125 protein-coding genes (2 of these 125 running past the window's edge) are annotated in these 230,686 nt (G+C 37.0%); 112 read left to right on the top strand and 13 right to left on the bottom strand.

Annotated elements, in window-relative coordinates:
- The 4 genes from K5R64_RS12975 to K5R64_RS12960 form a co-directional block, all read left to right on the top strand.
- Positions 1–311: the 3' end of an AIR synthase related protein gene (locus K5R64_RS12975; RefSeq protein WP_220763991.1), read on the top strand. 868 nt of this gene lie to the left of the window's left edge; the window shows 311 of its 1,179 coding nt (coding positions 869–1,179); its start codon lies beyond the left edge, outside the window; its stop codon occupies positions 309–311.
- A gap of 122 nt (positions 312–433) precedes the next feature.
- Positions 434–799 (top strand): hypothetical protein, encoded by a 366-nt coding sequence (locus K5R64_RS12970; RefSeq protein ID WP_220763990.1) that lies wholly within the window; start codon positions 434–436, stop codon positions 797–799.
- A gap of 117 nt (positions 800–916) precedes the next feature.
- Positions 917–1,357, top strand: coding sequence for a hypothetical protein (locus tag K5R64_RS12965; RefSeq protein ID WP_220763989.1), 441 nt, complete (start codon positions 917–919; stop codon positions 1,355–1,357).
- Between the two features lie 97 nt (positions 1,358–1,454).
- The gene (locus K5R64_RS12960; RefSeq protein WP_220763988.1) at positions 1,455–1,823 is read left to right on the top strand and encodes a DUF1801 domain-containing protein; all 369 of its coding nucleotides are present in this window, start codon (positions 1,455–1,457) and stop codon (positions 1,821–1,823) included.
- 115 nt (positions 1,824–1,938) lie between these two features.
- On the opposite strand, the gene K5R64_RS12955 is transcribed toward K5R64_RS12960, so the two are convergent.
- Positions 1,939–2,949 carry a M28 family peptidase gene (locus tag K5R64_RS12955; protein ID WP_220763987.1) on the bottom strand — a complete coding sequence of 337 codons (1,011 nt, stop codon included), beginning with the start codon at positions 2,947–2,949 and terminating at the stop codon, positions 1,939–1,941.
- 272 nt (positions 2,950–3,221) lie between these two features.
- On the opposite strand from K5R64_RS12955, the gene rocD reads away from it, so the two are divergent.
- Complete coding sequence (gene rocD / locus K5R64_RS12950) at positions 3,222–4,472, top strand: ornithine--oxo-acid transaminase (protein ID WP_220763986.1); 1,251 nt, start codon at positions 3,222–3,224, stop codon at positions 4,470–4,472.
- 572 nt (positions 4,473–5,044) lie between these two features.
- Positions 5,045–5,836, top strand: a complete 792-nt coding sequence (gene cobA, locus K5R64_RS12945) for a uroporphyrinogen-III C-methyltransferase (protein WP_220763985.1) — start codon at positions 5,045–5,047, stop codon at positions 5,834–5,836.
- A 145-nt stretch (positions 5,837–5,981) separates the two neighbouring features.
- On the opposite strand, the gene hsdR is transcribed toward cobA, so the two are convergent.
- The 7 genes from hsdR to K5R64_RS12910 all read right to left on the bottom strand — a co-directional run bounded on the left by hsdR (position 5,982) and on the right by K5R64_RS12910 (position 19,059).
- Positions 5,982–8,339, bottom strand: a complete 2,358-nt coding sequence (hsdR, locus tag K5R64_RS12940; protein ID WP_220763983.1) for an EcoAI/FtnUII family type I restriction enzme subunit R — start codon at positions 8,337–8,339, stop codon at positions 5,982–5,984.
- Between the two features lie 593 nt (positions 8,340–8,932).
- On the bottom strand, positions 8,933–10,105 hold the full coding sequence (locus K5R64_RS12935) for a restriction endonuclease subunit S (protein ID WP_255580377.1): 1,173 nt from the start codon (positions 10,103–10,105) through the stop codon (positions 8,933–8,935).
- Between the two features lies 1 nt (position 10,106).
- Positions 10,107–10,973 carry an ORF6N domain-containing protein gene (locus K5R64_RS12930; protein ID WP_220763981.1) on the bottom strand — a complete coding sequence of 289 codons (867 nt, stop codon included), beginning with the start codon at positions 10,971–10,973 and terminating at the stop codon, positions 10,107–10,109.
- Positions 10,974–11,092: 119 nt separating this feature from the next.
- Positions 11,093–12,559: an N-6 DNA methylase gene (locus K5R64_RS12925; RefSeq protein WP_220763980.1), complete on the bottom strand. Its 1,467-nt coding sequence runs from the start codon at positions 12,557–12,559 to the stop codon at positions 11,093–11,095.
- A gap of 841 nt (positions 12,560–13,400) precedes the next feature.
- On the bottom strand, positions 13,401–13,949 hold the full coding sequence (locus K5R64_RS12920; protein ID WP_220763979.1) for an acyl-CoA thioesterase: 549 nt from the start codon (positions 13,947–13,949) through the stop codon (positions 13,401–13,403).
- A 19-nt stretch (positions 13,950–13,968) separates the two neighbouring features.
- Positions 13,969–15,411: a rubredoxin gene (locus K5R64_RS12915; protein ID WP_220763978.1), complete on the bottom strand. Its 1,443-nt coding sequence runs from the start codon at positions 15,409–15,411 to the stop codon at positions 13,969–13,971.
- Positions 15,412–15,543: 132 nt separating this feature from the next.
- Complete coding sequence (locus K5R64_RS12910; RefSeq protein WP_220763977.1) at positions 15,544–19,059, bottom strand: nitrate reductase; 3,516 nt, start codon at positions 19,057–19,059, stop codon at positions 15,544–15,546.
- Positions 19,060–19,223: 164 nt separating this feature from the next.
- Here K5R64_RS12910 and K5R64_RS12905 point away from each other — a divergent pair, with 164 nt between their 5' ends.
- The 71 genes from K5R64_RS12905 (at position 19,224) to K5R64_RS12555 (ending at position 148,676) form a co-directional block, all read left to right on the top strand.
- Complete coding sequence (locus tag K5R64_RS12905) at positions 19,224–19,928, top strand: Crp/Fnr family transcriptional regulator (protein WP_220763976.1); 705 nt, start codon at positions 19,224–19,226, stop codon at positions 19,926–19,928.
- Positions 19,929–20,190: 262 nt separating this feature from the next.
- A complete protein-coding gene (locus tag K5R64_RS12900; RefSeq protein ID WP_220763974.1) occupies positions 20,191–21,618 on the top strand; it encodes an alginate export family protein in 1,428 nt (475 codons plus the stop codon).
- Positions 21,619–21,650: 32 nt separating this feature from the next.
- Positions 21,651–22,883, top strand: a complete 1,233-nt coding sequence (locus tag K5R64_RS12895) for a CmpA/NrtA family ABC transporter substrate-binding protein (RefSeq protein ID WP_220763973.1) — start codon at positions 21,651–21,653, stop codon at positions 22,881–22,883.
- Between the two features lie 165 nt (positions 22,884–23,048).
- Positions 23,049–23,924 (top strand): nitrate ABC transporter permease, encoded by an 876-nt coding sequence (ntrB, locus tag K5R64_RS12890; protein WP_220763972.1) that lies wholly within the window; start codon positions 23,049–23,051, stop codon positions 23,922–23,924.
- 193 nt (positions 23,925–24,117) lie between these two features.
- On the top strand, positions 24,118–24,924 hold the full coding sequence (locus K5R64_RS12885; RefSeq protein WP_220763971.1) for an ABC transporter ATP-binding protein: 807 nt from the start codon (positions 24,118–24,120) through the stop codon (positions 24,922–24,924).
- 228 nt (positions 24,925–25,152) lie between these two features.
- Positions 25,153–25,704 carry a chlorite dismutase family protein gene (locus K5R64_RS12880; protein WP_220763970.1) on the top strand — a complete coding sequence of 184 codons (552 nt, stop codon included), beginning with the start codon at positions 25,153–25,155 and terminating at the stop codon, positions 25,702–25,704.
- Positions 25,705–26,232: 528 nt separating this feature from the next.
- Entirely contained in the window at positions 26,233–27,216 is a 984-nt protein-coding gene (locus K5R64_RS12875) for a M20/M25/M40 family metallo-hydrolase (RefSeq protein ID WP_255580376.1), read from the top strand.
- Between the two features lie 251 nt (positions 27,217–27,467).
- Entirely contained in the window at positions 27,468–29,771 is a 2,304-nt protein-coding gene (locus K5R64_RS12870) for a heparinase II/III-family protein (RefSeq protein ID WP_220763969.1), read from the top strand.
- A gap of 2 nt (positions 29,772–29,773) precedes the next feature.
- The gene (locus K5R64_RS12865) at positions 29,774–31,744 is read left to right on the top strand and encodes a heparinase II/III family protein (protein WP_220763968.1); all 1,971 of its coding nucleotides are present in this window, start codon (positions 29,774–29,776) and stop codon (positions 31,742–31,744) included.
- Between the two features lie 46 nt (positions 31,745–31,790).
- Entirely contained in the window at positions 31,791–33,185 is a 1,395-nt protein-coding gene (locus K5R64_RS12860; RefSeq protein WP_220763967.1) for an alpha-L-fucosidase, read from the top strand.
- 89 nt (positions 33,186–33,274) lie between these two features.
- Positions 33,275–36,004 carry a hypothetical protein gene (locus K5R64_RS12855; protein ID WP_220763965.1) on the top strand — a complete coding sequence of 910 codons (2,730 nt, stop codon included), beginning with the start codon at positions 33,275–33,277 and terminating at the stop codon, positions 36,002–36,004.
- 96 nt (positions 36,005–36,100) lie between these two features.
- Positions 36,101–37,750 carry a glycoside hydrolase family 172 protein gene (locus K5R64_RS12850; RefSeq protein WP_220763963.1) on the top strand — a complete coding sequence of 550 codons (1,650 nt, stop codon included), beginning with the start codon at positions 36,101–36,103 and terminating at the stop codon, positions 37,748–37,750.
- A 10-nt stretch (positions 37,751–37,760) separates the two neighbouring features.
- Positions 37,761–39,218 (top strand): sulfatase-like hydrolase/transferase, encoded by a 1,458-nt coding sequence (locus K5R64_RS12845; RefSeq protein WP_220763961.1) that lies wholly within the window; start codon positions 37,761–37,763, stop codon positions 39,216–39,218.
- A gap of 33 nt (positions 39,219–39,251) precedes the next feature.
- Entirely contained in the window at positions 39,252–40,472 is a 1,221-nt protein-coding gene (locus K5R64_RS12840; RefSeq protein ID WP_220763959.1) for a putative glycoside hydrolase, read from the top strand.
- 36 nt (positions 40,473–40,508) lie between these two features.
- Positions 40,509–42,329: an arylsulfatase gene (locus tag K5R64_RS12835; RefSeq protein ID WP_220763957.1), complete on the top strand. Its 1,821-nt coding sequence runs from the start codon at positions 40,509–40,511 to the stop codon at positions 42,327–42,329.
- 386 nt (positions 42,330–42,715) lie between these two features.
- On the top strand, positions 42,716–45,520 hold the full coding sequence (locus K5R64_RS12830; RefSeq protein WP_220763955.1) for a chitobiase/beta-hexosaminidase C-terminal domain-containing protein: 2,805 nt from the start codon (positions 42,716–42,718) through the stop codon (positions 45,518–45,520).
- Between the two features lie 15 nt (positions 45,521–45,535).
- Entirely contained in the window at positions 45,536–46,486 is a 951-nt protein-coding gene (locus tag K5R64_RS12825; RefSeq protein WP_220763953.1) for a prolyl oligopeptidase family serine peptidase, read from the top strand.
- 168 nt (positions 46,487–46,654) lie between these two features.
- Positions 46,655–48,037 carry a sulfatase gene (locus K5R64_RS12820; RefSeq protein WP_220763951.1) on the top strand — a complete coding sequence of 461 codons (1,383 nt, stop codon included), beginning with the start codon at positions 46,655–46,657 and terminating at the stop codon, positions 48,035–48,037.
- Positions 48,038–48,059: 22 nt separating this feature from the next.
- A complete protein-coding gene (locus tag K5R64_RS12815; RefSeq protein WP_220763949.1) occupies positions 48,060–49,376 on the top strand; it encodes a right-handed parallel beta-helix repeat-containing protein in 1,317 nt (438 codons plus the stop codon).
- Positions 49,377–49,736: 360 nt separating this feature from the next.
- A complete protein-coding gene (locus tag K5R64_RS12810) occupies positions 49,737–52,235 on the top strand; it encodes a glycoside hydrolase N-terminal domain-containing protein (RefSeq protein ID WP_220763948.1) in 2,499 nt (832 codons plus the stop codon).
- Between the two features lie 179 nt (positions 52,236–52,414).
- Positions 52,415–54,082 carry a hypothetical protein gene (locus K5R64_RS12805; protein ID WP_220763947.1) on the top strand — a complete coding sequence of 556 codons (1,668 nt, stop codon included), beginning with the start codon at positions 52,415–52,417 and terminating at the stop codon, positions 54,080–54,082.
- 1 nt (position 54,083) lies between these two features.
- Complete coding sequence (locus K5R64_RS12800) at positions 54,084–55,898, top strand: sulfatase-like hydrolase/transferase (protein ID WP_220763946.1); 1,815 nt, start codon at positions 54,084–54,086, stop codon at positions 55,896–55,898.
- 269 nt (positions 55,899–56,167) lie between these two features.
- Positions 56,168–57,730 (top strand): sulfatase-like hydrolase/transferase, encoded by a 1,563-nt coding sequence (locus tag K5R64_RS12795; RefSeq protein WP_220763945.1) that lies wholly within the window; start codon positions 56,168–56,170, stop codon positions 57,728–57,730.
- 48 nt (positions 57,731–57,778) lie between these two features.
- The gene (locus tag K5R64_RS12790) at positions 57,779–60,421 is read left to right on the top strand and encodes a TIM-barrel domain-containing protein (protein ID WP_220763944.1); all 2,643 of its coding nucleotides are present in this window, start codon (positions 57,779–57,781) and stop codon (positions 60,419–60,421) included.
- A 10-nt stretch (positions 60,422–60,431) separates the two neighbouring features.
- On the top strand, positions 60,432–61,898 hold the full coding sequence (locus tag K5R64_RS12785) for a sulfatase (protein WP_220763943.1): 1,467 nt from the start codon (positions 60,432–60,434) through the stop codon (positions 61,896–61,898).
- An 8-nt stretch (positions 61,899–61,906) separates the two neighbouring features.
- Positions 61,907–64,570: a GH116 family glycosyl-hydrolase gene (locus K5R64_RS12780; protein ID WP_220763942.1), complete on the top strand. Its 2,664-nt coding sequence runs from the start codon at positions 61,907–61,909 to the stop codon at positions 64,568–64,570.
- A gap of 13 nt (positions 64,571–64,583) precedes the next feature.
- A complete protein-coding gene (locus K5R64_RS12775; RefSeq protein ID WP_220763941.1) occupies positions 64,584–65,936 on the top strand; it encodes a hypothetical protein in 1,353 nt (450 codons plus the stop codon).
- Positions 65,937–65,989: 53 nt separating this feature from the next.
- Entirely contained in the window at positions 65,990–67,360 is a 1,371-nt protein-coding gene (locus K5R64_RS12770; RefSeq protein WP_220763940.1) for a hypothetical protein, read from the top strand.
- 2 nt (positions 67,361–67,362) lie between these two features.
- Entirely contained in the window at positions 67,363–68,715 is a 1,353-nt protein-coding gene (locus K5R64_RS12765; protein ID WP_220763938.1) for a family 43 glycosylhydrolase, read from the top strand.
- Positions 68,716–68,741: 26 nt separating this feature from the next.
- Complete coding sequence (locus K5R64_RS12760) at positions 68,742–70,232, top strand: glycosyl hydrolase family 28 protein (protein ID WP_220763937.1); 1,491 nt, start codon at positions 68,742–68,744, stop codon at positions 70,230–70,232.
- An 18-nt stretch (positions 70,233–70,250) separates the two neighbouring features.
- On the top strand, positions 70,251–71,657 hold the full coding sequence (locus K5R64_RS12755) for a hypothetical protein (RefSeq protein WP_220763936.1): 1,407 nt from the start codon (positions 70,251–70,253) through the stop codon (positions 71,655–71,657).
- Between the two features lie 170 nt (positions 71,658–71,827).
- Positions 71,828–73,462 (top strand): hypothetical protein, encoded by a 1,635-nt coding sequence (locus K5R64_RS12750; protein ID WP_220763935.1) that lies wholly within the window; start codon positions 71,828–71,830, stop codon positions 73,460–73,462.
- Between the two features lie 180 nt (positions 73,463–73,642).
- A complete protein-coding gene (locus K5R64_RS12745; protein WP_220763934.1) occupies positions 73,643–73,954 on the top strand; it encodes a hypothetical protein in 312 nt (103 codons plus the stop codon).
- Between the two features lie 237 nt (positions 73,955–74,191).
- A complete protein-coding gene (locus tag K5R64_RS12740; protein WP_220763933.1) occupies positions 74,192–75,853 on the top strand; it encodes a hypothetical protein in 1,662 nt (553 codons plus the stop codon).
- 212 nt (positions 75,854–76,065) lie between these two features.
- Positions 76,066–77,499, top strand: a complete 1,434-nt coding sequence (locus K5R64_RS12735; RefSeq protein WP_220763932.1) for a hypothetical protein — start codon at positions 76,066–76,068, stop codon at positions 77,497–77,499.
- Between the two features lie 654 nt (positions 77,500–78,153).
- Positions 78,154–80,202, top strand: coding sequence for a carbohydrate-binding protein (locus tag K5R64_RS12730; RefSeq protein WP_220763931.1), 2,049 nt, complete (start codon positions 78,154–78,156; stop codon positions 80,200–80,202).
- A gap of 526 nt (positions 80,203–80,728) precedes the next feature.
- A complete protein-coding gene (locus K5R64_RS12725) occupies positions 80,729–83,377 on the top strand; it encodes a T9SS type A sorting domain-containing protein (RefSeq protein WP_220763930.1) in 2,649 nt (882 codons plus the stop codon).
- Positions 83,378–83,623: 246 nt separating this feature from the next.
- A complete protein-coding gene (locus K5R64_RS12720) occupies positions 83,624–85,798 on the top strand; it encodes a carbohydrate-binding protein (protein WP_220763928.1) in 2,175 nt (724 codons plus the stop codon).
- 228 nt (positions 85,799–86,026) lie between these two features.
- Positions 86,027–88,963, top strand: a complete 2,937-nt coding sequence (locus K5R64_RS12715; protein ID WP_220763927.1) for a DNRLRE domain-containing protein — start codon at positions 86,027–86,029, stop codon at positions 88,961–88,963.
- Positions 88,964–89,260: 297 nt separating this feature from the next.
- A complete protein-coding gene (locus tag K5R64_RS12710; RefSeq protein WP_220763926.1) occupies positions 89,261–91,741 on the top strand; it encodes a heparinase II/III family protein in 2,481 nt (826 codons plus the stop codon).
- Between the two features lie 133 nt (positions 91,742–91,874).
- Positions 91,875–93,266: a sulfatase gene (locus K5R64_RS12705; RefSeq protein ID WP_220763925.1), complete on the top strand. Its 1,392-nt coding sequence runs from the start codon at positions 91,875–91,877 to the stop codon at positions 93,264–93,266.
- 215 nt (positions 93,267–93,481) lie between these two features.
- The gene (locus tag K5R64_RS12700; RefSeq protein ID WP_220763924.1) at positions 93,482–95,284 is read left to right on the top strand and encodes an arylsulfatase; all 1,803 of its coding nucleotides are present in this window, start codon (positions 93,482–93,484) and stop codon (positions 95,282–95,284) included.
- A gap of 15 nt (positions 95,285–95,299) precedes the next feature.
- Complete coding sequence (locus K5R64_RS12695; protein WP_220763923.1) at positions 95,300–96,865, top strand: arylsulfatase; 1,566 nt, start codon at positions 95,300–95,302, stop codon at positions 96,863–96,865.
- 28 nt (positions 96,866–96,893) lie between these two features.
- The gene (locus K5R64_RS12690) at positions 96,894–98,372 is read left to right on the top strand and encodes a sulfatase-like hydrolase/transferase (RefSeq protein WP_220763922.1); all 1,479 of its coding nucleotides are present in this window, start codon (positions 96,894–96,896) and stop codon (positions 98,370–98,372) included.
- A 579-nt stretch (positions 98,373–98,951) separates the two neighbouring features.
- Entirely contained in the window at positions 98,952–100,292 is a 1,341-nt protein-coding gene (locus K5R64_RS12685) for a DUF1080 domain-containing protein (protein WP_255580380.1), read from the top strand.
- Between the two features lie 5 nt (positions 100,293–100,297).
- Complete coding sequence (locus K5R64_RS12680; protein ID WP_220763921.1) at positions 100,298–101,647, top strand: Gfo/Idh/MocA family protein; 1,350 nt, start codon at positions 100,298–100,300, stop codon at positions 101,645–101,647.
- A gap of 38 nt (positions 101,648–101,685) precedes the next feature.
- Positions 101,686–102,870 carry a Gfo/Idh/MocA family protein gene (locus K5R64_RS12675; protein WP_220763920.1) on the top strand — a complete coding sequence of 395 codons (1,185 nt, stop codon included), beginning with the start codon at positions 101,686–101,688 and terminating at the stop codon, positions 102,868–102,870.
- Between the two features lie 109 nt (positions 102,871–102,979).
- Entirely contained in the window at positions 102,980–104,812 is a 1,833-nt protein-coding gene (locus tag K5R64_RS12670; RefSeq protein ID WP_220763918.1) for a family 78 glycoside hydrolase catalytic domain, read from the top strand.
- 635 nt (positions 104,813–105,447) lie between these two features.
- Positions 105,448–108,525: a TonB-dependent receptor gene (locus tag K5R64_RS12665; protein ID WP_220763917.1), complete on the top strand. Its 3,078-nt coding sequence runs from the start codon at positions 105,448–105,450 to the stop codon at positions 108,523–108,525.
- Positions 108,526–108,545: 20 nt separating this feature from the next.
- Complete coding sequence (locus tag K5R64_RS12660) at positions 108,546–110,186, top strand: RagB/SusD family nutrient uptake outer membrane protein (protein WP_220763916.1); 1,641 nt, start codon at positions 108,546–108,548, stop codon at positions 110,184–110,186.
- Between the two features lie 204 nt (positions 110,187–110,390).
- Positions 110,391–112,442, top strand: a complete 2,052-nt coding sequence (locus K5R64_RS12655) for an alpha-amylase family protein (protein ID WP_220763915.1) — start codon at positions 110,391–110,393, stop codon at positions 112,440–112,442.
- A gap of 5 nt (positions 112,443–112,447) precedes the next feature.
- On the top strand, positions 112,448–114,769 hold the full coding sequence (locus tag K5R64_RS12650; protein WP_220763914.1) for a GH92 family glycosyl hydrolase: 2,322 nt from the start codon (positions 112,448–112,450) through the stop codon (positions 114,767–114,769).
- Between the two features lie 40 nt (positions 114,770–114,809).
- On the top strand, positions 114,810–116,114 hold the full coding sequence (locus K5R64_RS12645; protein WP_220763913.1) for an alpha-L-fucosidase: 1,305 nt from the start codon (positions 114,810–114,812) through the stop codon (positions 116,112–116,114).
- 163 nt (positions 116,115–116,277) lie between these two features.
- Entirely contained in the window at positions 116,278–118,395 is a 2,118-nt protein-coding gene (locus K5R64_RS12640) for an outer membrane beta-barrel protein (RefSeq protein ID WP_220763912.1), read from the top strand.
- A gap of 130 nt (positions 118,396–118,525) precedes the next feature.
- The gene (locus K5R64_RS12635) at positions 118,526–122,590 is read left to right on the top strand and encodes a two-component regulator propeller domain-containing protein (RefSeq protein WP_220763911.1); all 4,065 of its coding nucleotides are present in this window, start codon (positions 118,526–118,528) and stop codon (positions 122,588–122,590) included.
- Between the two features lie 449 nt (positions 122,591–123,039).
- The gene (locus K5R64_RS12630; protein WP_220763910.1) at positions 123,040–125,676 is read left to right on the top strand and encodes a carbohydrate-binding protein; all 2,637 of its coding nucleotides are present in this window, start codon (positions 123,040–123,042) and stop codon (positions 125,674–125,676) included.
- A 21-nt stretch (positions 125,677–125,697) separates the two neighbouring features.
- Positions 125,698–127,911 (top strand): T9SS type A sorting domain-containing protein, encoded by a 2,214-nt coding sequence (locus K5R64_RS12625; RefSeq protein ID WP_220763908.1) that lies wholly within the window; start codon positions 125,698–125,700, stop codon positions 127,909–127,911.
- A 25-nt stretch (positions 127,912–127,936) separates the two neighbouring features.
- Entirely contained in the window at positions 127,937–130,672 is a 2,736-nt protein-coding gene (locus K5R64_RS12620) for a carbohydrate-binding protein (RefSeq protein WP_220763906.1), read from the top strand.
- A 156-nt stretch (positions 130,673–130,828) separates the two neighbouring features.
- Positions 130,829–132,448 carry a leucine-rich repeat domain-containing protein gene (locus K5R64_RS12615; RefSeq protein WP_220763905.1) on the top strand — a complete coding sequence of 540 codons (1,620 nt, stop codon included), beginning with the start codon at positions 130,829–130,831 and terminating at the stop codon, positions 132,446–132,448.
- 165 nt (positions 132,449–132,613) lie between these two features.
- Entirely contained in the window at positions 132,614–133,681 is a 1,068-nt protein-coding gene (locus tag K5R64_RS12610; RefSeq protein ID WP_220763904.1) for a leucine-rich repeat domain-containing protein, read from the top strand.
- Positions 133,682–133,926: 245 nt separating this feature from the next.
- Positions 133,927–136,548, top strand: coding sequence for a carbohydrate-binding protein (locus K5R64_RS12605; protein ID WP_220763903.1), 2,622 nt, complete (start codon positions 133,927–133,929; stop codon positions 136,546–136,548).
- Positions 136,549–136,964: 416 nt separating this feature from the next.
- Positions 136,965–138,566 (top strand): sialate O-acetylesterase, encoded by a 1,602-nt coding sequence (locus K5R64_RS12600; RefSeq protein WP_220763902.1) that lies wholly within the window; start codon positions 136,965–136,967, stop codon positions 138,564–138,566.
- 24 nt (positions 138,567–138,590) lie between these two features.
- Complete coding sequence (locus K5R64_RS12595) at positions 138,591–140,039, top strand: hypothetical protein (protein ID WP_220763901.1); 1,449 nt, start codon at positions 138,591–138,593, stop codon at positions 140,037–140,039.
- Positions 140,040–140,156: 117 nt separating this feature from the next.
- Complete coding sequence (locus K5R64_RS12590; protein ID WP_220763900.1) at positions 140,157–141,791, top strand: hypothetical protein; 1,635 nt, start codon at positions 140,157–140,159, stop codon at positions 141,789–141,791.
- 6 nt (positions 141,792–141,797) lie between these two features.
- Complete coding sequence (locus tag K5R64_RS12585; RefSeq protein WP_220763899.1) at positions 141,798–142,547, top strand: DUF6250 domain-containing protein; 750 nt, start codon at positions 141,798–141,800, stop codon at positions 142,545–142,547.
- A complete protein-coding gene (locus tag K5R64_RS12580) occupies positions 142,547–142,837 on the top strand; it encodes a hypothetical protein (RefSeq protein ID WP_220763898.1) in 291 nt (96 codons plus the stop codon). Before K5R64_RS12585 ends, K5R64_RS12580 begins: the two co-directional genes overlap by 1 nt.
- 2 nt (positions 142,838–142,839) lie before the next feature.
- On the top strand, positions 142,840–145,269 hold the full coding sequence (locus tag K5R64_RS12575) for a glycoside hydrolase family 3 N-terminal domain-containing protein (protein WP_220763897.1): 2,430 nt from the start codon (positions 142,840–142,842) through the stop codon (positions 145,267–145,269).
- Positions 145,270–145,322: 53 nt separating this feature from the next.
- A complete protein-coding gene (locus tag K5R64_RS12570; RefSeq protein WP_220763895.1) occupies positions 145,323–146,147 on the top strand; it encodes an amidohydrolase in 825 nt (274 codons plus the stop codon).
- 17 nt (positions 146,148–146,164) lie between these two features.
- Positions 146,165–146,947: an SDR family oxidoreductase gene (locus K5R64_RS12565; protein ID WP_220763893.1), complete on the top strand. Its 783-nt coding sequence runs from the start codon at positions 146,165–146,167 to the stop codon at positions 146,945–146,947.
- A 43-nt stretch (positions 146,948–146,990) separates the two neighbouring features.
- Complete coding sequence (gene fucP / locus K5R64_RS12560; RefSeq protein WP_220763891.1) at positions 146,991–148,319, top strand: L-fucose:H+ symporter permease; 1,329 nt, start codon at positions 146,991–146,993, stop codon at positions 148,317–148,319.
- Positions 148,320–148,346: 27 nt separating this feature from the next.
- Complete coding sequence (locus tag K5R64_RS12555; RefSeq protein ID WP_220763889.1) at positions 148,347–148,676, top strand: L-rhamnose mutarotase; 330 nt, start codon at positions 148,347–148,349, stop codon at positions 148,674–148,676.
- Between the two features lie 147 nt (positions 148,677–148,823).
- Here K5R64_RS12555 and K5R64_RS12550 read toward each other — a convergent pair whose 3' ends face one another.
- Entirely contained in the window at positions 148,824–152,975 is a 4,152-nt protein-coding gene (locus K5R64_RS12550; protein WP_220763888.1) for a hybrid sensor histidine kinase/response regulator transcription factor, read from the bottom strand.
- Positions 152,976–153,254: 279 nt separating this feature from the next.
- On the opposite strand from K5R64_RS12550, the gene K5R64_RS12545 reads away from it, so the two are divergent.
- The 13 genes from K5R64_RS12545 to K5R64_RS12485 all read left to right on the top strand — a co-directional run bounded on the left by K5R64_RS12545 (position 153,255) and on the right by K5R64_RS12485 (position 180,946).
- On the top strand, positions 153,255–154,742 hold the full coding sequence (locus K5R64_RS12545) for an arylsulfatase (protein ID WP_220763887.1): 1,488 nt from the start codon (positions 153,255–153,257) through the stop codon (positions 154,740–154,742).
- 495 nt (positions 154,743–155,237) lie between these two features.
- The gene (locus K5R64_RS12540; RefSeq protein WP_220763886.1) at positions 155,238–158,483 is read left to right on the top strand and encodes a TonB-dependent receptor; all 3,246 of its coding nucleotides are present in this window, start codon (positions 155,238–155,240) and stop codon (positions 158,481–158,483) included.
- Positions 158,484–158,518: 35 nt separating this feature from the next.
- Positions 158,519–160,291: a RagB/SusD family nutrient uptake outer membrane protein gene (locus K5R64_RS12535; protein ID WP_220763885.1), complete on the top strand. Its 1,773-nt coding sequence runs from the start codon at positions 158,519–158,521 to the stop codon at positions 160,289–160,291.
- Positions 160,292–160,824: 533 nt separating this feature from the next.
- Positions 160,825–164,022, top strand: coding sequence for a glycoside hydrolase family 2 TIM barrel-domain containing protein (locus K5R64_RS12530; protein ID WP_220763884.1), 3,198 nt, complete (start codon positions 160,825–160,827; stop codon positions 164,020–164,022).
- 221 nt (positions 164,023–164,243) lie between these two features.
- Positions 164,244–165,386 (top strand): alpha-L-fucosidase, encoded by a 1,143-nt coding sequence (locus K5R64_RS12525; protein ID WP_220763883.1) that lies wholly within the window; start codon positions 164,244–164,246, stop codon positions 165,384–165,386.
- A gap of 183 nt (positions 165,387–165,569) precedes the next feature.
- Positions 165,570–167,087: a sulfatase-like hydrolase/transferase gene (locus K5R64_RS12520; RefSeq protein WP_220763882.1), complete on the top strand. Its 1,518-nt coding sequence runs from the start codon at positions 165,570–165,572 to the stop codon at positions 167,085–167,087.
- Position 167,088: 1 nt separating this feature from the next.
- On the top strand, positions 167,089–168,036 hold the full coding sequence (locus K5R64_RS12515; RefSeq protein WP_220763879.1) for an alpha/beta hydrolase: 948 nt from the start codon (positions 167,089–167,091) through the stop codon (positions 168,034–168,036).
- A gap of 66 nt (positions 168,037–168,102) precedes the next feature.
- Complete coding sequence (locus K5R64_RS12510; RefSeq protein WP_220763877.1) at positions 168,103–169,530, top strand: sulfatase; 1,428 nt, start codon at positions 168,103–168,105, stop codon at positions 169,528–169,530.
- A 434-nt stretch (positions 169,531–169,964) separates the two neighbouring features.
- Complete coding sequence (locus tag K5R64_RS12505) at positions 169,965–173,183, top strand: TonB-dependent receptor (protein WP_220763876.1); 3,219 nt, start codon at positions 169,965–169,967, stop codon at positions 173,181–173,183.
- 12 nt (positions 173,184–173,195) lie between these two features.
- Positions 173,196–175,046 carry a RagB/SusD family nutrient uptake outer membrane protein gene (locus K5R64_RS12500; RefSeq protein ID WP_220763875.1) on the top strand — a complete coding sequence of 617 codons (1,851 nt, stop codon included), beginning with the start codon at positions 173,196–173,198 and terminating at the stop codon, positions 175,044–175,046.
- Between the two features lie 2 nt (positions 175,047–175,048).
- On the top strand, positions 175,049–178,138 hold the full coding sequence (locus tag K5R64_RS12495) for a SusC/RagA family TonB-linked outer membrane protein (RefSeq protein ID WP_220763874.1): 3,090 nt from the start codon (positions 175,049–175,051) through the stop codon (positions 178,136–178,138).
- Between the two features lie 11 nt (positions 178,139–178,149).
- A complete protein-coding gene (locus K5R64_RS12490) occupies positions 178,150–179,907 on the top strand; it encodes a RagB/SusD family nutrient uptake outer membrane protein (RefSeq protein ID WP_220763873.1) in 1,758 nt (585 codons plus the stop codon).
- Positions 179,908–180,022: 115 nt separating this feature from the next.
- Entirely contained in the window at positions 180,023–180,946 is a 924-nt protein-coding gene (locus K5R64_RS12485; protein ID WP_220763872.1) for a DUF1735 domain-containing protein, read from the top strand.
- 318 nt (positions 180,947–181,264) lie between these two features.
- Here K5R64_RS12485 and K5R64_RS12480 read toward each other — a convergent pair whose 3' ends face one another.
- A complete protein-coding gene (locus K5R64_RS12480; protein ID WP_255580375.1) occupies positions 181,265–184,315 on the bottom strand; it encodes a glycoside hydrolase family 2 TIM barrel-domain containing protein in 3,051 nt (1,016 codons plus the stop codon).
- A gap of 484 nt (positions 184,316–184,799) precedes the next feature.
- Here K5R64_RS12480 and K5R64_RS17230 point away from each other — a divergent pair, with 484 nt between their 5' ends.
- From K5R64_RS17230 to K5R64_RS12455, 5 genes are all read left to right on the top strand, one after another.
- Positions 184,800–186,977 carry a glycosyl hydrolase gene (locus K5R64_RS17230; RefSeq protein WP_255580374.1) on the top strand — a complete coding sequence of 726 codons (2,178 nt, stop codon included), beginning with the start codon at positions 184,800–184,802 and terminating at the stop codon, positions 186,975–186,977.
- Positions 186,978–187,274: 297 nt separating this feature from the next.
- The gene (locus K5R64_RS12470) at positions 187,275–188,762 is read left to right on the top strand and encodes an arylsulfatase (protein ID WP_220763870.1); all 1,488 of its coding nucleotides are present in this window, start codon (positions 187,275–187,277) and stop codon (positions 188,760–188,762) included.
- A gap of 181 nt (positions 188,763–188,943) precedes the next feature.
- A complete protein-coding gene (locus K5R64_RS12465) occupies positions 188,944–191,544 on the top strand; it encodes a fibronectin type III domain-containing protein (protein WP_220763868.1) in 2,601 nt (866 codons plus the stop codon).
- 254 nt (positions 191,545–191,798) lie between these two features.
- Positions 191,799–193,457 carry a T9SS type A sorting domain-containing protein gene (locus tag K5R64_RS12460; protein WP_220763866.1) on the top strand — a complete coding sequence of 553 codons (1,659 nt, stop codon included), beginning with the start codon at positions 191,799–191,801 and terminating at the stop codon, positions 193,455–193,457.
- A 54-nt stretch (positions 193,458–193,511) separates the two neighbouring features.
- On the top strand, positions 193,512–195,674 hold the full coding sequence (locus K5R64_RS12455) for a T9SS type A sorting domain-containing protein (RefSeq protein ID WP_220763864.1): 2,163 nt from the start codon (positions 193,512–193,514) through the stop codon (positions 195,672–195,674).
- A gap of 380 nt (positions 195,675–196,054) precedes the next feature.
- Here K5R64_RS12455 and K5R64_RS12450 read toward each other — a convergent pair whose 3' ends face one another.
- The 3 genes from K5R64_RS12450 to K5R64_RS12440 form a co-directional block, all read right to left on the bottom strand.
- Positions 196,055–197,599, bottom strand: a complete 1,545-nt coding sequence (locus K5R64_RS12450; protein ID WP_220763862.1) for a T9SS type A sorting domain-containing protein — start codon at positions 197,597–197,599, stop codon at positions 196,055–196,057.
- A gap of 198 nt (positions 197,600–197,797) precedes the next feature.
- Complete coding sequence (locus K5R64_RS12445) at positions 197,798–199,327, bottom strand: T9SS type A sorting domain-containing protein (RefSeq protein WP_220763860.1); 1,530 nt, start codon at positions 199,325–199,327, stop codon at positions 197,798–197,800.
- 4 nt (positions 199,328–199,331) lie between these two features.
- Positions 199,332–200,291 (bottom strand): LamG-like jellyroll fold domain-containing protein, encoded by a 960-nt coding sequence (locus K5R64_RS12440; protein ID WP_220763858.1) that lies wholly within the window; start codon positions 200,289–200,291, stop codon positions 199,332–199,334.
- A 384-nt stretch (positions 200,292–200,675) separates the two neighbouring features.
- Between K5R64_RS12440 and K5R64_RS12435 the strand changes: the two genes are divergently transcribed.
- The 17 genes from K5R64_RS12435 to K5R64_RS12355 all read left to right on the top strand — a co-directional run.
- Positions 200,676–202,118, top strand: coding sequence for a sulfatase-like hydrolase/transferase (locus K5R64_RS12435; protein ID WP_220763857.1), 1,443 nt, complete (start codon positions 200,676–200,678; stop codon positions 202,116–202,118).
- A gap of 718 nt (positions 202,119–202,836) precedes the next feature.
- On the top strand, positions 202,837–204,267 hold the full coding sequence (locus K5R64_RS12430; RefSeq protein WP_220763854.1) for a sulfatase: 1,431 nt from the start codon (positions 202,837–202,839) through the stop codon (positions 204,265–204,267).
- On the top strand, positions 204,264–206,150 hold the full coding sequence (locus K5R64_RS12425) for a glycoside hydrolase family 97 protein (protein ID WP_220763852.1): 1,887 nt from the start codon (positions 204,264–204,266) through the stop codon (positions 206,148–206,150). The genes K5R64_RS12430 and K5R64_RS12425 overlap by 4 nt, the downstream gene beginning before the upstream one ends.
- 13 nt (positions 206,151–206,163) lie before the next feature.
- Positions 206,164–207,768, top strand: coding sequence for a sulfatase (locus K5R64_RS12420; protein ID WP_220763850.1), 1,605 nt, complete (start codon positions 206,164–206,166; stop codon positions 207,766–207,768).
- A 46-nt stretch (positions 207,769–207,814) separates the two neighbouring features.
- Positions 207,815–210,385 carry a GH116 family glycosyl-hydrolase gene (locus K5R64_RS12415; protein WP_220763848.1) on the top strand — a complete coding sequence of 857 codons (2,571 nt, stop codon included), beginning with the start codon at positions 207,815–207,817 and terminating at the stop codon, positions 210,383–210,385.
- Positions 210,386–210,390: 5 nt separating this feature from the next.
- Complete coding sequence (locus tag K5R64_RS12410; RefSeq protein ID WP_220763847.1) at positions 210,391–211,050, top strand: SGNH/GDSL hydrolase family protein; 660 nt, start codon at positions 210,391–210,393, stop codon at positions 211,048–211,050.
- A complete protein-coding gene (locus tag K5R64_RS12405; RefSeq protein WP_220763846.1) occupies positions 211,047–212,459 on the top strand; it encodes a sulfatase in 1,413 nt (470 codons plus the stop codon). Before K5R64_RS12410 ends, K5R64_RS12405 begins: the two co-directional genes overlap by 4 nt.
- Positions 212,460–212,489: 30 nt before the next feature.
- Positions 212,490–214,040, top strand: a complete 1,551-nt coding sequence (locus K5R64_RS12400; protein WP_220763845.1) for an arylsulfatase — start codon at positions 212,490–212,492, stop codon at positions 214,038–214,040.
- 54 nt (positions 214,041–214,094) lie between these two features.
- The gene (locus K5R64_RS12395) at positions 214,095–216,200 is read left to right on the top strand and encodes a Sip1-related alpha-galactosidase (RefSeq protein WP_220763844.1); all 2,106 of its coding nucleotides are present in this window, start codon (positions 214,095–214,097) and stop codon (positions 216,198–216,200) included.
- An 11-nt stretch (positions 216,201–216,211) separates the two neighbouring features.
- On the top strand, positions 216,212–218,677 hold the full coding sequence (locus K5R64_RS12390; protein WP_220763843.1) for a glycoside hydrolase N-terminal domain-containing protein: 2,466 nt from the start codon (positions 216,212–216,214) through the stop codon (positions 218,675–218,677).
- A gap of 180 nt (positions 218,678–218,857) precedes the next feature.
- Positions 218,858–220,441 carry a sulfatase-like hydrolase/transferase gene (locus K5R64_RS12385; RefSeq protein ID WP_255580373.1) on the top strand — a complete coding sequence of 528 codons (1,584 nt, stop codon included), beginning with the start codon at positions 218,858–218,860 and terminating at the stop codon, positions 220,439–220,441.
- A gap of 17 nt (positions 220,442–220,458) precedes the next feature.
- On the top strand, positions 220,459–222,894 hold the full coding sequence (locus tag K5R64_RS12380) for a glycoside hydrolase N-terminal domain-containing protein (protein ID WP_220763841.1): 2,436 nt from the start codon (positions 220,459–220,461) through the stop codon (positions 222,892–222,894).
- Between the two features lie 61 nt (positions 222,895–222,955).
- Positions 222,956–223,993, top strand: coding sequence for a family 43 glycosylhydrolase (locus K5R64_RS12375; RefSeq protein WP_220763839.1), 1,038 nt, complete (start codon positions 222,956–222,958; stop codon positions 223,991–223,993).
- Between the two features lie 159 nt (positions 223,994–224,152).
- Positions 224,153–226,702 (top strand): GH116 family glycosyl-hydrolase, encoded by a 2,550-nt coding sequence (locus K5R64_RS12370; protein ID WP_220763837.1) that lies wholly within the window; start codon positions 224,153–224,155, stop codon positions 226,700–226,702.
- A 10-nt stretch (positions 226,703–226,712) separates the two neighbouring features.
- On the top strand, positions 226,713–228,128 hold the full coding sequence (locus K5R64_RS12365; protein ID WP_220763835.1) for a sulfatase: 1,416 nt from the start codon (positions 226,713–226,715) through the stop codon (positions 228,126–228,128).
- 5 nt (positions 228,129–228,133) lie between these two features.
- Positions 228,134–229,654 (top strand): sialate O-acetylesterase, encoded by a 1,521-nt coding sequence (locus K5R64_RS12360; RefSeq protein WP_220763833.1) that lies wholly within the window; start codon positions 228,134–228,136, stop codon positions 229,652–229,654.
- A gap of 24 nt (positions 229,655–229,678) precedes the next feature.
- Positions 229,679–230,686 carry the 5' portion of a sulfatase gene (locus K5R64_RS12355; protein ID WP_220763831.1) on the top strand. 450 nt of this gene lie beyond the right edge of the window, so 1,008 of the gene's 1,458 nt are visible here — the first part of the coding sequence; its start codon is at positions 229,679–229,681; the stop codon falls past the right edge of the window.

Here is a 230,686-nt window from a genome sequence, read left to right as displayed (position 1 = left end):
ATTGTAGTGGAGGAGCGCAAACTAAAATCTTGCATTTTGTGAACAATCTTCACATTATCAAAGACAATTTGTTCCCAGTGCCACCTTTGTTTCAATTGATTCAAGAGCAATCTAAAACCGATTGGAAAGAAATGTACCAAGTATTCAATTGCGGTCACCGCATGGAATTATACGTTCCTGAAGCGGTTGCTCAAGACATTATCGCGATTTCCAAATCTTTCAACGTTGATGCACAAATCGTAGGTAGAGTAGAAGCTGCGGATGCTAAGAAATTAACGATTACTAGCGAATACGGAACATTTGAGTATTAAAAATTTGTTTAAAGTTTAAAGTTTAAAGTTGTTTAATCTTGTAGATTGTAAATAATTTTAGTTTTTAAAGACCTTTAAACTCTTAAACAATTTTAAACTTTTAAACGATTAAACTTTTTTCAATGTACGAACTCATCTTTTGGCAATATCAAGAAGAAGTGTACCTCAATCATCAATTGGTGTACGAAGCCTTAATAGAGGAAGAAACCGTTGAAGGACTAGAGCTACTTCCTGTGCAAGTGATTTTTAACCGAATTGCATCTGTTTTTTCTGATTGGGAAAAAGTAGATGAAGACAGTTGGAAAAACACCAAAGGCAGAGGGGCATTTCAAGTGAAATCAACGCCGCAAAGTATCCAAATAGACTGTTATGGAACCGAAGGAAAAACGATGGATAAACTCGTAAGAATTATGGAAGAATTCAAATGCCCATTATACGACCCACAAATACCAGCTCGTTACGATGAGTTTTATGAAGAAGAGGAATAAGTGGTCAGTGGTCAGTTTTTTTTAGTGTTCAGTTGGTGCATAAAAATAAATAATTAGTGATAATTGGTAAAAATAGTGGTTTGAAAAAATCCCCAATCCAAATTCCTTAATAAAAAAATGAAAATAAATCTCAAAAACGGAATCGATAAATTATTGTTCGGCATGAAGCAAAAAGATGTCGTGGCAATTTATGGAAAGCCAACCAAAGAATATAAAGACGAAGACGGTCACCAAATTTTAGTGTACAACAGCCTAAAAATGCGTTTGACTTTTTACCATGACGAAGAGTTTAAACTCGGCTATATTGTGGCTTCAAGTCCAGCTTTGGAATTGAACGGCAATAAAATTATTGGTCAAAAGATTACTGATGTAAAAAAAGATTTGGTTAAGAAAAACATCACTAAGTTTACGCAAGAAGAATTTGATACTTTTGAGAATTACTTCAATGAAGAAAATTGGATGATTTTCCAAACGGAGTTTGATGAAGTAGTAAAGTTCGAAATAGGAGCTATTATCAATCAAAAAGATGAATTTGAGTGGAAATTTGGAAAAAAATAAATTTCAATACTTTTATAGCAAAGGAAACCGTCAATGAGAGTTGGCGGTTTTTTTTATGAGTTTTAGTTATATTTGACCAATAGAATTATTAGATAATATGACACCACTAGACGAGTTTTATCAAAGACAACAAGAACCTCTTAAAGGAGTTTATTTGGCTTTGCGTGATATCATTTTAAAGCAAGATGAAAATATTACACATAGTTTAAAATACGGCTGTCCTTTTTTTAGTTACAAAGGTAAGATGTTTTGTTATCTGTGGTTTCATAAAAAGTTCAAACAACCTTATATCAGTTTGGTGGAAGGGATGTTATTTGATGAACCATTTTTACTGCAAGAAAAAAGAGCTAGAATGAAAATCATGCTTTTGGACATGGATGAAGATTTGCCCATAGAACAAATTGAAGCTGTTATTCAAAAAGCTATTTCGTTTTATAAAACGGGATTGATAAAAGTTAAGAAATAACACTACATTCTTTATAGAGCACATATGATACTAATAAAAAAATCTCTGTAGATCCGTTTAATCTGTGTCATCTGTGTTCTATTTCGCATAATATTTTTCTATTGCAATAGAATAATCATTTATCCACTTTAATTCGGTTCTCGCGATTGGCAAGTTCCCAAGCAACTACAAAGGCGAGTTGGGTTCGTTTTTTTAGTGCATCAAATTCAATTTTATCTGGTGTATCAGAGGAGCGATGGTAATCGGCATGTACACCATTAAAAAAGAATACAGAAGGAATTCCGTGTTTTGCGAAATTATAATGGTCCGAACGGGTGTAATATTGATTAGGATCGTAATCAGCGGTAAACCTAAAATCGATATCGAGTTGGATATATTTTTTATTTGTGGCAACAACGATGTTGTATAATTCTGTTGATAATCGTTCCGCACCGATAGCATAAACATAATTATTTGTTTGATGTTCTGTATCTCTACGACCTATCATGTCGATGTTGATGTTGCTTACGGTATTGGCTAAAGGAAATAAGGGGTTCTCGGAATAGAATTTAGAACCTAGCAAGCCATGTTCTTCCCCAGTGACATGCAAAAACAAAATGGAACGTAGCGGTTTGTGACCGTCTTTTTCGGCTAGTTTAAATGCTTGTGCAATTTCTAATAATGCTGATGTTCCTGAGCCGTTATCATCGGCGCCATAAAAAATTTGTCCGTTTTTAGTACCAATATGGTCGTAATGTGCCGATATGACAATGATTTCTTCTGGTTTTTTACTGCCTTTTATAAAAGCACATACATTTTCAGACTCATCTAAATACTGTCCGTTACGGGTACGTAGTGCGGTTGAGGGTACTTTTTGGAAATAATTCACTGCCTGGTCAGGAGCTGTAATTTCGTTTTTTACATATTGAGAAGCGAGGTAACGGGCGGTTTTTTTTTGTCCAATTGATCCGGTTTGTCTGCCTTGCATGGAATCTGAAGCAATAATAAAAAGGTGTTCTTTTAAATCGTGTTCAGAGATAGAAGTCACGTATTTGGTAGCATCTACAACGGTTTTGGGTTCAATTATTTTAGTGTTTGCACATGAAATTACCACTAACACAATAAAAAGGAAGATGCTTTTTTTCATAGTTTAAAATGATATTTTAAAAAAAAGGTTTAAAATGTGGAGAAGCATAAGTTTAAACATTTGATTGTTTCCTGCGTATTCCTAAAAATTTGGTGGCAGGCCTATTTACTCCAATACGAAAATACATATTATTTTGAAAGTTCAATGAAGCTTGAATATTTTATTTGAGAGGTTTAGATTCCTTCAAAGTGGGTGGTTTTAGGAGTTTTTTAAGCGCTTAAGTTAAAAAATAGCCTTATTTTTGCACTTTATAAGCACTCAAAAACAACGACATGGAACAAATTCAGCAAGAACTTTCAACAAAATCAACCCAATTAATCAACAAAGAAAACAAATATGGCGCTCATAATTATCATCCTTTGCCAGTGGTATTGGAACGTGGAGAAGGAGTGTATGTTTGGGATGTTGATGGGAAGAAATATTTTGATTTTTTGTCTGCTTATTCTGCTGTAAATCAAGGGCATTGTCATCCTAAGATTGTTGGGGCAATGATGAAGCAAGCACAAGCCTTGACATTAACCTCGCGTGCCTTTTATAATGACCAATTAGGAAATTATGAAGAGTACATTACGAATTATTTTGGTTTTGATAAGGTGTTGCCAATGAATACGGGTGCCGAAGCAGTTGAGACGGCTTTGAAGATTTGTAGAAAATGGGCCTATGAGGTAAAAGGTATTGATGAAAACCAAGCACAAATTGTCGTGTGTGAAAATAATTTTCACGGGAGAACCACTACGATTATTTCGTTTTCAAATGATGAAGGTGCTCGCAAGAATTTTGGTCCTTACACGGAAGGATTTATTAAAATTCCGTATGACAATTTAGAAGCTTTAGAAAAGACCTTGGCGTCTTCAAAAAATATTGCGGGGTTCTTGGTAGAGCCTATTCAGGGTGAAGCGGGTGTGTATGTGCCTTCCGAAGGGTATTTGGCGAAAGCCAAAGCGCTTTGTGAGCAATACAATGTATTGTTTATTGCGGATGAGGTGCAAACCGGAATTGCTCGTACTGGAAAATTATTAGCGGTGCATCATGAAAAGGTACAACCTGATATTTTGATTTTGGGGAAAGCCATTTCTGGTGGTGTTTATCCCGTTTCGGCGGTTTTGGCCAATGATGCTGTGATGAATGTGATAAAACCAGGGCAACACGGTTCTACTTTTGGAGGAAATCCAGTGGCAGCAGCTGTTGCTGTGGCAGCACTTGAAGTAGTAAAAGAAGAGCAACTTGCCGAAAATGCAGAGCGTTTAGGTGTTATTTTAAGAGCAGGACTCAATAAAATTGCCGAAAAAAATCCGTTAATCACCTTAGTAAGAGGAAAAGGGTTGTTGAATGCAATTGTAGTGGATAGTGATGAAGAATCGGATTTGGCATGGAATATTTGTTTGAAATTTAGAGATTTGGGATTGTTGGCCAAACCAACACATGGCAATAAGATTCGTTTGGCACCGCCATTGGTTATCACTGAAGAACAAATAAATGAGTGCCTGAGTATTATTGAAAAAGCGCTACAAGCTTTTGTATAATTCCAAAGCGTAAACGCAATTTATAAATAATATAACCATTAATTGGTTCTCTTATTTGCCAGCGCTCGAGCAATGTCATTAAGTTAAGCGTTTTTTGTATCATTTCGACGAAGGTGAAATCACATCACGTGAGCAACTAGTGTGATTGCTTTGCCAGTTCGCATTCGCTCGTGTCCTCATTCTTCGGAATGACAAAACAGCATGTTTTTTTTAACTTAATGACATTGAGTACTCAGGGCGCAGATTTAATGTATTTGGTTAATTGGAAAGGCTAAATTTGCATTAATACCGTTATAAGGGGTTTATAAAATAATTAGCGATTCTGCTGTGAACAAAAATCTAGTAATTACTAGATAATTGTATGAAATAGTTGCTAAAAGAAGTTTTTTACTTCCTAAGTACTTAAAATTTGAATTATTTTTAGTTTTCATTACGTATTAATACTTATATTTGTCTAAGTATTTACGTAGTGAAGCTAATTAGTAATCAAATTTGAAAATAGAATGGTTAATTTTATACGTCAAAAGGTAGAGCGAACAATTGCTATTTTCAAATTTTTAAATGAAAAAGATATGAATAAGTCAAAAACACCAAAATTAACGATAGTAGGAGCGGGACCAGGTGATGTGGAGTTGATTACTGTGAAAGCGATTAAAGCATTAGAAGCTGCGGATGTGGTTTTGTATGATGCCTTAGTCAACGAAGACTTATTGCAGTATGCTTCGGGAGCCGAAATTGTATTTGTAGGTAAACGTTTGGGATGTCATGCGTATAGTCAAGACCAAATTAACGAACTGATTGTTGCCATGGCTTACCAACACGGTCATGTGGTGCGATTAAAAGGAGGAGATCCATTTGTTTTTGGACGTGGAAGTGAGGAAATCGCTTTTGCTAGTGACAATGGTTTAGAAACGGCGATTGTGCCGGGAATATCATCTTCAATGGGAGTACCTGCATTAAACGGAATAAGTTTAACACAACGTAAAGTAGCCGAAAGTTTTTGGGTAATTACCGGAACTACTTCTGACCATAAATTATCTAATGATGTGGTCTTGGCATCACAATCCTCTGCAACGGTGGTTATCTTGATGGGAATGCACAAACTAAGCGAAATTGTAGCGGTTTATCAGGCCAACAGAACGGATGACTTGCCTATTGGAATCATCCAAAATGGAACTAGAACGGATCAAAAGAAAGTGATTGGAACCCTTAGTACCATCGAAAACTTAGTCAAAGACCAACAAGTTTCGTCACCAGCCATTATCGTTATTGGGGAAGTGGTAGGAAATATTTCAAAATTAACAGACTACATTGAGGAAGAAGATTTAGAAGATGAATTTATCTATCAAAATTTGAGTCTATAAATCGTTTTACTTTAAGTTTTAGCATAAGAATTAAAAACCATTAAGAAATCATTTGCTTGATTTTTTAATGGTTTTTTTGTGGTGCTATTTTGATGGCAATCATGGTTTTAATTTTACTTAGATGACTGCTCGGCAAAATAGGGATTTAAGCGTACAAATATTTTTGATAATTGATAAAATTGTTTCTAATCGTTTTTAAGTCACCGAGTATGGGCTTAGCATCTGCAATTGTTTTGTATTTTAATTGGAGAAATGTTCCTAATTTTTCATCGTCGAGTTCGTACACTCCATTTAATACATATTGATTTAAAACAAATTCTAAGAATTCCTGATGATTGGCATCGAGTTCGTTGAAATGTTCTCTTACTTTGGCTGCTCGTTGTTGTCTCTCTAGTATTTCTGATTGGTATGCTACATAAGACAATACATCATAGATGTCGCTTTTTTCGGCACTTAGAATTTTTTGAAATTCGGCTAATTGCTCTTTGGTGTATCCTTTTTCCTCTAGTTTGCCTAATAGGCTTTTTCGAGTTGCTGGAATGCTCCATTGAGCTTTCAAATCGTCTTCGGATTGAAATAAGTCAGGAACTGTGCCGTATAGACTTTTTAAGAATGCAACAGCAGTAATAGGCTTTCCTTCGGGACTCCAAAACGTTGTCGTAGTCATGGATTGCAATTGACGCACTTTACCATCCGACAATACAATTTCAATCATTTCCACCTGATTGTCACAACGGCAAACAATGTACCCGCATATTTCACAAGGTTCTTGTTCGGGTTTGGGACAGATACAAGGTCTTTGATCACATTTAGGACATTGTTTTTGTGGTATTCCAGGTTCTTTTGGTTCGGGTTCTATGGGGTCGCCGTCCCATTCAGGGTCATTGAAGTGTTTGTAAGCTTTTACAAAATCGTAAATGGTAAAATAATCTTTACCGTCAAACAAACGAGTCCCCCTGCCCACAATTTGTTTGAACTCAATCATCGAGTTAACCGGACGCATTAAAACGATATTTCTGATTTCGGGGGCATCAACACCAGTGCTTAACTTTTGTGAGGTGGTGAGTATGGTGGGTATTGTTTTTTCGTTATCCTGAAAATCACGTAAATGTTTTTCGCCCATATCACCATCATTAGCAGTAACACGTTGGCAGTAATTTGGATTTTTGCTGTCGCAATATTGGTTAATCAAATCTCTGATTGCTAAAGCATGGTCCTGGGTAGCACAAAAAACCAATGTCTTTTGATTTTGGTTAATCATTTTTAGGAACTCTTTTACACGGTACTCTTCGCGTTCTTTGATTTTGATTATACGGTTAAAATCGTACTCGGTATATTCTCGTCCTTCTTCCACCATCCCAGATACTACATTGTCATCCGAAGTGTATTGGTATTCATCAAGATTGGTTTGAATTTGTTTGACACGAAAAGGGGTTAAGAAACCATCGTTGATTCCTTCTTTTAAGGAGTATATCGATACCGGTTCGCCAAAGTATTTATAGGTATCACCGTTAACATCGCGTTTTGGTGTCGCCGTTAAGCCTAACTGGGTTGCAGGTTCGAAATATTCCAAAATAGCTCTCCAAGTACTTTCATCATTAGCGCCACCACGGTGACATTCATCAATTATGATAAAGTCGAAAAAGTCTTTAGGGTATTGGCCAAAGTTGGGTTCTTCTCCCGACATAAAAGTTTGGAAAATCGTAAAAAAGATACTTCCATTGGTTGGTACTTTTCCTTTTTTACTGATTTCTGAAGGTTTGATACGAACTAACGCATCATCTTCAAAAGCGCCGAAAGCATTGAAAGCTTGGTCGGCTAAAATGTTTCTGTCTGCCAAAAATAAGATTCTTGGGCTGCGAATACCATCTCTGTTGATATTCCATTTGGCCTGAAATAATTTCCACGCAATTTGAAACGAAACAGCAGTTTTACCAGTACCGGTTGCCAGGGTAATTAAAATACGTTTTTCATCATTGGCTACGGCTTTCAATACTTTATTGATGGCATTTTGTTGGTAATACCGTAATTCCCAGCTACCTCCTTTGGTTTCGAATGGAATATCAAAAAAGCGTTGTTCCCAATTAAAAGCTTCCTGATTCTTTTTTTGTTCTTCTCCATAAATCATCTCCCATAACTGTTCTGGAGTAGGCACTTGGGTGATATCACCTTCTTTGCCTTGCAAGTCGGCCATGTAGTATTTTTGGCCGTTGGTACAAATAGCAAACCGCAGGTTTAATCGAGAAGCGTAATCCTTAGCTTGTGCCAAACCTTCGGTATAGTAACAACCCTCTGCTTTGGCTTCTAAAACAGCCAAATTACGGTTGTTGAATTGCAGGATATAATCCGCTTTATCGGGCATGGCACGTTTACCAGAGCCTATTAAGCGTCCTTTGGTTATGGGATACTCTCTGCGAATTCTACTTTCAGGAACAATTGCCCAACCTTGTTGTTGTAGGTGCGGGTCAATTAATTCGGCACGGGTTTCGGATTCGTTTCTCATTTTATTGATATCTTCTATTTTAATTTAGCTCTTTATAAAACGTTTTATTGAGCATTCTATTGAGTATTTAGTGAATTTCTAACCAATTTACTCAATAGAATATTTTAACCATTTTTTAAACCTTCCGTTTTAAGAATTCCACTTTCTATCATATTTTTCAACATTCTTCTAACTTTGTGCTTATTAATTTCCAGTCCTATTCTTTGATGTATTTCGCTAAAACCACTATTGGGATATGCGGTTAAATCTTTTATAATCAATTCTTCTAAGCGGTAATCTTCAATATTTCTTTTTATTTCTCTTTCTCCTTCTTTTTGAACCGTTGCATTTTTTGCAACAGTTGTAAAATAATCTAATTCATTTTCATTAAAATGTTTTTAATATGTCGGGAAATAACCGATTTATCTCTACTAAAAAGAGTAGCCATTTGCTCTCTGTTCTACCAAACGGTATCACTTTCAAATTGAACAACAACTTCAACCTGATTGTCAGATGACTTGAATATTTCTATTTGATTTTCCATGTTTGATAGCATATTTTTATTAATCGTTGCTATTATAGATGAGATTCCTACGGAATGACAAACTATGTGTTTACACCAACTCCCCTTTAAATGCCTTTTCTAAAATACTTTTTTTGAGTTCTTCAAGGTTAGCTAGTTTATGTTGGTATTTGGTAATTAATAAATTAGTTTGACTTAAAACAACATCAAAATCTGTAACAATCTTTTTTTGAATATTTGAATCCAATGGATATGACAATTTCAAATCAGATAGTTTTGAGGCATTAAAACCACCTTGTGCACTACCTGAAATACCAGCATTAATTTCTTTCCAATAATTTCCACTTTGAAAAAACAAATAGATGAATTCAGGAAGAATCTCATTCTTATTTATAACCTTCAAACGGATTAAATATGATGCAAAAACTGAAAATACATCATCATCAAACAAATAACTTTTACCTGTAGTTGCTCCTGTTCTCGCAAATACTATATCACCCTTTTGTAATTCATATTTAATAATTTCATCTTTACTGATTTTACAATGAGGAACACTTTCCCAATTAACACCCTTTTCAGTCAAATCTGTAATTCTTAAATATTTTGGACCAATATTTTCAAAAACTGCCTTTTCAGTGTAACCATAGTTAATCTTAGAAATTTCACCTAATTTCTTTTCCTCCCAACCCTCACCTTTTTGCGAAAAAATTTGATTCAATTTGGATTGAAACAATTCTTTGGCGTTGGCGATGTTTTTTTCGATGTTGGCTTTGGCTTGGTCTATGGCTGTAAACGCCTGGTCGAGTTTGGCTACTATGGCGCGTTGTTCTTGGAAAGATTTTGGAAAATAAATAATGATGTTTCTCAAATCATCATTATAAAGCCTTGAAATAGTTGCGCCTTTCGAAGGATTCCAATTACAATACCCGTAAAATTTATATAAGTACTCATTTAAAACTTCTTTTTCATCATTATCAATCCACACTATATTTGAATCCTGAAAATATGCAGGTTTTCCGTCATATATAACTCTTCTACCAATTGTTCCTGAAGCTGAAAGTAGAATATCTCCTTTTTTGGGAAAAGAATATTTACTGATAAATTCATCATAAATTTCTCTTGAAATAAAAGCATCTGCTTTTTTTCCAAAAGTTCCAATTTTATAGAAAGGTATATCTCCAGTTGCGGAAGTTTGATTTTTTAGTATTCTTTTGCACATTGAAACTTTACCGATATCACCAATTTTTTTTGTTATCCAATTCATTTTACACCACCTCATTTAAAGTTCCTAATAATTTTACGGTATCCTGTTCCAGTAGGGTAAAGGCAAACCATTTTTTACCCAGGTCTTTGAGCGAAGCGCCTATGTGATAGACCTTCTGATTGTCTATAATGATAAAGCGGTCATGCGACAGCTTGAATTTTTTAATTTGAAATGTTGGGTATTGGGTGTTTGCTTTTTGCACGTCGAGTTCTATTTTTTTAGTGGGTTGCTGCATGAGTAAGCTAACTTTTACGTTTTGTTTTTTAGCAGTCAACAAGGTAATTACGGTATCGTCTATATAATTGTCAATTACGGTGATGCTTGTTTTGGCTTCTTTTATTAATTGGTTTACAAAAGCATAGGCATCATAGGTTTGTCCGTTAAAGAATATGCCTTGTTTAGGTAGTTCTTTATGGTTTTCCAATGCATTGAATATTTTATCGAATTGTTGAGTGGTAGTGAGTTTAAACTTTTCAAAATCGTCGGACAATTGTAACAGCGACAGGTTGTTGTTGATGTTTTTGCGCATGTGTACAAAGGCCTGCATAATCTGGATGCTTACCTGTATGGCTATATCACTTCGCAAAACAGCCGAAAGCATGGCAACGCCTTGTTCTGTGAATGCATAGGGGTTTGCCGAAGAATGTTTAAGTGTAGCGAACCGGTCGCAATTTGCGACCAGTTGCTCTTTTTCTTCAGCTGTAAGTTGAAATCTAAATGATTCCGGAAAACGTTCTATGTTTCTTTTTACCTGTTCGTTTAACCTTTTCACTTCTACATTATACATTTCGGCCAGATCACGATCTATCATCACTTGTTCCCCTCTAAAAGTAAAAATGCGATTTTCAATTGTTATTAGTTCACTCATACAAGAAACTTGTGTTTTTATTTTTGACGAACTGGTCACAATTTGTGACCGGTTCAAAATACTTTTTTTATTTATGACTTTTAATTTGAAGTCACAATTTGTGACCTCAAGTTATCAAACTAGCCCACTAACTCATTTAAAGTTCCTAAAATCTCAGCTGTTTCCTCGTCAAGGGTTTGCATTTCTTCCAAAATTAAAGCCGGTTCGCGCAGTGGTGCTTCTTCGGGTTTGTTTGGATTTTTAACCGAGAGGTCGCAGGTTTTTTCATCAACAGTAGCCACCGCCAGATTCCATGATTTTTCGGTTTCGGGCTTCGATAAGCTCAGCCTGACAAAATCATCTAAATCAGCATCGTTAAGCGGATTGGTTTTCCCCATGTTTCTTCCGGGGTCTAGCTGATAGTACCAAATGTTTTTTGTTGGTTCTCCTTTGGTAAAAAACAAGACTACCGTTTTTACTCCTGCCCCCAAGAAAGTTCCTTGTGGCATATCGAGAATCGTATGTAGGTTACAGGTTTCTAATAAATGTTGGCGCAGTGCTACCGAAGCATTATCCGTATTGCTTAAGAAAGTATTTTTGATAACAATAGCAGCTCGACCACCTGCTTTTAGCGACTTGATGAAATGCTGCATGAACAAGAAGGCTGTTTCTCCTGTTTTGATGTCGAAGTTTTGTTGTACCTCGGCACGTTCTTTACCGCCAAAGGGTGGATTGGCAAGAATAATGTCGTAACGGTTTTTTTCCTGAATATCACGTATGTTTTCTCCCAGTGTATTGGTATGTACAATGTTTGGCGCTTCAATTCCATGCAGAATCATGTTCATGGTACCAATGATATAGGCTAGGTTTTTCTTTTCTTTTCCAAAAAAAGTATTTTCCTGTAGCTGATTTAAGTTGGCAGCTGTTTTCTCCATTTTCTCGTACAGGTACTCATAGGCTTCACACAAGAAACCTGCAGAACCACAAGCTGGGTCGTATATTTTTTCTCCGATTTTTGGTTCCAATAATTTAATCATGGTGCGAATTAATGGTCTCGGCGTATAGTATTGTCCACCATTACGACCGGCATTCCCCATATTTTTAATTTTGGTTTCGTATAGATGCGATAATTCGTGTTTGTCCTTACTGGTACCAAAAGGCAATCCATCAACCATATTGATGATTTCACGCAAGTTGTAACCCGATTTGATTTTGTTGCTTAGTTCGGAGAAGATTTCGCCAATCTTGTATTCAATGGTTTTAGGATTATCGATGTGCTTTTCTTTAAAACTCGCCAGATACGGGAAAAGCTCAAATTCAACAAATTTCACCAAATCGGGGCCAATGAGTGCTTTGTGGATGTCGATTTCTCCTTTATCATTTTTGGGTGCTGCCCAAGTCTCCCATTGGTATTTGTTTTCTAATATGCTCGTGTAGTCTTTGCCTTCTAAGATGGCTTCGTCTTCGCGGTTTTTGTCAAAACTGTCTAAGTATCTTAAAAACAACACCCAAGAGGTTTGTTCGATGTAGTCTATTTCAGAATCGGCTCCTGAATCTTTGTATAATAGGTCGTCTATGTTTTTGAATGTTTGCGCAAAATTGGCCATTGTATGTTTGTAAGTATATTGATTGGTAAATATAGTAAAAAGCTGATGAATGAAAATGAGGGAAACAGTAAAGTATTTTTGTTTTAAACTACTTGTCAATGTTGGTAGTTTACAAATGAAGAGTCGATTTACTTTGATTCCTTACTAAAGCTCAGCGTAGATTTTGTAAGGACTTTTTTTAACCCAGTATCCTTAATAGGTTTTTGAGGTAAAAAAATACAATATTAGGGTGGGTTCCCTAAATTATCCCCAAAGGATATGCACAAACTTGGCATTTTGAAAGAATCTAAAATGCAATTTTGTAATTAAAAGTAAGATTTTAAAATGCTATTATGAAAATAAAAACGAACTAAATAGCCCTGATGGCAATGAAAATCCCACGCCTTTTTTTGGCGTGGATTGTAATGAACAGCAGGACGAGTCGTTATGTTGAAAAGGAGGGGTTGTGCTCCTAAAACTGCTGAGAATGAGGTTGCAATGGAGCCACGATTGTCCTAGCGTCTTAGTGCTTCGGGGAATGTTAGTAAGCTTGAGTTCTCGATACTGAGATAAAATTTTCTGTCGCAAATTTTATCTCAACTCGAACTGACGATAGTATAGTTTAATGATATTACTGAGATACAATTTTCAGTCGCAAATTTTATCTCAACTCGAACTGACGATAGTATAGTTTAATGATATTACTGAGATAAAATTTTCTGTCGCAAATTTTATCTCAACTCGAACTGACGATAGTATAACTTAATGCCATGGAGCTTCGACAGGCTCAGCCTGACATTGCTTCGTACTCCCGAAGTGTCGGGACAGCCTGACAAAGTATTGTACTCCCGAAGCGTTGTGACTACTGCAACTCGACCTTGATATTGTATTTTTTGGAGTTCAAAATGGTATCGATGGAACCAAAGGTAGCAATGCTTTTTTGTTCTTCGCGGATGCGTTTCATTTCGATTTGGCGCAAACAATTCTGGAAACGGCTCACTTCTTTGAGCGTGGTCAAGATGAGTCCTGGGACAGGGGAGTTGTTGCCTTCTTTGTCTTTGGAAACCATCGTGAAATAAGAGGAATTACAGTGCTTGATAACACCTGTTTGAATGTTTTCGGCTTCTACTCGAATCCCTACAATCATCGAACTTTTACCTACATAATTCACACTGGCTTTCATGGTCACTAATTCACCTACTTCGATGGGTTTTAGGAAATTCACCGTATCTACAGAAGCTGTTACACAGTAGTTTCCCGAGAACTTTGAAGCACAGGCAAAGGCAATTTGGTCCATTAAAGACAAAATATAACCTCCGTGAATTTTGCCACTAAAGTTAGTGTGTGAGGGTAACATCAATTCGGAAATCGTTATGTGTGAAGAGCTTACAGTTTTAAATGTTTTTTCCATGTGTTTCTACTTTGTATTTTTAGATTTCTTGGGTTTCGCTGGTCAAAGCTATGAAATTATTTTTTGGTGCTTCGCATAGCGAGCAACAATAGGTTTCAGGCAGGTCTTTGAACAAGGTTCCTTTGGCAATTCCTTGAATCAAGTCGCCGTACTCTGAGTTGTAAACGGTTAAACATTCTGAGCATTGGTACACATCCTGGACGGTGTTTTCTTTTTTGATAGGGGTGGTTTCGTTGTTGTTTTCAGCAACAATGTTTCCGAGTTGATTGAAGTATTTTCGACTCAATTCAATCAAAATATTAGGCAATTCTAATTTGTCCACATCTTGTGCGTGGATGATGTATTCACGGCTGTTGGGGTCAAAATTTTTAGCATGAAGCACGTTGAATGTATCTCGTATTTTTATGGATTCTAAGTCTTTGGGTAATTTGTTTTTTTCAACTACGATTGAAGTGAAATAATGTCCCTCACGGTTGTAGTCTGAGATTCCAAAAGTCAATCCATAGGTACTGATGTCAAATTGGTCCAAGGTACGTACTAGGAATGTTTTGAGATTCAGAGCCCATTCGGTCGCTACCGGTAAATGCCAGTTCAATTCCAATAATGAGTGACGTACATTGATACCGTTTTTACCTAAGAATTTTTCCCAATCGAGTTTTTTGTCCTTTGGAATTCCTTTTACGATAAATGATTTCCAAGGAGTAATACAGATTTTACCAATTTTGCAATCAAAGCATAAATCGCACATTTCCTTTAGGAATTTCAAATCGTAGAGGTTGTTTCTCCAGTACAATCCTAACCAATATTGGTCAATTCCCAATCGGTTCATTCCTTCGTAATACGGAAAAGGATAGAAAGGTACATTTAGAGGTTTGTCGATGGTTCTGTTATTAGTATCCAAAGCTTCACTAACCAAGCTGAAAATCATGTCAATACCACAAGATTCTTTGCTGACTACCTCTTCGATTTCGTAATAAATTTTGGCAATATCCCAGCTGTAAATCAGTACTGGATAAACTTCCATACGCTCCCATTTGGGCAAACGAATGTAGAGGTACCAATAATCTTCATGTTCTGAGGCTATAAAATTGATGTGTCCTGTAAATAACGGAACAAGTTGCTGTTTCGGGTCGGTGATGTTTACTTTTAAGTCGGGTTGCTTTTTGAATTGTTCTAGTACATACAAAAATTTATTTCCCGTCAACCAAGGGGTATGCCTGAAAATATCAGTGGAAACATAGGAGGAAACAATGTTGTTTCCGCTGGTTTCATTAGGAAAAACAAAATGGTGGTTGCCCATTTTCTCTTTGTCAATATGCTGTAATCCTTGTGGGAAAATAATATCCTGACGAGAACCGAAAGAAATAGTCTCCAGTCCCTGATCCATTGCCATATTTACAATCTCTCTTAATTCTCCTGGAGATAATACGCCTCCTTTTACTATCAATCGTGTTAGTTCCATGTTCAATCTCGTTTACAATGTTCAGTGTTTAGTTTTCAGTTTAAGTAGTAATCCATTGATTTTGTAAAGGACTTGCCATTATTTCAATTCAAATAACTGACCACTTAAACCTGACTACTGACCACTAATTTTTTAATTACATTTTGCCAATAATTCTTTTACTTCGGTTTTGCAACTTCCGCAGCCTAATCCTGCACCAGTAGTTTTACATAATTCAGTAAAGTTGGTACAACCGCCTTTGATGACTTCTTCGATATTTCCGCTTCCTACTTGGCTACAAGAACAAACGAGTTTTCCTATTACTGGTTTGGCATTCGAAGCGCTTCCCCGAAGGAGCATGTTTCGTTTGTCAGACAATTCAATTTTGCTTTCAATCATGGTTTTGAATTCGGCAAATTCGTTTTTGTCTCCCATCAAAATGGCGCCCACTAGCAAGTCATTTTTAACGATACATTTTTTATAGTATCTTTTTTTCATGTCTGAGAAAATAATTTCTTCGTACGAATCATCATTTTCAGGGAAATCAATTTGACCAATACTACACAGGTTGATGTCTTCTAGTTTTAAGATGTTCATCAAGACCGAACCTTTGTAATAACTGCTGATGTCACCAGCTATAAAGTTAGCCAAAATATCCGCTTGTTCTTCAGCTGCTGAGGTGATTCCGAATAACTGATTGTTGAATTCGGCGATTTCCCCAATGGCATAAATGTTAGGTTGAGAGGATTGTAAGTATTGGTTAACTTTGACTCCACGACCACAAATAAGTCCTGTTTCTTTAGCGATTTCAATATTTGGGATGGTTCCAATGGTATATACAATGGCATTGGCAGTGAGGATTCGACCACTCTTAAGGCCAATTTCCAGTTCGTTTGCATTGTCAGTTTCGAATACTGTACTGACTTCGTTGTCAAAATAAATTTGAATGTCTCGCAATTGCACTTCTTCGGCCAATAATTTGCAGGAAATACGGTCTAATTGGCGTTCCATCAATCGAGAAGCTCGTTGGATGATGGTAATTTTTACTTTTTTATGTTTTAAAGCTGCGGCTAATTCTAGTCCTAACAAACCGCCACCTACAATCACTACGTGTTGTTCTTCTGGAGCGAGTTTGGTTCCGTCTAAGTAATTTTTAAGACGGTCCGCATCTTCTTTTCTACGCATGGTAAAACGGCCTGGTAAATGCAATTGTGCATTTTCAGGTACAAATGGTCGGCTTCCCGTGGCTAAAATCAAAGCATCATAACTATGCGTGATTCCGTTGCTATCGGTAATTAAGTTTTCAGATTTGTTGATGTTGTTGATGGCAACACCGGATTTCATAGTAATGTTGAGTTTGCTTAATGAGTCTTCTTTGATTTTTTGCAAACTTTCCCAAGACAGTTCATCGGTTACATATTCTGGCAACAATACGCGGTTGTAAAACGGATTTTCTTCGTTAGAGAAAACGATGATTTCATCCGTAGTGTTGATTTCGCGGTAGTTTTGGATGAATCTAAAAGCAGCCGCTCCAGCACCTACTACGGCTATTTTTTGAAAAGGTTTTTCGTATTTCGAAACGGATACGGTTGTAAATTTAAAGTCGGGTTCTTTGGAAATAGGGTCCACAACCGTTTTGGTCAAGTTGTTGGTTCGGTTCAAATCGTTTTCCAATTGTTTTCCCCAGTGCATTGGTAAGAAAACCACTCCTTCTTTGATAGAATCAGTCACTTTGGCTTTGACACGCACCTCGCCGTTTTTACTTTGAACGATGGTAATGTCGCCATCTTCAATTCCTGTTTTGAAAGCATCAATGGGGTTGATTTCGAGTGTGGGACTCGGAATGTGAGAAAGCAATCGGGCTACTTTTCCGGTTTTAGTCATTGTATGCCATTGGTCTCTGATGCGGCCTGTGGTCAAGATAAAAGGATATTTGTCCGTAGGTTGTTCAGAGGTATTGTCAATGGAAGTAGGTAAATTGAAAATCGCTTTTTGCGAAGGCGTATAAAACTTTTTGTCCGTAAACAAACGAGGAGTTCCTGGGTGTCCATAATCAGGAACAGGCCATTGAAAAGTACCTTCGTTTTTCAAACGGGTATAATTAAGAAACGAAATATCGATATTGGTATTTTTGGTCAAAGCACAATATTCCTTGTAGATTTCTTCGGTTGAATTGAAATTGAATCCGTTGAAATTCATTTTTTTAGCAAAACGAGTCAGGATTTCTACATCCGAAAGTGCTTCGCCAGGAGGATTTATCCCTTTTGGTAAATACGAAATACGTCTTTCAGAATTGGTCATGGTTCCTTCTTTCTCTAACCATCCGGCAGCAGGAAGCAACAAATCAGCGTATTTTGAAGTGTCTGATTTATGTGAAATATCTTGAACGACAACAAATTTGGCGTTTTCTAATGCTTTTTCAACTCTACGGACATCGGGTAAACTCACCAATGGATTGGTACAAATAATCCAAACGGCTTTCATTTTTCCAGATTCTAAAGCGTCAAACATTTCTGTGGCGGTCAAACCTGGTTTTTCTGAAATGGCGTCCACACCCCAAAAATCGGCTACTTCCTGACGGTGTTCAGGGTTGGCTAGTTCTTTATGTACAGCAAGTAAATTGGCCATTCCGCCCACTTCGCGACCGCCCATAGCATTGGGTTGTCCTGTTAGAGAAAAGGGGCCTGAACCTGGTTTTCCTACATGTCCTGTCAACAAGGACAAGTTCAATAAAGCAGTGTTTTTATCGACCCCTATGGCACTTTGGTTCAATCCCATTGCCCATAGCGATAAAAATCCTTTGGCTTTGGCAATCATTTCAGCGGCTTGTTTGATGTCACTAATCGAGATACCACACAATTGAGATGCTTTTTCCAAAGAAGTATTCACGACTAATTCTTTGTAAGCCTTAAAATTTTCAGTGTGGTTTTTTATAAAATCATTATCAATATACCCTTTGTCAATCAAACATTTGGCGATGGCGTGGTACAAGTAAATATCTGAACCAGGAAGGATTTGCAAATGTAAATCAGCATTGAGTGCTGAGTCCGTTTTGCGTGGGTCCACCACAATAATTTTCGTTTTTGGGTTTTTCTCTTTGTGTTGTTCGATTCTTCTAAAAAGAATTGGGTGACACCAAGCAGGATTTGCCCCGGTTATCAAGAACGTATCGGCAAGCTCAATATCTTCGTAGGCAATGGGCACCGAATCTTCACCAAAGGTTTTTTTGTATCCCACCACAGCTGAACTCATACAAAGTCGGGAGTTGGTGTCGATGTTATTGGTTTTTAAAAATCCTTTAACGAGTTTGTTAACAAGGTAATATTCTTCGGTTAAGCATTGTCCAGAAATGTAAAACCCTACGCTATCAGGGCCGTGTTTTTTGATAATTGATGAAAAAACGGCAGCAGCACGCTCCAAGGCATCGTCCCAACTTACACGTTCTTTAGGATGGGATTTGCTCCATCGCATTTCAGGATAAAGAATTCGATCCGAAGTGTCATTAACAACATAATGCAAGTTCATTCCTTTTGAACAAAGCATACCTCTGTTTACGGGGTGGTCTTTATCTCCTTTTACGCTTACTCCATTTTTAGAATCATTGGTGACAATTATTCCACATCCTACACCACAATAGGAACAGGTCGTTTTTATTTCTGAATTTTGCATCGTTGAACTACTTTGTTGTTACTAAAACTTGGTCTTGTTTTTTGAAGTTGTAAAAATAAGTATTTTTACGTATAAATACGTAATAAAGGTCTTTTTTTTTATATTTTTGGAGAATCTTAATATTTAGTACCCATTTATATTGTTATCGGTTAAAATTTCTACTCATGAAAGAAGATTTAGCAATTTGTAGTACTTGTATAAATGAAAATTGTTTCATCAAAAAACACATTCATTTAGTACAAATAAAAGAATATATTGACATAAAACACCTTTTTTTGTGTAAAAAAGGCCAACAATTTATCATTGAAGGTGCGCCCATGCAGGGATTGTTTTTTGTGTACAAAGGCAAGGTGAAGACGGTAAAAACGGGTATTAATGGAAGGGAACAAATTGTTCGGTTTGCCAAAGAGGGTGATACCGTAGGTTTTAGAGGCTTTGGAACTTGTAAGCGCTATTTGATTGGGGCCTTTGCCTTGGGGGATACCGTACTCTGTAACTTTGGTAACGATGACATGCTCGAAATGCTTCGAAAAATCCCTGAACTCACCTTTGATTTGATGTTGTTTTATGCTGAAGAACTTAATAAAAGCGAGAACAATATTCGAAAAATTGCCCAAATGAACGTTCGAGAGCGTGTTGTTGATACGCTTTTGTATATCCATCGAAAATTTGGACAAGCTACAGGTGTTATGGGTATCGACCTGTCCCGAAAGGAAATTGCTGATTTTGCTGGAACTACTGAAGAGCAAGTGATTAGGGTGGTGTCAAGTTTGAAAAAAGAACAATTGATTAGCACTGTAGGCAAACGCATTAGCCTCAAAGATATAAACGCCTTAAAATTGGAAATTCAAGAGCATTATAATTTGTAAAAAGAGCCCGTAAGAACAATTTTTAGTGTCTCATAACCCCACCCTTAGGCTCTTTCACGTATTGTAAACTACGTATCGTATTTTGTATAAGCCCAGTATTTACTGGGCTTTTTTGTTGAAGTATGTTTTTTAGCACCTTTTAAACTTATTTTTCGACTAGATTTTTGGTTAAAAAAAGCTGTTAAAGGATGTTTTTTAGGTAGTTTTTAAGTATAAATACTTATATAGATTTGCTCCATACTAAAATTAAATATAAGTAACTATGGAATGGACAAAAGCAAAATCACTTTTTTATCAGGGGATACAAAAAGGGAATTTTTCCAAAACAATCTTATTTGGAATTGCATTTACAGTATTTGGTTATCAAAAGTCTCAAGCGCAACTTACCGCTACGGGACAAATTAGAGAAAGAGCCGAAGTGCGTGATGGTCAAGGAACCTTATCCAAAGACGGTCAAAAAGCGGGATTGTTTAATAGTCAAAGAACCCGATTAAATGTTGGATACACTGCTTATCGATTCAAATTTTTTACCTCTATTCAAGACGTGAGAGTCTTTGGTCAAGATGCTTCTTCAATCAATAAAATCACCACAGATGCTAATGATGGCATCATGCTAAACGAAGCTTGGGTAGATGTTTCACTCAAAGATACGCTTAACAAAAGTTATACAATGTCTTTAAAAATAGGTCGTCAAGACATTTCCTATGATGATCAAAAAGTTATTGGAGGTTTGGATTGGTTGCAACAAGGAAGAAGACACGATGCAATTATTTTTAAATATGCCAATAAAGGTTGGTTGTTTGATGCAGGTTTGGCTTTTAATCAAAATAAAGAACAAAATGTGGGAACCGTTTACAATGGTGTGCCTACGGGTTACGGAGCAGGAACCAATGGTATTGGAACAATGTATAAGTCTTTTCAATATACCTATTTAGCTAAAAAATTCTTCTTTGGAGATATTTCTTTCTTGTTTTTCAAAGACGATTTCAACAGATACACCAATGTGGCTTCGGGAACGCCACCGGTAACTTCCAAAGTATATGGAGAAGGAGTTTGGAGTCGTAACACTACAGGGCTTTACTTTAATGTGATGCCTACTAGAAAACTGAACTTAACCGGAAGTGCTTACTATCAAGGCGGACATGATAAGGACGGTAATTCTATCAGTGCCAAAATGGGGTCGATAACGGCTACTTATCAAGTCAGTCGTAAACTATTTGTAGGTCCAGGAATTGACTTTTTATCAGGTAATGACGGAACAAAAACAGCGACTCAAAACAATCGATTTGATCCATTATACGGAACACCACACAAGTTTTGGGGATATATGGATTACTTCTATGCAGCTAATGGATTTGGTAATCAAGGATTGTTGAACTACTTCTTCAAGGTAAAATACAATGCCAAAGACAAGCTGAGTTTCCTTGTAGATGTACACGGATTTGAAGCTGGAAATAAATTATCTAATGGTTCAGGGGGTACATTAAACAGTTACTTAGGGACTGAGGTCGATCTTACCATGCGTTATAATGTGACAAAAATCATCAACCTTGAGGTAGGGTATGCTGTAATGAAAGCAACCAATTCAATGGCCTCTGCCGCGGTGAAGAATGTGACTAATGCTAATTTGACACCTCAATTTGCTTATGTGATGCTCAATATCAAACCGGATTTCTTAGCTAAAAAATAAAACAAACAATAACAATTAATACAATGTTTACCATGATTAAATCAATTCAAAAAACAACAATGCGTTTTTCAAAAGTGCTGTTGGCAGCTGTAGTTACTGTGTTTTCATTATCTGTAATGAAAGTGAATGCTCAGGGAGATCCAATCAAACTAGGCTTTATTCCCTTAACCGATTGTTCTCCAATTGTAATGGCCAAAGAACTTGGCTTGTTCAAAAAATACGGAGTAGAGGTAATTGTTACCAAAGAATCTTCATGGGCCAATGTTCGTGATAAAATTTTGACAGGAGAGTTGGACGGAGCCCACTGCTTGTTTTCTATGCCCTTTTCAGTTTATACGGGAGTAGGTGGAAAAGCAGGTTCAGAAATGAAAATCGCCATGATGCTGAATGTTAACGGACAAGCAATTTCCTTATCCAATGACTTTTGTGGAAAAGTAGGATTCAAACAAATGAATAAAGTTGCGCCTGTGGTAGCAGCCAAATTAAAAGCAGAGAAAGAAGTAACCTTTGCGATGACTTTCCCTGGAGGAACTCACGATTTGTGGTTGCGTAACTGGTTAGCTATCGCTGGGGTGAACCAAAAAACATCTAAAATCATTACTATCCCACCACCACAAATGGTAGCAAATATGAAAGTAGGAAACATGGACGGATTTTGTGTTGGTGAACCTTGGGGGGGTGTAGCTGTAAAGCAAGGAATCGGATTTACTCAAATCGCAACACAAGACATTTGGAAAGACCATCCTGAAAAAGCATTGGTAGTCAACAAAGATTTTCCTGTAAAACGTAAAGAAGAGCTAAAAAAAGTAATGAAAGCGGTAATCGAAGTGTGTAAATGGCTTGATGTACCAGCTAACCGTAAAAAAGCAGCGTCGATTATCGGGAAAGCGCCTTATGTAAATGCACCAGCTGAGGTAATTGAAAACCGTTTGATGGGGAACTATGATTTAGGGTGTAATCTTGGAACTGAAATTTACGACAATGACTATATGTTGTTCCACAAAGGTGGAATGGTAAATTTTCCTAAAAAATCTCACGCTATTTGGGCAATGGCACAGTTTGTACGTTTTGGTTACTTAAAAGATGACCCTAATTATAAAGCAATTGCGGATAAATTAATCCTTCAAGATTTGTATAAAGAAGTAGCCGCAAGCATGAAAATCAAAATGCCTACTGATGATATGAAACCTTTTTCATTGACAATGGATAAAACAGTTTTTGATCCTGCCAATCCAGAGGCTTATTTAAAAGTAGTAAAAAAATAATTTACACCCACTTGAAAAGGCGTTTCAAGTAATTCAAAAAATACCATTGAAACGCCTTTTTGCATTCAAAGATCAAACTTCTAGTGTTTGATGATATAAAATAATAAGAAAGATTGCCCCAATTCAAATACAACAAAACAATATTAAACTAAAACAGCTTGCATTATGTCAGAAAGAGAATTAACATTAGGAACACTTGAAGAGGTAAAAAATACCTCGGTAGCACCTAGCAGAGAAGGAGCCAAAAAATTAAAAGTAATTGGTGAAAAGATAGTAGAAAAGTCTAAATCGGCAGTGTTTGCGGCCTTGGGATTAATTATTTTTGGAGGGCTTTGGGAATTGCTTAGCGCGGTAACTAAAGATGCTTTACCAGGCCCATTAGCAACACTCACGGTATTGTACGAAATGATTAGCGATCCATTTTATGATTATGGTCCTAATGATAAAGGAATAGGATTGCAGTTGATCAATTCGATTAAAACGGTAGTGACCGGTTTCTTCTTAGGTTCTTTAGTTGCGATACCTATTGGGATATTGATGGGAGCAAGTACGGTGTGTAAACAAATTTTTTACCCCATCGTACAATTGTTAAAACCCGTTTCACCACTGGCTTGGTTTCCAATTGGATTAGTGGTTTTCAAAGACACAGGTTTGGCTACGGTTTTTATCGTTTTCATCACTTCATTGTGGTCCACTTTGATTAATACAGCATTTGGTATTGCCTCTTTGGCACAAGACCATAAAAATGTAGCCAAAGCATTTGGGTTTTCTAAAATGCGTTACCTCACTAAAATTTTGATTCCTTTTAGTTTGCCTCACATTATTACAGGATTGCGATTGAGTATCAGCGTTGCTTGGTTGGTTATTGTAGCGGGCGAAATGTTGTCAGGAGGTGCTGGAATTGGATTCTTTGTATGGGACAGTTGGAACGCATTGAGCCTTGAAAAAGTAATTTCGGCCATCATCATCATTGGGGTCGTGGGATTGCTTTTTGATAAATTGTTTACCTATATCGAAAACAAAGTGGCTTATAAAGCTTAAAAAGATTCTGAGAATCTGAGATGTTAAGGCACTAAGATTCTAAGTTTTTTTTACCACAGATTACACAGATTAAAAACACAATTGATTTATTCGAAAAAAAATCCTTTTAATCCGTGGTTTTAAAAAAAAACGTGAATTAGTGGCTTATTCCAAACCAAGTATTTTTACAATAAACAAACTAAAATTAAACATCATGAGTTACTTAGAAATAAAAAATTTGGAAATTTCGTTTCCAACACCAAAAGGGAAATATACAGCCGTAAGAGATATTAATTTATCGATTCAAAAAGGCGAAATCATATCCATCATCGGACATTCAGGATGTGGAAAATCAACTATTTTAAATGCTATTGCAGGGATGTTAACTCCTTCTGAAGGTTCAGTCGTATTGGACAGTAAGAGCATCAAAGGACCAGGACCTGATCGAGGAATCGTTTTTCAAAATTATTCTCTTTTGCCTTGGTTGACCGTATATCAAAATATCTTTCAGGTAGTGGATTCTGTAATGCAAGCAACTACTGCCGAAAAACATGCTATTGTGGAGAAAAACCTCAAAATGGTAAACCTTTTTGAACACAAAGACAAATTGCCAGGGCAGCTTTCTGGAGGGATGAAACAAAGGGTAGCTATTGCTCGTGCTTTTGCCATCAATCCCGGGGTATTGCTAATGGACGAGCCTTTTGGAGCCTTGGATGCTTTAACCAAAGGCTCGATGCAGTTGGAGGTACTGAAATTATGGAACTTAGATAATCGCGAGAAAACCATTATCATGATTACACACGATATTGAAGAAGCTTTGTTTTTATCTGACCGAATCGTCGTGTTGAATAATGGGCCCGCATCTACCATCAGAGAGATTGTTGAGGTGCATTTGCCAAGACCCCGTAACAAAATCGAAATCGTAAAAATGCCCGAATATATCGAGTTAAGAGATAGATTGTTGCATTTATTGACCGATAAATTCTCAATCGAAGATATGGGAATGAAGTATAAAAATTAGTTTAATTTGTTTTGTTTGTTTCTAAAATCCCTATTGCACTAGAACAATAGGGATTTTTATTTTTTGTGTTTTCGCCTATTTTAATAAGTTGAATAACAAATTAATGCCTGTTTTAGGGTGGTAAATAAATAGAATGACATCGTTATATTTAGGTAATAGAAAAAATAATAGGAACCCAAAAAATTTGGTACTGACTAAAATGAGGTTCCCAAACACCAAAAAATGTTGATGACTAACACTATTTTTGATTTTATAGGAGGAACTACCGGTGAGTGGAAAGTGCTCCAAATGACAACATTAAAAGGAGATTCGTTGCCCAAAGTAACACATGTGGATAAGATTTCTAGCTCGTTACTCAATCGTTTTGAAGGGATTTGGTCGCTAAAGGGAATTGTGAGCAATTTGCGTTATACTGAAAAAGCTGATAAAGATCAGTTAGTAGCTGTGCAAGAAGATTTAGGTCGCTCTCAAGCCACTTGTGCGGCTTTGATTCCCATTCGTAAAAACGACGCTTGGTGGAATCTCGCTCAAGACGAACGCCGAAAAATAATGGAAAATCAATCCCGACATACTCATATCGGAATGCAGTATTTGCCCGCAATAGCTCGTAAATTATTTCATTCCAGAGATATAGGAGAGCCTTTTGATTTTTTAACTTGGTTCGAATTTGCCCCCGAGGACGAACCCGCTTTTAATGAACTTCTTAAAAAATTACGACAATCCGAAGAATGGCAATACATTGACCGAGAAATCGATATTCGGTTAAGGAAAGTAGAGTAAAGAGGAGGCACTTTTTAGAACAAGTACTGATTTTTTTTTTAAGGGTTGCGCAAGAGTTAATGGTTTTTTTACAAAGGCTCACTAAGAAAAAAACACAGATTCCCTAAGTTTTAAGTCTAGTAACCCAATCTTGTCTTACCGATGATAGGAGGTTACTCCTTAAGAAACTCGACAAAGGGTTTTATCGCTTGTTAATTGTTGTACGCTTTGAAACGTTCTTAACAAAAGTTGAAGATATTTGCAGCAGTGATAGTAAAGTTTAACATTCTTCGGGAAGTGGAATAGACTTCATTTTATGTTGGACAACACCTCAATCGTTTCAGATAAGGGGTAATTATTGTCTTAATTTATTATGTAATCATGTAGGATGTACTCCATCTAGTTTTTTTGTGGAAAGAAATAGAACAAAAAAGGATTTAGTTATTTTTTTTCGGATATTGGTACAAATTTTCTAAAAAATTTATTGAAGCAGCCAAAAGCATCATCAAAAACAAGTTACGCCCAACGGGTTATAAAAAATTTCAAGCTATGTTGTTTTCTCCTAAAACAAAAGACCTCATTCTACTATTTCTTTTACTATTCTTAAGCAGGGAAATGCTCGGTCAAAAAAGTAGTATTACTGCAGCCACTTTTTATAAGCACAATGCCTATCTTTCTTCAGATAAGATGGAAGGTCGTTTTCCAGGGACTAGACAAAATAATAAAGCTGCCAGTTATATCAAAAGTCATTTCAAAAAATATGGTTTAAAGGCTTTCGGAAAAAACTATTTTCAGCCTTTTAAATTATTTGTCAAAAAAGATATTAATAAAATGAAATCAGATACCGTAACCACTCAAAATGTGGTGGGCTATATTGTTGGTTCTGATGAAAAATTAAAAAACGAATTCATCGTAATAGGAGCACACTATGATCATTGGGGTTGGGGCGGAAAAGGTTCTGGAAGTAAAAAAAAGGACACCTTAGCCATTCATAATGGTGCAGATGATAATGCTTCGGGGGTTGCCGCCTTGTTGTCTATTTTAGAGGAACTTTCCACTTCTAAAATCAAACCTAAAAGGAGTATTATTTTTGTTGCCTTTAGTGGGGAGGAACAAGGATTGTTGGGCTCGAACTTCTTTATTAATCATTCACCCATTGCCAAGGAAAACATAAAAGTGATGTTGAATATGGATATGGTAGGGAGATTAAATGCCAAAAAGCATCTTTATATGGGAGGCGCAGGAACATTTCCCAATGGTGTGGAATTAATGAAAAAAATAGGAGAAAATAGTGCATTAAACCTTATCATACATGCTGGGGGAGTTTCAGGTTCAGATCATGTTTCTTTTTACAAAAACAAAATTTCTAGTGTTGGTTTTCACACGGGTGGACACCCACAGTACCATACTCCAGAGGACGATATCGATTTGATAAATCCTGAAGGGGGTGTACTAGTAAGTAGCTTTATCTATCAAGTGTTGCTAGCCATAGCCAATTACAATCAGTCTTTGTATTTTATCAGTCAAGATTAAATTCCCTTTTCTTAGGGTGTTTTAATACTTTGTTGCCCTATTGCTGCAATCAAAAAGACATTCAATTTCTAGGACTTTTTTAAGAATATTTCTACTGGTAAGCCTCTAAAACTACCTAATAAATCATGATTTATAGTTAATGCATGATGATTTATACCTTCTTTAAGGAATTATAAATAATATTGAAGTTGATTAGAAGGATGCTTATTGGCATTCTTATAAAAACACTCAAATACTATTATTTATAACCTATGAAAAAAGGAATATTTCTTATTATTTTTTTTATATCTGTAATCACGATGTACGCTCAAAAAAGAAATTATTTGATGTACACAGATAGCAATATTTCTAATTTAAAAAACCACATTAAGACAGATGAAGCGACCAAAAAGAATTGGGAGGAGCTTTATAAAACGGCTAAGGATTTAACAAAAAAAAATAAGTTAGGAGGCAAAGATTGTCATGTTTTAGGTTTGGCCTACCGCATGACAGGTGAAGAGGCGTTTGCTGCTGTTATAAAAAAAATCCTTTTGGATTATACTTCAAAAAAAACATGGGAAGGAGCTACGCTCTTAAAAAGAGAACCGGCATGGCAGGGTGGTTTAGGCACTTCGCATACCAGCTATGATATCGCCATGGGTTTTGATTGTATTTACAATTATTTAAACGCTTCTGAAAAAAAACAAATTGCTAAAGAAATCGTGCGTTTGGGAATCATTCCAGCAAGAACAGACTGGTTAGACCCGCAAAAAAACATGCATACCTATGACACCATGGGACACAACTGGTGGAGTGCCTGCGTGTATATGTCGGGTTTTGCTTCACTTGCGGTAAGAAATGAAATTCCTGAAGCCTTGCAATGGGCCAAGGACATCGAAGAATCTGCTGTGGAATGGATGAACTTCACAGGGAGTGTGTTACAAAATAAACCAGTGAATTTCGATAAAGACGGAGGTTTTTATGAAAGCATCGGTTATGCCACTTATGCTACTTCTCAATATTTATTATTTGTGAATGCGTTCAGCAATGCGTTGCCTACAGCACCTCGTTTTAAATCGCCTTTGTTAGAAAAAATTGGAGATTTCTTTATTAATACCACCTATTTCGTTAAAGGGGGTAAAGATTTCGCTGTCAATTTTGGAGATAGTGGTATCGAAGCTGGTGGCAATAGAATCGTGAGGTTGTTGTGGAATTTAGGGTTCCAAAGCAAAGATTTCGCTTGGTATCTTAATCACAATTCGAACGAAGAAACCAAAGATTCCAATGCAGCTGAAGCATTAATTTTAGGTTCGAATGTCACTACTCCCGAAGCGGCTTATATACCTAAAAGACCCAAATCACAACTTTATAAAGACATGGGCTGGGCTACGATGCGTAATTCTTGGGGAGACAATGCGACTATGCTAGCCGTAAAGTCAGGCTTTACTTGGAACCACGCACATGCTGATGCAGGTTCGTATATTTTATTCCATAATGGCAAAAATTTAATTATTGATTCGGGAGCAGCCAGTTATTTGAGCCCGTTGTACACTGAATACTATTGTCAAAGTGAGGCACACAACGTAGTGCTGTTTAACGGAAAAGGACAAAACCGAAACGATCCTTATTTTGGAGTGGTGAATTCGGGTTCCTTGCATAATTTAATTGAAGGGAAAGATTTTAAATATTTATTGGCCAATGCTACCGGACCTTATTCACAAATTTTAGCGCGCAATTATCGCAATTTTATTTGGGTTGGCGATGTTATTTTGGTGATTGATGATTTGTTGGCACACGAACCAGGGCAGTTTGAGTGGTTGTTGCATTATAATGGAGAATCTACACTCAAAGGCGGTATTGATTTGACGGTTAAAGAGGGTGATGCCCAGATTTTGGTGCGACCTTTATTTCCAGAAACCTTCCCTCCGGGAGGCGAGCGTCCTCATGATTTTCCAGAACATATGCGACTTACAGAAAAAATAGGATATGAAGACCATCATCCTGAAAAAACAAAACCGTATTGGTCGATTAGCCATTTTGAGAAAACAGCTAGAACCAAATTTGTTTCGGCTATTATTCTGAAAACTAAAGAAAACGAAAACAATCTTCCTGTGATAGAACGTTTTGAAGGCAAAAATTATATGGGGGTTTCCATCACCCAAAATGGAAAAACTACTGAAGTCTATCTGAACTTATTGGCTGACGGAAGAATAAAACACCGCAATAGTTTGATAAGCATGAACGGTTGGGAAACCGATGCCTACCTTACCGCCTTACAATTTGATAAAGGAGCAGATAAAACCAAGACCGCTAATGTGAAAGAAGTATTTGTAGGTCATGGTAGTTATATCCGTCGTGAGGGTCAGGTTTTGGTACATTCCTTATCCAAATTCACGGGATTGGTAGAGGATTTTGGCAATACTCCAAGCCTGCTTTTTGAAGGACAACCCAATGCAACCCTCAACCTTTATTCACCTAAAAAAATCAGTAGTTTGAAACTGAATAACACGATTAAAAAAGGAGAATATGACGGCACCAAAAATACAATTGAAATAAAAATAAGAGACCATAAATAATAATGAAAACAAAACTATCACTACCAGCTGTATTCTTTGGCATACTAACCGTGCTTTTTTCAGTATTTACAGCGCAGGCTCAAAGCACAACAGGAAATAAAAGCTCGCAATTAGATTTAGCAGCTTATTTAAAATTAGCAGATTCCAATATCATTTACCCCTCAGCAAAACAGATAGAAATGCTGAAAAAAGTGGTTCCTGCCAGTGCTTATGAACCCGTCCCTGGTATTTCGGATAGAGGGTTTTGGGATAAAATTGCAGCTTCAAAATCAGGTCAAAAATACCTTGCCGAAGCGACTAGTTTATTACCCAAAAAGCCTGAAGTGCCTATTTCTGACGAAACTTATAGAGCAGCTAATCTAGGGGGTAATCGTGGCATGTACAAACCAAAATATTACAATACGATGGACTGTTTAGAACATTTTATTTTGGGCGAATGCATCGAAAACAAAGGACGCTTTTTACCCCAAATTCAAACGTATATTCAAGCCATTATGGACATGAAATCATGGTTGCATCCCAATCATGATGACAAAAACAACGGCGTGCTGGAAGGCAAGAGAGTTTCTGTTGATTTGGGAGCGCGAAAATTTGGTGGCGTGCTGGCTATTGCGACAGTGCTTTTGGAAAATAAATTACCTGCTGATGTAAAAAGCAAGATAGCTTCGCAGTTGCAATGGCGTATCACGGATAATTATTTAAAAAGTTGTAAGCTGAACGACGAAAACAATACTTGGATTAAAAGTACGAGTAATTGGAATTCAGTGTGTACCAGTGGTGTAGTGCTAACCACCTTGATGATGTCTCAAAAAGAAATGGAACGTATAGGTGCTATTGGTTCGGCATTGAATAGTATGAAATATTATTTAAGTGGCTTTGGTGCGGATGGCTATTGTTCAGAAGGATTGGGTTATTGGAGTTACGGTTTTGGTCATTACTTGTATTTGGCAGAAATTTTAGCAGACTATACCGGTGGAAAAATTGATTTATTCCAAGCGGATAATCCAACCAAATTAGAAAACGTGGGGAATTTTCCAGAACGTTTCGAAATTCAAAATACCAGATGCGCTCCTTTTGCCGATGGTGTTTCTCGAATCGCAAACAGTGGAAGCAATTTTGCAGCCGTGATGTCGGCCAATTATTATAAGGCGTTGATGCCTTCTGAAATTCGAATGGAAGAAGCCGCAGAACAATTGGTGGCATGGAGAAAACCAGAACTTTTTGATGAGTCAAAAAGCAAAAACACGGTACAAAATGCCTTACCTGATTATTCTTATTTTGATGATTTTGGAATGGTTATTTCGCGTGGAAAACAAAAAACACCTTTTTCAATTGCCGTAAAAGCAGGGCATAACGCTGAAAATCACAATCATAGTGATGTGGGGACGTATACTTTGGTTTACAATGCCGATATCATTTCAGGAGATATAGGGGCACCGTCTTATACCGCAGGTTCTTTTTCTCAAACCAATCCTGCTCGCAGTTCATGGGGACATCCTGTTCCTCGAATTGATGATAAACTTCAGTCTAACGGACGAACTTTTGAAGGGAAAATAATCAAAACCAATTTTCAGTCAAATAAAGACGAAATAGTATTGGACATCAAACCAGCCTATGAAATCCCTGAATTAGTAAGCCTAGTGCGTACGGTTATCAATGACAAATCAGGAAATGGAACGATTAGCATTCAAGATGATTTTAAAACTTCTAAAGCGGTTTCTTTTGGTACGGCCATCATGACCTATTCAAAATATGAGATTAAAGATGGTAATACAATTGTACTCACGAGTTTGGAAAACAATCACAAAGTAAAAGTAGAAATCAAAGCAGTAGGAGGCGAAATCAAAATACTGCCAGAAGTTGTTCCAGTCAAAGCGTTACGTGAGGGGAAAGATGCTGTTCGAATTGGGATTGATTTTGTAAAACCAAACACCGCAGGAAGTATAATTATAAAATACACACCCGTATTATAATCGGTTTTTTTAGTTGTGGATAAGAAAATCAATGAAAAATGATGCTATGAAAACAATCTTCAAAATAAGTAAAAAACGCTTTTTGACTGTTTTTTTAACCGCCCTAGTGGCTGGATTGAATGCACAAGTCAATGCCGATGGTACTATTGATACAGGCGATAAATTTGCCGATAGTAAATTAAGGTCGGAGGAATCTCCAGAAGTGATTGCCAAGCGATTAGCCTGGTGGAACGATGCCCGTTTTGGGATGTTTATTCACTGGGGTATTTATGCGCAAGACGGCTGTTTCTGGAACGGACAAGACGGCCGCTCTGAACACATGATGCGAAATTTACAAATCCCAATTGTCGAGTACCAAAAAATCGCAACCCAATTCAATCCTATTCAATTCAATGCCGATGAATGGGCGAAAACAGCCAAAAATGCAGGTATGAAGTACATGGTCATCACTGCCAAACACCACGATGGTTTTGCGATGTTTGATAGCCCAAGCAATGACTTTAATATTGTCAAGCAAACGCCTTGGAAACGGGACCCGATTAAAGAATTGGCCACAGCCTGCGCCAAACAAAATTTGAAATTTGGAGTCTATTATTCGTTAGGGCGCGATTGGCACGACCCTGATTGCAATTCGGTAAAAGGTTGGCGTAGCAATACCTGGGATTTTCCAGAAGAAGCTAAAAAAGATTATTCGAAATATTTTGAGCGAAAAGTGAAACCGCAGATTACCGAGTTGATGAAACAATACCATCCTGCGATTATTTGGTTTGACACACCTGAGTTGATTACCTTAGACCAAAGTAAAGAATTGCTAGCATTGATACGTTCCATTGACCCAAAATGCATTGTGAACCAGCGCATCGGAAACCGTTTGGGGGATTATGCGGTCAAAGAGCAAAAAATTCCAGTGGGCGGTGAACCTGATCCTTGGGAAACCTGTATGACACTAAATGGAGCTTGGGGCTATCACAAAACCGATACCAACTGGAAATCTAAGGATTCCTTGGTACACAGTATGGTGGATATTGCCAGTAAAGGCGGAAACTTGTTGCTGAATGTAGGGCCAACTGGAGAAGGAATTATTCCAGCACTTTCAGTTCAACGTTTGGAAGAAGTTGGGGATTGGCTCAAAGTGAATGGGGAAGCGATTTACGGAACTACTTCTAGTCCGTTTGGAATTTTGGATTGGGGACGTTGCACTAAAAAAGAGCAAAACGGGAATACGATTCTTTATTTTTCGGTTTTTAAAAGACCTACAAATGGTATTATTCTATTGCCTAAATTCAGCAATAAAATCAAGAAAATGACACTGCTCAGCAATGGAAAATCGCCCGTAAAAGAAAAAATAGCCAAAGGCATTCAGGTTCACATTCCATCTACCAATAAAGGAGAAATTGGAAGCATTTTGAAAGTGGAATTAAAGGGGATTTTGAAAACATAAATAAGAATAGAGCGATAAAGCTAAGCTAGTGTAAAAGCTAGTAAAGGGATGTAAAATATAAATAGCATACAAAAAAGAAAGATAAAATAATGAAAAAGGCACTCGTAACAATAGCATTGATTTCCTTAACTGCTGTACAAGCACAGATTCCGCTTCCGCAAAAGTTAGAACAAGGATATCCACGCATTTATGTTACCCAAAAAGGCAAAAAAGATCTTCAAAAAACCATCCAGCAGGAAACATGGGCACAAGAGGTGCTCAAAGGTTTGCATAAAAATGTAGATAAACATGTCGAACGCCATGTAACGGACAAGGAGTGGATTGTTTCTCGTTTGCAAATGTATTGGAAAACAAAGGCTACTAATGTGTATGTCAACGGTATCAACTATTCGCATGCCGATGGAGAAGCGCCTGTGCCAACAGTAAAATTTATTGGGTCTCGTGATTATACCAGCGTGTACGGAAAACCGAAATTAGAAGATGTAATGCCGTACATGGATGATCCACGTGGGGTGTATCTGCCTAATAAAAGCAAAAAAGGATCACCGTTTGAATGGGCTGAAATTGCACAAACCGGCAGAGCGATTTATTCGATTAATGAAGAAATTATTGGTTTGGCCAAAGAAGCTTCCTTCTTGTATTGGTTAGAAAATGACGAGCGTTTTGCGAAGTTTTCTCATGATATTTTTCATACCTATATGGAGGGAATGTCGTACCGTAGCGAACCTATCGATTTGATGAACGGACACATTCAAACCTTAGTAGGATTCACTAATTTTCAGGTCATTCATGAAGGGGTGTTGATTGATATTGCAGTGCTTTACGACTTTTTACACCAATATATTGAGGCGAAACATCCAAAAGATATCAAAATGTATGATGCTACCTTAAAACGATGGATTGACCAAATCATTAAAAATGGAGTGCCACAAAACAACTGGAACTTACACCAAGCCAAAACCATCTTGAAAGCAGCAATGGTGTTACAAGACAACAACCAATACGAAGACAAAAAAGGACGCGAATATTATATCAATTATATTCTGAATGTCACCTCGCCAAGACAATGGTCATTGACTAAGTTTATTGATTATGGTTACGATATGAATAATGGAGTTTGGGCAGAATGTCCGGGCTATTCACAAGGAGTTACCAAGGATTTGACCAATTTTATCAGGGATTTTGGGAATACGTTTAACCACAATTTATTGCCTTATACGCCTGTAATTCCAAAGGCGGTAAAAATGTTGCCACAGTATTTGTTCCCCAATGGCGAAACAGTAGCTTTTGGAGATTCTAATTATGCACCCTTGTCAACAGAAGCGATGAGCGATATGATTCGCATTGCGCAAAAAAATAAAGATGCTCAATTAGAAGAAGAGTTCACAGGCATGTACCGATTGTTTTCTAAAAATGCCGACGATACAGAACACAAAAAGAAACCTAAGGCCGATATTGCTTCTTTCTTTGCTAGCAAACCTTTAGAATTGAATCCGAAGTTTAAAATAGGAAACATCCAAGAGTATATTACCCAAACTTTTTATGCGCCAAATGTGAGTTGGCACGTGCAACGAATGGGAACAGGCAAAGACGGGATGATGGTTTCCTTAAACGGTTCGCTTGGAAATCACATGCATGCCAACGGAATCAACATGGAATTGTACGGAAAAGGATTTGTGCAAGGCGGTGACCCGGGTAAAGGAGCTAGTTATTTGCAACCGATTTATTTGGAATATTATTCGCAGTTTCCAGCGCACAATACCGTAATGGTGGACGGTGTTTCGTCTTATACGGAAATGTTGAGTTATCACGCTTTTGACCTAATGGGGGAATACCCAAAATCAGAGCAAAAACAAGGTTTTTATCCTAATATCACCTATTCTGATGTGTACTTTTTAGAACCCGAAACCCGTAGCGACCAAAGCCGTTTGGTAAGTATTGTGAAAACAGGCGCAACAACTGGTTATTATGTGGATGTTTTTCGTTCCAAAAAACAGCGCAAAGGCGATAAATTCCACGACTATTTTTACCATAATCTAGGACAAAGCATGCAAATCTCGGATGCGACTGGCAATGCTTTGAAGCTTACGCCAAGCGAAGAAATGGGCTTTGCTGGTGGTCATTTGTATGCCTTTGATTATATGTGGGATAAAAAATCGGTGAAAACCAACCAAGATTATCAGGTAGAATGGAAAATTGACATGCCCGAAGGAAAAGAAGATGTATTCATGAATTTGTGGATGAAAGGCACCGAAGGCCGTGAGGTATTTTCGATTAAATCACCACCACACAAAGCCTACCACGGTGGCGGAGGCGGCTTGCCTTATGATGTGGAAAAAGCGCCGTATCTAACTTTTGCAGCGCGTCAGCATGGGGAGGCTTGGCAACATCCTTTTGTATCTGTTTACGAGCCCTTTACTTCAGCTGAAGGGAAAAGCATAGCTAAAATTTCCAGTTTTGATGACGAAAAAGGAACAGCTTCTTTTGTGGGAGTGAAGGTCAATCATAAATCAGGGAGAGAAGATTTTGTTTTTTCGACCAAAGACGGTGCTTTGGCCACCTATCAAAATATGACGACCAATGCAGCCTATGCATTGATTGGAAATGAAAAAAATGGCGATTTTGTTTTATTTATGGGGAATGGTAAAGAGTTAATTGCCAATGGTTATACTATTAAAACAACTGAAATAGGGAATGTAGTTTTGGAATTCAAAAACGGGGAACTCAGCTTGCATAACGAAGTCCCCGTGACAATTAGCTATAAAAATAAAACGAATCAATTTGCAATGGGGACGATGCGAAAAGTAGCATTACAATAGTTTCAAAAAGAGCCAGATTTCGAGAAATACAATAGAATGACAATTAAACTATTGCCAATTCGAATAGTCAAACTCATTAACTATCAAAAAAAAACTATGAAAATAAAAAAAATACTTTGCTTATTAGCAATAAGTGTATCAGTTGGAGTCTTTGCGCAAGATAAAGTTTCTATGGAATCACTTTTAAAGGAAATGGTGAATCGAGACGCCATGACACGTTTTCCAGATAACAATTTCAGACTACAGCAAGCCAGTAGCTACAATAGAGCTTCAAAAAATCCCAAAGATACTGTAGGCTGGTTCACAAATAACGATTTTAATAAAGGTGAAAAAAGTATCAATTTCATTCGAATTGAGGAGAATAAAGGGGAAAAAGAATGGGTAATGATGGAAGATTCTGGTCCGGGTGCTATAGTACGTGTTTGGTCTCCATGGTTAGATCAATTAAAACCAGGTAGTGATATTATTATTCGTATTTATTTAGACGGCAATCCCAAACCAGTATTGGAAGGGAATATGATTAGTCTTTTTGACGGTACGGGACTGTTTCCTTATCCTTTTGCACACCCATCGTTGCGTTCAGGAGTTTCGTTTTTCCCAATTCCGTATGCTAAAAGTTGTAAAATCACTGCGTTGAAACAACCTTACTTTTTCCAATATACCTATAGAAAATACAATAAAGGAACGGCCGTAAAGACGTTTACCATGGAAGATTTTAATAAGGCAAAACCGCTTATTGAAAAAATAGGAAAAGAACTTTCTAATCCTCAAAATACTAAAGAAGGGAAAAAAGTAGCCGTAAAAGAAGTAGTAAAATCAAATAAAGAAACATCAATCAATTTACCAAGCGGTGAAGGTGCAGTACGTTCATTGGTACTGAAATTAGGTGATTATAAAAATCCAGCAGTAACACGTTCGGTAGTTTTGAAAATGGAATTTGATGGGCAACAAACCGTTTGGACACCTATCGGTGATTTTTTTGGAACAGGTATCGGATTAAATCCAGTACAAGGGTGGTATCAAACGGTAGATGCTGATGGAACGATGTCTTGCCGTTGGGTGATGCCTTATAAAAAATCAGGAAAAATTACAGTAGTTAATTTAGGAAAAGAAGCGGTTGATTTACAATTAGAAGCAATAGTTGGAGATTACAAATGGGATGCTCAAACCCTATATTTTAATGCCGCTTGGCGAGGGCAATATCCAGTGCCAACACGTCCGTTTTCCGATTGGAATTATGTAAGTCTGAAAGGACGTGGCGTTTATGTAGGAGATGCTTTGACGATTATGAATCCCGTAGCGAGATGGTGGGGGGAAGGTGATGAAAAAATTTGGGTCGATGGCGAAGATTTTCCATCGATTTTTGGAACAGGAACGGAGGATTATTATGCCTATTCTTGGGGTGGTAGAAGCACCGAATTCTATGAACATCCTTTTCATGCACAACCTCGTTCGTATGTGTATAATAAGTTGAATCCTAAGAAGACTAACGAAAAAAACACTTCGGGTTATAGTACGGAAACACGTACTCGTGCTTTAGATGGCATGCCTTTTGAGCGTTCGTTAGTTCTGGATATGGAAGTGTGGAGCGGAACCAAATGTGATATGGGCTATGGAGTAGGGATGTACTGGTATGGGGATGCAAAAACAACATCGAATAGAACTCCAGATCCTAAAGGGGTATTGGTTATCCCACCTTTGCCAGAAGGATTTCCAAATGATTTAAAAACAAACGACAAAAAATAAAAATAAAAGAATGAAAAAAGTACTAGTAACCCTAAGCATACTTCTATCGGTAAGTTTTGGTTTTGCACAAAAAAAAGGAATCGAAAAAAAGAGACCTAATTTCTTATTTGTTTTAGTAGATGATCAATCGCCTTTTGATTTAAAAATCTATAATGCGAAATCTATTTTGGATACGCCCAATATTGAAAAATTAGCTAAAGAAGGTGTCGTTTTTGACGGAGCCCGTCACATGGGAGCTGCGATAGGTGGGGTTTGTACCCCTTCACGTCACATGATTATGTCAGGGCGTAGCTTATGGCATTTACCAGCTAGTTCAGGTCATAAAAACGTGAACGAACCCATTGGTTTAGAACAACAAACCATTGGTGCAGTATTTAATAGAGCCGGCTATAAAACCATGCGTACTTGTAAAAAAGGAAATTCTTTTGCAGCAGCAAACCAACAATTTACGGTTGTTAGGGATGCCACTAAAAGAGGAGGGACTGAGGAGTCTGGTAGCGCTTGGCATGCGAAACAAGTACTGGAATATTTAGCAGAAAGAGAACAAGGTAAGGAAAAAGACCCTTTCTTTATCTATTTTGGTTTCTCTCATCCACACGACACTCGTGATGGAACTCCAGAGTTATTGGCAAAATACGGAGCGACTAATCATAAAGATAAAACCAGCTTACCACCATCGAATCCAAAACAACCTCAATTGCCAGATAATTATTTATCCAAACATCCTTTTTTTCACGGTCATGTAAATCTTCGTGACGAAGAAAGTGTAAGCGGGGTATGGAAAAACCGTGACGAGCAAACGATTCGAAATGAAGTAGGACGTGAATTTGCTTGTAGCGAAAATGTCGATATTCAATTAGGTAAAGTGCTTAAAAAATTAAAAGCGATGGGTGAATTAGAAAACACCTATATCATTTATACAGCCGATCACGGAATTGCCATTGGAAGACATGGATTGATGGGGAAACAAAATTTATATGAACACAGTTGGAGAGTCCCATTTATTGTGAAAGGTCCTGGAATCAAACCTGGAAAACGTGTAGAGGGTAATATTTATCTATTGGATGTATTGCCTACCTTATGCGATTTAGCAGGCATTGAAATTCCGAAAACAGTAGAGGGCAAAAGTTTTGTTCCTGTTTTAAAAGGTGAAAAACAAGTCGTTCGTGATGTGATGTATGGGGTTTATGCGGGAGGTTCAAAACCAGGAATGCGCACGGTTAAAAAAGGAGATTGGAAGTTAATCAAATACGATGTAATGGATGGAACGGTGAGAGAAACACAACTGTTTAATTTAAAAGAAAATCCTAACGAGTATTTGCCAGAGCATCATAAAAAAGGCGAAATGGAAACCAATTTAGCTACTAATCCTAAATACGCTAAAAAATTAGCCGAAATGGAAGCGTTGTTGGCAGAGCAAATGAAAGCCCATGATGACCCATACCCACTTTGGAATCAAAAAAAATAATGAAATAGAATTATAGAATAAAATAAAATATAAATGAAAAAAATACAATTGTTAGCGAATCCATTTAGTAAAGGTTTAACTCTTCTCTGTTTAATGTTAGTAAGCATTTGCTCTTACGGACAGAAAAAGGCAACATTTAAACTTAATGATGGTACAAATTTTAAAGCCCAAAAATTTTATCCAAAATTCAGTTGGGAAACAACACCTATGTATTATCATTTTGGGGATATAAATCGTGTGTTAGAGCCAAAAGAGGTTGAATTCATTGCTAAGAGAAGTGATTTTATTAGTATGGAAAAATCACATGCTTACAAGCAATTGGGGGATGCGGTTTTAGGAACCAAACACGAGGTAGAAGCGTTTCATAAAGAAAAACCAGCCATCAAAATATTGTTTTATTACAATTCGTATGTGGCTTGGCCTTTTACACAATTCAATAAAGAATTTACCCCTGAAGGAATTGCTAAAAATCCAGAGTTAACCAAATTCTTAGCCATCAATCCTAAGACAGGAAAACTCATGGAAAAAACAAATGGTCCTGCTTTTACCTATTATTTTGAAGCGTTGAATCCGGATTTCCGTAAATGGTGGGTAGCCTCAGCAGCAGAAGGCGTTCGTATTTCAGGTGCTGACGGAATTTTTATTGACCGTATGAATGTCGATGCCAAGGCAGACTATCCAAAAGATAAATTAGCCGAAATTGCCAAAGCCAAAGGTGAAATGATGGCCGAATTGAAAAAACAAATAGGACCTAATAAAATCTTGGTAGGAAACAATGCGGCTAACACCAAGGAAGTTTTTCCTTCTTGCGATGCTTTTATGTTCGAACATTATAACGAAGATGTGATGAGTAAAGAAAGTTTATTGAAAGATTGGCAAGATATGGAACGCATTGCTAAGGCTGGAAAAATGTCTATTTACCGCTTTGGCGCCAAAGGAAAAGGAAAGGCTGACATCACTATGGGAGCTACAGGAACTTCGGGAATCGAAAAAAAATCACACGAGCAATTGGAGTTTTACCATGCTTGTTACCTGATTGGAGCACAACCCTATTCGTATTTTCAATGGAACTGGGGATGGAATTTAGAAGACGGAAACTTAGTGGATTATCCAGCGTTGCAAAAACCATTAGGAAGTCCTAAAGGCGCTTACAAACGTGTAAAAGCGGACGGTTGGGAATTTACTCGTGAATTTGAACGTGCTAGTGTTTGGGTAAATACGGAGACCAGAAAAGCAAAAATTACTTGGAAATAATACAAACCCATACCGTTTCTAACTAAAATAGAAAAAATGAAATTGAAACATTTAAGCAAAGGAATCTGGTGTTTGGCTTTGGGATTGGTATTCCAAACGCAGCAGGCAACGGCGCAAAACACAAAGAAACCCAATGTCATTATTATAATTACAGATGATCAAGGTTATGGTGATTTAGGGTGTACCGGAAACCCTATTGTAAAAACGCCACACTTAGATCAATTTTATAAAAAATCGGTCCGATTGACTGATTTTCATGTGGGACCTACCTGCGCACCTTCACGTTCGGGCTTGATGACAGGACGTTATGCTAATCGAGTTGGGGTTTGGCATACCATTGGCGGAGTTTCTATTCTTCGTGAAAAAGAAGTAACGATGGCCAATGTGTTCCAAAACAACGGCTACGAAACAGGAATGTTTGGTAAATGGCATTTAGGCGATAGTTATCCGTCACGTCCACAAGACAAAGGCTTTAAACATACGTTGATACATGGCGGCGGTGGTGTGGGACAAACGCCTGATTATTGGAACAATGATTATTTTGATGACACCTATTTAGAAAATGGCGTGCCTAAAAAAGTAAAAGGCTATTGTACCGATGTTTGGTTTGACGAAGCGATGAAGTATATTGAAACCAACAAAGACAAACCGTTCTTTTGTTATATCGCACCCAATGCGCCTCATCTTCCATTTAATGTGCCAGCCGATTATTACAACAAGTACAAAAACGAAGCGATTCCTGAGGAATTGAAAAAGTTTTATGCAATGATTACCAATGTCGATGATAATTTCAAAAGACTTCAAGACAAATTGAAACAGTTGAAATTGGACGAAAATACGATTGTTATCTTCTTGACGGATAACGGTACAGCTAGTGGTTACAAAGAAACTGATGGAAAAATGTACGGCTATAATGCCAATATGAAAGGGATTAAAAACAGCGAATACGAAGGCGGACACCGAGTTCCTTTCTTTATTTCGTACCCTGCGGGAAAAATTTCTGGTGGAAGAGATGTCAATACATTAGCGGCACACTTGGATGTTTTGCCTTCGCTAGCAACCATTTGTAAGTTGGAAATGCCCAAATTAGACTTGGACGGAAGTGATATTTCTTCGTTATTATTAGATAAAAATGCCGTTTTCAAACGCGATTATTTAATCACCGATTCACAACGCGTTCAAGAGCCTATCAAATGGCGAAAAAGTGCCGTGATGTCCGATAAAATGCGACTGGTAAACGGTACCGAATTGTATGATGTTTCCAAAGACCCAGGTCAAAACAACAATATAGCCGCTCAATTTCCCGATGTAGTAGCGAAAATGCGTGGGTATTATGAAGAATGGTGGAGCTCGGTTTCAACCGAATTCAATATTTTTCCAGAAATCATTGTAGGTTCTGATAAACAAAATCCTGTTGAAATTACCTGTCATGACGAACACGTACACGATTCTACAATTCCGTGGAATCAGGATTATATCAGAGAAGGAAAACTGAATCCTATTGGGGGCGAATTTACTTTAAATTTTGATCGCGATGGCGTATATGAAATTGAAGTGAGCCGTTGGCCATTTGAGTCGGGATTGAAAATCAATGAAGGCGTGGCAGGTCGAAAAGCAACTACCTATACCGATGAAATATCCGAAGGAAAAGCAATGAATTTCAAATCAGCTGTGCTTAAAATTGGCGCTTGGAAAGAGGAAAAACCGGTTTCGGCAGACGCTAAATCGGTCTTGTTTAAAGGGAATTTTACCAAAGGAAAAACCGCGATGAGTTCTTGGTTTATTGATGGCGATAAAAAAGAAATAGGTACTTTTTATTTTAAAATCACTCGAATTGGGGATTTGAAAAGAAGCTAACAGAATAGGTTTTAAACTGAAAATACAATAATTGTTTTCAATATAAGCAATTGCAACATTTTTATCCCTTATTTGAGAGAGTGATACTTTTGAAAAAAAGTAATTTTATTTAACCAAAATGGAGTTAAACCTAGATATGCCTAGGAACACGGATAACACAGATGAAACGGATTTACACCGTTTTTTAATAGTTTTTTTAACATGAAATCTGCGGAAATCTGCCTAATCTGCGTGAAAGAAAATAATAAAATTCTAATGCAGATTTTGGGTTAAAATGTATTCCAAAAGGCGATTGATTTCAGCGGAATAGATGCTTTTTCAATTCTATTTTTTAATGCAATTTTGGTTAAATGAGCTTTACTTTTTAATAATTATTCAAAATAAACATGAAATTTACCCAATTCGTTTTCGTCCTCTTAACGACTGCTTTTTCTTTACAAACAACCTATGCTCTTCATGAAATTCATGTTTCGACTAAAGGCAAAGACAAAGATACAGGTTCTAAAACCGCTCCATTTGCGAGTTTTGAAAGAGCGGTTTTAGAATTAAAAAAATATGCTGGCAAAGAGGCTGTTACCGTTTGGTTTGAGGAAGGAACGTATTATTTAAAACAAACGGTGGTTTTTGACGCCCAATTATCTGGAACGGCTCAATTTCCTATTTTGTTTTCAACTCAACCGGGAGCCAAAGTATTTTTAAAAGGGTCAAAACCATTAGAAAATCTACCATGGAAACCTTATAAAAACGGAATCTATGTGGCAAAAGTTCCATCGAATCTTCCTTTCGATCAACTGTTTGTAAACGGACAGCGCCAAATCAGAGCGCGTTATCCTAACTATGATTATGAAAATCCGTTACGAGGCGGGAAAGGTTATTTACAGGTTAATGACGGAACAGACAAGCGATATGATGCTTGGTTTGGGTTGAAAAAAAACGATGTTCCTACCAAAAATTGGGAAAACCCCACGACCGGAATTGTACATGCCTTTCAAAGTCACAACTGGGGAAATATGCAATACCGCATAAAGAGTATTGATAAAGAAAGTCAGAAAGTGTTTTTAGGTGAAGGAGGGTGGCAATTGCAACGCTCTCATGGTATTGGAGGTAAAGGAGAAAAAGCGTCTTGGTATTTTATTGATAATATTTTCGAAGAATTAGATGTAGCTGAGGAATGGTTTTTGGATAACCAAAAAGGCCTTTTGTATTACTATCCTAAGGCAGGTACTGATTTGAAGAAAGCCCTAATCGAAGTTCCAGTATTGAAGGATTTCATACAATTAAAAGGAAATTCGAGCCAGCCCGTACAGTACATCACGTTCAAAGGTTTTCATTTTACACAATCATTGACCACTTTTATGGATACTTATGAGCCTGTTGCCCGAGGAGATTGGGCGATTCACAGAGGAGGTGCAGTATTTATGGAAGGTACAGCCCATTGCACGATTACCGACTGTAATTTTGAAGACATTGGCGGAAATGGTGTTTTTATGAGTGGTTATAATCGAAACAACACTGTCAGCAATTCCCGCTTTGTGCATACGGGCGAAAGTGCGGTTTGTTTTGTAGGATTACCATCGGCAGTGCGTTTTTATCAAACTTGGGACGACAAAGAATTGTTAGGCAAAGATTGGGAAGCCATGCGTAAAAACATGGACTTAGAACCCGGTCCTAAAACCGAAGATTATCCTAAAAACTGTGTTGTTGAAAATTCGATTATGCATGATTTTGGTGATTTTGGAAAACAAGTAGCAGGTGTTTATATTTCGATGAGTCATAAAATTACAGCTTCGCATAACACGATTTACAATTGTCCTCGAGCTGGAATTTGCATCAATGACGGGACTTGGGGTGGTCATATCATTGAATATAATGATATATGGGAAACGGTAAGAGAAACAGGCGAACACGGTCCTTTTAATGCTTGGGGACGCGAACGCCAATGGAAAGGCTCTCGAGGTTCTGACGACCATTTTATAAAAGAGTTAACCAAATTAGATGCGATTGATAATGTCATTTTAAGAAATAATAAAATCGCCAACTACCGCAAATCCATCAGCGCGGGTAACTGGACCATCGATTTAGATGACGGTTCGAGTTATTATGAAATTTACAACAACCTCAATCTAGGTTCTACAATAAAATTACGAGACGGAATGGCTCGTAAAGTTTTTAACAATATAACCGTGAGTGCAGTGCCTTTGGGTTGGCACGTTTGGCCTAAAAATTCGGAGGACGAAGTGTATTCTAATATTTTCGTTATTTCGGGCGCTTTGCCAGGAAGCAAAGAACCTACCAAAGCGTTTATTCGCGATATAGGTTTGCCTACAGCGACCAAATGGAGTACTCGTTATGACGATAATTTGTATTGGAATATCAATTTCCCTGAAAATTTTGAGGTTACTAATGGAGTGTCTTTTAAAGATTGGCAACAAAAAGGATATGATACCCATTCGATAGCTGCTAATCCGATGTTTGTGGATGCCAAAGCTGGAAATTATCAAGTAAAAGCAGGATCTCCAGCACTTCAATTAGGCTTTAAGAATTTTCCAATGGATCAGTTTGGACATCAAATGACCCGAATCACACCGTATGGTGGTGAATTTTCGACTGAAACTACAGTTAGTTTACAGGCAGATAAAAGAGCAGATAAAAATGCTGTAATAACATATACCTTAGACGGATCGGAGCCGACTGTTCATTCGAAAATTTATACCCAACCTTTTAAACTAAATCAGAACACGGTAGTCAAATCAAGAACTTTTGATGAGCAAGGTATTGCGGTAGGTGTTATTGCTGAAGCTTCATTTGTAAAAGTGGATGAAGTGGTTCATCCAAGTTGGCTCAGTACTTTAATTGCTGGGAATTATGAAGGAAAAGCAACAGTTACTAAAAAAGCAGTCGAAAAAGAAGTGGCAGGTGCTGTAATGATTAATATAGCCGATGATCCCGACCTGATTGATGCCACGGGAGGCTATGATTTTGGATGTTATATCAAATCGATTGATGTCGAAAAAGGTAAAATGTGGCTGGATGCCAAATTAGAAAAAGATTGGGTGATTCAGCAAGTCAATGGGAAGCGAGTACAAAATATTGCAAGCTTACAAAAGTTGCTTGCGGAATTTAAAGGCAAAGAGGTAATGCTTATTGCTGTAAGAGATTATAAAGAAAAGAAATTCAAAGTAAAATTTTAAATGAAAACGGATAGCATGAGAACAACGAATCGATTCAAAAATACCGCTACAGCTTTATTGGTGATAGGTGTTTTTCTACTCAGTTTGTCGCCTGTTTTGGCACAAAAACCTGATGAAAAAGAAATCCTAGAATCCTTTCCGCATCACGAGCGTGTGGTGTACAAAACAGTAAAGGGTACCGAATTAGACTTAGTTATTTTTTACCCTACTGCCGATAAAATGCAAACTAAAAATCCGTGGATGTTGTACGTGCATGGCGGTGGTTGGGCAGGTGGTTCTCCGTTCAATATTTTTGGGAAACCTTTTTTAGGAACCTTACGCAGTTTGGTGGACAAAGGAGTAATATGTGCTACTGTCGAATACCGTTTGGCTAAAAATGGTTCTACAGCTTATGAATCGGCGGTGGACGCTAAAGATGCAGCTCGTTTTTTGTTAAAAAATGCTAAGAAATATAAATTAGACGATAATAAATACGGCGCTTGGGGTGGTTCAGCAGGGGGACATTTGAGTTTGATTACCGCTCTAGGTGCTGATGCTGATTTTAAAGGCGAGACTAAGTTGTTAGACGAGAAACCCAAATTCAAATGTGTAGTTTCCTATTTTCCGTTTACCTCTTGCTTAAATCCAGACATCAGACCCAATTCAATTTTTGCTGATGGGACTCTTTTTGTTCGTTTGTTAGGCGCTCCATTAGAAGAAAAACCCGAATTGGCAAAATTATTAAGTCCTACCGAACTTTTAACAGAGAAAAGTCCGCCTATTTTATTATTGCATGGCGATAATGATAAGGTGCTCCCTATCAGTAACTCTATTTATATGATGGAAGTGGCCAAACAGAAAAAAGCCAATGTAGAATTGTTGACTATCAAAAACGCAGGACATAGTTTTAGCGGAAAAAACATCTCACCAAGCATCGAAGAACTGAACGATTACGCAGCCAATTTTATATTGAAACATTTGAAATAAGAAATTGCTACACATTTGAAGAGGTTTTTGAATTGGCTGATGATATTCGGTTGCAACATGAAACAATATAAAATGAAATCGCCATTAACTAGAAGTTTGCTTAAGCAAACACCAATGAGTAAAAGGGCGATAACATATGTGACCGCTTAAAAATTAAAATTAACACATATGAAAAAATACAAGCCAAGAGTTTTACTTTTCTTTATTAGTTTGCTTATTAGCTGTACAATATTGGCGCAATCAAAACAGCCTAATTTTGTAATTATTCTTGGCGATGATATAAACGCCAGAGATATTGGGTGTTATGGTTCTAAAAACAAGAACACCACACCTAATATTGATAAATTAGCGGCAGAGGGAATTTTATTTAAAAATATGTTCGTTTCTCAAGCTATTTGTGCTCCAACTAGGGCTGAATTATATACGGGATTAACGCCTAATAGAAATGGATGTAATGTGAATCATGCTGCTACAAAAAAAGGGACACTTAGTATTGTGCAACATCTAAATAAATTGGGTTACCGTGTGGGTTTAACTGGAAAAATGCATTTTAGCCCAACCTCTGTTTATCCTTTTGAAATAATTGAAGGGTTTACTAAAAACGCCAATTATAACGGTACTCCTCCTGAAAATTGGGATGGCGTAACAGAATTTGTAAACCGGGATAAAAACCAACCTTTTTGTTTAATTATTTGTTCTGTACATGCTCATGATCCTTGGAACGCTGGAGATAATTCCCTTTGGGATCCCAATACCGTTGTGCTTCCGGAAAATTTGGTGGACACTAAAGAAACAAGGGCGTATTTTACCGAATACCTAGCCGAAATAAAACTTTTTGACGAACAAGTCGGTAATACTCAAAAGCTTCTTGAAAAACACAACTTAGCTTCAAATACAGCTCTTATTGTTTTAGACGAAAATGGGGCGGGTATGCCAGGCGGAAAATGGACTACTTACGACATTGGGTTAAGATCTGCATGCATTATGAAATGGCCAAAACCCTATAATAACAAAGTTGTAACTCATGCGCTAACACAGTATTGCGATATTTTACCAACGTTGATTGATGCGGCAGGCGGAGAAGTGCCTTCCAATTTAGATGGGAAAAGTTTATTGCCATTAATTAAGACAACTAGTACTAAGCACAGAGAATATGCCTATTTCTTGTATAATAATACTAACGAAGGCCCCGAATATAAAATGAGAGCGATAACCGATGGACAGTTTAAATTAATCTGGAATAAACCTTTCAATGATTTTTATGCTGTGCGTGTCATAAATGGTTTTGATTATGGCTATGTAGATAAAATGGAAGACCGTCATGTTCGTAAAATGTATCTTTCTTGGCTTGCCAAAGCAGGCTATGATAAAAAGGCAACTGATATTGTTCAACGGTATAGAAAGCATCCTGAATTTGAACTTTATAATCTTAATGATGATCCAGAGGAAATGAATAATCTTGTAGGTAATTCGGAACTTCATTTTAAAGTAAACGAACTTAAGAATGCACTTTTAAAGTGGATGAAGGAACAAGAAGATGATTTCTTATAAAAAAAATAAATAAAAATAATTAATGAAAATTGTAATAAACCTTTTTGTATTAGTATGTCTTGGGCTAGGGAATTTAATAGCTCAAACAACTGTGAAAGTTTCGAATTTGAAACAACTTAGCGAAGCTGTAAAAAACAGCAATCAAAACATTGTTCTCAAAGCAGGAAAATATGATTTGACAGAACTGCCGAAAGAAAGCAGAAAAATAGATTGTTCGGGTTCGAATAATACCATTGACTTAACAGGCGTTTTTGTCAATGTGCCAGTAGGGAGTACCAAATTAGGGTATATTGTGGTTTCGGGAAATCAAAATGTATTCAAAGGAGCTACTTTCGAAGATACCTATATCGATGGTTTAGTTGAGGTAACCGATTTTAGCAGTTACAATAAAAATAGGGTTACCCATGCCAGCGGACTCAAAGGTCAGGCGGTGTTAACGGTTTCGGGAGATGATAATCTAATCGAAAAAGTGAAACTAACCGTGCGAGGTTCGTATCCGTATGGCTATGGAAGTATCTACGGAATTGGAAAAGACAATGCTTTTGGTTTGAATAAACGTTGCGGAATTTTACTAAAAGGCAAACGCAATACGATTGACAATTGTGAGGTGCAACAAAGAGCTTTTGGTCATGGCATTTATATGCAAGAACCTGCCGATAAATCTGTTATAAAAAATACCTTGGTCGAAGGCAGAATGCGCCCTAGTGCCGATTTGTATTTAGAGAAAGATCCAGAAGATTTGCCCTTTAGATCCGAATACAAAACGGAGGGACAACCGATACCCAAAAATGTGATGTATCCCCTTTCTGAAGATGGCATCAGAGTCTATACCAAAGGCGGTAGTGTTACCGTTGAAAACTGTACGGTGAAAAAAATGAGAGGCGGCATCAGAGCCTATTTGGCTTCTAATGCAACTGTAATTAATTCGAAAGCAATTGATTGTGGTGCTACTAATTTTAATATGCCTCAAAAAGGAAAGATAATCGGCTCAACGGGAAATTTTTCGTATGCGCCTCTAAATGATTTTCGATTATCGAAATCCAATCAAAATATTGAATTAACGATTTTGCCTTCGCCCAATGCAGTGGGAGACCATAATGTGGCTGATGTTTTAGGGAGTAATCACCAAATTGTTTTTCATCGTGCCGATGGGCCGTTGGACACTAATTTGCGTCCCATTGTTGTAAAAGATGCTAATTCGACCATTAAAAACGAAACCGAATATCCGATTATCTTAGAAGAAACATCGAGTGGCAATACGGTGATTAGTTTTGGTAAAGTAACAGATAAGGGAACCAATAACAAGGTGACTCAAATTGAAAATCCGAAAGTAAAATAATCTAAAAAAAATACTATTGCATGAAATCCTGCAAGGTTTTTAAAACCTTGTAGGATTTGTTATGAAAGGAATGTTGGATTAAAAAATTGGTGTAAATCCGTTTTATCTGTGTCATCTGTGTTCCAGTAAAATGCAATCAAGTTTATATAGAGCCTAACATTCCAGTTTCCTTTTTTATAATAATAACCAAATGAGTTATGTGTTATAGAAAAGGAATTTTAATTTATAGCCTAAAAGGCACAAAATAGTAATTTCGTTTCAGAAATATTTTCTCTAATTTGGAAAAAAAAATTAACTATCAATCGTAAATCTCCTCGGAGTTTTAGGATGCAATAACCCAAAAAAATAAATAAAAAACGAATGAAATTTGTAGTAAACCTTTTTGTTTTAGTATGTCTTGGGCTTGGAAATACCAGCGCTCAGAACAACACAGGACTTACATTATGGTACAATGCCCCAGCGGCCAACTGGAACGAAGCTTTGCCAATAGGAAATGGTCGTTTAGGTGCGATGGTTTTTGGAAATCCTGTGCGTGAACAAATTCAGCTAAATGAAAACACGCTTTGGGCAGGGAGTCCTCATCAAAATAATAATCCAAAGGCAAAAGGGCAATTAGACAATATCCGAACCTTATTGTTCCAAGAAAAATATACAGAAGCACATCAGGTTGCCGAATCCAATTTTATTTCAGCTACTTCTCATGGAATGTTTTATGAAACGGTGGGCGATTTGCGACTTGATTTTGTCAATCAAGAAAAATTTACCAATTACCGCCGTGAACTCGATATTGAAAAAGCCATAACGACGACTACTTACACGGTGGATGGTGTTGATTACAAACGCGAAGTGTTTACTTCATTTACAGACCAAGTGATTGTCATCAAACTAACGGCAAGTCAAAAAGGAAAAATCAGTTTTTCGGCAGGAATGGATCGTCCCGCACCAGCGGTTGTAACGGTAGCCACTGAAAAGAATGATATTTTAAAAATGACAGGCCTCAGCAGTGACGGATTTAACAAACGTGTCAAAAGCGCCAAACCGATTAAAGGCTTGGTCGAATTTGAATCTCGCTTGAAAATTGTTCCTGAAGGAGGAAAACTTACAGCAGAAACTAATAAATTGGTGGTTACCAATGCCAATACTGTCTTGATGTACCTATCGATAGCGACTAATTTTGTGAATTATAAGGATATTAGTGCCGATGCTCACAAAAGAGCGGTGGATTATATCGCCAAAGCCGAAAAGAAAAAGTACAACCAATTGGTGCAAGATCACACAGCTTTTTATCAAAAATATTTCAATAGAGTCCAGCTTAATTTGGGACAAACCGACGCGGTTACTAAGCCAACGGATGTTCGCATCAAAGAATTTAGCACGACTTACGACCCTTCTTTGGCGGCTTTGTATTTTCAATTTGGTCGTTATTTGCTGATTTCTTCTTCACAACCTGGGGGGCAAGCAGCGAACTTACAAGGAATTTGGAACAAAGATTTACTACCGCCTTGGAAAAGTGCTTATACGATTAACATCAATACCCAAATGAATTATTGGCCTGCAGAGGTAACCAATTTAACCGAGATGCACGAACCGCTAATTCAATTGGTTAAAGAATTATCGGTAACGGGTGCCGAAACAGCCAAAGTAATGTACGGCGCTGACGGTTGGATGGCACACCACAACACCGATATTTGGCGTATTGCAGGCGCTGTTGATGGTGCTACTTGGGGAATGTGGCCTACAGGAGGAACTTGGTTAGCCCAACATTTATGGGATAAATACATGTTTAATGGCGATAAAAATTATTTGCGTTCAGTGTATCCAACAATGAAAGGAGCAGCCGAATTTTGTTTGAGCTTTTTAACCAAAGAACCTAAAAACAATTGGTTAATTGTTTCTCCATCCTTGTCTCCAGAGCACGGTCCAGCGGGTCGTCCTAGAAGCATCAATATTCAACAAGGAACTACGATGGACAACCAACTCGTTTATGATATTTTTGTCAAAACCATTCAAGCAGCTAAGATTTTGAATTTGGATGCTGCTTTGGTTACCAAAATTGAAAACACCTTGCCGCAATTGCCTCCAATGCAAATAGGAAAACACAACCAATTGCAAGAATGGTTAGAAGATTGGGACGACCCAACAGAAGATCACCGTCACGTATCGCATTTGTACGGTTTATATCCTTCGAATCAAATTTCGCCTTATCGCAATCCTGAGTTGTTTGAAGGGGCAAAAAATACGTTGATTCAGCGTGGCGACCCTTCAACGGGTTGGTCGATGAACTGGAAAATCAATCTATGGGCGCGTTTGCTTGATGGTAACCATGCTTATAAATTAATGGGAGACCAAATCAAATTGGTAGGACGACCAGATTCTCCAAAAGGAGGCGGAACCTATGCCAATATGTTTGATGCCCATCCGCCCTTTCAAATTGATGGAAATTTTGGATTTACTTCAGGGTTAACGGAAATGTTAGTACAAAGTCATGATGGTGCGATTCATTTGATTCCAGCGCTTCCCGATGTGTGGAAAGCAGGAACTGTTTCGGGTTTGAGAGCTCGTGGGGGCTTTGAAATTAAATCGATGGAATGGAAAGCCGGCAAATTGACTAAAGTTGTGCTAAAATCCAATTTAGGAGGCAACTGCCGCGTTCGTTCGTATAACGAATTGGTACTTCCAAATGGGAAAACAGTTCCTGTCGCTTCTAACGAGAATCCAAATCCGTTCTATCAGCTTCCTGAAATTAAAAAACCATTGGTTTCTACAGCAGCTTCGTTAACCAAAACGTCGCTACGACCAAGTTTTGTGTATGACATTCCAACTAAAGCAGGTGAAGAAATTGTTTTGGTAGGGAGATAGAACATTTCGGGTCGATGGAAATCTAATAATTGAGGTTGTAAAATGTCGAAGTATAACTGTTATTGGTCGAATTAAAAGATTGAAAACAAAAATATAAATTAGGTTTGAGTTAAAAACGCTATAATTTATTAAAAAAAGTAAAAACAAAAGCAAATCCAAAAACCTAATAAATTGATCAAATGAATTTCATTTCAACAAACAAAAAAAATCGATTAGCTGTACTCGTAGTATTCCTATGTTCTTTTAGTAATGTATTGATAGGTCAAAATCATAGTGCCAATCCCCTAATTTTAGACATGATTCATCATAATCCTGGTGAAGCTCCTTACAAGTCTGTGTATAATGACCCAGCGGTTATTAAAGAAATGGGGTACAATGGTAAGGTTTATTTTCTATTTGAATCGCCAGCATTAGCTATCAATTGGGAGTCTGTAGACGCCACTATTTTGCCTAAAGGTTCCAAAGAACGTGCTTGGGTAGAGGATAAGGCACTGCAAATTAAAAGCATGCATGCTGCTTGCAAAGCACAAGGTTTGGCTATTTATGCCATGTCTGATTTGGTTTTGTTTCCAAAACGATTAATAGAAAAATACCATATAGAGAAAACTTTTGGTGATCCTAATAATCTAGTCACTGAAAAATTGATAAGAGCTCAAATTAATGAAATGTTTGATCAATTTCCTGATTTAACAGGCTTGGTAGTTCGTATTGGTGAAACCTATTTAGATGATGCACCCTATCATCAAGGAGCAATTGATAATAAAACAAATCCAGAAAAAACCATTATCCCATTAATACAAATTTTAAGGGAAGAGATTTGTGTAAAACGGAATAAACAACTCATTTTCCGTACTTGGAATTCATTTGATAGAAATTTAGGTGCTTATATGAAAGTAAGTAATGCTATTGAACCACATCGAAATTTAATAATAAGTATCAAACATTGTGAAGGAGATTTCCATAGAGCTCGACCATTTAGTAAAGTAATTGGTCAGGGGCGTCATCCACAAATTATAGAAGTACAATCAGCAAGAGAGTATGAAGGCAAAGGAGCTTATCCTAATTATATTGCCAATGGAGTTATTGAAGGATTTGAAGAACATGCTAGCATGCCTGAAGAGGATATAAATAGTATTCGCGAATTCGTAGAAAAAAAACCAGACTTATTTGGTGGTGTATGGACCTGGACTCGTGGTGGTGGCTGGGATGGCCCGTATATCAAAAACGAAATGTGGTGTGATTTGAATTCTTGGGTAATGGCACAATGGGCTAAGGATACTAAGCAATCGGAGGTCTTTGTTTTTAATCGGTACGCCACGGAAAGGTTACATTTAAAAGGAAAGGATATTGCTAAATTTAGAAAACTTTGTTTGTTGTCGGCCGAAGCAGTAATTAGAGGTAGAAATTCAACTCATTACGATATGGATGTTTGGTGGACACGAGACCAAGGTATAGGATGGCCAAAACCCGCAAAAGATGTGATAGGTCAAAAACGAAATCTTAAACAAAAAGACGAATCGGTTGCTAAATGGACAGCAATGGTCAAACTTGCTAAATCAATTCAATGGAAAGATGCCGAAACAAGAAACCATGCTATTGGATCTACCGAATACGGTTTACGCTTATATAAAATTTACCGTTCTCTTGTATATCTGTCAGACGCTGAGGTTAATAAAGATACAAAAAACATTCAAAAATGGATTAAAGAATATGATAAAAATTGGAAATCCTATAATCAGTTGCCACAGGAATTCAACGCAATAGCCACATTATATACACCAGAATACGATAGACATATTGCTACTAATGCAGATAAAAAAGTGAATGAATTAAGAGATAAGTTATAATATGAAACTACTACAATCAACCTTCCTCTTATTGGGATTTCTTTGGAACTTCCAACTATCAGCCCAATCCAAAGACCGTCCGAATGTCATTTTTGTAATGCCTGACGACATCAGTCACAGCTCTTTTTCGTATTATAAAGAAAATGGCGCACGCACACCCAATATTGATAAATTGGCTAAAGAGTCGGTACAATTAACCGATTTTCATGTGTCACCGAGTTGTTCTCCTACCCGAGCGGCACTTTTAACTGGAAGGCCTAGTGATGTGGTAGGGGTTTGGCATACGATTAACGGCCGTAACATGATGCGTGCTGACGAAATCACCATGGCTGATATTTTCAAAGCCAATGGCTATGCAACGGGTTTGTTTTTCAAATGGCATTTGGGGGACAATTATCCCTTTCGCCCAAAAGACCGAGGCTTTGAGTATGTAGCTTGGATTAAAGGCGGGGGAACGGGGCAACAACCCGATTATTGGGGAAATACCAACAATACTGCCAGTATGTGGGTGAATGACAAATTGGTAACAATGACCGATGAAAATGATGGCATTGAAGGCGCTTTTACGACCAATTTCTTTATGAATCGGGCCATGGATTTTATGGAAGATAATATCAAAAAGAACAAGCCGTTCTTTGCTTATATTCCGCTTGGTACGGCGCATGCACCGCATTTTTTGCCACCAGATGCGCGTAAAGGGGTTAGTGCGAAAATGGGAACCATCGAAAATATTGATAAAAATATGGGTCGCTTGATGCAATTCTTAGAAGATAAAGGAATTGCAGATAACACCATTTTGGTTTTCACCACAGATAATGGAGATGGCGGTTATTTAAGAGGCGGAAAAGGTTCTAATTATGACGGGGGTACTCGTGTGCCTTGTTTCATACGATGGGAAAAAGGAAATCTAGGAGGCGCAGGAAAGGGCAGAGAAGTAACGGCCTTGACTGCTCATATCGATTGGCTACCTACGTTTATGGATGTTTTGAATTTAAAAGATGTGCCTAACAGACCCGAAAAATTAAAAATAGCGGGTCGTAGTTTCAAACCTTTTTTGGATAAAGATCCTTCAAACGATCCTCAAGCCTATAAAAACAGAGCCGTTACGATTGATGATATGTGGACGGAATTTCCTGAAAAATATAAAAAATTATCCGTTAAAAAAGACGATTGGGAAGGAGATGTTATCAAGCACAAATGGCGTTTAGTACGAACCAACAGTACTTCGGATTGGGAATTGTATGATGTGCTAGTGGACGAAAAACAGCAAAACAATATCATAGCCAATACCGCTTATGTTTCCGTGGTGACCGAATTAAAACAAGAGTACGAAAACTGGTGGAAATTGGTCGAAGAACGTTCCGCTGAATATACCCGAATTATTATTGGAAATCCAAAAGAACCCGAATCGGTTTTACATGCACACGATTTTCACGGTACTGTGATTTGGCACCAAGGCGATGTTCAAAAAGGGAGCGCAGGAAGTGGTTTTATTGCGGTGGAATTTGATAAAACAGGAACTTATTCTTTTGATTTGCGCCGTTGGCCAAAAGAGATAGAAAAAGAAACCACATTGATGTCTGCTGGTTCAGGAAAAGCCCTTAAAATTGCCAGTGCCCGAATTAAAATTTGGAATGGCGACACGGTTTATGTGGACGAAAAGAAAGACGCCAATCCCGATGCGGACGGTGTTACTTTTACGATTAAAAAGTTACCTAAAGGACCTGCCTTTGTACAAACGTGGTTTTACAATGCTGCGGGTCAAATTGAAGGGGCTGTGTATTACAATTATGCCCAATTCAAAGGGGTGAAATGATATAAAAAAAAACTAATTTTAAAAAGGTTACCGGCTATCCAAGAACAAAGAAATGCCTTCTTTGTTCTTGGGTAATCCTTTCATTATGGTTTGAAATTCCGAAACTGTTTTTTTGAAAACCTCCCTTGTTTCCTAAGGGTTACGCTCATATTCGTTGTAAATTAGCCATGTTTTATATACTATGAATCATGATTTATACAACGCCTTAGGTCGATTACGTATTTTTGTTAAGATGTAATCATTTATAACAAAAGTAATTCGCAATATTCATGAGGGAAAGTTTTAAAAAAAGGGTAGGACTAGGTTTTTTAATGTTGGCTTTTGTGACGGTTCATGGACAGACAAATTCTAAGAAAACGTCAACTGAAAATAGAAAACCCAACATCATTTTTTTAATGACCGATGACCAACGTTGGGACAATATGGGGTGCTATGGTCGCCCTGAATTCAATACCCCAAATATTGATAAATTAGCAGCTCAAGGCGTTACTTTTGACAAAGCTTATTATGCCGTGGCAATTTGCATGCCCAGTAGGGTAACGATGCTAACGGGGCGTTATTTATCCAGTCATAAAGTAGGTTTTGTAGCTCCCGAAGATTATACCTTATCCCAAGCTGATTTTGCTACAAGCTATCCTGCGATTCTTAAAAAAGCGGGTTACCGAACGGGTTTTATCGGTAAGGTAGGTTTCACTGTAACACCCGAAGCGACTCGTCCGAGTACTCCCAAAGAACATTTCTACGAAGAAAACATGAAACAGGTCTTCGATTATTTTGCAGGGAGCGAAACCTATGATCGAAAAGACTTTGTTATTTGGCCTAAAGACGACCAAGTATTACACGAAATTTATAAAGAAGAACGAATTAATTCAGGCAGAACGCTGCGAACAGGCGAGGCGATGTTGCATTTTATTGAAACCCAACCTAAAGAGCAACCATTCTGTTTGTCAGTGAGTTTTTATGCGGTAAAGCATGACAACAACAAGGATATGTATATGCCTCACTTTGAGCAATTCAAAAACAAAGAATTTTCAGTTCCAGGCAATTGGGTGGAAGGTGCCAATGAGAAATTACCAAAAGTACTAAAAGAAAATGCCCGTGGGGTAAAATTACATGCCGAGCGTTCCTCGACACCCGAAATGTATCAAAGATTGGTACGTCGTTTTGCTACCCAAGGCTACACGGTGGATCAACAAGTTGGATTGTTAGTTGAAATGCTGAAAGAAAAAGGATTGTTAGAAAATACCATTATCATTTACACCAGTGATAACGGACGTTTTCAAGGCTCTCATGGATTATTTGATAAATGTATTTTATATGAAGAGTCGGTAAAAGCGCCTTTGATTGTGTATGACGGCCGAGTTCCAGCAAGCAAAAGACAACGACGTGAAGAAGCACTTATTTCATCAGTAGATATGGCGCCAACAATTGTTTCGCTAGCGGGTTTGCCAATCCCATCGAGTATGCAAGGTCAGGATTTTAGCAAAGTTTTGAATCAAACCCAAGATAAGTCCAAATGGCGTGATGCCGTATTTATGGAAGACTTATTTCTGGCAGATATGTTTGGAGCGAGATACAAAGAAAATGTGGACGAAATCAATAAAAAACTAATTGATGCCAACAAATCCTACCGCAGTCGTGGCGTTAGAACAGATCGTTGGAAATACATTGTGTACCACGAACATACGCCAAAAATTGAAGAATTATACGATGTGGACAACGATCCATTGGAACAAAACAACCTTGTTAATGATTCGAAACACAGTGCTATTTTGAAAAAACTTCGAAAACAAACGGAAGAACTCTATCAAACAGCAGTACAACGAAACTAAAAGCCAAAATATTTCTATTATACCAACCAATTTTTTTAAAACCAAAAAATGAAAAAGAACCAAACAATTTACGGTTTAAGCTTATTCCTGCTGGTGATTTTAACGGCCACAGGACAAAATAAATATCCAAATTCATTCGCGAAAACCGCTCATGGTGTCAGCATTCAAAAAGACAAAGAAACCATCCAAATCGAGATTGTGAATGCATCCATTATCCATGTCAAAAAAACATTGACAGGGACCAAGCCTTCCACGATTCCAGATTATGTAACCATTTTAAAACCGCAAAAAGTAAGTTGGAATTTAAAAGAAAACAAAGACCAACTCTTGATAAGCACGGCAAATTTAAAAGTAGTGGTGGACAAAGCGGGAAACATTGGATATGAAACCAAAGACAATAAAAAATTAGTGGGTGAAACAAAAGAGGTCACTTATATCAAACCCAATAATGACAAAGGCAATGCCGTTTCACAATCGTTTACCGTAGGCGATGAAGCCTTGTATGGTTTGGGACAATTTCAAAGTGGCATTATGAATTGGAAAAATGTTCCGATGCGTTTGCAACAATACAATCAGGAAATTGCCATTCCGTTTTTGATTTCGACCAAAGGCTATGGTATTTATTGGCACAACTACAGTTTGACGGATTTTAACGAACCGCAAAACGAAATTCAATTTGCCAATACAGGAGATTTTAAAAGTGTTGCCAGTACCAAAGAAGTAGTGGCTACAGGTGAAAAAGAAAATGTAGCCGCTTACATTTCCAAAGAAAATTTAGATAAAAACATTCGCGAGACCACTTTTACTCCTAAAAAATCAGGAGAATATACTTTTTTAGCTTTAAGCGATAACAACGGACGCATGCGTGGCGAAATCAAGGTGACTCTTGATGGAGAGGATATCATCAACTATTCTACTATTTGGATGCCGAGAAGGTATTCGGGTAAAAAATACTTGCAAGCGGGTAAAACGTATAAAGTTGTATTTCAAAATACAGGAGCTAAAATCCCAGGAAAATTGTTTTATAACGAACCAGATTTCAACAAAACCGTTTTTAGCAGTACCAAAGGCAGTGCCATTGACTACTATTTGATTCAAGGCACCAATCCGGGTGAGGTGATTGCAAATTACCAAGATTTGACAGGAAAAGCCCCCCTATTTGCTAAAAGTGCCTATGGTTTTTGGCAATGTCGTGAGCGTTACCATAATCAAGCCGAATTATTAGAAAATGCACGCGAAATGAGAAAACGTCAAATTCCTTTTGACAACATTGTGCAGGATTGGTTTTATTGGCCAGAAAAAACCAAAGGCCCAGAATGGGATAGAGCCAAATATCCAGATGCAAAAGCGATGGTGGACGAATTGAAAACGTTAAACTTGAATTTGATGGTTTCGGTTTGGCCAGAGGTAAAAAACGCAGCTTTGGAAAAAAAATACAATTTGACCAAAATTGAAGGCAGCCACAATGTGGACATTTATGACAAAGGAGTGAGCGAGCGTTTTTATCGCATGATTAATGATTCGATGTTCAAATTGGGCGTAAAATCAATTTGGTTAGACGGAACCGAACCAGAAGGGGTTAACAATACAAAAGTGAAAACTGAAGTGGGTCCGTATGAAGAAGTGCAAAACCCCTATTCGCTGGAAGTAACAAGAGCGATGTATGAAGGCAGAAGAGCCGATTATCCTAAAGAGCGTGTTTTCAATTTAACGCGTTCGGCTTATTCAGGACAGCAACGTTACGGTGTGGCTTCTTGGTCGGGTGATGTGGAAGCTTCTTGGAGACAATTTTCAGAACAAATTGCCGCAGGTCTAAACTTTACGATGGCAGGTGTACCTTATTGGACACACGATATTGGGGGATTTTTTAGAGATTCAAAATCGATAAATCCAGAATTCGACAGTCAATACACCAATCCAGAATACATTGAGTTGTTGACACGTTGGTTTCAGTTTGGCACCTTTAGTCCCATTTTCCGAATTCATGGGTATGTGTCGGAAACCGAAATTTGGAGATACAACCAAGCCTTTGAAAGTACTGCTCGTAAATTTATTGATTTACGCTACCAATTAATGCCGTACATCTATTCGCAAGCTTGGCAAATTACCAGCAACAGCCGCCAATTGATGAGTCCGTTAGCCTATCAATACCCGAATGACAAAAACACCTGGGGAATAAAAGACCAATTGTTCTTTGGAGAATCGATTATGGTAGGTTTTGTTACCCAATACCAGCAACGTGAAAAGGACCTGTATTTCCCTGAAGGAGACTGGTACAACTATTGGACAAATGAAAAAATCCAAGGTGGTAAAATCACTAAAGTAAAAGCGGAACTGAACGAAATTCCGATGTTTGTGAAAGCAGGAACGATCTTGCCTTTAGGGCCAAAAGTGCAATATGCCACTCAAAAAACAACCGAGCCGTTGCAAATTAAAGTTTACCCAGGTAAAGACGCCCAGTTTGTATTGTATTTGGATGATAATGAGTCCTATGAATATGAAAAAGGGAAGTATTCGGAAGTTATCTTCACTTATTCAGAATCTAAAAAAGAATTAACTATTATAAACGGTCAAGGAAATTTCATTGATTTTAAACAAAAACCAATGGACTTCGTAGTGGAATGGGTAGGCAAAGGAAAAACGGAAAAAGTAGTTTTTACCGGTAAGGAATCTAAAATTAATTTGCAATAATTTTAGTTGAATGAGGAACAAGGCAAGGAACATTTTACTGTTTTTATTTAGTGTAACATCCGTTATAAGTCAAGAAAAACAAACAATTGGGGCAAAAAACAATGCCCCTAAGAATGTATTGCTTATTTGCATCGATGATTTAAGACCCGAACTCCATTCTTTTGGAGCTACTTATATTAAGTCGCCTAATATAGATTACTTATCCTCAATTGGTCGTCCTTTTATACGTCATTATGTCAATGCGCCAAGCTGTGGGCCTTCTCGCTATACGATGCTTACGGGACGATACGGTATTGAATATCGAAATGATTCTAACGAAGCATTGTTTTCGCTAGCCAATGACAGAAGTAAAAATCCAGATCAATTTGCGCCAACCATGCCCGAGTGGTTTCGGAAACAAGGATATACTACAGTTTCTGTGGGGAAAATATCGCATCATCCTGGAGGTTATGGAGGCAAATATTGGGATGATGAAAATATAATCGAAATGCCCAATGCTTGGGATAAACATTTAATGCCCGTGGGAGAATGGAAAAATCCAAGTGGTGCCATGCATGGCTTAGCCAATGGAAAAATAAGAGAGGCGAATAACAAAAAAGTTCTCGAAACGGTTGAAGGACCCGATACACTTTACCCCGACGGACTCATTGCTGAGGAAGGTTTGAAGCAATTGGGGGAATTAGCCACAGGAGATAAACCTTTCTTTTTGGCTATTGGATTAATCAAACCGCATTTGCCTTTTGGAGTGCCAAAAAAATATTTAGACCAATATGAAGGCGTTGCGATTCCGTCACCAGTTCATCCCGAAAAGCCAACAGGAAAAACAACTTGGCATCCGTCGAACGAATTTATGAATTACGATCGTGACGGTAAAGACCCAAGAGAGGATAAGGAGTTTGCGTTGGAACTTAAAAAATATTATGCTGCCTGTGTAACCTATGCCGATAAACAGGTGGGAGACATTTTGAAAAAATTAAAAGAAACGGGAGCCGATAAAAACACGATTATAGTGTTGTGGGGCGATCATGGATGGCATTTAGGGGAACATGCCATTTGGGGAAAGCACAGTTTGTTTGAAGAATCCTTACGTTCTCCGTTAATCATCTATAATCCTGATATGAAATATCCTGGCAAACAAAGTCATGCTGTGGTGGAAACCTTAGATGTTTTTCCTACCTTATGTGATTTGACAAAACTAAGTAAACCTGATTTTGCCCAAGGAACTTCATTAGCTCCAATTCTAGAAAATCCGAATACTAAAGGTCATGCTACCGTTGCCTATACCGCTGAAGCCACCACTATTAGAACAAATCAATACCGTTTTATTGAGCATTGTAATGGCGATGTAGAGTTGTACAACCATCTAAAAGACCCGTATGAAATAAAAAATATTGCTACTAAAAATCCAGAATTGGTACTGGAACTTAGAAAACAAATGGAAGCTAAATTGAAAAATCCAATCCATTGCAAAAACTAATTAAGAAAATGAAAAATCAATATCTATCTATTCGCTTTGTAGTAATCTTTGTAATCCTAATACAAGGATTGCTTTTGCAGGCACAAGGAGCGAAAGTGATTCAAGGAGTTAATCCAAAAATAATAAAGAAAACAGCGCAAACTGCAACCACTGACTGGCCCGTTTTGACGACCTATGATGCTCATCATTTGGCGAAAATTTCGATGCCAATTGGCGGAATAGGCACTGGAACCGTATCCCTAGGAGGACGTGGGAATTTGCAAGACTGGGAAATTATGAATACTGCTGCCAAAGGCTATATTCCAACGAGTGAAAAATTGAGGTACATCGGTCCCTTTTTTGCGTTGTTTACCCAAACTGCCGATGGTAAAAAAGATGCACGAGTACTCGAAGGGCCGTTGGATTATTCGCTTTATGAAGGTGCTTTTGGAGGAACAGCAGTCAATCATGGTTTTCCTCGCTTTGAAACCTGTACTTTTAAGGCAGCCTATCCTTTCGGACAAGTGTTGCTTTCGGATAAAAAAGCGCCACTTACTGTTCGTATTAAAGCTTTCAATCCTTTCATCCCCGGTGATGCCCAAGCAAGTGGAATACCTATTGCAGTCATTACCTATGAGTTAACCAATACAACTAATAAAGCTGTTTTTGCCTCCGTTTGTGGGAACATGCCCAATTTTATTGGGGAAGATGGTTCGGTACGTGAACCTATTGGAAGAGGAAGTGCTTTAATTCCTGTAGGAGCCAAAAAAAATAAAAATGTTTTCAGAAATGAAAAAAGCGTTCAAGGTATTTATATGAGTTCGGATGGGGTAGATAAGAATGCGGTAGCATGGGGAACCATGGCACTATCTACTTCTAGTAGCGAAAAGGTTAGCTACCGTACCTCTTGGAGTGAAGAAGTTTGGGGGAATTCCCGTCTGGATTTTTGGGATGATTATAGCGCTGATGGTCGTTTAGAAAACCGAGAACACAATGGAGAAGACCGACCGATGGCATCGATGGCGGTTGAGGTATCGGTTCCTGCCAATAGTACTCGTGAAGTTAGCTTTTACATTACCTGGCATTTTCCTAATCGGGAAACTTGGACACCAGCTGAGGATGGTTTGAGTAATATGTTAACCAATTATTACACCACCCAGTACAAGGATGCATGGGATGTAATTGAAAAAACAATGCCACAAGTCCCCAATCTGGAATCTAAAACAAAAGAATTTGTAACTGCTTTTGTGAATAGCGATTTGCCAAATGTGGTAAAAGAAGCCGCTTTGTATAATAGCTCTACGCTTCGAACCCAAACCTGCTTCCGAACTGCGGATGGGAATTTCTACGGATGGGAAGGTACGAGTGATACCAAGGGAGTTTGCCATGGAAACTGTACCCATGTATGGAATTACGACCAAGCCACGCCTTTTTTGTTTGGAGAGCTAGCTCGATCGATGCGTGAGATTGAATTTGCGCATGCTACTGATGATAAAGGAATGATGAGTTTTCGAGTGAATTTGCCCTTAGAACGTGCGAACGAATTTGCTAGACCCGCAGCCGATGGGCAATTAGGTGCTATTATGAAAATGTATCGAGATTGGCAACTGAGTGGCGATAACGAATTACTCAAAAAACTGTGGCCAAAGGTGAAAAAAACCATGGAATTCTGCTGGATAAAAGGAGGATGGGATGCTAATAAGGACGGCGTGATGGATGGTTGTCAACACAATACCATGGATGTACAGTATTTTGGTCCCAATCCTCAAATGGGGATTTGGTATTTGGGAGCGCTTCGAGCTGCTGAAAAAATGGCAACCTTTTCAGGGGATAAGTCATTTGCTAAAACCTGTAATAGTCTTTTTGAAAAAGGAAGCCAATGGATGGATAAAAATCTTTTTAACGGAGAATATTACATTCACATTATCCAACCTCCCAAAAGTCGCGACGAGATTGCGGCTCCTTTACTGAAAGGTTTAGAATCCAAAGATTTAGAAAATCCAGCGTATCAACTAGGGAAAGGCTGTTTGGTGGATCAATTGGTAGGACAGTTCATGGCTCATATTTGTGATTTAGGCTATTTAACCAAAGAGGAGCATGTAAAAACAACCTTAAACAGCATTATGAAATACAACTTGAGAGAGGATAGCAGTTCTGGTTTTAACAATATGCGTTCGTATGTGTTGGGGGACGAAAAATCCTTGGTCATGGCAAGCTATCCAGGAGAGAGACCCTTGTTTCCTTTTCCTTATTTTACTGAGGCAATGACAGGATTTGAATACACTGCTTCGATAGGCATGATGTATGAAGGTCAAACAGAACAAGGTTTGTCTAATATCAAAAACATCAGAGACCGTTACGATGGTTTAAAACGCAATCCTTTTAACGAAGCAGAATGCGGAAATAATTATGCCCGAGCGATGGCAAGTTGGGGAGCTGTGATAGCACTTTCTGGATTTCATTATTCGGCAGTAGAAAAATCCATTGCGTTTACAGCGACTCCAGGAACTTATTTTTGGTCGAATGGTAGTGCTTGGGGTGTTTGCAAAATTAATAAAGAAACGGTGGAGTTCTCGGTGCAAGAAGGAGCACTTGAGTTGAAAAAGTTTTGTTTAAAAGATTCTAAAGAGATTAAGTTTAAAGAAACTTTAAAAATTAAGGCAGGAGAAACGGTAGTTTTAAACCTGAGATAAAATAAAATAGTAAATGAAAACAATAGCAAGATTATTTTTAGTTGGATTATTAGTTATTGGAAATGCTATAAACGCCAAAGAAATCAAAATCAAATCCTTACAAGAGTTGGCCAAATATGCTAAAGAAAGTGGCAATACCATTAGCATGCAGCCGGGCGTCTATCGCTTGACGGACTATTTGAATAGAGTTTCTATAAATGCACTTCGAAATAATAAAGAGTATCAATACATCACGTTTAGTGGAAATAATAATGTTTTTAACCTCAAAGGAGTTGAAATTGAACTGGATACAAAGATTCGAACAGCTTTAAAACCACCAATTCATTCCGATGAGTTTTTGATTACGGGTTCCCATAATACTTTTGAGGGACTTAGCATCCGATGCATTGGCAATGGAATTTCTCCAGGAGGGACGTTACTTCAGGTGGCGGGAGAAGCGAATGTTTTGAAAAACATCAGTTTGTATGTGGCAGGCTCTTATCCGTATGGTTATGGGGATTTATTTGGTAAAGGTGGCCATAAAGAAACGACGATAAAACACCAAAAACACAGCGGGCTGTTGGTTACTGGAAATAATACCAAACTCTATGGTTGTAAGGTGATTAGTCGTTCTTTTGGGCATTGTTTTTTTATTCAAAAAAATCCTAAGAATGTGTATTTCGAGGATTGCTATGCCGAAGGAGAAGTACGTTCGACTGATGCTATTTTGGAAGAAACTTCAGGACCTGCTTTTGATGTGCAATTCAAAACCTGGACCCAAAACCGCGAGGGCGAATATGTAGTAACTCCGGGTTATATGAAATCGCTTTGCGAAGACGGTTTTCGAACTTATGGAAAATGCGAAAATATAGCCTTTAAAAATTGTACGGCCAAAAACACCCGCGGCGGTTTTGAACTTCGATTTAACAGTGCCCGTTTAGAAAATTGTACCACTATTGGCACGGAACGTGCGTATTGGATTGGAGACCAAACGGTAATGAACAATTGTAAAGGAGATGCTAATTACGGGCCGTTGTTATTTGTAGAAGGCAATAATGTGGACGTAACTTTGACATTGGAACCCACAGAATCAGACAGAAAGGTACACTCTTTGATGACGGTTTTTGGAGAAAATAACAAAGTGGTTTTAAAAGCCGCAAATGGACAAAAAAGAAATAAAGAACTTCCTATCTTGGTTGGTTTTACGCCACCCTTACACGGAGAATCCATGTCACCGTATAGCGAAGAAAAAGTAGTCAATCTTCACTTAAAAAATGAGGCGGGCATGCCTATATCCATTGGAACAAAAGCTAAAAAATGCACCATAGAAACCAATGGTAAGATTCTGGAAAATAAAGGAGAAAACAATCAAATAGTACAAAAATAAAAGCATTTAAAAATTTAAAATAGACATTGACACCCAAAAAGAATTAAGAAATCATGATGAAGAAACCTGTAGTTTTACTTATTGCCTTACTCGTTATCAGTAATGTAATCAATGCCAAAAATGTAAAAATAAAATCATTAAAAGAATTAGCACACTATGCATCCGAAAGCGGGAATACCATAACGATGCAACCCGGTGTTTATTCGATGCAAGAATACCTCACCCCCGATGTGATAAAAAGTATTGTACCTGATAAAATAAAACGTTATGCAATGATTCATTTCAGTGGAAACAATAACGTATTTGACTTGACAGGAGTAACCATTGAGATTAATACCAAATTGTTAGGTGTTTTTAAATCGCGTGTAAGTGAGTTGTACTTGTCAGGAAATAATGTACATATCAAAGGATTAACCGTGACTGATTTAGGGAATTTTGCGACTTCAAAAGGTGGACATACGTTTACGGTGGCTGGTGATAATGCCAAAATTGAAAAAGTTACCCTAAACGTGAGTGGTTCTTCGCCTTATGGATATGGCGATTTATTAGGAAAAGGCGATTCTAATTTAGCTCCTTTACAAAAACATAGTGGAATGTGTATTGAAGGTACTAACGATACTATTGTGGACTGTGCTATTTATTCGAAAGCCTTTGGACACCTCTTTTTTATTCAAGGAGGTCGCAACGTGTATTTTGAGAATTGTTATGCCGAAGGGGTGACAAGAACTACAGACGAAATGCTGGCGGAAACTTCAGGATTGGCACACAAAGTAGGTTTTGCTTCTGTTTATAAAAATTATGAAGGCAAAAAAGTTATTACACCCGGTTATACCAAGTCTTTAAATGAATGTGGTTTTCGTATGTACGGAACAGGTGGCGTGGACGGGAGATCAACAGGGGCGGTAACGGCTGTAAATTGTAAGGCAAAAAACACCCGTATTGGTTTTGCTTTCGGGAAACTAACCGATGCTGTTTTAATCAAAAATTGTGAAGCTGTAGGTTGCGAAGTGGGGTATAATATTACAGGTGTGAAAGTAGAAAATAGCCGAGGAGATATGGTCAATGGACCGTTGTTGTACGTGACCAAAGGCGAAGTTTCGGATGTAGAACTAACCTTGACTTCGAATGATTCTAAAACGACAGTTCATGCGTTGGCGTGCATTTCAGGAGACAATCATAAAATAACACTCAAAAAAGAGGGAGATTTGAGCAAAGGCAAAATCCTTCCGATAAAAATTGGAGCAACTACGCCACCCGCAAATAACGGATTTTCGCCATTAGGAACAGCGCCTACTTCGGGAATTGTGTTGACCAACTTAACCGGTATGCCAGTCGAATTGAATTCGGTTTCCTCTGCGTGTAAAATTAGTACCAATGGAGAGGTTATGGATAAAGGGAAGGATAATCAGATTGTTAAAAAGTAAGGATGAAAAAAATAATCGGTTTATTTATTTGTTGTACCAGCCTCTGTTTTTCTCAAAACCCCGTGTTTACTCATGTATTTACTGCTGACCCTTCACCGCATGTTTGGCCAGACGATCCCAATACACTTTGGGTATATACCTCACATGACGAACCAGGGTCGAACAACCATTATGGGATGACGGGGTACCATGCGTTTTCAACTACTGATTTGGTCAATTGGACAGACCATGGCCGAATTTTGCATTTAGAAAATGTACAATGGGCTGAGAGTCATGCTTGGGCGATGGATGCTGCCTACTACCGCGGAAAGTATTACCTAATTTATTGTATGAAGGAGGCGGGGATTGGACTTTTTAGAACAGGAGTTGCTCGCAGTGATGTTCCTCAAGGGCCGTTTACGGATTTAGGTTATGTAAAGGGAGTGGAATTTGGGCAAGATCCCGCCATTTTTATCGATGATGACGGTAAGCCGTATTTGTACTGGGGACACGACAGACAATGTTTTGGCGCGCAATTGAATGACGATTTGATGTCGATAAAACCCGAAACACAGGTGGAGTTAACAAAGCAATTAACACATGTGTTTGAAGGACCTTGGGTTCATAAACGCAAAGGGAAATATTATTTGACCTATCCCGGTTTGACACCACGTCGTTGGCCTGAAAAAATGTTTTATGCTGTGGCTGATAAACCATTAGGACCTTATGAGTTTAAAGATTGTTTTATTGACGATTTTGAAGGACAAAGCGGAACCAATCACGGCGGTACTGTGACTTATAAAGGAAAAGACCTGATGTTCTATCATAGCGCTTGGTTATCGGATGGTTTAAGTGAAACCCGTTCTGTGATGGCTGATTATTTGAATTATGATAAGGAAGGAAACATCATTCCGATTGTTCCCTCAAAAACGGGTTTGACTAAAGCCAAACGCACGCGAACTACCCTTCATTTAGAAGCCGAAAATGGTTTTGCTGCGGGTGGCAAATTATATAATGTAATTGTAGATACTTGGATAAAAGGGTATAGTGGCAAAGGCTATGTTACTAATTTTGATAACCCCTATGACCATGTTAGTCTATTGGCTCAAGTAGCAAAAACATCCAAATACCGTTTTAAAGTGCGTTATGCATCTCCTGAAGGTGAATCCAATCACGATATCTTGATTAATAGCCATCAGTATAGGGATTTTGTTTTTCCAAAATCCGAAGGCTTTACCGAAATTGATTTTGGTATTGTCGAATTGAAACCCGGAGATAATTTGATTCGCATTTTAAAACGAAATTGGAAACCTTCCAAAGGACAATTGGCTATCGATTATGTGAAATTGGAGCAGGTTTTTGACGATGAACTATAATTAACCACCATATATTTGAAATAAAAATGATTAATAATCTAAGAAAAGCAATCATAGGTTGCAGTTTTGGGGTTCTATTGGGATGGAATTCTTTTGCTCAAAAAGTAAAAGTTTATCCCGCTCCTTCAGGAATTGAATTGTCCAAAGCCTATGTAGTAAAAGTAGAAGGACAAACGGTGCCAGTCTATCAAACCAAAATCCCGCCCGCTGAACCCATTCCGAGGTTAAAACCTCTAGGAACTTTTGGATTGGCCTCGGTGGCTTCATTTGATATGAATGCGGCGGCTAGCGTTTCGGTGACCGTTCCAGAGAAAGTGCAATCGGTTAAAATTTTGCCCTCTTCGTATGGAATTGTGCCTAGTGTTAAAGGCAATACGATTCAGTTCCAAGTAAAAAATCCCGGGCATATCACGGTGGAAATTAACGGGGAATGGCACGAGTCCTTGCATATTTTGGTCAATCCATTCGAAAAAAATATACCCAACCCCAAAGACCCCAATGTTATTTATTTTGGTCCAGGTATTCATGATGTCACCAATATTACGGTTGGCGATGGTCAGACCATTTACCTAGCCGGTGGTGCCTATTTGCGTTGTGGTACACTTGAAAATGAGGAAGAAGTTGAAATTCGAGGAGCCAAAAGAAAACCGCCTACTTTTATTTTAAGAGGGAAAAATGTGAGCATTCGCGGACGGGGTATTATCGACCAAAGCACTGTGCCTAAAAAGATTCGTCGTTATACCATATTGGCACAAAATGCACAAAACGTAACTATCGAAGGGGTCACTATTTTCGACCCAAGTCATTGGACGATTCCGATTCAGAGTTGTGATAAGGTACATGTGGACAACATCAAAATCATCGGATGGCGCGGCAATGCCGATGGCGTGGATATTACCAGCAGCCGAGAGGTGTTGGTCGAAAATTGTTTTATGCGAACCTTTGATGATGCAGTGGTGATTAAGTCTTTTGGTGGTTTTGGCGAAGTGAAAAACGTGCATACTCGCAAATGTGTGGTTTGGAACGAATTGGCACACGCTTTAAGCATCGGTGCTGAGGTGCACGAAAACATCAGTAAGGTGCTTTTTGAAGACTGCGATGTCATTCACGATGTGGGTAGGGAAACGGCTTTGAGAGTTTATCATTGCGATGATGCGGTAATTAGCGATGTGGTTTTTGATAACATCCGAATCGAAGAAGCCCGCCGATTAATTTCGTGCTGGATAGGAAAAACAAGATGGACAGAAACCGAGGAAAGAGGGCATATTAAAAATGTAACTTTCAAAAATATTACGGCCACTTCGGCGCCTATTGACCCTACGTTGACTGGATTTCAAGATGGCACCGACTGGAAACCCTACATCATAAAAGACCATGCCAGTATGGAATTGGTTGGTCATGATGCCGAGCATTTGGTAGAAGGAATTCGATTTGAAAATGTAGTACTCGATGGAAAAAAGGTTCAGGCAAAAAATGTCATGATGAACGAGTTTGTTAAAGATGTTCAATTTAAATAATCAATAGAAAACAAAAAAATGAATAAACAAGTATATGTTGCCTTTGCGGTGTTGGTACTGCTTTTTTCAAGCTATGCACAATCGGCAAATAAAATTGATAAAGTAATAGAGGTAAGCAGCCTTTCGGAGTTCAGAAGCTATTTGGATAAGGACAACGTAAAGGTCAAAATGAAAGCCGGGAATTACCAAATTGATACGGCATTAAAAAACCGATTTATAGAAATCACGGGCAACAATTCTTATTTTGATTTAAGAGGAGTGCGATTTATGGTAGATTCGAAATTGTTTAGTCGCAACGATTTGACAAAAAGCAAGGACGGAAACAGCATGTATTGTGCTATCGAAATTTCGGGTAAAGATGTAACATTCGAGGGCTTGTATATTGAGACCTATGGCGATACGCCGGGCAGACAAAGCAAGAACAAAATTTTTAACCTTGTAGGGGAAAATGTCACCTTGAAAGATGTGGAAGTGCGAACGACAGGCTCAAGTCCTTGGGGTTTTGGTTATTTGTACGGCCTTGGCGGAAATGATGTGCGTAAGATGAACGGCATCCGAATAGGCTATCCTGCAAAAAATGTAAAATTGCTGGGTTGTCAAGTACACATGAGAGCAATGGGGCACGCTATTTTCTTGCAAGGAGCCGAAAATACTTTGATTGAAAACTGCCAGGTGGATGGTTTGTTGCGTACCACCGATGCCATTCTTGCAGAGACTTCGGGTTATGCTTTTGATAAAAAGTTTTATGCAGGCAAAAACAATTATATCGAAGGAACAATAGTGGGCGAAGACGGTAAAATTTTGCCAGGAGAAATCATCTCATTAAGTGAAGATGGCATCCGTATGTACCCTGATTATGAAGGTCACCCAACCAAAAACACCACTGTAAAAAATTGCAAAGTAACCCAAATGCGAAGAGGAATATGTACGGGCTTGAGCACTTCGGGAGACCAAGTAATCGACTGCGAAGTGCGCGATTGCGTGGCTACAGGTTACAATATAGGAAATGAAGATAAAGTGATTAATTGCAGCGCCGATGCCAAATATGGAGAAGCTTTTTGTATTCCTTATACCAATGCTAAAAATGCGCAGGTAGAAATCAAAATTTTGGACAGCAGAAATGGAAGAGCGAATAATTTGCTAGCCAAAATTAACGGAACAGGGCATAAGGTGGTTATTTCAACCGCTAATCCCGACTGGATTCCAAATACTATGGCGATTAAACTATCGGTTTGGGAAGGGTATGGCAATTTTGATGAAAAAGCGACTATGCATGCTACTAATATTAGTTTAGATAATAAAACGTTGACAAAAGTAATCACTTTCAAAGGAACAAAGAATGCCGAAATAAAGAGTGCAGGAGGAGTGCGTGAAGCAACGGATGCGGAGAATGCGATTAACGAAAGCAACCGAACTAAGAGATAAGAATTTCCAAAATAGAACGATTAGATATGAAATCGCCATTTACTAGAAGTTTGTACTAGCAAATGAAATTCGCTGAACACATATAAAAAAATATTAACGCAGTGAAGCAAACACCAATGAGTAAAAGAGCGATTTATTATGACCGATAAAAAAACAATAAATACCAACCTATGAAAAAATTAGTACTACTAGCATTTTTGTTGGCGCAAGTTACAACGACTGTGGCGCAAAATGTGGTTGTGAATTCGAAAGAAAAAGGAGAAAAATTTGAGCATTTTTGGAGCAAAGGCGTAGGAGCCGGTCGTGCGAATGAAGGGTTACGTGCGGGTTGGTTGGAGCAATTGGAAAAAGTGCAACAAGACTGCGGTTTTGAATTTGTTCGTTTCCACGGCATCTTTCACGATGATATGTTTCCTATTTTTGAAAAGGACGGAAAATATTCGTATAACTGGCAATACATCGACGAATTGTTTGATAGAATGCTGGATTTGAAAGTGAAACCGTTTGTAGAATTGGCTTTTTTTCCAACCCCTTTGGCTGCCAAAAACAGCAAAACCCAATTCTGGTGGAAAGCCAATATTACACCCGATGAAGCTAAATTTGGCGAATGGCACAATTTGGTTCAGGCTTTCACACAACATTGCGTGGACCGTTACGGGATTGATGAGGTACTGACATGGTACTTTGAGGTTTGGAATGAACCGAACTTGCATTATGGCTTTTTCGACGGCACCAAATCCCAATATTTTGAGTTGTACAAACAATCGGTTTTAGCCGTTCGCTCGGTGGACAAACGCTTAAAAGTAGGAGGCCCTTCGAGTAGTAATTTTGTTGCAGATGGTCGCTATGACGGCGAAGTTGAAAATCGCGATGGAAATCTGGTGACATTTACCGCAGAAAATATCAATAAATTGCAATGGAAAGGTTCTTGGATTGAAGACTTTTTGAAATACTGCGAAAAAGAAAAATTACCAGTTGATTTTATTTCGACCCATCCGTATCCAACCGATTATCCTTTTAATCCTACTACAGGAAAAGGAAAAGACTTTTCTCGGTATGTCAATTCGACTAAGGATGATATCGAATGGTTGAATAAAGTCATTAAAAAAAGCGCTTATCCCAAAGCCGAAATTCATTTGACCGAATGGAACACCAGCCCCAATAGCCGTGATGCGATGCACGATTTCTTACCGCCAGCAGCCTATATTGCTAAGGTGAATTTGGATTGTATCGGACTGGCCAATTCTTTAATGTATTGGACTTTTACCGATATTTTTGAAGAAAAAGGCGGTGGAGAAAGCATTTTTCACGGTGGATTTGGAATGATTAATTACCAAGGGGTGGTAAAACCTTCGTATCATGCTTACAGAATGTTACACCAGTTGGGTGACGAAAAATTATTCAAAAACGATTATTTGTTTGTCAGCCGTAAATCAGCTAACGGGAAAGTAGTGGCCTTGGCCTATAATTACCCAGAAGACCATTACAATGCGGTTCCGGCAAGTATTAAAAAAATCGAGAAATACGAGCAAGGGAAAACGCGTCAATTAAAAATGGAGTTGACAAGCTTGAAACCAGGTACGCAATTTAAACTGGAAACACTAGACAAAGAACACGGAAATATTTACAATTATTGGGAGCAAATGGGCAAACCTGAACCCCCAACACGGGAACAAATTAAAGTAATGAAGCAAATGGCCGAAAATTTAAAAACAGAAATTATCACAGTGGGTAAAGACGGTACCTTTACATTAAATCGCGAAATGAGTCCGTGGAGTATGCTGTTGATAGAGCAGGTTAATTAAAGGAAAGATTTTGTTTGTTTAAAATAAGATTTTGCTCTATCATTTTCATTTTAAAATGGCTTTAGGGATCATTTTTTATTTAATATCTATTGTAAGTATCGGTTTTTTCGTTAATTTAAATAGATTATCATCATCGTTTTATTTTTACAAGAAGTATAATTTCCATTTAACAAAAGAAATATGAGAACGAAACGTCAAGATATTTTGAAAAAGTATAAACTGCTTCTGTTTTTCATATTTGCCTTTTTTTATGTAATAAAATTTATATATAGAAAAGAATTAGATGGGAATATTTATGCAGATGCTATTGCAGTATTTTTATTTACTTTGATTTTAATATTTATTTTTTTTGAATTTAGAAATGACTTAAAAGTCGATAAAGAAAATACTTTAAATCATCTAAAAAGTCATCTAAAAAAAATTCTCCTTAAAATAGGAATCTATGGTGCGATATTGATTGCGTTTTACTTCTATTATATTAAAGATAGATAGTGAAATGGGAGTAGAAAGATTGGCAAATAAAGAGACTATAATCAGTAAAATGGTTGTGATTTTTTATATTTTAACCCTGCTAGAGTTCAAAACTCTAGCAGGGTTTAAAAAGAATCCCGATGGTGCATTAAATTTCACAAAAATCATTTGCTTTTTTAAATCAATTAAAGTTTGCTAGACTTTAGTATTTTTAGTGCCAATTATAAATACACTAATTAACCCTAACCACAGGAGGTCATGAAAAAATATAAAAAAATAAAGCTTGTCAGTTTTCCCATTGGATTACTTTTTTTATTTGTTCTCAACAGCACGACCCCATTGTGGTCACAAGTAAGTCCGCCCAAAAAATACAGAAATATAGCAATGACAGCAGGTTCTATTGCAGTTCCACAGGAGAGAACTTTGGAGTGGAAAAAAACTTCTGCCTTTGCACAATCAATGTATAAAGCGATTGCCGAGAAGAAGATTACCGATAAAATGATGGTGACCAAAGAATCGGCGGCTCGTATTTTACTCGCTCGATTACTGTTAAAACAAAATATAGCCGAAGTAAACCAAACGATTCAAAAACTGAGGGTGTGGGGTAATTGTGGCTCGTCCTGGGCATTAAATCCCAAAGGGGATTATGATTTTCCCTTGACAATATTGACTACGATTCTGTGGAAATTTGGCGACCAACCCGATATTTTGTATCCTGAAACAAAAAACTATTTATTGAACGTCCTTTTGTCGGAAGATGGCGGTAAATTTCGTTATACAGCGCCCAAAACACTGGGGTTGCATGTGGAAACCGAAAACCACATGTTGATGACTGGCGGTTCAAGATACCTCAAGAACCGATGGATTGCTCAACACGGGAACACCGATGCTTATTATGACAATGTGAAAAACGGACTAGAAGCCAAATTGTTATCTCTTATGGGAGAAATGAAACAAAATGGTTTGGTCGAATTCAATTCTATTCCTTACTTAGGGTTTACAGTTACGGCACTTTTGAACTTGGAAGCTTTTGGCTCAGAAAAAGTTCGTACAGAGGCTCGTGCTGTGTTGGATTACATCAATTTTAGTTATGCCTTGAGTAGTTATCATTTGCGTCATTACCCACCCATGCGTAGGCGATACGACAAAGCGGGTATAAAAGAACTGAGTGTAGATTACAATACGGCTTTTATGAAATCTTGGTTGAGCTATTTAGAAGGAGTGCCTTTTGATCCAAACATGACATTGGGAAAAGAACATGCAGCTATGGGAGCTTGTATGCCGTACCGCCCTGCTGATAAGGTAGTCGAATTGCTTTTTGATAAAGGTGACGGTTATTTTGTTCGCCAAGGACATGGGCCAAAAGCATCACCCGAAATAAGCAGTGCAGGAAAGCATTTTTTAATTAGCTCTGGCGGTGTCAACCGTGGGAAAAAGTCGGAAATAGTAGCCCGACCCATCTGTTTGTTTTTGGATGACAATGCCAATCATCTCTCTAAAGTAATCCATCTTGCGGGACCAGGTACCGATTATATGAAATGGAATAATACGGGGGTGTATGAAAATTTTGCCTGTGCTGCTGGTCCAGTTTTTATTCCAAAAGGAATGACAGCTGTAGCTACAGAAGGAAATTGGGCGGTATATGCTGTGGCCAAAAAGGTGACAGTCGTTGTTTATTCCACCCCAAAATTAGGACTGATGGCAGTGTTTGAAGACGTAGCGCCACAAGCTATTTTTAAAGAAGTGTTAAAAACTAACGCCAATCCGCAATTATTGCAAACTTCGTTTACATTCCCCAGTGGAAACAAACTTACCTATGATGTTTTGGCTAAAAAAGATCAATGGGTGATGATTGCCCAAAACGGAAAAGCCTTAGACCGAGCTTTTGATTCTTGGCCATTGATTGATGGGGATTTGTAGCAATTGAATTTTATTTTTTTTAGAGAAATAATAATTTTCATTAGAGTGATTTGCGAAGAAACGTTACGCCTTGATAGTAGCTCATACTGTCAAGGTTTCTTTTTATAAAAGTCCTTTCAATTTGACGTTTTAGTTATAGCCGTTGCATCATATTTTATATTGAAATCTATTTTGACAATGTATTTTTACCTATAAAATAATTCAAAAAATAAATGAAAAATACTTCAATCAAACTATTTAGTGTGATGCTTAAAAATAGTTTCTTTTTTATGCTGCTTTTGGTGTCTTTGGGTAGCAAAGCACAGTCGCCTATCGTGGTGAATTCCTTAAAGGAATTACTGCCTTATTTAGAAAAAAGTAATGTAAAGGTCAAACTAAAGCCAGGTGTTTATACCATTTCTGCCAAGGATATCCAAAAAGGAAATTTCCCAGCAACTTCTGGCGAAAAAAACATTGCAAATGTGTTGTTTTTATTTTCAGGAAATAACAGTGAATACGATTTTACCAAAGTAACGGTTAATGTCAAAACCGAAGTGTTAAGTGCTTTTACTACCCCAAAAGGAGAATTGTATGAAGTGCAGGTTATAGGGAATAACAATGTGATTAAAAACTTGAAGCTGGTCGATGACGGTTCGGTACACGATGCGCCTAAACGACGTGCGACGAATATTGTAATGGATGGGAAAAGCAACAGAATCGAAGGCTTTCATATCACTACTAGAGGTTCGTATCCGTATGGCTATGGAGAGGCTTTTGGAAAAGGAGGAAAAAACGTGATTAGCCACAGGAAACATTCGGCTTTTTTGGTACGAGGATATAAAAACCATGCTAAGAACGATACCATTATCCACCAATCTTACGGCCATGCTATTTTTATGCAAGCTGCTGATTGGCCTACGATTGAAGGTTGTTACGTACAAGGAGCCATGCGTTCTACTGATGAGATGTGGAAAGAAGAAGGCAAAGGTACCGATGCGGATAATATTGGATTTGTAACCGCTTTTGGCTATAAATTACCCAAAGGCTATATGATGTGTTTGGGCGAAGAAGGCATTCGAGCGTACAATGGAGGGGAAACTACTATTGATGGCGTGGAGTACAAAAGAGGCACTTCCAATCCTACGATACTGAATTGTACGGTGAAAAATATGAGGGCAGGAGTAACACTAACTCATGCTACAGGCAAAAAATATGTGGCAAGCACAACAGCTATTGGTTGCGAAAGAGGGTTTTGTATTGGAACGGGCGATATCGTCAACTGTTTTGCTGATACCCAACACGGTCCTGCTCTTGGGGTGGATTATCCATCAGACAAGGGAATGAAAGCAGAAATCACTTTGTTGCCTTACGAAGGAAAATCCTATAATGGAAGCGGGCATGCGGCTATCATTGTGGGAAGCAACCATAAAATCACTTTGCGAAATTCGGTAAAAAATGCGGACCAAAATCTGAAAATCAATATCGGTGGTGATAATAGAACGATAGGAATGCTGGCTAAAGACGAAAATTATCCTGCTTCAAACATTGAACTTCATAACGAAACCAATTATCCTGTCGTATTGGATGATAATTCTAAAAATTGCACTGGTGAATCTGTTGGTGTGGTGGTTGATAATGGCGTAAACAATCAAATTGTAAAGCGTTAAAAAAGAAATAGTTTCCCGAAAAAGGAACTCTAGTCTAGTTACTATATTACCCATTTTTAAAACAGCAGTAAATGAAACGTTTGCTGCTGTTTTTTTGTTTAAAAACTGTAAATTTTTTTAGGATTATACAAGTTGTTAACTTAGGAAAAGACCACAAATTAGCATAAAATCAAAAACATATAAAATTGAATTACACGAATTTGTAAATTATTATCTGCGAAAATCTGCCAAATCTGCGTGCTGATTTTTTACATGTAGATTTGCACAGGTTCACGCAGATTTTTTTTAAAGAAAAGCGTTTGATAAATACTTTAAAAAAGAGTTAGATAGAATTATAAAGATTCGAAGGATTAATCTGTGCGAATCATTTTAACCTACCTGTCTGCTGACAGGGCTGTGGGAATAGTAGTTTTTTATGGATAAACTTTTAATCTAAAAACCAAATCTATGGAAGAGGAGTTTAGTTGGACCTTAAAACCATTGACTTTTCTTCTTTATATATGTTAAAAAATGAATGATAATTTATTGATTATGAATAAATAGTTATAATAATTAAAAAGGAGGAAGTTTATTTTTATGACCTTCAAAAGCTTCTTTTTTGAAAAAATAAAAAGCATTTGAAATCTATATTAATTAACCTTAACCCCAAATTTTATGAAAACAAAAATTACAATGCTCAAAACCAATGAGTTTTACTCATTATCAAAGAAATGGTTTTTAATTTTTTTATTTTCTTTACTAACTCCTTTTTGTGCTTCTGCCATAACGGTAACCAGTATCGCTGGTCTAGTTGCGGCAGCTAAAAATTCGAATCAAACGATTAATATGACTGCTGGAACCTATTATATGGCAGATTATCTTACTCCTGCCGTAATTAGTGCTACCGTTCCTGATGCCATTGGGAGAGCTGCTATGATTAACTTTAGTGGAAGTAACAACACTTTTAATCTTACTGGTGTAACTATTATAGTAGATACAGCCTTGTTAAATGATTTTGGGAAACCTGTCATGGAGCTAAGTATATCGGGTAATTATATAACGGTCAATGGGTTGACTATTACCGATATTGGAACTAGTCCTACTCATAATGGAGGACAATCTGTAGCAGTTGATGGTAATAATTGCAATATTAATGATGTTACCTTAAATGTAGCGGGGTCTTCTCCTTATGGCTATGGTGATTTACTTGGAAAAGGAAGTCCAAATCTGGTTAGCATGAAGAAACATAGTGGCATGTTAATTAGTGGGATAAATGATAATATTACACGTTGTACAATTATATCAGCGGCATTTGGACATTTGTTTTTTATTCAAGGAGGACAAAATGCTGTTTTTACAGACTGTTATGCTGAAGCGGTTACCAGAACCACAGCTTCTATGCTTGCTGAAACTTCAGGTACAGCTTATAATTTGGGTTTTGCTTCGGTTTATGCTAATTATAACGGAGATAAAGTAATTACAACTGGATATACTAAATCACTAAGTGAATGTGGGTATCGTACGTATGGTAGTGGAGGAGTAAATGGCAATACTACGGGTGCTATTTCTTTTATAAATTGTAAAGCCAAAAATGTCCGAAGCGGATTTGCTTTAAACGAAACTAATGGAGATATCAGTCTTGTAAATTGTGAAGCTATAGGTTGTGAAGCTGGTTTTAATGTGGCTGATGGGGTTACTGTAACCTCAAGTCGAGGGGATGCTGTTAACGGACCTTTACTATTTGCTGAGGGTACAGCGACAACAGTTGAATTAGAATTGATACCTACGCTCAATACGACTACTTTACACGCTATTGCTTGTATTGCAGGTACGGGTCATAATGTGAAACTGACCAAGTATCAAGGTACAAAAAGATCAGTTAATAGTCCTATTTTGATAGGGTCAACAGCAGGGGCTGGAACCAATCCCTTTTCACCTTTTGGATCAGCAGTAACGACTGGTGTCACATTGAATAATTATACAGGAATGCCTGTAACTGTTGGGTCGAATGTAAGTAGCTCTTTTATCGGAAGTGATGGTGTAATTACAAATAATGGAGCATCAAATAATCTCTCGATTCATACCGAAGCTGAAAGCTATTCTTCAATGAGTGGTGTTCAAACTCAAACTACAACTGATACCGATGGCGGACTAAATGTAAGTCACATAGATACGGGTGATTATATGAATTATTCCATAACGATTCCTACTGCAGGAACGTATTTTATTGATTACCGTTTAGCCAGTTTGGCAACCGCTGGTAAAATTAATTTTTATGTTAATGGAACAAACAAAAAAGCGACACCATTACCTGTTTCTGGCGGCTGGCAAACTTGGACTAACAAAACAACCAGTGGTATAGCATTTACGCCGGGAACTTACTCGATTAAGGTAGAAGCGGCTATTGGAGGTTTTAATCTTAATTGGTTTAAATTAACGACATTGAATCCAGTAAGCGCTAAATTTTTAGTTGATAGAGAAAAAATAGCATCTGAAACAGAAGATTTAACCATTTATCCTAACCCCGTAACCGATTTGCTTCGTATTGCCAATTCTGAAAATGCCAATGTACAATTATCTGATAGTCTGGGTAGAATAATTTTAACTCAAAAAATGAGTAGTAATTCAGAGTCCATAGATATGAGTAAAATGGGGTCTGGAATTTATTTTGTAAAAATAGACACAGGTGAAAAAGTAATAACGAAGAAGATTATTAAAAAATAAGAAACAGTATTTTCGAAAAAGGATACAAATTTAGACATCCTAATCTAATTTTTAAAACAGCAGTAAATGAAACGTTTGCTGCTGTTTTTTGTGTTTAAAAAACGGTAAATTTTTAGGATTATACAATTATCTTCGAAAATCTGCGTGCTGATTTTTTACACTCAGATTTGCACAGATTCACGTAGATTTTTTTTTTAAGAAAAGCGTTTGATAAATATTCTAAAAAAGCGTTAGATAGAATTATAAAGTTTCAAAGGATTAAACTGTGCGAATCATTTTAACCTGCCTGTCTGCTGGCAGGGCTGTGGGAATTGTAGTGTTTTCATTGGCAAACTTTTAGTCTGACTACCAAATCTATGAAATAGAGGTTTAGTCGGGCCTTAGAATCACTGACTTTTCTTCTTTATAAGTGTTAAAAAAAGAATGATAATTTATTGATTATGAGTGATAAATTATACTTAATTTCTCATGATGTGTGTAATATTACATGTCAAAAAAAAGAATTTTATATTAACCCAACCAAAGAATGAATAAAAAAATTACTCTAAAACCCATTACGACTCTTATACTTAAAAAAAGCACTTTCTATTATTTGATTCTATTATTTTTAATAGGCCATACGGTTCAAGCGCAGTTTGTCCATCCGGGTTTATGGCATAAAAAATCAGATTTAGACCGAATGAAATATATGGTTGAGGCTCAAAAAGAGCCTTGGATAAGTTCTTTTAATAATCTAAAAAGTGATGCCAAATCGAGTTATGATTATGCCGTAAGGAAAGACCCTAACGACCACACACTTTCGCGAGAAAATCCGAGCCACCAACGCTATCAATACGAATCAGATGCGCTGGCTGCTTATCAAAATGCATTAATGTGGTACATTACAGGCGATACGCGACATGCACAAAAAGCAGTTGAAATATTAAATGCTTGGAGCAAGTTAGTTAATTTTTATGGAGGAGGAACCGAAGCACTTTGTGCAGGTTTGTATGGAGCACCCTTGATTAATGCCGCCGAAATTATAAAAAGTACCTATACAGGCTGGGCTGCCAATGACATACAGGCGTTTAAAGATATGTTGGTCTATCCCGGATATTCAAATACAACGATACCTCAGGCGGATATTAATAATGATAACGTTACTTTTTATTGGAGAACCTTTATGGGAGATCCGGGGAGGCATGGGAACCAAGGGTTGTTAGCTTGGCGAACCGTTATGGCTATAGGTGTTTTTTTGGATAATGAAATTATTTACGAACGTGCTTTACGTCAGATTCAAGGATTACCTCACAGGGCTGATGACATTCCTTATCCTTCTGGACCAGCGATTGTAAACCCAACACCTCTGGCATCTTCTAATGAATATTACGATGAATTTCAGTTGTTAAGTAGAGGGACTACTATTGAAGATTACGGATACGATGATCAAATCCAGCATTATATTTATGACAATGGACAGTGTCAGGAAAGCAGTAGGGACCAGATTCATTCGTCCTTAGGTATTGGAACAATCGCTGAAATGATGGAGGTGGTATGGAATCAAGGTAAAGACTTGTATAGCTTTTTAGACGATAGAATATTGAAAGGTTTAGAATTCACAACCAAGTATAATTTGTCTTATGCGCAATCGTATCCTGACCAAACAACAGCTTGGGAACCACCTGTTTTTTACCAATATACTACCCGTTCAGGGCGTTGGAAATCATTAAAAATGAATCCTTGGGTAGGAGCTGATTTAGCACGCAACAGTAGAGGAGAAGAGGGGATTTTGAGACCTATTTACGAAATGCCAGTGGCTCATTTTACCGTTCGATTCAACAAACCCAATGAGGCTTTGTGGATTACGAGAGCCAGAGAATATGCCATTAATGCGAAAGGGTATGAAAAAGGAAACGGAACAGATGCGCCAGGTTGGGGAGGTTTGAGTTTCAGACGTCCTAACGGTTGTGCTGGAGATCCTATTAGCGGATTTAGTTCAGGGCTTCCAGTGTATGCCATGAATGTATTGCCTACCACTATTGAAGCGGAAAATTTTGATTTTTTTGCAGCCAATGGCGAAAACAGAACCTATCACGATACGACACCAATTAATACTGGAGGTGTTTATCGCACCGATGAGAATGTTGACATTAAAGCTTGTTCAGAGGGAGGCTATAATCTAACAGCAATTGAATCAGGCGAATGGCTGACCTATACAGTTAATGTACCAGCAAATGGAACCTATGCGATTGCGATACGTTATGCCTCAGTGAATGCAAACGGAAAAATTAAATTCAATTTCAACGGAGTAGATGCAACTGCTGAAGTGGCGGTTCCTTATGGAGCTTCTCATTCCACAGGGTTAACCGATTGGAAAAACTATACCGTTGCCACGGGTGTTCATTTGAACAAAGGAGTACAGTCTATGAAGATTTTGTTTTCAGGTGCCAATAACGCATTCGAACTAAATAATATGACCGTTTCTCTAATAGCGGCTGACCCTGATCCTATCAATTTGGCGCCAGTTCGTGGTGTCGCTACCCAATCCACCACGGCTTATGATGGAGTACCAGCACGTGCTATTGATGGTAATACCAATGGACTTTGGGCAGGAAACTCGGTGAGTCATACTGCACATGGTACTAATGGTTCCAATACTTTAAAATGGTGGCAAGTAGATTTACAGGCAAATTATACAATAGAAACGATTACCATCTACAATAGAACTGGCGGAACGAGTTATAGCCAAGACTTGAACAACTTTACGGTGGAAGTAATCAACAAGAGCGGAGTTGTTGTGTATTCTAAATTGATTACTGCTTATCCTAATCCTTCTGTGACCATCAGTACGGGTGGTGTAGTAGGTAGTGTTGTTAAAATTTCAAAAACCTCAGATAGAGCGATTCAGTTGGCTGAAGTTGAGGTGTATGGGGTTGATATTCCAGTGCTTTCGAATACAAAACACCAAGTGAGTTCCTCGAAAATATACCCTAATCCAGTGAAGGATATATTGACCATAACGAACAGTGAGGGCGCATCCCTAGCGGTTTTTACCTTGTCGGGAAAATTAGTGTTGGAGAAAACAATTGCACATAATCATGAGGATATTGATGTAAGCCAATGGAGCAATGGTATTTATTTGGTTCGCATCACTTCCAATGGCGAAGCTAGAACCGAGAAAATGATTAAAAACTAACGCTTATTAGTTTGGATTGGCCATTTGCTTTCAAAAGAGGAATGGCCAGTCCTAAAAAATCCATTCGATAATCCCTACTATTATTTGGATGTGATTCTAAACAAAACAAAAGTTTACAAAATCAACTGTTTTTTATTTGAAAAAGGAACGGTTTTGTGAATGAAAACAGTCTTCTGAAATTAACCAGTCAGAAGATTTTAACCAAGAAAATAAATAACCTATTAATTAACCAAAACCCCAAAAAAAATGAAAAACAAAAGGAAGGGACTCACGGTCCTAATCAGTAAAAACAAAACGTTGAAAGGCATTGCTTTATCGTTTTTAATGACTATTTCGGCTCAAGCGCAATTTGTTCATCCGGGTATTTCTCATAAGAAATCCGATTTAGACCGAATGAAATATATGGTTGCCGCCCAAATTGAACCTTATTACACCTCGTACCAAAACATGGTAGCCGATTCCAAATCGAGTTATAGTTATGTGGTAAGAGGAAATTCGAGTTTTACGGAATTAGGACGAGATTCTGGAGTAAACTACGGTGCTTGGAATAGTGATATTCGCGCAGCCTATTACAATGCCATCAGATGGTACATCACTGGTGATAGTCGTCATGCGGATAAGGCTATCGAAATTTTTAATGCTTGGTCTAATCTTACTTCGGTTACCAGTAATGGAACCGACTCGCTGAGTGGCGGAGTAGGCTACATTATGGTTGAAGCTGCTGAGATAATCAAGAATACCTATTCGGGTTGGGCAACAGCTGATGTCAACAAATTCAAAGCGATGTTAGTATATCCTGGCTATTCTACTACAACAGTGCCTACAGGCAATACAACCTTCTATTGGAAATCCTACCAAGGAGATCCAGGCAGACACGGAAACCAAGGGCTTTCGGGTTGGCGTACGGTGATGGCAATGGGAATTTTTCTAGATAACCAAATCATGTATGATAGAGCTTTACGATACATCAAAGGATTGCCTCATCGTTCAGATGATTTGCCTTATCCATCAGGACCTCGTACCAGCACTACTTTAATTTCTTCAACAGAATATGTAGATACTTACAATTACACCGTAGGCAGCTCCATTGCTGATTATGGGTACAATGAGGTAATGACCAATTATTTGTATTCCAATGGACAGTGTCAAGAATCCTCAAGAGACCAAGGACATGTGCTTTTTGCTTTAGGCTTATTGAATTCGATGTCTGAAATGGCATGGAATCAAGGTGAAGATTTATACGGTCATCAAAGCAGCCGATTGTTAACAGGATTGGAATATTCTTTAAAATACAATGTGTCTTTTGCTAATTCGTATCCTGATCAAACGACTCCTTGGGAACCTACTGGTTTTCTGCAAGGATTTGATAGAACCGCCCGCTGGTATTCTAAAGCCATCAGTCCAATAGGAAGAGGTGATTTTACGGCCAATCGTCCGAATTGGGAAATGGCAACGGCACATTATATTGGAAGAGGGTTTAAAACACCTACAGAAGCGCTTTGGACACAACGTGCTAGAGATAAATCCATTGAAATTAGTGGTTATGAAAAAGCAGGCTGGACCAATGATGCTATTGGCTGGGGCGGACTTACTTTTAGAAGGCCTGCAGGTTGTTATGGTGACCCTATTAGCGGTTTTTCAGGAGGTTTACCTGTGTATGCGATGAATGTTTTGCCAGGGACTATTGAAGCAGAAAATTATGATTATTCTCCAGTAATTGGAGAAGACCGTACGTACAACGACACTACTACTGGTAATGCAGGTAATCAGTACCGTACGAATGATAATGTGGACATTCAGGTGTGTAACGAAGGAGGATATAACGTAGGCTGGATGACTTCAGGTGAATGGCTGACATATACCTTGTATGTTCCTACCACGGGGAATTATGATATTTCGATTCGCTATTCCGCCAAGAATTCATTAGGAAACATTAAATTTTATTTTGATGGAGTAGATAAAACAGGTGCTATTACGGTTCCATCAACAGGAAATTTTACCACTTGGGGAACGTTTACCGTAAAAACAGGAGTGGCTTTGACAAAAGGCGTACAGAGTTTGAAAATTTTGGTAGGAGGGACTTCAACTTCGTATAATTTGAACAAATTTACGATTTCAAATTCGACTGCAAAACCAGCGGATGCTATGGGGAAATCCATCACAATTGATGGCGATGAGGAAACGGCAACTAAAGAGTTTTCGGTATTTCCAAGTCCGGTAACTGAGTTGTTAAACGTGCAATTTCCTGTGATGAATGATGGGATGTTGTCGGTTGTAAATGCCTCAGGTACTCAGGTGTATGCTAAAAAAACCTCCGGTAATGAAGCGGTTATCGATATGAGTAAAATGGCTTCGGGTATTTATTTTGTAAAAATAGACAACGGAGAAAAAGTAGTCACTAAGAAAATAGTAAAAAAATAAAGAACAGTTTTTTGTTCACATGATAAGCCTAAATAGAAAATAAGAGCTTTGGGTTTGTTTTAATGGGTTAAAAAAGCGCAGATAAAACATAGTTTATTAAAAATGAACTATAGTTTATAGGCGCTTTTTTTTATATCAATTACTTTTATAATGCTTAAAATTATGCTGTTAGATTGCTTTATTAAAGATAATTCGAACAGCAAAAAATATAATTAACTAACCAACATTATGAATAAAAAATTACTATTGAAATGTTTAATGAGAACAACAAATCACTCCTTATTTTGGGTTGGAGTACTGACTTTGTGTTGTTTCAATATGCTTCAAGCGCAATTTGTACATCCGGGAATCACTCATAAAAAATCAGATTTAGACCGAATGAAGTACATGGTTGAAGCTCAGATTGACCCTTGGTACACTTCGTATCAAAATATGGTAGCCGATTCTAAATCAAGTTACAATTATGTGGTGCAAGGAAAGGAAACTTTTACTGAGCTAGGCCGAGATTCGGGAGTGAATGAAGGAGCATGGAATAGTGATATTCGTGCGGCCTATTACAATGCCATTCGTTGGTATATAACAGGAGATTCCAGACATGCCGAAAAAGCCATTGAAATATTCAAAGCGTGGCGTAACCTGACTTCTGTGACTAGTGGCGGTACCGATTCATTGAGTGGCGGTATAGCATATATTATGATTGAAGCCGCTGAAATTATCAAAAGTACCTACAGTGGTTGGGCACCAGCCGATTTGCAAGCATTCAAAAATATGTTGGTCTATCCTGGCTATTCTGATACCACACCAGTAACAGGAGCTAATAAAACATTTTACTGGATGGCGTATCAAGGGGATGCGGGCCGTCATGGTAATCAAGGGCTTTCAGGTTTTCGTACGGTGATGGCTATGGGGATATTTTTAGATAACGAAAAAATATACAATCGTGCCCTTAAGTATATTAGTGGAGATTTAAGTTCTCATTTGAATGATATTCCTTATCCAGCTGGGCCTAGTACGCACACAACTATAAAAACAGCTACTTCCAATGAATATGCCGACGATTACAATATTGTCAAGGGAACTTCAATTCCTAATTATGGCTATAATGAAGTGATGACCAATTATATTTGGGAAAATGGTCAATGTCAAGAAAGCTCTAGAGACCAACAACATACCATGTTTGGAATAGGATTGCTTACCTCCATGGCTGAAATGGCATGGAATCAAGGAGTTAATCTGTATGCAAATGCAAACGATAGATTGTTATTGGGGTTAGAGTATAATATGAGATACAATGTTTCTGCCATTCAATCTTATCCAGATCAGCCAACTGCTTGGGCGCCTACTGTGGCATCGGGCGAATTCATTCAGCGTTTTGATAGAACAGAGCGTTGGTTTTCTAAAGCAATAAGCCCAGATGGGATTGGTGATTTTAGTAGCAGTCGACCTGTTTTTGAAATGCCACTTGCCCATTATATAGGAAGAGGAATTAAAAATCCAGCTGAAGTAAAATGGATTAGTCGTGCACGTGACAAAGCCATTGAGTTAGCTGGTTACGAAAAAGCCGGATGGACCAATGATGCCATAGGTTGGGGCGGACTTACAGCGCGCAGACCTGATTTTTGTTATGGTGATCCAATAAGTGGTTTCGACTCGAATAATTTGCCTATGTATGCCATGAATGTGGTGCCGAATACTATTGAAGCTGAGAATTTTGATTATGATCCAATAAATAAAGGCGAAGGACGTGTTTATCATGATGCTACTACATCCAATACAGGAGGAGCTTATCGAATGAAAGACAATGTAGATATTGAAACTTCTGGTGGTGGGGTTATCAACCTTACAGGAATAGAATCGGGAGAGTGGCTTACGTACACGATTTCGGTTCCTGAAACGGCATTGTATAGTTTCAAAATGAAATATGCCGCCTCACAAGCGGGTGGGAAAATCAAAATATCTGTGGCAGGAGAAGACAAAACCACTGAGATTGCTGTGCCTTTTGGAGCACCCAATTCCACAGGAAGTACTGATTGGAAAGAATTTATTGTGACCAATGATATGGTGTTGAACAAAGGTGTTCAAAGTTTAAAACTATCTTTTTCAGGTACCTCTGGGGCATTCAAATTGGATAATTTTGTGCTGACCCAATCGGGAATAGTAAAACAAGATCAAACGATCAAATTTTTTACCATTTCACATAAAGTTTTAGGGGCAGCCGATTTTGATCCTAAAGCGACTGCAAGTTCAGGTTTAGGAGTAACTTATACCAGTTCTAACAGCTCTGTAGCAACTATTGTAGGAGGCAAAGTCCGTATTGTTGGAACAGGAACAACTGTTATAACGGCTAAACAAGCAGGAGACGCTTATTATAATGCCGCTCCTGATGTAACACAAAATCTTCAAGTGGTTGCTGCAGCTAATGGTACTGTGAGCTTGAATGTTGTGGCTGATTCGTACGTGAGGGATGCTGCTGCCTCTACTAATTATGGTACTGCAGCAGCAATGGTAACCGCTGCCGCTGGTCGTTATGCCTATTTAAAATTTGATTTAAGTGCTATTCCAGGACCGATAGTTTCTGCTAAACTTAAATTATATCAAACAAACTCTATTAAATACGTTCGAAATGTGTATGATGTTGCCGATGATAGCTGGACAGAAACGGGAATTAATTGGAATAACAAACCGTCCTTTGGAGATGAACGTGCTAGCATTACCACCAAAAATGCTTGGAATGAATGGGATGTTTCTTCTTATACTGCCCAAGAGTATAATGGTGATAAAATAATAAGTTTAGTAGTAAAAGATCCTGTAGCGAGTGCTAGCGGTGTTGACTTTCAATCCAAAGAGAGTACAACGGGTTATATTCCCGTTTTAGTTATTGAATATTATGACCCTAGTTTGAGTGTTAAAACTGACGAATTAAACTTAGGAATTTATCCAAATCCAGTAATCAAAGATCTTACGATTTCATTAGCCAATACAAATTTGGATTCCAAAGATTTAAAAGTGGAAATATTTGCTATGAATGGACAAAAAGTATGGGAACAAAAATCGGATAGTACTAGTGAACTGAACTTGAATTTAGAGGGACTTCAAAGAGGAAATTACATCATCAAAGTAAGCGATCAATCTAAAGTAATTAGTAAAAAAATCATCAAATTATAAGGGAGTGCCCTTTTGATAGCATGCCATTGGGAAACCTTATTTTGTTAGGGTTTTTCAATGGTTTTTGTGGTTTATGGGGTATAATGAGTATTGTTTTATAGACAAAAGGACATAAGTTATATTTTTTGTAACCAAAAAAAAATAAGTTTGGTATCGGTGCTTTTTGTCGTTTTTAGTAGGACTAAAACAGCATCGATAGGGGTTGTGACGGAATGAGAATAATACGTGTTTTTTTAGTGCGGTTTTCTTTTTTCTGTGTTTGAAACAATCCTAAATACTCCAAAAAACAACATTAAAATGATGACAAAACTAAAAGGGCTACTTGCAATTGCCTTATTTTTTTTAAACTGGTGTGGCTATGCTTTCGCCAATGAAACAGCCACAACCCCTCCTTCGCAAACTGGTAAAGCCAATGAAACCCTTCGCTATAGCTTTACGATAACCAATCACAAAAATACTACTGAAACTTATTTTTTGAGTGTGCTTAATCCAAGGGATTTGGCTTGCGAAACTTCTTTGACCAGTAGCAAGGTAACATTAGAACCCAATCAATCATTCGAAGGACAGCTTTCGGTTGTGATGAACAAAAGAATTCCGTTAGGAGGTCACGAATCCAGTTTTGTATCTGTAAAAGATGAAAAAGGGAATGAAGTTCAAAAACTGGAGTTTGTTTCCGTTCGTGAAATGCCACATCCATTTTTATTGGTAACTCCTTCGGTTTTACAAGAAGCCGAACAAAAGGTAAAACAGTACAGTTGGGCAAAAAACAACAGGGACAAACTGATAAAGGAATTGGCAAACTTCAAGTTTCCCGAGCACAAAGTGGTGACCAAACCCCGTCCGGTAAAAGTGTGGTCAAGTTTGAATTACAGTCCCAGTGACGGTGAAAACGCGTTTAAGTTGGCCTTGGCGTATAAGTTAACAGGAGACAAAACCTACCTGAAAAAACTAATGACTTTTATAAAATTAGTTTCGAATAAAGAAAAGGGCTATTTGTCTGTAGGTGCTGCTACTTATGGCGTTCAGGTACACGAGGGGAATTTCTTTTTGTTTCTGGCTGCAGCCTGCGATATCATTTATGATGAACCTGATTTCACAACAACGGACCGTGAAAATATAGTGGCTACCTTTCGTCATTATTTAAAACAAAACCGCCAGAGTATGGAACCTTTGGGGATCATGAATCACCAAGCAAGTGCCAATGCAGGGGCGATTTTAGTGGCGTTGTATTTGCAAGATATGCCCGAATTACACTATTTGACCTATGCTGATGGAGGCATGGCAGACCAAATAGGGAAAGGCGTCATGGGCGATGGTTGGTGGTTTGAAAGTACAGCCAATTACTGTTATTTGGTGGTGCAACGCTACGCCTTAGTAGCACAAGCGTTTAAAAATTATGGTTTGGATTTATACCATACCCGTTTTCCAGTTAAATTTAAGAGTGTTGATTTTGAGAATTGTAAAGAAGGATTTACAGGCATGAAGTTTGACAATTGGGGAGACCCCGGCAAAAATACTCGAGGCATAGAAGATATGGTAACTCCTTACATCGCTATGATGGATGAAGAGGCCAATGTGGTTTCTAGTAACGATTCGAATATCAAAGAACCAGAAGATTTTTATGAATTGGCCTATCGCGAATACAAAAGAGAGGATTTGGCTTGGGTAATTGGCAAAACCAAAAGAGAATCATGGGTGTCCTTATTGTATGGTGTGCCTGAATTGCCCCAAGTGAAGGACCCTAGAACCGAATCGGCGTATTTGCCAAACGTAGGTTTGGTAGCTTTACGTTCTCAATCGGAAGCTAAAGGAGCGGCTAACCAAATTCAAGCGTATGCCAAATATGGAACGCATGGTGGGTGGCACGGCCATTTTGATAGAGCAAGTTTGATTGCTTTGGATAGAAATGGACACAAATATTTTGGTACCGAAATGGTTTGGTTTGGCTACGGTAATCCAGGGTACAAAGAATGTGTACAAACTTCCGCAACCCATAATATGGTGGTGGTAGATGAATTGCAACAAGAAGCCTTGCCGTCAGAACAATTGTTATTTTATAAAGGAAAGCAATTGCAAGCCAGTATTGTGGAAACCAATGCCAGATGGCGCAACATTCCGCGATGGAATGCCGATAAATTTCCACCTTGGGAAGACACGGATTACGCTCCCGATTTTAAACCCGTTCAACAACGCCGTTTAACCGTGGTGACTGATGATTATGTGGTGATTGCAGATTATATGAAATCCGATAAAAAACACAACTACGATTGGTTGTTACATCCTGTAGGATTCCAATCCTTGGAAGGAGTGAAAAAACAAGGACCAATTTTAGAGCAGTTAAGTACCAATGAAAATTCGCCTTACCACTATTTTAAAAAGGCACAATGGTATCAAGCGGCTAAAGGTGCATCGGCTCAATTTGATGATAACGGAAATAAATTAGACATTCATAGTTTGTGGCCTAAAAAAGCAACGGTGTTTTTGTGTAATTATCCTGTAGGAGGGAAACAACATTTGATAAAAAACAACCCTGAGCGTAAAACGTATGGTATGCGAGTTACCGAAAGTGAAGTGGTTTTTCTACATCTAATAGAGCCGTATCAAGGGAATAGTACTATCGAAAAAATAGAATCAAAAAATCCAGAGGAAATTACGGTTTATTTGAAGAATGGTAAAAAACAACAGATTCAAATCAAAGGTTTCAAAGGTAATTCGCCCGAAATTCTATTGAATACCTTTGAAAATAATAAAATTATCCATACAGAAATAGCCAAATAAATTTCTTGTCATTGGATGGGAAAAACAACGCAGCTCATTTGATTTTTTGACATGGAATTGCCTTTTAATTACCAATAAAACGTATGGGTAATGCGTAATGAAAAAGTTAAAATTAATTTTAATAAAAGTACAATTGAATAAGAACATGGGACAGAATAAAATCATTAAAATCTTGACTATTGCAACCCTTTTATATGCTACAAATATTTTTAGTTCAGGTAGTGATAAAAAGGAGAAACCAACCAATTTCATTATCATATTTACAGATGATTTAGGATATGGAGACTTGGGTTGCTATGGCGCACAGGGCTATCAAACGCCACAATTAGATGCAATGGCAAAGGAGGGAATGCGTTTGACTGATTTTTCCGTTTCAAGTTCCATTTGTACTCCTTCCAGAGCGGGATTGTTAACAGGACGTTACGCCAAACGCTGGGGGCATAATGACAATGTGTATTATCCGTATAGTAAAGACGGGATGCCGGCCTCTGAAATCACCATTGCCGAAGTATTAAAACAAAAAGGCTACCAAACGGGAATCGTAGGCAAATGGCATCTGGGGCACCGACCTGAATATTTGCCTTTGGCACAAGGATTCGATATGTATTTCGGGATTCCGTATAGCAATGATATGTGGCAGGCTACAGAGATGCCATTGGCTCAAAACCATTTGTTTCAGGAAGGATTAACATTGGAAGATTATAAAAACCCAAATGCGAAAACCGAATTCAGAAATAAAGTACCGTTAGTAGCGGGTAATGAAGTCATAGAATGGCCCGTTAACCAATCCGTACTTACCCGAAGATATACCGAAAAAGCGCAGGAATTTATTCTGCAAAATAAAGAAAAACCATTTTTTTTGTACCTAGCGCATAGTATGCCACACGTTCCTTTATATGCATCTTCTTCGTTTTCGGGAAAAACCCAACGTGGATTATTTGGTGATGTATTAGAAGAAATAGATTGGTCTGTTGGTGAAATTTTAAAAACCTTGAAAGCACAAGGATTGGATAAAAATACATTGGTGATTTTTACTTCAGATAATGGGCCTTGGTTATCCAAAAAAGCCGAAGCGGGAAGCTCTGGACCGCTCCGTGATGGTAAGTTTAGTCCCTATGAAGGCGGATGCAGAGTACCATGTATCGTTTGGCAACCCGGAACGGTACCACAAGGTGTTGTGTCTAACTTGCAAACGTCAACGCTTGATTTATTGCCAACTCTTGCCAAAATTGCAGGAGCAGCTATTCCTAAAGATAGGGTGATTGATGGATTAGACATTAGCGCTGTCTTTACAGGGAAAAATACCAAAAGCGTGCAACGAGACTATTTTTTATACCGTGGTGATGCCATTAGAGTGGGGGATTGGAAATATGTGAAAGAAAAAAATAAAGAGCAACTTTTCAATCTTTCAAAAGATAAAGAAGAATCTAAAAATTTAATTGCGGAACATCCTGATAAGGCAAAAGACTTAGCAAGGAAATTAGAAAGTGTTAGGGCAAATATGACTTCCATCAAATCGGAATAATATCCAAAGTTGAAAGAATTAGCATTTTTTAAATAAGATGGTTTCTTTTCAGTGAATTGGAACCTTTTATTGAATTTAAAAATCAGAAAAATAAGTTTAAAGTAAGAGAACGGTAGTTTTTACATCCCTTTACCTATCCTTCGTCGAAAAAATGGTTGTCGAGTATTTTAAAGTTTTATTTTTGAAATACTACAATCCATTCTAAAAAAAATGAAATGAAAAAAATAACATCCCTATTGTTTTTAGTTGTACTAACTTCTTTATCCGGTACCGAATTTTCCATAGCTCAAGTTCATAAATCACCCCAAAAGCCCAATATTATTATCGTTATTACTGATGATCAAGGTAAAGGAGATTTGGCTTGTGAAGGAAATGCTTATGTCAAAACACCAACAATTGATAAATTTTATTCGAATGCGGTTCGGTTTACAAACTATCATGTATCGACAACTTGTGCGCCTACCCGAGGCTCATTAATGACGGGAAGGCATAGCAATCGAGTGAATGTTTTTCATACAATTAACGGAAGATCAATTCTGTTTAATGATGAGGTAATTCTGCCTCAGGTATTGGCACAAAATGGTTATACCAATGCGATGTTTGGTAAATGGCATTTAGGCGACAACTACCCGTACCGACCAGAAGACCGTGGGTTTCATGAAGTAGTTCGTCACGGAGGCGGTGGTTTGGGGCAAGGTCCTGATTATTGGGGGAATGATTATTTTGATGATACCTATTGGCACAATGGAAAAATGGAAGCTTACAAAGGCTATTGTACCGATGTCTTTTTTGACAATGCCTTACGATTTATTGAGTCCAATAAGGACAAACCGTTCTTTTGTTATATTTCGACCAATGCACCACATTCGCCTTACAATTTGCCTAAAAAGTATTTGGATTTGTACCAAGGAGAGAAATACAAAGACATCAACGATCGTACCTTGCGTTTTTATGGGATGATTACCAATATTGATGATAATTTTAAACGATTAGAAGACAAACTGAAATCCTTAGGAATCGCTGACAATACAATTGTTGTTTTTACCACTGATAACGGAACAGCGGCAGGTCGTGGGGTTTTCAATGCGGGTATGAAAGGTGGTAAAGGAAGCCAATACGAAGGAGGTCACCGAGTGCCTTTGTATATCCGATGGCCTAACGGACAACTTACAGGAGGTAAAGACATTGATGCTTTAGTAGCACATTATGATTTGTTACCCACATTTGTTGATTTATTAGGTTTACATTTCAACCCAATTAAACCATTGGATGGTAAGAGTGTCAAACCTCTTTTGCAAGATAAAAACACAGTTTGGGAAAACCGCATTTTGTATATGGATACCCAAAGAGAACAAAACCTAATCAAGTACAAACAATACACCGTTATGGATGCCAATTGGCGTTTGGTTGATGGCAGAGAATTGTATGATATTAAAAAAGATATAGGTCAGGAACATAATGTAATTAAAGATTTCCCTGAAGTTGCCGAGCGATTGGCAGTTGGGTACGAAAATTGGTGGAAGTCTTTCGTTGACGAAGGGGTTAATGAAAAATATGCTTACATCAAAGTAGGTTCGCCCAAAGAAAACCCAAGCCGAATCTCGGCTCATGACATGATTATTGGTAAATATAGCGATGCTTGGCATCAAGATGGAGCTCGAAAAGGAGCTCAGGCAGCAGGGAAATGGAAAATCGAGTTTGAGGCAGATGGAGAATACACGATAAGTTTGCGTCGTTTTCCCAGAGAAAGCAATTTGGCGATTAATTCGGCTTTTCCAGCACAAAAAGAAGCTATTGAACTAGATAGAACCACTGCAGCCAGTACCAAAACGGATTTCAAAGAAGCCTTTTTATATGTAGCCAATATTTCAAAATCAATGGAGATTAAAGAAGGACAAGACGAGGTAGTATTTAAAGGAAAAATACCAGCAGGGAAATACGATATGGAAGCCCAATTGATTGACAAAGACGGCAGAGTATTTCCTGCCTATTATGTATATATCGAAAAAGTGAAATAATAGAGAATGATAAAAATGAAATTACAATTGAACAAGACGAAGCTACTTTTTTTGTTAGTAACCCTATGTGGACTAACCTCTTTCGCTCAAACGGACAAGCCTAACATTGTTATTATTTATACCGATGACCAAGGCTATGGTGATGTAAGCGCATTGAATCCTGAGGCCAAGTTCAAAACACCTAATATGGACCGTTTGGTTCATGAAGGGTTGACTTTTACCGATGGGCACAGTAGTGATGCGGTTTGTACGCCTTCAAGATATAGTTTGTTAACAGGATGTTACAGTTGGAGAACTTCCTTGAAAAAAGATGTTTTGCATGCTGATGGACCTTGTTTGATTGAAAAAGGACGAATGACGATAGCCTCTTTATTGAGAGATAAGGGGTACAATACAGCGATGATAGGAAAATGGCATTTGCAAATGGAATTTGTAGGTGATGAAAAAGGCGGTCGCGACTGGTCAAAACCATTTACAGATGGGCCTGTCGAAAAAGGATTTGATTACTTCTTTGGGATTCCAGCGTCGATGAATTATGGTATTTTGACTTATTTAGAAAATGACCGTGTATTAGAACCACCTACCTTATTTACCAAAAAGAAATTAGACGTTACACCGAGAACTTACAGAATGACACCTCCGTATGAAACCGAAAAGAAGAAAGGTTATGTAGAGGTGGCTCCTTCGTTTAATGACGAATTGGTTCTAGAAACACTAACGAATAAAGCGGTCGAATACATCGGGAAATCGGCTGCGGATTATAAAAAAGGAAAACCTTTCTTTTTATACTTGCCGTTGACGAGTCCGCATTTGCCTCATTGTACCCATCCTGATTTTCAAGGAAAAAGCAATTGTGGTAATTATGGCGATTTTATGCAAGAAACGGATTATCGTGTAGGTCAAGTTTTGGACGCGTTGAAAGCAAATGGATTAGAGGAAAATACGTTGGTACTATTTAGTTCTGATAATGGAGCCGAAACTAATTACGAATATCAAAAAAAGACCTACCAACATTACAGTTGTATGAATTTCAAAGGAGGGAAAAGAGATATTTATGAAGGAGGTCACCGAGTGCCTTTCTTGATGCGTTGGCCAAAAGTGATTAAAGCGGGAAGCAAAGTGGATGAACCTGTTTGTCAAACTGATTATTTGGCTACAATCGCTGAAATTGTGGGAGCCAAACTTCCTGATAACGCCGCCGAAGACAGCTACAGCTTATTGCCACTGATGAAAAGTCCGAAAAACACGAAAATCGCTGATAAATATGTAATCAATCATTCGTTTACAGGGCATTTTGCCATTCGAGAAGGAAAATGGAAACTGAATATGTTACGAGGTTCTGGAGGGTCGTTAGCACCTGTTATGATTGAACCTAAAGCAGGAGAGGCTCCGTTTGAATTGTATGATTTGGACAAAGATCCGGGGGAAACCAAGAACCTTTATTTTGAACATCCTGAGGTTGTGAAGAGGTTAACAGAGAAAATAACTGCCATTGTCAAAAATGGACGTTCTACAAAGGGAAAACCACAACCATTTGTTAAGGACAATTGGAAACAATTGACTTGGATGACCTTAAAATAATAAAAGTAAATAACCCTATTAACACACCATGAAAACTATTTTAAAACAAGTCCTATTAATCTGCATTCTTTTTTTGTATGCCAAAGGAATGTCCCAAACAACAAAAACACAATCAAAAAAGCGTCCTAATTTTTTATTCGTATTGGTTGATGACCAGTCTCCTTTTGATTTGCAGGTGTATGATGCCAAGTCCATTTTAGAAACACCTTCTATTACAAAATTAGCAAAAGAAGGAGTTGTTTTTGATGCGGCACATCACATGGGGGCTGCAACTGGAGCAGTTTGTACACCATCAAGACACATGATTATGTCTGGACGTACTTTATGGCATTTGCCTGCAAGTGCAGGTCATAAAAACGATGCACAAAATGTGGTAGAAAATCTTGAAACACAAACCATTGGTGCTGTTTTTAATAGAGCTGGTTACAAAACCATGAGAACATGTAAAAAAGGAAATTCTTATGGTGCTGCAAATGAACAATTTACTGTAGTGAAAGATGCCACAAAACGTGGTGGGACAGAAGAAAGTGGTAGTGCTTGGCATGCGAAACAAGTATTAGACTACTTGGGCGAAAGAGAACAAACCAAAGAAAAAGATCCGTTTTTTATTTATTTTGGTTTCTCACATCCGCACGATACTCGTGATGGCACACCTGAGTTATTAGCAAAATATGGAGCAACCAATCACATTGATAAAAATAGTCTTCCAGTAGCAAATGCAAAACAGCCACTTCTTCAAGATAACTACCTTGCGGCGCAACCTTTTTTCCATGGACATCCAGACCTTAGGGATGAGGTAAATGTGAGTGGAGTATGGGAAAATCGCGACGAACGTACCATCCGAAATGAACTGGGGAGGGAATATGCTTGTTCGGAAAATATTGACATTCAGCTGGGTAAGGTTCTTAAGAAGTTGGAAGCAATGGGAGAGCTAGAGAATACCTATATCATTTATACTGCTGACCATGGAATTGCAATTGGAAGACATGGATTTCAAGGGAAACAAAATTTATATGAGCACACTTGGAGAGTGCCTTTTATTGTTAAAGGACCTGGGATTCCAGCGGGGAAACGTGTAAAAGGAAATGCGTACTTATTGGATGTATTGCCTACGGTATGTGATTTGGCTGGAATAGAAATTCCTAAAACGGTCGAAGGAAAAAGTTTGGTTCCAGTACTTAAAGGAAAACAAGAAGTAGTTCGCGATGTTTTATACGGTGTTTATGCTGGTGGTACTAAACCAGGTATGCGTGCTGTAAAAAAAGGCGACTGGAAGTTGATTAAATACGATGTAATGGATGGTAAAGTGAGAGAAACACAACTATTTAATCTGGCTAAAAATCCCAATGAATTTTTGCCTCAGCACAAGAAAAAAGGGGAAATGGAAACCGATTTAGCCGAAAATCCAAAATACGCTGCCAAATTAGCCGAAATGGAGGCTTTGCTTTTAGAGCAAATGAAATTACATGATGATCCTTATAGATTATGGAATCAACCTAGCAAATAAAATAATTATTTTGCATTTCAGGATGCCTGAGAAATAAAGGAGCAACATCAAATGATACACTTGCTGATAGACCAAAAAAATCGTTTCACTTGTGATTTTTTTAGTTTTGACAACGAGGGACTTGGTTTAGTTATTTCTCAGGCATTTTTTTAGAATACGTTTACTCGATTGTTATTCATAGTAGGTTCTTTTTTAATCATTCAAAGTATTCTCGATTTTAGGTTTTGGATTCAATTTAAAAATCGGAGAAAATTCGTTTTATGTTTGTTCTTGCGATATTTAATATGATATCTAGTTTAAAATGGACTAGTTAACTTCGAATAAATCAATGAAAAAAGTTCTATCTTGGACAATCAAAAATTGAATCATTAGGATGAAAAGGTGTGTCAAATAGTACAGGGAAAGGTTTAGTGACCTTTTATGCTCCCAATATGTGCTTTCTCTCCATGATTTTGAATAATTAATCCATAGCTAACCCTAGTAGAAATACTAATTTTATAAATTATAACTAAAACATTAAACTTTATGATTAAAAAGACCACAATGTTAAAAGGAGTGACACTTTTAATAGCAATTGGCATGGTCAATTGTGCTACAGCTCAAAAAAGCAAAACACCATGGGTGAACTTATTTGATGGCAAAACGTTAAAAGGATGGCATCAAAAAGGAGGGGAAGCAAAATATACAGTAAGAGAAGGAGCTATTGTAGGGAGTACGGTGCACAATACCTCAAATTCATTTTTGACAACCGATAAAAAATATGGTGATTTTATTCTAGAATTGGATTTTAAAGTGGATCCATCGATGAATTCAGGAATCCAAATTCGCAGCAATAGTTTTCCTCACTATAAAGATGGTAGAGTACATGGATATCAAGTAGAAATTGATCCTTCTGAGCGTGCTTGGAGTGGTGGTATTTATGACGAAGCAAGAAGAGGTTGGTTGAGTATTTTGGATAATAATCCAGCCGCCCAAAAAGCGTTCAAACAAAATGCTTGGAACCACTACCGTATCGAAGCCATTGGCGATACTATTAAAACATGGGTAAATGGTGTGCCTGCATCTCACTTGATTGATGATAAAACCGCTACAGGATTTATTTGTTTACAAGTACATAGTATCAAAGAAAACAACAAAGCAGGAACCGAAATTATCTGGAAAAACATCAAGATAATTACCGATAATGTTGCTAAATACGCTCAAAAAACAACTGTTAAACCTGTGAATACTAAGAACCAACTCACCATTGATGAAGCTAAAAATGGCTGGCAATTGTTATGGGATGGTAAAACGACTAAAGGATGGCGTGGTGCTAAATTAGATGACTTCCCTAAAAAAGGATGGAAAATTGAAAACGGAGTGTTAAGCGTTTTGTCTTCTGGTGGTGCTGAAGCTAATGCAGGAGGCGATATTGTTACGACAAACCAATATGGCGATTTCGAATTGTCAGTTGATTTTAAATTGACCCCAGGTGGCAATAGCGGTATAAAATATTATGTAGATACGAATCTAAATAAAGGAGAAGGCTCTTCAATAGGTTTGGAGTATCAAATTTTAGATGATGCTCTGCATCCTGATGCTAAATTAGGAAACCATGAAGGAAGCCGAACTGTAGCCTCTCTTTATGATTTAATTAAAGCCGATGCAAACAAACCTATCAATCCTATTGGCGAATGGAATACCGCTTATATTATTTCTAAAAACAACCATGTGGAGCATTGGTTGAACGGTGTGAAAGTGTTAGAATATGAAAGAAAAAGTCCTGAGTACAGAAAATTAGTTTCAGAGAGCAAATATGCTAAGTGGCCTAATTTTGGAGAATTAGACAAAGGCGAAATTTTATTGCAAGACCATGGAGATTTGGTATCTTTTAAAAATGTAAAAATTCGTCCGATTAACAACACAACTAACGCGAAATAATAGTTATGAGTAACAGAAGAGATTTTATAAAGAAAGCCGCTATAGGCGCAGTTGGAGTTACTTTGGGAGCTAATTCAGCTGCTAACGCAATGTCAGCCCAAAGTTATTCAAAAATTATTGGAGCCAATGACCGATTGCATATCGCCATTCAAGGTTTAGGCCGACGTTATGGTGCGTATATGCCCGCTATTTTAGATAAAAAGAACAATGTAGAGTTGCATTATTTATGCGATGTCATGAAAAGTCAGCGTGATAAAGCTGCTGCTAAATATGCCAATAAATTAAGTACTAAACCAAAGTTAGAGAACGATATCCGCAAGGTATTGAATGATAAAAATGTAGATGCTGTTTTTATGGCAACTCCCGATCACTGGCACGCTCCAGGTGCTTGTATGGCCATGCAAGCGGGTAAACATGTGTTTCTTGAAAAACCATGCAGCCATAATCCACAAGAAGGAGAATTACTGGTTGCTTATCAAAAAAAATACAACAAAGTGGTGCAAATGGGGAACCAACAACGTTCCTCCCTGCAATCACAAGAAATAATAAAAGCCATTCACGAAGGTGTGATTGGCGATGTATATAAAGCTATTGCATTTTATACAAGCAAACGTGGTGAAGTACCACTTCAAAAAAAGACAGCTCCACCAGAAGGCTTGGATTGGGATTTGTTTCAAGGGCCAGCACCAAGAAGAGCGTACACGGATAATACTTGGGATTACAACTGGCATTGGTACGGTTGGGATTATGGTACTGCCGAAATGGGGAATAATGCCACTCACGAATTAGACATTGCACGTTGGGCGCTAGATGTTAAATATCCCGAACATGTTAGCGTTAATGCTGGAAAATTCCAATTTAAAGAGGATGGTTGGGAAATGTATGACACCATGGAAGCAACTTTTCGTTTTGCTGGCAATAGAATCATTCAGTGGGACGGACAAAGTAGAAATGGTTATGACAAGTACGGTATGGGCAGAGGAACCCTTATTTATGGTTCCAAAGGGGCTACAATGATTGGTAGAGATGGGTATAAATTATTTAATCTTAAAGGCGAAGTTATCAAAGAAAATTTGGTTCCAGGAATTGAAGATGGGAATGCTCTTGGTGGTGGAGGTCAACTTTCGGCGGCCCATACAATCAATTTCTTTGACGCTATTCGTGGAAAAGCGGTACTCGCATCACCTATCGATGAAGGTGCTATAAGTCAAATGCTTACCCATTATGCCAATATTGCCTCTCGTATTGATGCCTCTTTTGAAGTGGATGAAACTACAGGGCGTATTTTTAATAGAGAAGCAATGAAATTATGGTCAAGAACGTATGAGCCTGGATGGGAGATTAAACCCGTATAATTTCCGTAAATTGCCCTTTCAAAGCCTAAATTAATTTCATGAAAAGAAGAGAGTTTATTATAAAGAGTTCCATGGCCACTGCAGCGTTAACTACTTCTGCAGTGGCTTTTGGCAATGGTATCAATTTTAATATGGCCAACGATACGGTCAATATAGGAATTATTGGTACTGGTGATAGAGGAACTGGAATGATTTCCAATATCAACAAAATCCCAAAGTTTAATGTAGGTGCCTGCTGTGATGTATTGCCTTTTAGACTTGAAAATGGTTTGAAAGCTGCTAAGAGCAAGGCCAAAGCTTATACGGATTATCGTAAATTGTTGGATAATAAAGATATTGATGCCATATTGGTTGCTACTCCTTTTAGTATGCATTCGCAAATAGCTATTGATGCACTAGATGCGGGCAAACATGTGTATTGTGAAAAAACAATGGCCAAAGGGTTTGATGGAATTCAACAACTGGTGACTAAAGTAAACCAATCAAAAACTATTTTTCAAACGGGACATCAATACCATAGTTCGCGCCTTTATACGCATGTGGTAGAATTGATAAAGAGTGGAAAAATAGGTACTGTTACCGCATTTGAATGCCAATGGAACCGTCACGGAAATTGGCGTCGTCCAGTGCCTAGTCCCGAATTAGAAAAGCAAATTAATTGGCGCATGTACCGCGAATTTTCAGGCGGATTAGTGGCTGAATTGTGTTCGCACCAAATTGATTTTGCCAATTGGGTTTTAGGAGAAACACCCAATCAAGTCATGGGTACCGGTGGTGTAGATTACTGGAAAGACGGACGCGAAACCTATGATAACATCCATTTGATTTATAATTATCCAAGTGGAGTTAAGGCTAAATTTACCTGCTTGACTACTAATGCCAAAGACGGATACCAAATCAAAGTAATGGGGGACAAAGGAACTATTATTTTGGATTATACACATGCTTGGTTTTACCCAGAGGGGAATGATAAAAAGCAATTTGGAATCGTAGATGGAGTTTCGGGTGCTAGTGTTACTTGGGAAAAAGGTTTGGGTATTCCAATCCAAATGGAACACAAAGAGCCCAGTGAACAAGCTTTGGTTGATTTTAGGGAAAGTATCGTTTTGAATAAAAAACCTATATCGGATGTAATTACAGGGGCCAATACCGCGATTTGTATTCAAATGGCATTAGATGCTATGTATCAAAATACGATTGTAAAGAGTCCAAATTTTTATTAGAAAGAGATAGATTACAAAAGTCTGAAAAGTAAATCATCACTATTTCAAAACAAGAAGGAAGAGGATTTATTTTTGAGGCTTTTTCATTTGTAGTAAAACAGCAAATAAGATGAAAAAATGCCTTTTTTTATTGCTTTGGGTGACGGTATCCTTGGCACAAAACGGAGTTACTAATTTTGAATTAAAAACGTCCTTATTTCCACCGCAAAAAGTCATTCAAATAAATAAAGACCATTATTTGATTGATTTTGGGAAAGCGTTTTTCGGGACTGTTGAAATGATTGCTACAAAAGAACAGCATGATTCTATTATATGCCATTTAGGCGAAAAATTAGAAAATTCCAATCAAATTGATAGAAAACCAAATGGTACCATACGTTATCAAAAAGTGGTATTGCCTCATTTGTTTGCTAATACTCCCATTGCGCTACAGTTTCCTGCGGATAAGAGAAATACCGGGCCAGCAGCGATAGCGCTTCCAAAAGAAATAGGGGTGATTATGCCGTTTCGGTATTTAGAAATCGAAAATTTAAAAATCCCTATTCAAGATCTTCAAATTGTTCAAAAAGCCATTCATTATTCTTTTAATGACCAAGCCAGTTCTTTTTCTTCGTCAGTTACAGTGCTGGATGCTATCTGGGATATGTGCAAACACACTATCAAAGCAACCAGTTTTTCAGGCTATTATATTGATGGGGACCGGGAACGTATTCCTTATGAAGCGGATGCTTATATCAATCAGTTGAGTCATTATTGTGTCGATAATGATTATACAATGGCAAGAAGAACCAATGCTTATTTCATAAACAATCCTACTTGGCCTACTGAATGGTTGTTGCATACGGTTTTATTGTTTTATATGGATTACCTCTACACAGGTGATGTAGCTCCTTTAAAAAAATATTACGAAAATTTGAAGGTAAAAACATTAATGAATTTAGAGCGTCCTGATGGTTTAATCAGTTCGCAATCGCCTGCACTAACTGAAGATTTAATTTTAAAATTGGGTTTTAAAAAAACAACGACCAAAATAAAAGACATCATAGACTGGCCAGGCGCACAAAAAGATACAGGCTGGAAAATAGCAAGACCAGAGGGAGAGCGTGATGGATATGAAATTGTTGCAGTCAACACAGTGGTAAATTCTTTTTACTATTACAATCTGAAGTTAATGGCTGAAATTGCGACAGCAATTGGCAACAAAAAAGAGGCTAACCTGTTTAAAAACAAAGCCGCTAAAGTCAAAACCACCCTTAATTCCAAATTGTTTGATGCTGAAAAGGGGTATTATGTAGATGGAGAAAATTCCACTCATGCCTCTCTACACGGCAATATGTTGCCATTAGCTTTTGATTTGGTTCCCAAAGAGCACATTAAAACTGTAACCGAATTTGTAAAATCAAGAGGAATGGCCTGCAGTGTGTATGGCGCTCAGTATTTATTAGAAGGTTTGTATAAAAATAATGAAGCCAAGTATGCTTTTGACTTGATAACCGAAACAAATGGTGACCGCAATTGGTGGAACATGATAAAGGTTGGCGCTACGATGACTATGGAAGCGTGGGATATGAAATACAAACCCAATTCAGATTGGAATCATGCATGGGGAACCGCTCCACTTAATATTGTTACGAGGTATATGTGGGGAATACAACCTAAAACACCAGGGTTTGCTGTGGCATCGATTCATCCACAATTAGAACCGCTAACCAAAAGTACTATTGAAGTACCTACTATTAAGGGAGGTATAAAAGCGACTTATGTTCAGGTGAATGATAAACTAAAAAAATACAGCATCGAATTACCTCCTGCAATGGCAGCAGAATTTAAGGTAGAACCGGATGACGTAGTACTTTTAAATGGGAAAAAAAATTCAACCCAATCGGGAGTAGTGGTTTTGAAATCAGGGATAAACACTCTTGAAATTACCAGTGCTCATTAAATACAAAAAATAGGACATCGGTTCTAAGTAATACAACTAACAAATCCATATAATCATTGTGTTAGTAGAGTCCATTTTTAGAGAGACCACCGTTTGTTTACTTTCTTTTAAGTTAAAAGTAAAGTAACAGTAATTTTAATAAGATAGAAAAAATGATTGGTAAGGTTAGAATGTTATAGGATATTTTTCAACATAGAAATTAAGTAACTATTCTTAATACACAGGATAAAAAGTTTTATGGAATTCGTTTCATAAAACTTTTTTGTTTTTACCCCCTTGCTTTTTTGGGAATGCTCTCAGTAGCCTTTTCGAATGATAAATTCCTATGCAACTCAAAAGAAGTCTGATAGGGATGATTTTGTTATTCTAAAAATCAGTCTAGTAGTGTTTTGTTGTAGGGATTTCTATTGCTAAAATACTAAAAAGCAGTGGGGTACGGACAAAATAGTTAGTAATAAGGATAATTTGTTCAACTATGTGGAACGAAAGGAATGGGGAGCAAAAATGATTTGAATTTCCATGTTTTTGGATAATATGTCCATTAGGAAAACGATTTGTTAATTTAATTTTAACAAATGTTTATAACCACATTAACCATTATTAACCAACATTAATTATTAACTAAACAAATTACAATGAGAAAACTTAAGCTATTATTAATGGTCTATTTAATAGGCTTTTCGATGCACACTTGGGCACAAAATAAACAAGTGACCGGTGTAGTTTTGGATGAGCAAGGGTTGCCTTTACCAGGTGCCAATGTTGTCATCAAAGGAACTAAAAATGGAGTTGTAACTGATTTTGATGGTAATTTTACCTTAAATGCAGATAATGCCAAGGGAACCTTAGTGATTTCTTTTATAGGGTTTGCCAATAAAGAAGTAGCGCTCAATGGATCCAAAAAGTATAAAATAGTACTTACGTCAGATGCTACAGGTTTAGAGGAAGTGGCTGTTATTGGATACGGTTCTGTAAAAAGATCAGATTTAACAGGAGCCGTTGCCTCTATGAGTGCTAAGAATCTAACAGAGCAAAGTAAAACTGATATTGGGCAAGCGTTACAAGGTCGAATTTCTGGGGTAGATGTTAGAGCTATAAGCAATAAACCAGGTGCTCCTATGTCAATTGACATCAGAGGAAATACGGTTATTAAAAACACGGACAAAGGCCAAAACGGAGTAAGTGATAATTTAGCAGCCGATCTTTCGCAACCGTTATTTGTGGTGGATGGAGTATTTTTTGATGATATTAATTCCTTAAATCCTGCCGATATTCAACAAATGGATATTTTGAAAGATGCTTCGGCTACCGCTATTTATGGTGCTCGTGGTGCTAATGGGGTGGTTATCATTTCAACCAAAAGCGGAGGTGAAGGAAAAACACAATTTAGTTATCAAGCCACTTCAGGGATTAGATCAGTAACCAATGCGCCAGACATGTTCAGTGGACCTGAATATGTGAAATTTGTTGGTGATGTACTTAGAGCCAGAGGGTGGAGAACTCTTTTTAACCCTACCCAAGGAATTGCTCCAACTGTAGCGGATTATAACAATTTTCCAATTGATATGTCTCTTGAAATTAGAACTACAAATCAAGAAGCAAATAATGTTGCCAATGGTATTTATAAAGATTGGGTAAACGATTACCAGCATACAGGTTTTCAAACTAGCCATAACTTAGGAATGTCTGGCGGAGGTAACGGAACTACCTATAATGCATCTATTGGGTATTTAAGCGACGAAGGTGTAGTAGGGATTGAAGATTTTGAGCGTTATAATTTTAACCTTGCAGTAACTAAAAAAGTATCTGATAAATTTACTGTTGGGTTAAAGTCTTATTTGGCATTTTCTGAAAGAGAAACAGGAAGTAATGAATTATTTAGAAGTACTCTTCGTTTGGCTCCAACACTAAGCGAAAGAGATGCTAACGGGGATATCATTTTATTTCCAGATGATCAAGACCAACGTTTTTTGAATCCATATTATGAATCACAAGGATCTTGGAGAAATAATACAAGAACATTTAATGTTATTGCTAATGTGTTTTTAGAATACAAACCAACAAAATGGGTGAATTTTAAAACACAATTTGCACCAAGTATTAAAAACCAAAGACAAGGACAATATTTTGGACTTTTAACTAAATCTGCCGTAAACTCACCTGCAGGTACTAGAGCCTATTATGACACCTACTTTAATACGGCTTATACTTGGGATAATATTGTTGATTTTAATTTTGATGTAGCACAAGGGCATAACTTAAAAACTACCTTAATTTCATCTGTTTATTACAATCAAATGGAAGGAAGTAAGATAGAAAATAGAGGTTTCGATACTGATGCCTATTTGTTTTACAATACTCAGGCGGGTCTTGATAAAAGAACGAATTCTACCTTTTTCACTAAAGAAACTTTATCATCTTTTGCAGCTAGGGTAAACTATAGTTTGTTTGATAAATACCTATTAACGTTTACAGGAAGATACGACGCCTCTTCAAAATTAGCTGTGAATCATAAATGGGCATTTTTTCCATCTGCAGCATTGGCGTGGAAAGTTACTGATGAGGATTTCATGAAGAACGTGAGTTTTATCAATAACTTGAAATTGCGTGTGAGTTATGGAGAGTCAGGAAATGATAAAGTTATTACTCCATATAAGTCTTTTGCATTTTTAGAACAATCTAATTATTTATATGGAAATACCGTTACTAATGGACAAGTTATAGGTGGATTATCTAATCAAGAACTAACTTGGGAGCGTTCTAAAGAGTACAATTTCGGAATTGATTTAGCTGTTTTGAAAAACAGAGTTCGTCTTAACTTAGAATTATACAATAAAACAACAGTAGGCTCAATTCTAGACAGAACATTATCAGCGATTACAGGATATGGTACAGCTGTTGGTAATTTTGGATCGGTTAGAAACAAAGGAATTGAGCTTACACTAAATACTACAAATGTTCAAACAGAGAACTTTAAATGGACTACTAGTTTAAATTACTCAAGAAATAAAAACGAAATCTTAAAAATAGATGGAGATAGAGATTTAGAATTGTTTGGAACGCATGGTGTTTTGAAAGTAGGTTCACCTGTAGATGCAATTTATTTCTTTGAAACCGAAGGAATTTGGCAATTGGATGAAGCGACTAAAGCAATGAGCTATGGTTATTTTCCAGGGCAATGGAAATACAGAGATTTGAATGATGATGGTAAATTAAATCAAGAAGATTATAGAGTTCTTGGTCAGGTTTCACCAAAATGGCTTGGAGGAATGTTAAATACCTTCACCTATAAAAATGTCGATTTTTCGGTTCAAGCTTACACCAGACAAGGTTCTTTTGGACATTCAGAGTTTTACAACAGCTATGCACCTTGGCAAAATGACCAAGCTAAATTTAATAAAGTAAAATTGGACTATTGGACACCAAACAATCCAGGAGCTAAATACCCTTCTGTATCCTATGCTTCCACAGGTGAAAGATATTATACCAGCTTTGATTTTGTAAGAATCGGAAATATAGGTTTAGGATATAATTTCTCTAAAAAGATGTTAGACAGATTAAATATGACCAATTTAAGACTATCTGTGGACGTTCAAAACCCTTTCACTTTTACTGATTATAAGGGGCCAGACCCAGAAACAGGACTTCAAGATTCCTATAACATGAGTTATATGACGCGAATTGTATTGTTTGGTCTTAAACTAACTTATTAATTTTTTAAATTATATTAAAAATGGAACTATTAAAAAATATAAAAAGTATAACGGTAGCACTGGCTATTACAATAACTTTTAGTGCTTGTAATGACTATGTTGAAGAAGAAATTTACTCCTCTGTAACCAGTGAGAATTTTATTAACGAAAATAATGCGGATCAGCTTATTGTAGGGATTTATTCAAAACTACGAAATGTGTACAAAAATTATTCGTATCAATTTTTAGGGACTGATATTTTTACAGTTAAAACAGAAGTATCAGACACCAATGCTGAGAATGATTATTTCAACTTTTTGGCACCTAGGACCAATGGGTATTGGAGTAGTAATTATAATGTTGTCGCAAAAGCGAATACTGCTATTAATCGATTTGAAAATCAAATAGTATGGAGTACTGGGAAATTACCGGAGAAGGCCTATGGAATTGCACAAGCAAGAGCCTTAAGAGCTTTAGCCTTTTTTAATTTGGCTCAACAATATGGCGGGGTGGTACTAGATACAGAGGAACCCTTGACGATTAGAACGAATTATAAACGTGCTACTGAACAGGAAACTTACGCTTTTATTATTGCGGAGTTAGAAGCTGCTATTCCTAATTTGCAAAATGCCCCAACAACAGGTCGTTTCTCAAAAAGAGCCGCTCAACATTTATTGTCACAAGTATATCTTACCAGAGCTTATAAATCCTATAAAGCACCTACTGATTTTGCAACAGCAGCAGCATTGGCAGAGTCAGCTATTGGAAATTATGATATTAGAACACAAACTTATGCTAAGGTATTTGATTTTGATAATCAAGTGAATGCCGAAGTATTATTTGCTATCCAATGGGGAAATGTGGGCGTATTAGCAGAAAAAGGAAATACAAAACATTCTCTTTTTCAATATCCTATTTTTAACTATCCAGGAATGGATAGGGTAAATCAATATGGAGGAACACCTACAGGAGGGATGCCTACGCAATATTTTTATAGTTTATTTGCTGCAAACGATACCAGAGATGATGCTACTTTCTTCCGTGCTATTATCGCTAACAAAGTATCAGGAACTATTAAAGTAGGAGATACAATTGTGTATTACCCAAAGGTTGCTTTAAATTCAACTGAATTGGCAAAACGTTTGAACCGTTACTGGGTGTACCAACCGAATCAATATGGTTATGTTAAACCAGCGGATGTTTCAGGAGCTAAATATTTGTATTCAACACATCCTGATCCTTTTGTTCATTTTCCAATTTTCAAAAAATTCTGGGACAAATTTATTAATTATGAAGCAGAAGGTAGCCGTGATACTTTTGTATTCAGAGTTGCAGAATCCCATTTATTGGCTGCAGAAGCTCATTTAGGCGCAGGAAATACAGCACAAGCTTTATTCCATTTGAACAGGGTTAGAGAGCGTGCGACAGGCGTAGCCAATCATTATACAGTTGCCACAATTGATAACATTTTAGTGGAACGTGCTTTGGAGCTTGCTGGTGAAGAAAATAGATGGGCAGTGTTAAAACGTACAGGTAAATTAGAAGAAAGAATAAAATTGTATAACCCACATGTTATTGATCATGGTGCTTTTGACCCTAAACAACATTTGTTGCGTCCAATTCCGACTGATGAAATAACCATTTCTCCTAAAACAATGGAACAAAATCCGTTCTATGATTAATATAAAATGATTATTAGATGAATTAGTTTTTCAGTTTGTTTGTTAGTTAGTTTGAGTATAGGCAGGCTATAGAATGCCTGCCTATATTTTTAAAATCCTCAAATTAGAAAACCCTTTCTGAGGGTATTCCTCACTGATGAACCGCTTATCTGTAGTAGTGATTTTTTAAAATCCCAAATGTCCTTTTATTTAAATAACTATATGATGAATACGTTTTTAAACAAGAAATATTGTTTTTTATATTGCTTACTTTTGACTGTTTTTATATCTCCTTTATATTCAAACAATACAACTGATTATTTTTTAATTGTAGGTAGTGCTGCAACAAATGTGGAGTTAAGCACTGTAAATGATTTGAAAAATGATTTAGAAAAAGTGGTTGATGGTAAAGTTTATATCATTTCAGAGAAAGATAAGTTGCCAAAAAACGGTTGTTATTTTGTTTTAGGAACTCCAAACACCAATAGTCTATTAAAGCACTTGACACTCAAAAATAAGCTTCCTTTATCATCTCAAATTCCAGGAGCTAGAGGAGGAATTTGGAATCAAAATGCTCTTAAAAATGGCGAAAAAGCGATTCTTTTAGGAGGGTCTGATGTACAAGGATTTCAATATGTAGTGTATGATTATGCCAAAGAAGTTTTAGGTGTCGATCCATTAGAGTATTGGACGGGTAAAATGCCAAACAAAAAAACAACAAAAGAGCTGTTTGCTTTTAGCCCAAAAACGATAGCACCACCCAAAGTTCCTGTACTAACTTATTTTGAAAATGATGTGGATGAATTGGCTAATTACCGTGGCAAATTATTAGAATACGATTGGGAATCTTATACGGAAATGATTGATGCTTTAGTACGTCTGCGATACAATTCCATCCAATTGTTTGACATGTTAGGAAGACCGGAATTTTTTATACGTCCTGAATACAAAGCTTTAAAGCCAGACTATCAGGTTGATGTGGCCTATGTGGACAAAATGATTGATTATGCTCATGAAAAAGGAATGAAAGTAGCTATCGATTTTGCTTTAGGCTATCAAATTCATCCAATGGCTGCCGAAAAAGCAGATTGCTGGAAAAAATACAAAGAAGACTGGATACAAGCGTGGCGCTACTATTTTGAAAAAACACCTTTGGCAAAAACGGATATTTTCATTTTGCGTCCGCGCCATCAAGTATGGGATTGGAAATACGAAAGTAGTTGTGGCGAAAGCAAAATTGATGTTTTTAATGAAGTATATGCAGCCTTCGGAAAATTAGTGGATGAATACAAACCCGGTTCTCAAAAAGTATTAGTTTGTTATTCTGATGGGATGGAAATGTGGAATGAAGGTTTTCGTCCTCCTAGAGATTGGACGGTATTGTGGTCTGATCATGGTTTTGGTGAGTTTGATTATTTCCCTAATACTACCGATAATTATCAATTTGGGACCTATATGCATGCGGGTTATTGGTTGAATCATACGGTACATGACCCTTATCCCCAAGTGGTAGAAACCGTAATGAAAGAGATGTTCCATAAATACGGTGCTGATAAGTATTGTTTAGTCAACGGACAAAATTTCAAACCCTTTTTATTTAATTTAGAAGCCTACAGTGCGGTTTGTAACAATCCTGAAACTTTTAATGGCGAACAATTTTATAAATCTTGGACTGAACGTTATTTTACCAAAAAAGCCGCTGCGCATGCCGTTGCTTCAATGAAATTATTACATGAGGCACAAATAGGCAGGAAAGGATATGTGGAACATTTAGGCGGATTGCGGGAAGTAATCGCTTATTTGTCCAACGCACCACTTACCCGACCAGGAAAACCTTCGATACCTTATGATTATAAAAGAGTCGAAGTCAATTATGTATCGACGGCTCGTTGTGCTGAATACTTGCAAAAATCTTTAGTTGAAGCAGAGAAAGGAAGGGAATTTGACTCCAGTACTTTTTATCATGCTTATATTCTTTTACCCGTGCAGTTGTTTTCGGATTTGATTGCTTTTGAAACGGCACTCCAAAAAATGGCCCAATTAAAAAAAGAATATGAAGAGACTAAAAAGGCGACTTTTTTAGAAGAGGCCAAAATGAAATTGCCAGAAGCGAAAAGGCTCTTGGAAAAAATGGTGGATAGAAGAACAAAAGGTGATTTAGACCCCAAATGGGAGGGCTGGTATGCCATAAAAAATAGAAGACAAAACAATGGTTTTCCTACGATGGATATGTTAGAAACCATCGAAAATAATTTGAATAATTTGACTCTTAAATAATGAGAATGAGACTACAGTATATTCGTAGAAGCAAAATTAGTATCTTATATGCCGGTATAGCAGCGATACTACTATCGTGCAAAGGTGAAAAATTACCGCAAGCACAAGTTGAAAAGCAAGTGGATTATGCCGCCAAAGTCTATCCGCAATTGGATACAGAAAATTCGAGATGGTTTTTCTTTTCTTCAGCTAGCCGCCCTTTTGGAATGGTTAATCTAAGTCCTGATACTGGAATCAACGGTGCTTGGGGTAGTGGATATCGGTATAAAACGGATACCATCAAAGGGTTTAGCCATATTCATGCTTGGCAAATGTCAGGGGTCTCTGTTATGCCTGTAACGGTTGCCGAAAAGGAAGCACCCAAATTATATCGTGATTTTTATTCTAAATTCAGTCACCAAACCGAAGAAGTGAGTCCTGGATATCATTTGGTAAACTTAGATAGATACCAAATCAAAGTTGCACTTACGAGTACTAAACGTGTAGGGTTTCACAGTTATACCTTTCCTAAAAATAAGAAAGCGGCGATTCTGTTTAATTTGAATACATTATTGGGGCCTTGTAAAAATTTTGGGGGCGTTTTGGATAAAATAAATGCCAAAGAACTAACTGGTAAGGTAGTGATGGAACCTACTTTCAGAAGGCCAAAACCAGTAACAGTTTATTTTAAAGCACTGTTGAATACTGAAATTTCCTCAATTGATAAAGACAAAGAAACGGGTAATTATTTGGTCTATGTTAAGGAAACAGGAGCCAAGGTTTTGATGAAAATAGCCATTTCCTATACCTCCATCGACAACGCAACCTATAATTTAAATCAAGAATTACCAGGTTGGGATTTTGATGCCATTGTGCAACAGTCTAAAAAAGAATGGAATGGTTTGCTGAGTCGAATCGCTGTTAAAGGCGGTAGCGAACAAGTGCAAAGACGCTTTTATACTGATTTGTGGCATGCATTACAAGGACGCCGAATTATTAATGATGCTAATGGTGCTTATCCTGATAATACGGGCGCAACGTTTAGAATTGGTCAAATACCTTTGGATAATAACGGAAAACCAAAATTCAATCATTTTAACTCTGATTCTTTTTGGGGTGCTCAATGGACACTAAACACTTTGTGGGGGCTAGTTTATCCTGAAATCATGAAAGATTTTGTGAACTCCTTAATGCAATATTACAAGGATGGTGGATTGATTCCTCGTGGGCCTTCGGGTGGAAATTACACTTATGTGATGACAGGGGCTTCTACCACACCTTTTATAGTCACTGCTATTCAAAAAGGGATTGTGACAGAGGATTTAGAAGGGATTTACAAGGCACTAAAAAAGAATCACATGCTAGGCGGAATTATGGAAAAAGCGGGTTATGAGCATAAAACGAATTTAGGTGGTGGATTAAAATATTATATAAATAATGGTTATGTGCCTTATCCAATTCCTGAAGGAAAATTTGGCGGTCATCAAGACGGAGCGAGCCTTACTATGGAGTATGCTTATCAAGACTGGACATTGGCTCAGCTTGCCAAAAAGTTAAACCATACTGATGATTATAATTACTTTATGAATCGATCCAAGAATTACAAAAATGTGTTTGATTCTCAAGTGGGATGGATGCGTCCAAAAGATGTAGCAGGTGTTTGGAAAATAGATTTTGATCCTTACCAAGTAGAAAATGGTTTTATAGAGTCTAATGCAGCACAATCTACTTGGTTTGTACCACACGATATCAAAGGTTTGGCGAGTTTAATGGGAGGTGAGAAAAATGCAATTGAAAAATTAAACAAGCAATTTGTTGAAGCGGAAAAATTAGGCTTTACAGCGGGTAATTCGCATGCACAAGAGTTGCATCCAGAATATAGAAGTATTCCAATCAATTACGGAAACCAACCTTCCATTCAAACAGCTTTTGTATTCAATCAATTGGGGAGACACGATTTGACACAATATTGGTCTCGAAAAGTAGTTGATAAGGCTTTTAGTGGTTTTTCTCCTGGCAAAGGATATAATGGCGACGAAGACCAAGGTTTAATGGGGAGTTTGTCTGTACTTATGAAAATAGGACTTTTTCAAATGAATGGAGGAACTGAAGCCAATCCAGAATACCAAATAGGAAGTCCGATTTTTGACGAAATTGTAATAAAGTTAAATTCGGTTACTTTTGGTGAAAAAAAATTGACTATCAAAACCAAAAACAATAGCGATGCTAATGTGTATGTAAGGGATGTGCAATGGAATAAACAACCTGTAAAAAATTATACGATAAGACAAAGTGACCTTCTAAAAGGGGGGGAACTACAACTAGAAATGGCAAACCAACCAAAATAAAAATAAACGAACAAATAAACAAAACAGAAAAGCATCCTTTATGAAACCAAAGTTAACCCTTATCATTGTATCCTTATTGACAATGAGTTTTACCGCATTGGCCCAACTAAAAAACAAACCCGAAAAGGTGGAAAATTTTATGGATATGGGATTTGGTATTTTTGTGCATTGGAGTTTAGACTCTCAATTGGGCAGTGTGATTAGCCATTCGATGGTGGGAGCTTCTGAAGATTATGTAAAAAGATACATGAATGAACTTCCTAAAACTTTTTACCCTGATAAATTTGATCCAGACGAATGGGCAAGATTGTTTAAAGTTGCCGGTGCCGAGTACGTGGTTTTTACTGCCAAACACCACAATGGTTTTTGTATGTGGGATACCAAGACGACTCCTTTCAATATTATGAACACACCTTATAAGAAGGATATCGTAGGGGAACTGGTAAAAGCCCTACGCAAACAAGGACTGAAAGTAGGGATTTATTTTTCGCCAGAAGATTTTAGCATTTTGCACAAACAAGGCAATTTGATTTCGCGTAATACGAAAGAAAGTCAGGTGACGGACAACCCTGAGTTGTTAGCTTATGACAAACGACAAATTGATGAATTGATTGCCAAATACAGTCCAATTGATGTGATGTTTTTTGATTCCTTTAAAATTGGGGATATTGCCCAATATGTTCACACTAAAGATCCTAACATCATGGTCACTCGTGGCGAGATAAAAACTCCTGAACAAAAAATTCCTGATACTGCGATGCCAGGACCTTGGGAAACCTGTATGACTATGGGGACGCAATGGGCGTACAAACCAACCAATGAGGTGTATAAAAGCGGTAAAGAAGTAATCAATAAATTAATCGAAATCAGAGCCAAAGGGGGTAACTTTTTACTTAACATAGGACCAAAACCCAATGGTGAAATCCCCATTGAACAAGAAGAACGCTTGCGCGAAATGGCACTTTGGATGTTTGTCAATAACGAGGGGGTGAAAAATGTAAGATCATTACCAGGATTGATAAAGGACGGAAATATGTGGTTCACTAAAGGGAATGACGGAAAAACCGCGTATATTTTTCTTACCAATGAGCCAGAATGGTTCAAAGGACGCCGTAGAAATTATTCAACGAGTATTATAAAAACAACAAAAGATACCCAAATTTCAGTTTTGGGACAAAATGATTTGGTTGTAGAATACTCTCCGGATAATCATCCTATTTCTAAGTTTGAACAACTTCCTCACAAAGTGGAGTTCTCCGTAACCAGAGCCCAACGATTGTACAATGACAAAATTTGGCCCAATGCCATTGTGGTGAAGTTTACCAATGTAGAATTTGTTAAATAGTTTAAAAGAATCGTAATCTTATCCTCAAACGTATAGAAAAAACATTTGAATCTCTAATAGCCTCTATTTTATATGGTATTTAAAATAGAGGTTCTTTATATAAAAAAAACAAATAGTCACTCTTAACATTATTCTCCTAAAAAAAGATTTTTCGCAACATTACATGAAAACAAAACACCTGATTATTTTTATGACCCTTGGTATTTTTGGGATACTTTCGGCACAAAATACAACCGAACAAGCTATTGAAAAAACAACGGAATTAAATGAAGTTGCAATTGTGAAAACCAAAAAAGCAATTGAACAAAAACCCGACAGAACCATCTTTAGCATTGCCGATCAGCCTCATTTGAATGCGGGTTCCGTATTAGAAGGGATAAAAAAATTACCTGGTTTAATAGCATCGGATATTGCGGGAATGATGTACCAAGGAAAACAACTTGATGTGTTTTTGGACGGAAGGCCACTTAACATTTCAACGACTGAATTGAATGCGTTTTTGGAGGGAATGCCTGCAAACTCCATTGAAAGAATCGAAATCATCACCCAACCTGGAGCCGAATTTCCAGCTACTTCTGGGGGTGCAATTCTTAATATTATTACAAATAGAAACGCTAAAAAATACATAAGTGCCTCCTATAGCAACAGCACGAGTTTTACAAATTATGATGTCATGCGCTGGCGGGTGAACAACAGTATTTTGCTGAATGCTAAAAACAAGTATTTCGGCTGGCAATTAAACATTGGTCAAAATTATAGAGAAAATGCGCTTTGGACTTCGTTAGAAAAAAAGGAAAACAATTCGATGGTTTTGTTGTCTGATACTGATGCAGATAGAATCGGGCGAAATAATTTCATAAAATCGGCCTTGACTTTTGATATTGGGAGAGACAGATTGTTGTTGAATTATGACTTTATCCAAAATAGAAACGGCAGTTATACCCTTGGTAACGGAATAGGGTTTAGTTCCAATGATGTGACTAAAAGCAAAGATTTGCGTCAGGATGTGGTAGCGACGTATCAGAAAAAATTTGACAGCACGACCAAGAAATTAGAATTTAAGTTCAATTACAACAATAATGCTAACCATTTTGAACTGCGTCCTATGGGTGAGAATGAAGCGACCTTGTTAAATACGTCAAATCAAGATTTGTTTAATTTCAAAGTTGATTATTCGCAACCCATCGATTTTTCTGATAACGGAAAGTTGAGTGTGGGCGGTTTGTACGAAGGATTACAATTTGAAGCGACAAATAAAGGAACCAAAAATTTAGACTACCACCGCAATACGGCTGCATCTTATGTAGAATTGCAAACAGAATTTGATAAATTTAATTTTATTGTGGGTGGGCGTGCCGAAAATTATGATATTGAAGGAAAAACTGCTACAGCTGAATTGATTCCGTTTAAACAGTTCCGACTTTTTCCTAACGCAAGTGCACAGTATAACTTCAATGAAAGGATATTTCTGAATCTGAATTACAACAAAAAAATCACTTTGCCAAGTACTTCGGTATTAAATCCAAACAATACCAATTATCAGAATCCTAATATTGATTATTCGGGAAATCCTAATTTGCAACCTACTTTATTTAACAATTATGAAATCAAGTTTAGCGCTTTTGATTATGCCTTTTTGAGTTATAATTTGAGTTCGGCAAGAAATCAGGTAGTCAATAGAGTTACCTTAAACAGTGATAGGGTGAGTAATACCAATGAAAATATTTCGGAGATAAAAATTCATAATTTGAGTTTTGGAATGCCTATCCCTTATATGTTGTTTACCAAAGGAATCGCCGAAACCATCAAAATGAATGTCAATCCAGATACTATGAATTTTTTATATGTGTACTCAGGATACCAATACCATCAAATTCCAAATGTACCTACCAATGGTTTTTGGTTAATGAACTTTATGTCACAAGTAGTGTTGCCTAACAAGATAAAATGCATCGTGAATTACAACTATATTTTTCCTAACGGAAATTATTTCTATTTTGTTCTTGAAAAACCCTTTAGAAATGCCTTGGATTTGAATTTTTCAAAGAAATTTTTAAACGATCAACTTACGGTTTCTATTTATGCGGATGATATTTTGAATACGAATACCAATGCCTTTACGTCGTACGATACGCCTTTGCTTATCAACAGTAAAATGGATACCCGAAAATTTGGTTTCAGTTTGAATTACAAACTGCCTACCAAGAACAAGTTGGCTAGAGAAAATTCCAATGTAATTGAACAAATGAAAAAAGAAAACAATGGGATTATAAATCCATAAGCCCGTCTTAGGGATAAAGCTACTTTATTTTGAAAAAAACAATGTCCTTAGAAGTAATTTTTGATTAACTAATATCCTTTTATGGTTAGCAATTGCTATCTTTAGCTAAGCTAGACCTGATGTAAAATTTATGAAAAAGTTTGTTACACTCTTTATTGTTCTGCATTCCTTAGTTGTTTTACATTGTCAAAACATAAAGTTTGAACATTATAATGACGAGGATGGACTTTCTCATAATTCAGTAAGGCACATTGTACAAGATAACAATGGTTTTTTGTGGTTGGGAACTTTTTCGGGATTAAATCGTTTTGACGGGTATCAGTTCAAAAGTTATTTGAGCGCATCTATTGATAAAAACGGAATGTTCAACGATGATATTACCGCATTAAAGTTTGACAAAAATTCCAATAATCTTTGGATAGGAACCCGAAAAGGACTCACGGTTTTCAATCTCGATACGCAACAATTTAAAACCTATTTGAACGAAAAAGGCAATCCGAATAGTTTGCCTGATCAAGAAATTCGTTCGGTTTATATTGATAAATTCAAACGGGTTTGGGTAGGGACTAAAAATGCCGGTTTGTACTTTTTTTATCCTAATGAAAACAGGTTTGCCAAAATCAATATCAAAGGATTCAATTACGTCAAAGAAATTTTCGAAGATTCCAAAGGCGATATTTGGATAGGGTCTTATGCTTCAGGGGGAGTGGCCAAAATCATTTTGGATTTAAAAGGAGGCATCTCTGATATTTTGACTTATACCCTTACGATACCACATTCTAAAGCGACCAATCCCTATCTTAATTTTATATACGAAGATTTTAAATCGGATATTTTTGTAGGGACTCGCGAGGGGCTGTATAAGTTAGATAATGGGACAAATTCCTTTGTCAACCTCTATATCAAAGATGCTGTAGTAAGAGATAATCTAGGGCCTTATTTTCAGTCGATTGCTCGTGCTCCCGATGGTAAATATTGGGTAGGTACCATAGGCGGTTTATTGGTGTGTAATCAATTAGAAGATATTCAAAAAGGGGAATTTCAGTGGCATTATTCGGTGTTGTCTGACAATACCTCGCTGGTAGATAATTTGATTTCGACCCTTTTTTTTGATACTTCTGGCGTATTGTGGATAGGTACTGAGGACGGATTGGATAAATATGATTCGTTCAAAAATCAGTTTAAGATTAATAAGGATATTTCTCGATACATTGATAATAAAGCACCCCGAATAAGAGGTTTTGCAAAAACATACGATCAAAAAATTATTGTTGTGACAAGACACGACGGACTTTTTATATCCAAAAATAATGGGTTTGCTCCGTTGCACAAAAACAACAATGACCTAGTGAGTATTTATACAGAAGATGGCAAAACTTTCTATTGCGGTTTATGGAACGGGAAAATATTGGTTTATGATTATATTCGTAATGCATCAAAAGTTATCGATGTAGGCTTCAAAAACATTCCTGTTTTTGCCTTTGTAAATTATGATGCACACCGGTTATTAGTAGGGTCTTATGGACAAGGCGCTGTACTGTTGGATAAAAGAACGGGTGTACCAACGACTACTGTAGGCAAAATTCTTCCGGGGTATTTGATTAATAAAGTAACCAAAGACAAAGCAGGCAATGTATGGTTTGCCGCTGATCAAGGATTGGTAAAATACAATGTGAACTCAAGAAAAACCAAGTCCTATGGTCAAAGTTCTAATTCCGATTATGGGTTGCCTCATGTCAATGTAAGTGATGTTGTGGTTGATGCTGCTGGAAGGGTGTGGGCTGCGACTCGTATGGGCTTAGCGATGTATGTTCCTGCCAAAGATAATTTTCAAAAAATAACACAACCCAAAGAAATAAATAACAAGTGGATTACTGATATTGTAGTGGATACCCGTGGTGATTTGTGGTTGAATATGAACAATAACAGCATCGCTAAATACAAAGTAAAACAGAAAAAAGCCAATATTTACAATGTAAATAGCGGGAATAAATTGGATGTTTTTAGTTCCAGTGGTTTTTACAATTTCAATAATTCAAAAATTTATTTGGGTGGAAAAAATGGGGTGATTTTCTTTTCGCCTCACAAAATAAATGAGAACAAGTGGTCTCCTAAACCGATGATTACAGCTTTCAAAATTCAAGATATCGAAATTCTTCCAGGTGTAACGGTCAACGGTCAAAAAATTCTAGAAGAGGATATTAATAAAAATAAAAGCATCGTTCTTAATTACAACAACCGTAATTTTTCCATACAATTTTCGACGCCCTCTTTCACGAATGAGCGATTGAATAAATTCAAATACATGTTAGAAGGTTTTGATACCAATTGGATTGAAACCGATAGCGACTCGAGAACGGTTCAATATACCAATTTGTTTCCCAAAGAGTATGTTTTTAAGATTCAATCCAGTAATAGCGATGGTATTTGGAGTGAAGTGGTTTCGTATCGCATCAAAGTATTACCTACGTTTTGGTTCACCTATACAGGAATGACAATCATATTGATTTTATTAGGTTTGTTGACATATTTTATTGTCAAACAGATTAAATACCGTATCCATTTGAAGCGGGAATTATTAACCGAAAAAATCAGAAGAGAACGCGATGAGAAGTTGAATAATGAAAAACTACGATTTTTTACCAATATCTCACACGAACTCCGAACACCTTTGACCTTAATTTTAGGTCCCGTAAAACAATTGCTGGACCAAGAAAACAGCAGCAGCTTCGAGAAAAGCAGGGTGACTCTCATTTATCAAAATGCGAATCGATTGTTGCGTTTAGTCAATCAGATTTTGGATTTTAGAAGAGCAGAGACAGGGGAGTTAAAACTCAGAGTTGCCAAAGCAGATGTTTTAGTGACCACAAAAGAGATTTTTAATTCTTTTATCGAATTGGCACAATCCAAGAACATTAACTACAATTTGAATGTAGAGGAAGAAACCTTGATGTGCTGGATTGATTTGGATAAATACAGTAAAATTTTGTTCAATCTCCTTTCGAATGCTATGAAGTTTACCAATAATTTCGGGACTATCGATTTGTATATTGGGTTTAAGGAAGGGGACGATAAGACATTGGTGGTCGAAATTAGTGATGATGGTATTGGGATTCCATTTGAAAGTCAAGAAAAAATATTTACCCGTTTTTATCAGGCCAATAACAGTAAGGAAAATACAACTGGAACAGGAATTGGATTGTCTTTTGTAAAGGCTTTAGTCGAAATTTTGAGAGGCGAAATTAGGGTTGAAAGTGAGCCTAATGTAGGAAGTATTTTTACAGTAGAACTGCCTGTGTCTAAACGTATTTTTAAACCAGAAGAAATTGATGAATCGACGAAGGTAGAACCGCCTAAGCCTATCGAGTACAGCTCGAATATATTGATGACTGACCAAAAAGAGCTAAAGCAAATTATAGAAACTAACGAAAATAAAAGCACTGATATAAAGCTGAAAATTCTCATTATTGATGACAATACAGAGCTTAGAAAGTATTTGGTAGATTTTCTCTCCACTTTTTACAAGGTGTATGAAGCTAAAAATGGTAAAGAAGGTTTAGAAGTATGCCGAAAAGTAAAACCCGTTTTGTGTGTGGTAGATGTGATGATGCCCGTGATGGACGGATTCCAGTTTGTGGAAGAGTTAAAAGCAGATGAAAATATCAGTCATACTGCCGTGGTGATGCTTACCGCTTTAGCCGAAAATAAAAACCGCATCAAAGGGTATAAAATAGGTGTAGATGGATACTTGGTAAAACCTTTTGACCCCGCATTACTGAAAACCAGAATCGATAATATTATAAAAATTCAGCTCGATCTTAAACAGCGCTTTTTGGGTGAAATTGAAAGTGATGTTACTAGTTTAGCACACTCACAAATCGATATTGAGTTAATTTCAAAAATCAAACAATTAATAGAAGACAACATCAGTAATCCTGATTTGACTTCGACATTTATTTGTAACGAACTGGCCATGAGTTCCTCAAAATTATACCGAAAAATCAAACAACTTACTGATTTATCAACCAATGAATTTATAAGAACCATACGTTTAAAAAAATCAGCGATTTTATTAAAAACTAAAAATTACAACGTATCAGAGGTTGCATTGATGGTAGGATTCAATGACCCCTTATACTTTAGTAGGTGTTTTAAAAATCAATTTGGTTATTCTCCTAGTAAGTTGATAAAGTAGAAAAATAAAGTTAATGAGGCTAAGGCGTAATTTGGATTTTACAGTAACAAAGAAAGCTAGGAATCTTCGGTTACGAAATCAGAAGGAGAGTCATTGTTACACAAGAAATAGCAATAGTCTTCCAAGTTGAGAAATAGCATCAATATGTTTTGAACACTCCAATAGGAATTTCGGATTGGAAAACTTGAAGTGCGAATGGGGTGCTAGTTGTTTGGTTATTAGTATGTAATGATAGAAGTGTTGCCGAAGTAAAATTTTGGGACACTTTTTTTTGAAATATATTTTTCGTAACTAAAAATCAAATCTATTGCGAAAATGAATTCTATTTTATAATGTAAGACTTATAATTTATACTTTTTTGTTGGTTAATGTAGTAGTATTGTAAATTGGATGAGGCTCTTTTTTCTTCATCAGATTTAGCATATTACTAACCAAACCAAAATTTATAAATGAATAACAAAACTACTAAGCATCCTTATCTAAATCCAATTGTAAAAAAGAAAGCATACCTTTTTTTGTTCTTTTTCTTAATTACGATTTTTTCGATTAATGCCCAATTAGTGCATCCTGGGATATCCCATAAATTATCGGATTTGGAGAGAATGAAATATATGGTTGAAGCTGGTATTGAACCTTGGGCAACTACATTTCAAAATCTTAAAAATAACAGCAAAGCGAAGTACACTTATCCCGTAAATGTAGATCCAGCTATTACCACAGAGTACAACAGTACAAGCGACGCTTGGTTTATTAATGACGGTACGGCGGCTTATTACAATGCCTTGATGTGGTATATCACGGGTGATGCTAGACATGCCGAAAAAGCCATAGAAATTTTTAATCGATGGAAAGGTATTAAAAGAAATACCATGACAGTGCCGCTGAGTTCTGGTCGCATTTGGCGAATTATTGAAGCAGCTGAAATTATCAAACATACTTATAATGGCTGGGCCGCCTCGGATATTCAGGAGTTTAAAGACATGCTGGTTTATCCAGGTTATTCGAGCACCACAGTGCCTACTGCTGCTATAAATAGTGGTGATATTGGCTTTTATTGGAGAGTGTATCAGGGCGATCCAGCCAGACATGGGAATCAAGGTTTGTTCTGCATGAGAACCATGATGGCTATGGCAATCTTTTTAGATAATGAAATTATGTATGATAGGGCTTTGCGTTATTTAAAAGGGAATGCGCATCGTTCGGATGATTTGGCTTATCCGTCGGGACCTCCTATTAACAATAACCAAATAACATCCTGTGAGTATTTTGATGAATTTACCCAAAATGGATTTGCAAACACCATTTCAGATTATGGTTATAACGAAGTTATAAGCAATTATATTTATGAAAATGGTCAGTGTCAAGAATCATCTCGGGATCAAGCGCATGGTTTGGCTGGGGTTTCTACAATAGCGGTTATGTCAGAAATGGCATGGAATCAAGGCGATGATTTATACGGTCATTTAGACAATAGACCGCTTTTAGGGTTAGAGTTTTATTACAAATACAACCTAAGTTTCAGTAACTCTTATCCAGACCAAACAAGCCCATGGGAGCCTTCCGTGGCTTCAGGAGAATATATTGAAAGAACAGATCGTTCGGGTAGATGGAAAGCCTTGAAAATTAATCCCTATCTCGTTTGTAGCGTAGGCACCGAGTTTATAGAACGCGGAAAGCACAACCTCCAACCAGTTTATGAAATGAATTTAGGGCATTATAGAGACCGTTTGGGTTTGCCGAGTGAAAAATACAAATGGTTACAAAGAGGTTTCAATTATTTAACGACACAATCGGGTGTGGAAGGTGAGGGAACCGTAACAGATCACCCAGGATATGGTGGATTAAAGTTTCGTAGAGTGAGTCCCGGAGATCCTATAAGTGGCTTTGAGGCAAATGGACTACCTAGATACAAAATGAATGTGTTGCCAGCGACTATTGAAGCTGAAAACTACGATTATTTTGTGTTAAAAGGAGAAGGTAGAACCTATGGAGATAATACCACAACAAATACAGGGAATCAATATAGAACTGATGAAAATGTTGATATTGAAGTATGTTCCGAAGGAGGCTATAACTTAACCAATATTGAAAGCGGCGAATGGCTTACCTATACCGTAAACGTGCCTTCTAATGGAACTTACGACATTACTATTCGATATGCAGCTGCTAATGGGAATGGTAAAATTAAATTTAACATTGGGGGAGTAGATGTCACAACGGATGTTGCAGTTCCTTTTGGTGCGTCTAATTCCACTGGTTTAACAGATTGGAAAACTTTTAAAGTAGGGAATGCGGTAACGCTTACAAAGGGAGTTCAAGTCATAAGAGTTGTATTTAGTGGTGCCAATAATGCTTTCAAATTAAATAGTTTCACAGTAGCATTAGTTGAGGTAGAGCCAGAGCCCATAAATCTAGCAGTAGCCCACGGAACAGCAACACAATCCACCAATAGACCAAGTGATGGTTTTGCACCCAATGCCATAGATGGAAATGTCAATGGTGTTTTTGGAAACGGTTCTGTAAGTCATACGGGTGGAAATGCTACTGTTGATCCAACGCCATGGTGGAAAGTGGACTTAGGGAATAGTTATAAAATTCAAACTATAAAAATCTACAACCGAACTGATTGTTGTTCTGATAGATTAAACAATTTTACGGTTGAAGTTTTAAATGCTAATGGCAATATAGTTTTTAGTCAGTTTTATGCAACAGCACCTAGTAATGCCTTTACGGTTACTACAGGAAATGTAGTAGGTAAAACAGTAAGAATATCTAAGACATCTTCTACAGCACTTGCGTTGGCAGAAGTTGAAGTTTACGGAATAAATGCAGTGGTATTATCAAATGCAAAACAAGAGTTGCACCAAATCAAACTTTATCCCAACCCAGTAACCAATGTCTTAACCCTAAGCAATGCCGAGGGATGTGAATTAGAGATTAGTAATGTTTTAGGAAAATTAATCTTGAAAACTAAGGTTGAACTTTCGAATCAAACTATTGATATAGCTCACTTTGATAGTGGTGTTTATTTTGTCAAACTTCATAAAAATGGGGTTGTTCATACTATGAAAATAATAAAAAATTAAAACAAACATATTTTAGCTAAGATGAATTCATTGAACAAAAAAAAGCAGTTTTTAAAAGAATATAAAGGTATATTTTTTTTACTAGCGTTCTTATCTGCCACTTTTTCTGCCGTGGGACAAATTACCGTATCAAGTATTGCTGAACTAGCTACTGTTGCTTCACAATCCAACCAAACCATCAAGATGACTCCTGGGGTTTACAATATGATTGATTACTTAACACCAACGGTAATTGCGAATAACACTCCTGCCGATTCTTATGGCAGAAGGGCAATGATTTTGTTTAGTGGTAGCAATAACATTTTTGACTTAACAGGGGTTACTATTAATGTAGATACCGCTTTATTAAATGATTTAGGTTCAAATGTTATCGAATTTCATTTAGCGGGTAACAACATTAATTTTAAAGGCTTGACGGTTACAGATATTGGTAATAGCCCAACAGCCAGTGGAGGACAGTCCATGGTAGTCTCAGGAAATGATATTGTTGTCGAGAATGTGCGACTGAATATGAGCGGTTCTTCGCCTTATGGCTATGGTGATTTACTAGGTAAAGGCGGAGGGAGTTTAGTTCCTATGCGAAAACATAGTGGCTTATTAGTAGGTGGTCTGAATGTTTCTATTATAGGATGTTCTATTTACTCACAATCCTTTGGTCACTTGTTTTTTGTACAAGGCGGACGGAATGTGCTTTTTCAAAATTGTTATGCCGAAGCAGTTACCCGAACAACCGATAGTATGCTAGCTGAAACTTCAGGATTGGCTTATAATAAAAATTTTGAAGCCGTATATCCTAATTATGATGGAAACAAAGTAATTACTCCAGGATATACTAAATCCTTAAGCGAATGTGGGTTTCGCACCTATGGAGAAGGGACTGGAAATACTACTGCGGGAGTAACACTTATTAATTGTACCGCTAGAAATTGCCGTGTGGGATTTGCTCTTGAAGTGGGTGGGCCAATTTTAGTTCAAAATTGTGAAGCCACAGGGTGTGAAGCGGGTTATAATATATATGAAGGGGTTATCGAAAACAGTCGTGGGGATGCCGTGAATGGTCCTTTGCTATATTTGAGTGGTACAGGAACAGAAGTGGAGTTAGAATTAATGCCAACGCTTCCTACCACGACTTTACATGCACTAGCCACCATTTCGGGAACCAATCATAAAGTGACTTTCAAAAAATGGCAGAATACTACCAGAGCCCAACAACATAAAATTATTGTAGGAGGTACAAGACCTACAGGAACTAATCCTTTTTCGCCTCTCGGTTCTGAAAACACCTCAGGAATCATTTTAAACAATTGTACCGAAATGCCTGTAGAGGTGTTGTCAAAAGCAAGTTCCTCTACGATTAATAGTAATGGAACGGTTACCAATAATGGGACAGGAATTACCTTGGGCACTCCCGTATGTCAAAATACCTACCTAGAAGGTTTAATAGATGAACCTTTTGAAATTGCTGCCAATTCCCAAAATCCAGACCCTTTTTATGGGTGGAATCCTGATGTTTCGGGAACCTTTGGGGTAATGACTATTGATGAGGCCAACAAACAGTTGGTCTGTACATTTGAAAATAATGGTGCGGATTATATTCGCTTTTATTGGCGAAAAACCAATCCAAGCAACCATAAACTCAACCCTGCGAACTATCCCATTTTAGCAATGAAAGGAGAGCGTCCGGATACCTATGCTAATTTTGTACTTATCATGAACAATACCTCTGGTAGTGCGACTCAGTTTAAGGATGGCGCATCTGTTAATGGAGTTGAAACATTGGCTTACTCTAAACTTTTACCAGGTACAACAGATGTTTATTATTGGGATTTGTCAACCTTGATACCTGCGAATCAAGTATGGAGTCTCAGCGGATTTAATTGTGTGGATACTAAAGAGGTGAATCCTATATCCGTAATGAAATTGGATTATATCAAAACATTTACCAGTCTTAATGCTTTGAAAGGGTATGCAAATGTATTGAGTACAACCGACCACAATTTTGTCAAAAACCAATTAAATGTCTATCCTAACCCGTCATCTGATAGTAATTTTTCTGTAAAAACTTCCAATGTTCCCATACAAAACATTAAAATATATTCGGTTTTAGGAGTGCTAGTTTTTGAGAAAAATTATAGTGAGGATTCTGAAGACAATACTATTCAACACAACTTAAAAGCAGGAGTTTATATTGTAACAGTAAACAATACGCATACTGCTAAATTAATAATCAACTAATCTTAAATCATAACCAAAAAGTCAAATGAAACCCATAAAAAAAATAGCGAATTTCTTTTTTTTAATGCTTTTCTGTGTCGGCATTCCTTTAGGAGGCTATGCACAAACAACGGTAAATTCACTAGCTCAATTATTACCTTATTTAGATGATAATGGAGTAAATATTGTGATGACACCAGGAACTTATTCGATTACAGAAGCGGATATTGATAACGGTTTGTATGGAACGGTACATCCTTTATTTACGGATAATACAATGTTGCTCCATTTTTCAGGCTCTAATAGTACTTATGATTTTACAGGAGTCAAAATCAATATTGATACGAAGGTTTTTACCAAATTTGGAAGTAATCACGTGAATGAAATTCATGTGACTGGTTCGAATGTGGTGATAAAAAACCTTACAATGGAAGATATTGGATGGACCAAACCCAATAAAACAGCCTTAGGAATTGCATTGGATGGTATTGGAAACAGATTAGAAGGAATACACATGACCGTTAGAGGGTCGTATCCTTATGGGTACGGTGATATGTTTGGTAAAGGCTCTGGAGCGGTTATAGGACATAACAAACATGCAGCGATATTGGTAAGAGGCGAAAACAATCATGTTAAAAACTGTACCATTATGCATCACGCTTACGGTCACGGAATTTTTGTACAAGGTGGAATTAATACCACAGTTGAAGGGTGCTATTTAGAAGGAGAATTACGAACGACTGATGATGTTTTGGCGGAAGCAGGAACAGGCTCACCAGCTGATTTGGTAAACTTTATGACGGTTTATGGATATACAGTCCCTGCGGGTTGGATGTTTAGCAAGCAAGAAGATGGTATTCGTGCGTATAATGATGGCCCTCATTGGCAAACAGGGGTTACGACCAGTACGTCAAATATGAATGTGATAGATTGTACCGTAAAAAGAATGCGCTCGGGTGTGGTTATTGGTTTTGCTAATAATACCAAATATGTCAACAATTGTACGACTATCGAATGCGAAACACAGTACAGTGTGGGGTCTGGTGCTACAGTAGTTAATTCAAGAGGGGATACTAAATACGGACCTTTGTATGTAGATGAATATGATTCGGATAAAAACAATACGGTGGATTTAACCGTTCTTAGCAACGAAGGGGCTTATGGAAATAATATGTTGGCGTACATTGGTGGCGAAGGCCATACCTTAAACTTTAGAAATACACAATCCTACGCTAATGACCAAATGGATATTGTTTTATCAGGGGATCGCCGAGGATTGCGATTTGGTTCTACCAATCCTACTGGTTTTTCATCTTCGAATGTGAAACTGAATAACTATACAAGTAATCCCATTTTGAGTGGTGTTAAGAGTACTAACAATACCATTAAATCGTGTGGAACAGTAACTAATACAGGGAGTAATAATACGATTTCTTCGCTTAGTTGTACTGCTTCGAGCTTGTATTTTGAAGCAGAAAATTATACGGCTATGAATGGGGTGCAAGTGGAAACGACCGCTGATGTAAATGGGGTTCAAAATGTCAAGAATATTGAGGCTGGTGACTGGATGGAATACGCCATTAATGTGCCTTCTACGGGAGTTTATAGCTTCAATTACCGTGTGGCGAGTCAGTCTGGTGGAGGGGTTGTTTTGATTCAGTCCCAAGGGAATACCTTGGCCACAGCCACAATTAATGCAACAGGAGGGGTACAAACGTGGACTACCTTGAGTACGTCAATATCGTTAACGGCAGGTTTACAAACCATCCGTTTGTATGCACAAGCAGGTGGATGGAATATCAACTGGTTTGATTTGAACTTGCAAGGTACTGCTAATGTGCCTGTACAATGGGTGTCTATTGCTCCGTATAAAATGCAATTGAATGTAGGAGCTACACAACAGCTCACCACTCAGGTGTATCCTGCCAATGCGACCAATACGAATGTAATTTATGTTAGTGCCGATCCTTCCATTGCAACCGTTAGTGCTTCAGGTTTAGTGACAGCAAAAAAATTGGGTACTACTTTTATAAATTGTTATTCTGTTGATGGGAATTTAATGGATACGAGTTATGTAACGACTACTTATTCAACGGAAAATAATCTAGCACTATCCAGTAATGGAGGTGTAGCAAGTCAATCAACTACTGCCTATGGAGGAGTAGCCGAAAGAGCCAATGATGGAAACACAAATGGAGATTTTTCTAAGAATTCTGTAACGCATACCGAACATGGAACGAATGGTTCTAATACTTTAAAATGGTGGAAGGTTGATTTAGGAGCCAACAAAACCATCTGGGATATTGTGGTGTACAACCGTACAGGAAGCAACTATGGAGATCGACTGAATAATTTTACGGTTGAGGTGCTCAATGCCAATGGAGAAGTTACTTTTTCGCGATTGATTACAACACCACCTAGTCCGTCTATTGTGATAAGTACAGGAGATGTAGTGGGTAAAGTGGTTCGAGTTTCAAAAACCTCAGATTATGGTTTAACCTTAGCTGAGGTAGAGGTATATGGTACAAGCACATTGGGTATAGAAGATAAAAATGTATCACAAGTGAAACTCTATCCTAATCCTGTCAACGATAGTTTTGTGGTGTTGGAACAGGCTGGAGCAGTGATGGAAATCTATACGGTTTTGGGGGAATTGGTGCTGCAAAAAAACATTGATTCAGACGAATGTGTAATTGATAGTAGTCGGTTTGCAAATGGTGTATATTTTATAAAAATTAAGAAAGAGGATAAGATATATGATGCAAAAATCTTAAAAAGATAAAAACTACACAATCTGAGTTGTTAAAAGCTAAAAAAGTGCCTTTTCGTTAAGAAAATGGCACTTTTTTTATAGGATTTGAGTGATAATTTATCTAATAAATCCTTAGATGTAAGTAATATAGCAGTCTATTATTAACTAATTTTAACAACTTTAATTATGAAAAAAACTTTACTAGTATTAGGGATTACCCTATTTACTTTAACCGTTTGCCAAGCGCAAGCAGTAGGAGACACTTTTACTGATGGTGATTTTACGTACAAAGTAACTTCAGTAGCTCCAAATGAAGTAACAGTGACAGGTACTACAAGTGCTGCAACCACTTTAAGTATTCCTGCAACGGCATCAGATGCGATTCCTACTGTCTATTCAGTAACTTCTATTGGAACTCATATTGCTTCAGCGGGTGGTCCTGAAGGAGCTTTTGAAGCAAAAACGGCTATTACTGCAATTACTCTTCCAAGTACAGTAACAACGATAGGTTATGATGCTTTCAGAGGATGTACAGCATTAGCTACGGTTAATCTTGACAATATTACTACGGTATTAGGAAGTGCATTTCAGTCAAGTGGTCTTACTTCAACAATTCCAAGTGGTTTGGCAGTGATTGGAGCATCAGCTTTTCAGGGGTCAAAAATTACATCGCTTACGCTTTCTAATCCTGCACTCACAACAGTGGGTACTGCGGCTTTTAGAGATTGTTTATCCTTAGTCACAGCTAATTTGACGAATTCAGGATTAACTTCATTGTCTAATACGATGTTTCAAGGATGTTCGGAACTTACAACACTGTCGCTTCCTACTACAGTTACTTCCTTAATATTAGCATGTGTAAAAAACTGTCCTAAATTGGTGAATTTGACCATTCCAGCGGCTTCAATTACGATGATTGATGGTAGTGCGTTTTACGGTTGTACAGGTTTGACCAGTATTCCAAATTTAGAAAACGTGACTTCAATTGGAGGTTCAGGATTTTGGGGCTGTACTAATTTGGAAAGTTTGTCGGTTTCGAGTGCTTTAACAACGATAGGTGATAATGCATTTCAAAATTGCACAAAACTGACTGCAATTAATACCTCTGGAGTAACTACAATTGGGGCAAATGCTTTTAGAGATTGTAATGCCATAACTTCTTTGGATTTGAATAAGGTAACAGCGATTGGATCAAATGGATTGGGTCGTATGACAGGACTTACAACCATAAACCTTCCTAAAGTTCAAACAATCGCAGACTATGCATTTGTGTATGATACAAATTTAACTGAAATAAATATAGGAAATGCACTTACCTCAATTGGAACCAATGCATTGTATTCTATTGGGAAATTAGCGACTCTTAAAGTAAATGTCGCAACTCCTGTCCTTCCACTAGCTGCTTTTGTAACAGGAGGTACTCCAAAAACACCAATTGGTATCGGAACTTTGGCTAAATTATACGTCCCTGTAGGTGCTAAACCTGCATATGTAGCAGCGACAGGCTGGTCTGCTTTTTTAGATGCTAATATCATCGAAGACCCAACGTTGAGTACCAAAAACTTTCAATTGGAAAGCAATTGGGATTTTTACCCTAATCCAACCAAAGAGTTGATTACTGTAAAAAGCAAACAATCTGAAAAAGCAGCTATTGCTGTTTATGACCTTAACGGGAGAGTGGTTTTACAACAAGAAGTAACTGATTCAGAGTCACAAATTAACTTGTCAAATGTGTCTTCAGGAATCTACTTGTTTAAGGTTAAAACAGATACTGGAGAGTTTGTAAAACGAATCGTAAAACAATAATTTATAGCATTTAATTTCATATTGTCAAATTTATTTTAAAAGCGCCTATTTCGTTGAAAAATGGGCGCTTTTTTATAGGTTTTGAATGATAATTGATAGTGTAAATGTTAGATTTTGAATAATATCGCATAGTGAATTTAAACAACTAACTTAAACATTTTATTTATGAAAAAAACTTTACTATTATGGATTGTCATGTTGGTAACAGGGACAATTAGTGCGCAAACTTTTAATGATGGTACATTCAATTACAATGTAATTGATGTAACTAATAACTATTGCGAAGTTACAGGGTGGTCAGTATTTCCAAGTGCTCCAGTTGATGTCGTTATACCAGGTACTGTTATGAATTTAGGAATAACATATACTGTTAAACAAATTGGTAATGGTGCATTTAGTGCTCATGCTACTAGCGGGACTGGAAGAAATCCAGCAAATACGAATGTGAGAACTGTAACATTACCACCTTCTGTTACGACATTGTCAGCTCACTCATTTAGAACTAACCCAAATTTGACCTCAATCAATTTGGATCATATTGTTGATTCGGGTTCTAATACTTTTGCCAATTGTACTGGTTTGACAGGAGAAATGAATTTACCTGCTTGTACTACTTTTGGAGATTATACTTTTGTGTTTTGTACTAATATCACAAAAGTAAATATTCCTATTGCAACAATTATCGGTGAAGGAGCATTAAGAGAAACGGGAATTACAAGTATGAATATACCAGCTTCGGTAAGTTCTATTAAAGGACAACTTTTTAGAGGATGTGCAGCCTTGACTGAAGTGACAGTGAAATGGGCGAATCCTGCTAGTGTTACATTTACTACGGGGACTTATACTACCACTACTTGGCAAGCTATAACTCCTACGAATGTAAAGATTTATGTACCTGCAGGTACGAAAAGTACTTATGAAACTACTCAACCTTGGCTTCAAGTAGGAGCAGCTAACATCATAGAAAGCGCACCGTTAAGTACACACAATGTAGAAAAAGAATTAGGAGCTGTTGTTTATCCAAATCCAACAACAGGAAATGTAACTTTAAAAATGGATTCGGCGAATGCTGTGGATGTAATTGTGTATGATTTGAATGGTAAAGCTTTGTTGACTAAAAAAGTAAATGATGCACAATCAGAAATCAATCTTTCAGGCTTAAATACAGGAATCTATTTATTTAATGTGAAAACTGAAAATGGCGAATTCACAAAACGTATTGTAAAACAATAATTTACAAAATGTAATTTTAAATTGTCAATTTTTTGAAAAACACTCATTTCATTTTGAAATGGGTGTTTTTTTATATGTTTTGAATGGGAATTAATAGTACAAATGTTATATTTTGAATAATATCGTAAGGTGATTTAGCTAACGAAAATTATTTTTTTTCATGGACAAAAATACTTAAGTGTTTAAGAAGATTACTGCAATTTGCTAGTTTATAATTAATTAACCAAAATACCAAAAACCAAAAAATGAACCATTTGAGAATTCAAAAAAGGCTTTCCTTGAAAGGAGGGCAGCTCTATTATTTGTTTCTGCTTTTATGTTTAACAATTTCAGTTCAGGCACAAATGGTGCATCCGGGATTGTCACACAAAAAATCAGATTTGGACCGTATGAAATATATGGTACAGGCTAAAATTGAACCATATTATTCATCCTACATTGATATGATTGGTAAAACGCAAGCAAGTTATAATTATCAAGTGCTAGGGAACCCCTCTTTAAAAGAGATTTATCGCGATGCGCCAAAAACCAATTTAACGATTTTCGAGAGCGACAGTCGTGCGGCCTATTACAACGCATTGCGTTGGTATATCGAAGGAGACGAACGTCATGCGCAAAAGGCTGTGGAATGTTTAAATGCATGGACAGGATTAACTTACGTTCAGTACAATGGAACAGCTGCCTTAACTTCAAATGTTATAATTATTATGCTTGAAGCAGCTGAGCTCATAAAAAGCACGTATCCAGGTTGGACAGCTACTGATATCCAAAAATTTAAAGATATGTTGGTGTATCCCGGCTATTCGAATACTACGATTCCGTCAAATTTAAGTACAGATGGTACTTGGTATTGGCGCGCATACAAGTTTGATCCTGTTCGTGCGGGTAATCAGGAATTGTGTGGTATTAGAACGACCATGGCTATTGGCGTATTTCTTGACGATGAAAGAATATATGATCGTGCATGGCGGTATATAAATATGATGCCTGGTCGTGAGGATGATATTCCATTTCCTAAAGGGCCACATGTACAAACCACGGTGATTGACGAAAATAAATATCGAATAGCTTACAACATGACTGAATTAGCAACAGAACCTAATTTTTACGGTAATGGTGCTTTGACTAATTATGTTTGGGAAAATGGCCAGTGCCAAGAAAGTTCAAGAGACCAAGGACATACTGCTTTTGGTTTAGGTGTGCTCTCTTCGATTGCCGAAATAGCTTGGAATCAAGGAGACGACCTTTGGGGGAAGGTAAACAATAGAATATTGTTAGGTTTAGAATATACATTAAAGTACAATGTTTCCTATGTTAAGTCTTATCCTGATCAAACTACACCTTGGGAACCTACTGCAGCATCAGGGGAATTCATACAGCGTAATGATGCCACATTGCGTACAAAATCATTGGCAATTTGTCCTGTTGTAGATAATTGTGAAACCTGTTTAACACGAGGTACTTTTAAGAATGAAGACACTTGGGAGTTGCCTATTGCACACTACATAGGAAGAGGATTAAATAATCCAGAAGACGCCAAATGGACTATTCGAGCTAGGGATTACTCTATTGTTGCAAATGGAAGGTATGAAACAGGGCCATCAGGTGGAGCTTATGTTGGTTTTGGCGGATTGTCATTTCGTCGTCCCGATTATTGTTTTGGAGATCCTATAAGAGGTTTTGATTCCTCAGGTTTGCCTAATTATGCGATGAATGTTTTGCCAATGACGATCGAAGCTGAAAACTTTGATTATTTTGTAACTGATGGTGAAAACCGAACCTATTATGACACCACACCCGTAAATTCAGGAGGTACCTATCGTCTCAATGAGCATGTGGATATTAAAGCCTGCAGTGAAGGGGGAAATGCTATTACCAATATTGCATCAGGTGAATGGCTTACTTATACCGTGAGCGTACCGTCAAATGGAACGTATGATATTGCCATACGATATGCTGCTGCCAACGGAAATGGTAAAATTAAATTTAATTTTGGAGGGACTGATGTGACTACTGAAGTGGCGGTGCCTTTTGGAGCTTCCCATTCCACAAGTTTAACCGATTGGAAAGATTTTTTCGTTATTAGAGGCGTTCGATTATCAAAAGGAGTACAGGCGATGAAAGTTTTATTCAGTGGAGCCGATAGTTCATTTGAATTAAATACGATTTCTGTGGCACTTGTACAGGCCGATCCAGAAGAAGTAAAACCTGAATTAGTAGGTCGTATTCAAGCCGAAGATTACGAAAAAATGTTCGGAATTCAGACCGAAACAACTAAAGATGTCGATGGTGGTCTAAATGTGGGTTGGATTCATAACGGCGATTGGGCGATGTATCCCAATGTAAGGTTAACAGGTACATCTGTTTTAGAGGTTCGTGTTGCTGGAACAAACACTGGTAATATACAAGTTAGATTGGGTAGTGAAACGGGGACATTAATCGGAACTGTGCCTATCACGAGTACAGGTAATAGTCAAAAATGGCAAACAAAATCAATAAATATAACGGAAACAAATGGCGCTCATGATGTGTATTTGGTTTTTACTGGTGGAAGTGGCTATCTTTTTAATATCAATTGGTTTGAGTTCAAGAATCCAAACTTAGCAACAACGGATTTTGATACCGAGTACAGTAGGATTAGGATTCACCCAAATCCAGTTCAAAACACCTTATCGGTTGTCGCTCCTGCTTCAGAATTTAATCAATATACCATATTTGATAGTAGTGGGAAAATAACCTTAAAGGGTAAGATTACAACTGCGCAAGAAACTGAAAATATTGATGTAACCAATCTTTCCAAGGGGCTTTATTTTATTTCATTAGAAGGGCGTAAAACGAAAAAGAAATTTAAGTTTATTAAGAACTAAAATTTTGTGATTTTCTAATAAAAAAAAACACCTAAGAAATAGCTTAAATGAAACAATAACTAATCGACAATACCCAAAAGGGTAAACGATTTTATAATTCATTTTTATACAAGTGAGCTCGATAATGTATCGGGCTCATTTTGTTTAAAGGCATTCAATTTTGAGGTTGTTGTGATACTTTTTTATGCACTGGATTCGGCTATAAATAAGATTGTATTTTCTGGCTGAATAAAATAGCGGTTGTTGTTTTTTGGTTATTTTATCTGTGTTTTCGGGGAATCACGAACATAGTTTTAATGAAATGAACCATCATTTATAGCCTATGAATAATCAGTTATAGCTTAAGATTTTATTTTTCGCCAAATTGCATCATTCTAAATTATAGGATTCAAAAGCGGTGCATTAAAAATATAAAAATGATAATAAAAATCAGGTTGGTATTCGTTTTTGTGACTTTGGCATTAGTGCCAAAAGTTGTAAGGGCGAATGTAAAAGTTAATCCACTTTTTTCAGACCACATGGTCGTTCAGCGTCAAACGGAAATTCCAGTTTGGGGTTGGGCTGATGCTGGTGAAAAAGTGACCGTAAAAGGCAGTTGGGGAAACAGTGCTAGCGTGGTAACGGGAACTGATGGCAGCTGGAAAGTAAAAATAAAAACGCCCAAAGCGGGTGGTCCTTATACCATCACCATTTCGGGAAAAAACACCCTTGTCATCAATGATGTGCTTTCAGGGGAAGTGTGGTTGTGCACGGGACAATCGAATATGGATTTTGCTTTAGCAAAATTTTTAAATGATTCCAAAGACCCACAACATCAACCATTGGTGGAGTACATTCGAAACGAAGTTGCTACTGCAAATGATTCCCAATTGCGCCATATTGAAGTGCTTCAAAACACTTCTTTGTTTGAGAAACAAACGGATTTTAAAGGACAATGGATTAGTGCTGTGCCACAACAAGTCAAAAATATTTCGGCAACAGCCTACTTTTTTGCCAAAGAATTACGTCAAGCCTTGAAAGTACCTGTCGGACTGGTGGAATGCTCTTGGGGAGGAACGCGTGTGCAACCTTGGATTTCTGAAGAAACCTATTTATCGGATAGCAATCTAAAAGAATATTTCGAAGCTAGTAGAAACGAAATCAAGGCAACAATTGAAAAAATGGATGCCCCTGATTATGTGGATGAAGAATACGAACGTCAATTAGCAATATGGAAAGAAAAGGGAAGTAAAGGCGAAAAACCCAAACCAGCGACACATCCTACAAAGAATATGCAACTTCCTGCTACTTTATATAACGGGATGCTGAATGCGGTGATTCCTTATGCTATAAAAGGTGCGATTTGGTACCAAGGGGAAAGCAACGCGGTATATATGCCTAAGGAATATGAAACCTTTTTTACAGCCATGGTCAAAGGATGGAGAAAGGATTGGCAACAAGGCGATTTTTCTTTTTATTGGGTGCAATTGGCAGCTTGTCTAAGAGCCAATGACGAAGCTGACAAAGGTTGGGCAACGGTAAATGACCATTTGAGACGTAGCTTGAAATTACCCAATACTGGTATGGCTGTTTTGTATGATATTGGGGAACCAAAAGACATCCATCCGCATAATAAAATGGATGCTGGAAAACGCTTAGCACTTTGGGCTTTGCAAAAAGATTATAAGATACAACAAGCGGCGATTAGTGGTCCCTTGTATAAAGGTAGGGTTGTGAAAGGAAACCAAATCGAAATTACCTTTGACGAAGTAGGCTCTGGTTTAATGGTGGGGCACAAGAACTTACTAAATCCTACGATAGCAGTAAACGAGCCGTTAAGCCGTTTTGAAATTTCGGATGAAGCTGGAAATTGGAAAACTGCCAAAGCACAGATTATTTCAAAAAATAAAATTAAAGTTTGGAGTGATGCCGTAGCTTCACCAGTCCATGTGCGCTATGCTTGGACAGGAAATCCTGAAGGGGCTAATTTGTATAATAAAGAAGGTTTGCCAGCGGCTGTTTTTACCTCAGAAAAATAAAAAAAGAAAAATTCAAAATACACTATGATTTCAACTACGTTTTATAAGCATTCACGAAAAGGAATGGCGATATTGAGTTTGTTTTTTACAACGAATACTTTTTTTGCACAAAAAGCAACAATGGTTTATACCACTGCTTCTCAAAGATGGGTAACTTCTAAAAAGGTTTTGCAAAAACCTACGACTTCCAAAGAATCCATTACCGTTTATACGGATAGTTTGTTGCAAAAAATAGACGGAATAGGAGGGGCTTTCAATGAGTTGGGTTGGGAGGCTATTTTATCATTAGAGGAAAAAGGCCGTCAAGAAGTTATCAATTCGTTATTTTCAAAAGAAGGCTGTAATTTTTCGCTGTGCCGTATTCCTGTAGGTGCTTCGGATTATTCGTTGAGTTATTACACCCACAATGATGTTCCGGGTGATTTTGTTATGCGTGATTTTAATATTGACAGAGACAGATACATTCTTATTCCATATTTGAAACAAGCGATAAAAGCGCGTCCCGATTTGCAAATTTGGGCTTCACCTTGGTCTCCTCCAGCTTGGATGAAAGTGAACGAACATTATGCTTTGAGAGCGGGAGACTGGAACAACCGACCTATGGGGAACAGAATGGATCCTGGTGCACAAATATTGAGTAATGCTACTGCTTTCAAAATGCAAGACCAATATTTGAAAGCCTATGCTTTGTATTTTTCAAAGTTTGTTCAAGCCTATAAAGCAGAAGGAATTGATTTGCATTCGATTCAGCCACAAAATGAAATTGCGTATGCACCAAACTGGCCTAGCTGTACTTGGAGAGCTGAGGATTTGGGCGTATTTATTGGAGAATATTTAGGTCCACAATTCGAAAAAGACAAGTTGAAAACCGAGATTTGGTTGGGAACGTTGAACTATGCAAATCCAAATTATGTGAGAACCGTATTGGATAATAAAAAAGCAGTTCCATTTATTAAAGGTGTTGGTTTTCAATGGGCGGGCTCCAAGGCGATTCCAACCACAAGCAAAGAATTTCCAAATTTGAAATACATGCAAACTGAAAATAAATGTGGCGAAGGGGAAAACAATTGGACTTCACTCACTAATTCTTGGGAGACCATGGTGCACTTTTTTAAAAATGGCGCTGGGTCTAATATGTATTGGAACATGGTTTTAGAAAAAAAAGGAATGAGTTCTTGGGGATGGCCTCAAAATGCGATGGTATTGATTGATAAAGAAGCCAAAACGATTCGCTATACCGATGAGTTTTATTTGTACAAACACTTATCGCATTATGTGCAACCCGGAGACCATTATTTGAAATCATCAGAAGGGAAAAACCACATCGCTTTTAAACTTAAAGACGGACGCGTGATGGTATTGGTTAACAACCCAGAAACGACTGATAAAGAGATGAATTTCAAAATTGGCAACCAATCGTTCTCGGCGGTGTTAGCGCCTTCCTCAATCAGTTCAATTGTTGTTTCTAAATAGTAGAAATAGAAAAACAGTTGAAGAAATTAATCCACTTTAGGATTAAAAGAGTAGAGTTTTTGAAGCAAATAATAAAAGTTTACAATTAATAATATAAGATACAGTAAAAAAATAAGAATGAAATTAAGGAATAATTTAGCAGTTATGTTGGCGTTAGGGAGTGCTTTGGTACTCAATGCCCAGAATGATGTCAAGATAAATGTTAAGGAAAAAGGAGAAAAGTTTGACCACTATTGGAGTAAGATGGTGGGGGCAGGTCGTGCCAATGAAGGATTAAGAGCCGGCTGGTTAGAACAATTAGAGCAAGTACAACAAAATTGTGGTTTCGAATATGTTCGTTTTCACGGTTTGTTTCACGACGATATGTTTCCAGTTATTACAGAGAAAGGAAAAACTGTGTACAACTGGCAATATATCGATGATTTGTTTGATAGAATGTTGGATTTAAAAGTGAAGCCCTTTGTGGAATTGGCTTTTTTTCCATCCAGTTTTGCTGCCAAAGATTCTAAAACTGTTTTTTGGTGGAAAGCCAATGTTACTCCTGCTGCCGATTCTTTTCAAAAATGGCATGATTTGGTCAAAGCTTTTACACAGCATTGCGTGGACCGTTACGGTAGAGAGGAAGTCTTAACCTGGTATTTTGAAGTATGGAACGAGCCCAACTTACATCCGTTTTTTTGGGATGGAACCAAGTCGCAATATTTTGAGTTGTACAAACAATCCGTTACTGCTGTTCGTTCGGTGGATAAAAGATTTAAAGTAGGTGGTCCATCTACGAGTAACTTTGTACCTGATACCCGTTTTGATGGTGAAGTTACAGATGATAAAGCCTCGGATGCCTTATTTAATACTGAGGATATCAACAGTCTGCAATGGCATGGCGTATGGATAGAAGATTTTTTAAAATATTGTAAAAAAGAGAATCTACCCGTTGATTTTGTGAGTACACATCCTTATCCAACCGATTATGCTTTTAATCCAGAAACAGGAAAAGGGAGAGGATTGACTCGTTTTGTAGGTTCAACCAAATTAGATTTGGAATGGTTGAAAAAAACCATTGCCAAAAGTGCATTTCCTAATGTAGAAATCCATTTAACGGAATGGAGCACCAGTCCGAGTAGTCGTGATGACATGCATGATCGTTTGCCAGCAGCGGCTTATATTGTAAAAACAAATTTGGATTGTATTGGTTTGACCAATTCCTTATCCTACTGGACTTTTACAGACATTTTTGAAGAAAAAGGAGGTGCTGCGAAGATTTTTCACGGAGGTTTTGGAATGATCAATTACCAAGGATTGGTAAAACCATCTTACCATGCGTATAGAATGTTGCATCAATTAGGAGATACTAAGTTGTATAAAAATGATTATTTGTTTGTGAGTAAAAAATCAACTAACGGAAATATTGTTGCGCTAGCCTATAACTATCCTCAAGAATATGAAAATGCTGTTCCTTCTGGGAATAATAAAAGAGAAACGGGTACCGCTAAAGAATTAAACTTCACTTTGACAGGATTAAGACCAGGCGCTTCATTTAAAATTGAAATTTTGGATAAAGACCATGGTAATATTCATAATTATTGGGAAGCCATTGGAAAACCCGAACCCCCAACGAGAGAAGAGATTAAGGTAATGAAACAATATGCTAATAACATGTTGACGTCTTATGTAAATGCGGATAGCAAAGGAAATCTTACTATTAATCGTACGATAAGTCCGTGGAGTTTAATATTAATCAATCAAATTAATTAAAATAGAATGAATAAGTCGAATTATAGTAAAATAATCCATTATTTTGTAATCCTTGTTTTTTTAATGGGAACCCTTTCGTGTGGGAATAAGATAAAAACCATTACTGTAAAAGGCGGAGTTTTGAATACCAAGCTCTTGTACAATGAAACATTTAGTGATGGCATGGAAAATTGGCTTGTCGAGCAAATGCCAAATGGGAAAGTTGCTGTCAAGGATGGCAAACTTGAAATCGATGATGAAGCGGGTTGCACGGTTTGGTTCAAAAATAAATTAAGCGGTTCTATTGTAATTGAATACGATGTATTTATTATTCAAAATGGTGGCGCTAATGATAGGGTTTCGGATTTAAACTGTTTTTGGATGGCCAATGACCCTGAAAATCCAACCAATCTATTTGCGAATGCTGAAAAAAGAGGAGGGAAGTTTTCTAATTACGATGGGCTAAAATTGTACTACATGGGCGTAGGAGGTAATGATAATAAAACCACTCGTTTTAGACGTTATGTGGGCAATGGTGAAAGACCTTTGTTACCAGAACACGATTTAAAAGACGCTAAATTTATGTTGGAGCCTAACAAAACCTATCACATAAAGATTGTAGCTCATGATTCTATTATTCAATATTACAGGGACAATGTTTTGTTAGCAGATTTTGTAGATAAAGCACCTTATACTTCAGGGTATTTTGGATTAAGGACGGTTAAAAACCACATGACAGTTGATAATTTTAAAGTATATCAATTGATATCAAAATAATGAAAACGACAACCAGAATACTGTTTCTTTTAATAGTAAACTTAGTTATTGAGCATACACAAAGTCAAAGTAAAAAAATTACTGAGCCTCTAAATCAACAGGTCTTGGGTAGAGAGTTTTCCGTTTATTTTACTACTGAAGATTTGTACGCACAACAATACATGAATTACTATAGGGAATTGATTATGGTTGAATCGGTAATGCTGAAATTGCGTCAGGTTGAAGACGGTTGTTCCGCATTCCAAAATGGTAGAAGCTTTTTGCTTCAAAAACTCTTTGAATTTAAATAAACATGCAACAACTAATTAGATATTATAAATTGGGCATCGTTTTGTCTGTTTCATTTCTTTTTACAGGAATGAAACCAGGTAAAAAAAACATTTATCATAAAGATTGGATTGATTTTAATAAAAACGGAATCAAAGATGTGTTTGAAGACAGCAAAGCGCCTTTGGAAGCACGAGTGACTAATTTGATTTCCTTAATGAATGTTGAGGAAAAAACGTGTCAACTTGTAACCTTATATGGTTTTGCTCGTGTTTTAGAAGATGAGCTTCCTAATGACAAATGGAAGTCGAGGGTTTGGAAAGATGGGATTGCGAATATTGACGAGCATTTAAATACCATTTGGAACCAAAAAAAGACACATACCCAATATGCGTTTCCCTATAGCAAACATGCTGAGACTATCAATAAAGTTCAAAAATGGTTTGTAGAGGAAACTCGAATGGGAATTCCTGTTGATTTTACCAATGAAGGAGTGCATGGTTTATGTCATGAAAAAGCAACGCCACTTCCCGCACCAATTGGTATTGGAAGTACTTGGAATAAAGAATTGGTTTACAAAGCAGGAAAAATGGTGGGGCGTGAAGCCAAAGCGTTGGGTTATACCAATGTGTATGCACCCATTCTGGATGTAGCTCGTGACCAACGTTGGGGAAGGGTACTAGAATGTTATGGTGAAGACCCTTATCATATCGCCGAATTAGGGAAACAAATGACTTTGGGGATTCAATCTCAAGGTGTCGCTTCAACGATTAAACATTTTGCAGTTTATAGTATTCCAAAAGGTGCTCGTGATGGTGATGCGAGAACCGATCCACACGTGGCTCCACGCGAAATGTTTCAATTGCATTTGTATCCTTTTGAACGCGTAATCAAAGAAGCCGCTCCTATGGGCGTGATGAGTAGTTACAATGATTATGATGGCGTTCCTGTTACGGCAAGTCATTATTTTCTAACCGAATTGCTTCGTGAGAAATTTGGTTTCAATGGCTATGTGGTTTCGGATAGCGAGGCTGTCGAATATGTATCGGATAAACATCATGTGGCCGAAGATTATAAAGAAGCGGTAAGGCAGGTTATAGAAGCAGGTTTGAATGTACGTACCACTTTCAGAACACCAGAATCGTTTGTGGAACCCTTGCGTGAGTTGATTCAAGAAGGAAAAATTTCGATGAAAACCATCGATAGCAGAGTAGCCGATGTGCTGAGAGTCAAATTCAGATTGGGATTGTTTGACAACCCCTATGTTAAAAATCCAAAAGAAGCCGACCAAATCGTTCATACAGCTGATGACGAGGCGTTTTCAAAACAAATCAATCGTGAGTCTTTGGTTTTACTTAAAAATGAAAACAATCTTCTGCCTTTAGACATCAGTAAAACAAAAAAAATTTTAGTAACAGGTCCTTTGGCTGACGAACTCAATTTTACTTTTAGTCGTTATGGTCCAGCTTTTAACCCTTCTGTTTCTGTATATGAAGGAATAAAGAAATATGTTGGTAACAAGGCACAGGTGGATTATGCCAAAGGCTGTGAGGTCGTAGATCCTGACTGGCCGGGTAGCGAAATTATTCCCACTCCATTATCTTCAACTGAACAAGCAGACATCGCTATTGCTGTAGAAAAAGCCAAACAATCGGATGTCATTATTGCTGTTGTGGGAGAAGACGAATTAAGAGTAGGTGAAACAAAATCCCGTACTAGTCTTGGACTTCCGGGACGTCAGTTTCAATTGGTACAAGCGCTTTATGCTACAGGAAAACCAGTGGTATTGGTTTTAATCAATGGCCAACCCTTAACCATCAATTGGGAAAATAAATTTTTGCCAGCCATATTAGAAGCTTGGTTTCCTAGTACCGCTGCTGGTGATGTCATTGCCGAAACCTTATTTGGAGACTACAATCCAGGAGGAAAATTATCGGTTACTTTTCCAAAATCAGTAGGACAAATTCCATTTAATTTTCCGTTTAAACCCGGTTCTCAAGCAGGACAACCCGGTGAAGGACCAAATGGGTACGGAAACACTCGTGTTCTAGGCCCCTTATATCCTTTTGGATACGGATTAAGTTATACTACTTTTGCATATAGTGATTTAGTTGTGACTCCTAAAACATTAAAACCCCAAGCAGATGTAAAAGTATCTTTTAAAGTAAAGAATACAGGGCAAAGGGCGGGTGATGAAATTGTTCAACTCTATCTAAAAGATAAGGTGAGTAGTGTGACAACCTATGAATCTATTTTGAGAGGTTTTGAAAGAATACATTTAAAACCGAACGAAACAAAAACAGTTCATTTTACTTTATCGCCTGATGATTTAGCTATTTTGGATAAGAATATGAATAAAACAGTTGAACCTGGTGTTTTTGAGGTATTAGTAGGGAGTTCATCTGTAGATATTAAGTTGAAAGACCAGTTTGTTGTTCAGCCTATAATCGATTAGCCCCTTTTTTTTAATAAATAAAATTTTAAAATACATATTAAACATAACAACTCATGATAATTGACTCACATCAACATTTTTGGAAATACGATCCCATAAGAGATAGTTGGATTGACGATTCAATGACAGTCATTCGAAAAGATTTTCTGCCACAAGATTTAAAACCGATATTAGAAGTGTCTTCAGTGTCTGGCTGTATTGCCGTTCAAGCTGACCAATCCGAAGAAGAGACTCATTTTTTGTTGCAATGCGCAGAGAACCATTCTTTCATAAAAGGAGTAGTGGGTTGGGTGGATTTATGTGCTGGCAATGTTGAAGGACGTTTGGAATACTTTGCCAAAAATAAATTGTTCAAAGGAGTTCGTCATATCGTTCAAGCTGAAAATGAAGAATTTGTTTTGCGAGAGGATTTTCAAAATGGGATTAGTAAATTGGCACAATTCAATTTGGTGTATGATATTTTGGTTTTTCCTAAACATCTTAAAAATGTGATTCAGTTGGTGCAAAAATTTCCAAACCAACGTTTCGTTTTAGACCATATTGCAAAACCTCAAATGTCAGCAGAATTGGATAGCGAATGGGTAAAGCAAATCCAATTATTGGCGAGTTTTCCAAATGTGTCTTGTAAGCTTTCAGGATTAGTGACTGAAACAGAAAATTTTGAATGGAAAACCTCGTTATTCTCACCTTTTTTAGATATTATTGTAGCCGCATTTGGAACAGACCGACTCTTATTTGGTTCTGATTGGCCAGTGTGTTTATTAGCAGCAACTTACCAAGAAGTATTAGGGATAATAGAAGATTATTTTGTTAGCTTTTCAGATGAAGAAAAACAAAATATAATGGCTAATAATGCCATAAAAGTTTATAATTTATAAATAAAAAGAATATAATAATGGATTTAAAATTAAAAGACAAGGTTATAATCGTAACAGGTGGTTCTAAAGGAATTGGTTTAGGAATTGTAGAATCATTGATTCGAGAAGGAGCTATACCTGCCATCATTACAAGAAACAAACAAAGTGTAGATGAAGTGATGGAAACCTTAGGAGCAGGAGGTGTTGAAGTTTTTGCTACCATTGCAGAGCTAACAAATCCAGAAGAATGTAAAGAAGCGGTGAATGCTGTCGTAGCGAAATATGGTCGTATTGATGGATTAGTAAATAACGCTGGTGTCAATGACGGTGTAGGTTTGGAGTCTGGAGATTATGAGGGCTTTATAATGTCTTTAAAACGCAATGTAGTACATTATTACTTGATGGCTCAATATGCCCTGCCTGAACTTAAAAAGAGCAAAGGGGCTATCGTTAACATAGGTTCTAAAACGGCCGATACTGGTCAAGGAGGTACTTCTGGTTATGCGGCTTCTAATGGAGGTAGAAATGCGTTAACGAGAGAATGGGCCGTAGAATTATTGCCTTATGGTATTCGTGTTAATGCGCTAATTGTAGCAGAATGTTACACACCATTATACGAATCATGGATTAGTACTTTTCCAAATAAAGAAGAAAAATTAGCGGCCATCACAAAGAATATCCCACTAGAAAAAAGAATGACAACTGCTGAGGAAATTGGTGATTCAGTAGCCTTTTTGTTGTCTGAAAAATCGAGTCATACTACCGGTCAATTGATTTATGTTGATGGAGGTTACACTCATTTAGATAGAGCTTTAGAATAATCTAATTATAAAAATTAATTAACCAGATAACCCATTAAATCAAATGAATCAAACACCAAAAGTAGCTGTAGTATCCAAGTCGATACTCTTTCCATTTATTTTAGTAACCTCTTTATTCGCACTATGGGGGTTTGCTAATGCCGTAACTGACCCTATGGTCAATGCTTTTAAGAAAGTATTAGAATTGTCTAACACCCAAGCGTCATGGGTGCAAATGGCTTTTTACGGAGGTTATTTTTGTATGGCTTTACCTGCTGCCATGTTTATGCGTAAATACTCATATAAAGTAGGAGTACTTATAGGTTTAGGACTTTATGCAGTAGGTGCCTTATTGTTTTATCCCGCTGCAATCACTGAAAAATTTTGGTTTTTCTGTTTGGGCTTGTATATTTTAACCTTTGGGCTTGCCTTTTTAGAAACGGCTGCCAATCCTTATATCCTCGCAATGGGAGCCAAAGAAACAGCTACGCAGCGTTTGAATTTGGCACAATCCTTTAATCCAGTAGGATTAATTGCAGGATTATTAGCGGCAAAGTTTTTTGTGTACGACTATTTACAATCCGATGATATTGTTGATTTTAGAGCTTTGGATGAAGCGCAAAGAGCGATGATTAGAGTGGCTGATTTAGCAATTATTCGTGATCCTTATGTAGTGTTAGGATTAGTAATCACGGGCGTTTTTGTGTTGTTTTTAGTCAATAAAATGCCACAATCCAAAGAAGAAGGAGATATGCCAAGTTTAGGACATACTTTTGGGGTATTATTAGCCAATCAAAAATATGTTTTAGGAGTTGTTGCTCAAATATTATACGTAGGAGCACAAATCATGACTTGGACCTATATCTATCAATATGCTGAAGCGATTGACTTGGCAAATGCTAATGTGGTAGGCTATGAAAAAGTAGATGCTTTTAGTTATCAATTTTTAGCCTTTGTATTATTTACAGTAGGTCGTGTTGTGGGAACTGCAATGTTGCGTTATATGAGTTCAGGTAAATTGCTAATGGCATTTTCATTATTAGCTGTAGCAATGTCTTTGGGCTCCATGTTTATTGTAGGGATGGTAGGATTGTACTGTTTGGTAGGAATTTCTTTTTGCATGTCATTGATGTTCCCTACTATTTATGGAATTGCATTAAATGATTTAACCGAAGAACAATCCAAAGTAGGTTCAGCAGGACTAGTAATGGCCATTGTAGGTGGAGCATTATTGCCTATGCTTCAAGGAATGATTATCGATGCTGGAGGAAATGGCGTTGCAGATACTAAAATTATGGGCGTTTCAGAGGTTAATTTTTCATTCATACTTCCGCTATTGTGTTTCGTATATATAGCTTGGTACGGATGTCATGTGTTTCGTAAACACGAGTAAAAATTTAATTATATAGTAAAAAAATATATGGATAAATATTGTTTTGCGTTAGACTTAAAGGATGACGCGCGATTAATCGAAGAATATAAAGAGTATCATCAAAAGGTTTGGCCTGAAATCATTCAAAGCATTAAAGGGGCTGGAATTGAGAATCTTGAAATTTATTGTGTGGGGAATCGCTTGTTTATGATTATGGAAGTAAATGCTTCTTTTTCATTTGATAAAAAACAAAAAAGTGATGCCGAAAACCCAAAAGTTCAAGAGTGGGAAACCTTAATGTGGAACTACCAACAAGCATTACCTATAGCTAAAGAAGGAGAAAAATGGCTTTTGATGGAGAAAATTTTTCAACTGTAACGCACATTAATAAGTTCTCCTTTTAAAGAAATTTGAAAGAAGGTTCGTTTCAACGAACAAAAAATATAGCGACTTCCCTATTTTGGTGAAGTCGCTTTTTTTTAGCTATTGTGTTACGATTTGATAACTATTTTTTATGGGATAATCCTAACTGAAATCGATGTTTTCATTTTTCTCCTTTTCAGCGTATTTTTTGATGTATTCTGTAGGACTCATGCCAAATTCTTTATGGAAACATTTACCAAAGTATTTTTGGTTGTTAAATCCAGTCATATAAGCGATTTCAGAGATGTACATTTCGTTCTTTTTAAGCAATTGAGCAGCACGTTTGAGTCGAATGGTTTTGATGAAATTCACAGGAGTATCATTGATGATTGACTGGAGTTTTCGATACAAATTGGCCCTACTCATTCCTACTTCTGAAGCAAGATATTCAACACTCAATAAGTTATCATTCATAGAATCCTCGATAATTTTGATTAATTTTTTTATGAATTTTTCATCATTGGATTCAATCTCAATTTCGGATGGTTCGGTGGTAATTACTTTACTGTATTTCTCTTTTAGTTCTTGTCTCGAATCCAATACATTTTTTACTTTCCATTTGACAAATTCAAGACTAAAAGGTTTTTCTATATAGTCTTGAGCCCCCAGACTAAGACAGTTGATTTTAGTTTCCACGGCTGTTTTTGCGGTAAGCATAAAAATAGGAATGTTGTGGGTTTCATTGTTATCTTTAAGACGGGTGAGCATGGATATCCCATCTTCTATAGGCATCAGAATATCACTGATGATTAATAATGGTTTTTCCTGAAGCGCAATTTCGTAGCCTTCACTTCCGTTAGAAGCTTCTAAGATGCGATACTCTTCGATTAACTCTTCTTTCAACATGGTTCTCAATTCTAGATTATCTTCAACCAATAAAAGAGAGGGTTTCGTTTTGTTTTTTGCGTTAGCATGGCTATCAAATTCGGATGATATTTCGTCAATAACTTGGAATTCAGAACTTTCGATAAAACTCTTTTTGAGAGGCATGCCTGAATTGATGCGTTCGCTTTTTGGATACCTTTTTTTGTTAATTGGTAAGTAAAAAGTAAATTCAGTAAAGATGTTTTCTTCACTCTCCACCTTTATTACACCATGGTGTCTTTCGATGAGTTTATGAACTAATTCCATACCTATTCCAGTTCCCGGAACGTGATTGGAGCTTGTTTGTGTGGATTGATAGTAGCGATCAAAAATGTATTCTAAATCTTTTTTGGGAATCCCAATACCATTATCCCTAACGGCACATTTTATATAGGTATTATTTCCAAAATCCAAATCCATAGCATCATTCTCATCAGGTTGTGCATAAGCTAGGATAACGGAAATAATACCATTTTCTTTGGTGAATTTAAAAGCATTGGACAAAATATTAAAGAGAATTTTCTCCAAAATATCTACGTCATACCAGCCTATTATCTTGTCTTCTTGGGAAATGAATTGATACTCTATACCGTTTATTTTAGCAAAGTCATTAAAACTGTTTTTAATGATTTTGATGTCTTCAACTATGTTGTTCTTAGAGATGGTTAGTTTTAATTTTCCAACATCAAACTTTCGAACATCCAAAATTTGATTAATCAATCGAAGCATTCTAAGGGTATTGTTGTAAATGCGTTGTGCCGTAAGCGGATTCAATTGGTACTCTTTTTCTTTGATAACTTTTTCAATAGTCCCAAGAATTAAAGTCAATGGGGTACGTAATTCATGTGAAATATCCGTAAAGAAAACCATTTTCATGTTGTTGAATTCATTGTCTTTTTCTCTACTAATGGTTTCTTTAATCAAATTGTTTTTTAGATTGTACCAGTTGTTGATAAGAACATAGCTAAAGTAAATCAATAGCCCAAAAAGAATCCAATAGATAATATAGGCAATTGTACTTTTCCAAAATGGGGGCGTAATGGTAAATTTTAAAACGGTTGGTTTTTCATTCCATATACCATCACTATTAGCACTTTTTACTTTAAACGTATAAGTACCAGGAGCGAGGTCATTGTAGTTGGCATTCCTGTTTGATGCCGTTGTGTGTACCCAATAGTTGTTTAAGCCTTCTAAGATATAGCTGTATTCATTTTTTCGAGGCGAAGTTAGATCTAATGACGAAAAGTTAATTACAATATTGTTTTTGTCGTATGGTAAAACAATAGGTTCATTAGCATTGATATTAATGGTTGAAGAATCACTGATGTCAGGGGTGTTTTGGGTGTTTTTTGAGGCTTCTAATGTTAAGAAATTGGTAATGACTGTTGATGGGGCTTTGTGTTTTTGTAAAAAATGTTTGGGATGTACCACATAAAAACCTTCCGAACTTGCAAAGTAAAGTTGGTTTTTGCTTTTTGCACTAGAATTATATACAAATTGGATGAGTTTAATGCCATCTTCACTACCAAAAGGGGTAAACTTTTCATTTGCAGGATTAAAACAAGTGAGTCCTTCTTGCGTACTCATCCATATAGTACCATTGTTGTCTTCTTCAATGGCGGCAATGGTTTTAGGTGCTAAACCATTATTTTTATTAAAGTTTTTAAAGGAATCTCTTTTTTTGTCATATAAATTTAGACCGCCTCCTCGGGTTCCAATCCAGATTCTTTTTTTGTGATCCTCTTGAATCGCTAAAATAGCATTGGAAGACAATCCATCCTTACTGGGTTTGTATTCTTTAAAGGTTTCGTGATTTAAATCTATTTTATAGAGACCTTCTCCTCGGGTTCCAATCCATAACTTGAAATCACTCGCTAAATAGATGGCTGAGGTATGGTGGTTGGCTAGTTTTCTAACCACTTCTTTTTTAAATTTAGAAATGGTATTGTCTGTATTAATTACGTCAATACCGCCTTCCCATAAGCCAACCCAAATTTCTTTTGAACTTATTACATTCACATCGGTAATACGTTTATTGTAGGATTTGATTTTGATTAATTGGATTCTGTTGGCGTTCGGATTGTAATTAACGGATTTGTATAAATCAGAATCACTACTAATGAAGAGTTCTGTTTTATCATAGTTGTAAAAGACAGTATTGATTTGGGTAATCTTTGTAGCGGCACTTGCCTCGATTTCGCTGTAAGTATAGCTTTTAGAATTGTATCGATACAGTCCGTTATTTGTACCTATCAACAGATTATTTCCTGTGTCCTGTAAAATACAATTGAGAAAAGAGTTTTTAATTTTAGAAAAATTTTCGACAGCATTAAAGTCAAATAATGCCGTTCGGGCTATTTGTTTGTTGATTCCATTGGAGGAGCCTATCCATAAGTTGTCATAAGAATCAAATAAAAGTGTCGAAATTTGGTTACTCAATAGGTTTCCGTTGGAGGTACCTTTTGAGTAATGACTAAATTGGTATTTATTGTTATTCCTAGACGCTTTTATTAAGCCATCAGATGTTCCAATCCAAATATTTTGACCATTTGGACTAAAAGTCATGGTGTTTCCATTTCCTTGTGAACCAAAGGAATTCATAAAGTTAGGATAAGCCTCTAAAATTTCAAGGTTATGGTCTGCTTTATTATAAAGGACTATGTACAAGTCTCTTTTGGTCAACACGGCAATACGGTTGTTGCTCATGTCTTTCATTGTAACTACTTCTTGGGTAAAGTTGGTAGGAACGTAGTGGTTTTTCTTGTTAAGCAGGTAAATTCCTTTGGAGGTACCTGTCCACATTCTTTTAAAGCTGTCTTCAACAATGGCGTTGATTTGTTTGTCAAACTTTACTAAATTTTTTAGTTCATTGTAATTAAAATGGGTTTGCAATTGAATTTTATCAATGTTTTGATTGGGTTCAATTTGAACTAAACCAATATTTCGAGCATTTACCCATATCTTACCATCAGACGTTTTTTTTAAAACAACCGAGGTATTGTTTTTGTAATAACCATTAAATTTATTTTGTTTGCGATCATAATAAATTAAGAAACTTTCACTTCCTATCCAAAGGTTGTTATTGTTGTCTTCTACGATAGAATTTATACTGTTGTTAGGAATAGAGTACGTATCAAAAACACTATTTTGATATTCAATTAAATTATGTCCATCGTAGCGGTATAAACCCGAATTGGTACCAATCCATAAAAATCCAATACTATCTACAAATAAGGTATTTACTTTTTTATTGAATAAAGCCCCTTGGATATTTAAACTGTAAAATGATGAATTATTGGATTGAGAAAAGCAAGTAAAAACAGTAAAAAAAAGTACAAATAGCCATTTGAAAGGAGCTATAAGAGCGTTCTTTTTTGTAAATTTATTCATGTGGTTTATTGGGTTTTATGGTTGTAATGGTATGGAGGTGTCCTAAAAACACAAAGCTAAAGATACTCTTTTTTAGCCGCATTATCTTGGGTGTGTCGCTACATTATGTTTTATTATAGGGGTAAAAATGTTGCAATTGACTGTTTTTGAAGCAAAAGTTTGATGACGCAACATTTAAAGGTATTAAAAGAGATTTGCAGGATAAAGGAAGGGCGTACTTTTGAATGAGCATTTTTATAGATGCCCAAAACAATAAAAATTAATTTTTACCAAGTTCACATGTTTAAAATTTCCAAATTAATTTTGCTTTCAGTAACGGGGTTGTTGTTTTCAACAGGCCAAAGTATAGCTGCTACTAATGAAGTACCATTAACTGATAAAGGCATTCAGTCAGGAAGCAAACCGAATATAATATACATCCTTGCCGATGATTTAGGCTATGGGGATTTAAGTTGTTACGGACAACAAAAATTTAAAACACCCAATATTGACAAACTCGCTTCTCAAGGGATGTTGTTTACCCAACATTATTCAGGGAGTGCTGTTTGTGCACCTTCACGTTCTGCCTTAATGACGGGGTTGCATACGGGGCACACTTTTATTAGAGGAAATAAAGAAGTGCAACCGGAAGGACAGTATCCAATTCCTAAAAACACCTACACGCTAGCCAAGATGATGAAAAAAGCGGGGTATGTTACGGGCGCTTTTGGAAAATGGGGGCTTGGTTTCCCAGGTTCAGAAGGAGATCCTGTTAACCAAGGTTTTGATGTTTTTTATGGGTACAACTGCCAGCGTCTTGGACATAAGTATTATCCAGATCATTTATGGTCTAATCGAGATTCGATTGTTTTAACTGAAAATAAAAATTTGGGAAATAAATTATATGCTCCTGCCTTAATTCATGAAAAAACAATCCAATTTATAGAGCAAAATAAAAACAAGCCATTCTTTGCTTATGTAGCCTCTATTATTCCACATGCTGAATTAGTAGCCCCCAAAGAGCAAATGGATAAATACAGAAACAAATTTTTGCCAGAAAAAGCATTTGACGGAAAGTTTTCGAAAGAGGAATTGAGTAAAGGAGGCTATATGCCTCAAAAAGAATCGCATACTGCTTTTGTTGCCATGATTGATTTACTTGATAAACAAGTAGGCGAGATAATGAGTAAGCTAAACGAATTGGGTATTGCTGATAATACTATTATTGTATTTACTTCGGATAATGGTCCTCATATCGAGGGTGGAGCAGACCCTGAATATTTCAATAGCAACGGTCCTTTCAAAGGAGTAAAACGCGATTTATACGAAGGAGGAATTCGTGTTCCAATGATTGTAAAATGGCCCAACAAAATCAAAGCGGGTACTAAGAGTAATCATGTTTCAGCCTTTTGGGATGTATTCCCAACGTTTTCTGAAATCATTGGAGTACCAAGTCCAAAAAACTTAGATGGAATATCTTTCTTGCCTACCCTTGTAGGAAATACTAAAAAACAAAACAACCATGCTTATTTGTATTGGGAGTTTCATGAAAAAGGAGGGCGTCAAGCCATCAGAATGGGGGATTGGAAAGCAGTGAGATACAATGTATTGAAAAATCCTCATGCTCCATTGGAGTTGTATGATCTTAAAAGTGATTTAGGTGAAAAAAACAATATTGCTAGCAAGCATCCTGAGGTTGTTGCCAAGATAAAACCTTTATTTAAAGAAGCGAGAACACCTTCTCAAGTGTTTAAATTTGGTCAAAACACATTTTTAGGAGTTGATTAATTTAAGGACAAAAGAAAATCAAATAATTGCTTTGTTGAATTTTTGACAGAATTTAGTGGTCTCTTTTTTGAGATACAAATTAGGAAGTTTTATAAAAAAATGCTCCGTTTTCAATTGAAAATAGGGCATTTTTTTTTGGGGTAAAAATTCTTAATTGATAAAACATGTAGCGCCAACGAGTAGTTTTTTAAATTATTCCTAATTTAGATTGTTGTTTTTTTGTTTATACTTATGTATTGCCGTTTTAAGTCGAATACTAAAAAAGTAAAATAAAAACGGAATTGTAATCAATTTTGTTGATTTCAATAGAACTAAAATAATAGCCAAGATCTACATATTCGACGTCAATAGGTTGTTATAATGCTATTTATTGAGCAAATGGTTATTAATTTATTGCTCTTGGGTGATAAATTATCACATTTACCTATGTATATAATTAATATTGTATTTAAGGATTTATGATTAATCTATTATCTAAACTTTAAATTAAATTGTATGATTAAAACAAAACAAAATTGGACGAAACTGAATTTGTTAGCAAGCCCGTATTTGATTACAGGTTTGTTCATTTTTGGTTTATCAGCTGAATCTCATGCGGCTTTTGTTAACAAAGACTCTGTAGAAATTTTAAATTTATCCCCTTCTCAAGATAAAACGATTACAGGTAAAATTGTTAGTGCGAGTGATAATATGGGAATTCCTGGGGTAAATATTTTGGTCAAAGGGACGTCTATTGTTGCTACTACAGATTTAGATGGAAATTTCACTATTAAAGTACCTAATTCTAATAGTGTTTTAGTAGCTACATATATAGGATATGTGACTCAAGAAGTAAAAGTTGGGAATGCTTCAACTGTTAAAATAAGCTTGAAAGAAGATGTTGCAACTTTAGAAGAAGTGGTAGTGGTTGCCTACGGAACAGCTAAAAAAGAAACCTTAACAGGAGCTGTAGAACAAGTAAAAGCAGAAGTCTTTGAAGATTTAGCAGTAGGTAATGCAGCTTTGGCACTTCAAGGGCGTACGCCTGGTTTAGTGGTTACACGTAACTCGTCAAGACCAGGAGATGAGGGAATTAATTTTCTTATTCGTGGTGCTTCTTCTATTAATGGTATAGAACCTCTTGTTGTTATCGACGGAATTCCAGCGATAAACTCTTCCTCTTTTAACGATATGAATCCTAATGACATTGAGAATATAAGTGTTTTAAAAGGTGGATCGGCTTCAGTTTACGGTTCTCGTGCTGCGGGAGGAGTTATCTTAGTAACGACTAAGAAAGGAAAAGGTGTTATAAAAGTGGATATGAGTACTGTTTCTCGTATTGGAACAATTGGTATTCGTCCTCCTTCCTCAACAATGAAAGAATATGGACAACTTTATTTAAATGCCGCTCGTGAAGATATAGCAGCAGGTAAAAGTCCAAACTATGCATTTTGGGTTGGAATACCAAATTTAGAAAGGATTGCAGCTGGTGAAGAGGGTATTTATACCTTAGGTAATAATGCTGGACAAGCTTACTTAGGTAACGGTAATAGATTTGATGAAATGTTTGGAAATTCTTTTTCTACACAACACAATTTTAGTGTTTCTGGAGGTGGTGACAAAAGTAGTTTCCGTATTTCTGCGGGTTATGATCAAAATGTTGGAGGTTTAAAAGTTACAGATGACATCACAGATAGATATAATTTTATCTTAAATCATACTGCAAACATTAGTGATAGACTTACATTGAATACAAATGTTTCTTATTTTCATACCAAATTCTCTGGACCTTCAGGAGGACTAGATAGAGATGCTATTACCTATGATGCTCCTTTATTTCCTTCTAAAAATCCTCTTGGACAATGGTATGCTAATTTTGGTGGAAATATAGCAGGTGAAAGAAATTCAGTTGCAGAAGTTATCGATGGTGGTCGTGAACTTGATAAAAATGAACAGTTCAAAATATCTGCACAGGCTATCTATAAAATTACAGATCAATTAAATTTTACAGGATCGTACGCTGTTAGTAAACAAAATTCTTTTAATCAAACCTATGTAGTGACTGTTCCTACATACAACTGGTTTGGGGTAAAAGCTCCTTCTCAAATCAATAGTCAGTCCTATATTCAAGAAAGTACAGGGCCAGATAGTAATGATGGTAATATTACGTATAAAAACTATAAAGGAGCTTTAAATTATAGCAATAGGTTTGGTGATCACAACATATCAGGTTTAATAGCAATTGAAGCGGAGAAAAACGAAATTAAAGAATTTAGTGCCAGAAGAAATGGTTTTATCGATAATGGCGTTTATGATTTGAATTTAGGTGCCACAGATCAAGCGATTACAACATCAGGTGGTGGAACGGCTTGGGGCTTTTTTGGCTACATTGGTCGTGTAAATTATGATTATAAAAGTAAATATTTACTTGAAGTTCAAGGAAGACGAGATGGGTCTTCAAGATTTGCTGAAGGCGCTAAATGGTCTAACTACGGTAGTATATCAGGAGGTTGGGTAATTAGTTCCGAAGATTTTCTTAGAGATAGTAAAATTGTCTCTTTCTTAAAAATCCGTGGAGGATACGGTGAATTAGGAAGTACTTCTGGTATTGGTAATTTTGGGTATTTATCTCTTGTTAATTTTGGTTCAACTATTTTTGGAGATTCTGCTAGTTTACAGGCAACTTCTTCTGCTAGTAGTTTGTTTAGTCAAACAACTACTTGGGAGCGAATTGTGAATAAAGAAATTGGTCTAGATTTTAGATTGTTTAACAACAAATTATTTGGAGCAATTGATTTGTATCAAAAAGAGAATGTCGGAATGCTTGTAAGAGGTATCTATCCTCAAGCGCTTGGAACATCTGCACCTTTTACTAATATTGGAAATTTAGAAAACAAAGGATGGGAAGTGATGTTGGGTTGGAATGATAAAATTGGTGATTTAGATTTCTCAGTGAGTGCTAATATGAGTGATAGCAGAAATAAAATTACTAAATATGACGGTGCTCAAACTATTGTTGCTGGTTTGAATGCAGCAGATGCTTCTAGAAACATTTTAGGCAAACCAATTAACTCTTTTTATATGTATGAAACCAATGGGTATTTTGCTAATCAAACAGAGGTTAATGATTATTATAACAGCTTGAAAGCGGGTGGTATTTTGCCAGCAAAAACTTCAACTAATGCCTTACGTCCAGGAGATACTCGTGTAGTAGATTCAAATGGTGATGGTACTATTGATACAAATGATTTGACGTATCAAGGGGATGCTACTCCTCATTATGTATATGGTTTTAATTTTGATATTAAGTACAAAAGATTTGACCTTACAGCTTTTTTTCAAGGAGCTTTAGATCATAAAATTTTAAGAACGGGATACTTTGCAAGTCCTTTTCAAGCGGCATGGCAAAACCAATCGAGTACATGGTTAGGTAGAACATGGACTGAAGATAATCCAAATGCTGAATTTCCTAGACTGAGTACTTTAGGAGCTATATCTGGATGGAATTATACGAATAAAGATTTCTTATTACAAAACAATAGATATCTACGAATGAAATCACTTATTATAGGATATACTTTTCCTACTATAAAAATTGGTAATACAGATCTTAATTCACTACGTATTTATTTCTCTGGAAATGACTTATTTGAATTTACCAGTGTTAAAGATGGATTTGATCCAGAATCGAAAGCTAGTTCAAATGATAGTGCTTATCCATTTATGCGCACATGGGCGTTGGGTGTAAAAGTTTCGTTATAATTCCTAGTTTTTTTTAATTTTTAAATGTTATACAAATGAAAAAGATAAATAAAATAATATTACCATCTCTTCTGGTTCTTTTTGCATCATGTGCAGATGAATTTATAGACTTAGCGCCACCAGCATCCTTAACCGATGCGGTTTATTATACAGAGGCGGAGCACTTTTTGACTGGCTCAAACAAGTTTTATACCAACTTAGTGCCTTGGACAGCTTTAGGAGAAACCTTAGATCATGGTTCTGACCTAATTGGTTTTAAAGAAGCAGGAGGGATGCAAGATTACGGTAGAGGTGAAACTATTGCCCCTGTTACCGATGCCTTTTACTCTAATGCTTATACTGCTATTAGAGATATGAACTTGTTGTTAAAAAGAGCTGAAGCATATAAAGGGAATCCTAATGATATCGCTCAATATGTAGCTGCAACAAGATTTCATAGAGCTTATCAATATTTTTACCTAGTGCAGCGTTTTGGAGGAGTGCCATTGATTACAACTCCATTAGATGTTAACTCCCCAGAATTATATGCTCCGAGAAATAGCAGGTATGAAGTGGTTGCTCAGGTGTTAGCGGATTTAGATGCAGCTATTGCAGGGTTGCCTACAGAACAGCAAATTCCTGCAGCAGATAAAGGGAAAATTAGTAAATGGGCCGCTATGGCTTACAAAGCCGAGGTGTTGTTGCATGAAGCTACTTGGATGAAATATGTAGGTACGACTACAGATGGTGATGGAATTGTTAGTGGAGCGGGAAGTAAAGGTTATGACCCTTCAAAAATTAATTCTTATTTACAAGAAGTGGTAACCTTGACTAAAACTGTTATGGATCAAGGGGGGTATCAATTATGGAATTATAATAACGTGCTCGATAATATGAGTTCTTATTATTTGTTTATGTTAGAAGATGCTGGTTCAAATCCTGCAGGATTGGATAAATCATCAAATAAAGAGTATATTTTTTATGGTAAATATGATAATCTTTTAAGACAATCTCGTGCTTTAATCAGTCATACTTCTCAAGGGCGATTAATTCCTAATAGAAAAATGATGGATATGTTTTTATGTAGAGATGGTTTGCCTATTGATAAATCACCATTGTTTAAAGGATACACAAAAACTTCTGATGAGTATCAAAACAGAGATTATCGATTGAGAGCTTATTTTACTCCTAATACGACTCATGAAATTCCTGTAGATGGTTCTGTTGTTTTAAATGCTCCAAACAGTTTTGGATATTACAATTCAAAATTCATTAGCTGGAAATGGCCTGTGTATAGACCTTCACAAACAGAATCTCCTGATTTACCTTACTTACGTTTGGCTGAAGTATATTTAATGTATGCCGAAGCTTTGTATGAATTGAATGGTAGTTTAACAGATGCTCAAATGAATGAGTCAATTAATAAAGTTAAAGCAAGAGCAGGTTTGCCTCCTTTGACAAATGCGTTTTTAACAACGAATAATATGAATATTGGAACAGAAATCAGAAGAGAGCGTACAATCGAGCTTTACGCTGAGAGTTCTAGGTTCAATGATGTAAAACGTTGGGGGATTGCAGAACAAGAATTAGGTCAAGACATATTTGGAGCTGTAATTGAAGGAACTAATTATCAAGGGAATTCAGCTTTGTATAAGCCTTCAGCATTTCCTTATGGTGAAAAAACAACTAATACTGGTGTAGGTCCTAGAAGAGCCATATTACTTGAGCCTGCTTCTGTACGTAATTTTAGTCGTAATGATTATTTATTCCCAATACCAACATCTCAAACAGACATAAATAAAAAGTTGTTGCAAAACCCAGGGTATTAATAAATCCTAAAAATGAGATGGAATTGATCCATTAAAGAAGTTCGTTAGTTTGGTTTTTATATGCGGCTGTAGATTATTATGATCTACAGCCGTTTTTTTTAGAAGAAAAACATTGATTTGGTTTAAAGAATTTTTTATTCTAATTGAAATTAAATGGTTCCCTTTTTAAAAAGTAATGACTTATTCATCAAGTTTACGGTTGACATTAAATTAAAATAGAAAGCTAAAACTAGTTGAAAGGAATAATAATAGGATTATAAAAAGTTTGTTTATAAAAAAAGGCTCAACACTTCATAGTTGAAAATTTTTGGGAATAAAGTAAGGGTTTGTTTTTATTTAATAATGGTATTAATTTGATTAGTAAGGTGTTTTAAACTTGATATGCAACATTTTTCTCCCTTAATTGATATTTGTAGCTGTGTGTTTTGTTCTAAATTTGTCAGGATAGTAAATGGTTCTTCGTTAGAAAATCATTTGCTTATCGTATTAAAGTGGGTCTAAATTCATTAAAAAAAACAATAATTTTATATCTAATGACTAAATATTTTTATTTACTAATCGTTTCGAGTTTCGGTTTGTATAGTGGGACAGCACAGGAAAAAACTGTTTATAATGCGCCCAAATGGGAAAATCCTGAATGGGAGAATCCAGAGATTTTTCAAATGAATAGAGAAGAACCAACCGCTTCTTTTTATCGTTATCCTTCAACCCAGGAAGCGCTGAAAAATGAAAGTTGGAACAATTCCTCGATGTACCAATCCTTAAATGGAACTTGGAATTTTTATTATGCTGAAAATGTTTCACAACGTCCAACAGACTTTTATAAAGAAGATTTTAGTCTAAAAGGATGGAGTACCATTCAAGTGCCGTCGAACTGGGAAATGAAAGGTTTTGGAATTCCTGTTTATACCAATAGAATTTATATGTTTCCAGCCAATCCGCCTTTTATACCTCATGATATCAATAATGTAGGAAGCTACAAAAGAGATTTTGATATTCCTCAAAACTGGGATAGAAAGGATATTTACCTTCATTTTGCAGGGGTAAGTGGTGCTATGTATGTTTGGGTCAACGGTCAAAAAGTAGGCTACAATGAAGGTAGCAAAACGCCAGCGGAATTTAATATCACCAAATTTGTTCGTAAAGGAAAAAATGCGGTTTCGGTTCAAGTATTGCGTTGGTCTGATGCCAGCTATATGGAAGATCAGGATTTTTGGAGATTAAGCGGAATCGAGCGTGATGTCTATGTTTATGCGGTAAACAAAGTAACGGTAAGAGATTTTAGAGTGACTGCGGATTTAGAAAATAATTATACAGACGGTCTTTTTAAAGTGGCTTTCAAAGTGGATAACAACACTAAAAAACCAGCTAAAAGAACACTTGAAATTAAATTATTGGACGGAAACAAAGAAGTGTATGCTGAAACTAAAAAAATAGATCTAAAAGCAGGAAGAAATGTCGTTGATTTTTCTAAGGAAATCCCCAATGTGAAAACTTGGAATGCAGAGCATCCTAATTTGTATTCTCTAGTGATTGATTTGAAAGATGAAAACAGCAAAACAACGGAAGCAACTTCTATAAAAGTTGGTTTTAGAAAAATTGAAATTAAAAACAATCAATTTTTGGTCAACGGAAGAGCGGTTTACCTAAAAGGAGCCAACCTTCACGACCATAGCGATACCGAAGGACATGCAGTTTCAGAAGCGTTGACCCTAAAAGATTTGGAGGTAATGAAGCAAAATAACTTAAATGCGATTCGTTGCAGTCATTACCCAAAAGACCCTCATTTTTATAGATTGTGTGATAAATATGGTTTTTATGTAGTTGACGAAGCCAACATCGAAACCCATGGTATGGGAACAACCAACCAAGGTTTGGATAAAAATAAAAAAGACCAAGCGGTTCACCCGGCTTATTTACCACAATGGAAAGGCATGCACATGGACAGAACTGTTAGAATGTTTGAAAGAGATAAAAATTTCCCTTGCATCGTAACTTGGTCATTAGGAAACGAAGCAGGGAATGGCGAAAACTTTTTTGCCACTTATAAATGGTTAAAAAAGCAAGATAGTACAAGGCCTACACAATATGAAGGTGCTACTAATTATGCCAACACGAATATCCAAGCTCCGATGTATTGGCCAATTGAAAGAATGATTGAATATGCTGAAAAAAATCCTACCCGACCTTTGATTCAGTGTGAGTACGCACACGCCATGGGAAATAGTGTGGGGAATTTGCAAAAATACTGGGATGTGATTGAAAAGTACGATATCATGCAAGGTGGTTTTATTTGGGACTGGGTGGACCAAGGGATGTTGACTCAAGATGCTAAAGGAGAGAAATTCTGGGCTTATGGAGGTGATTTAGGTGGAAAACATTTGCAAAACGATGTAAACTTCTGCTTGAACGGAATTGTAAATCCTGATAGAACGGCACACCCCGCTTTATATGAAGTGAAAAAAGTGTACCAATACATTAAATTCAAAGCGATTGATTTAAAAAAGGGTGAAATCGAAATCAAAAATAAGTATGATTTTACCAACTTAGAGGATTTTAAATTTACTTGGGTGTTATTAGAAAACGGAAAAGAAATTGCAAAAGGCAGTTTGCCAAAAATGGAAATTGAACCGTATCAAAGTAGCATTGTGAAATTTGATTTGCCTAAATTCGAAAATGCAACTGCTGAATACCATCTGAATATTTATGCTTTAAATCAAAAAGCAACGGATTTATTGCCACTGAATCATGTGGTGGCTTTTGAGCAATTTCAATTGACCAAAGAAAATTTTGCGGTGAATGCATCTGATTCGAAAGAGAAAATTGCTATCGCTTCAGAGAATAACACAACGACACTTTCGAATGCCAATTTTGATTTGAAATTAGATGTTAAAACCGGAAAAATTACCAGTTTGGATTACGGTAACGGAAATATTTTGGTTGAAGGTGTGAAACCTAATTTTTGGCGTGCAGCTACCGATAATGATTTTGGAGCTAAATCTCCAGAGAAATTAGACGTATGGAAAAAAGCAACTGACCACCAAACTTTGGTGTCGGTTAAATTTCTTGCTAATGACAAAGAAATTGCTATTTCAAAAGCGAAGAATAGCAAAGGAAATGTTCGCATTCAAACGGTTTTTGAATTGTCAGATGTTAAAGGACAAGTGGTGGTAGAATATGAAGTGACGCCTTCAGGAGCGATTACAGTTACCAATACCTTACGTAATATTGACAAAAACTTACCTCATTTGCCTCGATTTGGAAATAACTTTATTGTCAAAAATGAGTATCAAAATGTAGCATGGTTTGGTAGAGGTCCCTTTGAAAATTACAATGATAGAAATACAGCTGCATTAGTAGGCGATTACCAAGCCAAGGTAGCCGATTTGTATTTCCCATACATTCGTCCACAAGAAAATGGGTATAAAACGGATGTTCGTTGGGTAACATTTAAAAACAATGCAGGAAAAGGAATTCAAATTAAAGGAAATCAATTGTTAGGATTTAGCGCTCACCATCAATACAACAGCGATTTTGATGCGGGTAAAGCCAAACAACAACGCCATACTACGGATATCAAGAAGAGAGATTTGGTAAACATCAATATCGACTATGGTCAAACAGGAATTGGTGGCGATAACAGTTGGAGTGAAAAAGCCTTAGCGCATCCTGAATTCCGAATTCAACCAGCAAATTTACAGTATTCCTATACCATCAGTCCATTGAAATAAGGATATGAAATTTTTTAAAATCATATAAACCTACCAAAAGGGAGTACGCAACTACTTCCTTTTTTGGTTTATTTTAATTGGAAAAACATACAATATTTAAGATTAACAACCAAGCGCACTATATTATGAAATCGCCATTAACTAGAAGTTTGCGGAAGCAAACACCAATGAGTAAAAGGGCGATAACATATGTGACCGCTTAAAAAATATAATTTACACATATGAAAAGAAGAGATTTTATTGAATTATCATTACTTGCCGGAGCAGGAACGATGTTATTCACTGGCTGCAAATCAGCTTTGCCATTTGGACTTTCAGGAAATGAAAACCAAATACCTTCTTATTTGACCGATTACAAAGAATTATATGCCAAGAATCCTCGTGAAGCGGCTACCCAATGGTTTAAGGATGCCAAGTATGGGATGTTTATTCACTACGGATTGTATTCTATATTAGGAAGACATGAATGGGTTCAAAATAATGAAAAAATTCATGTGGCCGATTACGCTAAATTAAAAGATCAATTTACAGCAGAGAAATTTGACGCTGATTTTATCACCGATTTAGCGCTACAAGCAGGGATGAAATACATCAACCTAACCACGCGTCACCATGATAGTTTTTGCTTATGGGATACAAAATATACCGATTTCAATAGTGTCAATTCTCCAGCTAAGAGAGATTTAGTTGCGGAACTTTCGGAGCAATGCAATAAGAAAGGATTGGCTTTCTTTTTGTATTATTCGCACGGTCGCGATTGGCGTCATCCGCACGCACCGAACAATGATAAATGGGGCAGTTCGGCCAGACCAAAATTTGATACGCCTGAACCCTATTATAAATATGGTGCTGAACACGATTTGAATATTTATTTGGAATTTATGTCCAATCAAGTCAATGAATTATTGACCAATTACGCACCAATTGCTGGAATTTGGTTGGACGGAATTGGAGTGCCTATGACCGGAGACCGTTCGTTATTCAAATGCCAAGAATTGTATGATATGATTCATGCCAAACAACCACAAGTATTGGTGTCCTACAAACAAGGACTGTTAGGAACGGAAGATTTCTTAGCGCCCGAAAGAAAGTTTAGTTCCAAAGAAAATATAAAAGTGCCACTAGAAATTTGTGATCATTTACAACGCAAAGGTTGGGGATATACCAAAACAGAAGACGGAAATCATAAAACCAAAGAAGAGGTTATTGCGATGTTGAAGAAAGCCAATGAATATCCGGCTAATTTATTATTAAATACAGGGCCACTTCCTTCGGGAGAAATGCATCCTGAGGATGTTAAAGTGCTTCGTGAAGTAGGAAAAGAAATTAAGTCTAGAGGTTGGAAAAACCTTTTAAAAGCTTAATTTTAGCATGTAAAAATAAAAACAATTTGATTTTCTATCTATGAAATCGCCATTAACTAGAAGTTTGCGCAAACAAATGAAATTCGCTGAACACATATAAAAAATATTAACTCAGTGAAGCAAACACCAATGAGTAAAAGGGCGATAACATATGTGACCAATTAAAAAATAAAATTTACACATATGAAAAAGTATTTGTTGTTGTCTCTTAATGTCATTATGATTAGTGGTTTATTGGTAAGTAATGTTTCTGCTCAATCCTCTAAAAAGTCAAAAGATAAAAAATACAACATTTTGTTTCTTTTTGCCGATGACCAGAGAGCTGATGCCTTGGGGTGCGCAGGAAACTCTTATATCAAAACGCCTAATATTGATCAAATCGCTAAAAACGGGGTGCAATTTGAAAATGCCTATGTCATGGGAGGGAATCACGGTGCTATTTGTGCTGCCAGTCGTGCGATGTTAATGAGTGGTAAAAGCCTTTTTCATGTGTATGATAAACTGAAAGGAGTACGAACCATGCCGATGCATTTTGCTGAAAATGGGTATGAAACTTTTGGTACGGGCAAATGGCATAACGAAATGGAAAGCTTTGAAAAAAGTTTTCAAAAGGGAGAGAATGTATTCACTGGCGGTATGGCCGACCATTATGCTACCCCAATGCGAAGTTTAGGGAAAGATGGCAAATTAAGCGAACCTACTAAGAATGGATATTCAACCGATCTATTTGCGGATGCAGCAATTCACTATTTAACAGATTACGCCAAAAGCAAAAAAGTGAATCCGTTCTTTTGTTATGTGGCTTTTACAGCGCCGCATGACCCACGTTCTCCAAGACAAGATTACATTGGCATGTATCCTGATGAAACCATTCCGTTGCCTGGAAATTTCAAAGCATTACACCCTTTTCAGTTTGACAATATGAATGTTCGTGATGAAACGCTAGGGGCATGGCCACGTACACCAGAAATGATTCAGGCCTCTTTGGCAGATTATTATGCTTTAATTAGTCATTTGGATAACCGAATTGGAGACATAATCGAAACCTTAAAAAAACAAGGTTTGTATGAAAACACCATAATCGTGTATGCAGCTGACAACGGTTTAGCTATTGGAAGTCATGGTTTATTAGGCAAACAAGACTTGTACGAACACAGTATGAAAGTACCGATGCTTATCAGTGGGCCAGGCATTCCGAAGAACGAAAAGAAAGACGCTATGGTTTATCTATTCGATTTGTTTCCTACCTTGAGTAATTTGGCTAACATTCCTGCACCAACAGCAGTGGATGGTGAAAATTTAGCTCCTATTATCAAAGGCAAAGCGACCAAAACACGAGAATCGTTATATACCGCTTACAGAACGACAGTGAGAGCAGTACGCACTGCCGATTGGAAAATCATCACCTATCCCGAACGCAATTATACCCAATTGTTTGATTTGAAGAACGATCCTTTGGAGATTCATAATTTGGCTACAGATGCAATTTATAAAACTAAGGTAGAGGAGATGATGCGTTTATTAGACCAATGGCGTGTAGCTACTCATGATGAGGTCAATATGAATCCTAAAAAGATTTTACCTTTAGAATACGATTATAAAAAGTTGAAGCAAATTCCTGATGACAAGCAGCCAGCTTATATTTTGGAGAAATATTTTAAAGGAGTAGATTTGAAAAACATCAAAAAAACAGCACATTAATATGAATCAAAATACCATTACTCAGAAACAGAGAAAATTCAACCGAGTTACAAAATCTTCTTTTACATATAATTGGAGTATAGTAACCTTGATTTTTACCTTTTTTTTAAGTTCTACATTGTCTCTTCAGGCGCAAAATGAAGGTGCAAAAGAAACCTTTTCTCCAGATAAAATCCAGAACTACAAAAGTGTCAATGGAGTAGATTTGGCCTTGCATATTTTTAATCCCAAAAAACACAGCGCAAAGGATAAAACACCCGTGATTATTTTCTTTTTTGGAGGCGGATGGAACAGCGGGAATCCCAATCAGTTTTATCAGCAAGCGCGCTATTTTGCTGATAGAGGAATGGTAGCGATTTCAGCAGACTACCGTGTTAAACAACGCAATCAAACCACGCCTTTTGAAGCTGTAAAGGATGCCAAATCAGCGGTGCGATGGGTGCGTGAACATGCGCGTGAATTAGGGATTAATCCAAACAAATTAGTAGCTTCTGGTGGTTCAGCAGGTGGACATTTGGCAGTTTGTACCGGAATTATTGAGGGCTATGAGGAGGAAGGAGAAAATCTTTCGATTAGTTCAGTACCTAATGCGATGATACTGTTCAATCCCGTATTGGATACTACTGAAAAAGGATACGGAATGAAAAGCGTGGGTGAAACGAATAAAACCGCTATTTCTCCTGTACATCATATTAAGAAAGGAATAGTTCCCACAATGGTATTTCATGGAACAGCGGATACCACCGTTCCTTTTGAAAATGCAGAGCGTTTTGCGAGTTTGATGAAAGAAGCAGGAAATGAATGTAGCTTAGAATCGTATGAAGGAAAAGGGCATGGTTTTTTTAATAGTCCCTTTTTTAGCAAAAAAGCAGATGTTGCGGTGTATGAAGATATCATGAAAAAATGCGATGCTTTTTTGGTTTCAAAATCTTATTTGTCAAAAAAATAAGTAAAGGAGCTGATAACAAAAAACTTGATTTATCTTAGAAATGTACAAAGACTAAAAAGGCAATTGATGCAGAAAATCCATCATATAGTATTGATTTTACTACTCTCCATTTCGACTTCCTACAGTCAGGCAAATAAGCCTAATGTTATTTATATTAATGTAGATGATTTAGGATGGATGGATACTGTAACCTATGGGAGTAGGTTTTACGAAACGCCTCATATTGATCAATTAGCCAAGTCGGGTATGCGGTTTACCCAAGGCTATGCTGCTGCCGCTAATTGTGCTCCTAGTAGAGCCTGTTTGATGAGTGGGCAAAATACGCCCAGACATGGTATCTACACCGTGGGTAATTCAGAACGTGGCAATGCTAAAACACGAAAATTAATTCCCATTGAAAACAACGAGATTTTAGCCGATTCGGTACTTACGATGGCTGAAATGTTCAAACAACAAGGCTATGTAACGGGGACTTTTGGAAAATGGCATTTAGGCAAAAATCCCAAAACACAAGGCTTTGATGTGAATTATGGAGGAGGTCATCAAGGAGCTCCAGGAAATGGAGGTTATTTTTCGCCTTATAATTTACCTTCTTTAGAAAATGGTCCTGATGGTGAAAATTTGACCGATAGATTGACTCAGGAAACCATCCGATTTATTTCGGAAAATAAAGACAAACCCTTTTTTGTTTATTTACCTTTTTATGCCGTACATACCCGTTTAGAAACCACAGCTGAATTGGAGAAAAAATATTCTAAAAAAGGGGGTGATAAACTTCAAAACAATGCCGTTTATGCGGGTATGATTGAAACCGTGGATAAAAACATCGGACTTTTGATGAATGCCTTAGAAAGTTTGCATCTGGATAACACACTAATCGTTTTTACCTCAGACAATGGAGGGATAAGAAAAATTTCGTCTCAACATCCTTTACGAGCTGGAAAAGGTTCGTATTACGAAGGTGGAATCCGTGTACCTTATATCATACGTTGGAAAGGAATTGTTGCACCCAATACCGTGTCCGAAACACCCATTACGAATTTGGATTTTTATCCTACTTTTATGGATATGCTCAAGCTGAAATTACCAAACAAAAAACTAGACGGAACTTCGATTTTAGCTGTTTTAAAAGGAGAAAAAATAAAAGAGCGGCCTTTGTTTTTTCACTTTCCCATTTACTTAGAGGCTTATGATAGTGAGAAAGACGACGCTCGAGATCCTTTGTTTAGAACAAGACCAGGCTCAGTTATTATTGAGGGAAATTGGAAATTGCATCAGTATTTTGAAGACAATGCGCTGGAATTGTATAATCTAGAAACAGATTTAGGCGAGCGTCACAATTTGGTAAAAGCAAATCCTCAAAAAGCCAAGGAACTTTTGGCAAAATTGGACAATTGGAGAAAAACAATTCAGGCTCCCATACCCACAAATCGTAATCCTGCTTACGATGCCACTTATAAGCCGTTAAAAAATAAAAAAGGAAAAGAGCAGTAAATGTAAATAAGGAAATTTCAATACCATTGAAAAAAACTACTTTAATTTTATAAAGCTTCAATTTTATAATTGAGGCTTTTTTATTTCTGAAAAAACATGCATCATTAGAAACGGATACAAGGTTCTTAAAATGTTAATTTTTTTATTTTTTTAATACCAATTGGGCTTTAAAATCCCTTCTAATTTTTCCTGTAAAATGATTGTCTCAAAAATGGTTCAAAATGTTGTAATGCTTGTATTTATTGGGGGTTTTTAGACTCATTTGAAACATTACTACCCCCTAAATGAGAATTGTAAACGAATTTAGTATGTTAAATTTGCCTTAAATCATTAATAAAAATGAATTAAAAACTAACCTTCTAAAACGACTTAACTATGAAAAAAATTATGCAACTTAATTCAAATCAATGTTTAGAATTTTTAAAAATATAAATATGAACGTATCAGTAAAGCTTTTTAAAGTGAAGACAAAAGGCTATCTGTTGTCTAAGACATTATTGTGTTTGTGTTTAATGGTAGCACCAAACTTTTTGTCTGCAGAAAATACTATAGCTACGGAAAGTGTAGAACAAAATGACATTATTGTTGAAGGAACTGTTACAGATGATCAAGGCTTACCATTAATTGGAGCTACAGTTGTACAGCAAGGTACTTCAAAAGGAACCAATACTGATTTTGATGGGAAATTTTCACTTAGAGTGGATTTGAATTCCAATATTGAAATTAGTTATGTAGGCTTTAAGACCGTTGTAATTACGAAGGTAAATAAAGCTAAGGGGCAGTTAAAAATTAAAATGGAAGTAGATGCTGCCAATTTGAATGAGGTTGTTGTTGTAGGTTTTGCTAAACAAACCAAGAAAACGCTTGTTGGGGCTGTAGCAACCATAAAAGGAGAAGCACTGCAACAAATGAACTCAGTAAGTACGATTTCTGAATCTATTCAAGGACTTATTCCGGGTGTGACGATTATCAATACGAACGGAAAACCAGGTTCTGATGCAGCTAATATTTTTATTAGAGGGAAATCATCTTGGCAAGGGAATGGTGGACCATTAACATTAGTTGATGGTATTCAAAGAGATATTAACAATATAGACCCTAATGAAATTGAAACCATCTCTGTCCTGAAGGATGCATCAGCTACTGCTGTTTATGGTGTAAGGGGAGCTAATGGAGTAATATTAATCACGACTAAGAGAGGTAAAATAGGGGAAACTAAATTTAATTTCACAGCTAATTTTGGTTTTAAAGAGCCAACTGCCAAGCCTAAGTTTGCCGATTATATTACAGCACAAAAATTATACAACGAGGCAGCAGCTAATGATAGGAACTGGGCGCAGTTAATCCCTGAATCGACTATCACGGCATGGGAACAAAATTATGATAAAAGAGGACCTTACAATGTTTATTTCCCAGAAGTGAATTGGACAGATGAATTGATGGGAACAGGAACAGAGCAAACCTATAACTTAAATGTAAATGGCGGTTCTAAACTGGTTAAATATTTTGTATCGTTAGGGTATAAAAGCGATGGAGATATCTTCAAGACCATTGCTAATGATGTTTATGACCCTGCTTTTGGTCTTCAAAAATATAATTTCCGTTCAAATTTTGATTTTGATATCACTTCTACAACTAAATTTAGTGTGAATTTTTCTGGAAATTACAGAGAGAGACAACAGCCGGGGTATCGTATTGATGGAAATGGTGAAGATGGTTTTGGTCAATCGCAATTCTTTGGTTTGATTTTTAATGCTCCTCAAAATTTATTTCCTATCAGAGACGAACAAGGTTATTATGCTGATAGCTCGATAGGTGATACCAACATCATCATGCAAATGAATGAAGGAGGTAAAAGAACTTACCAATACTTTCAAGGTTTTTATGATGCTGAATTAAAACAAGGACTGGATTTTATTACTAAAGGACTTAGTTTTTCAGGAAGTATCAATTACTCTTCAGAATCAAATTACGAAAAAAGAATTTTGCGTAGTGGCGTAGGTGCTTCTGTTAACTTTGATAAAATTAGATATTTCCGTACGTATGATTATTCTTCTCCAATTATAGGGCCAGATGGGAGTACTACTTATCCTGTCTTAACTGAAATTAGATTTCCAAATGATCAAGCGCAGGAAGGTCCAATGACTTCTACTAATCCCGTATTGTTTGGTGGAAATGGGGCTTACAGTAGAAATTTAAATTACAAATTCCAATTTGATTACAAACGTACTTTTGGTAACCACAAAGTGAGTACGAATGCAATTATGTGGAGACAATCCAATACGTTTAGAACAGGTTATTTAGAGAAAAGAGAAGAATGGATTGGAAGGGTTAACTATTATTTCAAGGAACGGTATTTATTAGAGGCCAACGGTTCATATTCTGGTTCAGAAAAATTTGCTCCAGGCAAAAGATTTGGTTTTTTTCCTTCTGTAGGTTTAGGTTGGGTTGTTTCAGAGGAACCTTTGGTTAAAAAATTTGCGGAGAAATGGTTGGATTTATTTAAGATTAATTTTTCCTATGGTTTCTCTGGAGATGATCCAGGGGCTCGTTTTCAATACTTTCAAACGTATGGAACAGGAAGTAATGTGAACTATGGTCTTACCAATTTGACGCCTTACGGACCAAGATATGTAGAAGGCGCTTTGGCGAACGAAAACTCTACTTGGGAAGTTAGTAAGGTTCATAATTTAAGTTTTAAGGCTGATTTATTCAAAAAGATTAGTTTCAGTTTAGACCTTTACAAAGAGAATCGTACGGGAATTTTGATGGATGTAAGATTGCCTTCGTTTGTAGGAGTTCCTGATTTTGCAACAGGGAATATTGGTGAAACTAAAAAACACGGTTATGAGTTGGAGTTAAGCTGGAAAGATAAAATTGGAGATGATTTTAATTATAATATTAACTTGAATACTGCATTTACTGAAAACCGAATCGTATTTAGAAACGATCCAAGGCTAAGAGCAGAATACCTTAAACAACAAGGAAAAACAATCGGTTACACTAGCCGTATTTTAGAAAATGGTTTTTATCAAAGTTTAGATGATATCTACAACGGACCTACACCTAGTTTAGGAGTAAGTCAAGGGAATTTAGTACCTGGTGATGTGGTATTTGTAGATTTTAATGGAGATGGTGTTGTAAATAGTGAAGATAGTGTTCCAATGGAAAATACCGATGGATTTCCATTAAGAAGTTATACGCTTGGTTTAGGAGCTGAATATAAAGGATTTGCTTTTTCTGCACGTTTTTATGGGGTTAGCGATGTAGGATATACGATTCCTAACGGCTATTATTTTGACTACAATGGGTACATTCAGGCACGTGAAAATGTGGGAGATCGTTGGACTCCTGAAACAGCTGCTACCGCTACAAAACCAGCCCTGCATTTATCCAATGCTCATAATAAAACAGCTAGTACTTTGACTTATGTGGACGGATCGTATGTACGATTAAAAAGTGTTGAGTTGAGTTATCAATTTAAAAAAGCATTGGTCAAAAAAATAGGATTAAATTCATTGCAACTATATACTAACGGAATTAATCTATTTACGTGGTCTAAACTCGATGATCAATTAGATCCTGAGGTAGCAGGGGGGAATAGTTACCCTGTAGTGAAAAGATATAGTTTTGGTTTAAGGGTTGCATTTTAATAAATAGAAAAGATGAAAGCAAAATTTTATAAAATAATAATGGTACTGCTTGTGATAAGCGTGTCATCTTGTGAAGATTATTTAGATGTAAATCCTGATTTTGGACTTACAGAAGAAGATGTTTTTTCAAGTTATGAATCGACAAGAGGGTATTTGGACAACTGTTATGAATTTTTATTGGATATCCACCATTGGCGTCCACAAAATATTGATAGAACTTCTATAAACTGTTTGTCAGATGAAGCAGGAAGTCCCTACAATGGTAATATTGCTAAAGTACTTAATACTGGGGCTTGGCTTAATAGAGCAGCTGTTCCAGAACTAGGTTGGTTAGGAAATGCAGGATTTGATCAAGGACCAGTAATTACCAATTCTTTGTATTGTATTCGTGTGACTAATAAAGTGATTGAGAGATTAACTGGCGGAGCAGCTGTAAATATGACTGATGCTCAAAAAGAGGAATTATTAGCACAAGCATATTTTTACAGAGCCTGGTATTATTTTCAAGTAATTCAACGCTGGGGTGGGATGCCCATTTTGGATAAAGCATTAGCTGCGGATGATAATTTGGATTTAGAAAGACTTACTTATGCTGAAAGTACTGAATGGTTGTTGACTGATTTAGAAAAAGCAATTACAATGTTGCCACATAAATGGAATGATAACCAATTTGGAAGACCTACAAAAGGAGCGGCTATGGCATTAAAATCAATGGCTACTTTGTATGCAGCTAGTCCATTAATGCAAAACGATTTAAATAGTATTCAATATTTAAACTACAGTCAATCATGGTCAGAAAAAGCAGCTGAATACGCTAATGATGTGATCCAATATATCAAAAGTGGTTCAGGTGGAGCTGGTTTCCGCTTGATGAATGCTTCGGAATACAAAAATATATTTTACACAGAAGGTGAAAACGCTTCTCCAGAATCCATTTGGTTCCGATTGAATGCTGGTAAAAGATCTTCTCAATCAAGAGGTTTAAGATGTAATTATATTCCACAATTTTTATCAGGAGGAACAGGAAATGATGCTTCGGCCTATTCTAATCCTACTCAAAACATAGTCGATATGTATGAAGTAATCAATGGTGGGCAAGCTTATCCTATTACTGATTCGCGTTCAGGATACAATCCACAAGCTCCATTTGCTAATAGAGATCCTAGATTGTATAACAACGTTATTTTGCCAGGTGAAGAGTGGGGAGTAAATGCAACAGGGGTTAAATTGTACCAAGAATTGTATGTAGGAGGAAGAGATTATAACATTCAAACGAGTAGTACTTTTACTAAAGACAGGCTGTTGTCTGGGTACATGATTAAGAAATATTTGTGGCCAGAAGCAAATACATTTACAGGCGGATGGGAAAAATATCAAATCAATACGATTTATATCAGAGTAGCTCAAATTTATCTTGATTACGCTGAAGCTATGAATGAAGCTTACGGTCCTACTGCTGACCCTAAAGGCTATGGATTAACTGCTGTTGATGCGATCAATATTATCAGAAATAGAGTTGGAATGCCTAATGTATTGCCTGAATTTACTACTACTAAAGAAGCTTTTAGAAATAGAATCCGTAACGAGCGTGCAGTAGAGTTAATGTGGGAAAATCACAGATGGGTAGATCTTAGACGTTGGATGATTGCCGAAGAAGTGTTTAGTAAACCAATTAGAGGAATCAGAGCTACTCCGCCAAGTAATCATGCAAGTGTAGCTAACAAAAGCACTTTGAATTTTACGTACAGCTATATTGATTTAACTACAGAGCAACGCGTGTTTAGTTTACGTCAATATTGGTACCCTGTTGCGCAATCGGATGCCCAAGACTTGTATAATTTTAAACAAAATCCAGGATGGTAATTATGAAAAGTACTATAGAAAATCAAATAATGAAAAATCCTAAAATAAAATTACTCTCCGTATTTTTTATTTTGATTCAATTTGGATTAAGTGCTTATGCCCAAAATCAAAAAAGGCCAAGTATAAAAGTACAATCCAAATTGGTTAACGATAAAGAACAACCCATTTCCAATGCCTTAATTGTATTAGGAGATGGATTGGTTCAAACACACACAGATGCTCAGGGTAATTTTAGTTTAGAGGCAGATGCTGAAAACATGGTACATATTAGTGCCAATGGGTATAAAGACAAAGTTATTTTGTTAAGTTCTGAAACCGTGAAAGATAAAGTGGTTATGCAAACAACACCTTTATTTGAAGGAAAACAACATACAATAGAATTGCCGGCTTATGGCAAAACGACTCAAAGAGCTTTAACTGGGGCTATAAGTAAAATTTCAGGTACTGCCTTAGAATCGCAACCCGATATTGTTTTTTCAAATGCACTGCAAGGAAGATTAGCGGGTTTGTCTGCTCGTATGACAACCAATGGTTTAGGGAATAATGTACCCAATTTGTTTGTTCGTGGGTTAAGTAGAGAGGATGTTAATGGTGCAATAACTATTGTAGATGGAGTAGAACGTTCTATTGAGTTCTTAAACGCTGAAGAAATTTTGAGTGTTGAGGTATTAAAAGATGCAACTGCTAAAATTTTGTACGGTTCTCGTGCTACTAATGGGGTGGTTTTGATAACAACCAAACGAGGAATTAAAAATACTCAGGTTATCAAAGGCTCAGTAGAATATGGTGCCAACATTACGTCAAGAAAAGCAAAATACCTAAACAGTGCGGATTATGCAACCTTGTATAATGAGGCCTTGGCCAATGATGGTTTTCCTGCAAAGTATTCTGCCCAAGATATTTTAGGCTATAGAAACAGTACAGGAGTTAATGATCTTTTGTACCCTAATATTGACCATAACAGCTATTTTTTAAATGACACGAATCCCTTTAGAAAAGCATTTTTTGAATATTCGGGAGGAACTGATGCTTCGCAATACGGAATCTTTTTAGGTTACATTGGAACGGATGGTATGGAAAAAATAGGGGATACACCTAAACAAGACCGAATCAATGTAAGAGGAAATCTTGATTTTGATGCAACCAAAAATTTGAAAGCACACATTTCAATCAACGGGATTATTGAGTCTAGAAATTGGGGTAAATTAGGTCAAGACGGTGTTTTTGGAAAAATTAATTCAGAAAGACCGAATGAATTTCCTTTAGTCATAACGGATCCTAATTTTCAAGGAGAGGGAGCTTCGTTAGGTGATGAGGTGATTCCGCCTCTAGGAGGTTCTTTTGAAAATCCTACCAGTCTTTATGGGGATTTAATGTATGGTGGATACCAAGAAAATGTTTTCTTTTATGGGCAAACAAATTTTGGTTTGGATTATAATTTAAATCAGCTTGTTAAAGGGTTGTCTATAGCCACTAATCTTAGCTTTGATAACTATCAATCGCATACTGCCGACCAAATTAGTAATCCAATACGATATGCTGTTCAAAAAGGGTTTGATGTCAATGGTGATCCTGTTGTAAGCTATACACAATTAAACAAAAGAATTATTGAAAGAAATAGAACCGAAAGAGCGAGTAACATCACTAGAGCTTTAGGATGGACATCTAATTTGAAGTACAGTACTTTGATTAACAAAGACCATAAATTGGATTTTGATTTGTCTTACTTCTATTATCTAAATCAAGATACCGGTAGATTTCAAAATATAGACAATTCGAATACGTACTTAAAAACGAATTATAGTGTAAAGAATAAGTATTATTTAGAATCTACGATTGCCTTAATGGGAAGCAATAAGTTTGCTAAAGAAAACAGACACTTTTTAGCTTCATCACTTGGTTTAGCTTGGGTATTGAGTGAAGAAAATTTCTTGAAAGATAGTAAATGGGTTAACTTCCTTAAATTAAAATCAAGTTATGGGGTGCTAGGGTATGACAGTGCTACTGATTTTTATTTGTATGACACAAGATATTACAGAAATGGAACTTTTAATCTTGGGGAAAGAAATATTACTCCTGCCGTACCAAGAACAGGTTTAAACAATTTTGGTAATCCTAACTTGCTTTGGGAAAGAGCAAAAGATTTCAATGTAGGTGTCGAAGGGTCATTGTTCAAAAACACATTACAATTTGAAGTAAACTATTTTAACGAAAACAGAGACCGAATTATTTTCAATAATCCAGCTTTTTACACTTCAGTTAATGGAGGTTTAAATACACCACAAAATGTGGGAGCTGTTGAAAATAATGGTGTTGACGGAAGCGTAAATTGGTTAGGCACAATTGGTGATTTAAAATTAAATATTGGTGCCAATTTCTTATACACTAAAAACAAGGTAAAAGCAACCAATCAAGCGCAATTTCCGGATACGTACTTAAACGCTGTTGGGAATTCTTCAGATGCTATTTTTGGATTTGTTTCTAATGGTTTGTTTAAGACGCAACAAGAAGTAGATAATGCTCCTTTTCAAGCTTTAGGGGAGTATGGAGTAGGAAATGTATCGTTTAAAGATTTGAATAACGATGGCGTTATCAATGAGCAAGACAAAACCGTTATAGGGAATAGTTTTCCTAGAACAACATTAGGATTTAACTTAGATGCTAAATACAAAGGTTTTGGATTGTCAGTATTAATGACTTCTGAAATGGGAGTAGATATCATCAAAAACAATGCTTATTTTAGGAATAGTGGAGAAGGGAAGTATTCTGTTTTAGCAACAGATAGATTTCATCCTATAAATAATCCTAATGGTTCACAGCCTATCTTGACCACATTAGATTCCTCTAATGATAATCAAGTATCAACTTTTTGGATGGAAAATGCTTCATTTTTAAGATTAAAGAATACAGAATTTAGTTATTCATTTTCAAATGATTTGTGGACTGTAAAAACGGTAAAATTCTTTGTTAGAGGGACCAATTTATTTGTACTATCTAATGTAAAAGGATTAGACCCAGAAGTGCCAAATTCAGGTGTTAATAATTATCCTTTGTTCAGAACTATAACTGGTGGTGTAACCTTAGGATTTTAAAAAAAATAAAGATGAAAAATAAATATATAAAGTTAATAACAGTAGTATCAGTATCGCTACTTGTATCTTGTGCTTTAGAGCCTGAAATAGATAATACATTTAACGAAGATTTTGCTTTAACATTACCTGAAAACACAGAAGGTTTTTTAATGAATGCTTATGCAAATCTAGCTAATACCGCTGTTTCAGATTACGGAAATGAATTTTTGGACGCAGCTACTGATAATGCGGTTACCAATAATTTTGCAGGTAGCATTTATAAAGTGGGTACCGGAAGTTTAACGCCCAATACCAATCCTATAGGTTCATGGGATAATGCTTATACGCAATTTAGAAACATCCATTTGTTTTTGGAACATGGATTGGGTGATAATGTGAAATATGATTTAGTTTCACCAGCCAATGATGCGCTTAAAAAGAAAAACTTGAATGGAGAAGCACATTTTTTACGTGCTTGGTGGGGGTTTCATTTGTTACAAGCCTATGGTGGTAAAACAGTTGATGGTCAAGCCTTGGGGTATCCAATTGTGTTACGTACTTTGACAGAGGAAGAATCTAGAGATTTAAAATCAATCAAACGCAATACGTATGAAGAATGTGTAGCGCAAATCATTAGTGATTTGGATGTTGCTATCGCAAACCTTCCGCTTCAATATACAGGTACAAGTCCTATTTTGGGAATAAGTCAGTTAGGTAGAGCCGATAAAAAAACGGCTATGGCTTTAAGATCAAGAGTTTCATTGTATGCAGCTAGTCCTGCGTATCAGCCCAATTCCATCACAACGATTACCGGAATGGGACAGTTTACGGTAAACAATACAACGGCCTATATCAATAAATGGCGTACCGCTGCGATTCATGCACAAGAAGCTATTACTACAATTGGCGCTTTTTCAAGCTTAAAAGCAACTGATTTTAATAGCAATACCACTCCACCGGAGTTTATATGGAGAAGTTTTTTCACAAGTTCCCTTTTGGAAAACTTAAATTATCCAGTAAACGAATTTGGTCAAGCTAGAACAGGACCTTCACAAAACTTAGTGGACGCTTTTTATACTAAAAATGGTTTTCCAATCACCGATTCACGTTCAGGTTATGACCCGAACAATCCTTATGCTAACAGAGATCCAAGACTCTATTTGAATGTACTTCATAACGGAAGTGATTTTAATAATAGACAATTGGAAATTTTTGAAGGAGGAAAAGATTCTAGATCTAAAGTTCAAGGAAATACCAGAACAGGGTACTATGTTAGAAAATGGTTGTCATTAACGCCAAATTTAAAAGATGTTAATGCTCCAAGTACAGACAGACATTACAATCCTTATTTTAGAAGAACCGAAATGTACTTAAACTTAGCCGAAGCAGCAAATGAAGCGTATGGACCAACCGGTTTAGGTGATGGAGTGACTCAAACAGCGGTTGCAATCATAAAAAGTATCCGTACCAATGCCCAAATTACAAGCAATACGTATGTAGATGAAGTGGCTGCAATGGGGAAAGCTGCTTTTAGAAAATTAATTCAAAATGAACGTCGTTTAGAGCTGGCTTTTGAAAACCATAGGTATTTTGATATGAGAAGATGGGTATTGCCTTTAAATGAGGTAGTACAAGGGGTAAAAATTACTAAGAATCCTGATAATTCATTGACTTATAATAAAATAGATGTAGAGGCTAGAAACTTGAATGATATTAAGTATTATTATGCGCCACTACCTTATGCAGAATTAGCAAAAAGCCCTAATTTAGTGAATAATATCGGATGGTAATTCGTATCAAACAAATACAATAGATTATGAAATGGGCATGACTCAAAATTTGGTCGCAAATACCAATGATGATATGCGAATTACATATGACTAAAAAAACAATAAATATCAACTTATGAAAAAAATAATAGCCATGCTTGGACTAATAAGTTTTCTTATTACTTCTTGCGAACCTTATGAGGATTTTACTGGAGACTTTGATAAAACAATTGTCTATTTTGGAACTCAAAAACCTTTGAGAACAGTAGTAGCCTATGACGAAATGAAATTTAAAGTAGGAGTTACTTTTGGTGGTAAAAGAAGCAATGACAAAGAAGAATTTGCAGATTTTGTGGTAGATCCTACTTTGTTAACAACCGTTGCCGGTGCCAATGCGTTTACATTATTGCCACAGAATTATTATACGTTGAGTAATTCTAGCAAAATGGTGATTCCTGCAGGAAGTTTTATAGGTGATGTTACAGTGACACTTAACCGAGATTTGTTTACAGCTGATGCTGGAGCCATCAATAATACTTACGCTTTACCTTTGAAAATCACCAATACTTCTCTTGATTCCATTGCTTCAGGAAGTAAAGATGTAATTGGAAATGTAATTTTAGAACCACGTGATTATACTATAGTGGTTGTGAAATATATCAGTCCTTATACGGGCACTTTTTATCATAAAGGAGTTCAAAAAGAACTAGATGCCAATGGCGCTGTGGTTAATGAGGTGGTGTACAGTAATAGTGATTTGATTAAGAATACTACTTGGGATATAAAAACCATTGACAGAAATTCGGTTAGAACCCCAGGAATCGGAACTTTTACCAATCAAAATTTTGCTATTAATGTAAACGAATCGGATAATACCGTTACTATTGATTCGCCAAGTGCGGGAGTGACTAACCTTGTAGGAACAGGTAGTTATAACAAAACGACTAGAACTTTTTCTTTGCAATATAGTTTTACTTTAGGTGGAAAAAAATATCAAGTGACGGATGAATTAATTGTAAGAAGACCGCCAGAACAAGATTTAGTTTTTGAAACTTGGTAGATGCGCTTTGGAATAATTTGATATAAAAGAATAGCCCCTATATGGAAAACAACCATGTAGGGGCTTTTTATTTTTTGATAAAAGAGTGCTCAACATAAAAAGCACTATAAGTTGTATCCTAATTACAGACCTTGAAAAAGGGAGTCCTAAAGGTTTTCTGGGGGTGAAATATAAAAACATACTCATTATTGAGTTCCAGTTTAAAACAAAAAACAGCAAAGACGAAACGGCAAAATGTTTGGGAGAGTGCTTTTTTATCTATTAAAAAAATGCTCCGATATTTATCGAAGCCTTAATAATGCCTTAGTTTTGAGAACTTTAATTCAGTCTAATCTCATCGATATAAAGCCCTTTGTCGTTCAAGGTTTCGATTACAATGGTATTTGCACCACGTTCTATTTTGATAGGGATTTTTACCGTATTCCATGAATTTCCTTTGTGCGCTGTATTGGGTAAAAACAGTTCTTTTTGGGCTAGTTTACCATTTACCGTCAGTTGAATAGCAGTTCCTGTAGCTTGCTCTATTTTGGCACTGTAACGAATGTGTAAATCGGCATTTCCTGCGGCACCATCGTTTTCTTGGTACCAAGACACTGCAGCTCCTTTTTTATCTAAACTCACAAAGCCATTCCCGTTGAAATTTTCTCCTTTGGATAGCACAGTGGCGTTTTTAAGGGTAGCCTCTTCGGCTTGCTCGCCTATGGGACCGTTATCAGCCATCGGTTTGTTCCAAGTAAAGCCTTCGTTTGGACCAAAAGCTTCTTCTAAAAGTTGCGTTGGTTTTCCATCAACAACCAAGAGTGCTTTTACCGTAGTTTCAGGTTGAATGGCAAAAGCTTCCGTATAGCGAGCGGACTTTTGAGTGGGAATTTCACCGTTTGTAGTATAAAAAAGTTCAATTTTAGGTTGGATTGCATTTCCTCTTAAATTGAGAATTTGGGTATCAATACTCACTTTGTTGGAAGTAATTGATTTCTTTTCGCCTAAGATGCAACTTGCTACTAAATTTATGTCTCCTGACGGATTTGTTGAGGTAATATAAGCACGAGTCAATCCATAAAACGCTTTGCGGTGGTTAGGGCCTACGTGCTGTTCTACATCAACTGGACTTCCGTTGTCTAAGGCTTTTATTTTACCATCACCTATAATAGTAAAATAGGTTCGGTTTTCGCCATAAGGATAAAAAACACCTTTGTCATCGGTTGTGGTGACACGCACTTGTACGATATCGTCTGTTTTATTTTCAAGTGGTTGTCCGTCAATGGATAATTTGATTTTAGCAGGGGCAGTAGCCGATTGAACAATTTCTTCCGAAACTTTTTTGCCAGCTTTGTATCCAACGGCTTTCAGAGTCCCTGGTTTCCATTTGACCATCCATTGGCATTGCATGGATTCCCATTCTTTACCTGGTTTTTGTTTGCCTAAAGAAGTGTTGTTGAAAAATAATTCCACTTCATCACAATTAGAATACACCCAAACAGGAATTGCAGTACCTAGTTCCATTTTAGGATGGGTCCAATGTGGTAAAATATGCACCATAGGAGTTGTGGTCCACTGGCTTTGGTACAAATAAAACAAGTCTTTTTCAAAATTAGCCAAATCAATAGCGCCACCCATAAAAGCCCTAAACGGCCATCCTCCATGAACATAACCCGCTTCGCCAATATAGTCGTGACCTGTCCAACGAAACGAACCTGCATAAGCGGGAATGTCTCTCAATTGGGCAATGTTTAAGCGTGAAGAAACACGAACCGTAGCATTGTCATAACTCGAATTGAAAATTTGTTTTCTGTTTTTTCTGTTAGCATCTTCTATCCAATCATTAGTGAAAATTTCTTTATCGGTCAAGTCGCCAATCGCATAGGGTTTTTGGCTTTTGTTTGGGAATCCATCTCTAAACCAAGTTTTAGTTCTATAAAAACCTCTTACTTGCCAAGTATGCGTATTTTCGGTTCCTATGAATACTTTTCCTTTTTGGTTGGCTTCAAGATTTTCTAAATAGCCTTTCTTTTCGCTGCTTCCATTTACTCCTAAAACATTCATGTATTCTGAGCCCGAATGTCCAGAAGTCACTGGTCGGGTAGGGTCTAAGCTGTTACAAGCGGCTACTAAATCTTTTGCAATAGCTCCATTGGTTTCATTACCCACACTATAAATCACGATTGAAGGGTGGTTTCGATCTCGTTTAATCCAATCGGTTAAATCTTGTTTCCACCATTGGTCAAAATGATGCGCACCATAATCATTGGCCGCTTTTTTAGACCAACCATCAAAAACTTCATCCATTACCAACATCCCCATTTCATCACAAATGTCATAAAATTCAGGTGTTTGTGGATTGTGTGCCGTTCTGATGGCATTTACACCCATAGCTTTCAATTGTTGGATTCTAAAACGTAAAATTTTATACGGAACAGCAGCACCTAATGCTCCCGCATCTTGGTGGTTACATACGCCTTGTAGTTTTACATTTTTACCATTTAACCACATTCCTGTTTCGGCTTTCCACTCAATATCACGAACACCAAATTTTGTTTCAACCACATCAACCACCTTGTTTTTAAGTCGTAATTCGGTTTTTAGTGTGTATAAATAAGGCGTTTCTACAGACCAACGATTCGGGTTTTGAATGTTTAATTCAGATTTGACAGCCGTTTTTTGGTCCTTTTGTATGCTATTTTTAGTTGTAGCGACCACTCTTCCTTGGTTATCTATAATAGAAGTTATTAAAGTTGCGTTTTTGAATTTTGAATCCTTTATAAAGTCGGTTTCAACTAAAACTTTGTTTCCCTGCGTTCTCACAAATAGGCCGTCTCTGGCTATATGATTGTTGTTTTTTATATCAATCCAAGTATGGGCATAAATTCCGCTCCCCGTGTACCAGCGTGCCGAGGGTTGTTTGTCATTGTCCACACGAACCGCAAAAGTGATCGTATTTGATTCTTGAACGATTTCGCTAATATCGTAAGCAAATGAAATCCAGCCGTAAGGTCTTGTTCCTAATTCTTTTCCATTTGCCCAAACGGTACTGTTCATAAAAACACCATCAAAGGCAATTTCCACCTGCTTTCCTTTCCAATCCTTTGGGACGTTAATTGTTTTTCGATACCAACCAAAACCAGCAGGCAAATAGCCACATTGCGCTCCCATGGGATTGTTCTCGTTGTAGGCACCTTCAATACTCCAATCGTGTGGGAGGTTTAAAATGCGCCAAGAAGCGTCTTTATAGTTAATTTGTTGTGCACCTGAAACATCTTCTTGGATAAATTTCCAATCGGCATCAAAATTAATACGTGCTCTTGTTGAAGTTTTAGATTGGCTATAACTTTTGGAACTGAATAGCAATAAAGAGAGGTATGCTACTAGCACTAAATTTAATTTTTGGGTGAAAAAACGATTGTTTTTAATCATGGTTATAATGTAGTTAACGGTATTTGTACCAAATATAGTCTGTTTGCTATTTCCAATCTTTCCAAAAACTACCTATAAATGTTGCAAAAAGAGATTTGTATTCCGTTGCAATGAATAACAAAGGGTTGGAATTAATTTTTTTGGTTAAAAAAATAACGGTAAGTAACATTTGCCTCCTACGTTAAGAAATTTTCAAACTTAAATCGAGCTTTAACAATTTGCATAGAGGGTTGCTTAATTTTTTTTCAACAGCAATAGACCTAGAGTTTATTGCTGTTTTTGTTTTTTAGGAACTTCCATAACGAGCTGATTAGCAACAAATGTATCCATGTTTTGAGATGCATAAACAAGAGAAAAATCTTTAATTTGACCTGAACCAAAATTGATTAGAGGTAAATTTTTACCATCTAAAAAAATCCTAACTAACTAAAAACCAAAATACATGAAGAAAAAAATACTTTATCTAATCGTACTACTTTTTAGTATCAACAACTTTGCTCAAACTAGTCAATGTGGAACTGTCATTAATCAAACTTTTGATACTGCTGGTGCTTTACCTACTGGCTGGACTGAATACAATACTTCTGGGCGTGTGAGTGTGGATGCAGGAAGATTGAAATTGGATTACACAACAGATAAGCCAGCAGTATATCATACTTTTGATGCGGTTACGGACAATTTCTCCTATTCTTTCGATGTGGCGGCAACTCGAAATTATGTCAATTGTAATATGAATTTAATGTCGTCCACTGGGAAATATCTGGGCAGTATTACTTTTGCTTTAAACAATAATTTGAGTTTTCAGTATGCCAGTACGATGGTAGATGGAATACCTAGCGGCTATACAGGGAGTTTAATTCCTTCTAATTTTGTTACCAATACCACTTATTCCATTTCTTTAAATGCTGATTTTGCCAATCAAAAAATTAATTTTTACTACAATGGCGTGTTAATGGCAGCGGATGTTCCTTTTTTAGAGACTACACAAGATATCGCAAAAATTGACATTCAGCTGAATTATATGTACAACAATGAAGGGCGTTTCTTTTTTGATAATTTTTCCCTTGTAAGCGGAGCAGCCAATCGGTTATTGCTTGGAACTAATCTAACTACTGCCGAAAATTTGATTGCCTCAGCCGTTATAGGGGATAAATACAATCAATATCCACAGTCGGCTGTAGATGCTTTTCAGTTAGCCATTGATAGTGCAAAAGCCATACTAGCAGATTGTAATAGTTCTTCAAATACTATTGATAATTCTATTACTGAACTTCAAACGGCACAAGATGTTTTTGCTAATTCACGCGTTAATAATCCGGTTCTCAAACTGTACAATGGCTATAATTTTACAGGTGAGGAGCACGAAGTGTATTGTGGTTATTACAATGGCGGTTTGGGTGCATACGAAGATTGGGCGGTTTCTTTTACCTTAGAAAAAGGATACATGGCTACTTTTGCTCAGGATATCAATGGATTAGGTGTGAGTAAAGTATATGTTGCACAGGATAGCGCTTTAGAAATAAACTTACCTGCTGATTTGCAACGTTCTATTTCATTTATACGTGTGAGTCCTTGGTATCCAGTAGGTAAAAAAGGAAGTTTAGGAGATGTAAAATGGTCTTCGGCTGATAATTATAATACCACTTGGTATTATAACTGGGGATTGGTACCTACAAATCAAACTTCAGCAGCGCAATTTGTTCCCATGGCTTGGAGTAAATCAGATAATTGGACCTCGCTCGAGAAGATGGAGGAAATCGGAAAAAATATGTCGTTTAATCATCTCTTAGCATTTAATGAGCCTGATAACTCCTCACAATCGAACATGACAGTAGCACAAGCTTTGGAGGCTTACCCTAAATTATTGGCTTCGGGGCTTAGACTAGGAGCGCCTGGTGTTGAGAATATAGATTATAGTGCAACAAATGATTCGTTTAATGAAGATTCCTGGATTAAAGAATTTATGGATGAATGTGTAGCACGTGGGTACCGTGTGGACTTTATCCCAGCTCATGATTATGTGCGTCGTTCAAAGGCTACGTTCATCGAACGTTTCAAAGGTCTTCATGACCGATATAATTTGCCAATATGGGTGACAGAGTATAATTATGGAAATCCAAATATGGGTTCTGCAAATCTTACCGTTGAACAAGGATATACCAATATAAAAGGCTTAACAGAAGCACTTGAAGAGTCAGATTTTATTGAACGTTACAATTGGTATTATTTCTTTGGAGCTTCCTCAGGTATTGGGGGTATGACCAATGGCGAACTGAATATCACAGGACAATTCTATCGCGATTTAGCTTCACCCGCTCCCTCATATACCCAACAAGTGTATGCGCAAGGGCCATTATTGTCGGTGGATGCTAATTCAATTTCGTCAAAAATTTTAATCTATCCTAGTTTAGTGACCGATGGTGTTTTGAATTTAGTTTATTCGGATGGTGAAAAAAATAGACCGATAGTGTTTAGCATTTATAATACGAATGGGCAACTAGTTAAAAAAGGAACTGAATATAAGCGTAAAATTGATGTTAGCAACCTTTCTACTGGAGTGTATTTTGTTAAAATAGCTTCTGATTTGGGGAACTTTGAAGGTAAAATTATCGTTCAATAAGATTTAGGTTTTGTCTATCAAAACTGTTTTTTTGGAATAGGAGAAGTGCCTTGTAAAAATGTTTTTCTTCCTTGTTTAAACAGAAAGTGGAGGATGAAAATAGATGAAAATTAGGTGTACTGAGGTTCAAAAAAGTGCAAAAATAGTCCAAAATGAGGGGGATGTGACATTTGTAGGGTGTAATTGAGAATTATAGAACGCTAGAGGAATGTACTTTTGGATGAGTTAATGAATCAATTTTTTCAAGCTTAATTTTTCAAATGCGAAGCGTTAAGTTTTAATTTAATTTTAAATCGAATGGCCCAAATTTCAAACCGATTGATAATTTTATTTTTCACCTTTTCTTTGGTGTCTTGTAATTTTTTTAAAGAAAAAAATCAAGAGGCACAAAAAGAACATACAGATGAAAAAATTCAGAAACCCAACATTATTTATATCCTTGCCGATGATTTAGGATATGGTGATTTAAGTTCGTATGGTCAAGAAAAGTTTAATACTCCTAATATTGACAAGCTAGCTTCTCAAGGGATGTTATTTACTCAGTTTTATTCAGGAAGTACCGTTTGTGCGCCCTCGCGTTCCGCACTTATGACAGGAATGCATACAGGACATACTTTCATTAGAGGAAATAAAGAAATTCAGCCCGAAGGTCAGTTTCCTATTCCAGATAATACGAATACATTGGCGGAACTTTTAAAAGAAGCGGGTTATGTTACTGGGGCTTTTGGAAAATGGGGATTGGGTTTTCCTGGTTCAGAAGGAGATCCTGTTAATCAAGGTTTTGATGTTTTTTATGGCTATAACTGTCAGCGTTTAGGACATAAATATTATCCTGAACATTTATGGTCAAATCGAGATTCTATTGTTTTGAATGAAAATAAAAATTTTGCCAATAAATTATATGCACCTGCTTTAATTCATGAAAAAACAATCCAATTTATTGAGCAAAATAAAGACAAGCCATTCTTTGCTTATGTAGCCTCTATTATTCCGCACGCCGAATTAGTAGCTCCCAAAGAGCAAATGGAAAAATACAGAAACAAATTTTTGCCAGAAAAAGCATTTGATGGAAAATTTACGAAAGAGGAATTGAGAAATGGAGGTTATATGCCACAAAAAGATTCACATGCCGCTTTTGTTGCTATGATTGATTTATTAGACAAACAAGTAGGGGAGATTATGAATAAAGTAAATGAATTGGGTATTGCAGATAAAACCATCATCGTATTTACATCAGATAATGGACCTCATGCCGAAGGGGGGGCTGATCCAGAATATTTCAATAGCAACGGACCATTCAAAGGGGTAAAACGTGACTTATACGAAGGAGGTATTCGAGTGCCCATGATTGTAAAATGGCCACAAAAAATCAAAGCAGGTGCAAAATCTGATTTGGTATGTGCGGCTTGGGATGTTTTTCCAACAGTTTCAGACTTATTAGGTCTTAAAACACCAAAAGGTTTAGACGGTATTTCTCTTTTACCAGAATTATTAGGGAACAAACAAGAACAAAAACAACACGAATATTTATACTGGGAATTCCATGAAAAAGGCGGTCGTCAAGCAATACGAATGGGCAACTGGAAAGCAGTTAAATACAATGTGTTTAAAAAGCCAAATGCTCCCATCGAATTGTATGATTTGTCAAAAGACAAAGGAGAAACTAACAATGTAGCAGCTCAAAATCCTGAAATTGTAGAAAAAATGAACGGACTTTTAAAAACCGCAAGAACCGAATCGACAGTGTTTACCTTTAGTCAAAAAACTTTTTTAGGCGTAGATTAATAAATATAAAATGAAATCGCAATTAAATAGAAGTTTGCGTAAGCAAATGAAATTCGCTGAACACATATAAAAAATATTAACTCAGTGAAGCAAACACAAATGAGTAAAAGGGCGACCCGAGCCATAGCGAACTGGCGAAGCATAACATATGTGACCGCTTAAAAAATTAAAATTTACACATATGAAATTCAGAACGATAACTTTAGTTTTCCTTTTAACTACATTTTGTAGTTTGATTTTTGCTCAAGGGAAAGCAGTAATCCATATCGATACACATAAAGGACACCCTATAAAAATAGGCGCTAGTGGCTTTAATGTTCGAATAGCCGATAAAAGTTGGAGCTATTTGCATCCTGATTTTAGACAGGCTGTACACGATTTAAAACCGGGTTGGCTTCGTTATTTTTCAGGGACAATGGGCGATGCTTTTAATAGTGCTACCGGACTTTACGATATTGATTATGCAATGATGTTTGATCATCCCGAATCCTATCTTAAAGGCTACCGATTTACCAAAATCAAAGAGCCACATCGCATTACCGATTTGTATGATTTGTTGAGTGAAATCAATGGGAAATTAGTTATTACGGTCAATGGTTTTACCGAAACACCTGAAATGACACTAGAGTTGGCTCGTTTTTGCAAAAACAACAATATCCAAGTGGCGACTTGGCAATTTTGCAACGAACCGTATTTTTATGTGCCTCACAGAGAACGCTATTGGTGGAACAACGGCTACGATTATGCTGCCAAAATGAAGCCTCACGCCGATGCGATTAAATCTGTTTTTCCAGATGCTTTCCTAGCTCTAAATAATACTTGGGATGGAATTTGGGGCTTTATGAAGGAAATAAATAGTTACCAAAAAGAGCAAGGAGCGTATTGGAATGTATTTTCGAAACACTCTTACGCACCGCATACTGGAAAAAAAGAAACGGTTGATGCCGCTTATAGAAGAGCCAATACCAAGTTATTAGAAGCGACTTCGCCAGCTGCGATGAAAGAAATCGAAGACTATACTTGGAAAGACGTTCCCATGGTCATCACCGAGTTTGGGGTTTGGAACGCACCAATCAACGGAATTTATTCGAGTGTTTATAATATTGAATACGTGATGCGTCAATTGCAACATACCAATACGTGGTATGTGGCAGCTCATGAAGTAAGCAATAAATACATGCCTGAAAAAAATATTAATAAACAAATTGAAGAAGCCTTTAAAAATGGGACAAAACTAAATACTGATGCTATCCCTACAGGAATAGACAAAACCTTGGAAGGGAAAGCTTTCGAAATTTATAATGAGGTGACCAATCATGCTGATTTTATTTTTGATTCAAATGTTACTGCAGGATTCACCGCTCCAGGGTTAAAAAACGCGGTTGAAACGGCCTTTTACACGCAAGCTTATCGTGGAATAAATGGGTATGATTATTTGGTTTTCACCAATAGATCAACGCAATCCAAAGATTTTGCAATTGAGATTGATGGTGTGCCGTTGGACAAAAAAATAGAGGTTAAATACATTACGGCTCCTGATTTGTCTGTTCAAAATACGGATATCCAGAAAACCACTTTTACTTCTGGAAAAATCAATATTCCGCCTTTGAGTGTGTCGGTGGCCAAATGGCCTTCAAAATTGGTGACCAAACCTGCCATTCCTACTATTTATAAGGGAGAAGTTATAGCCGAAGGAATCAAACTCACTTGGGGAGCTATTGAAAATGTCACCCAATACACGATTTTTTACGGAAAAGAGGCTACTAATTTGAACCAAAAAATAACCGTTAAAGGAAATGCGCCCAATACTCTTGAAATTAAAAATCTAGATAAAAATGCGGTTTATTATTTCAAAATCAATGCTGAAAATAAAGTGGGTGTAAGTGATTTTTCGAACCTCATTAGTTTAAAAACCGCCACTCCTGAAACTCCTGAAATATTCAAAACAGCTAGACGCAATACTACGGCTACTGTTTTTTGGAAAAGTGTCGCTAATGCCACGGGTTATACCTTAAAATATATAAATACCAAAACGGGTAAAGAAACTTTGGTGGAAACCCATAATGTTTTTGGATTTAGAGTGGAAGATTTAGAATATCAGGTACCGTATCAAATTTCGGTTGCTGCTTATAATGGCGTAGGTTTAAGTTCGTTTTCAAAACCCACAACGGTTCTTTTATCTGAGAAAGTTCCTTTGAGTCCTCGTAATGTTTCGGCAATAAAAGAGGCTGACGGTACGATAACGGTAAAATGGATTGCTCAGGATTCGGTACTTCCAGAAACCACATATAATGTGTATCGCGGAGAGCAATTGCATCAGTATCAAAAAATCGCTACTGGCATCAAGACTTTTACTTATACTGATACTTCAGTCGAAAAAGACAAGGTTTATTTCTATACGGTAAAGGCCGAAACTTCGGCAGGCGAAAGTAATTTTTACCCTAATACAGCCACTTTGTTAAAAACAGACCAAGAATATTCGATAGAAGTACAAACGATTGAAAAGCAAAAAGACGGATATCTGTTCAAAGTCGACTTTAAAAATATTTTATTGGATGGTGAGTTCAGCTATGGATTAAAATTAGAAAACATCTCGTATTTAACCGTTGAAGAGCAATTGATAAAAGGAACTAATTTGTCTCAAAATTCAAAAACATTCGAAGTTTTTGTACCCAATACGGAATTAGCTAAAAAGTCTAAATACGCTATAAAAGCCTTTATTAATACGAATGGGAAAAGTCTTTTTAGTAAGCTACCGAATAAAAATATCGAGACGGAGTAAGTTTTAAACTGCGGTGAAAAAATAGTCATTAAGGGAACAAGTAGTAAAATTTAAGTAGTATGGATAGGCTCTTGATGACTCAAAATAGGAAAACCATTTAGCCTGTAAATATCCAGCTGTTGTGATAAAATGAGCCTCTTTGTCTATTGGGGTAAGGGCTTCATTTTGCTTATTTGGTTTTGACCAAAAGCAATGGTAGCCACTGATTAAAATACTTTAAGCAAGTAAATTAGAAATTAACTCAAAAACTATATATGATGTTCAAATTTTACTTTATCAAAGAATTAGGCACAACCAAGCCATCCATTCGAAATCACAAAATCAGCTTATTATTGGGGCTAATGTGTTGTAGTGGCGTAGCAACAAAAGCACAATCCATAACCGTAAATACGACAGACTACAAACAGACTATTGATATGGTTGGGGGCGATATGGAACGGAGTTCTAAAGTCGTTCAATTTACTGTTCAAAATAAACAAGATGTAATTGATTGGGGATTTAAAGACATCCATTTTAATTATTGTAGAGTACAATTTGACAAAACTCAAGAATTGGAAGAAGGGACTAAAAATTGGGCTTCTTATGAACGTCAAGTCGCTACGATGAAAGACGTAAAGGCGGTGAATCCCAATATAAAGTTTTATGCAACCATGCGCTCTGATTATGATGGTTATGGCAATGAGAACAATATGCCTGATTGGATTGTCAACTACAATACAAAGGCGGTTAATACAGATAAATACGCGATTTTTTTAGCTGATTATTTAGAGTTTATGCATAATGAAGGCGTAACCATTCACACATTGGCAACGGCCAAGGAGTGGGGGGCTTTTGTAACTGCGACGGTTTCAAGAGATATTATTTTGAAATTACAACAAGAATGTCAAACCCGAAATATACCCATGCCATTGATTAATGACCCTGGGTCTTGGAGCATGGCTGCTGGTTTAAGTTTTATGAATAGCGTAGATAATCTAGGGACAAAAGACTTATATACTGCTTTCTCTAGTCATGAGTATGCTTCTAATGATATTCCTGAGCAGGAATGGCCTACACTGGTTGCCAAAGCACAATCATTGGGTAAAAAACTATACCAAGACGAAACAATTACTGGTGTTTCAAATACAGGTGAAGTTCCTGTCTTTAGATATGCACAACGTGCCGTATTGTATCAATCGGGTTTAAGTGGGGAAATCTTTTTTGAAATTTGGTCAAGAGGTGTCAATAGTGAAATACGTCCTATTTATTGGAAATGGGGAGGTACAGCATCAAGGCTCAATGGCTATTATTTAATAAAACATTTTGCCAACAATGTTTTGGATAGTCAATACATTACATCGACTGCACAAAATGTGATAGGTGGTGCAGTTTCAGCTACGCAATATGGTGGGATTACTACAATGGCTTTTCGTAAAGGAAATAAGGTGATGTTATGGGTGATGAATTTTACTTCGCCTAGCCTTAGTACCGTTGATTATCCATCGATGACTTTTACTATCGAAAATAGCACCATTGTGGGTGATGTGGAAAATGTGTACTGGAATACCGGCTCTGCGATAGAGGGAACAGCTGCTAGTATTACACCAGCATCATCAACTTCTTTTCAAACTGAAATTAAAGAGAACAGTATAAATGTTTTCACTTTTACGGTAAATGATAACCCATTATCCACTAACAATGCAGGGACAATCGATACTGATTTTAGAGTTATCACTGATTCGCTTCACCATGAATTAGTTTTTAATAAGCCACTTCAATCGTTTAAAATTGTGAACATTTCTGGTGCTATCATTCAAACAGGCAAGGATGAAATTTCGAAACTCAATATTTCAGCTTTTTCTGAAGGGGTGTATGTTTTGCAAGGGGTTACTAGCGAAAACAAGCAAGTTACGTACAAGTTTGTGAAGCGTTAAATAATCCAATTAATAAATAATAAACCGAATTAACGACCAAAATAACCATTGATCATGAAAAAAAAATATTGTAATGCACTCATACTGTTTCTTCTTGGTTTTTTGAGTTTTGCACAAACGCCTTTTGTAGTAAAATATGATTTTGATACAAACGTATCTGGTAGTTTGATACAGGGAAATGGGATTACAATGAATGATGCCGTTTCGGGAGGAAGGCGATTATTTAATGCGATGATAGCCCATAACGGCGAAAAAAATGTTTGGACCGCTCAAGTAGTAAACAATAATGCGACCAACTTTACCGATACTTTTATTAGGTTCGATATTTATCCCCCAGCAGGTTCAGGAATCTTAGTTTCAGATATTACAGTGAAACAAACCTCAGATTCGGAAGCGGTGAATAGTTTTTTTCGAATCGGATGTACCCTTAATGGAGCTACACCAGTAATTGCTAGTACGGCAACAGAACAAGCCACGGCCAATATTTTGTTTACACCTAACGTATATACGACTCATTCGTTTGCTCCAGGAAATTCAGTGAATTATGCTGTAGGTACGGATTATATATCGGTATTCGTTTGTGCCAGAAGCAATACAAATCATACTATGAAATGGGATATAGACGATATTGAAATTAAAGGAAGTATTATTGATGGCGAAGCCTCTTCTTTAGTTATTAATAGTGCAAAGCATCAGTTGATAGAGATGATGGGTGGCGATATGGAGCGTTCTTCTGATTTTATACAAAAAGCGAGTAACACCAATGAAATTTTAGATTGGTTTATAAAAGATATTGATTTTAATTATTTCCGAGTGCGTTATGATAAGAATCAGGAATTAAATGAAGGGGTGAAAAACTGGAATTTTTATGCCAATCAAGTGCTTACGATGAAAAGGATTCGAGAAATTAATCCGGATATTAAATTCCTAGCGACCATGCGATCGGATTATAATGGGTACAATATGGGGAATCACAATAACCTTCCTGAATTTATTTACAATTATGCCTGTACAGGTAAAGATGCTAACGGTAAATGCATCAGTAGCACGGGTGACCTTAGTTTCTACTCAGATAAATATGGTGTCTTTCTAGCGGATTATATAGAATTCATGTACAACCAAGGAGTGCCTATCGATTATTTGGCCACAGCTAAAGAATGGCAAATCGTTACGGCACAACGCTCACATGAGGCTTATTTGAAAATGAAAGCAGAATTAGAGACAAGAGGAATTCCTGTTCCCAAAATTATAGGTCCCGCAAGTTGGGGAATCAATACAGGGGTGAATTATGTCAATAGTGTCAAAAACAATAATTATACCGATGAGTATTTTGGTTTTTCAACTCATGATTTGGGAGGAACACCTAATTTATGGGGAAGTTTTGTCGCTGCTTCACATAGCGCGGGTAAATTAGCGTTTAATGACGAGTCAGCGTATAGTCCTGGCGGTAGAACCTCTGGGGCAGAACCTACGGATTTACAGGGGTTAATAAATGCCTATTCTGATAAATACCATATGTATGAAGGAGGAATTTCGGGAGAACTTTTTTTCGAAATATGGTCACGAGGGATAGATTCAGAAACGAGAGGGGTGTATTTTAGAAATGGTCAAGCAGGTACCCGTATGCGTTCGTATTATGTGATGAAAGATTTTGCTAATTCGGCTGTTAATAAATACTATTGTAAATCAAATCTAATGTTTTCTTCCAATGTCAAAGCGCTTGTCTTTAGAGATGATTTGACAGTTTCTGTTTGGTTGATCAATGATAATGATACAGCGTATAACAATATGGAATTGCAAATGCCTGATGAAACAATTTATGGCAATGTACGTCAGCATTACTGGGATAATCCTACGCAAAAAGAGGCTTTTGTAAACTCCATTGCCAATCCTGATACCGGTTCGTCTTCAGTAAAAGTTAATTTAAGTCCTAAAAGTATCAATTATTTTAAATTTGCTATTGATCCTGCAGCTAATTTGGGCACTACACAACAAAATAAACGCAACTTACATCTCTATCCGAATCCTGCAAAAAACTACATAAAAATTGAGGGTTCCATACCCTTTAATTCCCCGTATAAAATAGTAAATAGCTTAGGGCAAGAAATACAAAAAGGAAGTTTAACTAATGGAGAACGTGTAGATACGACAACGCTTTCTACAGGAATGTATTTCATTAGTTTAGACCAACAAAAGTTCAAGTTTTTCAAAGAGTAGTAGTTTGTTAAATTTGGTTTGATGGAAAATCTTGGAGGTAAAAGTCCAAGCTTTTTTTGTGTGTGAAGTCAATATCTTTTGAGAAATCAAAGAGCGAAACGGCTTTTTACAATTAACCCAAAATTTGCATTCGGATTTTATTGATTTTTTTCACACCAGCCTTTTTGCCGACAGGCAGATTATGCAGATTTCTGCATATTTTTTACTTTTAAACAATTAAAAGGATCTGTGTAAATCCGTTTGATCTGTGTTATCTGTGTTCCAATGCGTAATCTGGGATTAATTTACACGAAGTAAACCTTTCTTTTGATATCAAAAAAAAGGCTGTCTGAAAATAATTTTCCAAACAACCTTTAATTTGATTTTTAATAATGCTAGAGCTATTTAACAATCACTTTTGTATGATAGGTTTTTTCAGCAGTAGTAACAGAAAGAAGATATAATCCTGAAGGAAGTTTTGTGTCTATGGAAAGATTCTGTTCATATTTTTTTACTTCTGAGAAAACTTCTTTTCCCTCTAAAGAGAACATTTTTACGACAACCCTGTCCTCAGTAGTACGTTCAGGAAGTTGTAATTTAAAATGACCATGGGTTGAAGGATTAGGTGTTATTTTAATTTCTGAAGTTTCATTTGAATCATCAACTAAAATCTCTTTTCCTTCAGTTATCTTGCTACTTACGGCTTGATTTAAAGGGATGTTGAGGTGGTTGTATGAATTAGCATTGACTGTTATATTCCAAGTAGCATTGCCATTCAAAGTATATGTATTCGTTGTTCCAGTATCGGTTGATGTCCAAATTTTTCTTGTAATTAAACCATTGGCCTTGTAGCCATTTGACAAACTTAAAGTAACAGTTTTAGTTGTGGTCCCCGTATTTAAAATATGAATATTTAATGTTGAGTTATTTCCAAAAGTAACCACTTTAATAGTACTATCAGTACTAGTTGAATTCAAAACTTTCCCCGCTGCATTATTTACGATGTTTTGAAATCCAGAGTATTTAATTGGAGGAACACCTCCGTTAGCATAAACAATTCGGTTGCAAGCTTGATAAAAAATTACGGCCTCTGAACCTCCTCGAATTGCTGGAAAGATATTGTTCATGCCTGCTACAAGATTATTGATATTATCATTTGTACTGTATCTTGTAGCTTCGGTGTACCAAACAGGGTCTGCAGATTCCGAAACTAGATTTGCCCATTTGGTATCCCAGTCCACTTCAGGAATAGTCGTGTCGTCATAGAAATGAGACCCAATAATATCTGTTCTATCTTCTACATCATTTACATCGGATATGGAAGTTAATAATCCCCAACGTTCTAATCCAATTTTTTTAGTAGTTCCCAAATTGGTCATTTGACTAAAAACTTTATAATGATCAGAATCATCGGCACTATCTTCGTTCCAAGGCCCTAGGTAATCAATTGTGATTCCGGCATTAGTCATTCGAGTCATAAAACTATCCAGATAGGCAGCATAAGTAGTTAAATTTAAGCTATAAACATTATAAGAACAGCAACCTTTCCAAGAAGCAGGAAATTTATCAGCTCCATGATAGTCAGTTCCATAACCATCACCATTAGCAATACTTGCAAAAATTTTCACGTTTGGATTGACTGCTTTTACAGAATTTATGACAGTAATCACATTATCATAAATAGGATCTGTAATAGGTTGTAAAGCAAATATTGGAACTCTTAATACTTTTAAATTCATATCTCCAAATAATTTCTGAGATATAGTAGCGGTACTGCCATTAGCATAACTGCCTATGGTTAATTTTGCATCCCCACCAAAAGTAACGGTTTGATTACTTACTGCAGGATTCACTGTAATAGTTTGTGAAAAAGCAGTAGCAGTGGTTAAAACTAATAGTGCTAAGAATAATTTTTTTTCTAAGAATTTTAAATTGTTTTTTTTCATGGTTATTTGGGTATAAGGGTTAGTTAATTTTGTCAATTGTCTGAACGATTCAGTTTTGAAAAAAAGTCTGTATGTAGTTTACTAGAAAACGAATGATTTTTTGATTACTCATAAAATGAATTTATACCAACTTATTTCAGTTGAGAACAAGATTTTAACATAGGGCTAGTTTTTTCTAGCCTTATATTTTAAAAGTGTTTATTTAACAATCACTTTTGTATGATAGGTTTTTTCAGCAATAGTAACAGAAAGAAGATATAATCCTGAAGGAAGTTTTGTGTCTATGGAAAGATTCTGTTCATATTTTTTTACTTCTGAAAAAACTTCTTTTCCCTCTAAAGAGAACATTTTTAAGACAACCTTTTCCTCAGTAGTATGTTCAGGAAGTTGCAATTTAAAATGACCATTGGATGAAGGATTAGGTGTTATTTTAATTACTGAATTGCTTTTGGAAGAAGCATCTTTAAGTCCTAAGAGCGGTTTGTTTAAAGTAATTTTATGGTGCGAATACGAGTTAGCAGGCACTACAATATCCCAATTCGCTTCACTGGATAAAGAATAAGTACTTGACTGTCCAGTAGCACTCGATGTCCAGATTTTTTGTGTCACCGTTCCAGAGCCTAAATAGGAATTTTGCAGTTGTAAATTAACCGTGTTATCCGTTGCATTTTTATTAATAATATGAACATCTAAAGTAGATTCGTTACCAAAAACAACCACTTTTATATTACCGTTAGTGGAATTAGATGCTATTACCTTACCCTCAGCATTATTAACAATGTTTTTAAAGCCACTGTATTTTATAGGTTGAGCCGAGCCATTGGCATATACAAAGCGTTTGCATACTTGGTAAAAAATAACTCCTTCAGCACCTCCTCTAATGGCAGGAAAAATATTGTCTATACCCGCAATAAGATTGCCAATATTGTCATTGGTACTGTAACGAGTAGCCTCGGTGTACCACACTGGGTCTGCGGATGCGGTTACAAGTTCTCCCCATTTAGCATCCCAATCCGCTTCAGGAATTGTGCCATCGTCATAAAAATGAGAACCTATAAAGTCGGTTCTGTCTTCTAAATCATCTACTTCAGCAATGGAAGTAAGCAATCCCCATCTTTCTAATCCAAAGATTTTTGTATTTCCTAATTTGGTCATCTGATTGCTAATTTTTAAATAATCAGAATCATCTCCTGGGTCTTCGTTATATGGCCCTAAATAGTCTATGGTAATGTTAGCAGCGCTCATTCTGTCCATAAAACTATCCAAGTAGGCTGCATACGTAGTTAAATTCAGGCTATAGACATTATAGGAACAACAACCTCTCCATCCCGATGGGAACTTGGCTGCACCATGATAATCCGTACCATAACCATCTCCGTTGGCAATACTGGCAAATATTTTTACATTAGGGTTCACAGCTTTAACAGCATTGATTACGGTTATGACATTGTCGTAAATACCATTCGAAATGGGTTGCAGCGCAAATATGGGGACACGTAACACCTTTAAGTTCATGTCGCCAAATAGTTTATTAGATACCGAGGCAGTATTGCCCTCAGCATAATCTTTGATAGTCAGTTTGGCATCGCCACCAAAAGTAACGGTTTGTTTTTGTTGTTCGGGCTGTATCGTGATGATGTCACTTTGTGAAAATGCCGTAAACTGAAAAAACAGCATGCCCAATAGCACGCTGTTTCTTAGTATGTTTTTTAGATTGTTTTCTTTCAAAATATTATTCTTTAATGGTTTTTACAGTACTTATAAGTGCTCCGTCGGTATTGAAACATTTAATCAAGTAGGCGCCGTTTGCAAAAGAAGTCATATCAAGTTTTCCATCTATTTTTTGAGAAGTAAGTTTAGCACCTAATAGATTGTACACTTCAACAGAATCAACATTGTTTGTAGAGAAATACAAATAATCTTTTACAGGGTTAGGATACACATTTAGGTTTTCGGTACTTACTTCGTTTACCGCTAAGGTTGCGTTCGTATATAAACTCAGTATTTGCGCATCAGTGGCTGCACCTGCATAGATTCGTACATCATCCATGGCACCTACCCAACCTCTAGTTTGTGGGCCTGGTTCAGCTACATTATAATCATTTCCTACTCTAAGTTTCGTTTGCACTGTATTAGGTACGGTCGATGACCAATCTGCAGAACCATCTAATGCACCGTTTACATAAAGAGAAGCCTTTTTGTTAGCATTGTCATAAACACAAGCTACGTGAACCCATACATCGGTATTTACACTTGTGGGGGAAGCAAAACCTGTCCCTTTGATTTCGAATCTAGGTTTTGCTGAAGCTATTCCAAAAGTATGCCTTTGGTAATTTACCGCATTTGATCCTAAACCAACGATAGCCCGAGTTCCAGAAGTATTATTGGTTTTAATCCATGCTACAATCGTACGAGATTCATTGCCATCAATTTCAAAGTCTATGGCAGATTCTAAGTAATCTATACCTGCAAATCCAGAAACTGCACCATTCGGGGTTCCATCATGTCCTGCTTCGGTAAATAAAGGAGTAAAACCAGTTGAGGCAGATAAATTATAGGTTCCAGTCTCATCATTTAAGCTATTATCAAATTTGTAATGAGCCACAAGCGTTTGTGCTTGTAAAGTAGTGTATCCAATAAATAATGCGGTTGTTAATAAAGCATTTTTTAATAAAGTAAAATTTTGTTTCATTTTAATAAAGGTTTAATAGGTTAATTATGATTTTTTTATTCCGTACTAAATTACTGGATGCTAAAGTTTTACTATGGGGTCTATTGTATTCAAAACGGGGTTGGAATGTTGCAACGCATAAAAACACCAATTCAGTAGGGATAGGATAGCACCTGAATTTTATTGCTTTTTTTTAAATGAAAAGGAAGTTTTAACTAGGATAGGGGCGTATTTGTTAAAAAGAGGAATCGGGTGAACCCACGCTATTGTGCTGTTTACACGATGGAATGCAACATTTATGCCACCTAATCGATATTTTTATACAGGGGGTATGCTTTATTTTTGATAATGATGGATGCTTATTCTATTCACTCTAGTGTTTTTTAGTTTTTTAAAGCAAATAAAATGAAAATAAAAAGCAGGTTAGTAGGAGGATTTATGGTTGTGGTTGGTTTTGTTTTCAATGCCAATGCTGTAAATGTCAATACTTTAGTGACAAGCCAAAATAAAAAAAATCCCAAACCCAATATCATCATTATACTGATTGATGATGCCGGTTATGCTGATTTTGGATTTATGGGTTGCCAAGATTTAGAAACGCCCAATATTGATCAATTAGCTCAAAGTGGAGTCGTTTTGACGGATGCACATGTAAGTGCTACTGTTTGTGCTCCTTCAAGAGCAGGATTAATGACGGGCAAATACCAGCAGCGTTTTGGGTTTGAGGCCAATGATACAGGAGATGAAACGGTGGGAGATATTGGTCTTTCGGATGAGGTAGTTACGATGGCTGATGTGTTTCAGGAAAAAGGTTATAAAACAATAGCACTAGGCAAATGGCATTTGGGTTACAGCGAATCGGATCATCCCAATCAAAGAGGCTTTGAGGAGTTCTACGGTTTTGAAACCGGAAGTAGGTCTTATTTTCCAATAAAAAATCCCACCCAAAAACAAATGCTACAACACAATGGACAGCGGGTAGTATTTGAGGGCTATATGACTGATGTTCTCGGAGATCAATCGGTTAAATATATTGAAGAGAATAAGGATAGACCGTTCTTTATGTATCTTGCTTACAATGCTGTCCATACGCCTATGGAAGCCAAACAAGAACATTTAGACAAATATAAAAATCATCCCCGACAGCAATTGGCGGCTATGACTTGGTCTTTAGACGAAAATATTGGAAAATTACTAGCAAAATTAAAAGAGTTGCAGTTAGAGGAGCATACGTTGATCTATTTTTTAAGCGATAATGGAGGAGCCACAAATAACAATTCAAGGGGCGGTTTGTTGAAAGGATGGAAAGGAAACGAGTTTGAAGGCGGACATAGAGTCCCCTTTGTGGTTAGCTGGCCATCCGTGATTCCAGCGGGTCAACGTTTTTCAGGCTTGAGTTCTTCGTTGGATATCTTTACCACTTCCATGGCGGCGGCTTCTATTGAGAAAGAAGAAGGATTGCTCTTAGATGGTATGAATTTATTACCTTATATGAAAGGTGAAAAAACAGGCCATCCACACGGAAAATTGTTTTGGCGAAAATTAGAAGAATCAGCGGCCCGAATCGGAGCTTATAAATTGATTCGGTTAGAGCGCTACGGTTATACCTTTTATAATCTTCAAAATGATTTAGGCGAAACCATCGATTTATCCAAGAAAGAGAAACCTGATTTTCAAAATGCCATCAAAGAATTAGAAACTTGGGAAGAGTATTTGATGCCACCGCTTTGGCGAGAGGACAAAGATTGGATGGAAGTTACCTATCATATCCATCAACGATTAATGGAAAATAAAGAAGTATTGTATAAAGACCCTAAAAAAATGAAGGAAATAAAGGCTAAACTCTAATTGGAATTAAACGTTATAAAATCATTTTGTAACGAAAATAAGGTTAGTTTGACAATGCAAATATATAATGCATGTGTTGGAAAATTCAGTTTTCACACATGCATTTTTTTTATAAAGTATGGATAAAATCACCTTTCAACTAAAAAATGAACTATAAATTAGTAAGATTGACTTATAAGTTTACATAATTGATACCAATTTTAGCTACTATTGGGTAAAGTTTTGGGTAATTTTCAAAAAAATATAGATACGGAAAAATCAGGTAGGGTTTCATTAAGAATCGCTTTTCTACAGAAAGTATGGCTTCAAAATGAAGAAATGAGTTTGTTTGGTTTTCTTTAAAATTTTATAGATAAATTTAAAGGATGTGAAATTTTCTTGATTTTAATTAGTGGATAATGATAAAAAAGTACACTTAAATTAGAGAGACAGTTTTAAACGAATTCTAAAAATCGTATTCTAAAGAGTAGTGGATACTTGTTATTTTGATTGAAAAAAAGGTTTTAGGGAAATAATTGAAGCGTTTTGCAACATTTAGGCACCTAAAATGATAATCATAACGCCTTGAGAAGCTTTAATTTTGGGCAAGAAGTTGGTCAAAGCATAATTTTTGACTTTAAAAATATCAAAATTTCAATTGTTCGTTAAAGCGACAAACAAAGTACTAGATAAAAAAGAGAGTATTTAAGAATAAGGGAAAGTCCTGTAGGATAGAAATATGAAAATAAAAGAATTTAAAGTTCGTAAATGTTTATTAAGCTACTTTTTCGTAGCACTACTTGGACTTTCTGTATATGGACAAAAACCGAAACAGTCCAAGAAACTCCCCAACTTCATTATTATTTTTACCGATGATCAAGGTTATGCCGATTTAGGTTGTTTTGGAGGTACCCATGTAAAAACACCAAGAATTGACCAAATGGCAAAAGAAGGAGCTAAACTCACTAGCTTTTATGTAGCAGCGCCACTTTGTACTCCATCACGAGCTGCTTTGATGACCGGAAGTTATCCTAAACGTATCAATATGGCAACGGGAAATAATTTTCCTGTGCTGCTTGCAGGTGACGCCAAAGGGCTGAATCCAAACGAAATTACTATTGCCGAACTATTGAAACAAGCAGGCTACAAAACAGGTATGTTTGGCAAATGGCATTTGGGTGACCAACCCGAGTTTATGCCCACACGACAAGGCTTTGATGAGTTCTTTGGTTTGCCTTATAGTCATGATATTCACCCTTTTCACCAGCAACAACAAAAATATAATTTCCCTGCTTTGCCTTTATTGGATGGCGAAAAAGTTATCGAACTAAATCCAGATGCCGATTGTTTGAACCAACGCATTACCAACAGAGCCGTGGCTTTTATTGAAAAAAATAAAAATCAGCCTTTCTTTGTGTACTTGCCTCATACCAGTCCGCACCGTCCTCTTTTAGCCTCTCCTGATTTTATGGCTGATGCGCCTCAAGGAGTGAGAGAAACCTTGAAAAAGGAAAAAGAAAATGGTACGATTGACTACAAAACCCGAGATAAAATTTACCCTCAAACCATCAGTGAAATTGATTGGTCGGTGGGGCAAATTCTGGATGCCTTGAAAAAGTACGGCTTAGACGAGAATACTTTTGTGATTTTTACCTCAGATAATGGTCCCACGATTGGGAGTGCTTATCCTTTAAGAGGTAAAAAAGGAAAAACATTCGAAGGCGGTATGCGTATGCCAACGGTAGTGCGCTGGCCTGGTAAAATTGTTGCTGGGACTGTTTGTAACGAACTTTTAACAGCTATGGATATCCTGCCTACGTTCAGTAAGTTGGCGGGTGTTGCGTTACCCAAAGACCGCGTAATCGACGGAAAAGACATTTTTCCAGTTTTAGAAGGCAAAGCCAAAAGTCCCTATGAATCCTTCTTTTATTTCAGTGGAGACAGCTTAGAAGCCGTAAGGTCTGGAAAATGGAAAATGCGTGTAGCGGGTGAATTTTCGCCTGAACTCTATGATTTAGAAAATGATATCAGTGAAAAAAAGAATGTAATAGCACAACATCCTGAAATTGCCGAAAAACTGAAATCGGCTGCAATTGAATTTGAAAAAAAACTAGCCAAAACGAGCCGCCCAGCGGCCTTTGTGAACAATCCGAAACCTTTATCAAAATGAAAAAAATCCTTTTAGTACTAAGCTTTATAGTGAGCTTAACAACTTTCGCGAAGGCGAAGCAACTCGAAATCAAATCGCCTAACGGAGCTGTAAAAATTGTACTTGATAGTAAAGAAAATACATTAAAATATACCCTTTTTGGTAAGGATACCCCACTGATTTTAAATTCGGAAATTTCCATTTTACAAGGACTGAAAGCTACAATTGTGGGGACTAAAACCAAACAAGTAAATGAAACATGGAAACCCGTTTGGGGACAGTTCAATGAAGTGAAAGACCACTACAATGAGTTGGAAATAAGTTTGGATTACGAAGGAATTGGGTCTAAATTATTCGTTCGTGCCTATAATAATGGTGTGGCGTTCCGATTTACACTTGCCAATAGCTCAAAAAAAACAGCTTCGTTATTTGTAGAATACGGTTTGCAACCTACGGCTAATTTGTTTTCGCCTGCTGGGGAAGGAGAGCCTGTTGGACCAGTTGAAATTAGTTCATTTGCCAAGCCTGAGGCTGAAAAGTACAAATTAAAAATGCCGTTGGTGGTGGAAAATAAAGGTGGTCAATTTTTGTCACTTTTAGAATCGGATTTGATAAGTGCTCCGGGCTTTGACCTGATAAAATTTGATTTTGATAAAAATAAAAACAAGTTGGTCTCTAAAAATGATTTTCTTTCGAAAGAAAAAAGTGTGATTACCCCTTGGCGTGTCATTCTTATCGAAGACAAAGTTGGGGATTTATTGACCAATACAGTGCCTCTAAATGTGGCTGCTCCTAATAAAATTGAAAATCCTTCTTGGATAAAACCCGGTTTGACTTTGTGGGATTGGAGAGTTCATGGTTACCAAGCCAAAGATGGATTTACCTATGGAATTAATAATGAAAGTTATTACCGCTTTATAGATTTTGCAGCAGCAAATAATATTGAATATTTCATGATTGATGATGCGTGGTACACCGAAGTGAAGCCTGGTTATATGAAATTATCTGAAAAATTAGATTTAGACAAAGTCATCAAATATGCTAAAGAAAAAGGGGTTTCGTTGCTGTTGTATTACGATAGAAGGCAAGGTGATTATGGAGACGAGGCTTTGTTCCCATACTACAAATCATTGGATATGAAAGGGATTAAATATGGTTTCATGGGGCCAAAAGTGCCTTTCACCAGAGAAGCCATCCAAATGAGTGCCGAAAACAAACTGTTGATTGATTTTCATGATAGTCCTGTTCCGTTAACAGGGGTTTCTCGAACATATCCTAATGCGATTACAAAAGAATTTTGTCACGCGCAACAAGATTCCAGAAGAGCGTTTACTCCCAAAACGTTTATCCGAATGGCGTTAATTAACGGTATTCAAGGACCATTAGATATGAATAATGGTATTTTTGATATTTCAGGTGTCAATGCAGGCAAACGTGAAAAAGGGCCTAAACAAATGAATTCGCTATTTACCACCGTTACTGCCGAAGCAGCACGTACAGTAATCATTTTTAGCGGTTTGGTGTGTATTCCGGATGCACCAGAAGCCTATGCTGCCAAGCAAGATTTGTTTGAATTTATCAAGCGCTTACCTATAGGGAAATGGGATGAAACCCGAGTATTACACGCTAAAATTGATGGTTATATTTCAACCGCAAGAAGACATGGTGAAGAATGGTTTATTGGCTCGGTTCATCAAGATGGTGGCACATTGGATATTGCTTTAGACTTTTTGAAAGAGAAAAAAGAATACACCATTACCTATTATGAAGATACAGAGGAAACGAACAGTAAAACGAATCCAGAAGCCTACCGAATTCGAACTGCTACAGTTAAAAAAGGAGATGTAGTCAAAGCCAAAATGGTAGCAGGTGGTGGAAATTGTATGTGGATTAAACCTAATTAAACAGCTTAAAAAAATGAAAAAATCGATATATTTTGTAGCATTTCTAAGTTTGGTATTGGCTTCGACGAATAGTTATAGCCAACAAAAACCAGCGACTAAGCATAATATTCTTTTTATACTGGTGGATGATTTGGGCTACGAAGACCTCAGTGTCATGGGAAGTAAATTCTACGAGACTCCTAATATTGATGTGATTGCTAAGTCGGGAACTATTTTTACCAATGGCTATGCCACTTGTTCGGTATGTAGTCCGTCCAGAGCCAGTATATTAAACGGTCAATTTACCGCTCGACATGGTTTAACGATGTATGATGGGGCTAAATCAGGTCAAGAATGGAAAAAATTGAATCGCCATACCAAACTGTTGCCACCAGAGTACAAGCATCATTTAGATCAAAAAGATGTGACCTTACCAGAAGTATTAAAGGATAATGGGTATAAAACTTTTTTTGCCGGAAAATGGCATTTGGGAAGTGCAGCAGAAAAATCACTGCCTACAGATCATGGATTTGACATCAACAAAGGAGGATACGAAAAAGGAAGTCCTTCAGGTGGAGGTTATTTTGCACCTTATAACAATCCGTATTTAACAGATTATAATGACCAAAAGGGCATGCCACTTTCGACCCGATTGGCCAATGAAACCGCATCTTTTATCGAAAAAAATAAAGACACAGCCTTTTTGGCTTACCTGTCGTTTTATGCGGTACATTCTCCTATCCAAACAACAAAAGCCAAATGGGAGAAATACAGAGCCAAAGCTGAGAAAATGGGTATTGCGGATAAAGGATTCAAAATGGAACAGGAATTGCCTGCTCGAAAATTCCAAGACAACCCAGTGTATGCAGGTTTGATTGAACAAGTCGATGATGCAGTAGGGATTGTATTGGAAACCCTTAAAAAAAATGGGCTTGACAAAAATACCATCATCGTTTTTACTTCTGACAATGGAGGGGTAACTTCAGGAGACAACTTTTCTACTAGCCAATTGACTGTTAGAGGTGGAAAAGGCTATCAATGGGAAGGTGGAATACGTGTTCCCTATTTCATTTATGTGCCTTGGCTACAACAAAATGGAACTAGGATTGACGAAATGGCTTCAGGAGCCGATTTCTTTCCGACACTTTTGGATTTAGCGAATATTCCGTTGCAACCGCAGCACCATGCCGATGGCGTGAGTTTGAAACCACTTTTAACTGGAGGTAAAATTGCCGAGAGACCTTTATTCTGGCATTATCCACATTATGGCAATCAAGGGGGAAAACCCGTTACCATCATGCGTAAAAAAAATTGGAAACTGATTCATTATTGGGAAGACAATCACCAAGAATTATACGACCTCAGTACCGATTTAGAGGAAAAAAGCGATTTGGCTTCAAAAAACAAAAAGAAGTTGGCTGAAATGAATAAAGAGCTTATGGATTGGCTGGCTTCCATGCATACTGAATATGCTACAGTAGATCCGTTATGGGATGAAGCAGCTTGGAAAAAACGTTTGGAAGATAACAAAAACAAACTCATGCCAAAATTAGAAGCCCAACGCAAACAAATGTTGAGCCCCGATTGGAAACCCAATGAAGATTGGTGGGGAAGTGAAAGCAATGCGCAAAAAAAATAAAATCTAAATACAACAAAAACACTAGTAACACCGTCAACCAAAACAAATGAAAACCACCTTCACTATTTTTTTAGCAACACTCGTTGTTGGACTCAGCTATGGACAACAATCAAAATGGCCTGTTTTAAAGTCTTATGATCAAGACCATATTCAAAAAATAAAAATGCCCGTTGGGGGTATTGGTACCGGAACGGTTTCCTTGACAGGACGTGGTTCTTTGGAAGATTGGGAAATCATGAATCGTCCCGCCAAAGGTTTTAACCCCACCCTCGAAAACTGGGGGCCAGTCAAACAAAAAGGCCCCTTTTTTGCTATTTTCGTTGAAGATGATAAAGGAATCAAACAAACCCGTTTGCTTGAAGGGCCTCCGGATGAAGCGTATTACGAAGGTTCTTGGGGGGCTACCTCAAATCATCATGGTTTAGCTCGTTTTAGCAATGCATCATTCAAAGCAGCTTATCCTTTTGGTCAGGTATTTTTATCCGATAAAAGCCTTCCAGTCGAAGTGGTTGTTGGCGCTTATAATCCGTTGATTCCAGGAAATATTGACGACAGTAGTATTCCAATGGTAATACTAAATTATACAGTAAAAAATACCAGTAAAAAAGAGATTAGCATATCCTTGGCAGGAACCATTCAAAACTTTATTGGCTTTGATGGGAAAAGAGGAGAAGCTAAAAAAAATATAAATACCTACCGTGAAGCGTCTGGGGTAAAAGGACTTCATTATACGACCAATGGAGTAGATCCTGAAAGCGAGCAATGGGGAACCATGAGTTTTGTTTCGTTAAACGAAGGACAAACCAGCTACCGCACCGATTGGCAAAAAAAGACCAGCCGATGGGATAAAAAAAGACTCGATTTTTGGGATGATTTTAGTGCGGATGGTGTCTTAGAACCCAGAGTCAATGAAAAATCTGACGCACCAATGGGTTCATTGGCTGTGAAAACGACTTTAAAAGCGGGTGAAGAAAAAACCTTCCGTTTTTTAATTAGTTGGCATTTTCCAAACCGACAAACTTGGGACAAACCCGGATTTCAAAAAATGTTTAAGGCAACAGTGGGCAATTACTACACCATGAAATATACCGACTCATGGGAGGTGATTACTAAAACATTGCCTCGTTTAGAGGAGTTGGAAACTAAAACTAAAACTTTTGTAAATGCATTGGTTACCAGTGATATTCCATTTGAGATTAAGGAATCGGCCTTGTTTAATTTGGCACACCTGAGAACCCAATTGGCTTTCCGTATCAAAAGCGGACAATTGTTTGGTTGGGAAGGACTCTTTGATGATTTTGGTTCTTGTTTTGGTTCCTGTACCCATGTTTGGAATTATGAACAAACCACTGCATTCTTGTTTGGTGATTTAGCCAAAACCATGCGTGAGGTAGAATATGGCTACGCGACTGATGATACGGGATTAATGAGTTTTAGAGTTTATCTTCCGTTAACCGAGGCGCAAACTTGGGGCAAAGCCGCAGCTGACGGTCAAATGGGGAGTATCATGAAATTTTACCGCGATTGGCAATTGTCAGGTGACGATGCTTTTTTGAAAAAACATTGGCCAAAAGTAAAAAAATCACTAGAGTTTTGTTGGATTCCAGGTGGATGGGATGCAGATAAAAATGGGGTGATGGAAGGCTCACAACACAATACCATGGATGTGGAATATTTTGGTCCTAATCCCCAAATGGGATTTTGGTATCTAGGAGCGCTCAAGGCTTCGATAGAAATGGCAAAATATGTAGGGGATAAGGCTTTTGCTAAAACCTGCCAAAATTTATACAATCAAGGTACTACTTGGATGGATAAAAATCTATTCAATGGAGAATATTACGAGCAACACATTCAACCGCCTATGTCAAAGGATAAGGTAGCAAAATCACTAATGAATATCACTAGTAACGAAGATGATTTGAACCTGTCTTCTCCCGATTTTCAGTTGGGTAAAGGGGTTTTGGTTGATCAATTGGTAGGGCAAGTTTTCTCGCATCTGGTAGGTTTGGGCTATTTGGCTAAAGAAGAAAATATCAAGAAAACGATGGAATCCATAATGAAATACAATTATGTAGATCAGATGAGTTCGCATACTAATTTCCATCGTTCGTATGCTTTAGGGGATGAATCGGCTTTGTTGATGGCTGCTTATCCAAATGGCCGACCAGAAAAACCGTTCCCTTATTATACCGAAGTAATGACAGGTTTTGAATACACCGCCGCAATTGGAATGTTGCAAGAAGGGCAAACCGAGGATGGATTGAAGTGTATCCGTAATATTAGAGACCGTTATGATGGTAGAAAAAGAAGTCCGTTTAATGAAGCAGAGGCTGGACATCATTATGCACGAAGCATGATGGCTTGGGCAGGAATTTTGGCTACATCAGGTTTCCAATATTCGGCAGTGAACAAATCGATGAAGTTTACTTCTAAACCCGGAACTTATTTTTGGAGTAATGGCTACAGTTATGGAACCTGTGAAGTAAAAAATAAAGAAGCGGTTTTGACCGTGCTTTCGGGTGAACTAAAATTGGACAGTTTTTCATTAGAGGGTGTTGGTACCAAAAAAATGAAAGGAACAATTATTACAACCAAAAGCCTTACTATTAAAATCTAAGTAGAATGAAAAATTGTAAAAGAATAGCGTTTCTAATCGTAATTGCAATAGTTGCAGCTGCTTTTCAAAAAGAGAAAAAGAAAATACTAATCATTGGTGACTCGATTTCTATTGGATATACGCCTTTTGTAAAAAAGGATTTAAACGATCTGGCAGAAGTTTTACACAACCCTGGGAATGCACAACATACCGGCACGGGATTAAAGAATATTGAAAAATGGATAGGCGATGGAAAATGGGATATTGTTCAGATTAATTGGGGATTATGGGATTTGTGCTACCGCCATCCTGACTCCAAAGTTCAAGGACAAAGGGATAAGCTTCGTGGTAAAATTACTTTCAGTCCAGAAGAATATGAAAAAAATCTCGATGCCATTGTGAAACTAATTCGAAAAAAAACAAAAGCCAAATTAATTTTTGTATCCACAACCTATGTACCTGAAAAGGAAGCAGGCAGGTTTGTAGAGGATGCCATAAAATACAATGCAATTGCTCGACGTGTAATGGAAGCCAATGGAGTGATAATAAATGATATTTATGAGGCATCCAAAGAAATCCATTTGAAGTACGGAAAAGGAAATGATGATGTTCATTACGCCCCAAAAGGTTATGAAGAATTAGGAAAGCACATGGCTAGTTTCTTAAAAAATGAGATAAATAGATGAAAATTAATGTAATTTTTTTATCGTGTATTGTGCTTGTAAGCTCCTACGTTTTTAGTCAAAAAAAAGTGACTAAAAAACCTAATTTGGTGGTCATTTTCACCGATGATCAGGGTTATGGAGATTTAAGTTGTTTTGGTGGAGAGCATGTTTATACCCCTAATATTGACAAAATGGCTGAAGAAGGGGCTAAACTGACCAGTTTTTATGTAGCCTCTCCGCTATGTACACCCTCTCGTGCCGCTTTGATGACGGGTTGTTATCCAAGAAGGGTTAGTATGGAACCGCCTTCTAGTTTGGTGGTAGATTTGCCAAATATTCCTTTGGGTAAAAGATTCCCAGTTTGCTTGGCTGCAGATGGCAACGGATTGAATCCTAACGAAATTACGCTAGCTGAAATTGCACAATCGGTGGGGTATAAAACGGGTATATTTGGTAAATGGCATTTGGGTGACCAACCTGAATTTTTGCCAACTAAACAAGGATTTGAAGAGTTTTTTGGTTTACCGTATAGTCACGATATTGCACCCAAACATCCTAATCAAAAATATTTCAATTTCCCTCCTCTTCCGCTGTTAGATGGAGAAAAAGTGATTGAAATTGATCCAGACCCAAATAACTTGACAAGAAGAATTACCGAAAAAGCGGTCAAGTTTATCAAAAACCATAAGGATGAAAACTTTTTGCTTTATATACCGCATCCCATTCCTCATGGACCATTGGCTGCCTCAGCCGAAATTAAAAAAGCTTACGCTGAGGAATTGGCTAAGGGGAAAAAAGGAAACTCAGACTTGTATGCTACAGCAGTTTATGAGATTGATTGGTCGGTAGGTCAAATTCTTTCGACCTTAAAGGAGCAAGGCATCGATGAAAATACGATTGTATTATTTACCAGTGATAATGGTGCTACCAAAAAAGGTTCCAATAAACCATTTTCTGGACATAAGGGAGAAACATTAGAAGGAGGTATGCGCATGCCAACAGTCATTCGTTGGCCAGGAAAAATTAAGGCGGGAATTGAGATTGATGAAGTGATGACCACAATGGATGTGCTTCCTACTTTTGCTCATTTAATTGGGGCAAAAATGCCTCAAGACCGTATTATTGATGGGAAGAATGTTTTTTCCGTACTTTCAAAAGAAGCTAAAAGTCCACACGAATACTTTTTCTATTCCCATTGGGGTGTTTTGGAAGCAGTACGATGGAAAGATTGGAAATTGAGAATTGTAGATGGAAAAGAAGCACTTTATTATCTAAAGACTGATAGTGCAGAGCAAATCAACCTTAAAGACCAACATCCTGATATTTATTTAAAACTGCAACTAGAGATGAAAAAATTTGATGAGGAAATAGCTAAAAATGCACGTCCTGTGGGGCATGTTGAAAATCCGAAACCATTAACATTAAAATAGCATAAAACAAAAAACTAAAGCAAAAACTAAATGAAACATTTCTTATTAATCGTATTGTCATTTTCGATGATGACAGCGCAAACCAATAAAACGAACAAAAGCCAAAGTCCTAATATCATTTATATTCTAGCAGATGACTTGGGGTATGGTGATGTAAAATGCTTTAATCCTAATGGGAAAATCCCAACGCCTAATATGGATGCTATGGCTGCAAATGGGATTAAATTTACCGATACCCATACGTCATCAGCGGTTTGTACACCTACGCGTTACGGTATCATAACAGGACGCTACAACTGGCGTAGTACTTTGAAAAGCGGTGTTTTGAGTGGTTATTCAAAATCCTTGATTACGCCTGAGCGTACTACAGTGGCTAAAATGTTGAAACAGCAAGGCTACAACACGGCTTATATTGGTAAATGGCACATGGGTTGGGATTGGGCTATGAAAAATGAATCAACTGATCAATTGGACAACCTAAACAAAAATGCAGAGGTCGATTTTAGTAAACCAATAAAAAACGGTCCTTCTACGCATGGTTTTGATTATTCTTTCGGTTTTTGTGGGTCATTGGATATGGCGCCGTATGTCTATGTTGAAAACGATCAACCTACGATGGTGCCTACTAAAACAACCGTTTCTGTAGATGAAAAAGGAATATGGAGAAAAGGACTGACTTCGGATGATTTTGTTCATGCGACCGTATTACAGGATTTGACCGATAAGGCCGTGGATTATATTGGTAAAAAAGCCAATGACAAAGCACCTTTCTTTTTGTATTTCCCACTTCCAGCACCGCATACGCCAATTTTACCTACTACTGAATTTTTAGGAAAAAGCAATACCAATATGTATGGTGATTTTGTGATGCAGGTGGATGATGTCGTGCGTCAAATAAGAGAAGCTTTAAAAAAGCAAGGCATATCCGAAAATACTTTAGTAGTATTTACCAGCGATAATGGTTGTTCACCAAAAGCCGATTTTGAAGAATTAGCCAAAGTACATCACAATCCAAGTTATGTGTTTAGAGGAACAAAAGCCGATATTTTTGAAGGAGGACACCGTGTGCCTTTTATTGTGGAATACCCAAAAATGGGCTTAAAAAACGCTACATCTGCTCAAACGATTTGTACAACTGATTTTTTTGCTACCTGTGCGGATTTAGTAGGATATAAAATCAAAGATACCGAGGCGGAGGACAGTTATAGTATGTTGCCTTTGATTACAGGAAAAAAAGAAGCTCCTATCAGAGAATATATCATTCATCACTCTATTGATGGGTCTTTTGCCATCAGAAAAGGCGATTGGAAACTCAATATTTGCCCGGGTTCTGGTGGATGGAGTTACCCAAAACTAGAAGATATCAAAAAGGAAAAATTGGATTTACCAAGTATGCAATTGTACAATTTGAAAGAAGACATTGGCGAAACCAAAAATCTAATAGCACAACGCCCCGAGATAGCTTCGGAATTGAAAGCAGCGCTTAAAAAAATCATTTTGGACGGTCGTAGTACTTCTGGAAAAAATCAGAAAAATGAAGGAATGGAAGATTGGAAACAAATCCAATCCATTATAAACTAAAAGGAGCTCGAAGGTAGGTCGGCTTCATTAAAAGGAACCATTAGAAAGAAAACAATGAACTTAAAAAATAAAATAGCAATTAGTATTTTGTCCCTGTTGTGCTTGGCATGCGGAAGTAATCGTTCCATTGTGAAAACGAATGCGTTGGATGTTATTCCAAAATCACTTCTTTTGCAAAATACGCAAACAAGCGGTATTTTTAAGTTAAAGCAACAAGCGTTGACGCCAGATGCTAAGGGAATTATAACGGATATCAAACTAGAATTGCCTGAGTTTAAAAAAGGAATTTATTTTCGCCCTTTTTCAGAGAAATTGGCGGCAGGAAATAGGGTAGAACCGCTTTGGTTTGATAAAATTTCTGAGTTAGACAACTATAAGCACCAACAACCTAGGTTTGACAGCAATATCAATTTGGGTACTTTTATGATGCTTCAAAAAGAGAATGGCGAATACTTGGCGCTTTTGCCTTTGGTTACCAATCGCATTGGCAATACCTTTTCTGTTCACGATAATAATGTGTATCTTACGATGGCTACTTATGGTACAGTAACAGAAAATGTTTCGGTACCACTATTGGCTTATGGACAATCTGCGAGTCCGTATGAAGCCGCAAGATTGGCATGGGCACAAGCCATGAAAACCGATATTATTAAAGAAAACATCCAGTGGCGCTCTGAAAAAAAATACCCTGAAGCCTATAACTATTTAGGCTGGTGTTCTTGGGAACATTACAAACAAAACATCAATGAGAAAATTATTTTGGATGCTTTAAAAGGCATTAAAGAAAGCAAAATTCCATTTCGATGGATGCTTGTTGATGATGGTTATTTAGATCATAAAAACGGACAATTACTATCTTTTGGAACAGATAAAAAGAAGTTTCCCAACGGTTGGAAAACCATTACGAGTCAAAAAGATGATAAAATAAAATGGATGGGTATTTGGTGTAATTTCAATGGGTATTTTGGAGGGGTTTCCCCCGAACATACAATGACTAATCTGCGGGAACATTTGGTAGCGCGTAACCCAACGGGTAAAAAAACGATGTTAATTCCAAAAATTTCAGAAGAAGCAGCCCATGCCTTTTACAACGAAATGACCAAAACCACCAAAGACAATGGTTTTGATATTATTAAAGTCGATTTTCAGTCGGATAATTTCCGAAACAATACGGGAGCTAGCAATGCCATTCTGGGGGTGCATTATAACAATAAAGCCTTAGAAGAAAATTGCAAAGACAAAGATTTGATGCTGCTGAATTGCATTGCACAACAAAATTTCAATGTGTTCAATCACAGGTACAGTGCGTTGATTAGAGGTAGTGTAGATTATAAAACCACCAAAGACCGTTTGGATGTGACATTGGTTCAAAATTTTGCCAATGCGTTTTGGTTGGGGCACAACTATTGGTTAGACCAAGACATGTTTTTTGCCAATTTTGAAGAAACAGCACAATTAATGGCTGTAGCCAGAGCGGTTTCTGGAGGACCTATTTACCTTTCGGATGTACCAGAACATATTGACGATACCGTTTTAAAACCTTTAACCTATGGCGATGGTCTGATTGTAGGAACGGAAGCCCCTGCAGTGCCATTACCCGAAAGTTTGATGCAAGATCCTTATTTTGATGGAAAAGCATTTCGAGTAATCGCTCCTTTAAAAAACAAAGCAGCAGCTATCATGGCGGTGAATTTAAATCAAGATGATAAAGAGGTAAACACACAGGTTTCCATACAAGATTATCCGTTTGCGGGAGGAATGATACAACCCTACCAAGGGCTTTGGAGTGCGCCAAAAGAAGGGATTTTACTGTACGATTATTATAAAGGAACAGCCCAAATTTTAAAAGACAGTTACCCATTTACCTTAGGTTCTAGAAAAGAGCGTTTGTTATTGTTAACTCCAATTCAACAGGGTTGGTCTATCATTGGAAGACCCGATAAATACCTTTCGGCTTCCACCTTTGAATTAGTAGATGTTACTGAAAAGTCAGTGAAATTTCAATGGGTTGAAGATGGTCCGATTTTGATTTGGACAGAAAATAAAACGCCACAATCAGAAAATTTTCAATTTACAAAATTGGAAAATGGGTTGTGGAAAGGGGAGTTGGTGAAGCCAAATGGCAATAAGACGTATACAATTTTTAAAAATGTTCAATAGACAATAACTTGATGAAATACATTCTAACCCTATTAGTTATGATGGCAACCTCTGCGAAAATCTATTCGCAGTTTTTGCTGAAGTATGATAAGCCAGCGACTGCTTTTACCACTGAGCAACGAAAAGACTACAATAAGTTAGGCTATATGCAGGAAGCTTTGCCCTTAGGGAACGGACGCTTAGGTGCCATGTTTTCAGGAGGTATTGACCAAGAGCATTTGATGATTAATGATATCACTCTTTGGATGAACAGCAAGCGTGGTCTGGATAAGGTTTCGCAATCGGGAGTCAAGTTAGGAGGGAATCAAAATTTTGAAAAAGTAAGAGAAGCCTACCGTCAGGGCAAATATGGCACTGATAAGAATAGTATGGAAGCGATGGCCACTGAATATTTAAGTAGCCAACAGCCTTTAGGGAATTATGCTCCTTTTACGGATGTGTATATATCTACTGGACATGATAAAGCAGCTGTAAAAAATTATACACGCACCTTAGATGCACAAAACGGATTGGGTAGGGTTGAATACGATTTGGGTCAAGGCCATTTCAATAGAGAATTTTTTTGTAGTTATCCCAATGATGTAGTGGTGGCCCGCTACACCGCTCAAAAGGCAAAAATGAATCTGGAAATCCATGTGGGTAGTTTACTGACAGTAAAAAGCAACACGGCATCAGGTAATTACATCATTCTAGAAGGTGAAGCGCCTATGGCAAAAGACAATATTGCGTTTCAACAATTGGTGTATGTAGATGCAGGCAAAGGAAAGTTGGTTCACAAACCCAATGGCATATTAGAAGTGGTAGGTGCAACGGAAGTGACCGTGTACCTATCTGCTTATTCCGATTATCTTCCGGTTTATCCTAGTTTCAAAGGGCGTGACTACCAAAAAGACGCTAAAAAAGCCATCGAAGCAGCGGTTAAATTGGGCTACGAAAAGTTAAAACAAGCCCATACAAAAGATGTTTCGGCTTTGATGAATCGTTGCCAATTGCAATTGGATTACAAACCATCCGGATTGACAACGGATGCATTGATAAAAAAAGGTGCCAGTATCGAATTGGAAAACTTATATTTTAATTATTCGCGCTATTTGCAACTGAGTTGCTCACGTACAGCTCCTCTTCCTTCCAATTTGCAAGGTTTATGGAACGGACATTTAAAACCCGCTTGGAATGCAGATTATCATAACGATATCAATATCGCTATGAATTATTGGATGGTAGAAACAGCCAATCTACCCGAATCCTTTTCGCCTTATCTCCAATGGATGAAAATCATTGCCCAATCTGGGAAAGAAGTGTCTAAGGAAGCTTTTGGGATAGTAAACGGATGGAGTGCAGGACTCAACGGCAATGCTTTTGGCTTTACTGCTCCTAATGAACACGGTCGTCGCATGCAACAATCGGGTGCTTGGTTGTGTCAAAATTTGTTTGAGCATTATGCCTTTAGCAAGGATAAAAATTATCTGAAAGAAATTTATCCTATTTTGAAAGGAGCAGCCGAATTCTATATGGATTTTCTTGCCCCATGGAAAGATGGTACGCTGGTTGTTTATCCTACTTGGTCTCCTGAAAATGCGTATTTGACAGAACAATACAGCAATTTGAACAAGCAGGCGTATGGGGCTTCTTGGGACCAACAATTGGTACTGAATTTATTTACGGATTGTATTGAAGCCGCTACCGTTTTAGAACGCGATTCCGATTTTAGAAAAAAATTGCAAACAATTATTCCGAAACTCTGTCCGCAAAAAATTGGACAGCATGGGCAGATGCAAGAATGGCCAGAAGATTGGGACAACCCAAAAGACCAACACCGTCATATTTCCCATTTGATAGCCTTGCATCCCGGACGTGATTTTTCGCCTTTGACGACTAAAGAAATTGCAGAAGCAGCTTTGGTAACGATGAAACATCGTGGCGATATTTCCACGGGTTGGAGTACAGCTTGGAAAACCAACTTTTGGGCCAGATTGCACAACGGAGACAAAGCCCATCAGTTTTATGAGTTTTTAACGTCTAAAAGAGCCTATCCTAATTTGTTCGACTTTCATCCACCGTTTCAAATTGATGGCAATTTTGGGGGAACTGCCGGAGTTTGCGAAATGTTATTGCAAAGTCATTTGCGCTCCGTGGACGATAAAGCCAAAACGATTGAAAAAGCGGCTTTTGTAGCCTATGAAAATAAGACTGAGAATAAAAAGCATTTTATCCCAGTAGCTCCTAATGAATCTTTAGCCAATGCACCTTATATTTTGCATCTGTTACCTGCCTTGCCATCGGTTTGGGAGAACGGTCAAGTAAAGGGATTGAGAGCTCGAGGTGGTTTTGAGGTCGATATGATTTGGAAAACAGGAAAATTAATTGAAGCTAAAATTCATGCTACTAAAGATGAATCATTTCGTATTTATTCTAATGGTGTTTTGAGAGAAGTAGTCAGTTTGAAAAAAGGGGAGACTAAGGTTTTCCAATTGTAAGTGTACCACAGCCTATCCATTGGTACAAATTAATTAAAATGATTAGTGAAAATCCAGTGTTGTGAAAATATTAAAGGGAACATTAAAACTGTTCTAATTAGAGTTAAAATGGGCTAATACAATTGCTTTTAAAAAAGGGAATGTATTAAAGAGCTAAGAAATAAATAAATGAAAAAAGGAATGAAAATAGGTTTAAATAATATTTGGTTTTTTGTTATAGCGCTATTTTTTAGTGGTTTCACAAATGCGCAAAGCAGCAATACTAAACCCAATATTGTTTTGATTTATGCCGATGATTTAGGAAAAGGTTTATTGAGCTGTTATGGCCAAGAAATTATTAAAACGCCTCATATTGACCAATTAGCCACTGAAGGGATTCGTTTTGAAAATGCCTATACAGGGATGGTGTGCTCGGCTTCGAGAGGATCTTTGTTATCGGGTTTGAGAGATTGTCGTCCCGATAGTTTCCAAATCACAAAAGGAGAGATTTATAAGAAAATAAGTGAGGGGACTTTTACTAACCAGCAAATACAAGACAAGCTCAATGCCTCACTAACACCTCCAGCCAAAGATGCCTTGTTTTTGGGAGAAATAGCTCAAAAAGCGGGTTATGTAACGGGGCAGTTCGGGAAATTAGAATGGGGGTTTGCTAGCACACACCAACAAATGGTACGCCATGGTTGGGATGAATATTACGGCTATCTGGATCATGTAAGAGCACATGGTTTTTATCCTCCTTTTTTATTTCGAAATGGAGAAGTAGAATATATCGAAGGAAATACCCATGCAGATGGAGCCAAATCCCGAGAAAATGAAACGCCTCAAAAATTCAAAGAGCGTTGGAATATGCAAGGAAAAGCCAAGTATTCACAGCATTTGTTTATGGAAAATGTGTTAGGTTTTATTGATAAAAATAAAGACAAACCGTTCTTTCTATATTTTCCAACCCAATTACCACATGGACCTGTTTCGGTTCCTGAGGTACATCCTGATTTCAGCAACAATAGCCAATTGACCCAAATTGAAAAAGAATATGCTTCGATGGTGAAAAAGTTGGATGACAATGTGGGGCAAATCATGGAGCGTCTTAAAACACTAGGGATTGATGAAAATACCTTGGTGATTTTTACTTCGGATAACGGACACGAAATTTATTATTCTCAAGAAGGACGTATTTACAAACCCTATAAGAATGTCAAAACGGGGGAATTATTTGACGATTTAAATGCAAAATTTTACAGTGAATTGGGCGGAGATGTGTTTAATGGTAATGGGGGTAGAGCGGGATTAAAACGAAGCAACTTACAGGGCGGAATCACAACGCCGTTAATCGCAAGATGGCCTAAACAAATTGCCAAAGGACAACAAAGCAAGTTGTTGGTTGCCAATTATGATTTTGTGGCAACCCTTGCTGATGTGACGGGTTATAGTGGAAAAGTGAAAAACGATGGCTTGTCTTTTTACAATGAATTGATAGGAAAAGGAAACAAAAAAGAACACGATTATGTAGTGTATTCTTCCTTTATTGGACCAACAATCATCACCAAAGAAGGCTGGAAATTACGAACTCATCTGCCTAAAAAGGGATTAGAATTGTTCTATTTACCAGACGATTATCGTGAAGAAAAAGATTTGTCTAAAAAATATCCTGAAAAAGTAAAAACACTTACTAAGGAAATGCTGAAAGCTTGTGATGGGGATTTAGAAAACGGTTTGTTTACAAATGCTAAAAAACTGATTGACGCTGAGAAAATATCAAAATAAAAAAATACAACTAACAGATGGTGCATAGTAAAATTCGATACAAAAAGTTTTTGACCAATCTTTATTCATTAGCAGCCTTACTCTTTTTAGTAGGAACAGGCTTAACGATGGCACAACAAAAGTCTTCCAACTTAAAGTTGTGGTACAAACAGCCTGCCAATGCGAGCAAAGAATTAGATGCGGTTGTTGTTGATAGAAATAATCCCGAGTGGTTAAAAGCCTTGCCTATTGGGAACGGAGCTTTTGGTGCTATGGTGTATGGTGATGTTAACCAAGAACGCATTCAGTTAAATGAGGAAACCATCTGGTCTGGTAGTCCCGATGACAATGACAATCCCGAATCGTTAGAAGCATTGGCTGAAATTAGAAAACTGCTTTTTGAAGGTAAATACAAAGAAGCAACCGCCTTGACCCAAAAAACACAAATTTCTAAAGGCGCTGGTACGGGGCACGGGAAGGGAGCCAATGTTCCTTTTGGATGTTTTCAAACCTTAGGCGATTTATGGATTGATTTTGAAAAAAACAGTAGTTATCAAAATTACCATCGGGAATTGGATTTGGAAAATGCGGTGGTTCGCGTGCGTTACACTCAGGATGGAGTGAACTATAAGAGAGAGTATTTTGCCAGTTATCCAGACCAATTAATCGTGGTGAAAATCTCGGCAGATAAACCCGGAAGTATTTCTTTTAAAAGTACGTTAACCCGACCTGAATACTATCAAACAACGGTAGAAAATGACCAATTGGTAATGCAAGGTGCTTTAGAAAACGGTAAGGGAGGAAAAGGTTTGGAATACATGACCCGATTGTCAGCTAAAAATAAAAAAGGAAAGTTGACTTACAAAGACGGAAATCTAATGGTTAAAGATGCCGATGAGGTGACTTTATATCTTACAGCTTCGACTAGTTATGTATTGGATTACCCTACTTATTCAGGGCGTGCGTATAAAACAATAACAGCTGAAAATCTTAAAAAAGGAAAAGAAAAGTCTTATGAGGCACTTTTAAAAGCCCATACTGCTGAATATCAAAACTATTTCAAAAGAGTAAGTCTAAAACTAACAACCGAGGAGGATAAAGTACCAACGGATGTGAGGTTGCAACAATTTAAAAAAGCAGAAAAAAAATCCGATTTGCACTTGGTAGAATTGCTGTACCAATACGGTAGGTATTTGTTAATTTCGTCTTCTCGTCCGGGAACGATGCCTGCTAATTTACAGGGTATTTGGGCAAACCAACTCCAAACCGCATGGAACGGCGATTACCATACCGATGTCAATGTACAGATGAATTATTGGTTAGCCGAAGTAGCTAATTTGAGCGAAATGCACCTGCCATTGTTTGATTTGATGGCATCGCTTCAAGAACCAGGAGCCAAAACCGCAAAAATACATTATGATGCCAAAGGCTGGGTAGTACATCCCGTAACCAATGTTTGGGGATTTACCGCTCCAGGAGAAAAGTCTGATTGGGGCATGCACGTAGGGGCGGGAGCTTGGTTGACAACGCACATCATGGAACATTATTATTTTACCCTCGATAAAGATTTTCTAAAAAAGGAATTCCCTGTTTTAAAGGGAGCAACTCAGTTTTATTTGGATTGGTTAATTCCAGATACAAAAACAGGAAAGTTGATTTCAGGACCGTCAGTTTCACCTGAGAATAAATTTATTGCTCCTGACGGAAGTACTAGCAAAATATGTTTGGCACCAGCTCACGACCAACAAGTGATTTGGCAATTGTTTCAAAATTATATCGATGCGTCTAATGCTTTGGGACTAAAAGATGATTTTTTGAAGCAAATACAACAAGCCCAACAGCAATTGCAAGAGCCTAAAATTGGAAAAGACGGTAGATTGCTTGAATGGAATGAAGAATTTGAAGAGATTGAAAAAGGACACCGTCATATTTCGCACCTTTTTGCTTTGCATCCAGGTTTCCAAATAGATGTTGACAAAACCCCCGAATTAGCAACGGCTGCAAGAAAATCATTGGACTACAGAATTCAACACGGCGGCGGTGCTACCGGCTGGAGTTCGGCTTGGTTGATTAATCAATATGCAAGATTAGGCGATGGTGATAATGCCGAAAAGAGTTTAAATATTCTTCTAGGAAAAAGAACCTGCGAAAACTTATTTACGCTACATCCGCCTTTCCAGATTGATGCCAACTTTGGGGCGACCGCTGGAATTTCAGAAATGTTGCTACAAAGCCATACTGACGAAATCAGATTGCTTCCCGCTTTGCCTACTGATTGGAAAAATGGAGAAGTAAAAGGACTCTGTGCTAGAGGCGGTTTTGTATTGGACTTAAAATGGGAAAACGGACAGTTAACCAAGGCAAGCATTCATTCTAAAAAGGGAGGAATTGCCCAACTGAAGTATAAGGGTAGGAGTATCAAATTGGATACAAAACCAGGCGAAACGCTAAACCTGCCAATCCCTTTTCGTTAATAAGAACCAAATCAAATTAGAAAACAAAGAATAAAAACAGCGACTAAAAACATCCTATAAAATGAACATCAACTTAAAAACAGCTTCTCGTTATTTGCCTATGGCAATTATAGCAACATGCATATTGACGGCATGTGGAAATAAACTAACAACAAGAGACAGTGTACAACAGCAAAGTACTACTTCAAAAGTAAATTTCACCTATTCGGAAATTAAAGGGATTGGAAAAGATCCCGTTTACAACCGAAGAGATCCCAGCGATATTATTAAAGTGGGAAACAAATACTACATCTGGTACACCCGAATGGATAAACCTGTGAGGTCAGGCTATTGGGGAACCATTTGGTACGCTACCTCTGAAGACGAAGGCCATACTTGGAAAGAGCAAGGAATGGCGCTTGGTTTAGGCAAAGAAGGAGCATTCGATAGCCATTCGGTTTTTACACCAAATATTTTGGCTTACAAAGGAAAATATTATCTGTATTATACAGGGGTGAAACCTACACCGGGGAATCCTGAGAAGAAATTTGAAGGCAACAGCACCACTGATTTTACGGGTATAGGACTTGCCGTTGCCGATAGTCCTGATGGTCCTTTCGAAAGAGTGCCCAACAATTTAATTATTGCCCATAGTGAAAAGGCTTCAGATTTTGATAGCTATCGAGTAGATGATGCCAGTATGTTGGTACGTGATGGGAAAATTTGGATGTATTATAAAGGCAGATGTATTGAATATGGCAAAGAAGGAGCAAAACACACTCAAATGGGAGTGGCTATGGCAACAAATCCAGCAGGCCCTTTTCAAAAATATAGTAAACCTTTGGTCGAAAAAGGACACGAAGTTTTGATTTGGAATCAAAATGGTGGAGTAGCCTCACTTACGTCTTTGATAAAATCCATTCACTGGGCAAAGGATGGTTTGAATTTTTCGCCAATTGCCGAAGACCTAAGCTCAATCCCAATGGCACCAGGCTTATATAGACCTCATTTAGAAAATGGAAATAAAGCAACAAAAATTCCAGGATGGGGAATTTGCATGAGACAAAGTGATGGAGAAGCACATTTGTTCCGATTTGAAATTAACAATATGAAGTTTTAAAAAACGCTACTTTCTTATGGCTAATAAGGTTTTTTCCATATTATATCTGGGATACCGACGTGTTAGAGTAAACAGTGTAAGTTATTAAATAAGTCTATCAGCTTGTCTCAAATTTTTGTAAAAAAAGAAAATATTTAACGCATATATATAATATTAAAAATGAAAAAAGTAAAATGGATAGTTGCTTATGCAGCGTTTTTATCGTTTACAAGCTTTTCAAATGCACAACAAAAAACGGCATGGCCAGTACTAAAAACTTACGATCAAAATCATCTGGACCGTATTGCTATGCCTGTTGGGGGTATCGGTACAGGAACGATATCTTTGAGTGGCTATGGTGCCTTAATCGATTGGGAAATTATGAGCCGTCCAGCTAAAGGCTACAATCCTATTTATAGCGGAGTAGAAGTCATCAACCGTGCTCCTTTTTTCTCTATTTATCTAAAAGAAGAAAATAAAAAAGGACAAGCATTTATTTTAGAAGGACCAGTTCCTACCCGTTTTGACGATGGTTATTATGGTTCCAAAGCGCCAAACCATGGACTACCTCGTTTTGAAGAGGCGACTTTTCAAACAGCTTATCCTTTTGGGCAAGTGGTGCTAAAAGACAAAAACCTGCCAGTGGAAGTAACTGTTGGAGCCTTCAATCCTTTGGTGCCTGGGAATACCAGTGACAGTAGTATCCCGATGGCGGTGTTGAGTTACAAAGTAAAAAACACCACCAACAAATCGATTACCATTTCATTAGCAGGGAATATTCCTAATTTTATTGGTTTTGATGGAAAAGTGGGCAAAAATTATGAAAACACCAATACCTATAAAGATGAAAAGGGTTTAAAAGGAATTCATTTTACCGCAAATGAAGCCATTAGCAAAGAAAGCGCACAATGGGGGACTTTTAGTTTAACGACCAATAGTCAAGGAGAAGTTTCTCATAGAACCGCTTGGAAACCGGGAGAATGGGGGAATAGTACGTTAGAATTTTGGGATGATTATACTGATGATGGTTTGTTGGAAGAACGAGAATCAAAACAAAAAAACAACATGGGGTCTTTGGCAGTTAAAACGACTTTGAAACCCAACGAAGAAAAAGACATCCGCTTTTTTATCACTTGGAATTTCCCTAATCGTCTCGATTTTAAAGACAAGGAAAATATAGGGAATTACTATGCCACTCAATATCAGGATTCTTGGGAGGTAGCACAAAAAAATGTATCAAGAATACCCGAATTAGAAAAACAAACCCAAAGCTTTGTGAATGCTTTTATCAAAAGTGATTTTCCCGAAGTGGTCAAAGAAGCGGCTTTGTTTAACTTGGCGCATTTGAGAACCCAACTATTTTTCAAATCCAAATCAGGATTTTATTCGGGTTGGGAAGGAATTAAAGATAATGAAGGAAGTGGCGACGGAACCTGTACGCACGTATGGAATTACGAACAAACGATTCCTTTCTTGTTTGGCGATATCGCTCAAAACATGCGCGAAATGGAATTTGGCTACGGGACTAACGACAATGGATTAATGTCGTACCGTATTCATTTGCCCTTAGAGACCAAAGGAAACAATTTTGGCTTGGCTGCAGCCGATGGACAAATGGGCTGTATCATGAAATATTACCGCGAATGGCAACTTTCGGGCGATGATGCATTTTTAAAGAAAAACTGGCCAAAGGTGAAAAAAGCCTTAGAATTTTGTTGGATTCCCAAAGGATGGGATGCCAATAAAGACGGTGTGATGGAAGGCAGTCAGCACAACACCATGGATGTAGAATATTACGGACCCAATCCGCAAATGAGTTTTTGGTATCTGGGAGCCTTACGGGCTTCTGAAGAAATGGCAACTTATTTAGGCGATAAAAAATTTGCTACTACTTGTCGCGGTTTGTATGAAAACGGTTCTAAATGGATAGATAAAAACCTTTTTAATGGCGAATATTACATTCAGAAAATAGTACCCCCGATGGCTTTGGAAAACATTGCCAAAGGCTTGATTCGTGTCGAAAAAAGATTGGTAGCTGATGACCCTCAATACCAGTTGGGAGAAGGCGTTTTGGTAGATCAATTAGTAGGGCAGGTGATGGCGCATATTTTGGATTTGGGTTATCTTGCTAATAAGGAGAATATGAAGAAAACGAACGAGTCGATTCTGAAATACAACTATCGTGACAATTTAATGAAGCATCCTAATTTCATGCGTTCGTATGCTTATAAAGACGAATCGGCTTTATTGATGGCTGATTATCCCAAAGTAAGACCCAAACAACCTTTCCCATATTTTACCGAAGTGATGACTGGTTTTGAGCATACAGCTGCGGTAAGCATGATGTATGAAGGTCAGATAGCAGAGGGGATAAAAACGACACAAGATGTACGTGACCGCTACGATGGAAAGAAAAGAAATCCTTTTGATGAAGCAGAATTTGGTCACCATTATGCCCGAAGCATGATGGCCTGGGGCGGGGTTTTGGCTAGCTCTGGTTTTCATTATTCAGGAGTGGATAAATCCATGCGATTTACATCAAAACCGGGAACCTACTTTTGGAGCAATGGTACTAGCTGGGGAACTTGCGAAGTAAAAAATAAAGAAGCGGTTTTAACCGTGCTTTCCGGTCAGTTGGAATTGAATAGTTTTTCGTTGGAAGGAATTGGAACAAAAAAACTAAAAAGAAGCAAAGTGGATAGTGCTAAGCCTTTGATTGTTAAATTGTAATAGTAAAAAAATGAAAAAGAGTCTGTGTTTTTTGATATCATTATGTTTACTGGGTTTTTACTCTTTTGGTCAAAAAAAATCGAGTACTAAACCGAATTTCATCATCATTTTTACCGATGATCAAGGCTATCAAGATTTGGGATGCTTTGGCTCTCCCAATATTAAAACGCCCAATATTGATAAAATGGCTGAAGAAGGGATGAAGTTAACCAACTTCTACGCCCAAACCGTTTGTGGTCCTTCACGAGCGGCTTTGATGACGGGTTGTTATCCGTTGCGAAATGCCCGAAATGATGATGGTGAAGCACCGCATCCTAAATTGTCATTGAGTGAAGTGACCATTGCTGAAGTATTAAAGCCACTAGGCTATCGTACTTGTATGATTGGAAAATGGGACTTGGCAGGTCACCATGCGGAGCAGTTCAATCCTGATTTGTTGCCCATGCATCAAGGTTTTGACGAATCGTTTTTTACGCCTACGAGTAATGACTCAAGAGTGCATTTGTTAAGAAACGACCAATTGGTAGAAAAAAATGCCGATATGTCCACCTTGACCAAACGTTATACGGACGAAGCCATTCGATTTATAGACAAGAACCAAGAAAAACCGTTTTTCCTGTATTTGGCACACACCATGCCTCACGTAAAACTTGCCGTTTCGGCTGAGTTTAAAGGGAAATCCAAAGGTGGTTTATACGGCGATGTGATTGAAGAAATTGATTATAATGTAGGACGCATTCTTAAAAAACTAAAAGAAAGCGGACTGGACGATAACACCTATGTCATTTTTACCAGTGATAACGGCCCTTGGTGGATTAAGAAAGACCATGCAGGTCATGCCGAACCACTTCGAGGCGCTAAAACCTCAGCTTGGGAAGGCGGTTTTAGAGTTCCCTTTGTTATCAGAGCGCCTGGAAAAGTGCCTGCTAATAAAGTTTCTAATGAGGTCGTTGCTACCATCGATATGTTGCCTACCTTGGCTCATATCGCAGGTGCCAAAGTTCCAACAGACAGGGTGATTGATGGATTGGATGTGTCAAATATTTTTAGTGGAAAAAAGAAAGTACTAGACCGACCTTTTTTCTACTATCAGCATTATGAGTTGCGTGCCGTTCGAAAAGGGAAATGGAAATTGCATTTACCCAATCAACCCGATTCGACTTCTATTGTTTATGATAAATGGCAAAATCATATCGCGCCAAAAGATAGGCTGATGTTTACCAAACCCATGTTGTACAATTTAGAATCTGACATTGACGAAACGACTGATGTAGCGGCTCAAAATCCAAAAGTAGTGGCTGAGTTGACAAAATTGTTAGATTGGGCCAAAGAAGATATTGGAACCTATAAACACAGAGGAAAAAACGCCAGACCTTTGGGCAATGAAGCTTATAATACTCCAAATACAATATTACCATCAAATTAAGAAGCATGAAAAAAAAGCATCCTTTTTTTATCCTACTATTTATTTTTCTGACTCTAACAGTCAACGCTCAAGCCTTAAAAGTGGCAACCATATTTAGCGACCACATGGTGTTGCAAAGAGAAAAAACAGTTCCTGTTTGGGGAACCAGTAAACCATTGGACGAAATTACAGTCCAATTTGCAGGACAAACCCAAAAGACAAAGACCACAGCGGAAGGAAAATGGATGGTAAAATTAGCTCCTCTAAAAACCTCATTCGATGGACAGGATATGGTTATTTCTGGACAAAATAAGGTGGTTGTCAAAGATATTTTGGTTGGTGAAGTCTGGATTTGTTCTGGGCAATCCAATATGCAAATGGGGGTGTCATCTTCCGTGGAAGTTCGTGGTTTGGTGCCTTTAGCCCAAAATATTCGAAGTTTTCAGGTTGCCGAAAAAGTAAGTTTGGTAGAACAAGAGCAAATCGAGGGACAATGGAAAACAACAAATCCGCCTAGTGCTGTAGCTTTTTCGTTTGCTTATTTCCTTAGAAATTTGGGGCAAGTTCCAGTAGGAATCATCCAAACCTCTTGGGGAAGTTCGTCTATCGAAGCTTGGATGCCCAGGTCGATGACTCAGGAGTTGCCCCATTTTAATACCATTATGAATGAGTTTGATGCTGATGCAGCGAGAGTGGCACAAATTGAAAAGGTTATGGCTAAATCGAATTGGACCAATGATGAAAATATCTATTTGAGACGCCAACCCAATATTTTGTACAATGCAATGATGCATCCTTTGATTCCGTTTGCTTGTAGAGGAGTAGTTTGGTACCAAGGCGAACGAAATACCCGTTCTATATCTGGAATGCCGGAAGTCGATAAGGAAAATTGGTTTCACCGTGTTTGCGGAATGAAGGAATATGGTACGGTATTACAAAAATGGATGTTGAATTACCGCAAGCAATGGCAGGATGATCAATTGCATTTTATGGTAGTAATGTTGCCGGGTTACGGAAAAGGAACGGAAAAAAAGATGAACATTGACCCCGAAAGTCCAACCGAAGAGTCTTGGAGTTGGATGCGGGAATCGCAATTAGATGCGCTTAGTTTACCCCATGTTTCGGTGGTAAATACGATTGATTTAGGTGATGAAAAAAACATTCATCCAACTGATAAATTACCTATCGGACAAAGAGCAGCTCTTTTGGCAGCAGCAAATACCCTACAGCTAAAGAAAACAGCTATAGGACCTACTTTGAAAAAAGTAGTGGAGGAGAAAGGAAAATTGGTAGTGCATTTTAATCAAGCGGAGGGGTTGAAAACCACCAATGGCAAAGCTCCTTCTGGATTTTGGGTTGCCAATGATGAAAAAAAATGGGTAAAAGCAGATACTAAAATTCAAGGAGAAACGGTGGTTTTGAGTGCAGCTGAGGTTCAAAATCCTAAATATGTTCGTTATGCTTTTGCAGGCAAACCAACAGTGAATTTAGTAAACAATAGCGAGTTACCGGCTTATCCGTTTCGTACGGATAATTGGGAAGAATAGTAAGAATTTAATAAAGAATAGAAAATGAAGTCTTTTATAAAATCGTATTACAGTCAAGTCCTATATTTAAGAATAGGAATGATTTTTTTGTTACTAAATTTAGGAAGTGTCCCAACAATACAAGCACAAGACAAACCCAACATCATCATTCTTTTTGCCGATGATTTAGGCTATGGCGATTTGAGTTGTTACGGAGCACAAGATGTTAAAACGCCCAATATCGATGCACTGGCAAATGAAGGTTTGCGATTTACCGATTTTCAGGTGGCTTCTTCGGTTTGTAGTCCTTCAAGAGCAGCAATTTTGACTGGGCGCTATCCCATGCGAAACGGATTTCCTGTAGCACAAGGAGAAATTGAGAAGCATAAGGATTACGGCTTGCATCCTGATGAGATTACCATTGCCGATTTACTTTTACAACGAGGCTATGCTACCTTGGCTATTGGAAAATGGCATTTAGGTTTTAATAAGGGCGCACAACCCATTGACCACGGCTTTCAACATTTTTATGGTTTGAAATCCAATTGGCATACCAGTCATCCCGATTTAGACGATGTGTATAGCGATAATAAAGTAGTAAAAGAAAATGTCGCTTTTGAAACCTTGATTGGGGATTATACGGGCAAAGCTATTGACTATATAAAAGAAAATAAAGAGAATCCTTTTTTTCTGTATCTAGCCTATCATTCGGTACATTCTCCGATACAACCTAGTAAGGAATTTATTGGAACTTCTAAAGGGAGTTTGTATGGCGATTATGTGCAAGAATTGGATCACTACGTAGGCCAATTAACAAAAGCACTTACGCAGCATAATTTGGATAAAAATACCATTGTTATTTTTCTATCCGATAACGGTCCAGCTCTTTGTCATTTTGGAGGTTCGGCAGGGCCATTGAACGGTGGAAAATACACTACGATGGAAGGCGGTTTTCGTATCCCTGCTATCATCAAATGGGATAACCATTTTGCCAAGGGAGTGAACGATACTTTTTTATCTTCAATGGATTTACTACCAACCTTAGCTTCGCTA

This window comes from Flavobacterium sp. UMI-01 (assembly GCF_019656315.1).
Taxonomy (GTDB): Bacteria; Bacteroidota; Bacteroidia; order Flavobacteriales; family Flavobacteriaceae; genus Flavobacterium.
Note: the sequence above shows the minus strand (reverse complement) of the source record. Positions and strands in the feature narration are given on the sequence as shown.

Bases quoted from the DNA above. Each gene is read 5' to 3' on its own strand.
- K5R64_RS12820 (WP_220763951.1), top strand. From the start codon at position 46,655: ATGAAAAAATACAAGCCAAGAGTTTTACTTTTCTTTATTAGTTTGCTT.
- K5R64_RS12575 (WP_220763897.1), top strand. From the start codon at position 142,840: ATGCAACAACTAATTAGATATTATAAATTGGGCATCGTTTTGTCTGTT.
- K5R64_RS12870 (WP_220763969.1), top strand. From the start codon at position 27,468: ATGAAAAAAGGAATATTTCTTATTATTTTTTTTATATCTGTAATCACG.
- K5R64_RS12400 (WP_220763845.1), top strand. From the start codon at position 212,490: ATGAAACATTTCTTATTAATCGTATTGTCATTTTCGATGATGACAGCG.
- K5R64_RS12730 (WP_220763931.1), top strand. From the start codon at position 78,154: ATGAAAACAAAAATTACAATGCTCAAAACCAATGAGTTTTACTCATTA.
- fucP (WP_220763891.1), top strand. From the start codon at position 146,991: ATGAATCAAACACCAAAAGTAGCTGTAGTATCCAAGTCGATACTCTTT.
- K5R64_RS12595 (WP_220763901.1), top strand. From the start codon at position 138,591: ATGATTTCAACTACGTTTTATAAGCATTCACGAAAAGGAATGGCGATA.
- K5R64_RS12365 (WP_220763835.1), top strand. From the start codon at position 226,713: ATGAAAAAGAGTCTGTGTTTTTTGATATCATTATGTTTACTGGGTTTT.
- K5R64_RS12655 (WP_220763915.1), top strand. From the start codon at position 110,391: ATGAATACGTTTTTAAACAAGAAATATTGTTTTTTATATTGCTTACTT.
- K5R64_RS12755 (WP_220763936.1), top strand. From the start codon at position 70,251: ATGAATAAACAAGTATATGTTGCCTTTGCGGTGTTGGTACTGCTTTTT.
- K5R64_RS12590 (WP_220763900.1), top strand. From the start codon at position 140,157: ATGAAATTAAGGAATAATTTAGCAGTTATGTTGGCGTTAGGGAGTGCT.
- K5R64_RS12645 (WP_220763913.1), top strand. From the start codon at position 114,810: ATGAAACCAAAGTTAACCCTTATCATTGTATCCTTATTGACAATGAGT.
- K5R64_RS12485 (WP_220763872.1), top strand. From the start codon at position 180,023: ATGAAAAAAATAATAGCCATGCTTGGACTAATAAGTTTTCTTATTACT.
- K5R64_RS12845 (WP_220763961.1), top strand. From the start codon at position 37,761: ATGAAAAAAGTACTAGTAACCCTAAGCATACTTCTATCGGTAAGTTTT.
- K5R64_RS12930 (WP_220763981.1), bottom strand. From the start codon at position 10,973: ATGAGTGAACTAATAACAATTGAAAATCGCATTTTTACTTTTAGAGGG.
- K5R64_RS12800 (WP_220763946.1), top strand. From the start codon at position 54,084: ATGAAACTACTACAATCAACCTTCCTCTTATTGGGATTTCTTTGGAAC.
- K5R64_RS12670 (WP_220763918.1), top strand. From the start codon at position 102,980: ATGAAAAAATGCCTTTTTTTATTGCTTTGGGTGACGGTATCCTTGGCA.
- K5R64_RS12525 (WP_220763883.1), top strand. From the start codon at position 164,244: ATGAAAAGAAGAGATTTTATTGAATTATCATTACTTGCCGGAGCAGGA.
- K5R64_RS12850 (WP_220763963.1), top strand. From the start codon at position 36,101: ATGAAAATAAAAAAAATACTTTGCTTATTAGCAATAAGTGTATCAGTT.
- K5R64_RS12725 (WP_220763930.1), top strand. From the start codon at position 80,729: ATGAATAAAAAAATTACTCTAAAACCCATTACGACTCTTATACTTAAA.
- K5R64_RS12840 (WP_220763959.1), top strand. From the start codon at position 39,252: ATGAAAAAAATACAATTGTTAGCGAATCCATTTAGTAAAGGTTTAACT.
- K5R64_RS12875 (WP_255580376.1), top strand. From the start codon at position 26,233: ATGTTGTTTTCTCCTAAAACAAAAGACCTCATTCTACTATTTCTTTTA.
- cobA (WP_220763985.1), top strand. From the start codon at position 5,045: ATGAATAAGTCAAAAACACCAAAATTAACGATAGTAGGAGCGGGACCA.
- K5R64_RS12555 (WP_220763889.1), top strand. From the start codon at position 148,347: ATGGATAAATATTGTTTTGCGTTAGACTTAAAGGATGACGCGCGATTA.
- K5R64_RS12690 (WP_220763922.1), top strand. From the start codon at position 96,894: ATGAAAACTATTTTAAAACAAGTCCTATTAATCTGCATTCTTTTTTTG.
- K5R64_RS12370 (WP_220763837.1), top strand. From the start codon at position 224,153: ATGAAAAAAGTAAAATGGATAGTTGCTTATGCAGCGTTTTTATCGTTT.
- K5R64_RS12785 (WP_220763943.1), top strand. From the start codon at position 60,432: ATGAGGAACAAGGCAAGGAACATTTTACTGTTTTTATTTAGTGTAACA.
- K5R64_RS12490 (WP_220763873.1), top strand. From the start codon at position 178,150: ATGAAAAATAAATATATAAAGTTAATAACAGTAGTATCAGTATCGCTA.
- K5R64_RS12745 (WP_220763934.1), top strand. From the start codon at position 73,643: ATGAGAACGAAACGTCAAGATATTTTGAAAAAGTATAAACTGCTTCTG.
- K5R64_RS12710 (WP_220763926.1), top strand. From the start codon at position 89,261: ATGATGACAAAACTAAAAGGGCTACTTGCAATTGCCTTATTTTTTTTA.
- K5R64_RS12615 (WP_220763905.1), top strand. From the start codon at position 130,829: ATGAAAAAAACTTTACTAGTATTAGGGATTACCCTATTTACTTTAACC.
- K5R64_RS12385 (WP_255580373.1), top strand. From the start codon at position 218,858: ATGAAAATAGGTTTAAATAATATTTGGTTTTTTGTTATAGCGCTATTT.
- K5R64_RS12425 (WP_220763852.1), top strand. From the start codon at position 204,264: ATGAAAAAAATCCTTTTAGTACTAAGCTTTATAGTGAGCTTAACAACT.
- ntrB (WP_220763972.1), top strand. From the start codon at position 23,049: ATGTCAGAAAGAGAATTAACATTAGGAACACTTGAAGAGGTAAAAAAT.
- K5R64_RS12735 (WP_220763932.1), top strand. From the start codon at position 76,066: ATGAAAAATACTTCAATCAAACTATTTAGTGTGATGCTTAAAAATAGT.
- K5R64_RS12540 (WP_220763886.1), top strand. From the start codon at position 155,238: ATGATTAAAACAAAACAAAATTGGACGAAACTGAATTTGTTAGCAAGC.
- K5R64_RS12505 (WP_220763876.1), top strand. From the start codon at position 169,965: ATGAACGTATCAGTAAAGCTTTTTAAAGTGAAGACAAAAGGCTATCTG.
- K5R64_RS12810 (WP_220763948.1), top strand. From the start codon at position 49,737: ATGAAATTTGTAGTAAACCTTTTTGTTTTAGTATGTCTTGGGCTTGGA.
- K5R64_RS12925 (WP_220763980.1), bottom strand. From the start codon at position 12,559: ATGGCCAATTTTGCGCAAACATTCAAAAACATAGACGACCTATTATAC.
- K5R64_RS12680 (WP_220763921.1), top strand. From the start codon at position 100,298: ATGAGTAACAGAAGAGATTTTATAAAGAAAGCCGCTATAGGCGCAGTT.
- K5R64_RS12650 (WP_220763914.1), top strand. From the start codon at position 112,448: ATGAGACTACAGTATATTCGTAGAAGCAAAATTAGTATCTTATATGCC.
- K5R64_RS12835 (WP_220763957.1), top strand. From the start codon at position 40,509: ATGAAATTGAAACATTTAAGCAAAGGAATCTGGTGTTTGGCTTTGGGA.
- K5R64_RS12415 (WP_220763848.1), top strand. From the start codon at position 207,815: ATGAAAACCACCTTCACTATTTTTTTAGCAACACTCGTTGTTGGACTC.
- K5R64_RS12920 (WP_220763979.1), bottom strand. From the start codon at position 13,949: ATGGAAAAAACATTTAAAACTGTAAGCTCTTCACACATAACGATTTCC.
- K5R64_RS12360 (WP_220763833.1), top strand. From the start codon at position 228,134: ATGAAAAAAAAGCATCCTTTTTTTATCCTACTATTTATTTTTCTGACT.
- K5R64_RS12910 (WP_220763977.1), bottom strand. From the start codon at position 19,059: ATGCAAAATTCAGAAATAAAAACGACCTGTTCCTATTGTGGTGTAGGA.
- K5R64_RS12375 (WP_220763839.1), top strand. From the start codon at position 222,956: ATGAACATCAACTTAAAAACAGCTTCTCGTTATTTGCCTATGGCAATT.
- K5R64_RS12905 (WP_220763976.1), top strand. From the start codon at position 19,224: ATGAAAGAAGATTTAGCAATTTGTAGTACTTGTATAAATGAAAATTGT.
- K5R64_RS12770 (WP_220763940.1), top strand. From the start codon at position 65,990: ATGATGAAGAAACCTGTAGTTTTACTTATTGCCTTACTCGTTATCAGT.
- K5R64_RS12395 (WP_220763844.1), top strand. From the start codon at position 214,095: ATGAACTTAAAAAATAAAATAGCAATTAGTATTTTGTCCCTGTTGTGC.
- K5R64_RS12815 (WP_220763949.1), top strand. From the start codon at position 48,060: ATGAAAATTGTAATAAACCTTTTTGTATTAGTATGTCTTGGGCTAGGG.
- K5R64_RS12430 (WP_220763854.1), top strand. From the start codon at position 202,837: ATGAAAATAAAAGAATTTAAAGTTCGTAAATGTTTATTAAGCTACTTT.
- K5R64_RS12420 (WP_220763850.1), top strand. From the start codon at position 206,164: ATGAAAAAATCGATATATTTTGTAGCATTTCTAAGTTTGGTATTGGCT.
- K5R64_RS12780 (WP_220763942.1), top strand. From the start codon at position 61,907: ATGAAAAATCAATATCTATCTATTCGCTTTGTAGTAATCTTTGTAATC.
- K5R64_RS12685 (WP_255580380.1), top strand. From the start codon at position 98,952: ATGGTCAATTGTGCTACAGCTCAAAAAAGCAAAACACCATGGGTGAAC.
- K5R64_RS12895 (WP_220763973.1), top strand. From the start codon at position 21,651: ATGATTAAATCAATTCAAAAAACAACAATGCGTTTTTCAAAAGTGCTG.
- K5R64_RS12500 (WP_220763875.1), top strand. From the start codon at position 173,196: ATGAAAGCAAAATTTTATAAAATAATAATGGTACTGCTTGTGATAAGC.
- K5R64_RS12440 (WP_220763858.1), bottom strand. From the start codon at position 200,291: ATGAAACAAAATTTTACTTTATTAAAAAATGCTTTATTAACAACCGCA.
- K5R64_RS12860 (WP_220763967.1), top strand. From the start codon at position 31,791: ATGAAAACAATCTTCAAAATAAGTAAAAAACGCTTTTTGACTGTTTTT.
- K5R64_RS12865 (WP_220763968.1), top strand. From the start codon at position 29,774: ATGAAAACAAAACTATCACTACCAGCTGTATTCTTTGGCATACTAACC.
- K5R64_RS12610 (WP_220763904.1), top strand. From the start codon at position 132,614: ATGAAAAAAACTTTACTATTATGGATTGTCATGTTGGTAACAGGGACA.
- K5R64_RS12675 (WP_220763920.1), top strand. From the start codon at position 101,686: ATGAAAAGAAGAGAGTTTATTATAAAGAGTTCCATGGCCACTGCAGCG.
- K5R64_RS12545 (WP_220763887.1), top strand. From the start codon at position 153,255: ATGTTTAAAATTTCCAAATTAATTTTGCTTTCAGTAACGGGGTTGTTG.
- K5R64_RS12900 (WP_220763974.1), top strand. From the start codon at position 20,191: ATGGAATGGACAAAAGCAAAATCACTTTTTTATCAGGGGATACAAAAA.
- K5R64_RS12495 (WP_220763874.1), top strand. From the start codon at position 175,049: ATGAAAAGTACTATAGAAAATCAAATAATGAAAAATCCTAAAATAAAA.
- K5R64_RS12620 (WP_220763906.1), top strand. From the start codon at position 127,937: ATGAAACCCATAAAAAAAATAGCGAATTTCTTTTTTTTAATGCTTTTC.
- hsdR (WP_220763983.1), bottom strand. From the start codon at position 8,339: ATGAGAAACGAATCCGAAACCCGTGCCGAATTAATTGACCCGCACCTA.
- K5R64_RS12805 (WP_220763947.1), top strand. From the start codon at position 52,415: ATGAATTTCATTTCAACAAACAAAAAAAATCGATTAGCTGTACTCGTA.
- K5R64_RS12600 (WP_220763902.1), top strand. From the start codon at position 136,965: ATGATAATAAAAATCAGGTTGGTATTCGTTTTTGTGACTTTGGCATTA.
- K5R64_RS12580 (WP_220763898.1), top strand. From the start codon at position 142,547: ATGAAAACGACAACCAGAATACTGTTTCTTTTAATAGTAAACTTAGTT.
- K5R64_RS12625 (WP_220763908.1), top strand. From the start codon at position 125,698: ATGAATTCATTGAACAAAAAAAAGCAGTTTTTAAAAGAATATAAAGGT.
- K5R64_RS12390 (WP_220763843.1), top strand. From the start codon at position 216,212: ATGAAATACATTCTAACCCTATTAGTTATGATGGCAACCTCTGCGAAA.
- K5R64_RS12775 (WP_220763941.1), top strand. From the start codon at position 64,584: ATGAAAACAATAGCAAGATTATTTTTAGTTGGATTATTAGTTATTGGA.
- K5R64_RS12470 (WP_220763870.1), top strand. From the start codon at position 187,275: ATGGCCCAAATTTCAAACCGATTGATAATTTTATTTTTCACCTTTTCT.
- K5R64_RS12935 (WP_255580377.1), bottom strand. From the start codon at position 10,105: ATGAATTGGATAACAAAAAAAATTGGTGATATCGGTAAAGTTTCAATG.
- K5R64_RS12970 (WP_220763990.1), top strand. From the start codon at position 434: ATGTACGAACTCATCTTTTGGCAATATCAAGAAGAAGTGTACCTCAAT.
- K5R64_RS12750 (WP_220763935.1), top strand. From the start codon at position 71,828: ATGAAAAAATTAGTACTACTAGCATTTTTGTTGGCGCAAGTTACAACG.
- K5R64_RS12405 (WP_220763846.1), top strand. From the start codon at position 211,047: ATGAAAATTAATGTAATTTTTTTATCGTGTATTGTGCTTGTAAGCTCC.
- K5R64_RS12955 (WP_220763987.1), bottom strand. From the start codon at position 2,949: ATGAAAAAAAGCATCTTCCTTTTTATTGTGTTAGTGGTAATTTCATGT.
- K5R64_RS12465 (WP_220763868.1), top strand. From the start codon at position 188,944: ATGAAATTCAGAACGATAACTTTAGTTTTCCTTTTAACTACATTTTGT.
- K5R64_RS12380 (WP_220763841.1), top strand. From the start codon at position 220,459: ATGGTGCATAGTAAAATTCGATACAAAAAGTTTTTGACCAATCTTTAT.
- K5R64_RS12455 (WP_220763864.1), top strand. From the start codon at position 193,512: ATGAAAAAAAAATATTGTAATGCACTCATACTGTTTCTTCTTGGTTTT.
- K5R64_RS12740 (WP_220763933.1), top strand. From the start codon at position 74,192: ATGAAAAAATATAAAAAAATAAAGCTTGTCAGTTTTCCCATTGGATTA.
- K5R64_RS12550 (WP_220763888.1), bottom strand. From the start codon at position 152,975: ATGAATAAATTTACAAAAAAGAACGCTCTTATAGCTCCTTTCAAATGG.
- K5R64_RS12825 (WP_220763953.1), top strand. From the start codon at position 45,536: ATGAGAACAACGAATCGATTCAAAAATACCGCTACAGCTTTATTGGTG.
- K5R64_RS12880 (WP_220763970.1), top strand. From the start codon at position 25,153: ATGACTAACACTATTTTTGATTTTATAGGAGGAACTACCGGTGAGTGG.
- K5R64_RS12535 (WP_220763885.1), top strand. From the start codon at position 158,519: ATGAAAAAGATAAATAAAATAATATTACCATCTCTTCTGGTTCTTTTT.
- K5R64_RS12585 (WP_220763899.1), top strand. From the start codon at position 141,798: ATGAATAAGTCGAATTATAGTAAAATAATCCATTATTTTGTAATCCTT.
- K5R64_RS12530 (WP_220763884.1), top strand. From the start codon at position 160,825: ATGACTAAATATTTTTATTTACTAATCGTTTCGAGTTTCGGTTTGTAT.
- K5R64_RS12515 (WP_220763879.1), top strand. From the start codon at position 167,089: ATGAATCAAAATACCATTACTCAGAAACAGAGAAAATTCAACCGAGTT.
- K5R64_RS12450 (WP_220763862.1), bottom strand. From the start codon at position 197,599: ATGAAAAAAAACAATTTAAAATTCTTAGAAAAAAAATTATTCTTAGCA.
- K5R64_RS12435 (WP_220763857.1), top strand. From the start codon at position 200,676: ATGAAAATAAAAAGCAGGTTAGTAGGAGGATTTATGGTTGTGGTTGGT.
- K5R64_RS12665 (WP_220763917.1), top strand. From the start codon at position 105,448: ATGAGAAAACTTAAGCTATTATTAATGGTCTATTTAATAGGCTTTTCG.
- K5R64_RS12830 (WP_220763955.1), top strand. From the start codon at position 42,716: ATGAAATTTACCCAATTCGTTTTCGTCCTCTTAACGACTGCTTTTTCT.
- K5R64_RS12790 (WP_220763944.1), top strand. From the start codon at position 57,779: ATGAAAAAGAACCAAACAATTTACGGTTTAAGCTTATTCCTGCTGGTG.
- K5R64_RS12695 (WP_220763923.1), top strand. From the start codon at position 95,300: ATGAAATTACAATTGAACAAGACGAAGCTACTTTTTTTGTTAGTAACC.
- K5R64_RS12640 (WP_220763912.1), top strand. From the start codon at position 116,278: ATGAAAACAAAACACCTGATTATTTTTATGACCCTTGGTATTTTTGGG.
- K5R64_RS12885 (WP_220763971.1), top strand. From the start codon at position 24,118: ATGAGTTACTTAGAAATAAAAAATTTGGAAATTTCGTTTCCAACACCA.
- K5R64_RS12765 (WP_220763938.1), top strand. From the start codon at position 67,363: ATGAAAAAAATAATCGGTTTATTTATTTGTTGTACCAGCCTCTGTTTT.
- K5R64_RS12700 (WP_220763924.1), top strand. From the start codon at position 93,482: ATGAAAAAAATAACATCCCTATTGTTTTTAGTTGTACTAACTTCTTTA.
- K5R64_RS12715 (WP_220763927.1), top strand. From the start codon at position 86,027: ATGAATAAAAAATTACTATTGAAATGTTTAATGAGAACAACAAATCAC.
- K5R64_RS12410 (WP_220763847.1), top strand. From the start codon at position 210,391: ATGAAAAATTGTAAAAGAATAGCGTTTCTAATCGTAATTGCAATAGTT.
- K5R64_RS12720 (WP_220763928.1), top strand. From the start codon at position 83,624: ATGAAAAACAAAAGGAAGGGACTCACGGTCCTAATCAGTAAAAACAAA.
- K5R64_RS12795 (WP_220763945.1), top strand. From the start codon at position 56,168: ATGAGGGAAAGTTTTAAAAAAAGGGTAGGACTAGGTTTTTTAATGTTG.
- K5R64_RS12965 (WP_220763989.1), top strand. From the start codon at position 917: ATGAAAATAAATCTCAAAAACGGAATCGATAAATTATTGTTCGGCATG.
- K5R64_RS12605 (WP_220763903.1), top strand. From the start codon at position 133,927: ATGAACCATTTGAGAATTCAAAAAAGGCTTTCCTTGAAAGGAGGGCAG.
- K5R64_RS12565 (WP_220763893.1), top strand. From the start codon at position 146,165: ATGGATTTAAAATTAAAAGACAAGGTTATAATCGTAACAGGTGGTTCT.
- K5R64_RS12855 (WP_220763965.1), top strand. From the start codon at position 33,275: ATGAAAAAGGCACTCGTAACAATAGCATTGATTTCCTTAACTGCTGTA.
- K5R64_RS17230 (WP_255580374.1), top strand. From the start codon at position 184,800: ATGAAGAAAAAAATACTTTATCTAATCGTACTACTTTTTAGTATCAAC.
- rocD (WP_220763986.1), top strand. From the start codon at position 3,222: ATGGAACAAATTCAGCAAGAACTTTCAACAAAATCAACCCAATTAATC.
- K5R64_RS12520 (WP_220763882.1), top strand. From the start codon at position 165,570: ATGAAAAAGTATTTGTTGTTGTCTCTTAATGTCATTATGATTAGTGGT.
- K5R64_RS12915 (WP_220763978.1), bottom strand. From the start codon at position 15,411: ATGGAACTAACACGATTGATAGTAAAAGGAGGCGTATTATCTCCAGGA.
- K5R64_RS12635 (WP_220763911.1), top strand. From the start codon at position 118,526: ATGAAAAAGTTTGTTACACTCTTTATTGTTCTGCATTCCTTAGTTGTT.
- K5R64_RS12510 (WP_220763877.1), top strand. From the start codon at position 168,103: ATGCAGAAAATCCATCATATAGTATTGATTTTACTACTCTCCATTTCG.
- K5R64_RS12660 (WP_220763916.1), top strand. From the start codon at position 108,546: ATGGAACTATTAAAAAATATAAAAAGTATAACGGTAGCACTGGCTATT.
- K5R64_RS12570 (WP_220763895.1), top strand. From the start codon at position 145,323: ATGATAATTGACTCACATCAACATTTTTGGAAATACGATCCCATAAGA.
- K5R64_RS12960 (WP_220763988.1), top strand. From the start codon at position 1,455: ATGACACCACTAGACGAGTTTTATCAAAGACAACAAGAACCTCTTAAA.
- K5R64_RS12460 (WP_220763866.1), top strand. From the start codon at position 191,799: ATGATGTTCAAATTTTACTTTATCAAAGAATTAGGCACAACCAAGCCA.
- K5R64_RS12630 (WP_220763910.1), top strand. From the start codon at position 123,040: ATGAATAACAAAACTACTAAGCATCCTTATCTAAATCCAATTGTAAAA.
- K5R64_RS12760 (WP_220763937.1), top strand. From the start codon at position 68,742: ATGATTAATAATCTAAGAAAAGCAATCATAGGTTGCAGTTTTGGGGTT.